The sequence below is a fragment of the Acidimicrobiia bacterium genome (genome assembly GCA_041676705.1).
Taxonomy (GTDB): domain Bacteria; phylum Actinomycetota; class Acidimicrobiia; order Acidimicrobiales; family SKKL01; genus Actinomarinicola.
Genome location: JBAYRL010000001.1, coordinates 57,672 through 288,357, shown reverse-complemented (window position 1 = coordinate 288,357; position 230,686 = coordinate 57,672). Strand labels below are relative to the sequence as shown.

General features: G+C 54.5%; 231 protein-coding genes, 2 tRNA genes, 3 rRNA genes, 1 pseudogene and 2 riboswitches (2 of these 239 only partly in view). Of the genes and pseudogenes, 63 read left to right on the top strand and 174 right to left on the bottom strand.

All coding sequences use genetic code 11. From position 1 onward, the window contains the following. The 6 genes in view from prcA to lepB are tightly spaced (at most 18 nt apart) and all read left to right on the top strand, a layout consistent with a single transcriptional unit that may run on beyond the window. Positions 1-299 carry the 3' end of a proteasome subunit alpha gene (gene prcA / locus WC184_01485; protein ID MFA7476550.1) on the top strand. It extends 397 nt beyond the left edge of the window, so the window shows 299 of its 696 coding nt (coding positions 398-696); the start codon falls outside the window, past its left edge; its stop codon occupies positions 297-299. A 16-nt stretch (positions 300-315) separates the two neighbouring features. After that, positions 316-1,674, top strand: coding sequence for a Pup--protein ligase (pafA, locus tag WC184_01480; GenBank protein MFA7476549.1), 1,359 nt, complete (start codon positions 316-318; stop codon positions 1,672-1,674). 13 nt (positions 1,675-1,687) lie between these two features. Beyond that, positions 1,688-2,704, top strand: coding sequence for a DUF3866 family protein (locus WC184_01475; protein ID MFA7476548.1), 1,017 nt, complete (start codon positions 1,688-1,690; stop codon positions 2,702-2,704). 18 nt (positions 2,705-2,722) lie between these two features. Then, entirely contained in the window at positions 2,723-3,658 is a 936-nt protein-coding gene (locus WC184_01470) for a WYL domain-containing protein (GenBank protein ID MFA7476547.1), read from the top strand. Next, positions 3,655-4,620, top strand: a complete 966-nt coding sequence (locus tag WC184_01465) for a WYL domain-containing protein (protein ID MFA7476546.1) — start codon at positions 3,655-3,657, stop codon at positions 4,618-4,620. Before WC184_01470 ends, WC184_01465 begins: the two co-directional genes overlap by 4 nt. Positions 4,621-4,632: 12 nt before the next feature. Then, the gene (gene lepB, locus WC184_01460; protein ID MFA7476545.1) at positions 4,633-5,202 is read left to right on the top strand and encodes a signal peptidase I; all 570 of its coding nucleotides are present in this window, start codon (positions 4,633-4,635) and stop codon (positions 5,200-5,202) included. Here the strand turns inward: lepB and WC184_01455 are convergent. After that, on the bottom strand, positions 5,199-5,945 hold the full coding sequence (locus tag WC184_01455; protein MFA7476544.1) for a glycerophosphodiester phosphodiesterase: 747 nt from the start codon (positions 5,943-5,945) through the stop codon (positions 5,199-5,201). The two genes, lepB and WC184_01455, sit on opposite strands and share 4 nt — an antisense overlap. A 68-nt stretch (positions 5,946-6,013) precedes the next feature. On the opposite strand from WC184_01455, the gene WC184_01450 reads away from it, so the two are divergent. The 11 genes from WC184_01450 to WC184_01400 all read left to right on the top strand — a co-directional run bounded on the left by WC184_01450 (position 6,014) and on the right by WC184_01400 (position 15,281). After that, entirely contained in the window at positions 6,014-6,229 is a 216-nt protein-coding gene (locus WC184_01450; GenBank protein MFA7476543.1) for a hypothetical protein, read from the top strand. Positions 6,230-6,239: 10 nt separating this feature from the next. After that, positions 6,240-6,617, top strand: coding sequence for a twin-arginine translocase TatA/TatE family subunit (locus tag WC184_01445; GenBank protein ID MFA7476542.1), 378 nt, complete (start codon positions 6,240-6,242; stop codon positions 6,615-6,617). Further along, positions 6,614-7,375 carry a twin-arginine translocase subunit TatC gene (tatC, locus tag WC184_01440; protein MFA7476541.1) on the top strand — a complete coding sequence of 254 codons (762 nt, stop codon included), beginning with the start codon at positions 6,614-6,616 and terminating at the stop codon, positions 7,373-7,375. Before WC184_01445 ends, tatC begins: the two co-directional genes overlap by 4 nt. Next, positions 7,372-9,990 carry a DEAD/DEAH box helicase gene (locus WC184_01435; GenBank protein ID MFA7476540.1) on the top strand — a complete coding sequence of 873 codons (2,619 nt, stop codon included), beginning with the start codon at positions 7,372-7,374 and terminating at the stop codon, positions 9,988-9,990. Before tatC ends, WC184_01435 begins: the two co-directional genes overlap by 4 nt. Then, a complete protein-coding gene (locus WC184_01430) occupies positions 9,971-10,582 on the top strand; it encodes a hypothetical protein (GenBank protein ID MFA7476539.1) in 612 nt (203 codons plus the stop codon). The genes WC184_01435 and WC184_01430 overlap by 20 nt, the downstream gene beginning before the upstream one ends. An 18-nt stretch (positions 10,583-10,600) precedes the next feature. Then, positions 10,601-11,800, top strand: coding sequence for a M20 family metallopeptidase (locus WC184_01425; protein ID MFA7476538.1), 1,200 nt, complete (start codon positions 10,601-10,603; stop codon positions 11,798-11,800). A 58-nt stretch (positions 11,801-11,858) separates the two neighbouring features. Continuing rightward, positions 11,859-13,484, top strand: a complete 1,626-nt coding sequence (locus WC184_01420) for an FAD-dependent thymidylate synthase (GenBank protein ID MFA7476537.1) — start codon at positions 11,859-11,861, stop codon at positions 13,482-13,484. A 127-nt stretch (positions 13,485-13,611) separates the two neighbouring features. Then, a complete protein-coding gene (locus WC184_01415; GenBank protein ID MFA7476536.1) occupies positions 13,612-14,100 on the top strand; it encodes a DUF4193 family protein in 489 nt (162 codons plus the stop codon). Then, on the top strand, positions 14,101-14,382 hold the full coding sequence (locus tag WC184_01410) for a hypothetical protein (protein MFA7476535.1): 282 nt from the start codon (positions 14,101-14,103) through the stop codon (positions 14,380-14,382). Beyond that, the gene (locus WC184_01405; GenBank protein MFA7476534.1) at positions 14,382-14,849 is read left to right on the top strand and encodes a GNAT family N-acetyltransferase; all 468 of its coding nucleotides are present in this window, start codon (positions 14,382-14,384) and stop codon (positions 14,847-14,849) included. Before WC184_01410 ends, WC184_01405 begins: the two co-directional genes overlap by 1 nt. Positions 14,850-14,861: 12 nt before the next feature. Further along, a complete protein-coding gene (locus WC184_01400) occupies positions 14,862-15,281 on the top strand; it encodes an NUDIX domain-containing protein (GenBank protein MFA7476533.1) in 420 nt (139 codons plus the stop codon). A gap of 159 nt (positions 15,282-15,440) precedes the next feature. Here the strand turns inward: WC184_01400 and WC184_01395 are convergent, their stop codons facing one another. Continuing rightward, positions 15,441-16,202, bottom strand: coding sequence for a crotonase/enoyl-CoA hydratase family protein (locus WC184_01395; protein MFA7476532.1), 762 nt, complete (start codon positions 16,200-16,202; stop codon positions 15,441-15,443). A 10-nt stretch (positions 16,203-16,212) separates the two neighbouring features. Further along, complete coding sequence (locus tag WC184_01390) at positions 16,213-17,793, bottom strand: hypothetical protein (protein ID MFA7476531.1); 1,581 nt, start codon at positions 17,791-17,793, stop codon at positions 16,213-16,215. A 619-nt stretch (positions 17,794-18,412) separates the two neighbouring features. Between WC184_01390 and WC184_01385 the strand changes: the two genes are divergently transcribed. Genes WC184_01385 through WC184_01370 form a run of 4 tightly spaced genes read left to right on the top strand, consistent with a single transcriptional unit; the run spans position 18,413 to position 21,478 of the window. Beyond that, a complete protein-coding gene (locus WC184_01385; GenBank protein MFA7476530.1) occupies positions 18,413-19,255 on the top strand; it encodes a hypothetical protein in 843 nt (280 codons plus the stop codon). Positions 19,256-19,261: 6 nt separating this feature from the next. After that, complete coding sequence (locus WC184_01380; protein ID MFA7476529.1) at positions 19,262-20,152, top strand: hypothetical protein; 891 nt, start codon at positions 19,262-19,264, stop codon at positions 20,150-20,152. Then, entirely contained in the window at positions 20,149-20,463 is a 315-nt protein-coding gene (locus WC184_01375; GenBank protein ID MFA7476528.1) for a hypothetical protein, read from the top strand. Before WC184_01380 ends, WC184_01375 begins: the two co-directional genes overlap by 4 nt. A 25-nt stretch (positions 20,464-20,488) precedes the next feature. Then, on the top strand, positions 20,489-21,478 hold the full coding sequence (locus WC184_01370) for a hypothetical protein (protein MFA7476527.1): 990 nt from the start codon (positions 20,489-20,491) through the stop codon (positions 21,476-21,478). A gap of 65 nt (positions 21,479-21,543) precedes the next feature. Here the strand turns inward: WC184_01370 and WC184_01365 are convergent, their stop codons facing one another. The 10 genes from WC184_01365 to WC184_01320 all read right to left on the bottom strand — a co-directional run bounded on the left by WC184_01365 (position 21,544) and on the right by WC184_01320 (position 31,992). Further along, the gene (locus WC184_01365; protein MFA7476526.1) at positions 21,544-21,849 is read right to left on the bottom strand and encodes a hypothetical protein; all 306 of its coding nucleotides are present in this window, start codon (positions 21,847-21,849) and stop codon (positions 21,544-21,546) included. Continuing rightward, positions 21,842-22,771, bottom strand: a complete 930-nt coding sequence (locus WC184_01360) for an LLM class flavin-dependent oxidoreductase (protein MFA7476525.1) — start codon at positions 22,769-22,771, stop codon at positions 21,842-21,844. Before WC184_01360 ends, WC184_01365 begins: the two co-directional genes overlap by 8 nt. Positions 22,772-22,999: 228 nt before the next feature. Further along, a complete protein-coding gene (locus WC184_01355; GenBank protein ID MFA7476524.1) occupies positions 23,000-24,562 on the bottom strand; it encodes an AMP-binding protein in 1,563 nt (520 codons plus the stop codon). A gap of 29 nt (positions 24,563-24,591) precedes the next feature. Continuing rightward, positions 24,592-25,470, bottom strand: a complete 879-nt coding sequence (locus WC184_01350) for a nitronate monooxygenase (protein ID MFA7476523.1) — start codon at positions 25,468-25,470, stop codon at positions 24,592-24,594. A 42-nt stretch (positions 25,471-25,512) separates the two neighbouring features. Continuing rightward, the gene (locus WC184_01345) at positions 25,513-27,231 is read right to left on the bottom strand and encodes an MDR family MFS transporter (protein MFA7476522.1); all 1,719 of its coding nucleotides are present in this window, start codon (positions 27,229-27,231) and stop codon (positions 25,513-25,515) included. 99 nt (positions 27,232-27,330) lie between these two features. Then, positions 27,331-28,161, bottom strand: a complete 831-nt coding sequence (locus WC184_01340; GenBank protein ID MFA7476521.1) for a siderophore-interacting protein — start codon at positions 28,159-28,161, stop codon at positions 27,331-27,333. Positions 28,162-28,180: 19 nt separating this feature from the next. After that, positions 28,181-28,939, bottom strand: coding sequence for an ATP-binding cassette domain-containing protein (locus tag WC184_01335; GenBank protein ID MFA7476520.1), 759 nt, complete (start codon positions 28,937-28,939; stop codon positions 28,181-28,183). Next, positions 28,936-29,937: an iron chelate uptake ABC transporter family permease subunit gene (locus tag WC184_01330; GenBank protein ID MFA7476519.1), complete on the bottom strand. Its 1,002-nt coding sequence runs from the start codon at positions 29,935-29,937 to the stop codon at positions 28,936-28,938. Before WC184_01330 ends, WC184_01335 begins: the two co-directional genes overlap by 4 nt. Continuing rightward, positions 29,927-30,874: an ABC transporter permease gene (locus WC184_01325; protein ID MFA7476518.1), complete on the bottom strand. Its 948-nt coding sequence runs from the start codon at positions 30,872-30,874 to the stop codon at positions 29,927-29,929. Before WC184_01325 ends, WC184_01330 begins: the two co-directional genes overlap by 11 nt. A gap of 95 nt (positions 30,875-30,969) precedes the next feature. Beyond that, a complete protein-coding gene (locus tag WC184_01320; GenBank protein MFA7476517.1) occupies positions 30,970-31,992 on the bottom strand; it encodes a siderophore ABC transporter substrate-binding protein in 1,023 nt (340 codons plus the stop codon). A gap of 308 nt (positions 31,993-32,300) precedes the next feature. On the opposite strand from WC184_01320, the gene WC184_01315 reads away from it, so the two are divergent. Continuing rightward, on the top strand, positions 32,301-33,134 hold the full coding sequence (locus WC184_01315) for a sulfurtransferase (GenBank protein ID MFA7476516.1): 834 nt from the start codon (positions 32,301-32,303) through the stop codon (positions 33,132-33,134). Between the two features lie 32 nt (positions 33,135-33,166). On the opposite strand, the gene WC184_01310 is transcribed toward WC184_01315, so the two are convergent. Both WC184_01310 and WC184_01305 read right to left on the bottom strand, forming a co-directional pair. Next, positions 33,167-33,553 carry a type II toxin-antitoxin system VapC family toxin gene (locus tag WC184_01310; GenBank protein MFA7476515.1) on the bottom strand — a complete coding sequence of 129 codons (387 nt, stop codon included), beginning with the start codon at positions 33,551-33,553 and terminating at the stop codon, positions 33,167-33,169. After that, positions 33,547-33,813, bottom strand: coding sequence for a type II toxin-antitoxin system prevent-host-death family antitoxin (locus WC184_01305; GenBank protein MFA7476514.1), 267 nt, complete (start codon positions 33,811-33,813; stop codon positions 33,547-33,549). The genes WC184_01310 and WC184_01305 overlap by 7 nt, the downstream gene beginning before the upstream one ends. Before the next feature lie 131 nt (positions 33,814-33,944). On the opposite strand from WC184_01305, the gene WC184_01300 reads away from it, so the two are divergent. Beyond that, entirely contained in the window at positions 33,945-34,631 is a 687-nt protein-coding gene (locus tag WC184_01300) for a histidine phosphatase family protein (protein ID MFA7476513.1), read from the top strand. Here the strand turns inward: WC184_01300 and WC184_01295 are convergent. After that, positions 34,628-35,554, bottom strand: coding sequence for an alpha/beta hydrolase (locus WC184_01295; protein MFA7476512.1), 927 nt, complete (start codon positions 35,552-35,554; stop codon positions 34,628-34,630). The genes WC184_01300 and WC184_01295 overlap by 4 nt on opposite strands. Positions 35,555-35,689: 135 nt before the next feature. Then, positions 35,690-36,481, bottom strand: a complete 792-nt coding sequence (locus WC184_01290; GenBank protein ID MFA7476511.1) for a phytanoyl-CoA dioxygenase family protein — start codon at positions 36,479-36,481, stop codon at positions 35,690-35,692. A 103-nt stretch (positions 36,482-36,584) separates the two neighbouring features. Between WC184_01290 and WC184_01285 the strand changes: the two genes are divergently transcribed. The 6 genes from WC184_01285 (at position 36,585) to cobT (ending at position 42,216) form a co-directional block, all read left to right on the top strand. Then, positions 36,585-37,334, top strand: a complete 750-nt coding sequence (locus WC184_01285) for an adenosylcobinamide amidohydrolase (protein ID MFA7476510.1) — start codon at positions 36,585-36,587, stop codon at positions 37,332-37,334. Between the two features lies 1 nt (position 37,335). After that, positions 37,336-37,905, top strand: coding sequence for a bifunctional adenosylcobinamide kinase/adenosylcobinamide-phosphate guanylyltransferase (locus tag WC184_01280; protein MFA7476509.1), 570 nt, complete (start codon positions 37,336-37,338; stop codon positions 37,903-37,905). 26 nt (positions 37,906-37,931) lie between these two features. Next, complete coding sequence (gene cobS, locus WC184_01275; GenBank protein MFA7476508.1) at positions 37,932-38,699, top strand: adenosylcobinamide-GDP ribazoletransferase; 768 nt, start codon at positions 37,932-37,934, stop codon at positions 38,697-38,699. After that, the gene (locus WC184_01270) at positions 38,696-39,595 is read left to right on the top strand and encodes a CobD/CbiB family cobalamin biosynthesis protein (protein MFA7476507.1); all 900 of its coding nucleotides are present in this window, start codon (positions 38,696-38,698) and stop codon (positions 39,593-39,595) included. Before cobS ends, WC184_01270 begins: the two co-directional genes overlap by 4 nt. A 2-nt stretch (positions 39,596-39,597) precedes the next feature. Further along, on the top strand, positions 39,598-40,578 hold the full coding sequence (locus WC184_01265; GenBank protein MFA7476506.1) for an aminotransferase class I/II-fold pyridoxal phosphate-dependent enzyme: 981 nt from the start codon (positions 39,598-39,600) through the stop codon (positions 40,576-40,578). A 96-nt stretch (positions 40,579-40,674) separates the two neighbouring features. Beyond that, on the top strand, positions 40,675-42,216 hold the full coding sequence (gene cobT, locus WC184_01260) for a nicotinate-nucleotide--dimethylbenzimidazole phosphoribosyltransferase (protein MFA7476505.1): 1,542 nt from the start codon (positions 40,675-40,677) through the stop codon (positions 42,214-42,216). Between the two features lie 63 nt (positions 42,217-42,279). On the opposite strand, the gene WC184_01255 is transcribed toward cobT, so the two are convergent. The 6 genes from WC184_01255 to WC184_01230 form a co-directional block, all read right to left on the bottom strand. Continuing rightward, complete coding sequence (locus WC184_01255; GenBank protein ID MFA7476504.1) at positions 42,280-42,777, bottom strand: MerR family transcriptional regulator; 498 nt, start codon at positions 42,775-42,777, stop codon at positions 42,280-42,282. Positions 42,778-42,921: 144 nt separating this feature from the next. Beyond that, positions 42,922-43,422, bottom strand: coding sequence for a bifunctional nuclease family protein (locus tag WC184_01250; protein ID MFA7476503.1), 501 nt, complete (start codon positions 43,420-43,422; stop codon positions 42,922-42,924). Positions 43,423-43,472: 50 nt separating this feature from the next. Beyond that, entirely contained in the window at positions 43,473-44,375 is a 903-nt protein-coding gene (locus tag WC184_01245) for a MerR family transcriptional regulator (protein MFA7476502.1), read from the bottom strand. Further along, the gene (locus WC184_01240) at positions 44,363-44,848 is read right to left on the bottom strand and encodes an FHA domain-containing protein (protein ID MFA7476501.1); all 486 of its coding nucleotides are present in this window, start codon (positions 44,846-44,848) and stop codon (positions 44,363-44,365) included. The genes WC184_01245 and WC184_01240 overlap by 13 nt, the downstream gene beginning before the upstream one ends. Before the next feature lie 3 nt (positions 44,849-44,851). After that, positions 44,852-45,232 (bottom strand): glycine cleavage system protein GcvH, encoded by a 381-nt coding sequence (gene gcvH / locus WC184_01235; protein MFA7476500.1) that lies wholly within the window; start codon positions 45,230-45,232, stop codon positions 44,852-44,854. Positions 45,233-45,283: 51 nt separating this feature from the next. After that, entirely contained in the window at positions 45,284-45,874 is a 591-nt protein-coding gene (locus WC184_01230) for a CDP-alcohol phosphatidyltransferase family protein (protein MFA7476499.1), read from the bottom strand. A 22-nt stretch (positions 45,875-45,896) separates the two neighbouring features. Here WC184_01230 and WC184_01225 point away from each other — a divergent pair, with 22 nt between their 5' ends. After that, a complete protein-coding gene (locus WC184_01225) occupies positions 45,897-46,319 on the top strand; it encodes an HIT family protein (protein MFA7476498.1) in 423 nt (140 codons plus the stop codon). Between the two features lie 2 nt (positions 46,320-46,321). Here WC184_01225 and WC184_01220 read toward each other — a convergent pair whose 3' ends face one another. Then, the gene (locus WC184_01220; GenBank protein MFA7476497.1) at positions 46,322-47,848 is read right to left on the bottom strand and encodes a DUF2079 domain-containing protein; all 1,527 of its coding nucleotides are present in this window, start codon (positions 47,846-47,848) and stop codon (positions 46,322-46,324) included. Between the two features lie 253 nt (positions 47,849-48,101). On the opposite strand from WC184_01220, the gene WC184_01215 reads away from it, so the two are divergent. Then, positions 48,102-48,242 (top strand): hypothetical protein, encoded by a 141-nt coding sequence (locus tag WC184_01215; protein MFA7476496.1) that lies wholly within the window; start codon positions 48,102-48,104, stop codon positions 48,240-48,242. A gap of 89 nt (positions 48,243-48,331) precedes the next feature. Here the strand turns inward: WC184_01215 and WC184_01210 are convergent, their stop codons facing one another. The 9 genes from WC184_01210 to WC184_01170 form a co-directional block, all read right to left on the bottom strand. Next, complete coding sequence (locus WC184_01210; protein ID MFA7476495.1) at positions 48,332-49,450, bottom strand: FtsX-like permease family protein; 1,119 nt, start codon at positions 49,448-49,450, stop codon at positions 48,332-48,334. Next, positions 49,447-50,067 (bottom strand): ATP-binding cassette domain-containing protein, encoded by a 621-nt coding sequence (locus WC184_01205; GenBank protein ID MFA7476494.1) that lies wholly within the window; start codon positions 50,065-50,067, stop codon positions 49,447-49,449. The genes WC184_01210 and WC184_01205 overlap by 4 nt, the downstream gene beginning before the upstream one ends. Further along, positions 50,052-51,158, bottom strand: coding sequence for a hypothetical protein (locus WC184_01200; protein ID MFA7476493.1), 1,107 nt, complete (start codon positions 51,156-51,158; stop codon positions 50,052-50,054). The genes WC184_01205 and WC184_01200 overlap by 16 nt, the downstream gene beginning before the upstream one ends. Positions 51,159-51,191: 33 nt before the next feature. Further along, positions 51,192-51,848 (bottom strand): hypothetical protein, encoded by a 657-nt coding sequence (locus tag WC184_01195; GenBank protein ID MFA7476492.1) that lies wholly within the window; start codon positions 51,846-51,848, stop codon positions 51,192-51,194. Next, a complete protein-coding gene (locus tag WC184_01190) occupies positions 51,845-52,453 on the bottom strand; it encodes a hypothetical protein (protein MFA7476491.1) in 609 nt (202 codons plus the stop codon). Before WC184_01190 ends, WC184_01195 begins: the two co-directional genes overlap by 4 nt. Positions 52,454-52,609: 156 nt before the next feature. Further along, positions 52,610-53,407, bottom strand: coding sequence for a hypothetical protein (locus WC184_01185; protein MFA7476490.1), 798 nt, complete (start codon positions 53,405-53,407; stop codon positions 52,610-52,612). Beyond that, positions 53,404-53,979 (bottom strand): sigma-70 family RNA polymerase sigma factor, encoded by a 576-nt coding sequence (locus WC184_01180; protein ID MFA7476489.1) that lies wholly within the window; start codon positions 53,977-53,979, stop codon positions 53,404-53,406. The genes WC184_01185 and WC184_01180 overlap by 4 nt, the downstream gene beginning before the upstream one ends. Positions 53,980-54,074: 95 nt before the next feature. Further along, positions 54,075-54,662, bottom strand: a complete 588-nt coding sequence (locus tag WC184_01175; protein MFA7476488.1) for a hypothetical protein — start codon at positions 54,660-54,662, stop codon at positions 54,075-54,077. A 157-nt stretch (positions 54,663-54,819) separates the two neighbouring features. Next, positions 54,820-55,605 carry a hypothetical protein gene (locus tag WC184_01170; GenBank protein ID MFA7476487.1) on the bottom strand — a complete coding sequence of 262 codons (786 nt, stop codon included), beginning with the start codon at positions 55,603-55,605 and terminating at the stop codon, positions 54,820-54,822. Positions 55,606-56,263: 658 nt separating this feature from the next. Here WC184_01170 and WC184_01165 point away from each other — a divergent pair. Beyond that, complete coding sequence (locus WC184_01165) at positions 56,264-57,097, top strand: fumarylacetoacetate hydrolase family protein (protein MFA7476486.1); 834 nt, start codon at positions 56,264-56,266, stop codon at positions 57,095-57,097. A 2,327-nt stretch (positions 57,098-59,424) separates the two neighbouring features. Here the strand turns inward: WC184_01165 and WC184_01160 are convergent. The 7 genes from WC184_01160 to WC184_01130 all read right to left on the bottom strand — a co-directional run bounded on the left by WC184_01160 (position 59,425) and on the right by WC184_01130 (position 65,600). Then, positions 59,425-60,234 carry a hypothetical protein gene (locus WC184_01160; protein MFA7476485.1) on the bottom strand — a complete coding sequence of 270 codons (810 nt, stop codon included), beginning with the start codon at positions 60,232-60,234 and terminating at the stop codon, positions 59,425-59,427. Then, positions 60,231-61,250, bottom strand: a complete 1,020-nt coding sequence (locus tag WC184_01155; protein ID MFA7476484.1) for a hypothetical protein — start codon at positions 61,248-61,250, stop codon at positions 60,231-60,233. The genes WC184_01160 and WC184_01155 overlap by 4 nt, the downstream gene beginning before the upstream one ends. 188 nt (positions 61,251-61,438) lie before the next feature. Beyond that, positions 61,439-61,512: transfer RNA gene (locus WC184_01150), tRNA-Pro, on the bottom strand. A gap of 24 nt (positions 61,513-61,536) precedes the next feature. Next, positions 61,537-61,803, bottom strand: coding sequence for a hypothetical protein (locus WC184_01145; protein MFA7476483.1), 267 nt, complete (start codon positions 61,801-61,803; stop codon positions 61,537-61,539). After that, complete coding sequence (locus tag WC184_01140) at positions 61,804-62,877, bottom strand: PP2C family protein-serine/threonine phosphatase (protein ID MFA7476482.1); 1,074 nt, start codon at positions 62,875-62,877, stop codon at positions 61,804-61,806. It lies immediately after the preceding gene. After that, complete coding sequence (gene der / locus WC184_01135) at positions 62,878-64,212, bottom strand: ribosome biogenesis GTPase Der (GenBank protein MFA7476481.1); 1,335 nt, start codon at positions 64,210-64,212, stop codon at positions 62,878-62,880. Further along, positions 64,212-65,600, bottom strand: coding sequence for a DUF512 domain-containing protein (locus tag WC184_01130; GenBank protein ID MFA7476480.1), 1,389 nt, complete (start codon positions 65,598-65,600; stop codon positions 64,212-64,214). Before WC184_01130 ends, der begins: the two co-directional genes overlap by 1 nt. A 48-nt stretch (positions 65,601-65,648) precedes the next feature. Between WC184_01130 and ispH the strand changes: the two genes are divergently transcribed. Next, positions 65,649-66,677, top strand: coding sequence for a 4-hydroxy-3-methylbut-2-enyl diphosphate reductase (gene ispH, locus WC184_01125; protein ID MFA7476479.1), 1,029 nt, complete (start codon positions 65,649-65,651; stop codon positions 66,675-66,677). A 146-nt stretch (positions 66,678-66,823) separates the two neighbouring features. Beyond that, complete coding sequence (locus WC184_01120; protein MFA7476478.1) at positions 66,824-67,228, top strand: hypothetical protein; 405 nt, start codon at positions 66,824-66,826, stop codon at positions 67,226-67,228. 7 nt (positions 67,229-67,235) lie between these two features. Here WC184_01120 and WC184_01115 read toward each other — a convergent pair whose 3' ends face one another. From WC184_01115 to WC184_01075, 9 genes are all read right to left on the bottom strand, one after another. Further along, positions 67,236-67,391 carry a hypothetical protein gene (locus WC184_01115; GenBank protein MFA7476477.1) on the bottom strand — a complete coding sequence of 52 codons (156 nt, stop codon included), beginning with the start codon at positions 67,389-67,391 and terminating at the stop codon, positions 67,236-67,238. Between the two features lie 85 nt (positions 67,392-67,476). After that, positions 67,477-69,204 carry a 2-isopropylmalate synthase gene (gene leuA / locus WC184_01110; GenBank protein ID MFA7476476.1) on the bottom strand — a complete coding sequence of 576 codons (1,728 nt, stop codon included), beginning with the start codon at positions 69,202-69,204 and terminating at the stop codon, positions 67,477-67,479. A gap of 191 nt (positions 69,205-69,395) precedes the next feature. Beyond that, positions 69,396-70,133: a lysophospholipid acyltransferase family protein gene (locus WC184_01105; GenBank protein ID MFA7476475.1), complete on the bottom strand. Its 738-nt coding sequence runs from the start codon at positions 70,131-70,133 to the stop codon at positions 69,396-69,398. Beyond that, complete coding sequence (gene cmk, locus WC184_01100) at positions 70,126-70,758, bottom strand: (d)CMP kinase (protein ID MFA7476474.1); 633 nt, start codon at positions 70,756-70,758, stop codon at positions 70,126-70,128. Before cmk ends, WC184_01105 begins: the two co-directional genes overlap by 8 nt. Beyond that, complete coding sequence (aroA, locus tag WC184_01095; GenBank protein ID MFA7476473.1) at positions 70,759-72,057, bottom strand: 3-phosphoshikimate 1-carboxyvinyltransferase; 1,299 nt, start codon at positions 72,055-72,057, stop codon at positions 70,759-70,761. A 34-nt stretch (positions 72,058-72,091) separates the two neighbouring features. Further along, a complete protein-coding gene (locus WC184_01090) occupies positions 72,092-73,180 on the bottom strand; it encodes a prephenate dehydrogenase (GenBank protein ID MFA7476472.1) in 1,089 nt (362 codons plus the stop codon). 10 nt (positions 73,181-73,190) lie between these two features. After that, on the bottom strand, positions 73,191-73,910 hold the full coding sequence (locus WC184_01085; protein ID MFA7476471.1) for a pseudouridine synthase: 720 nt from the start codon (positions 73,908-73,910) through the stop codon (positions 73,191-73,193). Continuing rightward, on the bottom strand, positions 73,900-74,466 hold the full coding sequence (gene scpB / locus WC184_01080; protein MFA7476470.1) for an SMC-Scp complex subunit ScpB: 567 nt from the start codon (positions 74,464-74,466) through the stop codon (positions 73,900-73,902). The genes WC184_01085 and scpB overlap by 11 nt, the downstream gene beginning before the upstream one ends. Beyond that, a complete protein-coding gene (locus WC184_01075) occupies positions 74,463-75,242 on the bottom strand; it encodes a segregation/condensation protein A (GenBank protein ID MFA7476469.1) in 780 nt (259 codons plus the stop codon). Before WC184_01075 ends, scpB begins: the two co-directional genes overlap by 4 nt. Positions 75,243-75,277: 35 nt before the next feature. Here WC184_01075 and galE point away from each other — a divergent pair, with 35 nt between their 5' ends. Next, positions 75,278-76,294: a UDP-glucose 4-epimerase GalE gene (gene galE / locus WC184_01070; protein ID MFA7476468.1), complete on the top strand. Its 1,017-nt coding sequence runs from the start codon at positions 75,278-75,280 to the stop codon at positions 76,292-76,294. Positions 76,295-76,319: 25 nt separating this feature from the next. Beyond that, on the top strand, positions 76,320-77,303 hold the full coding sequence (gene trpS, locus WC184_01065) for a tryptophan--tRNA ligase (protein ID MFA7476467.1): 984 nt from the start codon (positions 76,320-76,322) through the stop codon (positions 77,301-77,303). 40 nt (positions 77,304-77,343) lie between these two features. Here the strand turns inward: trpS and WC184_01060 are convergent, their stop codons facing one another. The 12 genes from WC184_01060 to WC184_01005 form a co-directional block, all read right to left on the bottom strand. Then, positions 77,344-77,862 (bottom strand): hypothetical protein, encoded by a 519-nt coding sequence (locus WC184_01060; protein ID MFA7476466.1) that lies wholly within the window; start codon positions 77,860-77,862, stop codon positions 77,344-77,346. Position 77,863: 1 nt separating this feature from the next. After that, a complete protein-coding gene (locus WC184_01055; protein MFA7476465.1) occupies positions 77,864-78,019 on the bottom strand; it encodes a hypothetical protein in 156 nt (51 codons plus the stop codon). A 1-nt stretch (position 78,020) separates the two neighbouring features. Next, positions 78,021-78,953 carry a site-specific tyrosine recombinase XerD gene (xerD, locus tag WC184_01050; GenBank protein MFA7476464.1) on the bottom strand — a complete coding sequence of 311 codons (933 nt, stop codon included), beginning with the start codon at positions 78,951-78,953 and terminating at the stop codon, positions 78,021-78,023. Then, entirely contained in the window at positions 78,934-80,586 is a 1,653-nt protein-coding gene (locus tag WC184_01045; protein ID MFA7476463.1) for a CTP synthase, read from the bottom strand. Before WC184_01045 ends, xerD begins: the two co-directional genes overlap by 20 nt. A 62-nt stretch (positions 80,587-80,648) precedes the next feature. Beyond that, positions 80,649-81,536: a hypothetical protein gene (locus WC184_01040; GenBank protein MFA7476462.1), complete on the bottom strand. Its 888-nt coding sequence runs from the start codon at positions 81,534-81,536 to the stop codon at positions 80,649-80,651. Between the two features lie 2 nt (positions 81,537-81,538). After that, complete coding sequence (locus WC184_01035; protein ID MFA7476461.1) at positions 81,539-84,460, bottom strand: glycosyltransferase family 2 protein; 2,922 nt, start codon at positions 84,458-84,460, stop codon at positions 81,539-81,541. Continuing rightward, positions 84,457-85,659, bottom strand: coding sequence for a copper transporter (locus tag WC184_01030; GenBank protein ID MFA7476460.1), 1,203 nt, complete (start codon positions 85,657-85,659; stop codon positions 84,457-84,459). The genes WC184_01035 and WC184_01030 overlap by 4 nt, the downstream gene beginning before the upstream one ends. Before the next feature lie 3 nt (positions 85,660-85,662). Continuing rightward, on the bottom strand, positions 85,663-86,832 hold the full coding sequence (steA, locus tag WC184_01025; protein ID MFA7476459.1) for a putative cytokinetic ring protein SteA: 1,170 nt from the start codon (positions 86,830-86,832) through the stop codon (positions 85,663-85,665). Further along, complete coding sequence (gene recN, locus WC184_01020) at positions 86,829-88,436, bottom strand: DNA repair protein RecN (protein ID MFA7476458.1); 1,608 nt, start codon at positions 88,434-88,436, stop codon at positions 86,829-86,831. The genes steA and recN overlap by 4 nt, the downstream gene beginning before the upstream one ends. Before the next feature lie 36 nt (positions 88,437-88,472). Continuing rightward, on the bottom strand, positions 88,473-89,309 hold the full coding sequence (locus WC184_01015; GenBank protein ID MFA7476457.1) for an NAD(+)/NADH kinase: 837 nt from the start codon (positions 89,307-89,309) through the stop codon (positions 88,473-88,475). 5 nt (positions 89,310-89,314) lie between these two features. Next, the gene (locus WC184_01010; protein MFA7476456.1) at positions 89,315-90,151 is read right to left on the bottom strand and encodes a TlyA family RNA methyltransferase; all 837 of its coding nucleotides are present in this window, start codon (positions 90,149-90,151) and stop codon (positions 89,315-89,317) included. Beyond that, complete coding sequence (locus WC184_01005) at positions 90,148-90,921, bottom strand: HAD-IIA family hydrolase (GenBank protein ID MFA7476455.1); 774 nt, start codon at positions 90,919-90,921, stop codon at positions 90,148-90,150. The genes WC184_01010 and WC184_01005 overlap by 4 nt, the downstream gene beginning before the upstream one ends. A gap of 55 nt (positions 90,922-90,976) precedes the next feature. On the opposite strand from WC184_01005, the gene WC184_01000 reads away from it, so the two are divergent. After that, the gene (locus WC184_01000; protein ID MFA7476454.1) at positions 90,977-92,173 is read left to right on the top strand and encodes a DUF1015 domain-containing protein; all 1,197 of its coding nucleotides are present in this window, start codon (positions 90,977-90,979) and stop codon (positions 92,171-92,173) included. A gap of 99 nt (positions 92,174-92,272) precedes the next feature. On the opposite strand, the gene WC184_00995 is transcribed toward WC184_01000, so the two are convergent. The 6 genes from WC184_00995 to tyrS all read right to left on the bottom strand — a co-directional run bounded on the left by WC184_00995 (position 92,273) and on the right by tyrS (position 101,079). Further along, positions 92,273-93,274, bottom strand: a complete 1,002-nt coding sequence (locus tag WC184_00995; GenBank protein MFA7476453.1) for an MDR family oxidoreductase — start codon at positions 93,272-93,274, stop codon at positions 92,273-92,275. A 5-nt stretch (positions 93,275-93,279) separates the two neighbouring features. Next, positions 93,280-94,155, bottom strand: coding sequence for a hypothetical protein (locus WC184_00990; protein ID MFA7476452.1), 876 nt, complete (start codon positions 94,153-94,155; stop codon positions 93,280-93,282). An 89-nt stretch (positions 94,156-94,244) separates the two neighbouring features. After that, positions 94,245-94,361, bottom strand: a 5S ribosomal RNA gene (gene rrf / locus WC184_00985). Between the two features lie 76 nt (positions 94,362-94,437). Continuing rightward, positions 94,438-97,503 (bottom strand): 23S ribosomal RNA (locus WC184_00980). A gap of 285 nt (positions 97,504-97,788) precedes the next feature. Then, positions 97,789-99,312, bottom strand: a 16S ribosomal RNA gene (locus WC184_00975). The 16S, 23S and 5S rRNA genes sit together here, the layout of an rRNA operon. A 459-nt stretch (positions 99,313-99,771) precedes the next feature. Next, a complete protein-coding gene (gene tyrS / locus WC184_00970; GenBank protein ID MFA7476451.1) occupies positions 99,772-101,079 on the bottom strand; it encodes a tyrosine--tRNA ligase in 1,308 nt (435 codons plus the stop codon). 147 nt (positions 101,080-101,226) lie between these two features. Between tyrS and WC184_00965 the strand changes: the two genes are divergently transcribed. Both WC184_00965 and WC184_00960 read left to right on the top strand, forming a co-directional pair. Further along, positions 101,227-103,089 (top strand): transglycosylase domain-containing protein, encoded by a 1,863-nt coding sequence (locus WC184_00965; protein ID MFA7476450.1) that lies wholly within the window; start codon positions 101,227-101,229, stop codon positions 103,087-103,089. A gap of 48 nt (positions 103,090-103,137) precedes the next feature. Next, positions 103,138-103,704: a hypothetical protein gene (locus WC184_00960; protein MFA7476449.1), complete on the top strand. Its 567-nt coding sequence runs from the start codon at positions 103,138-103,140 to the stop codon at positions 103,702-103,704. Positions 103,705-103,751: 47 nt separating this feature from the next. Here the strand turns inward: WC184_00960 and WC184_00955 are convergent, their stop codons facing one another. The 16 genes from WC184_00955 to infC form a co-directional block, all read right to left on the bottom strand. Further along, on the bottom strand, positions 103,752-104,345 hold the full coding sequence (locus WC184_00955; protein ID MFA7476448.1) for an NUDIX hydrolase: 594 nt from the start codon (positions 104,343-104,345) through the stop codon (positions 103,752-103,754). A 58-nt stretch (positions 104,346-104,403) separates the two neighbouring features. Then, on the bottom strand, positions 104,404-104,988 hold the full coding sequence (locus WC184_00950) for a DNA-3-methyladenine glycosylase (protein ID MFA7476447.1): 585 nt from the start codon (positions 104,986-104,988) through the stop codon (positions 104,404-104,406). A 9-nt stretch (positions 104,989-104,997) separates the two neighbouring features. After that, positions 104,998-106,389: an argininosuccinate lyase gene (gene argH / locus WC184_00945; GenBank protein ID MFA7476446.1), complete on the bottom strand. Its 1,392-nt coding sequence runs from the start codon at positions 106,387-106,389 to the stop codon at positions 104,998-105,000. Then, positions 106,386-107,735 carry an argininosuccinate synthase gene (gene argG / locus WC184_00940; GenBank protein MFA7476445.1) on the bottom strand — a complete coding sequence of 450 codons (1,350 nt, stop codon included), beginning with the start codon at positions 107,733-107,735 and terminating at the stop codon, positions 106,386-106,388. Before argG ends, argH begins: the two co-directional genes overlap by 4 nt. Positions 107,736-107,746: 11 nt before the next feature. Continuing rightward, positions 107,747-108,235 (bottom strand): arginine repressor, encoded by a 489-nt coding sequence (argR, locus tag WC184_00935; protein ID MFA7476444.1) that lies wholly within the window; start codon positions 108,233-108,235, stop codon positions 107,747-107,749. Positions 108,236-108,238: 3 nt separating this feature from the next. Beyond that, the gene (gene argF / locus WC184_00930) at positions 108,239-109,132 is read right to left on the bottom strand and encodes an ornithine carbamoyltransferase (GenBank protein ID MFA7476443.1); all 894 of its coding nucleotides are present in this window, start codon (positions 109,130-109,132) and stop codon (positions 108,239-108,241) included. Beyond that, positions 109,129-110,331, bottom strand: a complete 1,203-nt coding sequence (locus WC184_00925) for an acetylornithine transaminase (protein MFA7476442.1) — start codon at positions 110,329-110,331, stop codon at positions 109,129-109,131. Before WC184_00925 ends, argF begins: the two co-directional genes overlap by 4 nt. Then, positions 110,328-111,203, bottom strand: a complete 876-nt coding sequence (gene argB, locus WC184_00920) for an acetylglutamate kinase (protein MFA7476441.1) — start codon at positions 111,201-111,203, stop codon at positions 110,328-110,330. The genes WC184_00925 and argB overlap by 4 nt, the downstream gene beginning before the upstream one ends. Beyond that, positions 111,200-112,369 carry a bifunctional glutamate N-acetyltransferase/amino-acid acetyltransferase ArgJ gene (gene argJ, locus WC184_00915; GenBank protein ID MFA7476440.1) on the bottom strand — a complete coding sequence of 390 codons (1,170 nt, stop codon included), beginning with the start codon at positions 112,367-112,369 and terminating at the stop codon, positions 111,200-111,202. The genes argB and argJ overlap by 4 nt, the downstream gene beginning before the upstream one ends. A gap of 38 nt (positions 112,370-112,407) precedes the next feature. After that, entirely contained in the window at positions 112,408-113,427 is a 1,020-nt protein-coding gene (gene argC / locus WC184_00910) for an N-acetyl-gamma-glutamyl-phosphate reductase (GenBank protein ID MFA7476439.1), read from the bottom strand. A 39-nt stretch (positions 113,428-113,466) separates the two neighbouring features. Next, positions 113,467-115,818 (bottom strand): phenylalanine--tRNA ligase subunit beta, encoded by a 2,352-nt coding sequence (gene pheT / locus WC184_00905; protein ID MFA7476438.1) that lies wholly within the window; start codon positions 115,816-115,818, stop codon positions 113,467-113,469. Between the two features lie 50 nt (positions 115,819-115,868). Then, positions 115,869-116,900 (bottom strand): phenylalanine--tRNA ligase subunit alpha, encoded by a 1,032-nt coding sequence (gene pheS, locus WC184_00900; protein ID MFA7476437.1) that lies wholly within the window; start codon positions 116,898-116,900, stop codon positions 115,869-115,871. 62 nt (positions 116,901-116,962) lie between these two features. After that, complete coding sequence (locus WC184_00895; GenBank protein ID MFA7476436.1) at positions 116,963-117,790, bottom strand: RNA methyltransferase; 828 nt, start codon at positions 117,788-117,790, stop codon at positions 116,963-116,965. Positions 117,791-117,807: 17 nt separating this feature from the next. Continuing rightward, positions 117,808-118,179: a 50S ribosomal protein L20 gene (gene rplT / locus WC184_00890; GenBank protein ID MFA7476435.1), complete on the bottom strand. Its 372-nt coding sequence runs from the start codon at positions 118,177-118,179 to the stop codon at positions 117,808-117,810. A gap of 49 nt (positions 118,180-118,228) precedes the next feature. Next, complete coding sequence (gene rpmI, locus WC184_00885; protein MFA7476434.1) at positions 118,229-118,426, bottom strand: 50S ribosomal protein L35; 198 nt, start codon at positions 118,424-118,426, stop codon at positions 118,229-118,231. A gap of 96 nt (positions 118,427-118,522) precedes the next feature. Continuing rightward, positions 118,523-119,113, bottom strand: coding sequence for a translation initiation factor IF-3 (gene infC / locus WC184_00880; protein ID MFA7476433.1), 591 nt, complete (start codon positions 119,111-119,113; stop codon positions 118,523-118,525). Positions 119,114-119,430: 317 nt separating this feature from the next. On the opposite strand from infC, the gene WC184_00875 reads away from it, so the two are divergent. Continuing rightward, a complete protein-coding gene (locus WC184_00875; GenBank protein ID MFA7476432.1) occupies positions 119,431-119,892 on the top strand; it encodes a DUF1844 domain-containing protein in 462 nt (153 codons plus the stop codon). Between the two features lie 32 nt (positions 119,893-119,924). Here WC184_00875 and WC184_00870 read toward each other — a convergent pair whose 3' ends face one another. The 37 genes from WC184_00870 to WC184_00690 form a co-directional block, all read right to left on the bottom strand. After that, complete coding sequence (locus WC184_00870) at positions 119,925-120,134, bottom strand: cold shock domain-containing protein (GenBank protein ID MFA7476431.1); 210 nt, start codon at positions 120,132-120,134, stop codon at positions 119,925-119,927. 3 nt (positions 120,135-120,137) lie between these two features. After that, positions 120,138-120,656 carry a 6,7-dimethyl-8-ribityllumazine synthase gene (gene ribH, locus WC184_00865; GenBank protein ID MFA7476430.1) on the bottom strand — a complete coding sequence of 173 codons (519 nt, stop codon included), beginning with the start codon at positions 120,654-120,656 and terminating at the stop codon, positions 120,138-120,140. Beyond that, complete coding sequence (locus WC184_00860; GenBank protein ID MFA7476429.1) at positions 120,598-121,899, bottom strand: bifunctional 3,4-dihydroxy-2-butanone-4-phosphate synthase/GTP cyclohydrolase II; 1,302 nt, start codon at positions 121,897-121,899, stop codon at positions 120,598-120,600. The genes ribH and WC184_00860 overlap by 59 nt, the downstream gene beginning before the upstream one ends. Before the next feature lie 17 nt (positions 121,900-121,916). Beyond that, entirely contained in the window at positions 121,917-122,942 is a 1,026-nt protein-coding gene (gene ribD / locus WC184_00855) for a bifunctional diaminohydroxyphosphoribosylaminopyrimidine deaminase/5-amino-6-(5-phosphoribosylamino)uracil reductase RibD (GenBank protein MFA7476428.1), read from the bottom strand. A 77-nt stretch (positions 122,943-123,019) separates the two neighbouring features. Then, a riboswitch (FMN riboswitch) is annotated at positions 123,020-123,145 on the bottom strand. Positions 123,146-123,239: 94 nt separating this feature from the next. Further along, complete coding sequence (locus tag WC184_00850; GenBank protein ID MFA7476427.1) at positions 123,240-123,713, bottom strand: MogA/MoaB family molybdenum cofactor biosynthesis protein; 474 nt, start codon at positions 123,711-123,713, stop codon at positions 123,240-123,242. Positions 123,714-123,776: 63 nt separating this feature from the next. After that, complete coding sequence (locus tag WC184_00845; protein ID MFA7476426.1) at positions 123,777-124,922, bottom strand: transcription antitermination factor NusB; 1,146 nt, start codon at positions 124,920-124,922, stop codon at positions 123,777-123,779. Then, positions 124,919-125,782 (bottom strand): methionyl-tRNA formyltransferase, encoded by an 864-nt coding sequence (gene fmt, locus WC184_00840; GenBank protein MFA7476425.1) that lies wholly within the window; start codon positions 125,780-125,782, stop codon positions 124,919-124,921. The genes WC184_00845 and fmt overlap by 4 nt, the downstream gene beginning before the upstream one ends. Positions 125,783-125,818: 36 nt before the next feature. Then, complete coding sequence (gene def / locus WC184_00835; GenBank protein ID MFA7476424.1) at positions 125,819-126,355, bottom strand: peptide deformylase; 537 nt, start codon at positions 126,353-126,355, stop codon at positions 125,819-125,821. A 45-nt stretch (positions 126,356-126,400) separates the two neighbouring features. Next, entirely contained in the window at positions 126,401-128,197 is a 1,797-nt protein-coding gene (locus WC184_00830) for a hypothetical protein (GenBank protein MFA7476423.1), read from the bottom strand. 45 nt (positions 128,198-128,242) lie between these two features. Beyond that, positions 128,243-129,439 carry a methionine adenosyltransferase gene (gene metK / locus WC184_00825; GenBank protein MFA7476422.1) on the bottom strand — a complete coding sequence of 399 codons (1,197 nt, stop codon included), beginning with the start codon at positions 129,437-129,439 and terminating at the stop codon, positions 128,243-128,245. A gap of 53 nt (positions 129,440-129,492) precedes the next feature. Continuing rightward, positions 129,493-130,734, bottom strand: coding sequence for a bifunctional phosphopantothenoylcysteine decarboxylase/phosphopantothenate--cysteine ligase CoaBC (gene coaBC / locus WC184_00820; protein MFA7476421.1), 1,242 nt, complete (start codon positions 130,732-130,734; stop codon positions 129,493-129,495). Positions 130,735-130,745: 11 nt separating this feature from the next. Continuing rightward, on the bottom strand, positions 130,746-131,024 hold the full coding sequence (gene rpoZ, locus WC184_00815) for a DNA-directed RNA polymerase subunit omega (protein MFA7476420.1): 279 nt from the start codon (positions 131,022-131,024) through the stop codon (positions 130,746-130,748). Between the two features lie 37 nt (positions 131,025-131,061). Then, the gene (locus WC184_00810; protein ID MFA7476419.1) at positions 131,062-131,613 is read right to left on the bottom strand and encodes a guanylate kinase; all 552 of its coding nucleotides are present in this window, start codon (positions 131,611-131,613) and stop codon (positions 131,062-131,064) included. A gap of 9 nt (positions 131,614-131,622) precedes the next feature. Then, a complete protein-coding gene (gene mihF / locus WC184_00805) occupies positions 131,623-131,949 on the bottom strand; it encodes an integration host factor, actinobacterial type (protein ID MFA7476418.1) in 327 nt (108 codons plus the stop codon). Positions 131,950-132,053: 104 nt separating this feature from the next. Next, positions 132,054-132,746 carry an orotidine-5'-phosphate decarboxylase gene (gene pyrF, locus WC184_00800; GenBank protein ID MFA7476417.1) on the bottom strand — a complete coding sequence of 231 codons (693 nt, stop codon included), beginning with the start codon at positions 132,744-132,746 and terminating at the stop codon, positions 132,054-132,056. Further along, the gene (locus WC184_00795; GenBank protein MFA7476416.1) at positions 132,739-133,683 is read right to left on the bottom strand and encodes a dihydroorotate dehydrogenase; all 945 of its coding nucleotides are present in this window, start codon (positions 133,681-133,683) and stop codon (positions 132,739-132,741) included. The genes pyrF and WC184_00795 overlap by 8 nt, the downstream gene beginning before the upstream one ends. Further along, on the bottom strand, positions 133,683-136,973 hold the full coding sequence (gene carB / locus WC184_00790; GenBank protein MFA7476415.1) for a carbamoyl-phosphate synthase large subunit: 3,291 nt from the start codon (positions 136,971-136,973) through the stop codon (positions 133,683-133,685). The genes WC184_00795 and carB overlap by 1 nt, the downstream gene beginning before the upstream one ends. Beyond that, positions 136,973-138,088 carry a carbamoyl phosphate synthase small subunit gene (locus WC184_00785; protein MFA7476414.1) on the bottom strand — a complete coding sequence of 372 codons (1,116 nt, stop codon included), beginning with the start codon at positions 138,086-138,088 and terminating at the stop codon, positions 136,973-136,975. The genes carB and WC184_00785 overlap by 1 nt, the downstream gene beginning before the upstream one ends. After that, the gene (locus WC184_00780; GenBank protein MFA7476413.1) at positions 138,085-139,425 is read right to left on the bottom strand and encodes a dihydroorotase; all 1,341 of its coding nucleotides are present in this window, start codon (positions 139,423-139,425) and stop codon (positions 138,085-138,087) included. The genes WC184_00785 and WC184_00780 overlap by 4 nt, the downstream gene beginning before the upstream one ends. Then, positions 139,418-140,353 carry an aspartate carbamoyltransferase catalytic subunit gene (locus WC184_00775; protein ID MFA7476412.1) on the bottom strand — a complete coding sequence of 312 codons (936 nt, stop codon included), beginning with the start codon at positions 140,351-140,353 and terminating at the stop codon, positions 139,418-139,420. Before WC184_00775 ends, WC184_00780 begins: the two co-directional genes overlap by 8 nt. Next, the gene (pyrR, locus tag WC184_00770; GenBank protein ID MFA7476411.1) at positions 140,350-140,874 is read right to left on the bottom strand and encodes a bifunctional pyr operon transcriptional regulator/uracil phosphoribosyltransferase PyrR; all 525 of its coding nucleotides are present in this window, start codon (positions 140,872-140,874) and stop codon (positions 140,350-140,352) included. Before pyrR ends, WC184_00775 begins: the two co-directional genes overlap by 4 nt. Before the next feature lie 120 nt (positions 140,875-140,994). Continuing rightward, positions 140,995-141,405 carry a transcription antitermination factor NusB gene (gene nusB, locus WC184_00765; GenBank protein ID MFA7476410.1) on the bottom strand — a complete coding sequence of 137 codons (411 nt, stop codon included), beginning with the start codon at positions 141,403-141,405 and terminating at the stop codon, positions 140,995-140,997. Further along, a complete protein-coding gene (efp, locus tag WC184_00760; protein ID MFA7476409.1) occupies positions 141,402-141,965 on the bottom strand; it encodes an elongation factor P in 564 nt (187 codons plus the stop codon). The genes nusB and efp overlap by 4 nt, the downstream gene beginning before the upstream one ends. Positions 141,966-142,031: 66 nt before the next feature. Next, positions 142,032-143,123 (bottom strand): Xaa-Pro peptidase family protein, encoded by a 1,092-nt coding sequence (locus tag WC184_00755; protein ID MFA7476408.1) that lies wholly within the window; start codon positions 143,121-143,123, stop codon positions 142,032-142,034. Positions 143,124-143,127: 4 nt separating this feature from the next. Next, on the bottom strand, positions 143,128-143,592 hold the full coding sequence (locus WC184_00750; protein ID MFA7476407.1) for a type II 3-dehydroquinate dehydratase: 465 nt from the start codon (positions 143,590-143,592) through the stop codon (positions 143,128-143,130). Beyond that, complete coding sequence (locus tag WC184_00745; GenBank protein MFA7476406.1) at positions 143,589-144,596, bottom strand: 3-dehydroquinate synthase family protein; 1,008 nt, start codon at positions 144,594-144,596, stop codon at positions 143,589-143,591. Before WC184_00745 ends, WC184_00750 begins: the two co-directional genes overlap by 4 nt. Further along, complete coding sequence (locus WC184_00740; protein MFA7476405.1) at positions 144,593-145,126, bottom strand: shikimate kinase; 534 nt, start codon at positions 145,124-145,126, stop codon at positions 144,593-144,595. The genes WC184_00745 and WC184_00740 overlap by 4 nt, the downstream gene beginning before the upstream one ends. Further along, the gene (locus WC184_00735; protein ID MFA7476404.1) at positions 145,123-145,959 is read right to left on the bottom strand and encodes an A24 family peptidase; all 837 of its coding nucleotides are present in this window, start codon (positions 145,957-145,959) and stop codon (positions 145,123-145,125) included. Before WC184_00735 ends, WC184_00740 begins: the two co-directional genes overlap by 4 nt. A 49-nt stretch (positions 145,960-146,008) precedes the next feature. Next, positions 146,009-147,085, bottom strand: a complete 1,077-nt coding sequence (locus tag WC184_00730; GenBank protein ID MFA7476403.1) for a DUF4388 domain-containing protein — start codon at positions 147,083-147,085, stop codon at positions 146,009-146,011. Between the two features lie 104 nt (positions 147,086-147,189). Beyond that, on the bottom strand, positions 147,190-148,047 hold the full coding sequence (gene aroE / locus WC184_00725; protein MFA7476402.1) for a shikimate dehydrogenase: 858 nt from the start codon (positions 148,045-148,047) through the stop codon (positions 147,190-147,192). Positions 148,048-148,089: 42 nt separating this feature from the next. Next, positions 148,090-149,265 (bottom strand): endolytic transglycosylase MltG, encoded by a 1,176-nt coding sequence (gene mltG, locus WC184_00720; GenBank protein ID MFA7476401.1) that lies wholly within the window; start codon positions 149,263-149,265, stop codon positions 148,090-148,092. Beyond that, the gene (gene ruvX / locus WC184_00715; protein ID MFA7476400.1) at positions 149,262-149,726 is read right to left on the bottom strand and encodes a Holliday junction resolvase RuvX; all 465 of its coding nucleotides are present in this window, start codon (positions 149,724-149,726) and stop codon (positions 149,262-149,264) included. Before ruvX ends, mltG begins: the two co-directional genes overlap by 4 nt. Further along, a complete protein-coding gene (alaS, locus tag WC184_00710) occupies positions 149,713-152,298 on the bottom strand; it encodes an alanine--tRNA ligase (protein MFA7476399.1) in 2,586 nt (861 codons plus the stop codon). Before alaS ends, ruvX begins: the two co-directional genes overlap by 14 nt. A 15-nt stretch (positions 152,299-152,313) precedes the next feature. Continuing rightward, complete coding sequence (locus WC184_00705; GenBank protein ID MFA7476398.1) at positions 152,314-152,556, bottom strand: hypothetical protein; 243 nt, start codon at positions 152,554-152,556, stop codon at positions 152,314-152,316. Beyond that, the gene (locus tag WC184_00700; protein MFA7476397.1) at positions 152,556-152,915 is read right to left on the bottom strand and encodes a DUF948 domain-containing protein; all 360 of its coding nucleotides are present in this window, start codon (positions 152,913-152,915) and stop codon (positions 152,556-152,558) included. The genes WC184_00705 and WC184_00700 overlap by 1 nt, the downstream gene beginning before the upstream one ends. Further along, positions 152,912-154,219, bottom strand: coding sequence for a replication-associated recombination protein A (locus WC184_00695; protein ID MFA7476396.1), 1,308 nt, complete (start codon positions 154,217-154,219; stop codon positions 152,912-152,914). Before WC184_00695 ends, WC184_00700 begins: the two co-directional genes overlap by 4 nt. A 63-nt stretch (positions 154,220-154,282) precedes the next feature. Continuing rightward, positions 154,283-154,501 (bottom strand): hypothetical protein, encoded by a 219-nt coding sequence (locus tag WC184_00690; protein ID MFA7476395.1) that lies wholly within the window; start codon positions 154,499-154,501, stop codon positions 154,283-154,285. On the opposite strand from WC184_00690, the gene WC184_00685 reads away from it, so the two are divergent. After that, complete coding sequence (locus WC184_00685; GenBank protein ID MFA7476394.1) at positions 154,494-154,820, top strand: hypothetical protein; 327 nt, start codon at positions 154,494-154,496, stop codon at positions 154,818-154,820. The genes WC184_00690 and WC184_00685 overlap by 8 nt on opposite strands. Before the next feature lie 68 nt (positions 154,821-154,888). Here the strand turns inward: WC184_00685 and aspS are convergent, their stop codons facing one another. From aspS to npdG, 24 genes are all read right to left on the bottom strand, one after another. Continuing rightward, a complete protein-coding gene (gene aspS, locus WC184_00680; protein ID MFA7476393.1) occupies positions 154,889-156,619 on the bottom strand; it encodes an aspartate--tRNA ligase in 1,731 nt (576 codons plus the stop codon). 26 nt (positions 156,620-156,645) lie between these two features. Further along, positions 156,646-157,905 carry a histidine--tRNA ligase gene (gene hisS / locus WC184_00675; protein ID MFA7476392.1) on the bottom strand — a complete coding sequence of 420 codons (1,260 nt, stop codon included), beginning with the start codon at positions 157,903-157,905 and terminating at the stop codon, positions 156,646-156,648. A gap of 57 nt (positions 157,906-157,962) precedes the next feature. Further along, positions 157,963-160,191, bottom strand: coding sequence for a bifunctional (p)ppGpp synthetase/guanosine-3',5'-bis(diphosphate) 3'-pyrophosphohydrolase (locus WC184_00670; protein ID MFA7476391.1), 2,229 nt, complete (start codon positions 160,189-160,191; stop codon positions 157,963-157,965). A 153-nt stretch (positions 160,192-160,344) separates the two neighbouring features. After that, complete coding sequence (secF, locus tag WC184_00665; protein ID MFA7476390.1) at positions 160,345-161,505, bottom strand: protein translocase subunit SecF; 1,161 nt, start codon at positions 161,503-161,505, stop codon at positions 160,345-160,347. Beyond that, on the bottom strand, positions 161,505-162,884 hold the full coding sequence (gene secD, locus WC184_00660) for a protein translocase subunit SecD (protein ID MFA7476389.1): 1,380 nt from the start codon (positions 162,882-162,884) through the stop codon (positions 161,505-161,507). The genes secF and secD overlap by 1 nt, the downstream gene beginning before the upstream one ends. Next, positions 162,885-163,217, bottom strand: coding sequence for a preprotein translocase subunit YajC (yajC, locus tag WC184_00655; protein ID MFA7476388.1), 333 nt, complete (start codon positions 163,215-163,217; stop codon positions 162,885-162,887). A gap of 98 nt (positions 163,218-163,315) precedes the next feature. Further along, a complete protein-coding gene (gene tgt, locus WC184_00650) occupies positions 163,316-164,437 on the bottom strand; it encodes a tRNA guanosine(34) transglycosylase Tgt (GenBank protein ID MFA7476387.1) in 1,122 nt (373 codons plus the stop codon). After that, a complete protein-coding gene (queA, locus tag WC184_00645) occupies positions 164,434-165,456 on the bottom strand; it encodes a tRNA preQ1(34) S-adenosylmethionine ribosyltransferase-isomerase QueA (protein ID MFA7476386.1) in 1,023 nt (340 codons plus the stop codon). The genes tgt and queA overlap by 4 nt, the downstream gene beginning before the upstream one ends. A 13-nt stretch (positions 165,457-165,469) precedes the next feature. Further along, entirely contained in the window at positions 165,470-166,567 is a 1,098-nt protein-coding gene (ruvB, locus tag WC184_00640) for a Holliday junction branch migration DNA helicase RuvB (protein ID MFA7476385.1), read from the bottom strand. Between the two features lie 11 nt (positions 166,568-166,578). Next, entirely contained in the window at positions 166,579-167,178 is a 600-nt protein-coding gene (ruvA, locus tag WC184_00635) for a Holliday junction branch migration protein RuvA (protein ID MFA7476384.1), read from the bottom strand. Continuing rightward, entirely contained in the window at positions 167,175-167,672 is a 498-nt protein-coding gene (gene ruvC, locus WC184_00630; protein MFA7476383.1) for a crossover junction endodeoxyribonuclease RuvC, read from the bottom strand. Before ruvC ends, ruvA begins: the two co-directional genes overlap by 4 nt. 60 nt (positions 167,673-167,732) lie before the next feature. Then, positions 167,733-168,482: a YebC/PmpR family DNA-binding transcriptional regulator gene (locus WC184_00625; GenBank protein MFA7476382.1), complete on the bottom strand. Its 750-nt coding sequence runs from the start codon at positions 168,480-168,482 to the stop codon at positions 167,733-167,735. A gap of 51 nt (positions 168,483-168,533) precedes the next feature. Continuing rightward, positions 168,534-169,436, bottom strand: a complete 903-nt coding sequence (gene pdxS / locus WC184_00620) for a pyridoxal 5'-phosphate synthase lyase subunit PdxS (GenBank protein MFA7476381.1) — start codon at positions 169,434-169,436, stop codon at positions 168,534-168,536. Between the two features lie 39 nt (positions 169,437-169,475). Further along, positions 169,476-170,561, bottom strand: coding sequence for a DUF3048 domain-containing protein (locus WC184_00615; protein ID MFA7476380.1), 1,086 nt, complete (start codon positions 170,559-170,561; stop codon positions 169,476-169,478). A gap of 4 nt (positions 170,562-170,565) precedes the next feature. Further along, positions 170,566-171,333, bottom strand: coding sequence for a hypothetical protein (locus WC184_00610; protein ID MFA7476379.1), 768 nt, complete (start codon positions 171,331-171,333; stop codon positions 170,566-170,568). An 18-nt stretch (positions 171,334-171,351) separates the two neighbouring features. After that, the gene (locus tag WC184_00605; GenBank protein ID MFA7476378.1) at positions 171,352-171,897 is read right to left on the bottom strand and encodes a LemA family protein; all 546 of its coding nucleotides are present in this window, start codon (positions 171,895-171,897) and stop codon (positions 171,352-171,354) included. A 106-nt stretch (positions 171,898-172,003) separates the two neighbouring features. Continuing rightward, a complete protein-coding gene (locus tag WC184_00600) occupies positions 172,004-173,080 on the bottom strand; it encodes a glycosyltransferase family 4 protein (GenBank protein MFA7476377.1) in 1,077 nt (358 codons plus the stop codon). A gap of 2 nt (positions 173,081-173,082) precedes the next feature. Next, the gene (locus tag WC184_00595; protein ID MFA7476376.1) at positions 173,083-173,970 is read right to left on the bottom strand and encodes a phosphatidylinositol mannoside acyltransferase; all 888 of its coding nucleotides are present in this window, start codon (positions 173,968-173,970) and stop codon (positions 173,083-173,085) included. Between the two features lie 29 nt (positions 173,971-173,999). Beyond that, positions 174,000-174,689, bottom strand: coding sequence for a CDP-alcohol phosphatidyltransferase family protein (locus WC184_00590; GenBank protein ID MFA7476375.1), 690 nt, complete (start codon positions 174,687-174,689; stop codon positions 174,000-174,002). A 49-nt stretch (positions 174,690-174,738) separates the two neighbouring features. Next, positions 174,739-175,269, bottom strand: a complete 531-nt coding sequence (locus tag WC184_00585) for a hypothetical protein (GenBank protein MFA7476374.1) — start codon at positions 175,267-175,269, stop codon at positions 174,739-174,741. 42 nt (positions 175,270-175,311) lie between these two features. Continuing rightward, the gene (locus tag WC184_00580; protein ID MFA7476373.1) at positions 175,312-175,824 is read right to left on the bottom strand and encodes an HIT domain-containing protein; all 513 of its coding nucleotides are present in this window, start codon (positions 175,822-175,824) and stop codon (positions 175,312-175,314) included. Between the two features lie 18 nt (positions 175,825-175,842). Continuing rightward, positions 175,843-177,810 (bottom strand): threonine--tRNA ligase, encoded by a 1,968-nt coding sequence (thrS, locus tag WC184_00575; GenBank protein MFA7476372.1) that lies wholly within the window; start codon positions 177,808-177,810, stop codon positions 175,843-175,845. Positions 177,811-177,862: 52 nt separating this feature from the next. Then, entirely contained in the window at positions 177,863-179,014 is a 1,152-nt protein-coding gene (gene cysS / locus WC184_00570) for a cysteine--tRNA ligase (protein MFA7476371.1), read from the bottom strand. Positions 179,015-179,022: 8 nt separating this feature from the next. Beyond that, on the bottom strand, positions 179,023-179,679 hold the full coding sequence (gene npdG / locus WC184_00565) for an NADPH-dependent F420 reductase (protein MFA7476370.1): 657 nt from the start codon (positions 179,677-179,679) through the stop codon (positions 179,023-179,025). A gap of 170 nt (positions 179,680-179,849) precedes the next feature. Here npdG and fabI point away from each other — a divergent pair, with 170 nt between their 5' ends. From fabI to WC184_00550, 3 genes are all read left to right on the top strand, one after another. Continuing rightward, positions 179,850-180,617 (top strand): enoyl-ACP reductase FabI, encoded by a 768-nt coding sequence (gene fabI / locus WC184_00560; protein ID MFA7476369.1) that lies wholly within the window; start codon positions 179,850-179,852, stop codon positions 180,615-180,617. Positions 180,618-180,710: 93 nt separating this feature from the next. Continuing rightward, a complete protein-coding gene (locus WC184_00555) occupies positions 180,711-181,157 on the top strand; it encodes a MarR family transcriptional regulator (GenBank protein MFA7476368.1) in 447 nt (148 codons plus the stop codon). Next, positions 181,154-181,951, top strand: a complete 798-nt coding sequence (locus tag WC184_00550; GenBank protein ID MFA7476367.1) for an ATP-binding cassette domain-containing protein — start codon at positions 181,154-181,156, stop codon at positions 181,949-181,951. Before WC184_00555 ends, WC184_00550 begins: the two co-directional genes overlap by 4 nt. Here WC184_00550 and WC184_00545 read toward each other — a convergent pair. The 11 genes from WC184_00545 to WC184_00495 all read right to left on the bottom strand — a co-directional run bounded on the left by WC184_00545 (position 181,930) and on the right by WC184_00495 (position 193,640). Next, a complete protein-coding gene (locus tag WC184_00545; protein MFA7476366.1) occupies positions 181,930-182,862 on the bottom strand; it encodes an alpha/beta hydrolase in 933 nt (310 codons plus the stop codon). The two genes, WC184_00550 and WC184_00545, sit on opposite strands and share 22 nt — an antisense overlap. A gap of 8 nt (positions 182,863-182,870) precedes the next feature. Next, positions 182,871-183,317, bottom strand: coding sequence for a hypothetical protein (locus tag WC184_00540; protein ID MFA7476365.1), 447 nt, complete (start codon positions 183,315-183,317; stop codon positions 182,871-182,873). 83 nt (positions 183,318-183,400) lie between these two features. Next, the gene (thpD, locus tag WC184_00535) at positions 183,401-184,300 is read right to left on the bottom strand and encodes an ectoine hydroxylase (protein MFA7476364.1); all 900 of its coding nucleotides are present in this window, start codon (positions 184,298-184,300) and stop codon (positions 183,401-183,403) included. After that, positions 184,297-184,698 carry an ectoine synthase gene (locus WC184_00530; protein MFA7476363.1) on the bottom strand — a complete coding sequence of 134 codons (402 nt, stop codon included), beginning with the start codon at positions 184,696-184,698 and terminating at the stop codon, positions 184,297-184,299. Before WC184_00530 ends, thpD begins: the two co-directional genes overlap by 4 nt. Beyond that, positions 184,695-185,987, bottom strand: a complete 1,293-nt coding sequence (gene ectB, locus WC184_00525; protein ID MFA7476362.1) for a diaminobutyrate--2-oxoglutarate transaminase — start codon at positions 185,985-185,987, stop codon at positions 184,695-184,697. The genes WC184_00530 and ectB overlap by 4 nt, the downstream gene beginning before the upstream one ends. Before the next feature lie 207 nt (positions 185,988-186,194). Continuing rightward, on the bottom strand, positions 186,195-186,725 hold the full coding sequence (gene ectA, locus WC184_00520) for a diaminobutyrate acetyltransferase (protein ID MFA7476361.1): 531 nt from the start codon (positions 186,723-186,725) through the stop codon (positions 186,195-186,197). A gap of 45 nt (positions 186,726-186,770) precedes the next feature. Further along, complete coding sequence (locus tag WC184_00515; GenBank protein ID MFA7476360.1) at positions 186,771-188,327, bottom strand: acetolactate synthase large subunit; 1,557 nt, start codon at positions 188,325-188,327, stop codon at positions 186,771-186,773. A gap of 64 nt (positions 188,328-188,391) precedes the next feature. After that, a complete protein-coding gene (locus tag WC184_00510) occupies positions 188,392-189,465 on the bottom strand; it encodes an ABC transporter ATP-binding protein (GenBank protein MFA7476359.1) in 1,074 nt (357 codons plus the stop codon). After that, positions 189,462-191,051: an iron ABC transporter permease gene (locus WC184_00505; GenBank protein ID MFA7476358.1), complete on the bottom strand. Its 1,590-nt coding sequence runs from the start codon at positions 191,049-191,051 to the stop codon at positions 189,462-189,464. Before WC184_00505 ends, WC184_00510 begins: the two co-directional genes overlap by 4 nt. A gap of 68 nt (positions 191,052-191,119) precedes the next feature. Continuing rightward, entirely contained in the window at positions 191,120-192,235 is a 1,116-nt protein-coding gene (locus WC184_00500) for a thiamine ABC transporter substrate-binding protein (GenBank protein ID MFA7476357.1), read from the bottom strand. A 33-nt stretch (positions 192,236-192,268) separates the two neighbouring features. Then, a riboswitch (TPP riboswitch) is annotated at positions 192,269-192,376 on the bottom strand. A gap of 64 nt (positions 192,377-192,440) precedes the next feature. Further along, complete coding sequence (locus WC184_00495) at positions 192,441-193,640, bottom strand: acyl-CoA dehydrogenase family protein (protein MFA7476356.1); 1,200 nt, start codon at positions 193,638-193,640, stop codon at positions 192,441-192,443. Between the two features lie 45 nt (positions 193,641-193,685). Between WC184_00495 and folE the strand changes: the two genes are divergently transcribed. Further along, entirely contained in the window at positions 193,686-194,333 is a 648-nt protein-coding gene (folE, locus tag WC184_00490; protein MFA7476355.1) for a GTP cyclohydrolase I FolE, read from the top strand. 9 nt (positions 194,334-194,342) lie between these two features. On the opposite strand, the gene WC184_00485 is transcribed toward folE, so the two are convergent. Next, entirely contained in the window at positions 194,343-195,005 is a 663-nt protein-coding gene (locus tag WC184_00485) for an NUDIX domain-containing protein (protein ID MFA7476354.1), read from the bottom strand. Between the two features lie 70 nt (positions 195,006-195,075). Beyond that, positions 195,076-196,323, bottom strand: coding sequence for an LCP family protein (locus WC184_00480; protein ID MFA7476353.1), 1,248 nt, complete (start codon positions 196,321-196,323; stop codon positions 195,076-195,078). Between the two features lie 124 nt (positions 196,324-196,447). Between WC184_00480 and WC184_00475 the strand changes: the two genes are divergently transcribed. Further along, a complete protein-coding gene (locus tag WC184_00475) occupies positions 196,448-197,347 on the top strand; it encodes a 1,4-dihydroxy-2-naphthoyl-CoA synthase (GenBank protein ID MFA7476352.1) in 900 nt (299 codons plus the stop codon). A 31-nt stretch (positions 197,348-197,378) separates the two neighbouring features. Here WC184_00475 and WC184_00470 read toward each other — a convergent pair whose 3' ends face one another. The 7 genes from WC184_00470 to WC184_00440 all read right to left on the bottom strand — a co-directional run bounded on the left by WC184_00470 (position 197,379) and on the right by WC184_00440 (position 202,260). Further along, the gene (locus tag WC184_00470; GenBank protein ID MFA7476351.1) at positions 197,379-197,618 is read right to left on the bottom strand and encodes an antitoxin; all 240 of its coding nucleotides are present in this window, start codon (positions 197,616-197,618) and stop codon (positions 197,379-197,381) included. A 160-nt stretch (positions 197,619-197,778) separates the two neighbouring features. Continuing rightward, the gene (locus WC184_00465; protein MFA7476350.1) at positions 197,779-198,771 is read right to left on the bottom strand and encodes an ATP-binding cassette domain-containing protein; all 993 of its coding nucleotides are present in this window, start codon (positions 198,769-198,771) and stop codon (positions 197,779-197,781) included. Position 198,772: 1 nt separating this feature from the next. Further along, positions 198,773-199,585, bottom strand: a complete 813-nt coding sequence (locus tag WC184_00460) for an ABC-2 family transporter protein (GenBank protein MFA7476349.1) — start codon at positions 199,583-199,585, stop codon at positions 198,773-198,775. Beyond that, the gene (locus tag WC184_00455; GenBank protein ID MFA7476348.1) at positions 199,578-200,375 is read right to left on the bottom strand and encodes an ABC-2 family transporter protein; all 798 of its coding nucleotides are present in this window, start codon (positions 200,373-200,375) and stop codon (positions 199,578-199,580) included. The genes WC184_00460 and WC184_00455 overlap by 8 nt, the downstream gene beginning before the upstream one ends. Before the next feature lie 85 nt (positions 200,376-200,460). Continuing rightward, entirely contained in the window at positions 200,461-200,973 is a 513-nt protein-coding gene (locus tag WC184_00450; protein MFA7476347.1) for a hypothetical protein, read from the bottom strand. A 47-nt stretch (positions 200,974-201,020) separates the two neighbouring features. Next, positions 201,021-201,761, bottom strand: coding sequence for a hypothetical protein (locus tag WC184_00445; GenBank protein ID MFA7476346.1), 741 nt, complete (start codon positions 201,759-201,761; stop codon positions 201,021-201,023). Further along, a complete protein-coding gene (locus tag WC184_00440; protein ID MFA7476345.1) occupies positions 201,754-202,260 on the bottom strand; it encodes an RNA polymerase sigma factor in 507 nt (168 codons plus the stop codon). Before WC184_00440 ends, WC184_00445 begins: the two co-directional genes overlap by 8 nt. Positions 202,261-202,294: 34 nt before the next feature. On the opposite strand from WC184_00440, the gene WC184_00435 reads away from it, so the two are divergent. The 5 genes from WC184_00435 (at position 202,295) to WC184_00415 (ending at position 204,302) form a co-directional block, all read left to right on the top strand. Beyond that, positions 202,295-202,546 carry a CopG family transcriptional regulator gene (locus WC184_00435; GenBank protein ID MFA7476344.1) on the top strand — a complete coding sequence of 84 codons (252 nt, stop codon included), beginning with the start codon at positions 202,295-202,297 and terminating at the stop codon, positions 202,544-202,546. Beyond that, positions 202,546-202,977, top strand: a complete 432-nt coding sequence (locus WC184_00430; protein MFA7476343.1) for a TA system VapC family ribonuclease toxin — start codon at positions 202,546-202,548, stop codon at positions 202,975-202,977. The genes WC184_00435 and WC184_00430 overlap by 1 nt, the downstream gene beginning before the upstream one ends. A gap of 379 nt (positions 202,978-203,356) precedes the next feature. Further along, positions 203,357-203,494 carry a hypothetical protein gene (locus WC184_00425; protein ID MFA7476342.1) on the top strand — a complete coding sequence of 46 codons (138 nt, stop codon included), beginning with the start codon at positions 203,357-203,359 and terminating at the stop codon, positions 203,492-203,494. An 8-nt stretch (positions 203,495-203,502) separates the two neighbouring features. Further along, positions 203,503-203,853, top strand: a complete 351-nt coding sequence (locus tag WC184_00420; protein MFA7476341.1) for a metalloregulator ArsR/SmtB family transcription factor — start codon at positions 203,503-203,505, stop codon at positions 203,851-203,853. Then, positions 203,850-204,302, top strand: a complete 453-nt coding sequence (locus WC184_00415) for an SRPBCC domain-containing protein (protein MFA7476340.1) — start codon at positions 203,850-203,852, stop codon at positions 204,300-204,302. The genes WC184_00420 and WC184_00415 overlap by 4 nt, the downstream gene beginning before the upstream one ends. An 86-nt stretch (positions 204,303-204,388) precedes the next feature. On the opposite strand, the gene WC184_00410 is transcribed toward WC184_00415, so the two are convergent. From WC184_00410 to murF, 5 genes and pseudogenes are all read right to left on the bottom strand, one after another. Beyond that, positions 204,389-204,463 (bottom strand) — tRNA-Val (locus tag WC184_00410). An 80-nt stretch (positions 204,464-204,543) separates the two neighbouring features. Further along, positions 204,544-205,491, bottom strand: a complete 948-nt coding sequence (locus WC184_00405; GenBank protein MFA7476339.1) for an aldo/keto reductase — start codon at positions 205,489-205,491, stop codon at positions 204,544-204,546. A 49-nt stretch (positions 205,492-205,540) separates the two neighbouring features. Continuing rightward, positions 205,541-206,944: an amidase gene (locus WC184_00400; protein MFA7476338.1), complete on the bottom strand. Its 1,404-nt coding sequence runs from the start codon at positions 206,942-206,944 to the stop codon at positions 205,541-205,543. 17 nt (positions 206,945-206,961) lie between these two features. Next, positions 206,962-207,648: pseudogene (locus WC184_00395) on the bottom strand (J domain-containing protein). 116 nt (positions 207,649-207,764) lie between these two features. Further along, entirely contained in the window at positions 207,765-209,096 is a 1,332-nt protein-coding gene (murF, locus tag WC184_00390; GenBank protein MFA7476337.1) for a UDP-N-acetylmuramoyl-tripeptide--D-alanyl-D-alanine ligase, read from the bottom strand. An 83-nt stretch (positions 209,097-209,179) separates the two neighbouring features. On the opposite strand from murF, the gene WC184_00385 reads away from it, so the two are divergent. The 5 genes from WC184_00385 to WC184_00365 are packed head-to-tail and all read left to right on the top strand — an operon-like array spanning position 209,180 to position 216,432. Further along, entirely contained in the window at positions 209,180-210,304 is a 1,125-nt protein-coding gene (locus WC184_00385; GenBank protein ID MFA7476336.1) for a D-alanine--D-alanine ligase family protein, read from the top strand. A gap of 53 nt (positions 210,305-210,357) precedes the next feature. Continuing rightward, the gene (locus WC184_00380) at positions 210,358-212,697 is read left to right on the top strand and encodes an HAD-IB family hydrolase (GenBank protein MFA7476335.1); all 2,340 of its coding nucleotides are present in this window, start codon (positions 210,358-210,360) and stop codon (positions 212,695-212,697) included. Then, a complete protein-coding gene (locus WC184_00375) occupies positions 212,694-213,902 on the top strand; it encodes a zinc-binding dehydrogenase (GenBank protein MFA7476334.1) in 1,209 nt (402 codons plus the stop codon). The genes WC184_00380 and WC184_00375 overlap by 4 nt, the downstream gene beginning before the upstream one ends. Continuing rightward, positions 213,899-215,509, top strand: coding sequence for a lactate racemase domain-containing protein (locus WC184_00370; protein ID MFA7476333.1), 1,611 nt, complete (start codon positions 213,899-213,901; stop codon positions 215,507-215,509). The genes WC184_00375 and WC184_00370 overlap by 4 nt, the downstream gene beginning before the upstream one ends. Then, on the top strand, positions 215,506-216,432 hold the full coding sequence (locus tag WC184_00365; protein ID MFA7476332.1) for a 1-acyl-sn-glycerol-3-phosphate acyltransferase: 927 nt from the start codon (positions 215,506-215,508) through the stop codon (positions 216,430-216,432). The genes WC184_00370 and WC184_00365 overlap by 4 nt, the downstream gene beginning before the upstream one ends. A gap of 52 nt (positions 216,433-216,484) precedes the next feature. On the opposite strand, the gene WC184_00360 is transcribed toward WC184_00365, so the two are convergent. Continuing rightward, positions 216,485-217,408 (bottom strand): DUF2510 domain-containing protein, encoded by a 924-nt coding sequence (locus WC184_00360; protein MFA7476331.1) that lies wholly within the window; start codon positions 217,406-217,408, stop codon positions 216,485-216,487. A 117-nt stretch (positions 217,409-217,525) separates the two neighbouring features. After that, positions 217,526-218,266, bottom strand: coding sequence for a GntR family transcriptional regulator (locus WC184_00355; protein ID MFA7476330.1), 741 nt, complete (start codon positions 218,264-218,266; stop codon positions 217,526-217,528). Positions 218,267-218,371: 105 nt separating this feature from the next. On the opposite strand from WC184_00355, the gene WC184_00350 reads away from it, so the two are divergent. Next, positions 218,372-220,648 (top strand): aconitate hydratase, encoded by a 2,277-nt coding sequence (locus tag WC184_00350; GenBank protein ID MFA7476329.1) that lies wholly within the window; start codon positions 218,372-218,374, stop codon positions 220,646-220,648. Positions 220,649-220,692: 44 nt separating this feature from the next. Here the strand turns inward: WC184_00350 and WC184_00345 are convergent, their stop codons facing one another. After that, a complete protein-coding gene (locus WC184_00345) occupies positions 220,693-221,631 on the bottom strand; it encodes a LysR family transcriptional regulator (GenBank protein ID MFA7476328.1) in 939 nt (312 codons plus the stop codon). 256 nt (positions 221,632-221,887) lie between these two features. Here WC184_00345 and WC184_00340 point away from each other — a divergent pair, with 256 nt between their 5' ends. Beyond that, entirely contained in the window at positions 221,888-223,234 is a 1,347-nt protein-coding gene (locus WC184_00340) for a carboxyl transferase domain-containing protein (protein MFA7476327.1), read from the top strand. A gap of 120 nt (positions 223,235-223,354) precedes the next feature. After that, positions 223,355-224,623, top strand: coding sequence for a citrate synthase (locus tag WC184_00335; GenBank protein ID MFA7476326.1), 1,269 nt, complete (start codon positions 223,355-223,357; stop codon positions 224,621-224,623). A 98-nt stretch (positions 224,624-224,721) separates the two neighbouring features. Here WC184_00335 and WC184_00330 read toward each other — a convergent pair whose 3' ends face one another. Further along, on the bottom strand, positions 224,722-225,204 hold the full coding sequence (locus tag WC184_00330) for a GNAT family N-acetyltransferase (GenBank protein ID MFA7476325.1): 483 nt from the start codon (positions 225,202-225,204) through the stop codon (positions 224,722-224,724). A gap of 51 nt (positions 225,205-225,255) precedes the next feature. Between WC184_00330 and WC184_00325 the strand changes: the two genes are divergently transcribed. Together WC184_00325 and WC184_00320 are read left to right on the top strand one after the other, a co-directional pair. After that, positions 225,256-225,654, top strand: a complete 399-nt coding sequence (locus WC184_00325; protein MFA7476324.1) for a DUF971 domain-containing protein — start codon at positions 225,256-225,258, stop codon at positions 225,652-225,654. Beyond that, entirely contained in the window at positions 225,651-226,790 is a 1,140-nt protein-coding gene (locus WC184_00320; GenBank protein MFA7476323.1) for an acyl-CoA dehydrogenase family protein, read from the top strand. The genes WC184_00325 and WC184_00320 overlap by 4 nt, the downstream gene beginning before the upstream one ends. Positions 226,791-226,829: 39 nt before the next feature. On the opposite strand, the gene WC184_00315 is transcribed toward WC184_00320, so the two are convergent. After that, positions 226,830-229,541 carry a GNAT family N-acetyltransferase gene (locus WC184_00315; GenBank protein MFA7476322.1) on the bottom strand — a complete coding sequence of 904 codons (2,712 nt, stop codon included), beginning with the start codon at positions 229,539-229,541 and terminating at the stop codon, positions 226,830-226,832. Between the two features lie 94 nt (positions 229,542-229,635). On the opposite strand from WC184_00315, the gene WC184_00310 reads away from it, so the two are divergent. Both WC184_00310 and WC184_00305 read left to right on the top strand, forming a co-directional pair. Then, positions 229,636-230,289 carry a PilZ domain-containing protein gene (locus WC184_00310; GenBank protein MFA7476321.1) on the top strand — a complete coding sequence of 218 codons (654 nt, stop codon included), beginning with the start codon at positions 229,636-229,638 and terminating at the stop codon, positions 230,287-230,289. A gap of 13 nt (positions 230,290-230,302) precedes the next feature. Further along, positions 230,303-230,686, top strand: partial view of a glycine zipper family protein gene (locus WC184_00305; protein ID MFA7476320.1) — the 5' portion only. 255 nt of this gene lie beyond the right edge of the window; the window shows 384 of its 639 coding nt (coding positions 1-384); its start codon is at positions 230,303-230,305; its stop codon lies off the right edge, out of view.

The following is a 230,686-nucleotide window of genomic DNA, read 5'->3' as shown; positions in this document are numbered from 1 at the left end:
ACCTGCTTTTTAGGGTTCTGTACGACGGCACAATTTCCGATGAAATAAACTTCGCCGTTCTTGGTGGCGAATCAGACACTATTCTTGAACGACTTCGACAAGCCTGGAATGTTGAGTTGTCCCTCGCCGAAGCCATAACCGTGGCCCGTGATGCTTTAGCCGGACCTGAACGTACCTTGGCCAACAACCAACTTGAGGTCGCCATCTTGGCCCGAGCGGTAACCGGACGTGCTTTCAGGCGAATCTTGTTGCCCGAGCTTGAAAGCTTATTAGGCACGACCGCTAACGCGGGAGGCTAAACCTTAGGATGGTGCTATGCAGCGCCGTATTTATGGGTTAGAAAACGAATACGGTATTACCTGCACGCTCGATGGAAAGCGCCGTTTAAGCCCCGACGAGGTAGCGCGCTATCTGTTTCGTAGGGTGGTGGCCTGGGGTCGCAGCTCAAATGTATTTTTGGGGAATGGAGCTCGGCTCTACTTGGATGTCGGCTCGCATCCCGAATACGCCACGCCCGAGTGCGACAAGCTTTACGACCTGGTGGTATACGACAAAGCAGGGGAGTGGATTCTTCAGCAACTATTAGAAACCGCCGGACAACGCCTCAACGACGAAGGAATCCGGGGCGATCTTTACCTCTTTAAGAACAACACCGATTCGGCCGGTAATTCTTATGGCTGTCATGAAAACTATCTGACCACCCGCACCGATGACCTCGGCTACCTTACCCAGGTTCTAATTCCATTTTTGATCAGTCGCCAGATTTACACAGGTGCCGGCAAGATACTGCAAACGCCTCGCGGTGCCATGTTCTCATTAACCCAGCGTGCTGAACACATTTGGGAAGGTGTGTCGTCGGCAACCACCCGCTCTCGCCCCATCATTAACACCCGAGACGAACCACACGCCGACGCCACACGGTACCGTCGCTTACATGTGATTGTGGGCGATTCGAATATGAGCGAGTACACCACTTTCTTGAAGATGGGTGCCACTGGACTGTTGTTACGCATGCTGGAAGACCCTGGTGTTGTTATGCGTGACATGACACTTGAGAACCCGATTCGTGCCATTCGAGAAATCAGCCAAGACCCCACCTTGAAAGCCAAAGTTCGCCTGGCAAATGGCCGAGAGCTCACGGCACTTGAAATGCAGACGGAATATTTGGAACGAGTCCTTCGCTACGCCGAGCACCATCAGCTCGACGACGAGGAACAAAAGGCCCTGAACATGTGGGAATACTGCATGAATGGCTTGGCGAATGATCCTCTTAAGTTAGATCGTGAACTAGATTGGGTTATCAAATATCGGTTGATGGAAAATTACCAGGAACGGCGCGGTATTCCCTTAAGCGACCCGCGAATTGCGCTATTAGATTTACAATATCATGATATCAACCCTGCACGAGGCTTATTTTATAAGCTACAACATCGCGACCTGGTCGAACGTATAACCAATGACCAGGATATTGAGCGGGCTGTCGAATACGCACCTACCACGACCAGGGCGCACCTACGGGGCAAATTTATTAAAGCGGCTAAAGCTCGCAAGCGTGATTACACAGTTGATTGGGTTCACCTTAAGCTAAATGATGAAGCACAAAAAACTTTGGTTCTGAAGGACCCGTTCGCAGCTGACGACACGCGAGTGGACCGCTTCATTTCGTCCCTTTAGCGCTAGGTAAAAGATGCCCTCTTTCCATCCTGCCAAGGTGTTAGAAATCCTGGATCGGCGTTCGGGACTACAAAAAATTAGTATTTCCCGAAATGGTGTTATTGAAAAAGCTTACGTACTCACCGATCTTTTGGGTGAGGTGCACGTTGATGACGAAGTAATTATCAACACCACCGCTGTTGAATTGGGGCTTGGTACCGGCGGATGGCACTTTGTGCACTGGAACCTGTCTAGGGAATCGTTTGTGAGGCCCGGGCCAGGTCACATTATGAAGCTGAAATACACCTCATTACAGTTTGACGCTGGTGCGGCTGAAGAAACCCACCAAGATATCCCCACAACACTTGAGAACACGCCGGTAATTGCGTGTGGGCTGCATAGCCAGGTGGGTGCCGTGATTAGAACCTTGGCGAATCTGGCACCGCAGCTGCAGATTAGCTATGTGATGACCGATGGTGGGGCATTGCCACTGGCGTTGTCCGATCTTGTCCACGAACTTCAACAAGAACAAGTACTTAACGCCACCGTAACCGCGGGCAACGCTTTCGGGGGAGACTTGGAGGCTGTCGCACTGCCTTCGGCTCTGCTGATGGCTCGACATGTACAAAAAGCCGATGTGATCGTGGTTGGCATGGGTCCAGGGATTGCAGGTACCGGTACGCCTTTTGGTCATAGCGGAGTTGAAGTAGCTAACACCCTCAACACCACCGGGGCGCTAGCAGGAAGGGGAATTTGCTGTGCGCGCATGTCGAGCGCCGACGGACGCGACCGCCACCAAGGCGTCAGCCACCACACCCTGAGTGCCTTGGCGCTCACCGTTCACGAAATAGCAGTACCAATACCAACTGAGTTTGTGGCCGACCCAATCGAATCACATCGAGTGATTCCAATTTCTGTTCCTGACGACTTGGTGACGACTGCTAATTATTCAACCCACTTAACCACTATGGGTCGCAACGTAACCGAAGATACACTGTTTTTTAAATCATGTGCAGCTAGTGCCATTTATGCAATATCTCTTATCCCTTAGTTCACCGTATACCAAAATATGTCAAAGATAGAGCGTTTACTTACCTTGACGGCCATACTTCTCCATCGAAGTACTCCAATAACAGCCGACGAGCTACGTCAAGAGATTCCCGATTACGCGACCGAATCTAATGCTGCATTCTTAAGAAAATTCGACCGTGATAAGAATGAACTGCGTGAGCAGGGTGTTCCTATTGAAATAGTGAAAGTTGCGCGAGGTAATAACCTCATCGATGCCTATCAGGTACAAGCATCGCAATACTATCTTCCCGACCCGGGCCTCGATTCCGAAGAATTAAGCGCCTTGGCCTTAGCCAATTCTTTAGTACGCACCAGCGAACGTTCGCACAAAGACGCTATCTGGAAACTCGGTGGCCATGGCGTCGATACCTCCAACTCGGCCTTGGTGTCGTTGCCTAATGATGACCATTTGGTCCAACTGTTCGGTGCCTGCATGGACCGCTGCCTCGTTTCGTTTACCTATGGCCCCGACCTTCGAACGGTGGAACCCTATTCACTTCACCTCGAGCAAGGCTTGTGGTACCTGCTGGCCTACGATCGCACTCGTCATGCCGCCAGGAGCTTTCGACTTGACCGGATTGCTGACCAAATCGACGTTCACCACGACCAAAAATTCACTCGCCGAAGCGAGATTGAACGCTCCACATTGGCTGGAATTTCAAAGGGTTGGAAACTCTCGATTGATCCGCCAGTCACCGCCAAAGTATGGATTGATCAGCGGAGCTTATTCCTCGCAATTCACGAATTTGGCGAAGATGCCATTGTCCAGCGCTTAGACGACGGCTCGGCAGTCTTCGAGGTCACGGTCACCAATCGCAGCGCTTTTCGAAGTGTCGTCTTGGGATACCTTGAAGACGCAGAAATTCTTGAACCAGCAGAGCTTCGCCAAGATTTAGTGGACTGGTTAGAAAAAATCGTAGGGGCTGAGTCATGAGCCGGCTTCAGGCCAGTGACCAACTCACACGCTTGCTAACACTTATTCCTTGGCTGGCCAAGAACTCACCAATTTCGCTTGATGAAGTCGCCCAACGCTTTGATGTCACCCGGAAACAATTAATCCGGGAACTCTCAACCGTGTCTTTGGTTGGAGTGCCCCCATTCACACCCGACACTCTGATCGAAGTGTTCTTTGACGACGAAATTGTTGAGCTGCGCTTAGCTCAACCGTTCGATCGACCGTTGCGATTAACTCCCGCCGAGGCCTTGTCGGTCTTTGGAGCAGCACAGGCCATGGCCACTCTGCCAGGAAAACCTTCTGACGATCCGCTTCGGCGTGCCCTAGACAAGTTGGAATCAGCTCTCGACCTCGGCACAAACACCCTTCAGGTTGATTTAGATCGAGTCCAACCAGAGATAATGAACGTCTTACAACAAGGCATCGCCGAGCGCCGCAGCGTTGACATTGACTATTTCAGCTTTGCTAGAGGTGAACGAACCGAGCGCCGCATCGATCCATACCGGCTTTCTGGCCAAGGGGGATACTGGTACCTACAAAGTTGGTGTCACAAGGCCGAGGGCCATCGGGTGTTTCGGGCTGATCGTATCGAGAGCGCGAAGCTCACCGAAAGTGTTTTTGAACCGATTGAAAGCACCTTAGCGCTGAGCGAATTCGTACCGTCTAAGACCAGCCCGCTTGTTAGGTTGGAGGTAACGAACTCAGCGTTTCGATATATCGAAAACTATCCGTTGGAATCTGTTGAGAGCACCAGTCGGGGAACCCAGGTAGTAGGGTTGCGCGTAGCTGGCGAAGCATGGCTTGCACGTTTACTGCTTGGTTTGGGCCAAGAGGCGAAGGTGGTTGAAGCGCCCGAGAATCTACTCGGCGTAGATCGAGCAGCTGCCGCACGAATAATTAATCGCTATCACAAACGCGAGACCCAAAGCTCGAGCGAGTAAAATTTGACCAACATGACTGAAACTAGCGCCACCAAACAAAACGGCGAGACCGCCAAACGGTCACCGTGGCGCAACGCTGTTGAATGGGTGCTAGTTGTTGGGGTGGCATTAGCGGTCGCATTTGCCATCAAAATCTTTCTGATTCAAGCGTTCTATATTCCTTCAGCCTCAATGGAACCAACGCTTAAAGCTGGCGACCGAGTACTAGTAAACAAGGTCAGCTATCGGCTCCACGACGTGCATCGCGGTGACGTAATCGTGTTTCGCCGACCTCCCAATGAACCTCCGAGCAGCATCGAAGACCTGATCAAACGAGTGGTTGGTTTACCAGGCGACACCGTCGAAGGCCGCGACGGCATGGTTTACATCAATGGTTTGCCCTTAGATGAGCCGTACCTGCCCGAAGAGACCTACACCAGCACTTTCGCCACCATCCACGTACCAGCCGGTCACGTCTTTGTGTTGGGCGATAACCGTGGCGACTCTCGAGATGGTCGGTTCTTCGGCCCGATCAGCACCGATCTGATCGTGGGGCATGCCTTCGTAAAGGTTTGGCCTCCCAGTCGCATCGGGCGGCTCTAGCCAGGACGGTTAACACTTTCGCCGTACGCTTTTATGCCTTCCATCATCAAATCAACGTGATCGCTGTAAATAGCATCGACACCCATATCTAGAGTTCGATCGATTACATAGTCGAATTGGGTATCCCACGCTAAGGCATAGCGATCAAAGCGATGAAATAGGGTTACTAAACCACCCGACCAGTCAGACTGATGCATGTTCATAGCATCAATACCAAGTTCAGCTAGGGTGGCGGCACGACGTTCGGGACCTTCTTTTAGTCGGTCCAGCCGGGTCGAATTCACTAAACGCACCTGGTCATCTTGGTTTCGCCAGGCCTCAAGCAACTCCAGGTCCGGGTGACACAACCATAACCGTCGAACAGCAGTCTCCGAGGCTTCATAGGCGCATTCCAAGACACGAGGCAAAGCCGCCGGATCCTTTATATCGAGCGACAGCTCTAGTTCTGTGCCGACGGCCTCATACAGCTCAGCCAAGGTTGGAATATGGGCCGGCAAATCAGCACGTTTAACATCTGCAATGTTCTTTCTTCGACGCAGGCTCACATAGGAGCCAACCACACCGTCGTGATCTAAAACAGCTTCACCATCAGCAGTAATCCAAACATCGCTCTCTAAACCGGTTGCCCCAAGTTTCACCGCCAGCAGAAACGCTTCCAACGTGTTTTCTGGTGCATGAGCCTTGGCCCCACGATGAGCGAATCCAATAGGGGGGAAGCGGAGGGAAGGCAGGTGTAAGCTCATATAGCCATCATCACAGCCGCATACCTCAAATGCCACCACCAAGAGAAAAAGGCTATTAATCTGACGGTATGAATCCCTGGTGGGCTTTAACACCGATCATTGGCTTGGTTGCGCTGGTGCTGGCCTTCATGGCTAAGCAGCGCCTGGCTGCGGCTTCACGTGAACTACGCGCCGATATCGCCCAGTTGAACGAAGTGCTGACATCGACACAGGAAACAAAGAACGAGTTCAACACAGCACGCGTTCGGCTTCGCGCTATGAGATTACCGCGGACCGACCACTAGGCTGTGGCCAATGTTCAATGTTGGTGGTGGCGAAATAATTGTTATCGCCCTAGTTGCTCTAATCGTGCTCGGTCCCGACAAGCTACCCGACGCATTACGCAAACTTGGCCAAATCATGGGCGAAATTCGCAATGTTTCTACTGGTTTTCAGGCTGAGATGCAAAGCGCCATGCGCGACACGGACGACGCACCGACAAATCCACCCCAAGGGCTAAATTCGCCTGACACCAAGGCATCACAATTATCGGCAGACCCGAGCGATCACAGCAGCGAAGTTCCTCAAACCTGGGAAGAGTCGGGGACACAGAATCAAACACCTTCCGACCTGACGAACAACGACCAAGACGGGCCTGCGCCTGAGAAACCAGATACGACCAACAACGGATGATCTTTAACCGTCCTTCTCGATCCCGAGCGAAGCGGAATGCGAACCCGAATGCTCAAATGCCTTTTGTTAGTCATCTGGCCGAGCTTCGGCACCGAATTATTGTTTCGCTAGTCGCGGTGGCCGTAGCAGCGGTCGTGGCCTTCGCCTTGTTCCAGCCGATATTAAACGTACTTACCGGTCCATACTGTGATATTAGACCACCGGGTGAATGTACGTTTTTGCAAACAGACCCTCTTGAGGGCTTTGCGATTCGTATTACGGTAAGCACCTATGCCGGTATTGCTCTAGCCATGCCAGTGTTATTATTCCAGTTTTGGCGCTTTATAACTCCTGCCTTAAGCAGTAATGAAAAACGATATGCGGTGCCATTTGTAGTGGCAGGCGTCATTCTATTTCTGCTTGGGGCAGCTTTAGCATTTTGGACAGTACCTAAAGCCCTCGAGTTTTTAGTCGCCATTGGTGGGGGTAGTTTTGAGCAGCGCTTTACAGGTTCGGCTTACATATCATTTCTCACCAAGATGATGGTTGGTGCTGGTATTGGATTCGAATTTCCAATTGTGCTGATTTTTCTTCAGATCGCCCACATCTTGCATCCCCACCAATTAGCAAGGGTGCGACGTTACGCCATTGTCGGTATCGTGACCTTGGTGGCGGTGCTCACGCCTAGCGGCGACCCATTTAGCCTCATGATCTTGTCGGTACCTATGTACCTGTTTTTCGAGTCTTCAATTGTAATTGGTAGGTTCCTTCGCAAATGAGCCACTCGGCTGAATTTGAAGCACGGCTAGGCTTTCCTCTTGACCAGTTTCAGCGTGACGCCATCTCAGCAATCGACAACAACCACTCGGTTCTGGTTGCGGCGCCAACCGGTTCCGGCAAAACGGTCGTTGCAGAATATGCGATTGAACGTAGCCTCAACGAGGGTTCCCGAGCGTTTTACACGACTCCCATTAAGGCGTTATCAAACCAAAAATACCACGACTTTTGTGCTTTGTATGGCACCCATCAGGTTGGTTTGTTAACGGGTGATAATTCGATAAACGGATCAGCACCTATCGTTGTGATGACCACTGAGGTACTTCGCAACATGATCTACGAGCGATCATCCGATTTAGACTACTTATCGTGGGTCATTCTTGATGAAGTCCACTATCTACAAGATGAGTATCGGGGACCAGTATGGGAAGAAGTTATTATCCATGCCCCAGCGCCCATTAAACTGGTCTGCCTTTCTGCGACGGTCTCTAACGCTTCCGAACTAGCAGATTGGATAACCACATTACGTGGCCCTACCGATGTGATAGTCGAAACTACCCGACCGGTTAGGCTAGAAAACCACTATCTTGTTGGCGATCGTGCTGCTGGTTATCTTCGTTTAGCCGATCTCTTAGTCGACGGAAAACCAAACCCTCGGGGCAAACGCTTCGACGTGGGTTTTCGTCCTAGCGGCGGCTCGGATGAAAGGCGTTGGTACACCCCTAGGCGCGCCGAGGTGATTGAACTACTTCACGAGCGCAACTTGTTACCGGCCATCACGTTCATTTTCAGCCGGGCTGCTTGCGATGATGCCGTTCGGGCATGCATGGCATACGGCCTGCGTCTCACCAAACCTGCTGAGCGAAGCATAATTCGAGAAGTGGCGGCCCGACACGCCTCGGTTCTAACTGAGGCCGATCGAATGTTGCTTGGTTACGACCGATTCGTGGCGGCCTTAGAGGAAGGTTACGCCGCTCATCACGCGGGTATGGTGCCGCCGTTTAAAGAAGCCGTTGAAGAGCTATTTGCTGCGGGTCTGGTTAAGGCGGTGTTTGCTACTGAAACCTTGGCTCTGGGTGTAAATATGCCAGCACGGACCGTGGTTATCGAAAAACTGACGAAGTTCACTGGTGAACGCCATGAACGACTGACCCCGGGGCAATATACCCAGCTAACCGGGCGGGCTGGTCGCCGGGGCAAAGACAGCCTGGGCCATGCTGTCGTGTTATGGAGCCCCTACATTTCCTTCGATGAGACGGCAGCGTTAGCGCTAAGTCGATCATTCGAGCTCACCTCAGCTTTTCGCCCTACCTACAACATGGCCGCCAATCTGATTCGACGCTACAACGCCGACGAGGCCCATGCGGTGATAGAAAATTCATTCGCACAGTATCGGCTAAACCGTCGAGTAGTTGAAACGGCCCAAGAAACTCAACGACTTAAGCGCCGTCGAGATGCCTTGCACGACGAAATTATCTGCGAAAAGGGTGATATCGCGGCCTACATGGCCGAGTTCACCAAGTCCGCGGCACCCTCACCTTTACCAAACCGTAAAGAGGTTGCTCGGGCCTTGCGCAGCGTTAAGCCAGGCACAATTTTACAAATTGAAGGTGGCAAATCCGGCGGGCCGGCGGTCGTGCTTTCCGTTTCTGAGCGCCGCGGGGGCGCGGTAAAGCTTCGGCTGGTAAGCCAAGCGCCCAGAATCATCACCCTTTCTGATACCAATTTTAACCACCTTCCAGAACGTCGCGGGTCAATCGAACTTCCAACACCGTTTGCTCCCAATCAACGCAAATTCATAAATGAAGTGCGGCGACGACTACGAGAAGCCCGCCTCAGCGCGCCAAAGCGTCATCGAAATTCAAAACGTCCAAGGCGTGTTGGGGAGACCGGTCACCCCCTTGAAAACTGTGATGATTTTGCGCGGCACATAGAAGCTTTTCGCCAATCCGAACGTTTGGATGCCCGTATCAAGCGCCTCGAACGCAAACGTTCGAACAGCAGCGGTGGCCTGGCCCAACAATTTGATGGTCTCTTGGAGCTCCTTGAAGATTGGGATTATCTCCAAGACTGGCATCTAACCGAAGCGGGTGAGCTTCTGGCACGTATCTATTCCGAGGTAGACCTACTCGCCGCTGAAGCTCTGCACCAAGGTCTGCTAGATGGTCTAGACCCGGCCACGCTAGCAGGCGTCGTTTCGGCCTTCACCTACGAGCACCGCAGCCCAAAAGCGGCACCAAACCCCTGGTTTCCGCCAGGACCAATGCGCGAGCGTGTAACCCAAATTGAAGCTGTTGCGCATTCGCTTAACCGGGCCGAGATGGCGGCCAAACTGCCCGTAACCCGACCACCTGATGCTGGCTTTTGTGCCATCGCCCACGCGTGGGCTTCGGGAAACTATCTACAAGATGTGTTGGCCGAAGAAATGTTAAGCGGTGGTGATTTCGTTCGAAACATCAAGCAGTTAATTGACCTACTGCGACAAATTGGTGGACTCGCACCGAACCCTGTCACAGCCTCAAACGCTCGAGCCGCCGCCAACCTATTGTTACGAGACGTGGTCGAGGCTTCCTCTAAGGTACATGTAGGTGCGAACAGTGACGATCCGCAAGGGTGAGCCCTGGGGCCGCTCGGGTGCCTTACCAAGCAATGGCGTAATCATCCGAACCGATGCTGAGGCAAACCAGATAGTCAATCATGCAATTCAAAATGGGGAAGAGATCCCCACGCTTGGGCTGATGGGCGGTGACTTAGCACGAGCTCTTGGCGCTACTGGCAGCGATGAACGACTTCGGTCGGCGGCGGCCCAAACCTTGCCGCTCGACCTAGGCGTAGCAACCTTTAATGGAAACACCACCTATTTTGTCGCTCATCTGGTAATTAGACAGCTGTGGTGGCAGGGCCGTTTTGTGGCCGTTATGAACTCTGATTTTTTCGGTCCGTGGAAACTGGCCCCGCGTGCGCACCCCAACGATGGGTTGTTAGACGCCCTAGATGGGTCGCTGGGATTCAACGACCGTCTCAAAGCACGAAAGCTGGCACTAACTGGTGAACATGTTCCGCACCCTGATCTAACCATTCGACGTGGCAAAGAGCATCACATTACCCTCGCACGTCTCACCCCAGTGTGGATCGATGGCACTAAGTCGGCTCGCACCAAAGAGGTCGTGATTCGGGTAGTGCCCGACGCTCTTCAGTGCGTGGTGTAGCCAGGCTACGGTTGAAAGATGGATTCTATGGTGCATAAAGACGAAACAGCCGCGTATATTCGTTCGATTAGCGACCAGCTTCTCCATGTATCTCACCAGATTCATAGCCAGCCTGAGCTGGCCTTTGGCGAATATAAGGCCCACGACTTAGCGTGTGACACCCTAGAGGCCGCCAATTTCGAGGTTACGCGACACGCATTTGGCCTAGAAACCGCCTTCTCGGCCACCGCCGGCACGAGCGGCCCGACCATTGCCATCCTGTGTGAGTACGATGCTCTGCCTGAGATTGGACACGCCTGTGGCCACAACATCATCGCGGCCTCGGGCCTTGGTGCGGCCATGGCAGTGGCCCAACACGCCGAAGCATTGGGTGGACGGGTTGTGGTGCTTGGCACTCCAGCCGAAGAAGGTGGGGGAGGCAAAGTATTTATGGCCCGCCAAGGAGCATTCACCAACGTTGACGCCGCGATGATGATTCATCCAGCCGATCACGATCTAGACGCCATGAGTACCATTGCTGTGCAACCGATTAGAGTCTCTTATAAAGGGCAAGAGTCTCATGCCGCTGCGCATCCTGAAGCGGGCCGCAATGCACTCGACGCCGCCGTGCTGGGCTACATGAATGTGGCTGCTCTTCGTCAGCACATCGCCCCACATGAACGTGTACATGGCATTTTCACCAACGGCGGTGCGAAACCGAACATAGTGCCCGCTAGTGCCGAGACTCTTTGGTACATCCGCTCAGGCACCCTCACCACCTTGGCACCGCTCAAGGAAAGAGTTTTTGCATGTTTGGAAGCTGGTGCTTTAGCCGCTGGTTGTGAAATGCAGATAGAGCTTGAATCTCCAGCATTCGCCGACATGATTGATAATCGTGCTCTGCTCAACGCTTTCACTGCTAATGCTAAATTGGTGGGCCGCACGTATCGCCAGCCGGAAGGTGATTACGCGGTCGTTGGTAGCACCGACATGGGCAATGTCAGTTACCTGGTTCCCTCTATCCACCCCATGGTGAAAGTGGCACCCGCTGGCGTTTCAATCCACACTCCCGAGTTCGCCTTACACGCTGGCAGCGAAGCCGGTGATCGTGCTGTGATCGACGGTGCAATAATGATGGCCGCCACGGTTATTGACCTGTGGACCCAGCCAAACCTTTTAGTAGAAGCCACCGAGGAATACCGAAAAGCTACTAGCCACAACCACCCGCCAGTGATGTGACCAGCGCCCCCTTAGGCATCCCCACACAACAGCGCTAAACAGCGTAGGGTTAAGCACCGTGAGCGTTTACGCAGCCGAAGAATTTTCTCCTTCCGAAGCCGACATTTTACGGCGCTATTTCACCAATCTTGACCAACCGGTTTTCGCCCTGGTGAATTTGCCAGAGGTCGTGAAAGGAGCACTATTTGCTCGCTATTCACGTTCCTCGAAGAGTCTGCGGCGCTTATTCTTAGATGAATTTGTGGGCGATCTTGATATTGAAGGCGACCGATCAATCGACGCCACTATTGGTCTCGAGCGCGCCGAACAGCTCTACGAACGTGTTTTCTTTGAATATGGCGACGACTCGGTGGCCCAGCTAGGTGGGGTGCACCTCGCCTGCGAGCAGTCTTCCAACCTACTCACCAAGGTTCTCGAGTGGGGAAGACTAATGTCGTATTTAGAGCAATCTACTCGCTACATTGCTTATGACACTCGTTTGGGTGGGCGTTATCGATATTATCGCGACCCAGCCATTCTGACCTCGAACCTAGGCACTCGTTACGTGGGTGACATGGATCGCTTATTCGACTCTTACGCGGCGCTGGTGCCCGAGATGTTTGAGTGGTTCAAAGCCAGATACCCCAAAGAACCTGAAGACTCTGATTTTGTTTATCGCCAAGCACTTCGGGCTAAGGCCTTCGACTCGCTGCGTGGAATTCTGCCAGCTGCTTCGCTTTCAAACGTGGGCATCTATGGTTCAGGCCAGGGCTACGAAATGCTGCTGTTACGGATGCGATCGTTGGCACTGCCAGAAGCACAGGCCTACGCCGATCTCATGCTCCAAGAATTACGCAAAGTAATTCCCTCCTTCTTGAAACGAGTTGACCTGCCCGACCGGGGTAGTGCTTGGAGCGATTACCTCAGCACCACCCGCAGCGGCATGGAAGAACTAGCCGAATCACTTTTTAGACCTGAACGCTCCACAGCACCGACCACCCACAGCGAAGACACCCCAGAGGTAACCTTGGTCGATTTCGACCCCGACGCTGAGGTGAAGTTGGTGGCCTCAATGCTTTACCCCTACACCTCACAATCCGAGACCGCCTTGATAGAAACGGCTCGCGCTATGAGCGTGGAAGACCGTCTCAGGGTCATGCAAACCTACGTTGGTGAACGCTCTAATCGGCGGCACAAGCCTGGTCGGGCGCTAGAACGCATTAACTATCGCTTCGATGTATTAGCCGACTACGGCGCCTTCCGAGACTTGCAGCGACATCGTATGCTCACCATCGAATGGCAAAAACTAAACCCATACCATGGTTACGTTGTGCCCGATGCCGTTCGAGATTCGGGACATGAACTGCCTTTTCGCGAGGCCATGGAGAGATCTTTTTCGCTCTATGAAGCGCTAGCACCCACTTTCCCCGAACAAGCTCCTTACGCCGTGGCGCTTGCCTATCGGGTGCGCTTTGCAATGCAATTGAATGCACGTTCCGCCATGCACACCATTGAATTACGCACCACACCTCAAGGACACACTGCCTATCGTGCCGTAGCAGCTGCCATGTATACACACATTCGTGATACCGCTGGACACCACGCCGTGGCCGAGATGATGAAATATGTCGATCTAAGCGGAGGTAGCGACCTCGAACGCTTGGAAGCCGAACGACGTGCCGAAAGTCGCCGAGGTAACCAATAACTTGCCCTGTATCATCCAGTAGGCAATTTTTGTGGCGGAGTTGTGCAAATCGAGAAACTTGTGCCTAAAATCCGCCGTCGCTAACGCACCAATTCTCTGCAATTCTTTAAGACGATCTGAGGACTGAATGTCAGACGAAGAACTCGAAGACGAAGAACTCGAAGACGAGTTTGATGAAGACCTTGAGGAGGAAGAGCCCGACCTCGAGGAAGACGATCTTGACCTAGAAGAAGATGACCTAGGGCTCGAAGACGAGATGTCGGATGACCTCGATGAAGATTCGCTCGACATTGAGGACGAAGACGAAGAGATAGAAGCCAAGGCCAAGCGCACCCCATCAAAAACCGTTGATGACGAAGATGACGACGATGAAGACATCGACCCTGACGATGTAGAAGCCGATCTCGACGCTATCTTGAAGGTTCGTATCGCCGCGGCCGATGAAGACGAGGAAGATGAGGATGAAGAACCCACCGACACTGGATCACGAGCTGATTCAGTCGATGGAATTCAACCTCGGCGACCAGGGGAATTCGTCTGCCAATCATGTTTCTTAGTGAAGCACCCAAGCCAGCTAGCCGACCCAGAACTTCAATACTGTAAGGACTGTGTATAAATGAACCAAGATCGCTCTGATGCGTTACGTGAACTTCTCGACTTCACCGTGTATGCGCCAATCGGAGCGATGCTGCACGGTCCCAAAGCAGTTGCCGACCTGGCCAACAAGGGTCGCCAAGATGTAAAAAACGCCCGACTTATCGGGCAAATGACACTAAAGCAGCACAACACCTCGCTTGACGATGCGTGTAACAAAGTTCGAAGTGGGCTCTCAAGCGTCCTGGCAGCAGCTTCACGGGTGGCGGCTCCTAAGGATGGCAATAATGGAGACGAAAGTTGATGGAGAAAGCTCGCGTCGCAACCCAAGACGACCTTCCTACGCTCACCGAACTCGCCAGCAACGTGATCACGGAATTGGTTGACACTCGTGGGGGCGCAATTTGGTCCATCACCCAAGCCAGAGTTAACCCAATTGAACCGGCAATAAAAGAGGCCATTGACGATCCCAACCAATTGGTTTTGGTCGGTCTCTTAGACGCAGCGATTTTGGGTTATGCCATTGTGGTTGTGGAGACCACTTCGAATGGCGAAAAACTGGCGGTCATCACCGATATCTATGTAGAAGCCGATGCTCGCAGTGTTGGTATTGGCGAAGCGATGATGGATCAAATAATGGACTGGGCGCAGGAGCAAGGCTGTATCGGGGTTGATTCCATGGCTCTGCCTGGAAATCGGGCTACCAAGAACTTCTTCGAAACGTTTGGGCTAGTTGCCAGAGCCATCATCGTGCACAAGTCGTTGCGCTAGACGGCTACCAAAATGGCTGCAACACCTCGCAAGGTGGAACTAAGTGTTGGTGCCATCGTTGTGGACGATCAACAACGATTGTTGTTAGTGCAACGTGGTCGCCCACCAGCGGTGGGCGAGTGGAGCGTTCCCGGTGGACGCGTAGAACCGGGAGAAACCATGGCCGAAGCCGTGGTTCGTGAAGTCGAAGAAGAAACCGGCTTGGTTGTTTTTTGTGGTGAGCTAGCCGGTTATGTGGAAAAGATTACCGATGAATACCACTTTGTAATCTTTGATTTTTTCGCCTCAACGCTTGACCCGGTGCCACCGGTGCCCGGTGATGACGCGGCCGCCGCTGAATGGGTGCCATTGGCCGAGGTTGAAAACCGTCCCTTGGTAAGAGGCCTAGCTGAGTTCTTGTTCGATACTGGCGTGATTAGCGAGCTGATCTAACCCAATAAAACCGGTCTTTCAAATGGGGATGTTTGCGCCGTAGCAGACCGTAGGGTCGTGTTGTGTAGCCAAAAAGATGTGGCGGCCGCCCAAGCGACCGCCATAGTAACTAGCTCCGTTTTACGGCCAGCATTTTTAAGGCCCGGCCCTGTGAAGGCTCTAGCGGCCCTTCCACTGCGGAGCACGCTTCTCGATGAAAGCGCGTGGACCCTCGGCGTAGTCTTCGGTGGAAGCTAAACGAGCAAACGCTTCTCCCGAAAGACGGAAAGCAGCCTCGTCGTCAACCATGCGACTGGCACGCATGACATTTAGGCTTTCACGCACCGCCAGGGGAGCGTTCTCACTGATGCGCTCAGCTAAAGCCAGAGCGGCGTCTACGGCCTGGCCAGGCTCGCACAATTCGTTTACCAAACCGAAATGATGGGCCCGCTCAGCCGAGATCGGGTCACCAGTTAACAGCAGCTCGGCTGCGATATTTTGTGGCATCTTCTGCGCAAGGCGGAAAAGTGCTCCAGCCGCTGCGACCAACGACCGCTTAACCTCGGGCACGCCGAATCGGGCTTCGGTAGAGGCCACCACCAGATCGCAAGACAACACAATCTCGGTGCCACCAGCTAGCGCAGGACCATTCACGGCTGCAATCAAGGGCTTGGTGCGCTCACGCTGCACGAGGCCGGCGAAACCACCGCGTTTGGTTCCCAGTCCTCCGCCTTCGCCACTGGCAATGGCTTTGAGATCAGCGCCAGCGCAAAAGACTGGACCTTCCCCGGCCAAGACCATTACCCAGACGTTGTCGTCAGCTTCGGCCTTGTCGAGTGCTTCTTCCATGCCAGAGGCCACCGCGGCGTTGACCGCGTTGCGGGCGTCTGGGCGATTGATGGTCAAGATTGCAACGTGACCACGAACTTCATAATCGATCATGGCTGAAACCTTACTCGTCGGCTGACGGAGCGTCGCTAGATTCTGGCTTTTCAACCTCGGCCTCCGCGCCTTGTTCAGCCGCAGGTTCAGCGCTCGGCGGAGGGGCTACCTCACCAGAGGTTTCTTCCGTCACCGCTGGCACGGTTTCTGCTTGGCTTTCAGCTGTTGTCGCAGCTTCCGGTTGAGTTGGCGTGTCGGCAACCTCTGTCGAAGTTGTTTCCGCTGGTTCTGGCGCTGGTTCTGGCGTTGGTTCTTTAGTTTGCGTGCCGTCGGTGGTGTCGGTGCCATCGGCCTTAGCGGCAGGCTTGCGTGTCCGCCTGCGCCGATTAGGGGCCTCCTCGGGTTCGATACCAAAGAGTTTGGCAATCTCAGGAACACGACTGGCCAGCTTACGTACCACGACCAATAGGTTTTCCGATGGTTCCGTTGGAACTGCAACCGGTTTAACTTGCTGGCGCACTGGGGAGTAAGCCACGGCGTCGAGCACCGTTGCCCAACGTTCTTGGGTAATGTCTGGACCAAAAGCCTCGCTAGCGGCGCTAATCAAGGCACCGGCGACATCACCAGGCAGGGGAGAGCCCGCCTTTGGAGGACGAGAACTCAGGCGTAACGAACGCACAACCCGGCCTTCGGTCAAGGTTCGCTTCATGTCCTCAAGCCAAGCGGCATGCTCGGATTCCACTCGGGCTGACAGGCCTTCACGAAGCTGAGCTGCCAAGGCACGGCTTTGTTCGTCGCGGGCAGCTCCGTCGGCGGCTGTCACTACTGAACGTAAGTCTCGCAGGTCGAGCTCGTCGAGGTTTGCTAAGGCCGCGTCAGCGCGGTCAAGCCATTCAGCACTACGCAGCTTCGGCAGAATCCGCTCGGCAATGGCAACCAGAGCATCACCATTAACAGTGGGTTGCCCATTAGCAACCGCTTCTTGATTTTGTTTGTCGATGGCCTGGCGAACGGCTGGGATACCGCCTCGTAAAACCTGCTCAGCAATGGGGCGTTCTTCCTCAGGCAAAGCAGCTACTAGTTCGGAACGATGCTTGCGACCTGGTCGAAGACGCTTTGGCTTGGGTCGTGCGTCTTGTTGAGGACGGGGCGTACGCTCTGCACGCGGGCCTCGCTCGCGACGTTGACGCTTTTCGCCCTCACCGTCACGGGCACCATCTTGTCGCCGGTCACGACGAGGACCTCGCCGCTCGCCGTCGGCTTCGCCACGACCGGTTTCGCCGTCTTTAGCACGGTCACGATCACGTCGTGGGCGGCGCGGCCGGCGGCCTTCTCTATCACCGTCATCCCGGGAACGACGACCTTTGGGCGCAAGCTGTGACGTTACGAGTTCGTCCTCTTTAATTGGTCGCCCAATTATCTCGATTCGCTCGGGCTCTTTCCTGGGCCCTTTTGGTGGTAGCACACCAACGATTTGGATGCCTTCGACGTCAAACTCAGCGTCTGCACGTACTACATCTCCAACCTTTGCACCTTCATAGAGAAGGGCTCCATCCAGCTCTCCTTTGGGCTGGCGGGCACCGGCGGCACGCCACGTCCAAACACCGTCCTCACGGCTGCTGGTAAGTTCAACCTCAATGCGTCTTGGCATAACATACAACGCTAGTCGTCGCGGAGGGTTTCACTTGAAACTGAAACCAGATGAGATCTCCAAAATGGTTGATCAGTATGGTGGCACGCGGTACCAACAAAACGCCGATAATGCACGTTCTGTTAAGCTGTGTGACTGTGTAGCTAAAATTCATCAAGCAATCCCTAGATACAGCCGGGCCCGCTCGCTACTGACGACAATCAGAAAACCACCCTCTGATGGCTTCACTCATCCTCGCACTTCGCCGCCGTACGAACCCTCGCCAGCCAAATGATGAGACTAATTACCATAAATTTGACACGTTTTAATTATTAAAACGCTCTTTCAAGACCCGCTTTCTTCCCTTTCAAAGATAATGTGAAAATTATATTTGTGAAGTTGCGAGTACGATAAAGTATCAACTAGCTGGTATTACATATCGTAAATACGGTTCGAATGGACAGCGCTTTCCAAAATCTCCGTTGACATTTCTTCGGGATTTGCCCATAGTGATAGGGACAGCAGTTGAACACTACAGGAGCAACTTGAGCAAAAGCCCTTGTTGTAGCCAACGATCGACTTAGAGTCGCCATGAATGTGTTTCGGTGTCCGGAGTCGATCCAAGAAAAGGAGACCCGGCATGAAAGAATCCATACCGAGGCATAAAAAGCGACGTTTGGTGGTTGTGGCCATTGCGATTGTCGCTCTGACATCAACCGTTTCGAGCGTCGGTGCCACCGAAAACTCGATCAAAGCCACAGAGACCTACCTAGGTGACCATGGCGCTGAGGTGCACGTTGAACGTGGTAACGATTGCGACGGCACATCTATTGAGGTAATTAGCGGAAGAGTTGACGACCCAACTCCCGATCTTGTCAGTACAGTTATCGTCGAAATCGATGAACGATGCGGTGTAACAATCGTAGAACAGGAGGTAAGAGCACCACTCGCGCCAGAAATTAGCTCGGTCGTTCGAGAAAGCGTAGAGGTTAGTTCGGAGTCGTCATCAATCGGAGAGAACACTTCACATTTCGCTCCAATGGCACTATATGGGAACTATGTGAGATCCTCCCAGACACTGCAGGATATCCTCTCGATTGACATCGCTAAGTTCAAGTGGACACACGACCGTCAATGGGACGATGTTTATAACGCAACCCGGTTCAAGGCAGCTTCGGAGTGCTGTGACGTTTATTGGGGCGAGTCATCGACTTCAGTTGCTTGGAACCATCCGGTAGGAGCATATTTTGACACGGCGGACACAACCTGGCAGCCAACGATTGCACGTTCGTTCGCTCATGGTAGTTTCCACAGTGACTTCCTATGGTGCAATCTTCAACCAGGACAGAACTTCACTCTGTCGACTGAACTGCAGTCCTGGGCTCCCGGTGGATATGATGCAAAGTTCCGTCAGAGCCAGACATGTTCAGGTACCCATATGGCCACTAGCAAGTGGACATCAATAACGCCGCCACCTTACTAATCTGTAATGGCAAAACGCATAATCGCGGCACTGGCCGCGGCGGTATTGCTTAGTGTGAGCTGCTCCTCCTCAACGGATCGAGCAGCTCACACGCGAACAAACTGCGGCACATCGCTAGGCCCTATCAATGATCTTAAGTTGCCTCGCGATCTAAAGGAGACCGCCGAACAAATTCTGCCAATTGAAATGCCTGGTGCTGCAGAGCTGTCTATGTCGATGTTCGAGTTTGAAAGTCTCGAAGAACCAACAGGTGATTTAGCAGTTTTTGTTTTCCATTCCTTAGAGGCTGGCCCACTCATTCCTCAGAGGGCCGTAGCTGAACCAGTCGAAGGCACGACAGGCCCCCTCGGCATTATGGGGGTGAACATCTTGGAAGGCGATTCTCTAATCGCAGCCCTGATGTCGCGGTCTATCCCAACCGACAACTTAATACGAATTGCGTCTGACGCCACGGTCGAGAGCGACGGCACAATTATGTTCCCCGGACATACCGCAAAACTGGTATCCTTACTTCAACCAAGCGATATACCGGGTCTGGGTTCAGTTGCCGTATCTGGAGCGCGTAGCGGCACGATTGAATCGTACACTAATAATCACTCCCGTCACCCTGACGATGACCAACGAGCCGTCGTTATTGCACGCTTCTGCAAAGAAGTCAAAGATATTGGTCGTGCCGAAGCAATGAGCTGGTGGTACGGTGTACCCGTCGAGATCATCGAACATAATGAGCGGCCGATCTACCATCTGTTCTACGATGCCCCCGCGGGCAACGGAATTACGCGTACCCAGTTCTGGGAAGATGAAACCAGTGTCACCATGGTGACAACATATGGATTAACAGTGGCCGAGAACGACCAAGTGGTCGTTGAGATTGCAGACAAGACGGTTACCAAATGAGCAATAATCGAGTTTTAACAATCTTGATTGGTCTATGGGCGCTATTGGGCGCTGGTCTTGCTATCTACACCGCCGGAAACACCAACCGCGATTCTCTGTGGATCGTAATTGCGGCTGCCCTAATTGGTGTAGCCGCAGCGTTGGGATCTGCCGCTTTGGCGTACCGTGGCAAATACCGCGTGGCCGGCGCTCTACTTATCGTGTCGGTGATAATTCCTAGCGCCATGGCCTACATACCCAACGTAGTGGCGCTGCTTGGCGGTCTCGCCTTGGTTTTTCTTGCTCCAAAGCCTGGCGAACGGCGCCGATAACATACACCGATCCAGACACTTAACCATGTTCAGTCGCGCCGTTTTGCGCCTCACTGCCTTACTAATTGTGTCAGTAGTTGGAATCTCATGTTCCGCTACCACTCCTAGCACACCCGCTGCGCCTGAAGTACCGAGCACATTCGCTACGTCATCAACCACCACAACCACGTCTGCCGAAGAAACAACTGACCCAAGGCCGACCTGCCCCAGCTATTCACTGGCACACATCGGTGGTGTGGCCGATGATTCGTTGTTCGAGATTTCTGGTGCCGCTTGGGATCACCGCGACCCAAACGTGGTTTGGGTGCATGAAGACTCGGCCAACCCGGCCGACGTAATAGCCATTGACACCAGCACCGGCAATACCCTGGTGCGCGTCAATCTAAGTGGACACGAACAATACGACTGGGAAGACATGTCATTAGCTACCTCTTCCGATGGCGCAACTTACCTGTTTGTTGGTGACATTGGCGATAACCTCGATAGCCGCGACTACCTGGAGTTAGTGCGCCTACCGGTACCGGAGCTCAACACAACACCTTCGAAAGTTGAAAACTTTGAAACGGTGCAGCTCCGCATGCCAGAACCAGCCAATGCCGAAGCGCTGCTGGTTGACCCACGGAGCGGTGACGTTGTAGTTGTAACAAAAAGTGTGACCGGCTTGGCTCAGCTATTTGTAGGGGAAGAGTTAGCCTTCACCACTTGGAACCCTAACGTTCCAGTGCCGCTGGAGCTTGTAGGTACGCTTGATTTAGGAGTCTTCGGCGCTGTGTTGGCTGGCGATATAAGCCCAGATGGACTAAACATAGTGCTTCGAACGCCAGCAAACCTTTGGTATTGGCATCGAGAACCAAACCAAACTATCGCCGAGGCTATAAACCAGAACCGGCGCTGCTCGCTCCCCTCTCGCTTCGATATTTATGGGGAAGCAGTGGCGATAGCTGACGACGGGCGCTATGTACTGCTAGGAGAAGGGCAGCACTCCCCTATTTACCTTGGTGTGCCAGCCACCTAAAACCGAGTTGCTTAGCGGTGAGCCTCCAAAAGGCGAGCGGGCCAACGAACAGAGAAACGCTGTGGCTAATCACTTTGTCGGTTGAGAACCCACCGCCTAATGAAATCTTCCGGGCTTAGATTTTCTAGGTCTTCACGCAACAAGGTGCCCAAATCCAGCCGATCGAAGGCGGTTTCATCTAGATCGATAATGGTTGCGTTATCTCTAATTTCCACGATTCGATAGCGCTTCAAAATGGGCATAACTGTTCCCATGTCTTGCATGGCACCGGCGGTGACTAAAGTACCCACCCACGACCAAAAACGTTTACGGCGGGGTGCCTTCAACTGTTCAATTCGATAAACGCTACTAGCCGGTTCAAACTCAATCACTGCTAGCCGTTACTGATTTAATTACGTCGATTGTGCGTTCCAAATGCGAAATTTGATCGGCCGCGGTTTTACCGCGAGCTCCAAGGCGCAATGTGGTTACTCCGGCATCCTTAAAAGCTCTTATCCGGTCGCGGACCATGTCTTCCGTACCAATTATGTATGCTGCCAGCACCATTTCTTCTGGCACCGCCGCTACCGCTGCCTCACGTTCATTATTCACCCAAAGCTCTTGAACCTTGGCTGCAGCATCGGCAAATCCCGCTCTAGAGTATGCGTCGTTGTAGAAGTTCGAATCTGCTGAACCCATGGCCCCCAGTGAGAAGGCCATCTGCATTTTTGCATTCTCAATCAGCTTGTCCACGTTCTCGTCAATGGCGACCGACGCGTTCACTTGAATTTCGATGTCCCCAAAATTACGCCCCGCTTTTTCGGCTCCAGCACGAATGCGATCGAGCATGATATGACCTTGTTCAGGAATGAACGAGGTACCAATCCAGCCATCGGCCAGCTCGCCAGTTAGCTCTAACGACTTGGGGCCGAGTGTGGCCAAATGAATAGGCAGCTCTGGCCGAGGTGGAATCGATGGTCGCAACGCCTTTCCTTCACCACCTGGCCTAGGCAAAACGTAATGTTCACCCTGATAACTAATGCGTTCTCCTCGCAACCCCATTCGTACAATTTCTACATATTCACGCAAACGCCCCAGCGGATGTGCGAAGGGCATACCGTGTAGCCCTTCCACCACTTGTGGCCCACTCACACCTAGTCCGAGTGAAAAACGATCGTTAGAAATCTGTGCCAGCGACAAAGCTGTGAGTGCCGTGGCAGCCGGGGTGCGAGCACTTATTTGCATAATGCCAGAACCCAAACGAATGGTGTTGGTAACCGCAGCCAAATACCCCAATGACACTACGGCATCCATTCCCCACGCTTCGGCCGACCAAACCGTATCAGGCCCAAAAACGCTCTGCAGCTTTAACGTATTCCACCAGTTCTCCCCACCCAGAACCGTCGTAATACGCGCTGCCTACCGATACTGAAACCTTCATATCCCCCTCCTATTTAAATATGGTACAGCGGCCGCGTCTCGTGTCTTTTTATCCCAATGAACTCACATACCACCGCTCGACCTAATTGGTCGTTGTCGAAGCTAACCTGACGCCGCTAATTGTTGCGCGATAGCTGTCAATTGGCCTTTAGCAATCTTTCCGATGCTGACTTCGGGCAACTCTTCCAGAACATGAATGGCACGCGGAACCTTGAAATCGGCCAGGTGTTCCCGACAAAACGAGATAAGCATGTCACCAATCTCAGCGGTCTCATGGTTGTCCGCCGTCAAACTTACAAAGGCCACCGGTACCTCGTCGAGCAACGGATCGCGCAGTGCTACGACCCCGGATTCACGCACAAGTGAATGACTGTTCAGTACCCGCTCAATCTCGGCGGCCGCCACATTTTCACCACCTACCTTCAGCATGTCCTTTATTCGAGTGACAAACTGGATCTCGCCTGTGGCTAGTCGCCGCAGCGAATCACCGGTACGGAAGAAACCGTGTTCGTCGAAGGCTTCGCGGTTGGCTGCGTCATCGCCCAAATAACCGGCAAAAAGAGACAAGCCGCGGATGCCGCCCACGCGAAGCTCGCCAGCTTGGCCAGCTGAGACCTCCATACCACGCTCGTCACAAATCCGAGCCTGGTATTCCTTGCTCAGTCGGCCGATAACGCCCGCACTGCCACGGTGCGGAATACTGCCGATAATGACTTCCGTGACGACTTCGCTCATTCCCCACGCTGTCATAAGACGAACTCCGAACAGTTCCTCGATCATCGGTGCCTCAGCACCCGACGACCAGATTCTGTAACTATGCTGCGGAACTGGCTGTCCTTTCAGAGTCGTCAGCATAATCTTCAAGAACGCAGTCACTGTACAGCCATATTCCACGGATAAAGACCAAAACCGGCTAGCACTAAACTTAGGCTGTAACACCACCGTGCCGCCGACCCAAAACGTCGCGAGGAACTGCCAAGAAAGCGCCATAGTGTGAAAAAGAGGCGCATAAACCAAATTAATGTCGGACGAGGTCATTTCAGCATGGCTTGCGCCAACCTCGGCACCCCAAAGCGCGTTGGCATGCGTATATAAAACCGCTTTCGGCCGAGCGGTGGTACCTGAGGTGAATTGCACGCAAAGCGGGCGTTCAGCCACGGGGTCTATCGGTGGAAGTGCCTGCGCATCACCGTAAAGCTGTTCGCAAAGTCCGGTTTCATCGTCCATTAGCTCTACAAAACGGCCGTCGAGCAGCGGCTCTAACGTTTCCAACATCGGTTGGTGCGTGATGATCCCAACAGGCTTGGTCAGGCTGGCAGCATGTACTAATTCGTCGGTGTTGTAGCGCACATTGGTATCAACGGCTACGGCACCAATACGTGCACAGGCAAACCAGGTAATCAAGAAGGCTGGAGAATTAGGCAGCACCAACATGACTGCATCAAGCGGTCGAACTCCTCGTTCGATCAAACCACTGGCCGTCCGGTTGACAAGATCTTCAAACTCTTGGTATGTCCAAGCAGCTTTCTGTTTAGAGGGCCCAGGTTCCCAATAGAGAAACGGCTTATCGGCATAAACCGCAGCGCGCTCACGAAGAACACTCGAAACGTTCATACCCAGATATGGATGTAGTTGCGGCAGGATGATCGAGCTCGTTAGTTTCACAGGATTTTCAACTCTCCTCTAGAGATTTACTAGGCAAGCAAGGCTCTGGTTTGTGCGCGGGCATGGTGCCAATCTTCGATTAGCTCTGCGACCAGTTCACTGGTACTAACAATGCGAGAAACAGCACTCACCGTATGACCACCGCTTCCAGCACCGCTCCGCAAAGTGCTCGCTGACACACCGTTTGGAGCTACGGTTACTGCCACATCATCGATCGAGGCATTTATCAGGCCCGATCGCCATTCCTCGTGAGCACCACTTTCATGGGTGGCTATGAAGCGAGTTCCGAACCAACCAAGGTCGTAGCCTGCTGTTATCGCAGCCCAAAGTGCATAACCATCACTCATTCCGCCCGCTACCGCCAGGGGAATATCACTGATTGCTCGCACTGCGCGCACGAAAGCCAAAGGGTTTGCCCATCCGGTATGACCTCCAGCGCCAGCGCTAAGGAGTGCTAAACCATCGACACCAAGTTCCAGTGCTTTCTCTACGTGTCTCATTGAAGCTACGTCTGCAATTACCAGAATTCCCGCTTCATGTAGCGGCTCGATTACGGCCGACGGGTTTCCGACGCTCGTTACTACCAGGGGCACCTTGTGTTTTACAATGGTTTCAAGGTCACCCTCTAAGCGGTGGTTTTGTCGACCAACTATCAAGTTGGCCATTAGCAAACCTGCACGATTATCGTGCGCTGTAGCTCGGCAAATCTGATCAAACCACTCGTCAAGTTGCAAAAGCGAAATGGCGTTGCTTGTTGGAAAGGAACCGATAACTCCGGCTTTGATTGCTTCGGAAACCAACTCTGGTGTTGAAACGGCGGTCATGGGTGCCGCCGCAGCCGGAATAGCGAGCGATGCAATCAGCATACGTAACGGATCAAGAGTGGTGTTGCTTCTTGTTGACGGCATTCTGCAACGATCCCCCAAGGACGTTTAGTCGGGTCCGGTTTCTTAGCTTGGTTCCATGCCACCTTGCACACCAGGAACTACCTGAGTTGCACTGGGCGGCGGCACCAAACGGTCTGTTGTTCTTGAACCATCTGTCACATTGGGTTCATCACTTGGCCAGGTCTTGAGAGGCACTTCGGGTAGCAGCAAGCCAAAGAGCAACATGATGATGGCCACCGGTACCGCGATTACAAAAACGCTCTTGGTGCCTGCCACTACCGAGTCGATCACGATCGACCTCATTTCGTCTGGCAGCAAACGAATCTGGCTGGGCGAAGAGAGAAGCTCGTTAGCATCGAAGTCGGCGTCGCTAGGCAAACGCTCGGCCAGTACGTTGCCCATTCGCGCCGCCAAGGCCGCTCCGTAGGCCCCTACTGCAATTGTTTGGCCCAAATTTCGGGCAAAGGTAATGGTGGCCGTGCCAGCACCCATATCCGACATTGGCAACGCATTCTGGGCGATCGTGGTAGCCGTGGGCATAACAAAACCCATACCAATACCCATCACCACCAGCCACGGCAACAGCCCAAAAGTACCCGTTTCATTGTCTATCTGGGTTAAGGCAACCGACGCCGCCAGAATCAAAGCCGGGCCAGCCACAATAAAAACCTTGTACCGGCCAAGTCTGGTCATTAGGTTGCCCGCCACGATCGAACCACCGGTCATCATAACCATCAGAGGTGCCAGCGCTAGCCCCGATTCGGTGGCCGAGGTATTGCCCACCACCTGCAAAAACAGGGGTAAGAACGCGTTTGCCGCGATCATGGAAGCCCCGGCGGCCAAGCTCATTAGCACGGCAAAGGTAACAACCTTTGAACGAAAAATACGGGGCGGAATCATTGGTTCAGCGGCCTTGAACTCTTGGCGAACTAATGCTGCGGTGCTGACCAGAGCCAATGCGCTCAGTCCTAAAATTGTTGGAGATGTCCACGGAGATCGATCGCCACCCCAGGTCATCACCAGAATCAAAGCGGTTACTGCTACCACCAGCAGCACTGCGCCTTCCACATCCACACGGCGCTTGACGGTAGGCACCGGCATTCGCAACACTCGATGCACTATGGCCCAAGCCACAAGCCCGACCGGCAGGTTGAAATAGAAAATCCAGCGCCAGTGCAGGCCGTCAACAAAGAAGCCACCAATCAGAGGGCCAATTAGCGCGGCCGAAGTGAATACGCTGGTGAACCAGCCGATATAGCGACCGCGTTCCCGGGGCGAAACCAAGTCACCAATAATCACAAAAGTCAGCGAGGTAATACCACCGCTGCCGATACCTTGAATCGCTCGACCTATTACTAGTTGCGTCATGTCTTGAGAAGCTCCGGTCAGAGCCGACGCCACCAGGTACCACACGATAGCGATCTCAAAAAGTCGCCGCCGACCCCAGAGGTCAGAGAACTTTCCCCACAACGGGGTTGAGGCTGTGGTGGTGAGCAAATAGGCGGTGAGAATCCAGGGCAGCTGGTCTACCGAACCTAGCTCACCTGCCATCGTTGGTAATGCCGTTGAGACCACCGTGGATCCGAGAGCAGCCAAGAATAAGGCGATGAGCAAGCCGCCAAATGCGGTTAATACCTCTTTGTGTGTTAGCCCGCTTGGGCTGGTGTTACCCGCATCAAGATGACTAGCACTGTTCACAGAGCCATGACCAGGAAAAGGTGCTCTAGCGTCTCCAGCACCACTTGCTTTGGTGCCGTTTGATTGAGATTTACGCACGCTCACCGACCAACCCCCCGGAACGTAGCTAGCGTCTGGCCTCAACGTTAGTAGATCAACCTCCAGCTCTGGGTCGAATTCACTCCTTAGTGACGGACGACACTTTTAGGCGTCGGTGGCGTAGTCCCCATCGGGGTGATTACTTTCTCCAAGTTTCCAATAGCCCCGTGTGACCAGGTTTTCTACCGGCATCCCGCGATCAAGAAGCGCTCGGCGAATTTTCCGTACTGCTTTGGCTTCAGTGGCCACCCAGATTCGCAACTGATCATCGGGCGCCACATCGGCCAGGGCGTTAATTAAGGTGCTACCGGGCTGTTCAGTAGCAGCTAGGGTATGCCATTGCAGCCTCGCATTTGGATGTTCTGGCATGACAATGTGAGCATCCTCACCCCGAACCTCAATGTCAACGGTTATTTGTGCCGATGTTGGTAGCGATTCAAGTAGCACTGCCAGGGCTGGTATGGCGGCTTCATCACCAGCCAGATGAAATTTTGTGGCGTCGGTATCTATTACATAGCCTCGTCCAACTCCCCCAACCGCTAGTTTCATTCCGGGCTTCGCACTTTGCGCCCAGGTACTAGCCTCACCGTGTCCATGCAGCACGAAATCTAAGACCAATTCTTTGGCGTCACGATCAATTCGTCGTGGAGTGTATGTTCGAACTACGGGACGCGGGCGGTCTTTCGGATACATCAGACCATCGGGTCCCATCTCTGGTAGCGCCGGTTCGGTTTCACCTTCGGCGGGCAAGAACACTTTGCAGTGGCCAGTGGGGTCACCTTCGGGCCAGTCAGCCAAGGCCTCACCCGTAACGGTAATGCGTACCATATGGGGCGAAAGATTTTCTACCCGAGCCACTTCGACTGGCCGGGGTGGCTTGCGCGGGCCCCGTCGGCCACTTTGTGGGGCGGATGGAGCGGCAGCGTTATTACTCACTTATGTACCTCCATAAGCGTTAGTCGAAATAAACACCAACTAATTTGCCATCAATTTCATGCACATCAATATGCATATCGAACACTTCGGCAAGTGATTTAGAACAGATAATTTGGTTTGGTGTGCCTTCACTTATTATTCGACCATCTTTCATCGCAATAATATTTTGGGAATGGAAAGATGCGAAATTAATGTCATGCACTACCAAAACTACGGTTTTGCCAAGTTCGTTGGTCAGCTGCTTGAACAACCTCATCATGCTGGCCGAATGGCGCATATCTAGGTTGTTGAGCGGTTCATCTAATAGTACATAGTCGGTGTCTTGACACAACACCATGGCAATGTAAGCCCGTTGGCGTTGACCACCTGAAAGCTGGTCGAGATAGCGATGGCTGAGGTTGGTTAGTTCTAAATATTCAATCGCTGAATTTATATGTACTTCATCTTCTGGGGTTAGACGACCTCCCGAGTAGGGAAACCGTCCAAAAGCCACTAATTCACGAACCGTTAAACGGACCGATAAAAAGTTCTCTTGGCGTAGAACTGACAGCCTTTTCGCTAGTTCCCGGCTAGGTGTGGTGTGCACCGGCAGACCACCGACAACCACAGTGCCGCTGTCGGCATCTTGCAAGCGGCCTACGATAGATAAAAGGGTTGATTTTCCAGCGCCGTTCGGGCCGATGATTGACGTTACTTGGTGAGCAGGAATGGTGGTAGAAATATCATCTAACACCTTGACCGCGCCATATGATTTATTGATATTTCGTATTTCTATCAATGTTTCGCTTCCCTAATGAGCGCACCAATGAAGTAAATACCACCAACAAAGTTAATAATAATACTCAGCGTGGTATTAAAACGGAAGATTTGTTCTAGTATAAGCTGACCACCAACCAAGGCGAGCACACCCAAGAGAACCGCGGTTGGAATGGTGAAGCGGTGTTTGAACGTGCCTAACAGTTGGTACGAAAGGTTGGCGACCAACAGTCCAAAGAAGGTTATGGGCCCAACCAGGGCAGTGGATACAGAAACTTGAATTGCCACGAGAATCAGCACCTTATTAACAACCCGGTGGTACTCGACTCCGAGGTTCTTACTGTGACTTTGACCAAGGGCCACCACGTCGAGGGTGCGCGTTAGGCGCCAACCGTAAAGGCTGGTTGCAACCAGCAACACGGCAGCAATTCCCAGCAGGTCTTTATCAACTGAACCAAAGCTGGCAAAGAAACGGTCTTGTAGAGTTACGAAGTCGTTGGGGTCAATAAGGCGGGAGACCAACGAAGTCAAGCTGCCAAACATGGCCCCGAAGACGATTCCCACCAGGACCAGCACGTAAATATCGCTATCTTTACGACCAAATAGCCATTTATAGAGGATTCCGGCAAAGACAATCATTAACGATACATCCAGCAGGAACATGCCTCGGGGTCCGAAGTTACTAAAGACACTAGTCCCAAAGAAATAAGCTATTACAGTTTGAATTAAAACATAGAGAGAATCGAACCCCATGATACTAGGGGTAAGTATTCGGTTTCCTGTAACGGTTTGAAACAATACCGTGGAATAGGCAATACCCCCGCCTACCAAGGTCATGGCCATGACCCGTCGGCTTCGAAGCTCAAAGACGAATGACCAAGATCCACGAACGTTCATGGTCATGTAAGCAATGGTGGCACCAGCTACTGCCAAGCCCAACACAGTTATTATGAGCCAGGCACGTTTGCGATTGGTGCCGTCATCTACCGCACTGCGGCCAAGGGTTACGTTAGCTAGCACGGGTACGACCGCGAAGAATTAGAACAATGAATATGGCGCTTCCAAGTACGCCGACCACGGTACCAACGGGGATTTCATAGGGGTATCGAATGGTTCGGCTAATTATGTCCGCTACCAGCACGAACGCCGCGCCACTCATGGCGGTGACCGGCACTATTCGGCGGAGGTTGTCACCTAGTGACATGGTGACAATGTTGGGCACAATAAGCCCTAAAAATGGGATCGCCCCTACTGTCACTACAACGACTGCCGTGATCACTGACACCAAGGCAAGCCCGAGGTTAACCGTTCGTTCGTAGTTTAAGCCCAAGTTGGTAGCGAAACTTTCGCCCATACCGGCCACGGTGAACCGATTAGCAAAGAGGTAACCAACTATCGTGGCGGCGGCCGCAAAATACAGCATTTCATAGCGACCGCGTAGAACACCGGAGAAGTCGCCGTTGGTCCAGGCACTCATGGTTTGGAGTAGATCGTAACGGTAAGCAAAAAAGGTGGTTACCGATGAAATAACTCCACCGAACATGATGCCTACCAGTGGCACCACAATCACATTGGCAAAGGTGATACGGCGCAGTAGCTGCAAGAAAATGAGGGTGCCTAACAAGGCAAACAGCACCGAAATAACCATTTTGGCCATAACCGACTGGGTACCAAAGAACATGGTAGCCACCAAGATACCCAGACTGGCTGACTCGATCGTGCCTGCTGTGGAGGGTGCCACAAACCGGTTCCGCGCCAGGTGTTGCATTATGAGTCCGGCCACACTCATCGCTGATCCCGAGAGCAGCACGGCAAATAAGCGAGGCACTCTGCTGACAAAGAAAATCTCAAGTTTTTCTTCATCACCCGAGAACAAGTCGGTGAAAGAAATATTGCTCACACCGACAAAAAGGGAAAAAAGTGAAAGCCCAACCAACCCGATGGCCGCCACCACCAAGTGCCAGCGGCGAACACGTTCGGGATTGCTGACCGAGCCGGACCCTTCTGTTGGAGAAGAGTCTACGGCCCGGTCGAGCTTGGTCGGGCTAGAACTCACTCCAGGCTGCTACGTACGTCAGCAATCATCGTTTCGATGGAGGTCAGTCCGCTAGGGGCGATATACCACGAGAATCCATCGAGGTAGGTTACCTTGCCGTTCTTCCAAGCGTTAGTCCGTGCTACTAGCTCATTGTCGAGGACCTGCTCAGCAGTGGCGCCCTCTTCCCCAATGGTGGCGTCACGGTCGATCACGTAAAGAATGTCTGGGTTAGCTTCCAAGATGAATTCGAATGAGACGGCGTCGCCGTGGGTTGCTTCTTCCACTTCCTCAACCGCTGGTGTTACGCCGAATGCGTCGTGGATAATGCCAAAGCGTGAGCCAGGGCCATAAGCAGTCACTTCACCACCGGTGGTCAACACAATCAGGCCGGTACCTGCATCGGCTGCCAAATCCTGAAGTTCGGTGATCTCAGCATCAATGGCGTCAAGGCGTGCCGCGACCTCGTCTTCATAACCAAAAATTTCGCCCAAGGTTTCGGTCCGTTGGCGAACGCTGTTTAGAAAGTCGCCGTTATCGACACTGAGGTCGACGGTAGCTGCGATTTTTGAAAGGTCAGGATACACGGCGGCCGAACGACCAGCCACGATGATTAGGTCGGGTTCGAGGGCATTCACCTCTTCGTAATCAGGCTCGAAAAGGGTGCCAACCTTGGTGTAGTCGCCGCCTTCAAACTTCTTCAGATCAGCAGGCAACGAGTTGATGGTGGGAACACCAATTATGGTGTCAACACCCAACGCATCGAGGGTGGCGATAACACCGACATCGAAGACCACCACACGTTGGGGCTTGAAGGGCACTTCGGTCGTGCCCTGGGCGTGTTCAATCTCGAGCACGCTCGGTTGCTCGGGCGAGTCAGCGTCGTCGTTGTTGTCACCGTTGTCGCCAGCAGCTGCGGTGGTAGAGGTGGTGTCGCTGCTTGAAGATCCGTTGTCGTCAGATCCACAAGAAGCCGCTACCAAGGCAAAGGTGAGTGCTAATACTAGAGCCGCGATTTTAGAGCGACGCAGACGATTCATAGATGCTCCATATCTTCTATGTTAGGTAATCCTACTATGAATAGTCGGCTATCCTATACAGAAAGTGCTACAACACGGCAAACTTTCGGACAAAGATGATTTGTGTTCCTCCCTGCGATGCCTTCCGCCGAAACCTCGACATTGTGAACGCCACCACTTCCTCGGTTCTTCAAGAAGACGCCCATGCCCCTAGTGCTCCACCGTTGCCAACTGTGCCTAGCAACATGAGAACCATGAAAGATTACATGACTACGAGTTGAGAGTTGGTAAGTATTAGCAGCCCCAAGTCGCGGGGCTATGCTCGAAGAATGCCAGCTAGCCCGCTTATTTCCGCCGTTGACCTTAAAGATGCAATGAGAACGGCCACTTCACCGCTCGTGCTCGATGTGAGGTGGGCCCTAGGTGTGGGCGCCGATCGAGAGGCTTTTAACCAAGCTCACATTCCAGGTGCCCAATTTGTCGACCTCGACCATGATCTTTCCGGGCCTCCGGGTAGTAACGGTCGCCACCCACTCCCCTCACCCGAAACGTTTGTGAAAGCCATGCAGCGGGTTGGCGTGAACAACACCTCATTGGTGGTCTGCTACGACGAGCGCGATGGAGCGGCCGCTTCACGGGCCTGGTGGCTACTGCGCTATTACGGACATGAAAACGTACAGGTGCTCGACGGCGGTCTAGCGGCTTGGAAAGAAGCCGGCTTCATTCTGCACGACACCTCCATCTACCGCTATCCCGGCAACTTTTCTGGTGCACCCGGGGCAATGGGGGTAATCGAGGTTGATGCGGTAATCGACTACACCGACTCTGGCACGCTATTAGATGCCCGAGCCGCCGAACGCTTTAGCGGAGAGGTAGAGCCGATTGACCCTGTAGCTGGGCATATTCCAGGTGCTCGGAATGCTCCCACTACCGACAATCTGGCAGAGACGGGCCAGTTTCTCTCACAAGAAGCCTTAACCGAACGTTTTCAAGGTCTGGGTTTAACACCTGAGAGCCAAGTGGGCGTCTACTGCGGTTCCGGCATTACCGCCGCACACCAAGTTTTGGCATTAGAAATAGCCGGCATTAAAGCCGACTTATACCCCGGTTCGTGGTCGGAGTGGTGCGCCGACTCATCACGACCCGTCGCCACCGGCGACTAGCTAGCTAAGGCTCAATAACAGCCACTCAACTCTTAACTTGGCGCTGAAACTGCTAGACCTACCGCTCGAGCCGCGCTCGACAGTTCTTGGTCGTAGGTGAGAATTTCATCTACCGCCAGACGCATGGCCACCGACAGGTGAATGGCATCGTGTGACCGCAATGGGGCATGGGATCCCGCAGAAATCATGTCACCTCGGGTGAGGTCAACTAAGTGTACAGCGTCTAGCACTTCGCCAATTATGGAAGTCTTAACGAAGGACGGGTGTCGACCGGCCGCACAGTAAAGCTCGGTATGTAGTAGCCATGAAGAAGCCAAACGGTCGTGACTCATCAGATGCTCAACTAGAGCTTCTGATTCGGCTTCACTTACCACCAGTTTCATGGCTGCAGACGTATCCAGATATGCCAAGCTCACCATGGCCCCCTGACATCAGCCAGAATTTCTGTCGTGGTTAAGCTCGACTCATGCGGTACCACCTTACGAAGGTCGCTTATCGATCGCCGTGGTATACGTACCTGCCCTTGATCAATTAGCTGAGCTAAAGCGTCGACAGGAGGCGGACCAATGATTGCTGCTACCTGGCCATGATTGGTAATTAAGATTGCTTCTCCTGAGGCAACACGTCGCAGAATCTCCCCGCTCGCATTCCTCATTTCTCTATGAGTTATTTTCTTCATGTAGCACATTGTAGCATTCGCTCGAGCGGTTTCCGGTGGCCCTCAGTCCGCGTCTGGTCCGTTTGTGCCTGGGCCTTGGGCGAAATCTTCTTTAGATAGAATGCGGCTAAGAGATTTGTACGAGGGAGAATATGGCTCAAGAGTTTCGGCAAGTGAACTTCACCCCACCGGCGGGTTCTACCCAAATTGTGTTAGTGCGTCACGGCGAATCAGCCCCCCATGTAGCGGGCGCATCATTTGGATTGGTGGATGGTCACGGCGACCCGCCCCTTTCCGAACTGGGCCGATGGCAAGCTGACCGGGTAGGCGAACGCCTAGGCGGCGAGCCCATTTCGGCCATCTATGTGTCCACCTTGCAACGCACCCACCAAACTGCCGCTCCCCTCTCAAACCAGCTTCACCTTGACCCAATTGTGATTCCCGATCTACGCGAAGTGTTCCTAGGAGAATGGGAAGGCGGCCTATACCGGCAACGCATGGCGGAAGGGCACCCCGCGGCCCTGGCCATGCGTCGCGAAGAGCGTTGGGACGCGATTCCTGGGGCGGAATCGAACGAAGCATTAACCACGCGCACTGTGGGGGCAATTAACCAAATCACCAAGCAGCACCCCGATGAGATGGTGGCGGTGGTGGTACACGGGGGTGTTATTGGCGCCCTGTTGGCTTACGCCTCAAAGTCACGGCCATTCGCGTTCCTCGGAGCTGACAATGGCTCGATACACCACCTAGTCATTTCGAAAGATTTCTGGGCGGTGCGACGTTTTAATGACACTGGCCATTTGGGTGGCCTTACAGCGAGGTCAGCGCCGCCAACCTAAAAAGCGAATGTTTCCACCAAGGCGGCTAGCTCCAGGGGCTTGTCACCCTGGATCGAGTGGCCTGCGCCCTCCACCAGTTCAACCCGAGTATTGGGGCGGCGGCGCAACAGTTCGGCCACACTTTCATCAGTCACCACTGAGCCTTTGGCCCCGCCACGCACCAACAAAAACGGTACGTCAATGGCATCAATAACCTGCCAAGGGTCTTGAATTGGTGTGGCTGATGCCGTGGTCTCAGCCCGGGGTCGTTCTCGCCGGTCGTAACGCCACTGCCACGAACCGTCTTCGTTGCGATACGCATTGTGCATGATACCCCGACGCAGGGATGACTCGCTTCGGGTCGGGTTGAATTCCATCGTGCGATCCAAAATGTCTCCGAAGCTAGGAAAACTCTGCGGACCAGACACGAAATCCTCGATATCTTTCACCGCGCTACTCGATGGATTAGGCAAAATATCAACCCCGACCAAGGCCCGCACCAACTCGGGGTGTTCAGCCGCCACGGAATAAGCCGTGGAACCACCTAGCGACATACCCACCAACACCACTGGCCCCTCACACCAAGCCCGCATGGCGGCGGCCACATCAGCGGCATGCAGGTAAGGACGATAACGGAAATCATCTTTCCAATCGCTGTGGCCATGACCGGCCAAATCAACCGCTATTGCCGGTCGGCCAAGCGCCAGCAATACGGTGTCCCAGGTGTGGGCATTTTGGGCGGAGCCATGGATAAACACCAGTTCGGGGGGATTACTGCCCCACCGCAACGCACTAAGTTTACGGCCCGGCGCCACTTCGGTTTCTATCCTGGTGACCTCGGGTGGGCCGGTCCAGGCCAATCCTGCTTCCGCAGCGTTTTCTGCGAAATAGGCAAACTCGTCATAAACGAAAGTGTCTAGACGTGGATCATTGGTGATCGACATTGGTTCTCCCCCATATTTTGAACCGATACAAGGCGAATATGTTCTAGCGAATCAGTTTTGGTGAAATACTCGCTCCAAATACCCAAACCATTGCTTTAGGTAACCGCATCAGTAAATGATTCTTATTAATGGTTCTTACTGCACCGTGGAAACCCGCTGCGCTAAAGCCCGACGTGGGTGTCGGCCATCTACATAGCCCACAAAGGGTGGACAAATGTTGTAACCCAATAGTTCCTGCAAACGCTCTGGCAACTCGGCGGCTACGTTTTGAGGCACTGCTAATAAGTGGCTCTCTTGAGCCCTCAAATAGGCCCACGCATATTCCAAAATAACACCTAGTCTCGGTGAGTCAGTGTTGTTAGCCCCTCCCCCATGCCACAGACTTCCCGGATAAAACAGCACCGAACCGGCAGGCATCTCGGCTGCGATGGTGGGTTTATCGGGCTTTGGCTGTCCGCCGTGGCTAGCGGGAATGACTCTGGTGGCCCCATTTTCCTCGGTAAAATCCACAAATGCCCACATGGTGTTAACCACAAACTCGGGATGTGGATCGGCTAAAGGGTAAATAGAGTCGTCGCGGTGCAAAGGTTGCGGTACCGATCCAGGGCCAATTTCAATGCCGGTGGGCGCACTGAGCTGGTAATAACCCAGCACTTCATCAAGCACCTCTAACAGCACCGGGTGCGTAGCCAAATCATCAAAGGCCCTGGTCTTCGCAAACAGCGAATAAATCCGTTTGGTCGCAAATCCTTCAAAATCGTTGCGGCCATACGGTGTTTCAGCCAAGACTTTTTCGAGCTCGTCCCGCATCTCTGCGACCCGAACAGAGTCTAAGAAATTTTCGACGATGGCATAACCATGCTTGTTCATCGACGCCACAATTTGGGCGCTGGTTACATCCGGACCGAAACGGGTTTCTGCAGACATTTCGCCACCTCCACAACGCCCATCCTAGGCAACCCGGCAACCCGCCATAACTATGCAGCTAAATAATAGGTGACACCCGACCAGGCACTACCTTCATACCTAGATGAAGTTGCAACGTTTTGAACGAACTGAGGACGGGCAAAGCTTTCCCTATATAGTTTGGCGGCTGCCAGAACCACGACTCACACTCAGCTCAGCCAGTTTGGGAGGCGGATTAGGCCTTCGAGACTGGGTTCTAAACGCCACGGTTCACCACAATTACAGTCGCGAAGATCCGGCGGTGCACTTACAATCTCTTGCCACCAACGCCGGTCTTGCTGGCTCTGGAGTTGGGCTGATGACGGCGGTTTGGGTCGATTCCTACACCTCTGCTCGCGAAGATGGGGTGTCAGCTTGGGTTACTACCGGAGTTGACCATGCATTATGGGCCGCAGCGCCCTCGCCCATTTGGCACCAGTCATCCGCCACGCCAGCAACCAACAAGGTCGGCACCATTAACATCGTGGTCAATGTTGAGACCACACTCAACCCTGGGGCATTGGTGAACCTGGCGAGCACCGTTACCGAAGCCAAGGTGCAGGCACTCTTTGAGGCTGGACACGAAGGCACTGGCACCGCCACCGACGCCTTCTGCATAATGTGCATCGCTCGTGGCGCGGCACCCAACGAACCTCGAGCGCCGGTACTCGACAACAACCAACCAGCCAACGCCAAGTCCCCCGGCGCTTCGCCCAGCACCACGCGCACCTTGTGGGATGACGAGCTCTATGGTGGTATTCGCTCGGTTTGGGGTGCCAAGGTTGCCCGGGTGGTGCACACCGCGGTGACGGAAGGTTTAAAAGGGTTGGCCTAGAGTGATCGTGCTTTTTTTAGGTGGCTCCCGCTCGGGAAAATCGCAATTGGCCGAAGATCTAGCTTCATTCTTGGCTGGCGCCAACGGTTCGGTTTCCTATTTCGCCACCATGTATGACAGTAGTGATGACCGCGATTTAGACGAGAGGATTGAAATTCATCGTCATCGCCGTCCTAGCCATTGGCAAACAGTAGAACCACCCTACGATTTAGCCCAGAAACTCATCGAAACCACCGGTGTGGTGTTGCTCGATTCTTTGGCTACCTGGTTCAGCGCTCTAGAACCAACCACAGAAAATACAACGGCGGCTGGTGATGCCCAAGCCGACCTCGAACGCACCAACTACACGGAGCTCGTTCAGGCCCTGCGAAATCGCCAGGGTCACACCGTAATTGTCAGTGACGAAGTAGGCATGGGTGTCCACCCGGCTACCTCTAGTGGTCGGGCATTTCGCGATGGTCTTGGTTTGCTCAACCAAACGGTAGCCAACACCGCCGATCATGTTTATCTCGCCATAGCGGGCAGAGTAATGCCCCTTACGCCGTTTCATCCTGAAACCCTGCTCGGCTAGTTGGCGACTAGGGAATATTCGTACCTGTGGACACCTCACCCCAGCCAGCCCAACCATCCGAACCACCCGTCCATCAGTCACCAGCGGCGAGTTTTCGTGAAGCTCTAGGTTTTCTTACAATTTTTGGTGGATCGGCCGCCCCTACACCAAGGACTATGGCGTGGTTCCCACTGGTTGGTTCCCTAATCGGCACCACCTTAGGTGGCATCTGGTGGGTTTGTTCCCAATATTGGCCCCCTCTGGTTACCGCTACCTTGGTGGTGGTTGCGAACCTAATCATCACCGGTGCCTTGCACCACGACGGCCTGGCCGACAGCGCCGATGGTCTATTGCCCCACCTCAGTCGCGAGAAACGCCTAACCATAATGCGACAACCCGATATCGGATCTTTCGGGGTGCTCGCATTAATTGCCACCTTTTGGCTCCAGGTTGCCTCCCTCAGCACAACGACAGTGAACGTTGCCCTTATGGCCGCCATCACCACCGCTTCGCGCACCATGATGGTGGCCGTGGCTACCACTGTTCCTTATGTTCGCCAAAACGGTTTAGCTAGTAACTTCTTAGGCAAACGAAGCCACCTGAGCGTGTTATACGGACTTGTTTTGGCACTGACCTTGGCCGGTGTCAGCGCCGGGGTAACCGGGATAATTAGTGTGGCCGCTACGGTGGTTGCGTCGCTTGGGGTGGCATGGTTAGCCACGCACCGTATCGGAGGTTTTAGCGGTGACACCTTGGGTGCCGGTGGTGTAATCGGCGAGACTGGAGGCTTATTGCTAATGGGAGCAAACCTATGAAAGGCAAGAATTCAGCGGCGGCTGCGGTTGGTCTTTTGGCTGATCCGCTGGTGAGGTTTCCGAAACGTTTACCTCATCCGCTGGCATATTTCGGTAGTTTCATGAACCGGATTGAAGAGCGCCTCTATCGCGACGACGCTAAAGCCGGTTTGGCATACACCGCGGTCGGGTTGGGTAGCGCAGTTTTGGCCTCACGCTTGGTGCCTTCTCGGGCACTTGCCACTTGGTTGTGTGTGGGTGGCGCACAGCTACACGATGTGGCCGAAGAAGTGGCCGTCTGTCTTCGAACCGAGAACCTGGCGGGGGCCCGAGAATTAATGCCTTCGTTGGTGGGTCGCGCACCCGAGTATTTGGACGAAATTGGCATGGCACGGGCCGCGATTGAATCGGTGGCTGAAAACACGGTCGATGCCATCATTGCGCCGGCTTTTTGGGCGACGGTCGGCGGTTCGGCAGGTGTATTGGCCCATCGCAGTGTAGACACCATGGATTCAATGGTGGGTTACCGCAACGAACGCTACGAGAATTTTGGGTTTGCCAGCGCTCGGCTCGATGATGCCATGGCCTATTTGCCCGCACGCTTAACGGTGGGTCTTGTCACTTTGGTACGCCCCGAAGCAACGCGAGCGGTTTTCAAGGCTCTACGCCAACAAAGCAATGCCCATACTTCGCCCAACGCTCGAGTGGTTGAAGCCACATTCGCGGCTGCCCTCAACGTGCAACTAGGCGGACCAGTGCGCTACGAGACCGACATTGTGGAGCGGCCTTACATTGGTCTTGGTCCGGTACCTGGGGCCGACGATATTGCGGCAGCCGTGAAGCTATCAAAAGACGTTTCACTGGCGGCGGCAACTCTGTTAGCTGGTTTTGGGGCGGGTAGGGCGTTTCGCCTGTAGTTATGGGTTCACCCACCGAATCTGGTGTCTTGCCGCTTGGCCCCCACGGTGGCGATGTTCTCGCCGTGGCGCAATTCTTGGGTGTTGCTGCCGAATCGATTTTAGATTTATCGGCTTCGCTGAATCCGTACCCGCCACCCATAGCGAAACTGGTCAGCGCCAATCTGGGTGCTCTTGGCCGCTACAGCGAAACCAAACAAACCGAGTCGACGTTGGCCGACTATTTAGAGGTCGACGCCGAATTGGTGGTGGTAACTAACGGCGGGAGTGAGGCCATTACGCTGGTGTCGCAGCTGTGCCCTAGCGGTTGGGTGGAAGAACCCGAGTTCTCTCTTTATCGTCGTCATCTTCAACAGCTTGATCCAACCGGTCCACGGTGGCGTTCGAACCCTCACAGCCCGAGCGGCCGACTAATCGATGTTCCAACCAACGACAATCAGGCATTCCCAAATCAAGAGCTTCCACTGTCGATTTGGGATGAAGCCTATTGGCCGATGGCTACCGGCACCTGGACCTCAGGGATACACCAAGAAGGTGCGGTGGTACTCGGCTCGCTCACCAAAATTTGGGCTTCGCCCGGTTTGCGCCTCGGTTATATCATCGCCCCCACACCTGATTTGGCGGCCAAGCTACGCCAGCTGCAACCTCGCTGGTCGGTGGGAACTTTGGCGGCCGCTGTTATGCGCGACGCCTTAGCGCTTACAAATTTGAGGACCGTCGCCCAAAGAATCACCGAAGCTAAGACCCAGGTCGTAGCGGCGCTGGAAGAACGCGGCCTTGCCGTTGAGGCACACGAGGGCCCTTGGGTGCTTGTCCGTAAGGCCCCCAATTGGCGCACTCAGCTGGCACACCACAAGGTTTTGGTGCGTGATTGCACAAGTTTCGGGCTGCCAGAAACCATTCGAGTTGCCATTCCATCGAGCACAGATCTACCAAGGCTATTGGCTGCTGTTGATGCAATCTTAGAAATCAACACCGCTTAACCATTGATGCAGCCACGACGCACCACTGTCACCGCGTCATCAATATCGACACCTTTACTTACCTCCTGAACTGATCGAGAAAGAAACCCCCAACACATGTCGAAACCCGTACCAAATGACATTAAAGCCATTCTCTTTGATGTGGGTGACACTTTGGTGGTGGCGGCTGCCGGACACACGCCAGTTGGTGAGCTGACAGTTACGCTTCGGCCTCAGGTAATAGAAGATCTAAGGGCGCTGGCGAAGAGCGGATTTCGTTTGGGTGCCGTTAGCGACACCGCCGTGATGTTAGAAGCTGATTTACGTTCACTGCTGGCGCCGAGCGGCATTTCAGCAATGTTGGAGGTAGTGGTTACCAGCAGCGATGTTGGAGCCACAAAACCCAACCCCACCTCGTTAAACACCGCCATCTCGCGTTTGGGTTTAGGGCCAGGTGAGGTGCTTTATGTTGGTGACCGGATGATAGATGCTGAAGCAGCCAAAGCAGCGGGCACCTACTTCGCCTTCATCCGCGACACGGTGGCCGAGACGTGGGAACGGTTCGCCAACCCACCCTTTAACACCTATTTGGAAATTCAAGAATCCTGGAAATCTTGCCAAGACAATCACGACCAAAATGAAGTGGAACTGCTCGCCAAGACGGCACGGAACCACGTTGATTCGTTGGCAAAGCCGCTTGGTTCGCTTGGTCGGGTCGAAGATTTGGGCGTCACGCTCAGTCTGATTGCGCGCCAGTGCCCACCTCCACTTCCCCACCCTGTAGCAGCCGCGGTCTTTGCCGCTGATCACGGGGTACATGCGGCTGGGGTAACCATTTGGCCCCAAGAGGTAACGGTTGCTATGGCTGAAACGATGCTAAGTGGCCGTGCCTCTATCAACGCCTTCGCCGAAGCGGTGGATGCCACGGTTGCGGTGATCAATGTGGGGGTGGCTAATGGCATTCCCTCCCAAGACGAAACTACCCCTTACCTGGTTCGTTCCGGCACCCGCAATCTGGCTCTGGAAGCGGCCATGACTTTGGCTGAAGCCACTGCGGCCATAGAGGTTGGTTACCAAGTCGCACAAGACCTTATCGCCAGCGGTGCCAACTGCTTGGTAACCGGGGAAATGGGTATTGCCAACACCACCGCCGCCGCCGCCATCATTGCTGCTTTTACCGGCCTTGGCCCAGCCGTGGTGGCCGGGCGGGGTGCCGGTGCTGATGATGCTACTTTGGCTCGCAAAATCGAGGCTATCCAACAGGGTCTAAACCGTCACGATTTAGCCACACCCAATGCCCCATCGGCTCACCCACTTGAGTTGTTAGCATCACTTGGTGGACTAGAAATTGCGGCAATGGCTGGTTTCATTGTGGCCGCCGCGATCCAGCAAAAACCAGTACTGATCGACGGGGTAATTGCCAACGCGGCGTTGCTAGCGGCGCAAGCCTTGTTCCCTGGCGTAAAGCAGGTGGCCATTGCGGGTCACCTTTCAACCGAACCAGCAGCCACCGTGGCCCTCAAACAGCTGGGTTTAGTACCGTTGCTCGATCTCAACCTTCGTTTGGGTGAAGGAACCGGTGCCATGTTAGCGGTGCCGTTGGTGCGCGCCGCGGCGCTTATGATGCGCGAAGTGGCTGCCATCGATGAGCTGGGCTGACCGCTTTTATCTAATCAGATAGAAGGTTAAGGCGCTTGGCGCTTGAGAATACGCTGATAGCTCTTATGGGGTGGTACCGGTCTTCGTTTCGGTGGCCGCAGCCGCCACACCGTTAACTTTCCGGTTGGCCAATGGCTGCACGATGGCAGCATCTATTTCGTCGCGGACACCCTCAAGTGGCAAAACATTCAGCACACCCTGGCCACCACGAACCACATCAATTAGCTCTTCATCGGTGCTTAGCAACACCTTGGATCCTCGAATGACAAGGTTGCTGCTCGCCACATCGGCTTGAAGGTGTTCTTTTAGGAAGCTAAACGCTTCACGAACCGACTCAAGCTTAATGCCAGCATCGAGCAGGTTCTTGATGACCTTGAGCTCTAACAAGTCGGTGTAGGAATAAAGTCGGCGGCTTCCGCTACCTGCGGCATCCATAAGCGACGGACGCACTAAATCGGTTCGAGCCCAATAGTCGAGTTGGCGGTAGCTAATGCCTACTACCTCGGCTGCCCTCCGACCAGAAAAGCCCTCAACTGCTACCGATTCAGGTTTGGAAGCCATCTAGCCTTGTTACTCCTCAACTGGGCTCAATACATACACGTAGTTACACGGTTGTAGCATACTATGGCCCGCTTGGCTATGGGCCATAAGGCGCAATGGTTAGATGCCGGGCGCGCTAACTCACTTTAAGTCGTTAAACCGCTGTTAGGGCTCAAAATCTTCCGGTTCTACGTTTTCGATGAATTCCCGGAACATTTCCACCATGTCTTCGGTCATGGCTTCGCCTTCAATTTCGTCGGGCTCAACATAACCCGCCTCGGCCAGCACCGCCTCGGCGGCGTAAATAGGCGATTGGGTACGAACCGCCAAAGCAATAGCGTCGGAAGGTCGACAAGAGACAACACCGGTACCGCCAGTTGTCGCAATATGTAACTCGGCGTAGAAAACTCCGTCGTGAACTTCGGTAATAACCACCTGGTCAAGTACCCCGCCGAATTCTTCCAGCAAAGTCTTCAACAGATCGTGAGTGAGGGGCCGTCGAGGCTGTATACCCTCCATGGCGACCGCGATGGCGGTGGCCTCAGGCCCAGCAATAAATATTTGGAGCATCCGAGGTGGTCCAGCAACACCTTTTTCTCGCATGACAAGCACCGGTGTAGTGGCCGGAACTTCTACACGTACACCTAACAGTTCCATTTCCACCATGTTTCAACCCTATCGCTTAGGTCTCGCCTTCAAAGGTGCACCCAGCATGGTTAGGTGCCACTCAGTAGCTCTCGAAGTGCTCGTGACAGCATGGCACCACGTAGTTGATCTCCAAATTGGGCCAGCTCTTCCAACATTTGCGTTGCTTCGGCCCGAGCTTGTGGCCCACGTTGTTTCAGAATTGGCATGGCCACCTGACCCAAAAACGCGGCTTCACGTTCCGCCGAGGTGCGGTACATACGCAGGTGCCGGCCTTCAATCCCATATTTCAAAAACCCTTTGGCCAGCCGGGCAATGCTTAAAGCTTCCTCGTCGTAGAGAACGACCGAACCAAAGCGCCGTCCTACCAAGAAACCAAAACGTTCCAAATCAGCTATTTGAGTCAAGGTGAGATCAGCTTTTTCGGCTAGCTCGTCGCGGCTTAAACCCATGGCTGCTGGAATTGCTTCGGCCGCCACCGACGCCGCCAAGTTGCGCTCAAAATTCGGTGGGGTCAGCTCAGTGCCAGCGGCTATAGCGGCAATAGCTGCGTGTTCCGATGTCGTCGCTACTATGTCGCTAGCAACAGCACCACTTGAGACATCGTCGGTCAATCCACTTTTGGCTGAAGTGGCCTTGGAGGCAGAATTCGAGGAGCCAGCAGATGGGTCAACCTCATGGGAAGGTTCACCCACTCCGTGTAGTTCGCCACTTTCCAAACGCTCTTTAATCACCTTAAGCGGCAAGAAGTTTTCGCGTTGCTGATCTAAAATCCAGTGCAGACGTTCGATATCAGCGTCGTAAAATTTACGGTACCCCGAAGGTGTACGCTCCGGGTCAAGTAGACCTTGGCTTTCTAAGAAACGAATCTTTGAGATAGTGATGTCCGGGAATTCGTCTTGGAGCAGGCTAAGAACTTCGCCAATCGACCGGTACGAACCTCCTGTACCGCCCTCTTCGTTCACTCGGGCCATTCCCGCAGGTCACCTAGCTCGAACATCAGCTTAAATTTACCGATTTGCAGCAGATCGCCATCCAACAGTGGCGAGCTCTCAACCCGATGCCTATTTAGATAGGTACCATTCAGCGACCCAACATCGGTCACTACATATTCGTTGCCGTTTCGGCGAATATCGGCGTGACGACGTGACACGGTGATGTCGTCTAAGAAAATGTCGCTTTCGGGGTGACGACCAATTGAGGTGACTTCCTCATCAAGGATGTAGCGAGAACCGGCTTTGGCACCTCGGCGCACCAACAAAACACCCACCTCAGCCACCGGTGGCTTGCTGCTTTGCGGGTGGGCTGGGCTGGGAATTTCCTGGCTAGGAATCGACATCGTCGGATGTTCAATTTGCGCGTCTCGTAGGGCCGAACCACACGACGAACAAAAATTGGCACCAAGGGAGTTATGGTGCCCGCACGTTCCGCAAATCACATCCGCCATATCTCAGCCCTCGATTAACGCCTCATACTCACTAGCACTCATCAGCGTATCAATTGCCGAAGCATCCTGGGGTTCGAGCACGCAGAGCCAACCCTCACCGTAAGGATCATCGTTAAGGCGCTCTGGAGAGTCGGCTAACTCAGCATTGACCTCAACCACCGTGCCAGCAACCGGCGCAAAGATGTCGGACACCGACTTGGTGGATTCCACTTCGCCAAAAGCTTCACCAGCCTCAACTACCTGGCCCACCTCGGGCAGTTCGGCATACACCACATCACCCAGGGCATCTTGGGCGTAGTCGGTGATACCAACGCGTAAACGCTCACCCTCTACCCGAACCCATTCATGGTCGGACGAATAACGAAGTTCAACAGGCACGTTCATAGCAAGAACGCTAGTACCGAAGCTAGGCCTAGGGCGAGCAAATATTAAAGATCAGCCTCGCGCCGCGCGGCCTTCGACTAAGGCCTCACGGGCAATAGGGATGTAGCCAGCAGCAGCATAATAGGCAATGGCCACACCGGGGATACCACAGAGCCAAGCCAAGACTCGACTGGGGTCGGCCAAAGCCCAATTCGCATGTGATGCCAGGAAAAGTGGGAAGCTGAACATAAGAAAGAAGGTGCCGGTTTTACCCCACCAGGTCACATCAATACGACGCGCCCCCATGGCCCCCAAACCAAGGGCTATAAGCGAAACGACCGCTTCTCGCGCCAGTACCACCGCCGCGAACCAAATTGGTACGCTTCCGTCTTTGGCAATGGAAAACACAGCGACTAACAGCATAATGCGGTCAGTAGTGGGGTCAAGCAACTTGCCCACCGAAGAAATCTGGTTCAAATGACGAGCTAAATAGCCGTCAATCCAATCGGTGGCACCCAAGCCGGCCAACAAAAAAGCAGCACCTAAACGATTCTCGTTAGCAAAGAGCAGCCACACAAACCAAGGGACACAGGCTAAGCGCACCAAGGTAACAAAATTGGGGATTGTGACAATCCGATCGGTTGATTCATCCTCAGAGGTCACTCAAACACTCTACGCTTCTCATATGGCCACATTGTTTACAAAGATAATCAACGGCGAGCTACCAGGTCGCTTTGTATGGCGAGATGATCAAGCTGTCGCCTTTATGACCATTGCCCCACTCAAACCCGGACACACCTTGGTGGTGCCTATTGCCGAGGTTGACCATTGGGTTGACCTTGAGGCTTCGGTATTAGAACACCTCACCAAAGTTTCCCACGCCATTGGTAAAGCTATTCAAACCGCGTTCGAGCCCGAGAAAGTGGGCATGATGCTGGCCGGTTTGGAAGTTCCGCATGTGCATATTCACCTGGTGCCAATTTGGGGGGTGCACGATATGGACTTCTCGAACGCCGACTCTAACGCCCATGGTGACGATATTGAAGCAGCCGCTGAGCGAATTCGTGCAGCGCTTCGAGCCGATGGGCACCATCAAGTAGCGAGCTAAGGCTAAAGCTGACGTTCATAGATACGAATGCCGTCACGGCGATAGGTCATTTCAAAACCACGCCGGTCTAACTCTTCACGAAGAGTTCCCCACAAAGCGGCACTGGTATTTTGGGGGAAGATAGAGGTATCGGCGACGACTAGGTCAACCCCAGCCACTAGGTCGGTGGCCAGGTTGCTAACGGCTTGGCGTGACCAACCTCCACCGAGATCAGAACTCGCCATACCGCTTTGTGTTTGGGCTTTATTATTCTCAAGATAATCGGTTTTAGGCCATGGCAAAAGCGTTTCACGAGTAGCTAAATGCCCCATGAAGGCTGGCACCGCCCGCACTCGGGCCTCGTCTGGCACTCGCTCGATAGCAATCACTCTGGTTTGATCGGTGTTGTCGCGCCGACCCCAACTCCAAGGCTGTTCATATGGTGAAAGTGGACTGGCCAGGACAAAAAACAAGGCGGCCACCAGAGCTAGGCCGCTCACCACTCGGCCATCGACCGTAATGACTTCAATGTTGCGACGTCCAAGATGCCCTAGAGCGAAAGGGACCGCTAACAGAACGCCAAATAGTCCGGCTATTAATAAGGTGATGTCGCGGCTTTCATCAAAACTGGCACTTGAGAGCAGCGCTAAGACGACGGGCGGAAAGAACGGTAAAAGACGCCCCGGCACCAACAGAGGTAACAATCCGACTGGTAAGAGCATGGATGCCAAGATGGCAATGCTTCGGCGAGAGCCCATATCAGCCAGGGCATCTTGCGGGTTGGCGATAGAATCCCACGAGAGATTCGCCACCACTCCCCCATCAATTAAGGGTTGCAACAACAACTGTGCAATAAAAAGCCAAGCCAATCCAAAGATAATGAAACGCCAACCATATTTTTTGTCTTTGGTAGGCAATAGCAAAACACCAAAGCCGGCCACTGCCAAGCCCAAATCGGAACGCCAGCTAATCGCCAAGATAAAAAGTAAGGTTCCAATGCGCCATCGCCCACTCAGGCTGAAGTAAGCCGCCCAAAGTAGTGTGGGTAAAGCTAAAGTTTCCGGGTGAAAATCAGCCAGGTTCAGATGGTGCACCATAGGGTGCGCTCCATAGGCGATTATGGTTGCCCCGCTGGCCCCAACCCGAAGTAAACACACTCGTCGTGCAATTTTCCACAGCGCCGGGGCACCAAGGCTGAGCGCCACAGCTTGTAACACGACCAGGGTTGGCATAGCGGAGAGCCATTTAGTAACGAGCGCTATCGGGTAGAAACCAAATGCTAATTGGGGGGCTAAGAGGTGCTGACCGGTCACAGTAATGTCGGCGGGATAGCCGTTCCGGATCAACCAGGCGCCCTGTACCCAGGTAGCCATGTCATTGCCGGTAGAAAACCCGTGGATTCGTGCCAGGGCTGTAGATATGAAGACGATTGCTAGACCCAAAGCTGCGAACCACGGGAAAATATGGTCGGCCCATGAGCCGTCGAGGCGGGCCTGCCAACGCAGCAGTCGGTAGTCTAAGCGACGACGAAGGCTGGGCTTAGTGCTCATCTGTTGTAGGCAGTTGCCAATAGGAAACTGTTGGGTTCGTTCGGGCAAACAAGAACAGTCAACATTAGTTCATGCTTCGACATCGCTGGCCAGCACCTCAACCCTATTGTCTCACACGGCCTGGAAACATTAATCGTCCTAACCCTGCTTTTCCTCGTTAAACAAGTAATTTCGTGCAGGCTGTCGCATAAAACTCCTTCCAGTGGCCTTATAGAGGGCCGATTCCGATGTTGATCTATTGGTTCAACCGCCGATGAATGCAGACCTGTTCGATCTTCTACATTTTGAAGAGATACTTTCGAGAATTTTAGGTCGAATGGTTGACTTGATCAGCTACAACGGTCTTGATCCCGACTTAGACCGTGACATCCTCGAAGACCACGTGATTCTCTAATGGAGCTCCGCGTAGCGAAAGAGCTACTACACATCCAACAGTGGTTAGCGATCGAAATTCTCAGTCAGGCCGCTCACATCTAGGCGGGGTTAGTCACGGTTTTTAAGGGCTTGGAGCCTTGAGCCGAAGGTCAGGGCAAAGCTCACCAATGTAGCGATGGTGAGCGCCAAGACTATAGCTAGCACCGTTGAGGTAATGGACGCTGATAGCACCGAAGTGGGCCGTAATACGGGCGGTTTCGTCCATCCCCACCACCAGAGAGCCAACCCGGTGCCGCTACTCCAAGCAAGGGCTGCCACAACAGCGTTTTCGGCCACCACCTGCCCCACGGTACACAGCCTGCCGGTACCCAACGTTAACAACAAAGCCATCTCGCCCCGGCGGCTTCGCAGCAGAAGCGCCCATAACACCCCAACCACAAAACCCACCGCTAACCAGGCTTGTCGGGTTACTCGACCCGCATATTGGGCAGCAGGGTCACTTTGGAAGAGGTTAGTTTCAAGCAACGGCCGCACCAGCACCGGCGCATCTACGGCGAACCATGCCGAAAGCCCAAACAGTTTGTCTTGGGTGAGGGGCCGATCTACTTCCACCCAACAACGATCAGCCCTGCTCGCTGGGCTGGCCGGGTAGATAAGCCGTGCCCCCATCTGAGGGGCCCGCACTGGTTCAAACCGTCCTGTGATCTGCACTGTGGTCGCGACTTCCGAACCAGACTTTCCACCCGCTAGGGCTAACAAAGCGTCATCGGTAACCCCTAAACGGGTGGCAAGTGAGCTAGTTATCCAAAAACCGTTGCTGACCGCTGGGTGGTTGGCCTGGGTCGGGTCCCATATGGCCACCATGGGTCCGGACACTTCCACCGGCAAGATCGGCGAACCAGGGGCCTTGGCTAGTTCGATTTGGTTTAACAAACCCTCACTGCCCGCCCTCAGCACCCCGGTTTGGCCGTTTAGCGCCACGCACCGCCCTGGGTTCAAACCACCGCCTGCCAAACTGTCTGACACTGGTTCCACCACCGCCACGTTGGCACCGGCAAAATCCAGTTGATTACGTAGCTCGATGGCCCGCGACCCCGCATCCAGCTCGGCTATGGCTAAGACCGATATTAGACCGGTGGTGGTAGCCCACAGCACCACCCACACCAGCTGACGGCTTTTGAGGTTGCGGAAAACCTCGCCTACCAACACGCTTGGCCGCCAAATCATGCTGCCTCGTTTATCTGGCCATCCACGATTTCAATTCTGCGATCACAAATCGCCGCCACGATCGGATCATGGGTGGCGATAATCACTACGGCACCACTTTCGCGCAACGCCACCAAAGCATCGGCCACCGTTTGGGTGGTGGAGCGGTCTAGTTGGCCGGTTGGCTCATCGGCCAACACCAAGGTGGGCCTACAAGCCAAGGCCCGGGCAATGGATACCCGTTGCATTTCACCACCCGAAAGCGTGGTTACCCGACGTGTGGCGAAACCGGCCAGCCCCACTCGCTCCAAGGCTGCTTCGGCCACTACTAGTGCCTCGGCTCGTGTGCTGCCTTGGGCATAAAGTGAAACCGCCACGTTGTCGATAGCGCTGCGACGGCCCAACACGTTCACGCTTTGGTGTATCCATTGCAATTTGCCAGGGCTGATATTTGGTCGGGTCACCTGGCCAACCGATGGTTTAATAAGGCCACCAATAATGGCTAGGAGCGTAGTTTTTCCCGAACCCGACGGCCCTAGAAGCGCCGTAATAGTGCCAGGGTGAAAGCTGGCGTTGATGTTGGTTAAGACGGTGTGGGTGCCGAAATGATGCGAGACCCCGGCTACCTCGACGGACATACGGCCCGCTCCAACACTTCAATTGGGTTGGCAAGAATTTGGGTGCCTTCAGGCAGAGCTTCGGCCAGGGTGACTTGTCCGGTTTCACCCGCTGATGAAACCAGCACTGGTAACGGCTCCCAGGAATTGTTTCGTTGGCTCCAAATACAATTGGTGAGCCCAGAAGCATCAGTCATAATGGCAGCAGCTGGTATCACCTGGCGTTCAACCATGCTGGGGCGCGACAGTGTCACCTGGATCTGAACACCACTTTCGGCCGAAGCGCCGGGGACAGCGGTATCGTTGGCCGCGAGCCACTGGTTGAAGCCTTCCGGGTCGAGTTTTACGGTGCCATCAGGCGAAGCCAAGGTGCCAAGTAGGGTTCCGGTGGTCCTATCGGTCACCTCGCCACCCACAAAACCATCGACGAAATTTTCGTTGTTCACCAGGCTAAGTTGGCTTAACAAAACCTGGGCTCCGCCCTTGAAGATAGCTTCGCCCGCTGGGGGTACTGGTTTACCTTGGACTAATGCCATCTCCGCCACCGCCACTTGTGGGGTTGGAAGCCAGACTACGAGATCAGGGTCGAAGCTCATCGAAGTGTTCGGTACGCTCCAAATACGGTTTAACTCACCTACTGCGCGTGCCGTGCTGTTATCAAAGCGTGCTGATTGGTTGGCATCTTCGGCCAAGAGCCCAAAACCGATCAACAGGTTTTTTAACATCACCACATCAGCACCAACGGCACCGGCTTCAAGGTTCCGGTAGAAGGGTTCGGGGCTATGAGCACCATAGCGACCCACCCCGTCCACATCGAAGAGTCGCTCCCCGGTGGTAATTTCATCGCCAGCTGCTACCCACACCGCTGTCACCAACCCAACCGAAACATTGGCAGAAATTTCTAGCCCGTCGGTCACCACCAACTTCATTTGGGTGTCGATAGGTTCTTTGGTTTCTAACAACGTGGCGCTGACCAACAAGGGTGTGGGGTCGGTGGCAAGTTCCGAAATGTGGTCTGATCGCCGAACGATAGTTAACGCCAATACAACTGATGGTATTAACACCACTAGTGCTAACGCCACGTTTGTAAACCCTGCGACAACTCGGTTCATGGCTGACCAACCAGGCTCATCGGTTCGTACCTTTTACGTAGGTTGCTCGCCAAAAAACTGGGGCTTGCCTGTCCAAGCTTCCTCTTGGCACAACCCGGCCTGTGACAGTCGGCCGGCGGGACCGTCCAACTTCTGGCTGTATGCCGCATCCAGATCGTCGAGTGAAATGTCGGCGCCTACTAGACCTGGGAAAAACTCATCTGCACAATCTAAGAGCCGCTGGCGTAATGCTTCTCGTTGATCACCGGTTAGTGGGTTCGCCGCTATGTAGGGCTCCATCACCACGTCGAAAGCATCGCCACACTGTTTAATGATTAGTTGATTGACCTGGATCTCAGCTTCGTCTCCCCCAACGGTGATATTGGACTCCATCCCATAGCTGCGTTCCAGGTCGAAGCGAACCCAACCTGAAAGGCCACCTTCTTCGTAGCACTCAAGCAGGTCGGTGAAGGCTGCTTCAGCCTCGGTTTTGGTTGGCGGCACATCACCAGTCCAAACGGTTTCTGGTCTGGCAACGGAGGTTGGGGTTATTTCGCTGCCAACCTTACTGTCGGTGGCGTTATCTCCTGGTTTCGAGCCATTCGCATTGTTTTCACTATTTCCGCTACTACAGCTGGCCACCAGCATCATCAGAATGAACAACGGTGCTATCGCGGCCGACCTGACATACTTATTAATAGTTTCGTTCATGACTCACCAAAATGTCGTTTCGGACCTGCCCAAGCTTCGTCCAGGCATTCGCCCGCGGCAATTATTTCGTCACTGTTTTTCTGATGTGAGTTGTATTCAGTTGTCAGGTCGTCAAGATAAATATCGGGATCGATCTTGCCGGGAAAAAACTTATCTGCACAGGCCAGGAGACGTTGACGGACTGCTTCAAGCTGAGCATCATTTTCAGGGTGCGACAGCAAATATGGATCCATCACTGCCTCAAAATCACGTCGACACCGCTGCATAATAATTTCATTGGTCTCGGCCTCTTTTTCAGTTTTGCCTAGCACAATATTGGCGGTCAGCACGTGGCTACGTGACAGATCAAACCGCATATAACCTGATAAACCCGACTCTAAATAACACGCCACCAACTCGGCATACGCGGCCTCAACATCAGCAGCCGTGGGTGACGCCGCACCAGTCCAAGCCGTCTCGGGTCCTGCCACAGTCGTTGCGGTATTGTCATTCCCCACCACACCCACCAAAGCCTCACCAGCTGGCTTCGAATCACCCCCACACCCCACCAACGTCATCACAAAAGCAATGAGAGTCAACCCGACAGCAACAGATTTTACCTTCACCACACCCTCCAACTACATATCAGTTACTAATTTCACTTCATCGGTATTTGTTTGAGCATTAGTTTGATGAGAGTTAAGCGCTTAAGCACAAAGAATATTTAGAAATATCGCCAACACTCGTATCGGACTAATTCGCATACGTACCTCTCTTTTCTATTAATCAACCCAAAGATTGGCTATGGGAACAATAGTGATCGACGAGGCAGCCCAATCGAAAGCCAACGAGGCACACACAAATTCCGGTTCGCTAGCAGGGGCGACAGTAACGGTCCAACCAGAAAGCCCAAGTGCTTCTAGTTCATTACGAGCAATTTGGGCCCCGTCGCTTAGAGCGAGACACTTATCAAGAAATTGCGAGGTGATTCGTGATACCAACTCTTGTTGGAGCTCGGCGGGTTCGAGGTCCTCGTCCCACACTGCCAGACCTAATCTTTCACATACATTCGGTGGCTCATTAGGGAAGACCCCAACTACTCCCCCCTCAAGCACACAGGTCGCCAGGCTGGGTATGCGTTCTTGAGAAAATACTTCTTTGTATTCCGGGTTTTGCCATGCTTCACGGCACTGTGCGATCGGTGATTTCTCTAACGGCAAGACCACCACACTGGCATCAACCAAACTCGCTACGTTGTAACACCCCACCTGGGTGAGGTCGACGGCGGGCTTAGTACGCAACAGGGCAGCCGCACTTAAGAGCAAAGTTGCCGCCACCAGCACTGGCACAAGCAGCCGTTTCGCATACCAAGACTTGGGGCGTTTACCAGTTGCATCGTGGGGCACATTGCGGTTCTGTTCTTGAACCACCTGGGCGTATATCCGTTGTGCAACCGGATCTTCATTAACTGGAGGTTGCGTGGGCTGCCCAAGAAGCGGATCACGCGTTTTAAGCCACTCAATTAGCTCGAAGCTTTCAAGTGGGTCGAGCTCGTTCCGGCGGGAATCGTTGTCGCTCATTGCTCAACCCCCCGAATCAGTTCTCGCACACGATCTTTGACACGCTGCAAACGCATTTTGGCGGCGTTGTGCGAAGACTCAAGGATTATCGCCAGTTCGGCAATTGAACATCCTTCCCATGCCATCAACGCCAATATCTCTTGATCATCGTCGGAGAGAGACCCAAATATCGCTCCGAGGTTGGAATCGGTAAACTCATATGCTTCGTCGATGCCCAAGGTATCCAACGGTTCCTGTTGCGATTCGGCCATTAGCCGCAGTTGCAAGTTATTTCGCCGACGATTCGAACGATAGAGATTCAAGAGTGTTAACCGAGCGGTGCGAATCAGCCACAGCGACTGGATTTCCGCTTCGGTGGGAATTTCGTCCCAGCGCCGCCACGCCACGGTAAAGGTTTCAGCAACGACATCATCGACTTCGTGGGTGATCGTTCGACGGCTGACATAATCACGTATCCGCTGGTAGTTGGCGATAAACGCGGCATCGAACGCAGGGTTTGTCGACTGAAAATTTTGGGCGCGAGTGTGTTGCGAGCCGTCAACTTTTTCTTCACGCTCCCACTCCGCAACCATTACTAATAGATAATGTCCGGCAACAGCCGTTTCGTAACGGGATTCGGGAAAATACTTTTAGCTCGTCTGCTCCCAGCTTGCCAACTGAAGTTCTATCACCAATAGGCGCGGGTCAGAGCTAAGGCAATAGCCTCGGAATCTTCGAATGCGTCGCTCGATCGGGTAATTCGGAGCGCTAAATTGATCTCGCCACGTGTACGAAGTCGATCTTGAATCGAATTTGGCTCGGTTGGAATGTCGTTCGTTACGTAGACTTCCATCCAACCCCTACGAGCATTTCGTTGCACACTAATGTAGTGGCGGGCCAGCGGATGATCGGACTCGCCAGTAGCGGTGAGTTCAATCAGTGAGTCCCAATCTTCGCGTCGGGCGCGGCCTGGTCCAATTGCTCGCCTAACCTTCAATCCAGGTGGAGGGACCAAAACTGCTTTGGTGAGGGCCGCCACGAAATCAGGATCGGGCGGCAACCGTACTCGCTCATCATGTTCTTGTGCGATTGCTAGTCCAATCCAAAGCATTAATGCCAGCCCGACGGCCACCAAAGGATGCAGCCCGAGTCCAACCAGAACAACCACCGTCACTAGAGCCCCAACTCCGACGGCAATAACCCGATAAAGAGCAGGGGTAATCTGTTCCCACAAAAAGAACCATTCGTGCACCGGTCGCAACAGGAAACTAGCCATCTCTACAACCCCAAACCCGCGCTCACTTAGCGCTCTTCCCCTACGATGTGGGCTAGAAACTCTCTCCGACGTAATGGATTATGTCTGACAGCAGGCCTAATCCGAGTGCTCTGCGCTGATGCAGCATATATTGACTGTCAGTTCTGGACACGGCCTCTCACCTAACTCTGGAAGCAATCAACTGTTCAAGCTGAGTTATGGTAAGCCCATCAATACCCTCCACCAATCTACGCTCATCGTGCACGGTCATATTTACGGTCTCGCCGGGAATCACATCCGAACGCGGCTCCTTATCTTGAAGTAATCGGCCATCAACTAACGGCACAAAACCCTGGTACAGTCCTGTAATCCACCATCCATCTGAGCCCCGAATCTGGTTGGTAACCGCAGACGCTTCCTGAAGAAACAAGACACCCTCGACTTGGGGTAAGACACCTAAACCTTCAGCGGATACAACGACGTTTCCGGATTCCTTAGCCTCATTTAAAGCATCATTTTCAAAGTTCGGAGAAGTTGAAAATACTGTAAGGCGACTAATAAGATCACCTTTGATTACCTTTGAAACCATAACTTCCTGTGAATATCCGACGAAATATCCTTCACTATCTACAACCATATTTCGCATAGGGCGTGACGGCATTCCAACAACTATTAGGTCACTAACGTCAATAAGTTCATCGACAGTTGTAAAAGCAACTGTGTCAGACAAGATTCCCACACCGCCAAGATTAACCGATACGCCGGGCAATGGATCCTCCACACGGGACGTTGCAGAATCAGGAGATGTGTTCATTGATGTTTCATCGGCCGACGAGGTGACGGAAACACGATCAAGTATGTCTTGCCCAGGCGACTTCGCATTGGATGTTGGTCCGCACGCCAAAGTCATAAAACCAGCAACTAGGACAAATGACACCCTAATGCGGCTCTTGAAACTTTTCATTCTAGCTCCTCTCCGATTCAAAGACGTGAGCTAATATTTTGCATTAATATCTGAAATGTCGTGTGATCGAGGCGAGGCTGGAGGATTGGCTACATGACACTGCTAAAGATGCTCGCCACCTCTCATTAGGGTACTCGAGGATGGTTCCGTGCCTGAACCTTCTACGGTCCGATGACTATGTGACAACCCCGTACGATGAACTTGCTCATATGTAGTCGTACAAGGCTTATCGTCGTAGCCAGTTCCCCCTAGACTCATGATCTAAGGGGTGTGCGTCTACCGGCTGCGGCGAAAGCGCGCCCATATACGCTAACGCCAATCCGCCTAACAGCGTAACTGTCCCTCGAAATTTATTCTCGTTGAGCATATATGCCCCCAGCAAGCGCTCAGTCATCGTCTCTAAAGAGCTCTGACTCGCTATTCACATCACACCATTCGATAATAGTCCAGCCTTTCTAGACCTCGATGCCACATCAAGCCACAGGGAGGGAGATTTAGAGCCAGATTCGAAAGCGGAACGTAACACACGCAACCGAGGTCCTCGTAACAGAGTTTATGCTCGATGGGACAATTAGCCGGAAATCCCTAATGCTTACCAGTCACCTTCTACGGCAAGATTGCTGGCAGGATCAAACAACCTTCTTGTGGAGAAAACCTCGTGAAATTAGCTAATTACAACCACCGTGCCGCCCTGGTGTTAAACAACGCAGTCGCTGACGTAGCCACCGTTTCCAAGGGCCAGTTCGGCCCCGATGTGATGTCGCTTTATAACAATTGGGATGCCTTCACAACCTTTGCCAAAACCGTCACCGACACCACGGGCCCCCTCGACATCGCTTTACTGCGCAACCCGGTCCCACAGCCCCGACAGGTGTTTGCCATTGGGCTTAACTACCGGGCACACGCTGAAGAAGCTGGCATGGAAATCCCTCAGGTACCGGCCACCTTTACCAAATTTCCAGCATCATTAAGCGGCCCTTACGACGATATTCCAATCGTGGGCGACAAGGTTGATTGGGAAGTAGAGCTAGTGGCCGTAATTGGCCAACAAGCCCACCAGGTCGAAGAAGCCGACGCTTGGAGTCATGTAGCTGGGCTAACGGTAGGCCAAGACATTAGTGATCGGTTTCTGCAGCGGGCGGCCGGCGGACAGTTTTCATTGGGTAAATCGCACCGAGGTTTTGGACCGATGGGCCCGTGGCTGGTCACAACCGACGAGTTCACGGACGCTAACGATTTGGTGCTGGGCTGTGCCGTTGATGGCGAGACGGTACAAAATGCTCGCACCAGCGACATGATCTTTAGCGTCCCCCAACTGGTGGCTGAACTTTCTGTAGTGTTACCTCTACTACCAGGTGATGTGATCTTCACCGGCACTCCCTCTGGGGTGGGCATGGCCCGCAACCCGGCCCGGTTTCTCCAACCTGGTCAAACCCTGGAAACCTGGGTTGAAGGCATCGGCACCATGCGCAACCCATGCGTAGCCCCCTAGACCCACCAAGCTAAGCCAGTTCCACGGCCACCCGCCGCCGTTCCAGCAACCGGGTATTTGGAGAAACGCCTTACCAGTAGGGGTTTTTGAGTCGGGCTGGCGAACATATATCCGTTCAGGACATGCCACAGATAACGCGTAACACCTCAGGCAATTCTAACCAATCTGTGACCGGAGTCCATAGCGTTTCTTAATACAACCTCCGTTGTCAGGAAAGGCCAACCGGTGGCTGAGGTCTGAGCGGCATATAGCATTGCTAGGTCTTGGATATACGAACGCGTAACCCGTTCCGGACTGAGAGCGACGCGACGTTCCAGCTAAAGACACGACGATCGAAAACATCAGCAAACGCAGTTGGTGATGACACGATAGAACTGATGGTCGATACCCGGAAACCTCTCGCTAGCGAGCGGCTTGACGCAAGTGAAGCAACGATCGCCTACATCACTGACCAGTCAGAACCACACAGGCTCCTCTGCGACATCATGCGGCGACTCCTATCTGCCTAATCAGTTGCGTCTGGTTGTCCAATTTGGAACAGCCTCGAGCGATACCCAGTAATACTTGGCATATACGGAATAGTCATGGCTAGCCTGGCAGCTGAACAGCCCAGAACATTAAGCCTGCCCTAAAGGTGGGGTACGGCCATAGCTGCAACGAAATACGCAGTTTGTCCTTTCCAGTTCGATGTCTGTCGTGAATCGAGAGTTCTGCAATCGGTTCCTCCAAGGAGTGACCGGCTGCGAGCACAATACTCCGGTGTCAAACCACCTTTGCTGGCCGCTTTGCGACATCTTGTGGACGCGACAGCGTAACGTCATAACCTGCGATTGTGGCTTTGATTTCTCACCTCATCGCTGATGGGCTACGCAAAGAAAAGACCGAAGGGGCAGAAGTCACAATCACTACGTATTGGGAACGTGTGAACCACTTCGGTCTTACCTGGTAGATAACTCACCGCGTCGAACAGCGGTTAACCCATGAACGTGAAATTGCTTGCTTAAATTTCCGGGAGATAGAGCCAACTTGCCGGGTCTCGTGCTGGCTTCTTGCCCTGGCCGGTTGATCTAGCGGCGGAAATTGCCTTATCGAGGCAAGTGGCTTGTCGGTACCCAGCAAGCAGCCCTTGGCGACCCGTCACACAGGCCTACTCGTAACAGTCCACCGTCGATAGTCTGGTTGGGCTCTTACGGTTGATCTTCTTTAGCCCGAGGCACGGTTACCATGTAACTGTCCGAAACTAATCCTGAGGATCTGCGCGGTGGTGACCAGGTAAACTGAGCAGCTCACGCGGGTCAGTCCAGTGGCGTCGCCCCCTTTTTGGCGGCTAGTCGAGTGGGTCGGATACTGGCGCTAGCGGGAGGAGAGCGGGCGGGTGTTCCTCCTAGGCGGCGTCGGCAAGCCAGTAGAGCGCTTCGGCGATCTCGGTGGGTCTGAGGAGCGTACCGGTGTCATCGTTAACGATGACACCGGTACAGATGATTCGTTTGTCGTTCGACCGTCCATGACGTCCGTTATGTGGCAGCCGTCGAGGGCGCCGGGGTATTCAGGCTGAAACACGAGGCCCCGCGACCGAGTAGCTCCTGGCTCGCTAGGCGCGCATCGTTTCGGTAGGTACCCGGCGTTACGCATGCAGGGCATGCGGAGAGCGCGGAACCGGACGACCATTTCGTGATCGACGTTGTGGTCATCACTGCTCACCTCGGCTGAGCTAGCTCCATGCAGCGGTATCGAGCCGGAGCGAGTACACCTCATCAGCCCTGCAGGCGCTGCCCATGTGACTCGGCGGCCGAGGATGTCGTCATGACCAGGCCTTACCCGTGGGAGTTTCGTGTTGATGCGGTTCGGGTTCCTCAAAGCCGCACCGATGGGATGTCTTTTGAACAGATCGCTGCTGCTTTCGGACTTGTCCAAACAATGTTGCCAGAGTGCCCTAGCCAGCCACTATCGATGATGGGATCGAGTCCGAGACGACCGAATAATAGAGTTTCGAAAACTGTTAATTACGAAAAAACGTGCGGCTATTGGAACAAGAAAGCATAATGCTCCCTCAAACGGTTGCCGATTTAGGACAGGAGAACCTCCCAATCCGATGATATACCTGCTAGTGCACTAGTTCACTCTTGAGGGGATCCCCACAGTGGTGTCGCGTAGGGTTCTAGGTCTATCTCGCCAACCTTATAACCGCTGGTTAAAAAGTCGTTCACCACCGCCCAGGTAGCCGAGGCGAGGTTGGTGAACACAAATTTTGACTCACATCGAGACGACTCTGCGTTCGGAAGCCAGTTCCTTGCTGACGACGCTCACCAATCGGCCACCCTTGAGCGCTATGGCAGCACACGCTCGATCAGGGCACGGATCCGGGTGAGACGTATCGCGGCCCCATTTTCTGACAGCCCTTGTTCTTTAACAATTGCAATTATTCCGGTTGAGGCACTCGAAGCGAAGAGCGATCGAATGTGCTCGGCTGCCTGGAGTTCTTCCTCTGTCGTGAAGTGCCTTGGCTTTACCCCAGCCGCGTTGGCAACTTCGAGACACCTCCAGATATCCACAAGATCCGTGGCCTTATCTCGAACTCGCGTGGCTCCAACTTTTAGTATCAGTGCTGCCGTCTCATCTGGCAGTAGCAAGGAGGCTACGAGGCGCTTACCGTTTAACCGTCGCATCTCAACGTCAATTGCTACCGCCGGGCGTTGCGACGCTACGGCCAATCCAGGTACCTCGGTGGTCACTAAGTGATCCCCGAATCTGCGGTTCTGACGTGCCCGCGACGTATAGGCTGGCACGAGCACGTCGACCAGAGCCGACCGTTCTGATGGTTCGTGACCTAGTTCTAAGCTCGGTAGATCGGTTACCTCGCGGCTGAATCGGTTGCCGTCGATCTTCCGGTAACCACGCTCGATCAAGGCGTTAATCAGCGTTGGTTCATTAACTACCACGGGCGGAACACCGAGGTCAGTGTCACCGGTGGCACGGTACAGCTCTCGGCCGAGGCCCCATCGTGCGACGAGCAAAGTCACCATGTGCCCACCGATTACACGGTACGGCTGCACCTTCATCAACTCGGCGATGTCAGTGAGAGCGACGAACCCTAAATCGTCGGCCACCGAAGTTGCCCGAAGATCGAATCTGGTCACGTCTGGCTCACAATCCACTCGCGTAACATCCCGGCCGCTTCCTCACGCTCTGCACCACCAAGATCGAGCAGGTCCCACACCATCTGCACGGGATCGGCCAACGGAATCTCAATGCCCTGGTAGGAGGCGAACCGCTGCCGAACCGAGAACACCGATGTATCACGAGGTGTCCGCACGATTACGTTGGCACTGTCACGATTCTCGGCCCGAACAGCACCAAGTGCACGGTCGGGTATATTGCCGCGGCTATAGAGAACGAGAGTGGTTGGTTTTCGCCAAGGCACCACCAAATCGGGGCCAACGTCGGCAGATGCAACGATCTGGCCGTACTCGTCAACTGCTTTCGCCCCACGCTGGGCCGTGACGAGAGGCGGGTCAAGCGAGTACAGCAACCGTTCAGACCCTCCCGGTCCTCGATACTCGGCAAGGAACCTATCTAACAGTGCCTCCCGATCAACGACACGTCGTTCGCCGCTCCCGCTCTTTTCCACAAATCCCAGCTCAGTCAGCTTCGCCATCACCTGGGAAGCACGAGGTTGAGACACACCCGCTGCCTCAGCCAGTGCCGAGATTGTTGCTAGGGGCTGGTCATGCCACCCGTAGATAAGGTTGCGGATGATAGCACCGCTACCCGAACCGGATGGCAGTTGCCGCCCCCGCGAACGATTAGGTTTAGAGCTCACCCGCTGATGCAAACGAAGCCCTGGTGCCACCAGTAAATAGTTACGTTGCTCGTCTGCCCACGACCACCCCGCGGCCGCCAAATGATCGCCTACCCTCGGGGTGATGAAGGGAGCAGACAGCAAGGGACGAGCCACCCGAGCGATTTGCTCTCGACGCTCTTGTAGATGAGGCACTTCGTTTGGGTATGGCGCTCTGCCTTTTTGAACCACGGCGAAGATGAATTGCTCCCCGTCAACATCAAGTTCAAGATATGCGTCACACTGATCGTCGACCTCGACCCTGCGCAGGCGCGCTCCGATTCCCGCCGCCAATAAGCCCTCAACCATATCCATAAGCACTTTAACACTATAAGCACAGTGCTTATATAGAGCAAAAGGTTAATAGCTGACGGATGTTATCGACGCGACCTAACCCACGCCACGTCAGTGTCTAAGCAACATTCGTCCACAACGCTCGTTTAAAGCAGAAGAGCCAGCCCCGCGACTGACGGAAACTGGCTCTGACCTGTTGTTTTATTGAGTCGGGCTGGCGGGATTTGAACCCACGACCTTCGGTCCCCCAGACCGACGCGCTACCAAGCTGCGCCACAGCCCGTGAGGTTGAAAGCTTAGACGCGCCCTAGAACCAGTGTCTAAAAGCCCAGTCGAGACCCTGCAAAAAGCGCCAGCCTAGGTAGATAACCAACGCCACAATCATCAGCCAAAAATGCCACGGTGCGCGAACTCGTTCCTCGGTGGCGGCCCCAGCTTCACCAGCGACTTGATCGGCCGGTAATTTCAGTTCATGGCTTGGAATCTCGACCTTGCGGCCACAGCTAGGACAGGTTCCATCTTCGTTTAAGGCATTCGGTGCGAGATAACGGTCGCAAGTATTACACCAAGGCATTTAAGACCACCTAATAGCAAGAATCGCCACATCATCCTCGATGGGCCCGTCGGAGAAATCGCGGGCTGCTTCAAGCAATCCCTGCACTAGCGACGAAGGCGACGCACCTGGATCACGCCTCAGCGTGGCACCGATTCGATCTTCGCCGAATAACACACCGCCAGCTCTAGCTTCGGCCAAGCCGTCGGTGTACATCACTGCCATGTCGCCTTCTTCCAGAGAAATCTCCCTAGAAAAATAGGTTCCATCGGGCAGAAGCTTCAAAAGCGGACCGGTGGCATGCAGCGGCGTGACCTCACGGCCATGCCACAACCAGGCCGGTGGATGCCCTGCCGAGGCGTAACGCAAAGTGTTGGCATCCGTGTCAAAGACCAGCACACACAACGAAATAAACTCGTCACCCCGACTAGCCGACATTTGCACATTCAGTTCTTCCAACGCCTGAGCCGGGTCACGATACTGTTTCAGAAAGCTTCGCAACAGGTATTTGGCCTGAAAAGCAGTGATCGACGGCTCGATCCCATGGCCGGTAACATCACCAATCACTGCCGCCACCCGGCTCGGAGCGACCCGGAACCAATCGTAAAAATCTCCAGCCATCAAACCGGTTCCAGCTTCATACACCCGACCAACCTCGAAACCGTCAATGTGGGGCAGATCTTCCGGCGCCAAGCGCGCTGCCCAACGTTTGGGGGCAGTGTCGGCCTGATCAATCACCTCAAGTGCTTTACCTTCAAGCTCTAAACGTTGCTGAGAAAGCCGGGCATCAGCCACGAACTCCCAGCCAATAGCCATAGTCAACATGGCAGGAATCACCAGCACCGCCATCAATGCTGGAGATAGCTCCGCCCACAGAGCCACAATGAGGGCCACGAGCAACACATACAAAAACGCCGTATGACCGTCTTTGCGGAAATCAGACAAAGCCAAAAGCACGGCTTTGTCGTCAGTACCTTGGCGTTCAAGCTGTTTCCAAACCCGACGCCGATGAACCGCCGAGCGGGCCCAAAGCACAGCCGCTATGACACTAGCCACCCCAGCTAAAGCTAGGGCAATGGTTTCAAGGGCACTCATTTAGTTATTCCGGCGGCGAACCCGCACTTTAATAGGTGTGGCACCCAGTTCGAGATCTTCTCGCAGCCGGCGCTCTAGGTAACGCAGGTAGCTTCCAGGCAGCTCACGGTTCGCGAACAAAGTGAAGGTCGGCGGGTCGGTGGCACCCTGGGTGGCATATAACACCCTGGCCCCGCCCGGTGCCGGTTGGGCCTGTTGCGCCAGGCGAATAACATCATTAACCCGCCTGGTTGGAATGCGAGTGTTGTAGCTGGTGATTGCCTCAGCCAATGCGGGCAACAAATTATGAACGCCTTTACCGGTAAGGGCACTGATCTTCAGAACAGCCGCCTCACCCAAAAAATGCAGACGTTGACCCAGTTGATAGGTCACTTCGGCCCGGCCCTCCGCATCTAGTAGTTCCCACTTGTTCAACAACACCACAATCGGACAACCAGCAGCATCAATTCGTTCCGCCAAACGCTGGTCTTGGTGGGTAATACCCTCGGTCACATCGATAACCAACAGCGCCACATCAGAAGCATCAACCGCCTTTAGGGCGCGCACAAACGAATAATATTCGGTGCCTTCATCAATTCGGCTCCGGCGACGCATACCAGCGGTGTCTACAAACTTAATTGGGCCATCAGGCGTTTCAACCACCGTGTCGACCACGTCACGAGTAGTACCAGGCATATCGTGAACAACCGAACGGTCTTCTCCAATTAGCCGGTTAAACAACGTGGACTTGCCTACATTGGGCCGCCCTACAATAGCGACCGCGAAAACTCGTTCGGCATCTAAGGCCGACTCAGTCACCGTTTCATCATCAAAACTCGGGGTCCACTCGGGTAAACGAGTTACCAAAGCATCCAACAAATCGCCACTGCCACGACCGTGTAAAGCACTCACCGGCCAAGGCTCACCAACGCCAAGGGCCATCAAATCCCAAATCGCTCCCTCGCGGCCCTCATCATCAACCTTGTTAGCCACCAGCATCACCTGGCTACCGCTACGTCGAACCAACTCGGCCACCCGAGCATCTTCCTCGGTGATACCCACCGAAGCATCCACCACCATCAGAACCACATCGGCCTCGGCCATGGCCCGCTCCGATTGGCGTGAAACCTTGTCGTCTAGCACCGTACCGCTAGCTAGCCAACCGCCAGTATCGACCAATAAGAACGGCCGCCCTAGCCACTCGGCTTCAACTTCTTTGCGGTCACGGGTAACACCAGGGCGTTCTTCCACGATTGCTTCGCGGCGGCCTAACACCCTGTTCATTAGCGTAGATTTCCCCACGTTAGGGCGACCCACAATCACTACCGTGGGCAACGCTTGCGTTGTTTCGCTCATCAAATTCCTTTACCTGGCACCCAACCGGGTTCAATTGCTTGGCGCAAAGCCAGGCCGTCAGTGGGAACAATCTCTACCAGTCGGGGCAACTCTTCGGGAGTCACCCCGTCGAGAAATCGCCCTTGCGACAAACACACATCAGGCAGCAAGTAACGATGCCCTTCTGGCTGCGTTGATAGCACCCGCGCCACATCTTCGCCCACCATCAAACCAGTAACACCCACGTTCCCACCAAAATAGTCATTTTCAACCGGCAACACCCGCACATCATCACGCCCAAGATCATTAATGAGCGGCCCAATAATTTTCGCGCCCAATGGCGCTGTTAGCACTGCCACCGGGCTCTTGCGGCTGGGCCCAATCCGCAGGGTTGAACCCTGAGCTAAACGCGGCGCGCGGTAACCCTCGGGCGGCGCGCCATCAACCCAGGCGAAGAAGCCCGCTGCAACACCCGTGGCTTGGTCAACTTCGCCCTTGAATTCCATTTCGAAGGTGCGGCCCATACCAATACCATCTTCGTGCATGGGAAAACCTTCATAGCTTTCAGCCGGGGGAAACGCCGCGTCGGCCAAGAGATAATATTCATCGGCCGCGAACACTAGACGATGGCCCAATAGAGCCAAATAAATCTCTTGCCACTCCCCTACCAGCTCCACCACCCGGCGCGCTTCGGCCGTGGTATGGGCACGCATCCGCGGCTCGTTTGAAAAACGGCTAATACCTAAGGGCACCAAACACAAACTAGCCAGCTCAGGGAACTCATCGAGCACCCCGGCCAAGGTGTCATCGAGAACGTCACCATCATTGATACCGGGGCACACCACAATTTGGCCGTGAATTTCGACCCCGAAATCTAACAATGCTCGCAACCAACGCAGGCTCATAGCACCACGCCGGTTTCGCAACATATCAACGCGCACCTCTGGATCGGTGGCATGAATGCTGACATGTAGCGGGGAAAGCCCCTCGGTGATAATCCGTTCTAAGTCCAACTCGGTGAAACGCGTCAAAGTGGTGAAGTTGCCGTAAAGGAATGACAAGCGATAATCGTCATCCTTCAAATACAGGCTTTTTCGCATGCCCGGCGGCAGCTGGTAAATGAAACAGAATTCGCAATGGTTATCACAGGTGCGAACCTGATCAAATAGTGCCGAATCAACCTCTGCACCCAAGGCTTCGCCTTCTCGTTTCTCAACCGTGAGATCGAAACTCAATCCACCGCGGTCAATCTCTAAGATCGGATCTGCATCATCAACCAGCATCCGATAAGCAATCACATCGCGGGGAACGTCACCGTTGATCGAAACAATCTCGTCACCAACTTCCAGCCCAGCCGCCGCAGCCGGCGAGTTAGGCAGCACATTTACTACACGAGGACGAGATATCACGCTCAAAGGATACGCCGAACGCGACAAGTTTGGATACCCTCAGAGCTTGTGAACGTTGACCGGGTGTTACTTGCTGCTCCTCGGGGCTTTTGTGCCGGGGTTGAAATGGCCATCAAAGCACTGGCCTGGATGGTTCGGGCTTTTGAACCTCCGGTGTACTGCTACCACGAAATCGTGCACAACCAAAAGGTGGTGCAACGCTTCGAAGACCTTGGCGTAATTTTTGTGGACGAAATCGACGAGGTACCCGCTGGACGGCCCATTATGCTTTCGGCCCATGGCTCAGCACCCGAGGTTGTGGCCCAAGCACAAGCCAGCGGGGGGTACGTAGTTGACGCCGTCTGCCCCCTGGTTACCAAAGTTCACCACGAAGTCAAAGTACGTTCCCGTCGGGGCTACCAAATTGTGTATATAGGCCACGCTGGCCATGAAGAAGCCGCCGGTACCATGGCCGTAGCGCCCGACAACATTCATCGCGTGGAAACATTAGAAGAAGTGGCAAATCTGCCCGAGTTCGACCAACCGGTCGCGCTGTTGGCCCAAACAACCCTTAGCCACCGTGACTGGGCAAACGTGAAAGACGCTACCGAAGAGCGTTTCCCCGAAGTGTGGATGCCCGGCAAGAGTGACTTGTGCTTTGCCACCACCAACCGTCAAAGCGCCCTCATGCAAATAGCACCTCGATGCGACACCATGGTGGTAATTGGTTCCGCCAACTCGTCCAACACCCGGGCCCTTGAAAAACTGGCCATTGAAGAAGGTTGCCAAAGAGTGTTTCGGGTGAACGGGCCCGAAGAGCTACCCGACGACATTACCGGCGTCGTGGGCGTAACGGCTGGGGCCTCCGCGTCGGAGGAGCTAGTGGAAGCTGTGATCGAAAGGTTAAACCCCACCCAAGGAGTGGAAGAAGTTCGTATTCGAGATGAAGAAGAATACTTCCCTCCACCTCGGTCTTTACGAGACATGCTCTTAGGCGTTGACCTTTTTGCCACCTTCTCACTTGGTGCTTCACTAGCCGATAGGCCAATGTTGAACGACCGCGAGCTTTCAGCAAGCGCTGTGTTGGCGTCGCTTTAGCAGACAACCAACCCAATGTTGGCTGACTAATCGCGTCGGTCAGGCCCGGTTTTCTTGGCTTGACCACGGTGACACCAGAGCAAACCGCGCCCAGGTTTTGCCGCCTGAAAACACGTTCTTCCTCCATAGATAAGAGGCCAACCAGGATGCTCCCAATATCCGTTGACACCATCCGCCTGTTTTTGCATGTGCTGGGCGCAACTATTTGGGTAGGCGGTCAGATAACCATGTTGTGGCTTCTAAAAACAGTGAAAGCACAGGGAGAAGCCGCACCCCAAGCCGTGGCCAGCCGTTTCAACAACCTGGCTTGGGGTGGACTAGCACTCCTCATCGCCACCGGAATTTGGCACATTTTTGCGATCAACGTGGGCAGTCGTACCATTGAATGGCAGGTGACCTTCGCTCTGAAACTGGCCTTCGTAGCTATTTCAGCCATTGGAGTGGGTTGGCACATTTATGGCCGGTCGAAGGTGGCCTTGGCCGTAGGCGGAACCTTAGGTTTCGTGTTCGCCATAGTGGCCTTGTTCTACGGCATCCTGCTACACGGTTAGACCGTATTTACATTACGTCGAAGGTTCGATCGGTAGAGCGGGCTTGTTCGGTGGTGTTGGTGGGTTTCATGGGTTCTTCTGAACGACGACCCCACAAGACTGCTACCAACACCGCTACCACGAACACCGTACCGGCGATCGACCATGCCAGAATTTCACTCATCGCTACGCCTTTCGATTGAGGTTCAAGGAACTCCGCCCCCCGGCGTTCCCGCTAGTGTAGCTGGGCCTGGCCAAAGGTGAAGCGGTTAATCTAAACGCACGTCATCGTCGGCAGGTCGATTCAACGCACTAATGACCGCTCGCAGCGACGCCGACAAAATACTGCCATCGACGCCAACGCCCCAATGCAACTCACCATCGGGTCGCTTAGTTTCCACGTAAGCAACTGCGGTGGCCTCAGAACCGGCGCTGACGGCGTGCTCGGAATAGTCGGTTATATCAATGGCAGCTAGTGGCCCCAACACAGAACCCAAATTTTTACGAAGGCCGTTCACGAAAGCGTCAAGCGGACCATTTCCGGTGCCTGAAACCGTATGCGGTTCATTATCGACAAGCAGCTGAGCTGTGATGTGGGTAGTGCCGTTGTTGCTCGAAATTTCGGCCGTTCGATATTGGATACGAGATGGGGCCAAATAGGTGTTATCGAAATGCTGCCAAATTTGTGACGGGCTCACTTCGGTACCGGTATCTTCGGAAACCTTTTGAATGGAGCGAGAAAACTCAATCTGCAGGCGTCGTGGCAAGACGTAACCAAATTCAGCTTCCATCAGATATGCCACACCCCCTTTACCCGACTGGCTGTTCACCCGGATAACGGCCTCGTAGGTTCGACCTACATGGGCAGGGTCGATGGGCAGATACGGAACTTCCCAAACCGGATACTGGCCGTCAATTTCGGTCTCGCGCAGGGCCGCGAAGCCTTTCTTAATGGCATCTTGGTGCGAACCTGAAAATGCGGTGTAAACCAAGTCACCGGCATAAGGATGACGGGGATGCACAGGAAGACGATTGCAATACTCGGCCACCCGCCGAATGCGGTCAATGTCTGAAAAGTCGATTTCCGGATCTACCCCTTGGCTCATCAGGTTGAGACCTAACGTCACCAAATCAACGTTGCCGGTACGCTCGCCGTTACCGAACAAAGTACCTTCCACCCGATCAGCACCGGCCATAACCCCAAATTCGGCCGCCGCCACCGCGGTGCCACGATCATTGTGGGGGTGCAGGCTTAGAATCATGGCGTCACGATTTCGGATCGTGCGATTAAAATATTCAATCACGTCGCCATATACATTCGGCGTATACATCTCAACCGTTGCCGGCAGATTTATAATAAGCGGGTTTTCTGGGGTCGCGGCAATAGCATCCATCACCGCTTCGCAGATTTCTATGGCGTAATCGATTTCGGTACCGGTGAAACTTTCGGGCGAATATTCATAACGCACCTTGGTGTTTGGCACGCTAGCTTCAAGTTCTCGACACTGTTTGGCAGCATCCACCGCAATCTGGGTGATACCGGCCCGGTCGAGGTTAAAAACTACCCGTCGTTGCAGAACTGACGTGGAATTATAAAAGTGCACGATGGCGGTTTCCGCACCTTCAATAGATTCGAAAGTACGTTCAATCAGCTCGGGTCGACATTGGGTCAACACCTGGATCGTGACATCGTTGGGAATTAGATCTTTAGCGATTAATTCTCGGACAAAATCGAAGTCGGGTTGCGACGCCGATGGAAACCCCACCTCAATTTCTTTGTATCCCATGGCCACCAACGTCTCGAACATGCGCAACTTGCGTTCAGGGTCCATAGGGTCAATCAGGGCCTGGTTTCCATCACGCAAATCAACGCTGCACCACAACGGGGCCGCCTCGATACGACGGTTGGGCCAGGTACGATCGGGAAGCTCAAGAGGACGAAACGGTACATACTTGTCGAATGGCATTGTTCGGGGTTGGGCCGGTTCGGGGGACATGAGCTGTTCCTAACTTGTTGCGACTTTTTAGTTGGTTGCGGGTGGACATTGGGCCAGAAAACGAAGAAACCTCCCGGCCGAAGGCACGAGAGGTTGGGCGAGCACCTATGACGGTTACTCGCCTACATGAGAAGAAGGAGGTGGTTGAAAGTCTTCACAGTTACCAACATTGCCACGCTTGGGCCGTGGGGTCAAGACTCTTGTGGTGGATTGGCGGGGTGTGGCAAAACCACCTCGTGACCACGTCCGGCTTTTCGCTGTGCTTCATCAAAGAGAGCCTGAATACGCGAATGTAGGGTTCCCGACAATTCTTTCACCACTCGACGCGGCACTCGAGCCCCTTCTTCACGTGTTGGTGGGTAGATTGGCTCACCAATCACAATGGTGATCTTGGCGGGCTTCGGTATTTTCACACCTTTGCCCATAGCGTATTCAGAGCCTCCGATACCAATGGGCACAATGGGGGTGTTGGTGCGTGCCGAAACAAAGGCCGGGCCGTCGTAAAGTCTCCAGATGTGGGGGCCGGTGCGCCTGGTTCCTTCTGGGAACATGATTAGCGGTTCTCCTCGGCGTACAACCACTTCAGCCGCGTTTAAGGCACTGCGATCAGCGCTGCCACGCGCTACTGGAAATCCACCCACCGAGGTTAGGAACCAACCGCCAAACTTGCTGGCTTTCCACAACGAATCTTTGCCCATCGCTCGCAGGTTGCGTTTGGAAATAATCGCCATTAAGGGCGTGTCGAGATTGGAACGGTGCGCTGGGGAAACAATAAAGGCCCCTGTTGTGGGCACGTTTTCACGACCTTCAACTTCAACCCGAAACCACAGCTTCGCTACCGCAAATATTACCGCCCGGGCCAGCTGGTAAAGAGCTCGCTGCGGAGCACTAAGTGGCGCGCTTGAAACTTCCGGTCGATCATCATCCATCAATAAGCCTCATTAGTTCTGCCACCACATCCTCGATGGTTAAATCAGAAGTATCGAACCATAACGCATCTTCAGCTTGGCGCAGCGGATCGTTGGCCCGTTCCGAATCCATTTTGTCGCGTTCGGTAATTTCAGCCGCAATTCGGGTTACATCAGCCTCAGAGAGTTCTTGGCTGCGACGCCGTGCACGCACCTCAGGCGAAGCCGTTAGATAAATCTTGGCTGAAGCGTCGGGGAAAACAACGGTGCCAATATCGCGACCTTCCAACACTCCTCCGCCGCGTTCAGCCACCCAGGCACGCTGGCGTGCTACCAGCTCTTTACGGACTGCGGCGTTGCGGGCCACCAAGCTCACTTGCGAAGTGACCTCGGGGCTACGAATAGCTTCGGTGGCGTCTTCACCGTTAACGACCACCGAATTGGCTTGGTCAAGTTCCATGTGGTGGGCAACTGCCGCCACGGCTTCAGGATCCATCAGATCGACCCCTTGGCGAAGCGCCGCAAAGGTGACCGCTCGGTACATGGCACCCGTATCCAAATATGAAAGGCCCAGCTTGGCAGCCAAGGCTTTAGCCACCGTCGACTTCCCCGAACCTGCCGGACCATCAATTGCTATCACACGCACTTAATTTGCACCGAGAGAATCAAGCACATCGAAAAACCCAGGAAACGTTTTGCCCACACACACCGGGTCTACAATTTCGATACCTGGCACCCGCAGACCAAGTAAGGCGAAACTCATCGCCATACGGTGATCATCGTACGTTTCAACCTGTGCAGGCTGGGGGGTGCCGGGGTGAATAACAAAACCGTCGTCAAACTCTTCAGCCTGAATACCGAGGCGTCGCATCTCGGTCACCACGGCACGGATTCGATCGGTTTCGTGATGGCGGATTAGGGAGACACCCCGCACCCGGGTGGGCTTGTCACCAAAAACAGCTACCGCCGCCACGGATTGGGCCATGTCGGGGAAATCAGACATGTCGATATCAACGCCGCGAATATCAGCGCTGCCCCTCACCTCACTCCAATCTTCATTCACCTCAACGTGGGCACCCATTTGGCTCAGCACATCAAGAAATGCCATATCACCTTGTAACGAACGACGACCTAAACCAGGCACCCGAATTCGTCCCCCAGTAATGGCGGCCGCCGCGAAAACATATGATGCGGTACTAGCGTCTGGTTCAACCTCATAAGTGGTGGCCACATAACCACCCGCGGGCACCACGAATTGGTTTTCGTTCGGCCGTTCTACCGTAACTCCGAACGCCGACATTACCGAAGTGGTCATAGTGAGATACGGCCTAGATGCGGTAGCCTCCACCATGTTCAGAGTTAGACCACGGCGCATATAGGGCCCGGCCTGCAATAATCCGGTCACGAATTGGCTTGAAAACTCTGCCGACACTTCAACCTGGCCGCCACTGAGGTTGCCTCCACGCACCGAAAGCGGCAAAAAATTAAGGCCCGTACCGTCGACATCTTCTACCTCCGCACCAAGAGTCAACAACGCCTCGGCAATGGGCCCGATGGGACGTTTACGAAGCGGTTCGTGGCCATCAAGTACATAGGGGCCAACACCCAAGGCCAACACTGGCAACAAAAACCGCGACGTGGTACCCGAGAAACGGGCGTTAATGTTGAGCGGCCCTGCGGGTATAGCACCACCCAACCCCTGCACCAACCACTGCTTGTCGTCGCGCTCGACTACAACCCCTAAAGCATCAAGTGCCTCTAACATGGCCTCTGAATCGTCAGCCACCAAGGCGTTAGTAATCGTCGAAGTTCCCTGAGCCAAAGCTGCCAAGATGAGGGCGCGATTGGTGTAACTCTTCGAACCCGGAATCACAACAGTGGCATCAGGTGGGCTGAGCAAAGGTACAACAGCGCGAGACGGCAAATCTTCTCCTCTTTGGGTCATAAACAACTCGTAGGTGACGCATTAAAAATAGGCCTCACTTGTCGAGCGGTCGTGACACTGGACGATAACCACGTGCCATTAACCCGCCAATAAAGCGCTCACTCATTGCTTGGGCCACAACCAGCACCAACAAACCACGGGCCCGCTCGGCGGAATGGTCTATTTCGATATCGTAAATGTTTACATCGAGGTCGGTAGCCAGGGTGGTTATACCCGACAATTCGCCAGGACGATCGAGAATTGGCACTCGAATTTCGGCTAGTTCACCGGGACGCACGGAACGCGACGGCAACGAATCACGCGCTGAACGGGCGGTATCTAAGAAACGGTACAGTCCGGCGCGGTCTGAGTTATCAACCACGGCCCGCACCCGCGACAATCCAGTGATCATCTCATCAAGCACTGTCACAATAGCTGGCCGGTTAGTTTCACAAATGTCAGGCCAAATGCCGGGATGCCCCGACGCCACCCTGGTCATGTCACGAAAACCGCCGGCGGCCAGGCGTAAGAGGCCAGGGTGTTCTTCGGAACGCATTGAAGCCAACGTCATTAGTGTGGCGGCCGTTAAATGTGGAACGTGCGACACTACGGCAACCAAATAATCGTGGCGATCGGGTGTAACTTCCACCACTTCAGCCCCAAAACTCGCCACCAGCGAACGTACCAAGGTGAAATCATCGGGGTCGGTTTCCGACATCGGTGTGAGCACCCACACCGCCCCTTCAAAAAGATCGGAGGTGGCACCTTTCACACCTTCATGCTCTGAGCCAGCCATGGGGTGGCCACCCACAAATCGTGGGTTGTTCACCTGTTCCATCACGCTCAGCTTTACGCTTCCCACATCGCTAACCACGCCCGCGGTTTGGGTCAATGCCTCGCGGGCCGCTTCAGGAATTTGCCCGACTGGTGTCGCGATAAAGCTGACGGCCGCTTGGGGATTTATGCCGACCTCGTCAATGACACCCAACGACAGTGCGTCTTCAATGCGTTGGGGGTTGTTGTCGGTACCGCTGACATGCCAGCCTCGCTCTTTTAAGGCCAACGCAATCGACCCGCCGATTAAACCGGTGCCAATCACATTGGCAAGGCGATTCGAGGCATTGCTCGCGGTGTCGTCGTTCATTGTTTTTATGCTAGTTCGCACCGCTCTCGCGGGGGTAACGTTCCAAGGCTCGAACTTCTTCCACACTCAAATGGCGGAACGTACCGGGGCGCAGTTTGGTGTCGCGAAGCGGTCCAATACGTACCCGCACCAGTCGTTTCACGGGGTGTCCCACCGCCGCACACATGCGCCGTACCTGACGGTTACGGCCTTCATGGATGATCAAGCGCACCAAGTTAGGTTGCAAGAGCGAAGCCTGCGCTGGAGCGGTTAGTCCATCATCAAGCTCAACACCTTCACGGAGGGTACGCATAACACCACGCGAAGGTTGACCCTCGACCTCAGCTAGATACTCTTTGTCCACCATGAATGAGGGGTGACTGAGGCGATGAGCCAAATCGCCGTCGTTGGTGATCAACAACAATCCCTCGGTATCCGCGTCAAGTCGTCCCACCGGGAAAACTCGCGGCTCATCGGGCACCAGGCTCACCACTGTCGGCCGGCCACGAGTGTCAGAAGCTGTGGAAACCACGCCAGTTGGCTTGTTTAACAAGTAATAAACCAAACCAGGTTTCACTCCAACCGGTACGCCATCCACCTCCACCTGGTCAACGTCGATATCTACCCGGGCGCCAAGAATAGCCACCTCACCATTCACGGTGACGAGGCCATCTTCGATCAGCTCTTCACAATACCGGCGGCTACCAAGACCTATTCGCGCTAGTACTTTTTGCAGACGTTCAGGTTCCACGTTCCACCATTAGGCCATGTTCAAGTGCTTCAACCACATCGGCCCCGGGCACAAAATCACCTAACGCTGGCAGATCGTCCAATGAGTTCAAACCCAAACGCTCTAAAAACAGCGAAGTAGTGCCAAAAAGCACCGCCTGGCCTGGCCCATCATCTCGACCTAGCTCTTCGACGTAGCCGCGCTGGGTGAGGGTGCGCATCACTCCTTCAGCGCTGACACCGCGAATAGCCGAAACCTGGGCTCGTGAAATGGGTTGTTTGTAGGCCACAATCGCCAATGTTTCTAAAGCCGCCCCCGATAGCCGCGCTGACTGGCCTTCCAGAACGTAGCGTTCGATGTAAGCCGACTGCGCCGGGTGGCTTTGATACCGGTATCCACCAGCCACCTGCACCAAAACAAAGCCACGCTTGTCTTGGGCATATTCATTGGCCAGTTCGCCCATTAGCATGTCAACTTCTTGGGAGCTGGTTTCCAATACGGAAGCCGCCAACTCCGCTGATAAGGGCTGGTCACTCACCATCAAAAGTGCTTCCAAGGCTGGTTTTAAGTGTGTCATCCTTCGTAACTATCTAACTGGGCCAAATTAGCGTTTGCCGTATCGTCGAGCGGCGCCCAGGTTACTGAGATTTCACCAAAAGTGCCGGGTTGTTGTAGGTCAATCAAGCCTTGTTTATATAGCTCTAAGACCGCCAGAAACCGCACTACCACCTCCAGGCGTTCTACCAAGCCAATGGTGAGACGGCGGAAGCTGATGGTCCCAACTCGGGGAAGCTCATCTAGCAGTTCCACTACCGCATCAGCAACGCTGAGCCGAATAGGGCTCACGTGATCCAGTTGAACCCTAGGAATTGGCTTGGGTTCGATAGCCCGCAAATAAGCAGCTCGCAGTTGATTGGCCGACACGCCTGTTAACAGATCTGGCATCAGATTCAGGAATGGTTCTTCCATACCGGCCAGGCGAGGCACGCTAAGTGATGCTTGCATCTCAAGGTTTTGTAGCACCGCTGAAGCGTCTTTGAAGGTCTTGGCTTCTAAGAGCCGAGAGAGCAACAAATCACGCTCTTCCCATAGCGCCAACTCATCGTCGAGTTCCACCCCAACTTGGCCGGGTAGCAACCGGCGCGCTTTCAGCTCGACCAGGGTCGCTGCGATTAAGAGGAATTCGGTCATGACATTTAGGTCTCGATCGACCATTCGGTCGAGCTCAGCCAGGTAGGCATCCACAATCGACGAGAGCGACACTTCGTAAAGATCGACCTGTTCCCGTAATATCAAATGCAATAAAAGGTCGAAGGGTCCATCAAAGACCTCGGTTTGTACCGCAACAGCCACCTGCGCAGGATAGCTTGCCAGCACGAAAGGACTCCATGGAGAAGGTTCTTGTTACTGGCGGTTTGGGTTACATCGGCTCTCACACTGCCGTGGTTTTGGCTCAAGCTGGTTATGAGGTTGAGATTGTTGACAATCTTTCGAACAGCGATCTGCGTGCCCTTGGGCGTATCAGCGAGTTGGCAGGCCGAGAGGTAAAGTTCCACCGCTTAGACCTACTTGACGAAAAGGCGACTGACCGGCTGTTCGAGGAAACAAAGCCCGACGGGGTAATCCATTTCGCCGGGCTAAAAGCGGTGGGCGAATCGGTAAGCGACCCGCAGCGCTACTACCAGGTGAACCTGGGCTCTACCTTGTCGCTGACCAAGGCTATGGCGGCCCACGGCTGTCGCACCTTGGTATTTTCATCTTCGGCCACCGTTTACGCCGAAAACCCGGTGCAACCACTACCGGAAAGCGCCACACTGGGAGCAGCTAACCCCTATGGTCGTACCAAATTAATGATTGAAGAAATTCTGGCCGACCTCTACCATGCCGACCCTCGCTGGCAAATTGCTGCACTTCGTTATTTCAACCCTGTGGGGGCCCATCCTTCAGGCCGTATTGGAGAAAATCCGCGGGGAATTCCTAATAACCTGGTTCCATTCCTCACCCAAGTTGCCACTGGTCAGCGGGAATACTTAGCCGTTTTTGGCAATGACTACCCCACCCCTGATGGCACGGGAGTACGCGATTACATCCATGTGATGGACCTGGCCGAGGCCCACCAAGTAGCACTGGCATACCTCACAAAACACGGCGGACATCACACTTGGAACCTGGGTAGTGGTCAAGGCCACAGCGTGTTGCAAGTCATCCAGGCTTTCGAAGAAGCCAACCAGATCGCTATCCCCTACCAAATAGCGCCACGGCGCCCGGGTGACATTGCCCTTTACTACGCCGATCCGTCGCTCGCTCGCGCCGAGCTTGGCTGGCACACCACCCGCAACTTGCACGACATGTGCCGCGACGCGTGGAGCTGGCAGCGTAACAACCCGGATGGATATAACTCATAGACAACCAACGGCCTAGCATCATGGTATGGCACGAGTTTTTTCTGGCATTCAACCGAGCGGCGACCTGCATTTAGGCAACTATTTAGGCGCCCTGCGGCGCTTCGCTCGTGAAGAAGCCTCCGACGATGCCCTGTTTTGCATCGTTGATTTACACGCCATCACCGTGCCCCAAGACCCAGCCAGCCTGCGCCGACGCACCATTGAAATGGCGTGTTTGTATTTGGCTTCGGGTCTTGATCCCAACCAAGTCACGCTGTTTGTGCAAAGTCACGTTCCCGCCCATACCGAACTGGCCTGGTTGATGGAATGCACCGCTAGTTTTGGCGAGCTCAGCCGTATGACTCAGTTCAAAGACAAAAGTGCCCAAGCCGATTTCATTTCGGCGGCGCTCTTCACCTACCCGGCCTTAATGGCCGCCGATATTTTGGCCTACGACACAGAACGCGTGCCGGTAGGCGATGACCAGCGTCAACACCTCGAGTTAGCCCGGAATGTGGCCCAGCGTTTCAACTCTCGCTATGGCGAGACCTTTGTCGTACCAGAGGCCATAATTCCTGTGGCCGCCGCCCGAGTGATGGATTTGCAAAATCCCACCAAGAAGATGTCGAAATCGGCGGAGTCGCCGCAAGGCACGGTGGGCATGTTAGATGAACCAAAGGTGATTGAACGCAAATTCCGCCGCGCCGTAACCGATAATGAAACCACGGTGGCCTACGACGTAGAGAACAAAGCCGGAGTTTCTAATCTGCTCTCAATTCTGGCGGCCGCCACCGACGCTGACCCGAAAGCCCTAGCCAGCCACTACACCCAATATGGGCCGTTAAAAGCCGATGCCGCCGCCGCCGTAATCGCGGTCTTGGAACCAGTGCAAAAGCGTTACTACGAACTCGCTGATGACCCGGCCGAAGTCATGCGGGTTTTGTTAGCCGGAGCAGCCGCGGCCAGTGAAAAAGCCGCCCCTGTCATCATTCGCGCCCGAGAAGCGGTAGGCCTTCTCCCCCGCTCCTGAGGCTTTTGACGCACCGGGGGTCCCCCGTTGGAGAAAATGCTTAGTCCCCGTCGGCGGCTCGAAGCACCCGGCCAATTTCGCGGGGCACGCTCCAGCGATCTTCAGCCCAATGATGCTCACGTGCCCAAGCAACCACCAACTCGTCGGAGCCAGCCATAGCCAACATGTCGGCTCCTACGCGATCATGTTCGAGGTATAAACCGACCTTGCGTGTAAAGCCTCGCTTCGACACCCAAACAGATGCCATCTCATAACCCGCCACCTTGGCGGACAGCGTAGCTATAACCCGTCCATAGGTACCCAAGTCGGCGGCAACTTTGCCCACATCATGAAGCAAAGCTGCCCGCACGATGGGGGTAGTAATAGCGGTGCCTAGAACATCTGACACGGTGTTAGCAACACCAAAGGCGTGGCGTTGGTCGGCCTTTGACATCCGACGCCAGAGCACCATCTCCGTAGGGCTCAGCCACTCTGTGACCCGTTGTGCTTCCGCTTCGTTTAGTGGTCGGGCCCTCAATGAGCCGAAAAAACGTCCGGCAAGATGCGTAATAGAAGGCATTTCAGTTGCGTAGCGCTAAGTCGACCGTACCGTCACCATCGGGGCCTTGATTAGTCTCAAGAAGTTCTAAGGCGACTTCAATTTCATCAAGCGCTACGGTGATTTCGCTGGCTAATTCGGCGTTGTTGATCTCGCTTGAGGGAGACGAATCAGACACGCTAGAAGTCAGCGCCTCGGGCCCTTGGGTGGGCTTGTTCATAAACCTTCCATAAGCGTTCATTGGAGACCAGGGTATACACCTGAGTTGTGCTCACTGATGAGTGACCCAACAATTCCTGAACCACACGAAGGTCAGCACCGTGGTCAACCATGTGGGTGGCGCAAGAATGTCGAAGCACGTGGGGTGAAATTACGTCGTCCAAACCGGCGGCTCGAGCATATTTCTTAACTACTCCCCAGGCACCTTGACGCGAGAGACGACCCCCTCTGGCGTTCAGAAAAACCGCTTCCACATCATGTCGAAACTGGCCTTTGGCAGGAATCATTTCCGCTCGACCGACTTGAAGCCAGCTCGTCAAAGCTTCTCGAGCCAAGCTTCCCAGTGGCACCACCCGTTCCTTGGAGCCTTTTCCGAAAACACGGATTCGCCTTTCCGAAAGGTCAATATCACCCCGTGAGAGACCCACTAGTTCTGAAATTCGCACTCCAGTTCCATAGAGCACTTCCAAAATGGCGCGGTCGCGTAACGCCGCTGGATGATCACCAACCACCATGTTCAGCAACGTAGAGATTTGTTCTTCACTCAAGGCTCGGGGCAACCCACGCGGAACCCTCAGTGAATCAACGGTGCCCACCTCGATCGATGTTTCCTCTTCGTCGGCTAAGAAACGGTACAAGGCTCGCACTGCTACTACCCGGCGCGCCTGTGTAGCTGGGGCTAAACCGCTCTGGCGAAGCCCTTCGATATAGCGGTTGACGTCATCGGTGTTAGCCGCCACCAACTTCAGGTTGTGTTTCAGCAAAAACGCTTGATAGGCCCTAAGGTCACGGCGGTAAGCCGAAATTGTAGAGCTGGAACGGCCCTTATCTACCCGCAACCAGCCCAGGAACTCCTCCATAGGCAGCGGCAGTTCAACCTTGGGCAGACTCAACGGTCTTTCGTCCTCGACCGGCGGCTTGAGCACGCTCAACCGCGGCGCGGATTAAACCTTCGAACAATGGGGTGGGACGATCGGGGCGACTTTTGAACTCTAGATTTGCTTGCGATCCAACCCAGTAAGGGTGGTTCTTAAGCTCGATAAAATCTACCCATCGACTATCGGGCGAACTTCCCGAGAAGATCAGATCGCTCTCGGTGAAATAGTGATGAAGTTTGGGGTTCAGCTCGTAGCGATGACGATGGCGTTCGCTCACGACTGCTTTACCGTACATTTTCGCGACCGCGGAATTAGGTACGAGTTCGCTCAGTTGAGCACCGAGGCGCATAACCCCTTCAAAAGCGGCACCGTCGTACCCGGTTTCAGAAAGATCGACCACCGGATACGGCGTTTCAGGGTCAAATTCGGTGGAATTTGCACCTTCTAAGCCCAAGACATTGCGTGCGTATTCAATGACCATGGCTTGCATGCCCAAGCTAATGCCCAAGCACGGTATTTTGTGTTCCCTTGCGAACCCGGCTGCCGAAACTTTGCCTTCGCTACCCCGCTCGCCAAATCCGCCGGGAATCACTATGGCATCGAGGCTACTTAGGCGACTTTGAGCTAACAGGCCTTCAGCCTCTTCCGCCTGGATCCAGTCGACTGAAATGTCGGCTCCATGTACAAAGCCGGCATGGCGCAACGCTTCAACAACCGACAAGTAGGCGTCGGGCAGCGCTACATATTTGCCTACGATTCCCACCCGAAGAACCTTGGTAGTGCCTCGAACCCGCTCTAGTAGTTCTTCCCAGGAATCTAGGTCAGGTTCCACCTCGGGTAATCCCAAGAGTCGGCACACATAGTCGTCTAAACCCTCGTCCCGGAGAACCAAGGGAATTTCATAGAGGCTTTCAGCGTCGGCAGCGTTCACAACTGCTTCCACCGGAACGTCACACAAATTCGAGATTTTCCGCTTTAGGTCATCGCTTAAGGCCCGTTCCGAACGGCATACAATGGCATCGGGTTGAATGCCTCGACTTCGTAACTCAGTCACAGAGTGTTGGGTGGGCTTTGTTTTTTGTTCACCGGCCGGCCCGACATAAGGCACTAAAGTCACATGAACGTAGCAAACATTGTCGCGTCCTACGTCTAGTCGAAATTGTCGAATGGCTTCCAGGAAGGGCAGAATTTCAATGTCGCCAACGGTGCCGCCAATCTCAGTAATGGCAACATCTATATCCTCGGCGTCTAATTGAGCAATACGACGTTTAATCTCGTCGGTGACGTGGGGAATTACTTGCACAGTTTTACCCATATAATCACCACGCCGCTCAGCAGCTAAGACTGCCGAATAAATTTTACCCGAGGTAGCGTTTGAGGCTTTGGTCAGGTTTACATCAATAAAGCGTTCGTAATGACCCAAATCTAAGTCAGTTTCGCCACCGTCTTCGGTAACAAACACCTCGCCATGCTCAAAAGGGTTCATGGTGCCCGGATCTACATTTATGTAGGGGTCGAGCTTTTGCATGGTTACTCGCAAGCCACGAGCCTTCAACAAGCGGCCCAATGAGGCCGCCGAGAGACCTTTGCCTAGAGCACTTACAACACCACCGGTTACGAAGATGTGCTTCGTCACGCAGGCCTCCATCCGTGAGTATTAGGACGGGAGTTCATCTTAACGCAATGGAGCCAACTGGCGTCACTCAGACGCTATGAAAATGGTGCTCCGGAGTTGCGGCCCCACATGTCGAAGCTGTTGAGCAGCTTGTTCTTGGCAATGATCTTCGAGAAAGACACCCGCTCAGAAACCAGGTTCAAGCCCAGCAAGACAACCAGCAAACCCAACTCAATGGCCGCTGGTGCCACCAAAACCGCCGTCAAACCAATGGTGGCACCAAGTGGATTAGCGCCAGTGTCACCCAACATAACCTTTTCAGAAAGCTCGGGTACCAACAATCCCCAAGACATGCCTAAAACTAGCGCCGCCGCACCCCACGCGGCGTGTGGTTCAGGCAGCGATCCTGCGGAAAACACCAAGCTGATAGCGACCGCTGCCACGGTAAGAAGCGTTGACACTTTGGTTACCCGTGCTGGAGCACGGTCAAAAAGATTGGCCAGATTGGCAGCCAAAGCTACCACTGCCCCACTAAGCAATATGCGCCACCACGAGCCACTCGACCAAAGCGCCGCCAAGGCCAACGCACCCATAGAACCCGCAACGAGCTTTAGCGCACCGGTACTGAGCTGTCCGCGGCGAAGAGCACCAAGATGACCTCGAAAGCCTCGCTCGGTGCCACTTGCCAATAGGTCATCTATCAAGCCCAAGACACCAAAGAGGCCAACGGTGCCTGTGGCCAAGAATACCGCCTGCAGGTATTCACCACTGAGAATCTGATAGCCAGAGCGTTCATGCCATGCAATTACTAGCCATATGGGCACTAACGCAACGATAAATACCAAACCACCTGCGGTAGCAACCGGCCTTTGATTCACATTAGTCCGGCTTAAAATGGGGTTAGCAAAAATATCTTTTACAACAACATATACACTAAAACTGAACAGGCATCCGGTTATAAGTAACGCAAACAGTAGTGCCATTGCTACACCGTTGACGACCTTCTAGGACCGTGAACCACCACTGGTAGATCATGATCAACGACATCGAGCGATACTGTTGCCAAGTAAGCTAAAAGGTATACCAAGAACAATGCTATAACTACCGGTCCTGAGTCATTTGCAATAAAACCTAAGAGGGCTGCCGACATAACCGATATTGCCCCCACCCGCAGTGGAGAACCCAAGGGCAGCAATTTCGTCCAGCCACGAGCCCATACCAATAAGTACAGGGCAAAAGAAACCACAATAGGAATCATCCAAGTCCAGATTGAAACACGGAAAATTCGAAAGTTAGCTGCCTGCTTCCGTAGAAATGTTTGCACTAAAGGTTGAAAACCTTCGTCTAACATCTGGGCCGCGAAGCGTCCCAAATGGGTACGATTTTCTTCCGGGCGAAGCAGATCTAAACCGGCTACTGCCAATAGCACGACCAGGGTTCCCAACCCAACCAATAATAGGGTTCGCACGCCTAAACGTCCGCCCGCCAAGACCATAAGGGTCAAGGTGAAAACCGGTACAAAAGTGATGATGCCGCCCACATCACCGCCCAAGAATGGTAAACCGTTGGCCACGGTGACCAAGAAAAACAAGGCGGCGGCCATAAAGAGCGCTTCGTGACGTCGCTTGGCCCGATAAACCCATGAACTGGCCAACAAAATCGTAGCGGCACCGAAGACCGCGAAAGTGGTGTTTGGCATGCCATAGAATCTGCCTGCACTGTGGAGCGAATATCCTAGCCAGCTCGACAGATGCAGTTTGGTTCCTGTGGAAGCATCAAAGAGAAGCACCGCCACTGTCAGGGCCAGTACCACTTCGAACGCTGCCAAGGGATGGCCACGTCGTCGAATCGAAACGGTGGCAATGACCATCGAAAACAGCACTGCCAGAGCCGTCGGCAAAGCCACGTGCTGGGTAGCACTTGGAATGAATTTAACTAAGAAAGTAGCCACCGGATAGGAAACCACCGCCAGAACAGACCAGCGGGTAGCTCTATTGGCGCGCTGGTCGTCTCGACGGGTAGAAAGGACCAGCAGAGCACCAGCGTAAATAACAGCCTGAATAGTTATAAACACCAGCGCCTGCGGATAATAGGTGCGTTCCCGAATTATAGTATCGCGATCATATTGTTCCAGCTCAGCAAGATTGACCGGGCCGCTTTCGTATCGAAGTGGGTTGCCGGGAAAGCTGGTCGGATTGTTGCCGGTTAACGCTGAAACGATGGTCGGCGCTATGTCGGTTATGGCTGATAAGCCGGTGCGTTTTGTCGAGGGAGAGGTGATCCAAGTGCCCGCTGGAACCCCATCGCCAACCGCGAACACGGGCGTCAGACGAAACCCGCCGATGGGTGTCACCGCGACCACTAGTACCAGAGTCTCAGGCCCCACTTGATCCAAAACCTGACCCAGCAGAGCATCGGTACTGGCCAAGGCTTGCAAGCGAGCTTCATCAGCAACGTCGCTCAGCACCGTTGGCCTATAGCGAGCCGACCGTTGCAAGTCGCCCGGATCGATAAAGACCACTGCTGCTTCATCTAACGCGGCGTCTAATGCAGCGAGCATGGCTTGGTGGTTTGATGTCACGCCGAAAGGAGCATTGACGTCTTCAACCAAAAGCTCAGCGGGGTCGATATTACCGGCCGCCAAGTTCATGTTCTCGTCCATGGCCGCCAGAGCCAAAGGACGCTCGATTTGTTCGGGTTCAGGATCGAGGCTGCGATCGGCAACACCCACCACCGCAGTCTCAAGGCCCGCCTCAGACAACACGCTGGCCAAAGCGCCCGGCGGCGACGCCACCTCAACACCTTGGTTCACTCGTACCGAGTTCACAGCACCCACCACCGCAATTTCGCCGGTTGCGACCTCGCCGGTAATTTCACTTAGCGTTTCACCAGCGGTGATCTCATCCAAGATTTCATTCACCGGATACGCCAAGGCAGCATTGCCAGAAGCACGCAGTCGAGCCCCCGCCCCCAAACTCAAATAGCCCTCAGCCATGGCTGGTCGCCGTGCCAAGGTACGAACGGTCATGGCCCCAAGTGCCCCTTTTTCAGGCAAACTATTAAGAACCGGCGTTTCAGGACCGCCCATAACGGTGAAGTCAAAGGGAGCAAAGCCAAACACCACCACATTCTTGGGTGTAGCCGCCAAAGGGCTAGTAGTGGGTGCCCAGCGCGTGCCCGACCACAACATGAGGCCCAACAGCAACATGGTAATCAGACCAATGGCACCAATCCGCTGACGCTCTGTAGTAATTCGCGGCCAGAGTGAACGCCAAATATCAAGCCCTTGTTGACCACGGTGACGAAACCCGCCAAGGGAACGCCCGGTGTGGTCGTGTTCAATTTCAGTTTCGATTTCAACAATACGAGCACCGGCGCGCGCCGCATCGATCGTCATCGCCACTTCAAGCCCAAACCGATCGGCATCAGCAAGTTGACGCAGAAGCGGCCCTCTTATCGCACGCTGGCCCGACAACGGCGATCGTGCATCGTAACCGCTGGCCGTCTTTATCCCCTGCCGCGCCAAATTCTTGACAGCGCCAAACCCGCCACGACCAGCCGCTGGTGGCAACACGGCGATGACCAGGTCGGCTTCATCAGCCAAGATCGGATCTAATAAGCGCCTCGTTTCACTAGCTGTGCCGCGTAGATCAGCATCGACTAGCAGGAAGACATCAGCATCAGGACTCGCAGCCACTCCCGCTAAAACGGCGCCACCTTTCCCCTGGTTATAGGGTAAAACAGCCACCTCAGCCCCAGCTGCACGCGCCACCTCGGCGGTGTTGTCACTTGAGGCATCATCAACCACCAAAATACGATCGATCGTAGTGATTTCACGTAGAGCGGCCACCGTGTGGCCCACCCCGGCGGCAGCGTTGTAAGCCGGGACAATCGCGATCGTGGTCATGAGTTACCCAGCTGAGGAATCATGAGACCACTGTCTGGTGCCCGGCCGTAATGGCCAATCTTGACATCATCACCAAATAGATCTCGAAGACCAAGCACCAAAGCAGCTTGCCCGGTGAACTCATTCAGATTGTCCACAGTAGAAACACGTTCTCGTAAAGCACTGTCGCTACGAATCTCGACAATGACCTCCGAAGCGCTCAAAACAGGAATTTCATCGCCTTCATGATCCTCTTCTTTTAAGGGGCCCACAATCAATGCTGGTGCTGCACCACCACGGCTTAACCCTCGGACGAGGGTCGTCATGAATTGAGATGGTGACAACGAGCTCGAATCATCGGTCAGAATCACCATGCGCATGTTGAACGCTGGTAATGGAACCGCTGAATTATCGCCAAAGAATTCTAGGTAGCCAAGGTCTAGAAGTGCTTGGAGGGTCGGTGCTTCCGGATTTGTCACGATATCGGCATCGCCATCTACCTGGGCTTGGGCTTGAGCTTCAAGGTCCTGCTCAGGGCCAACCTCTTCACCGGTTGTTCCTATCACCTCTGCATCGGCCAAGCCCAATACATCATTGGGTAGTCCCGCCCCATCAGCGGCACCATCTGGGGTCGGCGAATCATCACCACTACCGGTGCCTTCCAAATCGACCTCGCCAAGTTCGTCGCTCTCGCCTTCCTCGGACGCGGCCGGCAGTTTTGCGGCCGCTCCCAGCTCATCGGCCAAGCGGTTTATTACGATTGAACGCACCACCGTTTCGTTGGCACTGGTAAGCCCAACCGCCCGGGCCAAAGACATAGCCTCATCGGCGCTCAAACCATTCCAGCGCGACGAAATCTGCAGCACCCCAGGGACAACGGCACCGGCAGCCACCAACGCCGAGCGGGCCTCTTCTACCAAGTCATCATCGGTGCCTTGAACGGCAACAATTAGTACCACCTGGTCGGTAAGATGACCGGCGAAAAGCGCCCGGGCCTGGGTATACACTTCGGCTTGGCGGCGGGCCTCGGCTTCCTTATCTCGTCGCAAACGAGCGTTTTCACCATCAGTTTTGTCCAAGCGTTCCGCCTGAGCGTCAAGGCGGTCATTGAGCGTGCCAACCGTGGCGCGCTCAAGCAGCGTCGAGCCGAGAGCGATACCAATCGCTAACGCTAAAAACACCGCGGTTATAGAAACAATGTGGTAGCGCAGATTTATCATAATTTAGAAAGTGAGAAGATAGCCGCGAATGATTAGGCGTAACGGTTCGCTCACCACAAAGATCACGGCAATAGTGATTATTGCCGCTATCACCATGAAGAGCAGGTCACGTTTACGGACCTGCTGTCGATAAAGCCGCGAAACGCCTTTAGCATCGACCAAGATTGGCCCCACCTTTAACCGCACTAAAAAAGTGGATGCCATGCCCGCGCGACCTTTATCCAAAAAGTCGCTCATCGAACTGTGCGTTCCAACGGCCACAATCAACTCGGCCCCGAGCTCCCAGGCCACCAGCATGGCCATATCTTCACTGGTGCCCTCCGAAGCAATCGTGACGAAGGGCAACTTCAAGTTGTCTAGTCGTGCAGCACCAGGAGCTCGACCGTCGCGGTAGGCATGTACAACAAGTTCGGCACCACTACGTAGTGCTTCTTCACTCACTGAATCGAAGTCACCGATAATCAAGTCGGGCTTCAAACCCATTTCTAAGAGCGCGTCGGCACCACCGTCGACGCCCACCAGAACCGGTCGAAAATCCTGCATGTAGCCGCCACGACGTAACATTTCGAGGTCGTCACGATAGTCACTGCCTCGCACCACCACTAGGCACTGCCGACCAGCGAAATCGGTCTTCAGTCTAGGAATTTCTAGATTGTCGAGAAGTAAGTGGCTTTCACTTTCGAGATAACCCAGGGTGTTTTGCGCGAAACGAACCAGTTCGACACCCATGGTCTGGCGTGCCTCGTCGATAGCAGCCGACAAGGTGGTAACTGTTTGGGGAATACCACGGGTAATAAAGCGATCTCCAACGTAAAGATCACCGCCACGAAGTATTAAAGCTTCGCCGTCTGACAACGCGTCGAGTACATCGCTACCCACTCGGTCGACAATCGTTATGCCAGCCGATGCCAGAATAAGTGGGCCTCGATTGGGGTAACGGCCCGATACCGATGCCGCCGCGTTAACTACTGCTTTCACTCCAGCCAAAAGGAGTGATTCAGCGGCCACTGGATCGAGATCTTGATGATCAATGACTGCAATGTCACCGGGTTGAATCCGACTGACCAACTCTTTGGTCCTTTTCCCAGCTCGGACAGGACCAGTAACAACCAGGTTTTCACGACGATGGGAACGACGGCGCTTGGCCGCGGGCGGGACCGGAGGGTGACTCACCGGCGCGAATCTCCGGCGCGTTCCAACAGCTCTTCGGCGTGCGCAAGCGCAACCTGACTAGCACCATCGCCCGAGAGCATTCTTGCCAGTTCGGCCGCTCGCTCGTTGGCTTCAAGCATTACCGCTTGTGAAACGGTGGTGTTTCCGTCCTCAGACTTGGCTACTTTCACTTGCCAATCAGCATAGGCGGCCACCTGGGCCAAATGGGTTACCACCATCACCTGGCGTTGTGGTGCCAGCGCCGCCAGTGCTCGTCCCACAGCCACCGCGGCTTCTCCGCCAATGCCGGCATCGACCTCGTCGAAAATCAAAACCGGGGGGCCAGAACTTAACACCAAACGAATTGCCAACATGATCCGAGCGAGTTCACCACCCGAGGCCACCTTGGTAAGTGGGGCTAACGCTAGGCCCGGGTTAGCGGCAATCTGAAATTCAATTGCGTCACCTGGATCTTCAGCACCGACGGCAACAAAAACCTGTGCCTTTGGCATCGCCAATTCACTCAGATGCGACTCGATAGAGAGGGCCAGTGGTGCCGCGCCAAGACGGCGACGCTCACCTACGGACGCTTCCACTTTGGCCAGCGTGGCCTTCGCTTCAGCGTAAGATTGTGACAAGGTTGCGATGGCTTGGTCATGGCTTAGAAGTTCATCAAGACGGGTTTGGCTCTCCTGGTGAAAAGCCATGACCTTGGCCAAAGAATCGCCGTATTTGCGCTGCAAGTCACGTAACAAAGCTCGTCGAAGGCGAAGCTCTTCCAGGCGTTGTGGGTTGGGTTCCAAGGCTTCGCCAAGGTTACGGATTTCTTGAACTAAGTCGGCTAGTTCTCCCGCAGAGCCCCGCAAGCGATCTTCCACCTCTTTGAATCGGCTCTCACCTGCAACCGCGCTGATAGCTTCTCCCACCTGCTCTAGGGCCCCTCCGTCGCTGGCAAGGGCTTGTGCCACCAATTCCACTATTTGTTGGTGTGCCACCACATTGTTCAGGTCGTCTTCTTCGGCTTCTAGGCGCGATTCTTCGTCTTCATCGACCAGATTGGCCGCTTCAAGCTCCTCAATCTGATATCGAAGCAAATCAATCTCACGGGCTCGGGCATGAGGGTCACCACCTAAAGCCTCCATTTCGCGCTCGATTGAAGCTACCTTTTGGCGAGCATCGTTTAGCGGGGTGAGGTCGATTTGGGCGAAACGGTCAAGCACCTGGCGTTGTGCCGCGGTCGAAAGTAGCGACTGATGCGCATGTTGGCCGTGTAGATCAATTAAGCGTTCGCCCCATTCGCGCAGCTGAGCAACCGAGGCAAAATTACCATTGATATAGGCCCGCGATCGTCCGACCCTCGGCACGGCACGAGCCAAAACCACCTCTACCTCATCGCCACCTACGTCTTCACCATCGAGAATAAAGCGGCCTTCAACCCAGGCCTCCTCTGCACCGCTACGCACCAAGGCTGGATCGCTACGACTACCAACTAAAAGTTCGATGGCATCAATCAGCAGTGTTTTTCCAGCACCGGTTTCACCGGTGAGTACCGTCATACCCGAGTGGAATACAAGTTGCAGTTCGGAGATCACCCCGAGGTCACGTACCGCCAGCTCAACTAGCATTCTGAACCTGCTATTTCATAAGCCATATACGGGTTTTTAGCGTTCGTTCAGGCCGAACTTGTCTTTCAAGATGGCATGAAATTCGCGTAAACCAAAATTCACCAAGCGTGCCCGGTGAGGGGATGTTCGAAAATAGATTCTATGACCTTGCTCGAAAACTCCCACGCTACGCCCATCAACCGACAGACTGGCCGGACGTCCATCCCCGACCTCAATAATGATCTCGGTATTAGGGTTCAGCACTAGCGAGCGATCAAAAAGCATGTGTGGTGCTACTGGGGTGAGGATCAACGCCTGATGGCTCGGATCCACGATCGGTCCACGGGCAGATAGCGAATAGGCAGTGGAGCCAGTTGGGGTGGCCACTATTAATCCATCGGTGATGTAGTTAGTGAAAAAATCACCATTCACATAGACGCCCAGGCGAATGGTGTGACCACTCGCCGTTTTTTCAACAACAGCTTCGTTGAGTGCTAGCTCTGCCACCTCGGGGCTCGAAACCGACAACAGCATGCGTTCGTCAATTTTGTAATCGCCTTGGAAATACCGTTCCAACGCTTCGACCATGCCGGCGGGTTCAACCTCGGTCAGATACCCCAGTCGACCAACATTAATGCCCAAAATGTCTACGTCGTGGGGTGAGATTAACCGCAACGCCCGAAGCATCGTTCCGTCTCCACCCATGCTTAGAATAAGGTTCAGGCCGTGACCGAATTTGGTTTCATCCCAAGCCTCGCTAACGCCGACCAATGCGGCGTCGTTAGCCGGAAATCGTACTTCGTGACCGTTGGCTATTAACCATTCTCGTGCTTCACGCGCCAAAGTACGGGCCAAAGGGCGTTCGGTGTGTAACACAATTCCTACAGTTGACACCAGATCTAAACTCCCTCTGCTGGCAAAGGAGTTGACGTCGACGCTTTGGCGGATGCCACTGCCGATTCAATATGTTGGTCGCCGAGGAAGGTCTCGCTGCGAGTAAGTTTCACGAGGAATTCTGTGTTTCCGTCCTTACCAGTAATAGGTGAAACCATAGCCCCTCCCACAAAGAGGCCGTAGCCAGCGAAGGTACTTTTGACCTCGTGCAGAACACGTTCCCAAATAGCGGGGTCGCGGATGACGCCACGCCCACGATCGGCTTCTTGACGTTCAGCTTCAAATTGGGGCTTCACCAAAATTAGCCACACGGCGTTGGCTGTGCCAAGCCTCTCAAGATCTGCCGCCACTAATCGCAGCGAGATGAACGACAAATCTGCGACCACCACGTCTGCCGGTCCTCCGACGCTCGCCACATCAAGGTCCCGCAAGGTGGTGCGTTCATAGTTTCGCACCCGGGGATCATCACGCAGCCGTTCATGCAATTGTCCATAGCCAACGTCAATGGCGGTCACCTTCGTGGCACCATGTTGCAACAAGCAATCGGTGAATCCGCCGGTTGATGCGCCGACGTCGATGGCACGCCGTCCCTCAACTGTCACCTCAAATTGCTTGAGCGCGGCCTCTAGTTTTTCACCACCCCGGCTCACAAAACGGTTTGGTAAGGCCAAAATCTCAATAGCTTCATCGGCGGCCACCTGTCGCTCAGCGTTGTTAGCCATAGCACCTCCTACGGTGATGCGACCTTGGGTGATCAACTGCTGAGCGGCAGCTAGGTCGTTAACCATTTGGCGGCGCAACAGTTCACGGTCGAGCCGTCGGCGAACACGTTTGGCAGCTATGATCCAAGCTCCTGTCGCACTAAGGCCTGCAGGTTCGCGCCAACAAAATCAGCGGGAGGCACGGCCGTAGCAGGGTTGGAAGTTACCCCGCTCAAGACCAACCCAAAGCGAAAGCCAAGTTGGTGTGCCAAGCGCCCATCAGTCGATGGAACATCGCCGACTACCACCCCTCGAGATCCCAGCTCTTGACGAATAAGCTTGGCTACCGGCTCATGCGGCTTTCCAGCGTATGTAGGAGACTGCCCCGATGCTGTTTCAATGGCGGCCACTATTGACCCTCCGCCAGGAAACAGGCCTTGTGGAGTGGGATAGGTGGGGTCGGAATTAGTGGCGACGAAGCGTGCGCCATCGCGTACGGCACTGCTTGCTTGATGCAAAATCTGATAGTTGAAAGCCGGAGTTAAGCCGGCCACGACCACATCGATATTGGTTAACACCGCTAGCATCGTGCCCTCCACAATGCCGCCAACAACTTCACCGCCAGCATCCGTAACGGCCTCCACAATTCCAGGGCCACCACACACGAACACCCTCTCGCCAGCCTCAACCAACGAACCGGCCGCCATCGCCGAAGAAATCACCGCACCGTGGGCAACCACACCGGTTTCAGCCAGTTTGGCTTCCACTTCAGCACGGGTGGAATAAGAGTTGTTGGTAACAAAGAGCACCTCTTCGCCAGATTGGCGCAGTTGTGCAATGGCCTCGGCAGAACCGGCAATAGGGGTGTTCGCTAACCACATCACACCGTCGAGATCTATTACCCAACCCATTCACCAAGTGTGCCGCCCTAGGTGGTTCGCGGCCCAATCTGGCAAGATTGAAAGTATGACCACCTTCTCCCCCTTTGCCGGTCTGCGCTACAACCCCGCCAAGGTTTCATTGGCCGACGTGACGGCACCCCCCTACGACGTGATTAATGACAAAGCACGTCAAGCCCTGGTAGATCGTCACCCCAATAACATTGTCAAGATTGACCTGCCTATGGAGGAAAACGGTAAAGGGCGCTATGAGGTCGCCGCCGGGCTGCTTGAGCAATGGCAAACAGATGGCATTCTGCTCACCGATGAGAAACCCGTTTTTTATGGCTACCGCATGACCTTTACCGATTCGATGGGGCGCTCACTGCATACAACCGGGGTCATCGGTGCGCTCACCCTGTCGGAACCTGGCGAAGGCAACATTCTGCCGCACGAGCACACAACACCTAAAGCCAAAAGCGATCGTTTAGAGATGTTGCGCTCATGTCGTGCCAATCTGTCCTGCATTTGGGGTTTAACACCCGCTGATGGATTAACAGCCCTCATTGGCGAGCCTCATTCTGACGACCCGGTTTGGGTGGATGAAGACGGAACCCAACACTCGATGTGGATAATTTCTGATCCGGCTCGAATCCAAGCCATTGAAACAGCAGTGGGTCGACATCCGATTGTGATCGCCGATGGACATCATCGTTATGAGACTTCGGTTGCCTACCGGAATGAACAGCGCGAGATCCACGACGGCAACGCCGGTTCGGCTGAAGCGGCCATGATCTACGTCGTTGAACTTGTCGCAAGCGAACTTACGGTGCTGCCAATTCACCGTTTGATCAATGGTCTGCCCGAGGATTTCGACCTGGTGGAAGCCCTCGCGCCTTGGTTCAACATTGAAGAAGAAATTGACCTTGGTTCACACACCCTAGACACCATGATCAGCGAAGGTGTTTTGGTTTTGGTGTTGCCAAACACCGCCAGAATTTTACGCCCACGACCAGGTGCTTTCGATGTTGTGCGTGATCTTGACACCAGCCGGGTGGACGCGGCCTTAGCACAATTGCCAGCCCATGAATTGATTTATCAACACGGAGTAGAAGAAATCCGTGACCTGGTTCGCAGCGGTGAAGCCCAGGCTGGAATCTTGGTACGACCTGTGGGTATCGACGCCATATCCGCAACCGCTGACGGCGGCGAACGCATGCCACCTAAGAGCACCTTCTTTCATCCCAAGCCGCGCACCGGTCAGGTTATCCGTTTGCTCGACTAGAACTTAGGGATTTTATAGGACGAGAGCTTAGGGATGTGGCACGAACCACTAAACCAGGTGAACTCTTAGCCCTCTGTCCTGGAAGCCCGGATTGGATGATCAGCTCTCTTGCAGATTGATCACAACTCGACCGCGAACCTGACCTTTCACAATTTGTGTGGCGAGCTCGGGAACTTGAGCCAGTTTGACCTCGGTGATCATTGTTTCTAGTAATTCTTGATCGAGACTTTCCGAGAGTGCATCCCAAGCCGCGATGCGTTTGGCTAAGGGCGTTTCCACCGACTCTACCCCTACCAAAGTCACCCCACGAAGAATAAACGGCGCCACCGATGCCGGTAAGTCCATACCTTGAGCATTACCGCACGCTGCCACCACCCCACCGTATTTCGTGGCCGCTAACACATTCGCCAAGGTAAGACTACCTACAGCATCTATTCCAGCTGCCCAGCGGGCCGAAGACAGCGGCCGCACCGGTTGGCTGAACTCGCTACGGTCCAAGATTTTCTGAGCACCTAATCTTTCGAGGTAGGCCGCCTCTTCGGGACGTCCCGTAACAGCCCAAACCTCGTATCCCCGCTTCGATAGTAAACTGATCGCCACACTACCGACACCACCTGAAGAACCCGTGACAACCACCGGGCCACCAGCAGGGGTCACTTCATGGCGTTCCAGCGCCAGTACACAAAGCATGGAGGTCAACCCTGCGGTGCCAATGCCCATCGCGGTACGTGTCGAAATATTTTCGGGCAACTTAACAACCCAGCCAGCAGGTACCCGTGCGCGCTGGGCATGACCGCCCCAATGACGTTCACCCATTCGACAGCCATTGACTGTGACCCGATCACCAACTGAGAGCCTCGAATCGTTGCTCTCCAGTACCGTTCCGGCTAAATCAACACCAGGAACTATTGGATACTCATTAACAATGCCCGCAGCACCGGTATACGCTAATCCATCTTTAAAATTAAGAGTCGAGTATTCAACGTTTATCGTAATATCGCCATCAGGCAGCTCATTCTGACCGATCATGCGCAGGTTGGCACTAACACCAGAAGCCGAAGCTTCCAATACAATTCCAATAAAGTCAGTGTGCAGTATCATACGATCTAAAGCTGCTTCAGACGTTCAAAGACATCAGCATAATCAACATCATGATCCGCAATTCTTCGGAACCAGGTTCGAGCTGAAGGCACATCACCACCGCGTTCATACAAATCGGCCAGCACATAAGCTTGCCGCAGATCGATTTCTCTTGGTTTACGTGACAGTTTGAAATCAGTTCGCAACAGGTCGGTTGCACTCGCTAAATCACCACGATCAGCCAGTGACCCGGCGTACACAATTAGGCCTTCACCTAGGGTATCCGCAGAGACGTGCGGTGATTGCAGCCTTGCCCACCAATCATCTACCTCATGCCACAAACGTAAGCCACGATAACAATCCATAATCACTGGTGCTTGAACCAGGCTGCCTCCGGTTTGGGCAACAAACACGAGCTCTTTCAAAGCCTCTTTCCAGAGGCCTAGCCGATACAGAGTTAAACCAAACAACTCTCGCAGAGCCACCGAAGAAGGCGCATCCACCACCAACGGCACCAGAATAGAACGGGCTTCACCGTAACGCTCATTGGCATAGGCCACGGCAGCCTCGCGCAAACGAGCTTCGGCACGCTGACCCCGAACCTCGCCCAACAGTTTGACTAGGTCAGCCACCGCAACATCAACATCCACCTGTACCGAAGCTTCATCTGATCGACGACGTGCCGTCCCTCGCCGGGATTTCGGATACTCTCGGTCGCTAATTGGGCCCTCATCGTGCCACTCTTCAGCTACCCACGCATCTGGAATACGCTCATCGGGCAGAGCAGTACCCGCATCACGAACATCTTCACTGAGCCTGAATGCACCCTTGCGCGCCAAAGCTCCCCAGGTTCTGGGGGGTTCAGCAGGCTCTTTAGCAGATCGTCGGTCGTCATTGGCCATACATATCATCCTAGCTACCGGCTGTAGTGAAATTTAAGCCGCAAAACGCAAACAGGGCTGCCGCAATGCGACAGCCCTGTTAATAAGAAATCCGGCGACGTCCTACTCTCCCAGGGGATCTATCCCCAAGTACCATCGGCGCTAGTGGGCTTAACTTCCGTGTTCGAAATGGGAACGGGTGTGACCCCACTGCTATGGTCACCGAAACCTGTTGGAAAGCAGTTATCTGCTCTCAAGAACTTCATAGCGAGCACGAACATCTCAAATACACATGAGTGTGTAAAATTCAAGCCCTCGGCCGATTAGTACCGGTCAGCTGAACACGTTACCGTGCTTACACTTCCGGCCTATCAACGTGGTGTTCTACCACAGGCCTTACCCGGTTAACCCGGTGAGGAACCTAATCTTGAAACGGGCTTCGCGCTTAGATGCTTTCAGCGCTTATCCTTTCCGCAGGTGGCAAACCAGCCATGCTCTTGGCAGAACAACTGGCACACCAGAGCTGCGTCCATCCCGGTCCTCTCGTACTAGGGACAGCCTTTCTCAAGTTCCTTACGGCTACAGAGGATAGGGACCGAACTGTCTCACGACGTTCTAAACCCAGCTCGCGTACCGCTTTAATGGGCGAACAGCCCAACCCTTGGGACCTGCTTCAGCCCCAGGATGCGATGAGCCGACATCGAGGTGCCAAACCTTCCCGTCGATATGGACTCTTGGGGAAGATGAGCCTGTTATCCCCGGGGTACCTTTTATCCGTTGAGCGACGGCGCTTCCACACGCAACCGTCGGATCACTATGTCCTGCTTTCGCACCTGCTCGACTTGTAGGTCTCGCAGTCAAGCTCCCTTGTGTCATTGCACTCGACGCCTGATTGCCAACCAGGCTGAGGGAACCTTTGAGCGCCTCCGTTACTCTTTAGGAGGCGACCGCCCCAGTCAAACTACCCACCTGACACTGTCCTCGATCCAGATTATGGGTCTGAGTTAGAATTCCGTCATACGCAGGGTGGTATTTCAAGGGTGGCTCCACACTGACTAGCGCCAATGCTTCCTAGCCTCCCACCTATCCTACACAACGTATAACAAAATCCAATATCAAGCTATAGTAAAGGTCCACGGGGTCTTACCGTCCTTCTGTAGCTAACGAGCATCTTTACTCGTACTTCAATTTCGCTGGGTCTGTGGTTGAGACAGTAGGAAAGTCGTTACGCCATTCGTGCAGGTCGGAACTTACCCGACAAGGAATTTCGCTACCTTAGGACCGTTATAGTTACGGCCGCCGTTTACTGGGGCTTAGGTTCAAAGCTTCGCTCCCCTATGGGAGCTAACCTTTCCCCGTAACCTTCCAGCACCGGGCAGGCGTCACAGCGTATACATCGTCTTTCGACTTCGCACGCTGCTGTGTTTTTAGTAAACAGTCGCTTTCCCCTGGTCTGTGCCACCTCTTCGAGCTCGGGGAGCAAGTCCCGTCACCCTAATGAGGTCATCCTTCTCCCGAAGTTACGGATGTATTTTGCCGAGTTCCTTAACCACAGTTCTCCCAATCGCCTTGGTATTCTCTACCTACCCACCTGAGTTGGTTTGGGGTACGGGCACCGTGAGAGCTCACTAGAGGCTTTTCTTGGCAGCGTGGGATTAATGACTTCACCATTCGGTTCGGTTCGTGTCTCAGACTTTATGGGGCCCGGATTTGCCTAGTCCCCGTCCTACACACTTACCCCAGGACAACCGTCGCCTGGGCTCATCTACCCTCCTGCGTCCCCTCATTGCTTTCCGCCTCGGAGTGGGTCGGTTCGTCGCACCCGTAGGTTTGACAGCCCCTTAGCAACTCCAACTTGGAATGGGCGCGCTCACAGTGGTACCGGAATATTTACCGGTTGTGCATCGACTATGCCTTTCGGCCTCGCCTTAGCTCCCGACTTACCCTGGGAGGATTAGCCTTCCCCAGGAACCCTTGGGTATTCGGCGGAGGGGTTTCTCACCCCTCTTTCGCTACTCATGCCAACATTCTCACTCGAACGCGCTCCACGCCGGTTTCCACCGTCGCTTCAGTGCACGCTCGACGCTCCGCTACCACCCGTCATAAGACGGATCCGCGGCTTCGGCTCTAGACTTGAGCCCCGTTACATTATCCGCGCAGGATTACTCGACCAGTGAGCTATTACGCACTCTTTCAAGGGTGGCTGCTTCTAAGCCAACCTCCTGGCTGTCTATGCGATCCCACCTCGTTTTACACTTAGTCTAGAATTAGGGGCCTTAGCCGGCGGTCTGGGCTGTTTCCCTCTCGACCATGAAGCTCATCCCCCATGGTCTCACTGCTGCGCTCTGGAGTCATGGTATTCGGAGTTTGGTTGGGGTCGGTAAGCTTGTAGGCCCCCTAACCCATCCAGTGCTCTACCTCCATGACTGAACACGCAACGCTGCACCTAAATGCATTTCGCGGAGAACCAGCTATCACCGAGTTTGCTTGGCCTTTCACCCCTATCCACAGGTCATCCCCTCAGTTTTCAACCTAAGTGGGTTCGGCCCTCCACGGGGTCTTACCCCCGCTTCAGCCTGCCCATGGATAGATCACTCGGCTTCGGGTCTACAGCATGCGACTAAACGCCCAGTTAAGACTCGCTTTCGCTCCGGCTTCCCATCACTGGTTAACCTTGCCACACACCGTAACTCGTTGGCTCATTCTTCAAAAGGCACGCCATCACGACCACCCGAAGGTGGCGACGCTTTGACTGCTTGTAAGCCAACGGTTTCAGGTACTATTTCACTCCCCTCCCGGGGTGCTTTTCACCTTTCCCTCACGGTACTAGTTCACTATCGGTCGTCTACGTATACTTAGCCTTACGAAGTGGTCTTCGCAGATTCACGCCGGATTTCACGGGTCCGGCGTTACTCGGGAACATCAATCGGAGATCAATAAGTTTCGTGTACGGGGCTATTACCCACTACGGCCTACCTTTCCAGATAGTTCCACTACTTATTAATTTTGTAACTCCGTGATAGCTCTGGTGCGCTATCTATTGAGTCCCACAACCCCACAATGGCAAGGCCACCAGGCTTTAACACCACTGCGGTTTAGGCTGATCCCGTTTCGCTCGCCGCTACTTAGGGAGTCGCTGTTGCTTTACTTTCCTCGGGTTAATGAGATGTTTCAGTTCACCCAGTTCCCTCTACCGGCCCTATATATTCAGACCGGAGTGACACTCCATGACGAGTGCCGGGTTTCCCCATTCGGACATCCACGGATCGAAGCTTGGTAGACAGCTCCCCGTGGCTTTTCGCAGCCACCCACGTCCTTCATCGGTAGTAGACGCCAAGGCATCCACCGTTGGCTCTTTGTAGCTTGAATAAATAAATAAATTACAAAGATGCTCGTGCTCGCTATGCAATTCTCAAGAAACAGACAACACTCACAAAAGTGTTCCTGGGCGCACAAAGACCCCGTCAGAGACGGGGACTAGGGCACTCCCTCAAAGCGGAATAGAAGATGACAGAACCAGCTGCCCATAACCAAGAGATCGAAACCTACGATTAGTTATAAACGAGCTAGGACTTAGTAGCTAATGCATCAACTGGGAGTCCTAATGTGGGTGCACACCTAATTGATGTGACCACTTAGGAATAATCTCCTTAGAAAGGAGGTGATCCAGCCGCACCTTCCGGTACGGCTACCTTGTTACGACTTCACCCCAATCACCAACCCCACCTTCGACAGCTCCCTCCCTTGCGGGTTGGGCCACTGGCTTCGGGTGTTGCCGACTTTCGTGGTGTGACGGGCGGTGTGTACAAGGCCCGGGAACGTATTCACCCCGGCAATGCTGATCCGGGATTACTAGCGACTCCAACTTCATGGAGTCGAGTTGCAGACTCCAATCCGAACTGAGACTGGCTTTGTGGGATTCGCTTGACCTCGCGGTTTCGCAGCCCGTTGTACCAGCCATTGTAGCATGTTTGCAGCCCTAGACATAAGGGGCATGATGACTTGACGTCGTCCCCACCTTCCTCCGAGTTGACCCCGGCAGTCTCCTACGAGTCCCCGGCATTATCCGCTGGCAACATAGGACAAGGGTTGCGCTCGTTGCGGGACTTAACCCAACATCTCACGACACGAGCTTTCGACAGCCATGCACCACCTGTGTAGAGCCCAAAAGGACACCGTATCTCTACGGCTTTTCTCTACATGTCAAGCCTAGGTAAGGTTCTTCGCGTTGCCTCGAATTAAGCAACATGCTCCGCCGCTTGTGCGGGCCCCCGTCAATTCCTTTGAGTTTTAGCCTTGCGGCCGTACTCCCCAGGCGGGGCACTTAATGCGTTAGCTACGGCACGGAACCCGTTGATAAGGTCCCACACCTAGTGCCCAACGTTTACGGCGTGGACTACCAGGGTATCTAATCCTGTTTGCTACCCACGCTTTCGCTCCTCAGCGTCAGTTCCAGCCCAGAGCGCCGCCTTCGCCGCTGGTGTTCCTCCTGATATCTGCGCATTTCACCGCTACACCAGGAATTCCACGCTCCCCTACTGGACTCTAGCTACAGCAGTATCAGGTGCAATCTCAGGGTTGAGCCCTTAGTTTTCACACCTGACTTACCGAGCCGCCTACGAGCTCTTTACGCCCAATAAATCCGGACAACGCTTGCCCCCTACGTGTTACCGCGGCTGCTGGCACGTAGTTGGCCGGGGCTTCTTCTGTAGGTACCGTCAATTTCGTCCCTACTGAAAGGGGTTTACAACCCGAGAGCCTTCATCCCCCACGCGGCGTTGCTGCGTCAGGCTTTCGCCCATTGCGCAAGATTCCCTACTGCTGCCTCCCGTAGGAGTCTGGGCCGTGTCTCAGTCCCAGTGTGGCTGATCGTCCTCTCAGACCAGCTACCCGTCGATGCCTTGGTAAGCCGTTACCTTACCAACTAGCTGATAGGCCGCGAGACCCTCCCGAAGCGAAAAACTTTGCCCAAAAGATCATGCGAACTTTTGGGATCATCCGGTATTAGCACGAGTTTCCTCGAGTTATTCCAGACTTCGGGGCAGGTTCCTCACGTGTTACTCACCCGTTCGCCGCTAGGTCTTCCCCAGTGTTGCCACTGGTTGGACCTCGCTCGACTTGCATGTATTAGGCACGCCGCCAGCGTTCGTCCTGAGCCAGGATCAAACTCTCCGTCGAAATCTTCTAGCGAGTTACCGAAGTAACCGCCAAGATCATGGAGAGCCGGCTTCGGAGGGGCTTCCTCGTCGACCGACTGGCACCAGAACAGACAGTGTTGTCCGTCTTAGTGCATTAAATAAATAAGTGTCGCTTTGCCGAAGCAATTGCGAGCACTCGCACTAGCTTTTTCATCCTCTATTCCGTTTTCAAGAAGCGCCGCAGTTAAATTCTGCTGCCGTTGGACTCGGGATTACCCGGCCGTCCAAGTTGCCCACTGGGTGGTTTCTAGAGTGAAACCGTTCCGTTGGGGCGAGTTTTAAAGCTACTAGCACTTCCCATTTCGAGTCAAATTCGACCCGGTTTGTTGTGCTTGCCCGTTTGGGGCGAAACATCAATGTAACAGCTTCACCAGGGTGTACCAACTCGAAACCAGAAGTTTCTTGAACGAGCACGACTTACGCCTTTAATCATATGGATTTAGGCGTCGGAATTGTGACTCTCAATCAGATGGTAGGTTCGCTTCCCACGGCGGAACAGCAAGAAGCGTTCGTGCAAAAGACTATCGGAATTCACGAGTGTGTCAAGAGACACAACAGAATCATTCAGGTAAATGCCGCCCTGTGAAATTAGATTGCGTGCTTCACCCTTGGACTTGGTTAAGCCGATTTCAGTCACCAAATCGACAACCGGCACGCCCGCGGTAAAACGCTGAGCTTGCACGAGCGAGGAAGGAATTTCATTCCGCAAGGCGGCCAACGCGGCTTGGGAAACGGTGGCGGCAGAGGTCGATCCAAATAAGACTTCCGAAGCACCAACAGCGGCCTCAGCTGCTTCAGTACCATGCACCAAGGCCGTCAACTCATAGGCCAAGCGGCGTTGACCTACCCGTTCTTGCGGATTGGCGGCGTGAAGGGCGGCCACCTCTTCTACCTCGGCTAAGGGAAGAAAAGTGAGCTGTGCCAACAAGGTTCGAATATCGGCGTCGTCGGCTTGCATCCAAATTTGGTAGAAACCATAAGGAGATAACCGGTGAGCACCTAGCCACATTTGGTCGCCAGCCATCGACTTCCCATACTTTGTGCCGTCGGCTCGCGTTAGCAAAGGCCACGTTAAGCCATGCACGCTTTGGCCTAAACGCCGCCGCACCAGATCGACACCGAGAGCAATGTTGCCCCATTGGTCAGACCCGCCGATCTGCATCTCACAACCTTCAAGTTCAGCCAAGTTCACATAGTCGTTGGCCTGGAGCAGCATGTAGCTGAACTCGGTGTACGAGATTCCCTGTTCGCTCGCGATGCGATTCTTCACCGACTCTTTGGCGAGCATTTGATTGACCGTGACGTATTTACCCACATCCCGTAAAAAATCGATGACAGAAGTAGCCACCGTCCAGGAACGGTTGTCAACTAACCGGGCAGCGTTAGGCAGATCTTCATTGAAATCGAGGAACTGACGAAGCTGAGGCACAATACCTTCCAAGTTTTTGGCCAAGGTAGCGTCATCCAACAAGTTCCGTTCTTCTGAACGGCCACCAGGATCGCCAATCATTCCCGTAGCACCACCTGCCAACACAATGGGACGATGCCCAGCCAGCTGAAAGCGGCGCATAACCAAAAGACCAATTAAGTTGCCCACATGCAGGCTGTCAGCTGAAGGATCGCAACCGTAATAGACTGTGATAGGGCCTTCTGCTAAGCGTGAGCGCAGCTCGGCAAGATCCGTAGAATCCTGAATTAGGCCACGAGCAATTAGGTCATCAAGAATGTTACTGGTTGACTCTGACACAACTTTATGGTGACCAACAAAGACGCAGAAGCGCAACTAGAACCGGGTGATACTTCAACTATGTGCCTCACGGCACCAGCCAAAATCGCCCACAAAAGAGGGGTCGACCGCCCGGACATTCGACCCTCCAAACGGCACAATATCTATATGAAGCGCTTTCTAGTCGCGTTTTTTGCACTGGCCATGGTGGCCACGGCCTGTAGCTATACGCCTGTCACTATTGTGCCCGAGCTACCTGAGAACGCTCAGTCTTCGGCCATCTACGCGTCCGACGGCACCCTCTTAACGGTGCTGCACGGCGAAGAGAACCGCATCAATGTCACCTTTGAACAGTTGCCCGACCATTTGGTAGAGGCAGTGGTGTCCATTGAAGACGCCCGATTTTGGCAGCACAACGGTATCGACCTAATCGGACTCCTTCGCGCCGCGCGAAGCAATGTGAGCGCCGGTGGCGTGGCCCAGGGTGGTTCGACCTTGACCCAACAAGCGATTGGCGTGCTGTTATTAGAACAAGGCCGCAGCTTAGATTCCAAGATCGAAGAAGCATCTCTATCGCTGCAGCTAGAGCGAACTCTGACCAAAGAGAAAATTCTTGAGCTGTACTTAAACGCTATCTACTTCGGAAAAGGCGCCTACGGCGTTGAGGCAGCCGCCCAAACCTATTTTGGAAAATCGGTAGAAGAAGTAACCCTGGCTGAAGCTGCTCTGATCGCGGGACTAATCAAATTCCCCAATGCCGCTAACCCCATCGACTGGCCCAACCGAGCTCTTGACCGGCGTGACATCGTTCTTGAGGGCATGTACCGCCAAGAACTCATTAGTGAAACCGAACTCGATGAAGCGTTGGCAGAACCGCTACATATTGCTGAACGAATTTCGGTAGAAGCTGTTCGTTACCCAGCGGCGCACTTTGTAGAAGAAGTGCGCAATTGGTTCCTAGCGAACCCCGAGTTTGGGGAAACCCGCCAAGCCCGGGCCCATATGCTCTATGGAGGCGGCCTAAGAATTTTCACCACCGTTGACCTGTCGCTGCAAGCCAAAGCAGAAGCCGCTCGCGACCAGATTTTGCCGAACGGCGAGACTGACCCTGAAGTTGGAATTGTGGCCATGGAACCTAACAGCGGAGCCGTACGCGCCATGGTGGGTGGACGCGACTTCTTCGGCGAAACCCGTTCCGCCAAGTACAACCTGGCCATGAGCTCAGGCCGCCCTGGTGGCTCTACCTTTAAACCCTTCGTCTTGGCCACGGCGCTAAGCCAAGGAATGCCTCTGGACACGGTCTATCCGGCACCCTCCACACGCTCATTTGAGATGGGTGAAGGTCAAGATGACTGGGTGGTTACCGGCGGCGGGCAAGGTTCGGCCAACCTGCGGCGCATGACCACCTCGTCAATAAACACTGCCTATGCAGCTCTAATGATCGACGTGGGTCCATCAAATGCCATCTCAATGGCGCACCGGTTGGGAATCAACACCCATATGAACCCGGTTCCAGCCGCGGTATTGGGCTCGGAGAACGTGACGGTCCTTGATATGGCCACCGCCTACTCAACCTTCGCCAACTCGGGTTTATTGGTACCCCCAACCTTCGTCGAGCGCATCGAACGCGCCGATGGCACCTTGTTATGGCAACATGCCCACAGCCAAAGCAGGGTTCTCAGCCCCGATGTGGCCGACACGATCACCAACATTTTGATTGACGCCGTCAGCTTTGGAACGGGTACCTCCGCTCGTCTTCCCGGTCGTCCAGCCGCTGGCAAAACGGGTACCGGGGTCAAGTATAGAGACGCCTGGTTCGTGGGATACACCCCGCAGCTTGCGACCGCAGTTTGGGTGGGTTTCCCCGATGCTCAAATCCCAATGACCTACCCCAATACCCCCATCTCGGTTTTCGGTGGCACCTATCCAGCTCGTATTTGGCAGGCCTTCATGGCCCCGGCGCATGAAGACCTTCCGGTTCTCAGCATGCATCCGATGCCTAAAACGATTCGCCGACTGCCCGGCGACTAGCAGTGCCCGGTAGCCTGCAATTGGTCCCCTGAAACCTCCGGAGCTTCATTGTCTAGAACCCACCACGCCACGCCAGTACCAATTGATGATGAAGAACCGCCCCGCAAGGTAACCGTGGGCAAGGTTATAGCGGTGGTGGCATTTTTGGCCATGGCGGTTTTTTGGGCCTGGGCTTTCAACTACCAGCTCACCAATCAAGGCGAAAAAGACATGTTAGATCGTCTTGACGATCTAGCCTGGACGCCAGCCGCCGACGACATTTGTCAACTGGCTCATGATGATATTGCGCAGCTAACACCAGCTCATGAAGCCAAAGATGCCGACGAACGTGCCGACACGATCGAGGTTGCTACGGCCAGAGTTGAGCAGATGCTGGTGCAATTAGAACAAATCGCGCCCACTGGCGATTCGCGTGACGCTCGTATCACCCGATTGTGGATTGCTGACTACCGTGTATTCCTCGCCGACCGTTTGGCTTATGCCGATGCCATTCGCGACGACCCCCAAGCACGCTTCGTAGTCACCGAGAAATACGGTAGCCACATCACCAAGCCCATCGACCGTTTCGCCCGGGTTAACGAGATGGAAGCCTGCATGAGCCCAGGCGACGTCTAGGCATTTAACCGTTAGCCATCTCCTCAGGCCCTATAAGCGAGCGAGGCTTAGCCGAGCCGGTGAAAGGCGGCTGTCGCACTCTCTACTAGCCGCAATGTGCCTTCATCAAGGGCCCACCTGGGGTTAGCAATATCGGCTAGATCAACCCAAGCTAGGCCATGCGACTCGTGATTGCCGACGGCAACCGCCTCGGGTGGTGCCACCACTAAGAACCGAACATCTAAATGGTTGTGACCAGGTTCTTTGGCGGTTTCTACCCAGTGGATATCAAGATCAATGGGTCGGGGGTAGACCTTAAGATCGGCGATGCCGGTTTCTTCAGTGGCCTCACGCCAAGCCACACGAGCCAGGTTGGCATCACCATCAGCATGTCCACCAGGTTGTAGCCAGCGCCGAAGTTTTTTATGAGCCATGAGCAATGTTCGTGCACCCATGGCGTCGAACACCACGGCCGAGCCGGTGAGATGACCTGTTTCACAGGTACGCCACAACGCATTGGAATGGGAGTCAACGAAAGCCAAGATTTGTGCTTGCACAGCAAACTGTTCGGCTGACATTGCTTGATAATCGGACACCAAACGACGGGCATCGGCTAAATGTGTTTTGGCGGCTAAGCCGGGGTGATCTCCATCAAATAACAATGATAAACCTTCGCGAAAGTGGCCTAATTTAATGACCCGAATTGAATCTTGTTGACTGTTATCGGCGTGAAACGTGGGGATCAGTTTCGATATAAAACCGCCACGGTAAATCGGCACCAGCCGAGAGCCCAATTCGGGTTGAAACCATCGGTGGATCTCGCAGCACAAAACCGTCGTCGGCGAGAAACAGCCGCTGGTCGCCACCCACCACATCGGCGCCGTTAAAAGCACGGTCGATACCAAGAGCCTGGCAAAGTTTGGCGGGACCGTTACAAAGATCAATATCGCGCTTGGCTTTGGGGCGGGCCGCTCGCATTTCGGGTAATCCTTGCATGGGTGCCAAAGCACGCAGTAGGACAGCTTGTGCTTCGCCAACCTCGCCACCCACGACGTTGGCACAAAAATGCATGCCATAGGTGAAATACACGTACAGATGGCCCGCCGACCCAAACATGACCTCGGTACGGGGTGTCATACCACGATAAGCGTGACTGCCCGGATCGTGTCGGCCAGCGTAGGCTTCCACCTCCACAATTCGACCAGCGCGCTCGCCCACCACGAACACCTTGCCCAACAAGAAGGGCGCTATTTCTAGGGCCGGACGAGCCAGGCTTTCACGAGACAGTATTTCTAGATCAGCCACGCCATCTTCCTAGGCAAAGACTTGGTTAAGCCGCTGTCGATCGAGTTCCAAACGCTCTCGTAAGCGGACCTTTTGAGCCACGACAGGTTGAGGCCCTCCCCCACCGCGGGTCGTGCGACGTTTAGCGGCGCTGCCTGGTTCTAGAAGTTGCGTAGCCTCGGACCCAAGAAGTGGGTGATCCGCCACCAACTCGGCCAGGTCACGGCCGTGATCAAGGCTCTCTCGCACTAAGGCACCCACCACGGCATGTGCCTCACGAAATGGAATGCCACCAACCACGAGAAACTCAGCGAGATCGGTTGCCGCTGTAGTGGGAGCATCGGCCGATTGGGCCATCTTCTGATGATTAAAAGTAACCGTTGACAACAAACCGCTCATGGCGCCCAGACCCAAGAGCACCTGGTCGACGCTGTCAAAGAGCGGTTCTTTGTCTTCCTGGAGGTCACGGTTGTAGGCCAATGGCAAGCTCTTCAAAGTGGCTAGAAAGCCGGTCAGATTTCCGATGAGACGTCCTGATTTACCCCGTGCCAACTCGGCAATATCGGGGTTTTTCTTTTGAGGCAGCATGGAGGAGCCAGTGGAGTAAGCATCGTCGAGTCGACAGAAACCAAACTCTTCACTCGACCACAACACAATTTCTTCGCCAATGCGAGACAGGTGAAGTCCAACGAGGGTCAGATCGAAAAGTGTTTCGGCCACAAAATCGCGGTCGCTAACGGCATCGAGCGAATTATCAAAGACCCGGGCAAAACCCATATCAGAAGCTACGGTTTCAGGATCGAGTGGTAACGAGGAACCAGCCAACGCCCCAGCCCCAAGCGGCGACACATCAAGGCGCTGGTAGGTATCGACCAGACGATCAAAATCACGGGCCAAAGTCCAAGCGTGCGCCATCAGATGATGGGCCAAAAGTACGGGTTGGGCCCGTTGTAAATGTGTGTAGCCAGGCAGGTACGCGTCACCAGCCTTTTGAGCTTGGCCAAAGAGAACGTCTTGCAAATCGAGAATTCGGGAGGCCACTAGACCCAAAGCTCGCTTGGTAAAAAGCCGTAGGTCGGTGGCAACTTGATCATTGCGGCTGCGGCCGGTGTGAAGCTTCCCTCCCACCGGCCCCGCAATTTCAGTCACCCGTCGTTCGATAGCGGTGTGAATGTCTTCATCGGCATCAACAAAAACGAAAGTACCCAGCCGCAACTCATCTTCGGTGGCGGCTAACGCCTCTAGGATGGCGCTGACCTCGTCTTCGTCCAGTAGCTTCGAGCGGCCCAACCCTCGCACGTGAGCCCTGCTTCCCGCGATGTCATCGGGAAATAACCGTTGGTCGTACGGCAAGCTAACCGTGTACGCCATTAGCTCCTCAGCGGGACCGGCCTCGAAGCGGCCGTGCCAAAGAGTGCTCATTGGCCCGACTCCAAACCTAAGACACCCAGATCATCGTCGCCGCCACCCAGAACACCGGTTTTGCTGTACAGGCCGAGCTTACGACGAGAGTCTTCAATATCAAGGTTGCGCATGGTGAGCTGGCCAATCCGGTCCAACGGACTGAACACACTTTCCGAGCGTTCCATGGAAAGCCGCTCACCGGAGTAGGAAAGATTGGGTCCTTCAGTGTTCAAAATCGAGTAATCATCACCACGACGAAGTCGTAACGTAACCTCGCCGGTGATGGTGGAACCCACCCACCGCTGAAGTGGTTCTCGAAGCATGAGCGACTGCGGATCGAACCAGCGCCCTTCATACATAAGCCGACCCAAACGACGCCCCATAGTGCGGTAATTATCAATTGTGTCTTCGTTGTGAATCGCACTGACCAGGCGTTCATAGGCAATGTGAAACAGCGCCATAGCTGGGGCTTCATAGATGCCACGACTCTTGGCTTCAATGATGCGGTTCTCAATCTGATCGCTCATACCCAAGCCATGACGGCCACCAATGGTGTTGGCCTCCATAACTAGAGCCACCCGATCCTCGAATTCAACCCCGTTGATAGCCACCGGCCAACCTTCGTGAAAGCGAATCGAAACATCTTCAGCATCAATGGTTATGGTCTGATCCCAATGGGCAACGCCCATGATTGGCGCCACAATTTCCATGCCAGTATCAAGTGATTCCAAGTCTTTGGCTTCGTGGGTCGCACCCCAAATGTTGGCGTCAGTGGAATACGCTTTTTCTTCGGAATCGCGGTATTCAAACGAGCGCTCGGCCAACCATTGTGAAAGCTCGGCACGCCCGCCAAGCTCATTCACAAACGCGGCATCAAGCCACGGCTTGTAGATTCTTAAATTAGCGTTTACTAAGAGCCCATAACGGTAGAACCTCTCGATGTCGTTGCCCTTATAGGTGGAGCCGTCACCCCAAACCTCAACCCCATCCTCCTGCATGGCCCGAACCAGCAAAGTTCCAGTTACGGCACGCCCAATGGGAGTGGTGTTGAAATACGTTCTACCAGCGGTTGCGATATGAAAAGCCCCGCATTGCAAGGCCACCAAACCCTCATGCACTAGCTCTTCACGACAATCGATAAGCCGTGCCACTTTGGCGCCATATTCAAGGGCACGTTGCGGCACGCTAGCTAGATCAGGCTCATCGTATTGGCCTAAATCGGCGGTGTAGGCATAGGGCACGGCACCTTTTTCGCGCATCCAAGCCACAGCTGCCGAGGTGTCAAGACCACCAGAGAACGCAATGCCCACGTTTTCGCCAACGGGAAGAGAAGTTAAGACTCGAGCATCTGACCGATCGGTCACGATACATCCTTTCAGGGGGTATTCAGACCAGCGAGGTCGTAGAGAACATCGAACAAACCTGGGCCACCCAGCTCTTCAGACGCCACGCATAACACAGTGTCATCACCAGCCACCGTGCCAATCAAGCCAGCCAGTGAAGAACGATCTAGCGCCGAGGCTACGACATGGGCCGAACCGGGAGGAGTGGTGAGCACAACGAGATTCAACGACGATTGGATTTCAACCACCCAATCGGAGAGCACACGCCGCAGATGATCCTGCGGCGGGGCCGGATCGACTGCCCGATGAGGAATGGCATAAGCCGCACTAGCGCCTCCAACACGGACCTTGATCACGCCCAGTTCTTCCAGATCACGAGAAATAGTGGCCCTAGTGATCGCAACGCCGTCGTCAGCTAAAAGCTCGACTAGCTGCTCTTGGCTTGAAACCGTGTTTGATTCCAAGAGACGAGCAATCCGATGTTGGCGCTGCGTTTTAGAAAGGCCTTTGACGCCTGACATGGCCTAAGCGCCTTTCTGCTGCGACATTAACCACCACAGTAATCCTCGGGCAGCATGCATCCGATTTTCAGCCTGTGCCCATACTTTTGAACGCTCACCTTCAAGTACCGCTTCAGACACCTCTTCGCCGCGGTGCGCGGGCAGGCAGTGCAAGAATATGGAGTTCGCAGCGCTATGTTCGAGCAATGTTTCTGTGATCGTGAAATTGCTGAACGCCGCTAAACGTGCGGCACGTTCCACTTCTTGACCCATGGAGGTCCAGACATCGGTGTAGATAACGTGAGCTCCGACAACCGCCTCTGCCGGCGAGGTGGTTTGGGTGAAGCGGCCATGCTTTGATATGTATTCAGCATCAGAATCGCTGAAGCTATAGTCCTCGGGGGCAGCAATTGTGAAGGTGCCACCGGTCATTAGGGTGGCAATGGCCAACGAACGCGCCACATTATTGGCATCACCGATATAGGCCACCGAAACGTCTAGGGCACCGAAGTGGTCTTCGATGGTGAGAAGATCGGCTAAGGCCTGCATGGGATGGGCGGCATCAGACAACAAGTTCACAATGGGCAGCTGGTTTACAGCCACCATGCGCTCAAGGTGCTGGTGATTGAAGACTCGGGCCCCGATAAAGGCGTGATACCCAGCCAAGGTACGAGTCACGTCTTCAACTGATTCCCGCGTGTCTAGGCCCACCTCATCGGCCATAACCGATATCGGGTGACCGCCTAGAGCCACTGTGGCCATCTCCATTGAATTGCGGGTACGAAGTGATGGCTTCTCAAAGAGTAACGCTCCACCCTGACCGGCTAACACCGGGGCCGGATGGGTTTCTTTCGCTAGCCGCAACACTTCCCACAGCTCTTCAGTCGAAAGATCGTCGATTTCTAAAAAGTGTCTCATCCAATTACCTGGCCTAGAACGTTTACTGCGGTGTGAATTTCCTCGTCAGTGACTAAGAGCGATGGGGCCAAACGAATGGTGGTTGGCGTAACAGCATTCACTACCAGGCCAGCCTCTAGCGCTTGGGCCGCCACAATTTTGGCGTCGATGTCGCCTTCAAGCTCAAGACCTAGCAGCAGGCCAGCACCCCGCACCGAGACAACCCCCGGCAAAGCAAGTGCTTGCTCACTGAGTAAAGCGCCAGCGCGTTTAGCCCGAACGGGTACATTTTCGGCTTCCATCACTGCCAGTACTGCCCGAGCCGCCGCCATAGCCAACGGTTGACCGCCATAAGTGGTGCCGTGGTCACCCGGTTCGAACGCCTGAGCAACGTCGCGGCGTGCCCAGGCGGCACCCACGGGCATACCGTTGCCTAAAGCCTTGGCCACGCTCACAATGTCGGGTTTAACCCCGCTTGCTTGGTGCCCGAACCACTCGCCGGTGCGCCCCAGGCCGGTTTGTACCTCGTCGAATATCAATAGCACGCCACGCTCATCACAAATTCGACGCACACCTTGTAAATATTCGGACGAAGCAGGGTTCACTCCGCCCTCACCTTGAATTGGTTCCAGTAAAACCGCAGCCACACTTGGATCAATAGCAGCATCGAGCGCCTCTAAATCGTCCCAAGCCACATGACGGAAGCCATCTGGCAGCGGAGTAAACCCCTCCCATTTGGCTGGTTGGCCAGTGGCATGCAAAGTAGCCAAGGTACGGCCGTGGAAAGATCCATAGGCGCTAACAATCTGGTAACGACCATGTCCGCCCCACTTGCGGGCTAGCTTGATAGCCGCTTCGTTCGCTTCGGCGCCAGAGTTCGTGAAAAACACTTGTCCGTCACCGCCCAAGAGCCGGTCGAGCGTGACGGCAACCTGGGGGCCAACTTCGGTGCCAAATAGGTTGGAGACATGCAAAAGCGTATTGGCTTGCTGACTGATGGCTTCGGCCACCGCCGGATGAGCGTGGCCAAGCGAGGTAACGGCCAAACCAGATAGGAAGTCGAGATACTTCTTGCCGTTACGGTCCCACAACCACGAACCTTCACCCCGCACAAACATGACAGAGGGTGCACCATAGGTGGGCATAAAAGGACAACTCGTGAGATCGGTATTGCCCATAGCCTGGGCATGGGTTTGGGCCGCGAGGTTGCTTTGGCTCATTTTGGGGCCTCCTTGGTGACCATGGTGCCGATCCCATGGTTAGTGAAAATTTCGATCAGCAATACGTGGGGAATCCGGCCATCGACCATGTGGGCTGAGCGAACGCCTGCTTCGGCAGCATCAATACATGCCGCCACCTTGGGAATCATGCCGCCGGTGACGACTTTTGATTCGACCAGTGCTGCCAAGTCAGCCGAGCTGATGCGCCTGATGAGCGAACTGTCGTCCTCGACGTTAGAACGCAAGCCTTCAATATCAGTAAGGTAAACAACTTTTTCGGCGTCGAGCGACACGGCAATGGCACCAGCGACGGTGTCGGCATTGATGTTATAGGCCTGGCCCGAGTCATCGGCACCGATGGTTGAGACAACCGGTACTAAACCCTCAGCTAAGAGTCGCAGCAAAATGGTGGGGTTTACACCCACCACATCGCCTACAAAACCAAGCTCGGGGCTTCGCGCCCCAGCAGTAATCAATCCGGCGTCTTCACCTGAAACTCCTACCGCAATAGGGCCATAAACGTTCATCGACGACACTATGTCGCGGCTAATTTTACCGACCAACACCATCCGAGCAATGTCGAGAGTTTCAGCGTCAGTCACACGCAAACCATCACGGAACTCGGGCTCTTTGCCTAGTCGGTTCATGAGGGCACCAATCTGGGGGCCACCTCCATGGACCACGACTGGTTTGATACCCACCGAATGCATTAGCACGATATCTTGGGCGAACGACCGCGATAGCGCCTCGTCGCCCATAGCATTGCCACCGAATTTCACCACCACGACTTTGTCGCGAAATTCCTGAATCCATGGCAGTGCTTCGAGCAGGATTTCGGCTTTAATGTCGGGGCTGATGGCGTTTTGAGTCATGAGGTACCCATGTTCTCGTCGATGTAGGCGTGCGTAAGATCGTTGGTCAAAATGGTTGCCGAGCCTTGGCCAAGCCCCAGGTCAGCCACAATTTCTAGGTGGCGTTCTGCCATATGTGACCGTACCTTTTCTTCGTCATGCACAATTGAAACACCCCCGGAGGCAACCAACGTTCCGCCATAGGTGATGGTGAGCTGATTCGGGTCAAATTCAACACCACTTGAACCCAACTCTGAAGCGATCCGACCCCAATACGGGTCTTGGCCGTACCAAGAGCACTTAACCAATTGGCTTTCAGCCACCTGCCGGGCGGCCACCGCCGCCTCCTCGTTGTTAGCAGCACCGGTTACCCAAAGTCGTACCACCTTGGTGGCGCCCTCAGCATCACCAGCCATCTGACCCGCCAGATCAGCACAAACCTTAGCGACGGCCTCATGCAGGGCCTTGTAGTCAACGCGACCGGCACGACCACTTGCCATCAAGATTACGGTGTCGTTGGTTGAAGTGGCACCGTCGACGCTAAGGGCGTTGAAAGAAACTGGAAGAGCTGCTACCAGGGCCGCTTTTAGTTCGTCGGGGCTTGCTTCGGCATCGGTGGTTAACACCGCCAACATGGTGGCCATATTGGGGGCCAACATGGCGGCACCTTTAGCCATACCTCCCACCACAAATCCGGTGCTTTCGACGACCGATGTTTTGGGATGGGTATCGGTGGTCATGATGGCCGTGGCAGCATCGCTGGCGGAGAGATCGGTGGCACCTAATGATTGGGTCAGGTTCGGAATGCCTGCCTCTATTACTTCGATTGGCAGTGGAATACTGATGAGTCCGGTGGAGCAGACCAGTACCTGTTCAGGTGGAATTGATAGTTGTCGAGCCACCCCATCACACATGCGTTTGGCATGGTCGAGACCAGCTTGACCTGTCGCAGCATTGGCATTGCCACTATTTATTATCACAGAGGTGGCCATACCCCCGGTCGTTTCTAAGTGCTTTCGGCTGGTAACCACCGGGGCCGCCGTCATCTTGTTTTGGGTGAATACAGCAGCGGTGGGCACCGGTTGGTGGTCATCGGTGGCAACTAGCGCTAGATCTTTTTCACCGCCAGCTTTAATGCCAACAGCAGCCCCAGCGGCCATAAAGCCCCGAGCAGCGGTCACACTCATTTGCGATCTCCTAAATGAAATTGGCTCGAAAAGTAGGCTTACGGATTAAGGCCAACTCGTGGCAGCCCTAAGGTCTCTTCGTAATTATTGAGAATGTTGGCGCATTGGATGGCTTGACCAGAAGCGCCTTTTACCAGGTTGTCAATGGCGGTAATGACCATTAACCAGCCAGTTCGAGGATCGATACGGGCGGTGATATGCGCCGTGTTGGCCCCTAAAGTTGCCTTGGTGGAAGGTGAATTTGGGGAAACAACCACAAATGGTTCATCGGCATAGAACTCTTGGAGGAGCTCTAGCGCATCGGCCGAAGTTGCTAGTCCACCGGTTGGCCTCGCGTAACAAGTAGCCAAAATTCCACGGTTCATCGGCGCCAGATGTGGCGTGAAGAGAACCGTTGCGCCGAGCACCAAATCGATTTCGGCGGTGTGGCGATGGTCTAAGAGTCCATAAGCGTTGAAGTTTTCATCAACAGCACAAAACGTAGTGTTTGGCTTTGGTGGCCGACCGGCGCCCGAAACACCCGAGACGGCATCCACAATGATGCCGTTTAATTCAATTGCCCCGGCACGAGCAAAAGGTGCCAAACCCAAATTGGCCGACGTTGGGTAACACCCTGGCACCGCAACGTTTTGGGCACCGGTAATTGAGTCTCGAAATAGTTCTGGCAGGCCATACACGAAACGATCGAGCAGCTGCGGCACTTTATGGGCTTCACCGTACCAACGCTCATACAGCTCAGCCTCGGGCAGACGAAAGTCGGCAGAGAGATCCAAAACTTGGATGTTTCGATCTAACAGGCTGGGCACAATACTTTGCGAAGCTCCGTGTGGCAGACCTAAAAACACCAGGTCAACTTGGTCGAGGAGACGCTGATCCCAACCTTCGAACACGAGGGACGGATAAGCAGCTGCCAGTGACGGGTACAAGCTTGCCACCGCGTTACCAGCCTGGCTGTCACCGGTGGCAAAGGCCACTTCAAAGCCCGGATGCGTGGCCAACAACCTCAATAGCTCGGCACCGGTATAACCCGACGCACCGATAATACCTACTCTCTTCACAAGCTTGAGCATACACTGTGCATCGCGATGCACAATGTATTAGCTTCGTAAAGTTGCTGGAAGTTGGTGCTCTACAGCGCGGATTATACGTGTGCGCAGCTCGGTAATCTCCGCCTCTCCCAAGGTATGATCGGCGGCTTGAAAACGTAGTCGATACGCCAGTGAACGACGACCGGTTGGAACTGACCCGCCACGAAAGACATCAAAAAGTTCCAGAGAAACTAACAGCTCACCAGCGCTACGGCGCAGAATCGCCTCTAGCGCTGAGGCCGGTGTGTCGTCATCAAGCTCAAAGGCCAAATCGAGGTCGCTGGAAGGATATAAACGGACCGGTAAATATTGCTGAGTGGCCAAACGTCGTGCCAGCAATTGATCTAGGTCAACATCGGCGTAAGCTACCCGACCTGGAACTTCATAATGTCGCAGCACGTCGGGGTCGACCTCACCAATCATCCCAATTACCTGGTCTTGAACCACTATTTGGGCGCTGCGGGTTGGGTGGAGTCCAGGGACTGAAGCTGACTCTAGCGAAAAAGCAATACCCAAGTGTGAGGCTAAGCCGCGCCAAATCTTCACCACACTAGGAGCTTCTTGTGCCCCCATAGCCATGGCCAAACGTTCTGTCTCGAGGGGTAGTTCGGCGTTGCGATTAGTGGGCCGATTGAACACGTGACCAATCTCAAATACCGCAATGTCGCCACGGCGGTGAGACGCGTTGTAGGACAAAACCTTGGCTAAGCCAGGCAATAGAGACGTTCGCATTACCGATTCTTCGGCTACCAGGGGGTTCGCAACCATGATCGGCTCGTCGCTGAGTTTCGCTGCTTCCAGGTCTCCGGGGGCGAGAAACGGTATCGGCATGACTTCGCTGAACCCCAAACCGACCATCGCATTTCGAACCAGACGCACGTCTCTTTGACGCTTGGTCAGGCCACCATTGATCGGAGAGCGTGGCACGGTACGTTCAATCTTTGAATAGCCATACATCCGTGCAATCTCTTCGACTACATCGATCTCACTGGAAGAATCAGGCCTCCAGCTTGGAATCTGTACCGAAAGGCGCTCACCATCAAGCGCTTCGTTGGCAAAACCAATGGGCGTAATTAGCTCAGAAATCGTGGCTGTTGATAGCTGTGTTCCAAGGACCTGGTTCACACGGCTGGTGCGAACCTCTACTCGCTCCCGCGTTGGCAACGCACCAACGACATCACCAACTTCGTCGAGAAGTTCGCCACCATCGCCCAAAAGTTCAGCAAAACGAAGGGCCGCTAGCTCGACCATATTAGGGTCGGTGCCCTTTTCAAATCGTGCCGAAGCCTCGGTGCGTAACCCTAATCGTCGAGAGGTCTGAGCCACACTGATGGGGTCAAACCAGGCCATTTCTAAAAGAACGTCGGTGGTGTTACCGCTAACCTCGGCCGCTTCGGCACCCATCACCCCGGCAATACCCATGGGGCGATCATGGAGATCAGTGATAAGAAGATCAGCCTCGGTCAATGAACGTGTGAGGTCATCTAAAGTTACGATCGATTCGCCAGCATGGGCGCGACGCACCCGCAGCCCACCGCCACCCAGACGCGCCAGGTCGTAAGGGTGATTCGGTTGGCCCAACTCCAACATCACATAGTTTGAAATGTCGACCAACGAATTTATCGGGCGCATACCCAGCGCTAGCAGGCGTTTAGCCAGCCAATCAGGTGATTCGCCCACTTTGACATTGCGAAACACTCGGGTCAGAAAACGACCGCAGAGTTCGGGTGCCAAAACTTCCGTTGGCGCTAGCGCCTCGCTGCTTGAGGTTGCATTCACCCGCGGATTAGGTAACGAAAATGGAATTTTGAACCAAGCAGCCAGGTCGCGGGCGATTCCCGCCACTGACATAGCATCGGGCCGGTTGGGGTTTACTTCCAAGTCGAAGAGCACATCGGCTTCGATACCGAGCGCCACCTTCACATCGGTACCAATTTCCGCGGAGCTTGGCAGCACCATTATGCCGCTGTGATCATCACCGAGCCCCAACTCGCTACCCGAACACAACATGCCATTTGACCATTCGCCTCGCATTTTGCGTCGGGCGATCTCCATACCATTTGGCATGACAGTGCCAAGGGTGGCCAACGGGACTAAATCACCGACCGCCATGTTGAAGGCCCCACAGGCAATCTGAAGCGCCTCACCGTCACCCATATCCACGTCTACTAGCTGAATTCGATCTGCCTCGGGATGCTTCCGCAGGTTCAAAACCTTGGCCACCACAATGCCGTCGAGATCAGCCCCCAGGTTTTCTTGTGACTCAACCGCAGTTCCCAACTCATTTAATGCCTGGGCAACCAGATCTGGATTCTCAGGAATGGGCGCGAACTCGCGGAGCCATGAATGCAACACCTTCATTTCGAAACCTCAGGAGATGAAAATAACGATCGAACTGAAATCGACACGGGCTAGAACTGTTCCAAGAATCGGATGTCGTTTGTGAACATATCTCTAAGGTCGCTAATACCGTGACGCATGAGAGACAAGCGGTCGGTGCCGAAACCAAAGGCAAACCCAGAATACTCTTCGGAGTCTAACCCGCCGTTTCGTAACACATTGGGGTGGACCATGCCGCAGCCCCCAAGTTCAATCCAGCCAGTTCGCTTGCAAGTCTGACAGCCATCGCCGGAACAAATCGTGCAGGTTATATCAAACTCAGCAGATGGCTCAGTAAAAGGAAAATACGAGGGCCGCAATCGAGCGTGGATAGCGCCACCGAAGTAAGCAGTCGTAAAAGCTTCGAGGGTGCCCGCCAAGTCAGCCATCGAAATATTGCGATCGACTACCAAACCTTCGATTTGGTGGAACACTGGCATGTGGCTGGCGTCGGGTGTGTCGGAGCGATAAACGCGGCCCGGACACACCACATAAATTGGTGGCTCATTCTGTTCCAGCACCCGCATTTGCACCGGTGATACATGGGTGCGCAACAAAGTCGATTCAGGTTCGCCAAACTCAACGTAAAGCGTGTCGTACATGGCACGCGCTGGATGCCCAGGCGGGAAGTTGAGGGCACCAAAGTTGTACCATTCAGTCTCAATCTCGGGCCCTTCCGCCACCGTGAAACCCATGCCAACAAAAACGTCTTCCAGTTCCTGGTGAGTTTGAGTGACCAGGTGCAAATGACCCAACTCATTGGCGCCAATCACTTCAGTTAAGTCAAGGCGTTCCGCTTCTAAACGCTCTAGGCGAGCTTCCGCTTCAAGCACTTGGCGCCGCTCGCCAATACGACCTTCCAGTAGCGTTCGCACCTCGTTTATACGTCGACCAGCATCTCGTCTTTGGTCTACTGGCAACGCGCCAAGTGAGGCTTTGGCCTTCACCAGGCTTGAGCGCTTGCCCAACAGTTTGGCTTCTAGCTCGCCCAGTGCCTTCAAAGTATCAACCTGGTGCAGCAAATCTTCGCTTTGGGTTAAGAGTTCGTCCAGTTCGTTCATCATCTTTAGGTCACCTTGTCACACGGCGGAATAGCGCCAAATTGCGCTTGATGCACCAAACCAACTTAGGCGGAGGCCACGTCGCGTGTAGCACCCGAAGTTAAACGTTGCCGTTGGGCTTCGAAACATAACACCGATGCCGCCATGGCCACATTTAATGATTCGGCGTTGTTTTCCATGGGAATAGTGACCAGCGAATCAACTTGGCTCAACACCTCGCTGTCCAGCCCATGCGCCTCGTTTCCAAGAACAATAGCTACTGAACCAACCAATGAAATCTGGAAGTAGAAGCTTCCCTCATCGGGAACCGTGGCCAAGGTGGGTATGCCCTGGCTAGCAAGTAGCGGTAATAACTCATTTGGGCTAACTCCGGTCGCGATGGCCATAGTTTCCAGTGATCCAGCGGCTGAACGAGCAACCTTTGGTGCCCAGGGGTCGACAGTGCCAACACAACAGACAACGCCAGCTACCCCCGACGCGGTTGCGGCACGCAAGATAGTGCCCACGTTGCCCGGATCACGAACATCAACGAGCACGAGAAGTGGGCGTTTAGATTCACGTGCCAAAGTGACGACATCGGCCACCGCTGAAGCACGAATATGAGCCAACCCTACGATTGGACGCGGGTTAACCGAATCAGTAATTCCAGAAAGTACCCCGGCACTTACTTCGTAGGTCGCAATGCCACAAGCGCCAAGTTCTTTGATCAAGAGCTCATACTCTTGGTGCGGCTCGTAATAGACAGCCTGAAACAAGGTTCCTTGCTCTAAGGCTTCTTGCACCAAAACTGGGCCCTCGATTAGATACAAACCTTCGTCGTGACGCGCTCTGCGGCGCCGTGCAAGGCGCCGCAGACGACGAATCTGTGGGTTCTGGGCGACGAGGCCGCTCACCGGGTTAATAAAATACGCTAAGAAGCGACAGCGCTATTGAGACCGCTACGTGCTGTTTCAACCAGCGCCGCGAAGGCAGCCGAGTCGGTGACCGCTAAATCGGCCAAGGCCTTACGGTCAACTTCGACGCCAGCCTCGCGCAGACCGGCAATGAACCGGCTATAGCTGATGTCGTTCATGCGGCACGCCGCGTTAATGCGCTGAATCCACAGTTTGCGGAAATCGCCTTTACGGGCACGGCGATCGCGGAATGCATACTGCAACGAGTGCATAACCTGCTCGTTGGCGGCGCGATACGAGCGACTCTTGTTGCCGTAGTAACCCTTGGCACGCTCGAGCGTGGCCTTACGGTGTTTCTTGCTTGCTACGCCGCGTTTTACTCTGGCCATGAAGCGCTCCTTTCAAGAGGGGAAATAATACTTATGAATAAAGGACGAATTAGCGCAGGCCGAGCTGGCGCTTGACGTGGTTGGCGTCGCCGCCAGTTACTTCGGCCTCGCTGGCCAAACGGCGCTTGCGAGCGGGTGACTTCTTTTCAAGGATGTGCGACCGGAAGGCTTTACGGCGCATGATTTTGCCCGTGCCGGTGACCTTGAAACGCTTGGCCGCACCCCGGTGGGTCTTCATTTTTGGCATAGGTACCTCAATAGTTGTGCCAAAGCTTTCAGATATAACAAAAAGCTTTGGTCGGTGTGAATCGAATTTGTGTTGCCAAGTTAGGCAATGGTGCCGCTAGTTAGCTTCTGGCGGCGCTTCTTCTGATGCGTCTTCGGACTGGCGTTTTGCAGCTGCTGCTTGAGCCTTTTTATCGGGTGCCAAAACCATAATCATGTTGCGTCCATCTAGTTTTGGAAACACTTCGACACGGCCGTGCTCTACTACTGCTTCAGCAATATCTTCCAAGATCTTGCGGCCCAGCTCGGGGTGTTGCATCTCACGACCTCGGAACATGATCGTGACTTTAACCTTGTGGCCTTCATCTAAGAAGCTGCCAACTTTGCGGGTTTTGGTATCGAAGTCGCCTTGGCCGATTTTTGGCCGATACTTCATTTCCTTCACCACGACGTTGGTGCTCTTACGCCGCGAATCTTTAGCGCGTTGAGCCGCTTCGTACTTGTACTTCCCATAGTCCATTATTCGACAGACTGGGGGGTTAGCGCGGTCGGCCACTTCTACCAAGTCAAGTTCTAACGCCCGGGCCATTGCCAGGGCCTCGGGAAGTGGTTTGATTCCGATTTGTTCTCCATCGGGGGCTACCAAACGCACTTCACGAGCACGAATGCGCTCGTTAATCCTTGGCTCGTTTGTATTTGGCGCTGCTATCGCCGTTCACTCCTCATTGATACGCATTTCCTCTCTTGTATTGCGTATAGCGGACATTTGCCAAACTTTGCATTTCAACCGCGAGGGCCAAAAAAGCAAAGGACGTCGGAAAGCCGACGTCCGCGAACACAACTATTGAAGTTGCGCCGAATCAATCGACCTGGGCTCACTGTTAGAGGCTCAGAAGCGAGTACTCTGGTGGCCAGGTGGGAGCCGAGCCCCACTTTCCTCTTTAGATTTGCGTTCCAGAGTATCAGAGAACGCTGAAAACAACCACGTTCAATCAGAAACCAACCACCAACAAGGCCTTTTATTTTATGACCATTTGGACCCCAGACGGCGAGCACCCAATCGACAAAGGCAATGACGACAGTCATAACAAAGCCTCGGATCAAAGCGACGCCACCCGGGAATTTTTAGCCACATTGTCTGATGAAGATCTGGCCACCTTTACCGCCATGTCGGAAGAAGACCAGGTCAATACGGTACAAATGTGGGCCGAGCTAACCGAAGCACGCGGCCGGATGATGGAAACCCCAGCCGCCAGCATCATTGCTAACCATGCCATGGGCCTCTACGAACTAGCGGCCATCCACCTCTCGGCACCTGAGCCCAATCTGACCGAAGCAAAGCTGGCCATTGATGCCCTGGTGGCCTTAGTCGAAGTGGTGCGGGGCCAAACCGACGCCGACGAATCGACACTTAATGACGCTATGGCCCAGATACAAATGGCCTTTGTGCAGGTTAGTGCGGCGCTAAGAAACGCCGATGATGATTAGCACTTAGCGCATTCAGCGCTTAGCGCCCTTAGCTAACCAAGCGGTTGAACTTCAGCCGCTTCCCAGCGCCCCACGCGACCGGCAACTAAGCGGAACGTTACCGACTTGTCCACGCTAATGGTTCGGCTGCCATCGAGTATGGCGGTGCAGTGGAAGAACCAAGAATTTCCGAGATTGTCGATAAGTTCGCCGTATCCAGCTTGATTATCGAAACTGGCCACCTGTCCGTGACGAGGTTCCATCGCTTAATCCGATGAAGCTATGGCGCGGGATAGGTTGGCCATTTCAATTGCGACCAGGGCCGACTCTTCACCTTTATTACCAGCCTTAGTACCAGCACGTTCCAAGGCTTGTTCAATAGTGTCTACGGTGAGGACGCCAAAGACCACTGGTAATCCGGAACTTAGTGACACGCTCTGTAGACCAGAGGCCACCTGATTCGCAACCTGGTCATAATGACCAGTAGCACCGCGGATCACTGCGCCTAAGCCCACGATGGCATCGGCAATACCGGCTTTGGCGATGGTGGCAGCAGCATATGGAATTTCAAATGCTCCTGGCACCCAAACCTCATGAACATCGGCCGCGGCAACACCATGACGGCGGAGCATTCCTTTAGCGCCTGCTAATAAGCGCTCGGTGATTAGATCGTTGAAACGTCCGCAGACAAGAGCCACTCGCAAACCGCGACCATCAAGTGAGCCTTCAATCACCGCTGGCACCCATGACTGGTTGGTGGCCGGAGCTTGTTTCTGGTTCGTCATCTAATCCCTCTAGTAAATGCCCAAGGCGTTCTTGCTTGGTACGAAGATAGCGAATGTTCTCGGGGTTTGGCTTGGACTGAATGGGAACCCGTTCCACGATTTCGAGGCCGAAACCTTGTAATCCACCATATTTTGCTGGGTTGTTGGTAAGAATTCGCATTTTCTGTACGCCCAGGTCAGCCAAGATTTGAGCACCAATACCGTACTCGCGACTGTCTACCGGTAACCCCAGCGACAGGTTGGCGTCAACGGTATCTTGGCCGCTGTCTTGAAGCCCATAAGCACGCAGCTTATGGCCAAGTCCGATACCACGACCTTCATGCCCACGCAGGTAGACAAGAACGCCGCTGCCTGCTGCTGCTATTTGTTCCAGTGCCGCATGAAGCTGGGGGCCACAGTCGCATCGCAGTGAACCAAAAATGTCACCGGTGAGACACTCGGAGTGCACTCGAACCAATACTGGCTCATCGCCGTTGATTTCACCTCGCACGAAGGCAACATGTTCTGTTCCATCAAGAACCGAACGGTAAGCATGGGCCACGAAAGTTCCATATTCGGTAGGAACCCGAGCTTGCCCTGTTGCTTCCACCAACATTTCATGCTGACGCCGATATTTAACCAAATCAGCAATAGAGATCATCAACAAGTTGTGTTCTTTGGCAAAGACGCGCAGCTCGGGGACTCGAGCCATGGTGCCGTCTTCATTCACAATCTCACATAACGTTCCAGCCGGGTTCAATCCAGCCAGGCGAGCCAAATCGACGGCCGCTTCAGTATGGCCAGCTCGCTTCAACACTCCTCCATCCCGGGCACGCAACGGGAAAATATGACCAGGACGGTTGAAATCACTCCACGCAACGGTGGGATCGGCCAAATTCACCATGGTGGCTGTGCGGTCGGCAGCCGATATTCCGGTGGTCGTGTCGTGACGGTAATCAACCGAATGGGTAAACGCGGTTAGCTGGTATTCAGTGTTGTCGGCCACCATAAGGGGCAAACCCAAGTCGTCGCAGCGTTCCCCCGTTAGAGCCACACAAATAACCCCCGAGGTGTATCGCACAAAGAAAGCCACTTTTTCAGCGGTGGCCGCTTCCGCGGCCATGATCAGGTCACCTTCATTCTCGCGGTCTTCGTCATCGACCACGACCACAATCTCGCCACGACCAATGGCCGCAATGGCCTCGGATATCGGCGCGAAGGTAGGTGTTAAGTCGTTGTCGTCGGTTGTGTTGTTATCGCTCATGGGCTGGCCTCCTCGGCTCAAAGAAGTGTGGTTGAATAATGTTTGGCATCGCCGGGGACAAATTCGATGCGAACGTCGTCACCGATTAACTCGGCAGAAAGTATGCGGCCTCGCCACAGCTCATCCATGGTGGTAGCACCATCGCCGCTCATGATTGGCCTAGCGTCATCGCCACCAAAGAGGGCGGGCGCCAAATAAATTATGTAATGGTTCACCAGGCCGCTTCGGTGGAATTCGCCCGCCACATGGGCGCCACCCTCAACTAGCAGCTGGATCACGCCGCGTTGGCCTAGATCGTCGAGCACTTTGTCGAGGGGACCGGTCATCTCTAAACAAGGGTGCACGTGTCGATCATTTGAGGCGCTGCCAAGCACCACCCTAAGCGGCTTATAACTTACGCCCTCTAACGGTGATTCTACGCCCCGTACGGTGAGGGCGGGGTCATCGGCACGTACCGTTCCAGCCCCCACCAAAATGGCGTCACTCTGGGCGCGTAAACGATGCACATCGAGTCGTGAAACGGCGCTCGTAATCCACTGGCTGGTGTAATCGGGGGCCGCCGTACCACCATCAAGACTGGCTGCCATTTTCAACACCACATAAGGACGACCAGTTTCTCGATGGTGAATGTACGGGGCCAGCAGCGATTGAGCTTCGGTTTCGCCAATACCTAATTTAACTTCGACCCCGGCTTCTCTCAGAGCCTGTACACCACGGCCCGCAACCAGTGGATCTGGATCGATCATGGCGACCACCACCTTGGCGACTCCGGCCGCCACGATGGCTTCCACACAAGGTGGAGTTCGCCCATAATGAGAACAAGGCTCGAGGGTAACGAACATGGTTGAACCCGAAGCAGCATCGCCAGCTTGTTCAAGCGCATGAATTTCGGCGTGAGGTCCGCCCGCGGGATGTGTTACACCTACGGTGACCGCACCATCATTCAACAATAAGACGGCACCGACCCAAGGATTTGGGGCTGTCAGACCTTTAACGGAAGCAGCAGCTTTTAGTGCCTGTTGCATGAGAGTTTCGTCGTCCAAAATGCTGCCTCCTTCTCGGTAACACAAGGCAGAGCGCTGGACGAACAGCACAAGCAAGGGGAGCCTTGGGGCTCTCCCTACTCTTGCTCCCATCCGGACTATTACCGTCGGTTCTGGAATTCCACCAGATCGGCCTCCGCCGAGACGAAGGTTCGTGGACTATGACCACCGGTCAGGAATTTCACCCTGCCCTGCAAGACATGAAAATGAAATTGTGAACTTACCCTACCTTGGGCGGATGGCAACTTGGCACTCGAAGAACGAAAAGTTGACCGACCTTGATCACACCTGGTGGCTCTAATGTTGTGTGTGACCAGCCAGAAGCTCAACGATATGGCCCAGAACGTCGACCACTGCCTCAAAGGCTTCCACCGCGCCACCAGGGCTACCGGGGGTGTTAAGCACCAAAGCCGAACCAATCGTGCCCGCAACTCCTCGCGACAAACGCCCAAGGGGGTTCACGGCCCTCGTGGCTTCCGCCAAACCAGGTGCCACACGCTCTATGACGGCCGCTGTGGCCTCTGGGGTCAGGTCGCGGGGTCCGAAACCGGTTCCACCGGTGGTGATAATTACCCCGTTGAAACCCTCGGCCATGTCGACCAAAACGGAACTAAGCACCTCGATCCCATCAGGTACAACCTTGGTATCTACAACCGTGGCACCGCTGGCTTCTACCGCACTGCGCAGGGCTAAAGCCGACTTATCTTCTCGGACCTGGTTGAAGACACCGTCGGAAACCGTCACAATTTTTGTTTCGAATCCTGAACCCATGCTTACATCCTGATTCTGCCTAGACAGAACTTCCAAGCGGCTGCCTTGGTGGTGTGGCGACCGCTAATTATTGCGTTTGAGACCCAAAACCCACATGCCATCACTATTCGCTGCCTGGGGCAACAAAAGCGCCCCTCTCCCCCACGGTTGCCAAGGCGAATCCGGGCGATCGAGCGGCACAAAATTCGGATGCTTAGATGCAAAATAGTTGTCAATCTCTAACGTTTCAGCGTTGGTAAGCGTGCACACCGAATAGAACAGATAGCCGCCAGGCTTGACCTGCGTAACGGCCTCGTCAATTAGGCTGCGCTGAAGCCGGGTTAAACGCTCCACATCTTCAGGTTTTATACGCCAACGTGCGTCGGCTCGACGCCGTAACACTCCAAGCCCGCTACAAGGAGCGTCTAGCAAGACCCGGTCGAAGCTCGCGGCTCGAAACGGCGCGATGGTGCCGTCACTGACGATAGGTCGCACCGTTTCTGCCTTGGTGGCCGCCACGTTCGAAGCAACCAGCGAGACCCGGCTTTGACGCAGGTCGGACGCCACGACCTTGGCACCCTCCTTAGTCATCGCCGTTGCTTTGCCACCAGGCGCGGCGCAAACATCTAGTACTAATTCTCCAGCTTGTGCACCCACATACTCGCTCACCCATTGCGATGCTAAGTCTTGGGTGTAGCCATCGGCGCGTTGGTGTCGCTGTGCGGGCGTGTTCATCGAGGTCAACGCTGCAATCGCAGATTCCGTGCCCAGATCGTCAACTAGCTGCTCAACTAGCCAATCGGGGTAACTCAGCCGAACGGCGTCGCTTGGCCACGGCGCAGAATGCTTAGCAACGCGACGTAGCACCGCATTAACGAAGCCCCGAGTTTTCGTACTGACAGCACCGACCGTGGCCGAAACTGCGGCGTGCGGTGCAACTTTCATAAAATGCAGCTGGTAGGTACCGATACGAAGAGCGGCACGAACCGGGGCGTCAAGCTCACGATCCACGTAATGGTCAATAATCCAATCACAAGCCCGCAAGTATCGCGTCGTGCCATAGACAAGCTCGGTTACGAAAGCGCGATCTCGCTGGTCAAGGGCCGAATCTCGCAGAAGTGATGGCAAAGCCAGATTGGCATAGGCGCCTTCTTGTGTTATTCGCTGCAGCGCCTCAATTGCAACTCGCCGGACCGCAACTCCAGGCGCGTTGGCACCTTGTTTTTTCACGTTCCGAGTAGCTCGCCGGGGCTTAGACGCGCACCGTTGCGCCAAGATGTGGCATCTTGTCGGGCTTTGCCTTCCGGCTGGACAACGAGCATTCGTAACTCACCTTCTCCGGTACCAACTTGGTCGTGGTGAACTTCACCGGGGGCAAGTTCCTGGTGGTCCTCAGGTGAAATAAGTTGAGTAGTGTGTAGCTTGAAGCGCTTGCCTCTGTGTGTTGTCCAAGCCCCGCCTAGGCGAACAAGGCGATGTATCTCAAGAGCCGACTTAGACCAATCGATCTGAAGCTCTTCAGGTTTCAGCTTTTCCGCATAGGTGATTTCGCCGACCTGGGCTTTTGGCGCGCCGAGTCCGTCCCTTAAAGCCTGTACCATCAACGCGGCCCCGATGTTTGAAAGCCTGCCTCGCAGCTCGTCAACCGTTTCATTCGCGTCAATGACCACCGTCTCTTGCCGATAGATTCCACCGGTGTCGAGCCCTTCGTCGACCTCCATTACACAGACTCCGGTCTCGTGGTCGCCAGCCAGAATGGCTCGTTCAACCGGCGCTGCACCTCGCCAACGTGGCAGCAGCGAAAAATGCAGGTTAATCATGGCCAACTGGTCCAAGATGTGGGGCTTGATTATGCGACCATATGCCACCACGACACCCAGCTCGGCGCCAACGGTAAGCACGTCATCAACTTGAGAACTCACTGGTAGGCCAAGCTCAATCGCCAAGGCTTTAACGGGCGAGGGAGATAAAGATTTACCACGGCCACGACGCTTGTCAGGTCGTGTTATGACCAGTGGAATTTCGAAACCAGCTTCATAAAGCGCACGCAACGGCTCGCATGCCACCTCGGGAGTACCGAGAAATACCACGCGTTGGGGCTTACTTGGGGCGGGGATGACCACGGTTTAGTGAGTACGCAGGCTGGCAAGAGCACCGGATTTAGCGTCTTCGAGCGCCAACGCGCGCTCGCGCAGCGTTCGCATTGCCGCTTTATGCTCAGCCTTTTCTAACCGCTCTATTAGCAAGACCCCGTTCAAATGGTCCATTTCGTGTTGGAAGACCCGCGCCAGATATTCGTCGGCCTCAAAGGAGACTTCATTACCGTCAAGGTCGTAACCAGTTAGATAGACCTCTTTGGGACGCACAATTTCCCACGAAAGGCCCGGTACCGATAGACAGCCTTCTTCAAAAACCCATTCTCCATCGGATTCGCTGATGACCGGATTAATTATGGCTTGGGGTCCATCGCCGACGTCGTAAACAAAAAGACGCTGTTCAACGCCGATTTGGGGCGCTGCCAAACCTACGCCAGGAGCGTCGTACATGGTTTGAACCATGTCTTCGACCAAGCGCACCAATTTTTCGTCCACATTAGTGATTTCATCGGCCACCCGGCGCAGTACGGGATCACCAAAGGTTCTTATTTCATACGGGGCTGCCATGTCTTTAACGATAGCTTGCCAAAGCCAAAACGGGCTTCATCCAGCTCATATCCGGGCGGGGTCAACAGCAATCCGTAATCGGCCTTCGACCCGGGTTTGACTTGCCAAATAATCGGCCAATTCCACTGAATTTTCAGCGCGAATAAGCCAACGACCATCGTTCGGTCCAAGTATTTCCACCCGGTGACGATCAACAAGTGAGTCGATGTAAGAAGCGGCCGCCGCACCCGAGATTTCAGCAAGGGCTTTAGCTGGTGGAAAGCCTAGAGCCTGTCGGCGTTTAAGCTCGGGCATAGACCAAAGCTCAGGGTCAGCGTTTCGCACCGCCGCTAAAACATCGTGATCAGGTAAACGAGTCTGCACCACCAAATTGCCAACCGGATGGCTTCGCCCGACCAGGCGCGCAGCACGCGTAAGCATGGCCAAGGCTTCTTCGCTGGCACGATATCGTGGCGCTAACAACTCTTGATCAAAATCCAAGAAAATTACGGTTGCAGCCCGGTTGACCTGGTGTAACACCGCTTCAGTACCAATATAGATTGGGTGGTCGTGAGGTGTTTGAAGAGGGTTAGCTGCTGAGACTTCAACTGCTTGACGACCAATTAAGGCCTCAAGTTCTTCGTGCGCACGGCTGAGGCCAACTCGCAGGTTCTTAAAACCGCTCGACCCGCAACCTTGACACACCACAGGACGCACTTCGCCACATTGCCGGCACCTTAGTTCATCAACTTCGATCTGTTCCATGGACGAACCGCACTGATCACAAGTGGCTAAGCTTCCGCAGCTTTTACACGACAAGAGTCGGGCCCGGCCCAGACGGTTCAAGACGCACACCACCGGAGTGGCCCCCCGCAGATACGGCACAACTTCACTTGACCACAAGCTCTTGTGCTTTGGGTCTTCGTGGCGGCGATCAATAACGGTCAGCTTGGGCCAACTCCGACGCTCGGCCGAACGCGACTGTTTCTTTAACACTGATTTGTCCAGCGCCTCGAGACTGGGGGTTGGAGAAACTAGAACCACTGGTGCATTAGCTCGTCGAGCCCGTTCAATCACTACTTCTCGGGCGTGCCAGGTGGGAGCCGCTTCTTCCTGCCACAACTCGTCGTGTTCATCGAAGACCACCACCGCGTCCAGTCGAGCCATCGGCGCAAACGCGGCAGCTCGACTTCCCAAGACCAACGGTGCCCCACCTCGAATTCGGGCCCAGTCATTAGGGAAAACAGCGGGCTGGTAGCCACGTCGAGTTAATTGACGACCAAGTGAAGCCGCCTGAGCGACTGAGGGCACCAGGATAAGGGCGTGGCCTTTTTGAGCGGCTGCTTCGACTAGTGAGAATCGTTCAGCCGTAGGCCCTAAACGCAATAAGGTGAGGGGTGCATCAAAAACCGGGTTGAAAGAAGTGACACTTGATTGTTGACCATGCTCGAGCGCGACTGGGTAGCTTAGGGCGCTCGTGGGGTGAGTTATCAAGCTGGTCACGTTTCGAGCTGGTGTAGCGGCGCGCATAAAGGCTGTTCTTGGACCAGCCCAACGCCAAGCCGCCCATGTCGAGAACTCAACCAGCTCTGGTGTGGGGCCATAGCCGGAACGTTTAGCTACCGAAGCGAGCCGAACGCCATCGGGTGGTTCTTCGTTGAGACCAACTACCCAACCTCGAACACGCCGACCGCGTAGAGGAATTCGAACCACGTCACCCACCGACAGCCTGGCCACCGACGGCGGGACTTCGTAGTGAAACTCTCTATCGAGCGCTGGCACATCGGGAAGCACTCGAACCACCTGTGTGGTCACCGCCGGTTCTGCGGCCAGCTCAGATTCCGACGGAGTTAGCTTTTCCACCGGAAAACCTGATTTACCGAGGTAGTTCTAATTGGAGGGCGATAATTAGAGCCCCAGGTAGGAACGAAGATCGGGTGCCCGATTCGTTTTTTCCCAGGTGAAATCGTCGTCTTCTCGTCCAAAGTGACCATAAGCGGCGGTCTTACGGTAGATCGGACGGCAAAGATCTAAATCTCGGACAATAGCGGCCGGGCGAAGATCAAAAATTTCACTGACGGCGTCGCGAATCTTACCCGGATCGACTTGTTCGGTGCCGAAGGTTTCTACGAACAACGACACTGGTCGTGCCATGCCAATGGCATAGGCCACCTGAATTTCACATCGGGCCGCCGCGCCAGAGGCCACCACATTCTTGGCCACCCAACGAGCTGCATAAGCGGCCGAACGATCAACTTTGGAAGGGTCTTTACCCGAAAACGCTCCACCACCATGACGGCCCATACCGCCATAGGTATCGACAATCAGCTTTCGTCCAGTTAAACCGGCATCACCGACCGGGCCACCAATCACGAACTTGCCGGTTGGGTTCACAAAGACTTCATAGTCATCATCAGCGAACTGTTCGGGGATGGTGGGTCGAATAACCAGATCAATTAGATCGGGACGGATCATCGAATCGCGGTCGATGCCCTCATTGTGCTGGGTGGAAATTACTACGTTGCGCAAGCGAACCGGCTTACCGTTTTCGTATTCGAATGAAACTTGGGTTTTGCCATCGGGTCGCAGGTAAGGAATAACCCCCGATTTGCGAACCTCGGCCAATCGTTCCGCCATGCGATGAGCCACGTGGATGGGCATCGGCATTAACACGTCGGTGTCGTCGCAGGCATAGCCGAACATCATGCCTTGGTCGCCAGCACCTTGACGGTCCAAGAACTCGTCTTCGCCAGCTTTACCGGATCGTACTTCTTCCGCGGCGTCGACCCCTTGAGCGATGTCACTCGATTGCTCGTCGATAGTGACCATCACACCGCAGGTTCGAGCGTCGAAACCAAACGACTCGTTGGTATACCCGATTTCCGCAATCGTGTCGCGCACCACTCGTGATATATCAGCGTAGGCCTTGGTGGTGATCTCGCCCGCCACAATGGCAAGACCGGTGGTCACTAATGTTTCACATGCCACACGACTATTTGGGTCTTCACTCAACAAAGCATCCAGCACAGCATCGGAAATCTGATCGGCCATCTTGTCGGGATGACCCTCGGTGACCGACTCCGAGGTGAACATGAAAGAGGTCATTGTGCTCCTGTGGCGAGATGTTGGCGCAATTCAGGCGGTTTCGGGTACGTATCTTAAGTGCGGTTGCTTTGACGTTGCTCGACCACGGCGTCAATCACCGCTTTGGCTACTGCTCGTTTGTCGGTAAGTGCAACGTCTTTTCGTCGTCCGTCTTGTGACAAGATAACTACCGAATTGGTGTCGTGTTCAAACCCAACACCCGGCGCGGAAACATCGTTGGCCACAATTAGATCAACGTTTTTACGAGTCATTTTGTCGGTGGCGTTATCTACCACGTTGGTAGTTTCAGCGGCGAAACCCACCAGCGTCTGACGTTCGGGTTTACGACTTCCGAGCTCGGCCAAGATGTCAACGGTAGGCACCAAGACGATTTGGGGTGGTCCACCGTGCTTCTTGATCTTCGCGGGGGCGACAATTTCAGGGCGAAAATCGGCTACCGCAGCGGCCATAATCACAATGTCGCTATCACCGGCCCGCTCGGTCACCGCAGCATGCATCTGGTCGGCAGTTTCAACCATCACTACCTGTGCCGAAAGCTGGGCGGGGGGTGTGGTGGTTGAAACCAAGGTCACTTTGGCGCCACGTGCGACCGCTTCTTCGACCAAAGCAAACCCTTGTTTGCCTGATGAACGATTGCCTATGTAACGCACTGGGTCGATCGCTTCCCGGGTTCCGCCAGCAGTAACAAGAACATTCAGCCCTGCTAGATCGGCGCTCAGCTCGGCCAAGGCACTGGAGGCGTTTGAGCCTTGGGAATCAGGGTCGAGGATCCTTTGAATTTCCGCGAAAATTACTTCAGGGGCGGCCAGACGGCCTTTACCCTCATCGCCGCCAGCCAGCCGGCCTTCTTCGGGCGGCAGAATATGGAAGCCCCACTTCGCCAAAGTGTTCAGGTTGTCTTGCACCGCTGGGTGTTCCCACATCTCGGTGTGCATTGCCGGACAAACAAGGACTGGGGCGCGGGTGGCCAACAAGGTGGCCGTAAGTAGATCGTGCGAACGTCCAGCTCGTAAATCGGCGATCACCTTGGCGGTAGCTGGCGCCACCACGATCAAATCAGCGTTTTGGCCAAGCTTGGTATGTGGAATGGGCGACGCTTCATTCCACAACGAACTTTGAACGGGTTCGGAAGCTAAAGCCGAAAAGGTGGTTTCACCAACAAACCGCTTGGCACCATTGGTAAGCACAGGGGAAACATGGGCACCAGCATCTACCAGTCGACGGCAAAGCTCAATCGCCTTATATGCGGCTATGCCGCCGGTGACGCCAAGAACGATACGACGGCCGTTTAACACGTGCTTGGGTATTACTTGTTGGACTTCGACTTAGTCTTAGCGTTGGGGTCGACAGCCACAATCTTGTCGGCCGCAATTTCTTCAAACGCAATTGAAAGCGGCTTACGGGCCACCGAAGCAACCTGTGGCGGCACCATGGTGCCCAGACCATCACCAAGCTGACCAAAGTAAGCGTTGATTTGGCGTGCCCGATGCGCACCTAAAGTAACCAGGCGAAACTTCGAACCTTGTGCCCGGTCGAGGAGGTCCTCGATACGTGGGTACATCATTGAATCGTACTGCTGAGACAAGATTGCTCCTGAAAAATTGGTCTAGGGCAATAGCTTATCAGCGTTCGAGCACTCGTCTATCACGGTGCAGAGCTATTAGGCGCTGAATGTCGCGCACCGCCTGGTGCAATTCGTCGTTGATTACGAGTTGGGCCCCCAGGGCTCGTCCCGCCGCAGCCTCTTTGGCCGCAACTTGAATACGCCGTGTGACGGCATCTTCACTGTCGCCACGACCACGCAGCCGAGCCGCTTGAACCTCAGGTGAAGGCACTTCCAAAAAAATCAATAGAGCTTCAGGAAAACCTTTGATGACCTGTTGCGCACCTTGAACATCTATTTCCAATAGTACGTCTTTACCCGCCGGTGGTTCCGGCAAAGGAGTTCCGTACTTGTTACCCAGAAACTCGGCCCACTCTAAGAATCCACCTTCTGCAATGCGTTGGTCGAACTCTTTGGGCGAAACGAAATGGTAAGCATCGGCGGCCTCACCCGGACGCCGAGAACGCGTTGTCCACGAACGACTAAGCCAAAGATTGTTATCGGCGGCCAGCAGCTCGCGCACAACCGTTCCTTTTCCAACCCCGCCTGGGCCAGAAAGTACAACTAGAATAACTATCTCCTATCGAAAAGACGGGGGAAACATGTCCAAAAGCGCTTGTCGCTGCTGAGGACCTAAACCCCGCACACGACGCGATTCGGCAATACCAATCTCTTCCATTGCTCGGCGTGCTTTCACCTTACCTACGCCAGGAAGCGATTCTAAAACAGCCAGTACTTTAGTACGTGCGGCTACTTCATCGCTCTTCGCAGTCTCAAGCAGCTCCTCAAGCGACAGAGAACCCATCTTCAAGCGTTCTTTTAGTTCCGCTCGACTCCGGCGTACCTCTGCTGCTTTTGCTAGAGCTGCAAGTCGTTCTTCAACACTCAATTCTGGAGGCGTGCTCATGTTCGCAGAGTAGCGCCCATACGAGTGTAAAAGACCTGTTAAATGCTAGAAAAGCCTAGAATAACCCTATAAACCGCAAGAATATGACTTAAGTCCCATAAAACTTAGCCCAATTCATGCATAATTGCCGCCGCTGCAGCCACTGGATCAGGTGCTTGAGTTACTGGGCGGCCTATCACCAAAATGCTGGCACCAGCCGCCATAGCCTCACTGGGGGTGGCGACCCGCGCTTGGTCGCCAACGTCGGAGCCTGCTGGACGTATACCCGGAACTACCTTCAGAAGACTCGGTGCCAGCGAATGTACTTGCGCTAGGTCAGGCGCAGCACAGATCACACCTTCACATCTGCCATCAAGCGCCGTTGCCACACGATCCGCCAGGGCGCTGGCGTCGGGTTCGCTGGTTAGTACCGTCACCCCCAACAAATTGGGCTCGGGGAAGCTGTTTTCGTTGGCCCCAGCGTGAAACCCTTCATGACCGGCTTTCACCATGTCGAGGCCGCCCGCGGTGTGGACAGTCAAATAAGACGCACCCAGCGAGCCGATCACTTGGGCTGCACGTTGCACCGTATTCGGAATGTCGAAGAGTTTTAGATCACAAAAAACATCGAAACCCAGGTTTTTTAGTTCTTCAACCATGGCAGGACCAGTCGCCGAGAATAGCTCTAACCCAATTTTGGCGACCTGGAAATACGGCTTCAATTGGGTAGCTAAGCGTAACGCCAGGGCAGAGTCGGGAACATCTAGTGCTATGGCTAAGTGATCTCTGGCATTAATTGGTGAATTAGCTTCAGTCATTGCGGTGAGCTCCTCCGTGCAGTTCAGATAAGTCTTTTATGTCGTTGGCTACACACCATTGGCGTATTTGTTCGAGTACCACGGCGGTGGCCCGGGGGTTCGCAAAACTGGCGGTACCAACCTGAACGGCGTTGGCCCCAGCTAAGAACATGTTGATGGCGTCTTCACCATGAGCAATGCCACCCACACCTACAATCGGCACAGTGGGCATCGCGGCATGCACTTCATAAACCGCCCGTAATGCAATGGGGTGCATGGCTGGCCCCGACAGACCGCCCATCCCTCCCCCTAGGTGGGAACGACGTGTCGCGGGATCGAGAACTAAAGCTGGCACCGTGTTGGTGAGGGTCAACGCCTCGGCGCCCCCGGCTATAGCGGCTTCGGCAATTTCCACAATGTTGGTGACCATGGGGGTGAGCTTCGCCCAAAGGGGCCGTCCAGCAGCTTGGGTGGCCGACATCACGGCCCCAGTTGCCATGGCGTCTTGAGCGAAGATTCCATGGCCCCCCAGATTGGGACATGAAAGGTTAACTTCAACTGCGACCACCGAAGCGGGTGCCTGAGCAAGCATGGCTGCCGCCTGCTCATACTCTTCAACGCTTCGGCCCCAAATGCTGGCCACCACCCGGGCACCAGTGGCACCAAGTGCGGGCAGGTCGTTATGTAACCATGCTTCAACACCCGGGCCTTGCAGCCCAACCGAGTTGACCATCCCAGCGCTAGTTTGAGTGACTCGAACTGGTGGGTTACCTGGCCAGGCGAAGGCAGCCAACGATTTTGTGACGACCGCCCCTAACGCGCCCAGATCTAGGTAAGCTCCCAATTCGGTGCTCAACCCGGCGGTTCCTGAGGCAGTCATAACCGGGTTCGGCAATGTAACCGAACCTACTTGCGCAGCAAGGTTGAGATTTGATAATTGCTTTGGTGCCGGTGGCATTACACGCTCGAGGTTAGGTCGCTTTGAAAGACGCCCTGTTGAAATTCTTGAATGCTACGGACCTTCAAATCGTGGGTGGCCATGTCGGCCATGCCATTGGCGGCCGCTAGCGCCGCACGAGCCGTGGTAACCAATGAAACTCCTGCTAGGCCAGCTGCCTGGCGAATATAGGCACCATCAGATCGAGGACCTTGGCCTCGAGGTGAGTTAATCACCAAATCAACATGACCGCCGCGTATCAGATCGACGGCATTCGGGCCGTCCTCCCCCATCTTGGCAACAATGGTTTCGACCTTAAGACCAGCGTCACTAAGGGCCTGCGCAGTACCACTAGTGGCGACCAGCTTGAAACCAAGTTGACTAAATGTTGTGGCGGCCTCAACACCCATTGGCTTGTCGCGATCTGCCAATGACAGAAAGATCGTGCCGGATTCGGGAAGCCTTGTACCGGCTGCTAACTGTGATTTTGCGAACGCCAAACCCACGGTGAGATCAATGCCCATCACTTCGCCGGTGGAGCGCATTTCAGGACCCAGCACAGCATCGGCTTCAGGGAACCGGTTGAAAGGCAAGACCGCCTCTTTCACCGCTACATGGTCGCCGACGACCGGGGTACGTGCTATTCCTTCTTGACGCAGCGATTCAATGGTGGCACCTGCCATTACCCGCGCCGCTAGTTTGGCCAATGGAACCCCGGTCGCCTTGGCCACAAAGGGTACGGTGCGAGAGGCGCGCGGATTGGCCTCAATCACATAGACCTGGTCGTCTTTGACGGCATATTGCACGTTTAACAATCCAACCACCTCTAAAGATTCAGCAATCGCCCGGGTGTAGGCCTCGATCGTGCTTAACGCTTGGTGTGAAAGCGTGGTGGGTGGCAAGGTGCAGGCGCTGTCTCCAGAGTGAACTCCGGCCTGTTCCACGTGTTCCATAATCCCGCCCAGTATCGTTTCCCCGCTGGCATCACGTAACGCATCAACATCAACTTCCGTAGCGTCCTCTAGGAAACGGTCGATTAGTACCGGCCGATTAGCTGACAAACCGCCTTCCCGCCCAAGCGAGCCGCTATCGGCCAATTCGGCCATAGCAGCAGCTAGCCCTTCATCGCCGTACACAATCTGCATGGCTCGACCTCCAAGCACATACGACGGTCGAATTAGCGCCGGGTACCCGATGGCGGCGGTAATTTCTTTAGCCTCATCAATGTTGGTCGCCGTGCCGCCTGGAGGCTGTGGGATTTCTAATTGACTGCACAGAGCATTCCATTGCTCACGGTCTTCGGCTAGGTCGATGGAGCGTGGGCTAGTCCCTAGCACCAGCTCGGGCGGCAGAACTTCGGCCAGCTTCAGTGGTGTTTGGCCGCCTAGTGAAACCACTACACCGACCGGCTTTTCGAGATCCAAAATATTTTGGACGTCTTCAAAGGTTAACGGCTCGAAATATAGCCTGTCGCTGGTGTCATAGTCGGTCGAAACCGTCTCTGGGTTACAGTTGATCATTACTGTTTCATAGCCTGCTTCTCGTAAGGCAAAACTGGCGTGCACACAGCAGTAATCGAATTCAATACCCTGACCAATTCGGTTCGGCCCCGAACCCAGAATTACAATCTTCGGCTTATCTCCAATTACAACCTCGTCTTCTTCATCGTAAGATGAATAGTGATAGGGGGTATTCGATTCGAACTCTCCAGCGCAGGTGTCAACTGTTTTGAATACGGCTTTAACACCCTGCGCCAAGCGCATTTGTCGCACTTTGTCTTCGTCGATCTTCCAAAGCCAACCGAGTTGGTGGTCGGAAAAGCCCAGCTGTTTGAGTGTTCGCCAGTCGTTGGCTTGCAACTCGTTGGGCCCCTTGCGCGAATACGTGGTGCGGGCATCTACAATTCGCAACATTTGGTTCAAAAACCACGGATCAATACCGGTGGCAGCGTTGAGCGTTTCTACACTCACACCATTTCGTAGGAGCGATTCGATTTCGAAAGGCCGATCCGGTGTGGCAATTTTCACGGCTTCTAACAACGCCTCTACGCCCTGTTGGTCAAAAATAGCCTCGCCCTCATCACAGTTCAAGCCACCTCGGCCCTGCTCAAGCGAGCGTAGAGCCTTTTGAATTGACTCGGGAAAAGTACGTGCGATGGCCATCACTTCGCCGACCGATTGCATCGAAGTGCCCAGGCGTCCAGACGTACCCGGAAACTTCTCAAAAGCCCAACGAGGTACTTTGGTAACGACGTAATCAATAGCAGGCTCGAAGCTTGCCAAAGTCGACCCGGTCATATCGTTTGGAATTTCGTCCAAGGTGTAACCAATGGCTAAGCGGGTGGAAATTTTAGCAATCGGGAAACCCGTGGCTTTGGAGGCCAAAGCTGAAGAACGACTAACTCGGGGATTCATTTCAATGATGACCACTCGGCCATCGGTTGGATTTAATGCAAACTGAACATTAGAACCGCCATTCTTCACACCAACACGACGCACACAACGCAAGGCCGCATCTCGCAATATCTGATGTTCGCTATCGGTTAAAGTTTGTGCTGGCGCAACGGTGATCGAGTCTCCAGTGTGTACGCCCATGGCATCAAAGTTCTCTATCGAACAAACAATTATTGCATTATCGTTACTGTCTCGAATTACTTCGTATTCAAGCTCTTTCCAACCAGCAATCGATTCTTCAATCAGAATTTCGCTGATAGGGCTGGCATGAAGGCCGGCGGAAGCAATTTCTTCAAACTGTTCGCTGGTGGCGGCAATACCAGTCCCTTTACCTCCCAAGATAAAGGCGGGCCGGATCACCACCGGCAGGCCGACCTCGGCCACAATTTTGCGCGCTTGCTCCATCGTGGTAGCCACACCCGAACGCGGGACTTCCAAGCCAATTTCTTGCATGGCCTCTTTGAAAAGTTGACGATTCTCGGCGGTTTCAATGGCTTGGGCGTCGGCGCCGATAAGTTCCACCCCGAACCGTTCAAGCACGCCAGCTTCCGCCAGTTCAATCGCCAAGTTGAGCGCCGTTTGGCCACCTAAGGTTGCCAACAATGCATCGGGTCGTTCTTTCTCGATTATGGCGGTGAGCACGGTGAGATCGAGAGGCTCGATGTAAGTAGCATCGGCGAAATCTGGATCGGTCATGATGGTGGCAGGATTCGAGTTTGCCAGCACCACCCGGAAACCCTCCTCTCGCAAAACCCGCGCCGCTTGGGTACCGGAATAGTCGAATTCACAGGCTTGACCAATGACAATTGGGCCCGAGCCAATGAGCATGACGGTTTTGAGATCTTGGCGGCGTGGCATCAGTTGCCTTTCGGAGAGGTAGCGGCAGAATTCAATTGTTTTGCAAAGTCATCGAATAGGTAGTCGGAGTCGAAGGCCCCGGGACCCAGATCGGGGTTGTAGGCGACACCTACGGCGGTCCCATCAGCCGAGCGGAAGCCTTCAATTTCACCATCGTTAAGATTCCGGTAAGTGATTAAAGCTTCATCCAACGAAGACTCAACAATGCCGAAAGATCGATTTTGGCTTGTGATTTCCACACGGCGGTTGCTCAAACGGCGTACCGGGATATTGGCACCGTAGTGCGGGCGTTCTAAACGCTTAATCGATGCACCCAGCACCTGTGCCAAGACCATAGAACCAAGCCCAATGGCCAAAATCGGTAGGTCGTTAGCCAAAGCGCTCGCCACTTGCACCACTGCGGCGAGTGCGGCGGGATTACCTGGACCACTGGAGAGCACGACTCCATCTGGTGAAAGTGCCTTAATATCAGCCGCCGAAGTATGGGCTGGAACCAAGGTCACTGAAGCAAACTTGGCTAGGCGTTGCACGGTAGTACTGCGAACCCCAAGATCGATGACAGCAATTTTGGGCCGATGAGTTGATGCTGCTTCCTCTTCACTACCAATACTGTGAGTTTCAGAAGTGGTTACCTGAGCGACCAAGCTGTCATCTTGGGAAACAGCTTCTTGCGCAGCGCTGCGCAACTCGGCATCGCTAACGGTACCGAAAGCCGCTGTCATGGCATGGTTGGTATGGAGCTGACGGGTCAAGCGACGGGTGTCGACGCCGCTTATGATGGCTTGGCTTCGCTCTAGCATGGCTGCTTCTAGACTCTGGTCGGCCTGCCAGTTGCTATAACTCTGTATTAGTTCCCGCACGACAATGCCACGAGCGCCGCCCCTATTCGACATGGTGGCACCAGCGCTTGCACCGACGTTACCAATCTGGGGATAGGTGAAGTTTATAATCTGACCCGATGACGCCGGATCGGTGATGGTTTCCAAATAGCCGCTCATAGCGGTATTAGTAACTATTTCGCCGACCACCAGACCGTTGGGGGGAAGGTAGCCATACAGTTCACCTCTGAAAGTGGTGCCATCACTGAGGACGAGTCGAGCTTCAAGTTTGTTCATCGGGTTGCCTTTCCATCGATCACGGTCGGAACTCCATTCCAAATGGTGTGTCGCACACGACCGCGAAGTTCGCGTCCGGCATAGGGATTATTGCGACTTAAACTGGCGCTCTGGTTGGGATCCACGATCCAAGTTTCGTTGGGATTGAAGACCGTTATATTGGCTGGTTCGCCGGCCTCAATTGGTCGACCATGGCGGTCTTTAACGCCCGCTATTTCGGCTGGTTTCCACGACAGCAGCGCCAAGATGGATGCCGTGGAGAGCTTGGGCTCGGCTTGAGAATGGTTCAATTCGCTAAGCGCTAGCGCGAGGGCCGTTTCAAGGCCCAACATTCCGGGTGGGGCCTGATCAAATGGTTTTTCTTTTTCGTGGCTGGCATGAGGGGCGTGATCGGTTGCAATAGCGTCGATTGTGCCATCGGCCAATCCCATTCGAATGGCCATAACATCAGCTTCGGTACGCAAAGGCGGATGTACTTTATAGACGGCGTCATAGTTGGCAACCAGCGCATCGGTTAGCGTGAAATGGTGCGTAGTGGCCTCAGCCGTTACGGGCAAGCCCTCGGCTTTGGCGGCGCGCACCAGTTCAACCGAGCCGGCGGTTGACACGTGTTGCATATGTACCTTGGCACCCGTTAAGCGTGCCAGGGCAATATCGCGCATGACCATGAGCTCTTCGGCGAGCGCTGGCTGACCTGGCAAACCAAGTTTGGCCGACCATTCCCCTTCATGCATACAAGTACCGGCCGAAAGACTTGAGACCTCGCAGTGCTGAGCAAGGGTGACGTTTAGCCCACGGGCATACTCCATGGCACGTCGCATGACACCGGCATCTTGAACACCAGTACCATCATCCGTGAAAATTTGTACTCCGAGCTCGGCCAGCTCGGCCATTGGTGCCAGAGTCTCACCCAAACGGCCAACCGTAATTGCACCGGATGCCAGAACCTCGCACAATGCCCCACGACCTAGAGCTAGAACCTCTTTCACCGTGCCAGCATTATCCATGGTGGGCGTGGTATTTGGCATGGCCACCACCGCGGTATAGCCACCCAAGGCTGCGGCACGGGAACCGGTTTCAATCGTTTCAGCCTCTTCGGAACCAGGTTGGCGCAAATGGGTGTGAAGATCTACAAAACCGGGGCTGATAACACAATCTTTGGCGTCCAGCACCAGTTCACCATGGTTGGGTTCAAGCTTGGGTGCCACCTCGGAGATAATTCCATCGGGTGAAACACGTACGTCGCCGAATCTGGTCGCCGTTTCATCAATAATTTTGCCCCCAACAATTAGAACTCCGGTTTCAGCCATGTGCTGTGTCGTGCTTTCTTTAGCCATTCGTGCCCGTACCTCCTGTTCCTTGTAGCAACTTGAATAGCACCGCCATTCGTACCGCTACCCCGTTCCTAACCTGATCGACCATCACGGCATTGGGCAGATCAGCTACCTCTCCATCGATTTCAACCCCCCGATTCATGGGCCCAGGGTGCATGATGAGGGCATGGGGGGAAAGCATTTGCGCTCGAGCGATATTCACGCCGAAAAGGCGTGAATACTCACGCAAGGACGGCACTAGTGCTTGGTTTTGTCGTTCGTTTTGCATCCGCAACAAATAGAGCACGTCGGTGTCGGCCAGTTCCGGCTCGAGGTTGTGCCTTACGGTTGCGGGCCAGGTGTCAACGGCTGGTGGCAGCAAGGTTGGAGGTGCCACCATGGTGACCTCCATACCCATTTTGGCCAGGGCAAATATCATGCTGCCCGCCACCCTGGAGTGTTTAATATCACCTACCAAGGTGAGTTTCTTGCCGGCTAAGCCGCCTTCACCAAAATGGTGGCGCATGGTGTAAATATCTAGAAGTGTTTGCGTGGGGTGTTCGTGCCAACCGTCGCCAGCGTTAATTATTGAGCAGTCAACCCACCTGGTGAGCTGCCATGGAACACCCGAACTGCGGTGACGCACCACAATGGCGTCAACTCCCATAGCCGAAAGTGTTAAGGCGGTGTCTTTAAGTGATTCGCCTTTGTTCACACTCGAGCTCGAGACCGAAAAGTTTAAGGTGTCGGCAGAAAGACGTTTGGCGGCAGTTTCAAAAGAGAGACGAGTTCGGGTCGAATCTTCATAAAAAAGCCAGGCCACCGTGCGCGATCGCAGCGCGGGCACCTTGGCAATGGGGCGACTACTGACCTCGACGAAACTATCGCTTAGATGCATAAGCTCGTCGATCTCTTGGGCCGATAGATCACGAGCAGAAAGCAAATGTTTCACCGCTGTTCTCCCCGATCTTCGTCTAGAACATGTTCGCCTAGAACGACGCCCTCACTTGAAACATCAACAACTTCGTCGCGCCGGGTAGGTAGATTCTTTCCCACAAAGTCGGGCCGAATCGGCAGCTCACGATGGCCTCTATCCACCATCACCGCTAGCTGTACCGAACGCGGTCGGCCGTAAGCGCCAACGGCGTCAAGCGCAGCCCGAACCGTTCGACCAGTGAAGAGCACGTCATCTACTAGGACCACCACTTGATTGACCAGGTCTACCGGTATTTGTGTGACCGCCTCAACTGAAATTGGGCGGAGATCGAGGTCATCTCGGTAAAAAGCAACGTCGAGTAGCCCCACGGGGACTTCGACACCTTCAATTTCTCGTAATGCCTGGCGCAGGTTACGGGCCAGCGGCGCGCCGCCAGTTTGTAAGCCAATCAGTACCACGTCTTTAACACCATGGTTGCGTTCAACGATCTCATGAGCCATGCGTTTGGTGGCTCGTTGAATATCGGCGGCGTCCATGACGCGACTTCGAGCAACAAAAACGCCCCCGTTGGGGGGCGCAGCAGGGCGTTCGCGTTCAGCCAAGTTTATTACCTTTCTGTCCGTACGAGCCTCTCTGGACTCGCTTCACGGTCAGAATTACACGTTATCAGATAGTGAGCCCCGCACATCTTTCGCAATGCGTGACAATAGCCCGTTCACGAACGGTCCTGATTCATCAGTGGAATACGCGCTAGCCAAGAACACCGCTTCAGCGATTACCACGCCGGTGGGAACCTCGGGTTGAGACAGTAGTTCGTAGATAGAGAGGCGCAACACCGCCCTGTCTAGTGCTGGCATGCGTTCGAGGTTCCAACCTTTAGCAAAGGTTCTGATTTGTTCGTCAATAGCGCCCAGTTGTTCCTCGACGCCAGCCACCAAGACTGCGGTATAGGCATCAGGTTTGATGGGCAGCGAGTCGAGCACTGCCTGGGGCGTTATGGCTCGTGTTTCGGCCTCATAGAGCAAGGCTAAAGCCCGTTCGCGTGCGTCGCGACGGTTACCGCTCACGCTCGCGTAATGTATTCGCCGGAACGAGTGTCAACCCGCACCCGGTCGCCAATGTTTACAAACAGTGGGACCTGCACAGTTAGCCCAGTTTCAAGGGTCGCCGGTTTTCTAGCCCCGGATACCCGGTCGCCTTGAACACCGGGTTCGGTCTCGGCCACGTTCAACTCTACGGCCGCTGGCAGGTCGGCACCGATGAACTCGTCTTGGTACGACAACAAAACCGCATTGGCCGATTCCACCAGGTAACCAGCAGCGTCAGCGAGAAGGGCTTCACTTACGTTGAACTGCTCGTAGGTGGAATTATCCATAAAAACAAATTCGCTACCATCACGATACAGGAACTGCATTTCCCGCTTTTCGACGATGGCCCGTTCTACTTTTTCATCGGCACGGAATGTTCGGTCGAGCACCGCGCCCGTGCGCACATTTTTTAGCTTGGTGCGCACAAAAGCTCCGCCTTTCCCCGGCTTAACGTGTTGAAATTCGACGAGGTTAAACAAATCACCGTCGAGGTCGAGGGTCATACCGTTTTTGATGTCGTTCGTTGAGATAGTTGCCATTAGTTAGTGTCTTTTGGGGAGGGAGCGTCAATAAAAATAACAGAGCCAGGAATGCGCGAGGTGTGCTCAGTCGATCACAGTCGGCAATTGGGCACGGGTTAGCATCCTACTACCGTCCATAGTGATTTCGATCGTGTCTTCGACTCGAACTCCGCCAACACCTGGTATGTAGACACCTGGTTCGACGGTCACAACATTCCCAGGGGCGAGCGTAGCATTCGAGGTCGCCGACAACCGTAACGGCTCGTGAATCTCGAGACCGACACCGTGCCCAGTGGGATGGACAAAAAACTCTGCCCAACCAGCCTCATGAATTATCTGCCGTGCTGCGGCATCTACATCTCTCGTAGCCACATCCGCGGCGGCCACCGCTACTGCTTCATCGTGGGCGCGTTGCACGGTCGTTAACATTTTGGCTGTCTGCTCATTCGGACGTCCCAGACTAAAAGTTCGCGTCATGTCGGAGCAGTAGCCGTGGTGAGTAGCACCCATATCAATCACCACCAGATCGCCAGTGGTCAAGCGATTGTCAGAAGGCTCGTGGTGTGGCAACGCCGAGTTAAGCCCCGCCGCCACAATGGTGGAAAAGGCTGGCTTCTCGGAACCGGCGTCACCCATAGCCAATTCAAGGGCCATGGCCACCTCGGCCTCGGTTGGCGAATTAACCAGGCTGGGTAGTACCGAGGATAAAGCCTGGTCAGCAATATTGGCCGCAGTCTTAATAGCCTCGACTTCAACCGGCTCTTTAATGGCCCTCAACTCTTCGACCAGGTTAACGCTAGCCACTACTGTCTGGGCGTTAAACCATTCTTCTTTTGCTTGGCGAGCAAACTCCCAACTGACATGGTTGGCCTCTAAAGCTATAGCCGAGGCGTTCGCCGCCAAACGCGCTAAGAGCGAACCTACATCGGAGCTAATTTCCAGGCGAGTCTCGCTATTGCTATTGGCCAAGACGGCCTCAGCTGCTAGGGCGTAACGACCGTCCGTGATCAAGACAGCCGAATTTGGTGTGACCACCACCATCCCGAAGGAACCGTGAAAACCAGTTAACCACCGCACATTTTCACCTTTGGTCACCACCATGAGTTCAGCTCTGGCTGTCATGGCTGCTCTTAAGCGGCCGAGCCGACCTTCATAATCAAAGCGCAAATTTTGCACGAGATTACGCCTCTAACAAGGCCGCCACCGCGCGGATGGCTAATTCGTAACCCAAACCACCAAAGCCAGCCACAGTGCCACTAGCAACCGGGGCTATAACCGACTGATGACGCCAAGTTTCTCGGCTAGCTGGATTAGACAAATGCAGCTCAACAATTGGCCCCCGAAAGGCCGCCAAGGCGTCGTGCAGAGACCAGGCATAGTGGGTAAAGGCACCGGGGTTGATCACGATGGCCTGACAATCTTGGCGAGCCGCCAAAATCGCGTCAACCAGTTCACCTTCGTGGTTGGATTGCACGTGACGGAGGACCATTCCATGTGCCGTGGCCTGCTTTTCAGCCCGTGTCACATGGTCGGCCAAAGTTTCGGTTCCGTAAATCTCTGGTTCTCGAGTACCGAGAATGCCAAGATTCACCCCCGACACAAGCAACACTCGGCGCTGGTCTTTAGATTCATGGGTGTTGCTCATTTTTCTCGTACCTTTCCAAGGGTAGAACGCACCAGAGCGGCGTCCACTCCGGGCACGACCTCAACACCATTGGGTCCATCAAGTGCAAAAGTCAGTGAACTAAGCATCTTTTTGTCTCGCCCCAAAGCTTCCATAATCTGATCGTCCGCTAGTTCTCGAGGAATAATTGTTGGCAACGAATACTCGGCCACCACTCGGCGGACCTCAGCCACACGCTCGGAGGGGATTCGCCCCATGGCGTGCGCTAATTCAGCGGCATAAATTAGCCCGATCGCAACGGCCTCACCGTGGCGAAGCTCAAAGTTAGATAGCAGCTCAATGGCGTGGCCCAAGGTATGCCCATAGTTCAATATGGCGCGGCGCCCACCTTCACGCTCGTCACTGGCTACCACCTGCGCTTTTATTTCAACACAAGCTGCCACGCGTTGTGGCAGTGGCATCTCATCAAGCTTGCCTCCACCTAAGAAGTGGTATTTAGCCAACTCGCCAAGGCCGCTGCGGAATTCACGTTCCGGCAAGGTATCTAAGGTGGCGGTGTCACAAATAACGGCGTGAGGCTGCCAGAAAGCCCCAACCAAATTTTTCCCTTCCGGTAAATTCACACCGGTTTTACCGCCAATCGCAGCGTCAATCTGGCCCAATAAAGTGGTTGAAACATGGATCACTGCCACACCACGGTGATAGACCGCGGCCGCGAAACCCGCCACATCACTGACCATGCCGCCGCCTACGCTAACCACAACATCGGCGCGGGTAAGCCCCCACGACGCAAACCCTCGGCACAGGGTTTCTACCGTTTCTAAGGTCTTGGCATCTTCTCCAGTACCAATATGGAATGTTTGCTGCGTGACGCCGGTTTCTACCTCAACCGCCAGACCAGGCTGGGTAACGATTGCGGCACGCTTGGCGCCCGTAGGGATAAGCGCTGCCAGCTCGTTCTTGGCGCCATCCCCAACCACCACGTCATAGCTGCGCTCACCAAGTGGTACCGGCACCACGATCATTTCTTATCTCCAAGTAATTCAAGAATCTTCTTAGCCACCGCATCGGCACTCTCGTACCAAGAAACGTCCACCCGAAGGTCGGCAACTTCAGCATAGAGAGGCCCACGTTCCTCTAAAATTTCCTGCAAAACGATCGTCGGTTCACGATGACGAAACAACGGCCGAGAAGTGGTGTCACCAATATGCTCCAAGAGTGTTTGCACATCAGCATCTAGCCATACAACGAGACCGTTTTCCATCAGTTTGAGGCGGTTGACCTCGGCTAGAACCACTCCGCCACCAGTCGCCACCACACAGCCTTCGCTCGTGTTTAACACCTGGTGCAAGGCTGCTGATTCCAACTCGCGAAATACCTGCTCCCCACGTGTAGAGAAGAGTTCGCTGATGCTACAACCCACCTCGGCCTCAACCAGCTCATCGGTATCACACCACTTGAGGTTCATTAGAGCCGCCAAACGTCGAGCCACGCTCGACTTGCCGACTCCCATCGGCCCCACCAACACAATTTGTTTAGTGCCTGTGAAACTCATAGCAGCTGCTCGCTAAAAATTATGGCCAGGAATGCTCCTAAACACAGCGACGGACCAAACGGGAAATGAGCTTTTCTTCCTCGGAAAGGAATTATCGAAAGGCCCACGACTGTGCCCAGCAAGCTACCAAAGAGCCCTGACATTAATACCAAGCGTAAGCCTGAAGGCACCCCATGGTACTGAATGACCTGGTCAACCTCCGTGAATGAACCCACCCAACCGACAACCAAACCCAGTAGCAAGGCTAGCTTGACATCACCAAAGCCCATGCCCGAAGGAGAGATCACAAAGAAAACAAAAAGGAAGAAAAAATAGCCTATGGCGCCAACTAAAGCCGGTAGAACGGTTCGAGGTTCACCCATTACAAACGCCGCCAAGATTATAAACGCCGCGCTAAGAAAGAAGGCCGGGAAAACCAAGCGGTCGGGCAAGCGGTAGTGGTCGATATCAATTGTGCTGCCCACCACCAAAGCGGCTGAGAAAATCAGCAAAGGTATTGTTGAAAATTGCAAACCAAATCGCCACACCACCAGAGCAAAGACCAGTGATGTGATGACATCTATCAAGGGTGCCCGCCAGCGCATAGAAGCGATCGGTCGAGTTTCACCATCCGCAACGGAATCGGGTGAACCCACCGGCACCAAAGTGGCCGCCGGTTGATCTGCGAACCACGACACCACCGGCACCGAAGCTGGGCTGGCCACTGCGTCTTTTAGCGGATTCGCCGACGCTCGGACCAGCGGACGTGTGGGAATATCGTCGATCAGCAGCCGCAACAACGGTGCCACCGCTAGGCCAACAACAGCAGCTATGCCAATCTCAAGGGAATCCACCGCCCAAAGCGTAGTGTGGTACGTGCTACTAGGGGTTTATGCTCGGCGCTTACTCTTTAATGTTGGAGAGGAACTTAAGAAGTAGACCACGATTTATTGAATCGTCACCATCGTCGATAACTGGGCCAAAAGCTTCTTCTCCCTCAGCATTGCCGGTTGACTCTGCCACCGCCGCAACCGCTGCTGCAGCACGCGGCGAAAGGTTGGCCAGCTGACGCGCTAGCTGGTTCGAATCCTGCAGATCGGCAACCAATCCTTGCTCGGGTCCTGGCGTTGCACCAAAGTTTGATTCACGAAGGTTGGCTTCCAACTCGGCAAACGTGTCACCACCGAAAAGTCCGCCCCGTGGGTCTTCTTCTGGGAACTCTTCTGATACCGGCTCAGTGCCAAACGGGGTCAGCACATCATCAGATTCCCGATAGCTGAGCGCCGCTGGCGGGTCATCCGACCATGAAGGCGGGTCATCGGACCATGAATCGGCAAAGCCTTGATATTCATCCTCGCTGGCGGCATAGTTATCAGCCAAGGAATAAGCCGTTGACGAAGAATACGCATCGCTGATTACAGTCGGGTTTTCAACTAATTCGATGGCGGCCACACCTAGCTTTAACAGGTCGCGCACCATTCGACCGGTGGGAAGCTCACCCAATCCAAGTCTGGCACCAAGCTCCGACACCGAAGCACCCCCGCTCAAGGCCACGACTGCCCGCCACTGCGACGAGCTTAGGGTCACCGTGTCTTCTTGCTGATCAGCGACTAAGGCAACATAGCTATCGGTGGATGGCACCACTCGCAGGATCTCTTCCCATTCACGACGGTAGCCTTCGGCGGTAACCAAGACTTCTTCAAGCTCGAGATGGTCACCGCCAAGCTCGCTGGTGGACACATCACCATCAAAGTTGAATGCTCCGTCTTCGGCGCAAAGCATCTCGAAGAGCACCACAGCGCCAGCGTCGATATGGCCACTCCAGGGTGATACACACTGTGCCAATTTTCCGTCTACGAACGCCAGAGTGCCTCGGCCTCGCTCGGTTTCCACACTCAACAAACCGGTCTTGCCCGTATTGGCAAGCAACCGTAAAACGTCTGGCAAGGCGAACGATCCGAGGGTTCCTGAAAGAGACATCTCCACCTCCAACCCAATAGTTCAATGTACCTATCGGCAAAAGAGCGATGAATCTAAAGGAGTCGGGGAAAAATCAACCTCGCCGGGTACAAGTCTTTCACGAGCTAGTCGACCAGATGACCTTCAACCGCTGCTTTCATAACGGCCAGAGGTGCCGCTTCACCCGTCCATTTCGTGAACGCTACGGCGGCTTGGTGCACCAACATGCCCAGTCCACCAACCACCTGAGACCCTTTGGCGGTAGCGTCTTGCATAAGCCTGGTTTGGAGCGGATGGTACACCAAGTCAGCAACGACCTGGCCTTGGCGCAATAGCTCTGGGTTAACAGGGCTGCGATTTACCTGAGCCGGATCGGAGTCGCTATGCATCCCAATTGAGGTGCAATTTACTACCAGATCGGCTCGGCCTACTGCTGAGGCCTCCCCAACCCGCGCCACTTCTGGAGCAAGCGAGACTGCCAATTGGGCGGTCTCGACGGTTCGATTAACCACCACAATCTCGCCAGCACCAGCTTCAGCCAAGGCCAAAATCACCGCACGAGCCGCGCCGCCCGCACCAAAAACCACGCACGTTTTACCCTTGGGAACAAACTCGGCATCTTCTAACAACGATGCTACGAACCCGGCGCCGTCGGTGTTGTCGCCCACCATTTTGTTACCAGCACGATAAACACAATTTACGGCGTTTAGTTTGGCCGCTTGAGATGTCAATTGGTCAACAGTGGCCGCCACGTTGGCCTTGTGCGGCATGGTGACGCTCAAACCCTCAATTCCCAAGACTCGGGCCGCTTCAATTGCGTGATCGCCATGTTCGGGGGCAACATCAAAAACCGTGAAGACCCAGTCGAGGCCAAGATGGTTGAAAGCGGCGTTGTGAATGGCCGGGGATAGCGAATGTTGCACCGGATGCCCAATGAGGCCTACCACCTTTGTATTGCCACTTACCGCAATGTTTTGAATCATTTTGGTTACCTCTTGCAGTATCCCGGCAGTTAACAAATGCGCTTAGAAGATTCCTTCGGCCTGCGATTTTTCTTTCTGGGCCAAGAACTCATCGTAGTCGTCGGTGAAGAAATGGCTGCCGTCGTTGCTGGCCAACACGTAATAAAGCCACGGTCCGTCTTCTGGATTCAACGCCGCAGCCAATGCCGCACGACCAGGCGCCGCAATCGGTCCAGGCGGAATGCCAGCATTAAGGCGTGTGTTGTAAGGCGAATCGATGGCCAAGTCGGCGTCGGTGAGTGGACCGCTGCGTTCGGGACCACGAGCGAAAAACACCGTTGCATCGATGCCTAGAGGCATACCGATGGCCAATCGGTTGTGTATGACCCGTGAAACCTTCCCGTACTCATCGCTCAAACGAGATTCCTTCTCAATCATGGAGGCAATCGTGATGTACTCGTAAGCCGTAAGCCCTTGAGGTGCGCCAGTGACGGGGTCAAGATTCATATAGGGAACCAAACCGACATCGGTAGCAACCTTGGTGAATTGCTGGTTCATCCGCTCCAAAATTTCAACTGGCGTATCGCCCAGGGCGTAATCGTAGGTGTCGGGAAACAACAGACCTTCCCAGTCGTTGCTGCCCTTTGGTCGCCACGGGGTCTCCATGCGAATCAACGCGCTCGACATCTCAGCAGCATCGAAACTCTCGATTTGGTCATCCAAACGTTCCGCAATTTCAGCCACGGTCAGCCCTTCGGGAACCGTGAAGCGTTTGGTTTCAATTGGCGCTGGTCCCGCTTCCAAAACCGCGATTGCTTGCCCGAACGACATGTTCTTGTTCATGTTGTATAAGCCAGCCTGGAAAGCACCTTTGTTTTTCCAACGCAGGTAATAACGAAATACTGTGGGGTTATTAACTACGCCTTCTTTAGCCAGGAGTGTTGCAATCGAGTCGGTTGAGGAACCGCTTGGTACCGTGATCACCACGGCATCGCCTAGGCCACCCGAAGGGTTAATTTGGCGCTGTAACCAAAAAATAGCACCAGCACCTATCATTGCAATTAACGCTACCGTGGCTACCAGGGTGTAAAGAACCTGGCGTGACCGAGGCGGTTCGGGACGAATTCTCACGTAGCGGCCATCGTCCCACTGCCAGTCGCCGGGGTCGCCTCGAAGATCGGCCTGAGTGGCCCTGGTATCACCGTTTCTCGAGGAGCGAGATGAGCTGGGGGTAGTCACGTACTTGTTCCTTGTGAGGGATCGTCGGCCCTACGGTCAAGCCACGATTGTAGAATGATGGACGCTGCCACTTTGTCTACAACCTTTCTTCGGGCTTGGGCATTCAGGCCTTGTTCTTGAAGCTGTCGATCGGCAGTCACCGTCGTCAACCGCTCATCAATGGTTTCCACGGGCAGCGAGGTGCGCTTGGCCAGCTCTTTGACCTCGGCCAAGATGCCCTTGGCCGCCGGACCCACTGAACCGTCCATCGACAAGGGCAAGCCCACTACCAACACTTCAGCGTCAGCTTCGGCGGCCAGAGCCAAAATTTTGGAATGATCACGCTGTCGGTCACCGCTACGTTCTACCACTTCAAACGGGGTTGCTAATGTTCCAGCACTGAGGGCCACGCCGATACGTCGAGAACCGAAATCTATTCCAAGCGCCCTCATCGGCTGCGGTTCCGATTCAAGCCGAAGCACGCATGGCGTCTCGCACCAAAGCAAGCGCGTCATCGAGACGGTTTGGGTTTCTGCCCCCAGCCATGGCCAGTTCGGCATTCTTCCCGGTGCCGCCCTCCACTAGTCGTGCTGGTTCGCTGATCAGCTCGGAGGCGTGCAGACCTGAATCTTTCGTGACCGCCGCCACGATGGCCACACCACCGGAGCTAGGCAATCCGCCTAAGACCACGCCCTTGATTCCGCTTTGGTCGCGCACCGCGAGCGCTAATTGCCGTAGATCATCGCGTTCTAAATCGTCGACACGGGCCACCACTAAACCATCGACTGCTGAATCAGCCAAAGAGCTGGCTTGGCCTACCGCTAGCTGCGCCTTCAGGGCTTTTAGTTGGTTGCGAGTGTCCTTTAGTTCGCTTAGACGCTTCGAAACACCTTCGACCATGTCGGTGGGTTTAACCCCAAGCAGCGCCGCCGCATCAGCTAGCACCGCCTCTTCTTGACGTAAACGTTGAATGGGACCGAAGCCAGTTATGGCTTCTATGCGGCGAATATTCGATCCGATTGAACTCTCGGAAATGATTTTGAGTGGACCGATGTCACCTAAGGCCGAAACGTGCGTTCCGCCGCAGAACTCTATGGAATGCGCACCGGCCTGCAAGACCCTGACCCGCTCGCCATATTTCTCACCGAAAAAAGCGATGGCGCCAAGCTTTTCAGCTTCAGCTTTTGAGGTTTCGAAGTGTTTTACCTCGGCGTTGTTCAAAATTTCGTGGTTCGCCAAGTCTTCAATGGCCGCTATTTCTTCAGGGGTTACCGATTCAAAATGGCTGAAGTCGAAACGCAATCTATCTGGTGCTACTAGTGAACCTTGCTGGCGAACGTGGTCACCAAGCACCTCGCGTAACGCCCAATGCAGAATATGGGTACCAGTGTGATTCCGTTTGATAGCGGCACGGCGTTCCTCGTCAATTGAAGCTACTGCTTCTTGACCCACTTCAATTGTGCCAGACACCAACTCAACACGGTGACGATGTAAACCTGGCACGCCGTAGGTCGTGTCGAGCACTTTCGCCACACCAGTGTCGGTTACAATTTCACCGGTATCTCCAACCTGACCGCCCGATTCCGCATAAAACGGGGTGCGGTCTAAGAAGATATCGTTCCCAACAACGCCGATAACAACCGCTTTAGAACTGGTTTCGGTACGGCCCGTGAAAACCGTAGGACCATGCTCCGACAGAATTTGTTGATAGCTGCGGGTGGTATCGTCATCGACCACACCGCCAGCTTTACTAGCCGCTTTGGCGCGCTGACGCTGCCTAGACATGGCGGTTTCAAAGCCCGCCGTGTCAACCTCGAAACCCTTTAACAAAGCCACCTCTTTGGTGACTTCAAGGGGAAATCCGTAGGTGTCGTGCAGTTGAAAAGCCACTTCGCCATCTAAACGGCCACCATCTGGCAGGGCATCGAGTTCTTGGTCGAGGATTTGAGAACCGGAACGAAGTGTTTGACGGAAACGACCTTCCTCCCGCTCTACGATGCCCAGAACCAAATCTTGGTTCGTTCGAATCTCGGGGTAATCGGTGCCCATAGCGTCGATACAATGCTGCACCAGTGGCGTACAAACCGAGGTTTCTACGCCCAACAAATAAGCAAAGCGGATGGCGCGCCGAATGATCAGACGCAGGACATAGCCACGATCTTCGTTCGAGGGAATAACACCATCGCTGATTAGGAACGTCATGGTGCGGGTGTGATCGGCCAACAAACGCAAGGCGATATCGCCCAGGTCACTTTGGCCAATACGAACCTTGGTAACCCGCTCGGCTTCTTCAACCAAAGTGGCCAGTGAGTCAGCCACATATAAGCTGGGGCTCCCTTGGATCACCCCAAGAATTCGCTCTAAGCCGGCACCAACGTCGATACCTTTGTTGTCAAGGTCGCTTAGGCTACCGTCGGCACGTCGAAAAAACTGTGGGAACACGCTGTTGTAAAACTCCACGAAGCGTGTTTCAGCGGCCGGGTTAGCTGGTCCCCCTTCGGGGCCATAGGCCGAACCAAAGTCGAAAAACAACTCGGAGCTAGGCCCACAAGGTCCGGTTTCACCCATTTCCCAAAAGTTGTCGGCACCAAGTCGTTGTAGCCGCTCTCGCGGAAACCCAACGCCGTCAACCCAGATTTCTTCGGCTTCGTCATCACTTTCGTGAATGGTGACCCATACACGGTCACCGTCGATACCCAATACCTCGGTGGTCATCTCCCAAGCCCAAGGAATAGCCGCTTCTTTAAAATAATCACCAAAGCTGAAGTTGCCCAGCATCTCGAAAAAGCTGAGGTGACGTAACGAACGACCAATGTCATCGAGGTCGTTGTGCTTACCTCCAGCACGAACGCACTTCTGCACAGTGACTGCCCGAGGTGGGCTAAACGGTACTGGTTCTTCGCCTAGGAAATAAGGCACGAACTGCATCATGCCCGAGTTGGTAAACATGGGCGCACTGGGGTGGGTGGGAATCAAACTGGAAGATGCCACTGGAGTGTGTTGGCGATCTTCAAAAAACTTGGTCCAGATTTGGCGGAGTTCGCTAGCTTTCATGGTGATCTCAGACTACTAAAGCGGATGGTTGGACAGTTCACGGCGCAAATTGGCTTCCGTCTCTCGCATAATTTCACGGCCATCATGCACGACCTCGGCCAATTCTGCGCTCAGAGAACGCCACGATTCTTCAACCTGGGTGGCCACCCCTTCGGGAGTAAACCGCGACGCGCTCGAGCGAAGCTGTAACAAGAGCCAAACGGTTCCTAAGGCACCACTGATGGCCCCTAGGAAAAACCAAAATATTCGCTTAAACATTAACGGCTCCGCTTTCGACGGCGACCAAAAAGTCGGCCGATCGCTGTTCCCAAGGCAATCAATTTAATCATCGGCCAAGCCAAAAGCCGATACGTAAGTGACGTGGTGGCATCGACATTATGAGTGATCGATTCGGTCCGTTCCAAGATGGTGTCTACCCGCACCAACTCGTGATTGACCGCGGTGGCACTACGGTGCACTTCAGCTGCCGCGGCGCTTGCCACCTTGGTTAGCTCATTCATCGCCATCCGTGCGGTACGTAACGTTCGAAGCAACGACAAGACCGCCGCCGTCACAATGACGGCAATCACGACCGAGGCGATAGCCACAATTAACGCCGCTAGTTCGCCCGCACTCACGTCTGCTTCTTTTGCCTGGTAGACATGCGGTGTTGAATCTCCTCTTCAAAGCCATGCGACGACGGCTGGTAATAGCGCGACAAGCCTACCCCAGCCGGTAGATAGGTTTGATCCACCCAGCCTCGTTCATCATCATGGGGATACTTGTAACCTCGACCATGTCCCAGGTTTTTCGCACCTGAATAGTGGCTGTCACGCAAATGCTTGGGAACAATGGCCGCAGCACCCAGGGCAACCTCGGCTTTAGCCGCAAAGAGTGCTTTGGTAACGGTGTTTGACTTCGGGGCCGTAGCCAGGTGCACCACGGCTTGAGCCAGGTTGAGTTGTGCTTCGGGCAGACCCACCATATCAACCGCCCGGGCGGCAGCTTCGGCCACTAACAGCGACATCGGGTCGGCCATACCAACGTCTTCTGAGGCCAGAATTACCAAACGTCGGGCAATGAAACGAGCATCTTCCCCGGCTTCTAGCATGTGCGCTAGCCAGTAGAGCCCGGCATCGACGTCGGAACCACGAATGCTTTTGATAAACGCGCTAGTTATGTCGTAGTGGGCATCGCGTCCATACGCTAAGGCTTTAGCGCTCAGTGCATCTTCAGCATGGGCAAGCTCTACAACCGTGTGGTTGCGATCATCGTTAGTTTGTGCCAGTGCGATGGCGACCTCGAGGGCCGTGAGAGCTTGGCGGGCATCGCCTCCCGCTCGGCTGGCAATTAGTTCTAGCGCCTCAGGTGTGGCCGTGGCAGCCTCGAGCTCTAAGCCGCGCTTCAATAGCTTAAACACCGCTTGATCATTTAGAGGTTCTAAGCGGAACAAGGTGGAGCGTGACAATAGGGCCGCGTTCAGCTCGAAATACGGATTTTCGGTGGTTGCACCAATGAGCGTTAGCAGGCCCGATTCCACCGAAGGCAACAACGCATCTTGTTGTGCTTTGTTAAAACGGTGAATTTCATCCAAGAACAAAAAGGTGGAAATGCTGTAGTGGGCACGACGTTCTTGGGCGGCACTAATTACTTCCCGCACGTCTTTAACTGAAGCCTGGGTGGCCGATAGTTGCTCGAAGTGGGCTTTGGTGTAGTCGGCCACCAAGTGAGCCAAAGTGGTTTTCCCAGTGCCGGGTGGCCCCCATAAAATTACTGAAGATAATTTGTCGTGCTCGAGTAAAGTACGCAGTGGCGTTCCCGGAGCGATGAGGTGTTCCTGACCTAACACCTCATCAAGGTGTTTGGGGCGCAACCGTGCTGCCAAGGGTCCATCTTGGTGAAGCTGGCGTTCCATTCCGGCCGAGAACAGGTCGTTACTCACTCCCCTATCTTAGTTGCTTGACCCCAAAGGCACTGCTTAGGCATTCCAAGCATGGCAATATCGTTAAATGCGTTGGTACGCCGTTTTATTCTGGGGATGGGTCATTGGTTCAGCCGCCGTATGGTTGTGGCGTCGGATGAACCACAAACCTTCGGCCAATCCACCCACTACTGAGGTGATGTCGTCTCCTCTGAGGTTGACCGCAGCAGACCCGGCCAACACAACGGCACCTAGGTCGCTTGGCCGTGACACCGAGAGTTCCGAGAGTCGTTCGATGCTCACCAACCTGCCCACCCTCTTAGCTGGAGTTTCACTACCTTGTGGCCTGGCGCCACTTACGCATGGCCAAGCCAACTTAGATTTTGACTCGGCCGCTGTTTTCGCTACCGACAGCGCATCTTTTGAGGAAACCAAGAAGAAGCTTTTAGAGGAAATTTCCGGGCTCGGCTTTGAGATTGTGCCCATTGATCAAAACACTTTTCGAGCCCATAAACCAGAAGGTGACCTAGAGATCGAGTTTTTCGGAACAACCGAACTGAACCGTGATTTCTCCACCGCCACTAACGGTGCGACGGTGGTGGAAATACGACTGGCTACTTAACTTCTGAACTTTCGCTTGGCCACCGGGGTCTCATCACGGTGCAACTGTTGCAACGGGCAAAAGACAGCTCATCCTTTTGGTGGCAACAAACGCAGGCCCAGCTCTTCAAGCTGATTTGGGTCGATGGGTGTGGGCGCATTAGTTAGAGGATCGCTACCGGACTGGGTTTTGGGGAACGCGATGACCTCACGAATATTTTCTTCCCCAGCTAAAATGGCCACCAAGCGATCAATTCCAAAAGCGAACCCGGCATGAGGTGGCGCCCCGTATTGGAAGGCATCAAGCAAGAAACCAAACTTGGTCTGAGCTTCCTCGGCGCCAATACCAATACGGTCAAGGACCAACGACTGTATGTCGGGCCGATGAATTCGAACGCTGCCTGAGCCAAGCTCCCAACCATTCAGAACTAGGTCGTAAGCCTGCGATCGAACTGCTAAGAGCTCTTCCCCGCTGCCGTTACGCAACAAATCCAAATCATCGGTGTTCGGCATGGTGAAGGCATGGTGGGCTGGAATTGGTGTGCCGTTGTCGTCTAAGCCTTCAAAGAGCGGGAACTCGGTTATCCACAGGAACTGAAGCCCACCTTCGTTAACAGGGGGCCGGCCCAACTCAAGACGCAGCAGGCCCAAAACGTGACGGACCATGGCCCGCTCGTCGGCCACGAGCAGCAAAAGGTCGCCTGGGGCAGCTTCGGTGGCTGTCACCAGGTTGGCTAGTTCGGTTTCGCCGAGAAACTTTGCTACCGGCGAGTTGATCACGCCGTTTTCTTCCACCTTCATCCACACCAGGCCTTTGGCCCCGAAACGTTTGGCCGTTTCAGTCAGGGCATCCAGGCGATTGCGAGTGGTGTCGGCGCCGCCGGGGACACGAATGCCTTTAATACAAGAAGCTTTGAAAGCGTTGAAGCTAGTTTCGGTGAAAATTGGTGTCAGCTCTACCAGTTCCATGCCAAAGCGCACGTCGGGCTTATCAGAACCGAAGCGCTCCATAGCTTCGGTCCAGGTCATCTGGGGAATTTCTCCGATCTCAACTGCGGTTGCGGCCTTAACGGCGGCCACCACGGCATGGGTGATGAGCGCCAATACTTCGTCTTGGCTGGCGAAACTCACCTCGGCGTCGAGCTGCATAAACTCGAATTGCCGATCAGCGCGAAGATCTTCATCACGTAGGCAACGAGCAATCTGGTAGTAACGATCAATGCCGCCGACCATGCAAAGCTGTTTGAACAACTGCGGACTTTGGGGCAGAGCGTAGAAACTCCCTGGCTTAAGCCGTGCTGGCACCACAAAATCTCGGGCACCTTCGGGAGTTGAGGCGATCAGCATGGGCGTTTCGACTTCTAGGAAATCTTGTTCTTCCATGGCCCTACGAATAGCGCTGTTGACTTTGGCTCGAAGGCGCAAGTTTCGCTGCATGCGTTCCCGCCGCAGATCGATATAGCGATGCCGCAGCCGCACCGTTTCATCGGTTTCTACCCTGTCATCGAGCAAAAACGGTGGGGGTTGCGAAACAGAAAGAACCTCCACTTCACAATCGCCAAGCTCGACTTCACCACTGGCCAGGTTGGGGTTGATAGTTCCTTCCGGGCGCATTCGAACCACGCCGGTGATGCGCACCACATATTCACTGCGCAGATCAGCTGCGCCGTCAACCACGGCTTGGATGACACCAGTTCGGTCGCGTACGTCAACAAAAGCCAAATGCTCACCATGCTCACGACGTCTGGCAACCCAGCCACAAACCGCCACCTGGCGACCCACGTCGACTGCGGTCAATTGGCCGCACATATCGGTTCTCATAGCCAAAGCGTCAGAGTTGGTTGTGGTCACGGTTGCTTCCTCAGGTATTCAATTAAGTCGCTACGTTCAAGGCTCATTTGGCTGGCCGGGCCTCGCAGATCGCGGACAGTAACGTTATCGGCTGCAGCTTCTTCCTCACCGATAATCAACGCCAACGCGGCGCCGGAACGATCGGCGGCTTTCATCTGCGATTTCATCGATCGACGATCATAGGCTCGATCCAGGAACAAGCCCGCACGGCGTGCTTGGGTAACCAGGTCGCGGGCGTGGGTGCCGCCGGTCGTGTCGACCACAAAGGCTAGCGGTACTTGCTCGGCTGGCCGTAGAGCTTCTTCAGCTTGCAAGGCCAGCAAAATCCGCTCGATACCGCTGCCGAAACCCACGCCTGGGGTTTCCGGGCCGCCTAAGGCTGATGCTAAACCGTCGTAACGGCCACCGCCGCCAATTGCATTCTGCGCACCCTCCAGCGCCAAAGCCTGGAATTCAAAGGTGCTGTGGGTGTAGTAGTCGAGCCCGCGAACCAGGCGGGGTTCAACATCAAAATCTACTTCCGCGGCGCGCAATCCTTGTTGTACCCGCTCAAAATGCTCAAGTGCATACTCAGATAGCGACTCGAGCACCGAGGGAGCTTCTGACAGAGCGGCTACTGTTTCAGCCCGCTTGGAATCAAGCACTCGCATTGGATTAGTACGGGCAGTTTCAAGATCTTGGGGGTGCAGTTGATCGCTGTGATCTTGCAGCCAGGTTCCCAACAGTGTGGTGTAATTTGAACGGTCTTCCGGTGTGCCCATTGAGTTCAACAACAGGCGAAGTTGCCGCAAGCCCAGCTGAGCATAAAAGTCGGCCTGCAAGGTGATTACTTCCACGTCCAGATCAGCATCGGGTGAGCCGAGCACCTCGACGCCTAGCTGATGGTGCTGGCGGTAACGACCGGCTTGGGGCCGTTCGTAGCGAAAGTTAGGTGCTACATACCAAGCCTTCCAGGGATTTCGCTGAGGTCGATGTTGGAGGTAGGCACGCACAATGGAAGCTGTCCCTTCCGGACGCAACGCTAAATGGCGGCCACCTTTATCGATAAAATCGTACATTTCTTTGGTGACAATGTCGGTACCTTCACCAACCCGTAAAAACACTCCGAGGTCTTCAAACATGGGGCTTTGCACCAAACCGAAACCCGCATTGGCAACATGTTGGGCGAAACGGGCCACCAGCTCTACCCACTGAGCCGACTCGGGCGGCATTACATCACGCGTGCCCACAGGAGCGCTAAAGGAACTTGAAGCCATGGCCCGAGATTACCGGGCCGAGCTAACGGTTTAGCCATTTACCAGGCCACAAACCGCCTAGATGACGGCGCCTGCCACCACCCGATAAGCGTCATATACCGAGTCAATTCCCTTCACGATGCTAATTAGGGAATCGAGATGTGAGGGGTCACCTAACTCAAAATCAAACCGCATTTTGGAAACCCGGTCAGAACCGGTGGTGGTTACACAAGCAATAATGTTCACGTGATGATCGCCCAGCACCGCCGAGACATCACGGAGTAACCGCGATCTATCGAGGGCCTTCACTTCCATCGACGCCACAAAGGTTCCTGAGGGGGAACTATCCCAATCAACGTCAATCAGACGATCGCTTTGATCCATCGTTAACGAAACCGCATTGGCACAATCAGAACGGTGAACCGACACTCCCCTACCACGGGTTACAAAACCCATGATTTCATCGCCTGGTACCGGAGTGCAGCATCTCGCCAAACGCACCATCACATCATCTAAGCCCTCAACATGCACGCCAGAAGACGAGGAAGAAGACGTGGACGATGGCCGCTGTTGTAACGCGCGGGTGCTTTGTGGCAGTCGCTCTTCAACCTCGCTACCGCCACCTTGGAGTTCTTTTTGAATTCGCGTAGCTACCGAACGTGCCGAAACGTGGTTTTCACCAACCGCCGCTAAGAGTGCATCAACATCGGTGTAATTAAGGGCTTCGGCAACTTCTTTATAGATACGAGACTTGGAGAGCTTCTGAACCGGTAGACCCAAACGGCGCATTTCGCGTTCGAGCTCATCAGCACCATTTTCAATGGCATCATCTCGCCGTTCACGCGAGAACCATTGACGAATCTTATTGGTGGCCTTAGGTGTGACCGCTATTTTAAGCCAGTCGCGCGAGGGTCCGGCACCGTTCACTTTTGAGGTGAAAATTTCTACAGTGTCACCCGACAAAAGCTTCGATTCTAGGGCGACAAGTCGCCCGTTGACTCGGGCCCCAATACAGGCGTGACCAACCTCAGTGTGCACGGCATATGCGAAGTCAATAGGGGTTGCACCCACCGGTAGCGTGATGACTTTGCCTTGGGGTGTGAAAACGAAAACCTCGTCCTGTTCCAAATCGATTTTCAAATTGGCCATAAAGGCCGAAGGATCGGAGGTTTCTTGTTGCCAATCAACGATTCGATTGAGCCAAAGAACATCGTCACGGGAGGTGGAGTCTTTGTAAGCCCAGTGCGCGGCGATACCATTTTCGGCCCGTTCGTGCATCTCTCGAGTACGGATCTGCACCTCTAGTGGTTTACCTTGTGGCCCAATCACCGTGGTATGCAGCGACTGATACAGGTTGAACTTAGGCATGGCGATGTAATCTTTAAAGCGCCCCTGCACCGGCTTCCAAGTGGCGTGAATCGAACCCAAAGCCGCGTAACAGTCTTTAACGGTGTCGACGATTACCCGAATCCCCACCAAGTCGAAAATGTCGTCAAACTCGCGGGAGCGCACCACCATTTTTTCATAAACACTCCAGTAGTGTTTCGGACGCCCGTTAACTTCAGCACTGATTTTCAGCTCGGCCAAACGAGTCTGTACCCGTTCTAGAACCTGAGTGAGATATATTTCACGCTCGGGTGCCCTAGTCGAGACCATCTGATCAATTTCGGCATACCGCTTGGGGTGTAGTGCAGCAAAGGAAAGATCTTCCAACTGCTGTTTCACTTCTTGCATACCCAAGCGATGCGCTAAGGGCGCATAGATATCAAGGGTTTCTTGCGCTATGCGAGCCTGCTTCCAAGATGGCATGGCCGCAATGGTGCGCATATTATGCAGGCGATCCGAAAGCTTGATGATGATGACCCGCAGGTCTTTGGCCATCGCCACCAACATTTTGCGCATGGTGGCTGCCTGTTGAGCCTCTTTGGAGTCGAATTTCAACCGGTCAAGCTTGGTTACCCCGTCAACAATGGCGGCCACATCGGCACCCAGCTCACGCTCTACGTCGCGAAGCTCCATGCCGGTGTCTTCAACAGCGTCGTGCAGCAGCGCGGCCGCGATGGTAACCTCATCCAAACCCAGCTCAGCCACAATGCGGGCCACGGCTAAGGGATGGGTAATGTACGGTTCGCCCGACATGCGCATCTGCCCTTCGTGGGCATCGCGACCAAGCTCGAAGGCCTTGGTGACTACAGCTATTTGGTTCCGCGCATCTCGACCCCGAAAGCCATGCACCAACGGTCGAACCTCAACTGAGGCTGCTGCCAGTTCTCTTCTCCATGGCAAAACTCGGTTGACGGTTGGCACGACAAGCGGCTCCCACTTTGAGTGCGACTACCTCGACGCAGTAGTACTCATCTCAGGATACAGCTTGTAGACCAGATCGAATTAGCCAGCTCCAACACGTCGAGCCAACACATTCGCCAAAACATGGCGGGGTCAAATGACTAGGCGCAGGTATTAACGGCGCTTACCTTTTTTGCGCGGCCGTGGAGGATGCCCACCGGAGGGGGTGATCTTCACTGCTGAGGGTGGTTTGGTAGCAGTCGAAACAGCGGTGCCAGAAGATGTTGAACCTTCGTTAGATTGAGAACCGTCCGAGCCGGTAGAAACTGCGCCGCCACGAGAAGCCACCTGGGATGCCGCCGCTTGATCTTTGGCGGGTTTTGTACCGGCGAGTTTCTGTTTCAGCTCGGCAAAATGGGGTTCACGTTCCTTGAGGAAGATAACCACTGGGACCGCCACAATCAGCGACGAGTATGCGCCGACCACCATGCCGATAGCCAGAGCAATTGCGAACTCTTCGAGGGTGGTGGCACCCATGATCCACGAACCGACCACCAGCATTGATAGCACCGGTAGCAATGAGGTGAGTGAAGTGTTGATAGACCGCATTAGCACTTCGTTGGTGGCGTAGTTGGCCACGTCCCGATAGGTCATGCCGGTTGATACCGAAGCTCGGGGAGTGAGCTCTTGGAGCTTGTCGAACACCACGATCGTGTCGTAGAGGGAATAGCCCAAAATCGTTAAAAACGCGATCACGGTTGCTGGTGTGACTTGGAATTGCAAAATTGAATAGGCACCAACGGTGATCACAATGTCGTGCAACACTGCCACCAGCGCACCTATAGCCATCCGCCATTCCAATCGAATGGTGATGTAAGCGGCGATGGCGATAAAGAAGAAGATCAACGCCCGTTCAGCTTGGGCAGTGATTTGATCTCCCCAGGATGGCCCGACGGTGTTGATGGAAACCTCGGAAATCTCGATACCGGCGGCTTCCGCCAAGGCGTCCACGATGGCTTCAGAATCGTCAAAAGCCGAGATACCGCTTTGGATGCGTAGAGTGCGCACTCCCGACCCGCTAGTTAAAACCTGGATGCGAGCATTGTCATGGCCAATTGGCCGCAGCGCATCGCGCACATCGTCCACCGAGAGCTGCGCCGATTCGAGTTCCCAAACACCTCCGCCCTCAAAATCGATGCCTAGATTGAGCCCACGCCCAACTAAGGACCCGACACACAAAACCACGGCCACGGCGGAAATGGCAAGAGCGCGCTGCCATATTTTCTGGAAATTGATACCTGGATTACCGCGATACAGACGCTGGGCCAGATTCATTATTTCACCTCCGCAGAAAGCTGTGATGAAGCAAAACTTTTAGGCATCCCGAACATCCAGCCTTTTTGCGAGTACTTGGGTGAGCTTCCAAGCATCATCACGAGTGGCCCCATCATAAAATAGGACACCACCAGATCTAAGAGGGTGGCCAAGCCTAGGTAGAAGGCGAAACCACGCACCGGGCCCACGCTCAACCAGTACAACAGGGCGGCACCGATGAGCGTAGTGACATCGGCTTTCACGATGGTTGAGAAGGCCGAGTTGAAAGACTTTTCCACCATAGAACGAATGGACCGGCCGTCTCGCACATCTTCTTTGAGGTTCTCGAAATACACCACATTGGAGTCGACCGAGACTCCAATTGAAACAATGAGACCAGTAATACCCGCCAAGGTCAGGGCTAAGCCTTGATTAGCGCCAAACCACGAGATAATCGCCCAGAGGAGGCTGAAGGATATAACGAGCGAGAACATGGCGATGGCACCAAGGACCCGGTAGTAGGCCACCATGTAGAGGGTGACCAACGCCAGACCGACCAAACCAGCCACGATGCCAGCGTTTAGGGCGTCTTTACCAAGGGTGGCAGAAACGGTTTGGGTTTGCTGCGGTTCAAGCTGAATGGGCAAAGCACCGTAACGCAGAACCGTAGCCAGGTCTTTGGCTTCGCGATCGGTGAAATTTCCGCTGATCGAGATTTCATCGGCTTTGAATTCCGGCACTTGCACCTGGGGTGCCGATAGCACAACCCCATCAATTTCGATACCAATGCTTCTGGTCGGGCAACCTACTGCAGCGTTGTAGCATTCGCTGGCGATGGCGTTCCAGGCGTTGATACCGGAATCTCCGCCCTTTAGCTCTAGAGCAATGATCCATTGGTTCACACCCACCAACGACGCGTTGGCATCGGCGACGGCATCACCTCTAACAGCTGTTGGACCAAGCTCGTACAGCACATCGGGGTTGTCTTCTGAAGGGAACACAACGGTGTCGTCGGGTGACGCTTCCTCAGGTGGAGTGATCGGCGTTCCGGGCTCGACAATGTCGAGAACGGGACGGAAACGTAGTTCGGCAGTCCGACCAACTAGTTCCAGCGCCCGCTGCGGGTCATCAACACCTGGCAAAGACACGATAATACTGTCACCCTGTGCAGCTACCTCAGGTTCCGCCACGCCAATAGCATCTACCCGTCGGCGCATAATTTCTACTGCCTGATTGAGCTGCTCGGCACTGGCATGCTCGGTGGGCTGTAACACGACCGAAACGCCACCCTGTAGATCAAGCCCCAGCAGCGGCGCATTCCCAGTGGCAAAGGTGTAACCAAGCGCCACAACTGTGACGACCAGAGTGACTAGGAACTTGGCGAACATCTTGTTTTTCATCTAATCGACCCCATCGGCAGATTCGGAGTCATCAAAATCTGGGCTGCTCGCATCGTCGTTTTCGAAGTCGGTTTCAAAGTCATCTTCGAACTCAACCCGATTGGCAATTGCGCCACGGGCAATTCGGATTTCTATTCCAGGCGAGATTTCAAGAAACAAGTCGCCGTCATCTTCACCGGTAATTTTCCCGTAGATTCCAGCTGTTGTCATAACCTCATCGCCTACGGTGAGACTAGCTACAAGCTCGCGAGCTTTGCGGGCTCGACGCTGTTGCGGCACCAATAATACGGCCCACATTACGCCAAGGATTACCAGTAAAAGTATGCCGTCCATCTTGAGTCGCTTCCTTTAAGCGCTTAAATGCCAGTGACTGACGCTAGCCGTGCAGTGGTGCAACTGCGTAACGCCCGAGTGAATCTTCCCAAGGCAGCTTAAGCCCATACTTCTAAAATCTCTTGGCGAAGCGCTGCGAAACGCCCAGCGCGAATCGCCTCACGCATTTGTTTTACTAGGTTCATTAACCACGCCACGTTGTGCCGGGTGAGGATGGTGGCTGCTGTTGGCTCGTCATTAGTCAACAAATGTCGAAGATAGGCCCGTGAATACCGCCCGGTTTGATCACCATTAAAGTTGGGGTCGAGGGGGCCATCGTCATGGCGGTATTGGGCGTTGCGTATATTCAGACGACCAGCAGTTGTCAACAAAGTGCCATGACGAGCAAGACGCGTAGGCAGTACACAGTCAAACATGTCGACACCCAGATTGACCGCCTCGACCAATCCAACCGGATCGCCTAGACCCATGAAATATCGCGGTTGAGAAACTGGTAGTTCATCCATAGTGGCACCTAAGGCTTCCACCATCTGATGGCGAGTTTCACCGACAGATAAACCTCCGACGGCATAGCCATCGAAACCTATTTCAATAGTTCGTTTGGCGCTCTCGACTCGAAGCCCTGGGTCGATACCGCCTTGAACAATGCCAAACTGAGCTTGATCACGGCCTTGTTCTTGCCAAGTGGCCTGCTCGTGCAAAAACGTGGTTCGCCCTCGACGCGCCCACAATATTGAGCGTTCGACAGCCTGTCGGATCACATGTGGTTCCGAGGGCAGTGGCGGGCAGACGTCTAATATCATCTGAATATCGGCCCCCAGTTCGGCCTGCACGGTGGCCGCCTTTTCAGGGCTTAGATGGTGGTAGCTGCCGTCGTACACCGAGCGGAACTTGGCCCCCTCATCATCAACTTTTGGCGCCAAGCTAAAAATTTGGAAACCACCCGAATCGGTCAAAAGATGCTGGTTCCAACCCATAAAACCGTGCAAGCCTCCGAGCTGGTTCACCAGCTCGGAACCGGGCCTTAACATCAGGTGATAAGTGTTTCCCAACACAATCTCAGGACTAAGGCGTTCAAGGTCTTCGGTGGTTAGGGTGCGCACCGCTCCTCTGGTGCCCACTGGCATAAAGATTGGGGTTTGAAAGCTGCCTCGCGCCGTACGCACCACTCCGGTTCGAGCACGCCCATCTTGCGCCAACAGTTCAATTTCAAGCTTCATTGCTGGCCTCGCTGCAACCACATGGCATCGCCGAAAGACAAAAATCGATAACGATTGGCCACCGCTTCGGCGTAAAGCTCACGCCAACGGTTACCCACAAAAGAATCGATCATAACCAGGAGGGATGAACGTGGCACATGGAAATTGGTCAACATCACATCAACCAAGCGCCACTGGTAATCACCATAAATAAACAGTTCACTGTTACCTTCCAGTTGGCCGGTACCAGCAGCAGTTTCTAAGGCTCGGGTGGCGGTAGTACCAATCGCGATTACCCGTCGTGCCGCCTGAACCGCTTCCATCGTGTCGTAGCTCACTCGATAGAATTCTGAGTGCATCTGGTGGTCTTCAACCCGATTAGTCACAATTGGACGAAAGGTGCCTAAGCCAACCACCAATTCAATTTCACAAAAACGTGCTCCGGTGGCCTTGATACCTTCTATGACTTGTTTGGTTAGGTGCAAACCAGCTGTTGGTGCCGCGACCGACGCCGGTCGGTCGGCGTACACAGTTTGGTAGCGTTCCGGGTTTTCCAGCCGCTCATGGATATACGGCGGCAGCGGAACCTCGCCGAATTCAGCCAAGGCTTCAACATCGCTAGCCAAATTTCCGTTCGTTCCCTGCTGTTCATACCGAAGGCGAACTCGGCGACGACCTTCACCTAAGTCTGCACCTACTTCGACTGACAGGCCCGCTCGCTCTAGCACCGTACCGGGACGGACCTTTCGGGATGGACGCACCAGTGCTTCCCATTCATCGCCGATGGGGTGCAACAAAAGCACCTCAACTTCACCACCGGTTGCCTTGTTGAGCTTTAGGCGAGCGTGCAAGACCCTAGTGTTATTAGCCACCACTACATCGCCTTCGCCGACCAGTTCAGGCAGGTTATAGACGTGTTGATGCGAGGGTGGTGACGACGGCCCGCGGTCGACTAAAAGACGGGCACTGTCTCGGGGTTCAACCGGGGTCTGGGCGATCAGCTCGTCAGGTAAGAAGTATTCAAAATCGGCTAGGTCCATCGGCGGTTAGACACTATCCGAAAAGGCTGGGGGGTGACTCAGGGGAAACATCCTTGGGTGGCTCGACCCCTAGATGTTGCCACGCGGCTGGCGTAGCTACACGACCACGAGGTGTTCGCATAATTAGGCCCAGCTGAATAAGGAATGGTTCATATACGTCTTCTACGGTCTCGGTGGGTTCACCAACACTAATGGCCAAGGTTGAAAGCCCGACCGGTCCCCCACCAAAGCGCAAACAGATGGCTTCTAAGATGGCGCGGTCGACCTTGTCGAGGCCAAGCTCGTCAACACCAAAAACTGCCAGTCCATCGTTGGCAGTGGCTTCATCGACCACGCCATGGGCGCGCACCTCGGCGAAATCGCGCACTCTCCGCAACAACCGATTAGCGATTCGAGGTGTGCCGCGAGCCCGGCGAGCGATTTCCTTGGCACCTCCGGGTTCAAGCGCCACTCCTAAAATTTCAGCCGCTCGCAGGACAATGGCGGTTAAGTCGCTGGCCCCGTAGTAGTCGAGCCGGGCCACCAAACCGAATCGATCACGTAATGGTCCGGTGATTAGACCGGTGCGAGTGGTGGCACCTACCAATGTGAATGGAGCGACATCGAGGCGAAGCGAGCGTGCTGCAGGGCCTTTGCCAATCACGATGTCGATTTGAAAATCTTCCATGGCGGGATACAGAACTTCCTCCACAGCCCGTGACAAGCGATGAATCTCGTCAATGAAGAGAACGTCGCCGGTTTCAAGCTGAGTGAGAATGGCCGCCAAATCGCCACCACGTTCAAGGGCCGGGCCTGAGGTCACATGCAGCCCCACCGACATTTCAGCGGCCACGATGGCCGAAAGAGTTGTTTTGCCTAACCCAGGAGGCCCGGCAAACAAGAGGTGATCTACCGGCTGAGCGCGTCGCCGGGCGGCTTCTAAAATAATGGTCAGATGGTCTTTTAGCTCTTGTTGGCCTACAAACTCGGCCAAAGTTCGAGGTCGTAAACTAGCTTCAGCGCCTTCACCACTAATCTCAGACGAACCTGCTGGCTCGCGCCGCGATTGAACCTGGCCTTCGGCCTCTAGATCATCGGGGCCTAGTTGTGGGTTGAGTATTTCTTCGCGCATGCCGGTTGTTCTTACCTCTGAGCACCTAGCTCACGTAGAGCCGCTCGCAACAGTGCTGAAGCATCGTCGTGGTTGGGTAGCTGTTTCAGCACAGCCCTTATTTCGTCGCTCTGGTAGCCAAGTTCGACCAACGCGTCGTGAGCATCGGTGGTAACCGATGGTTTCGCCGTCTGAGCCTCATCGTCGGCGGCGGAAAACTCGAATTCCGGTAAATCTAGTTTCGGTTTGAGTTCAATCAAGAGCCGTTGTGCAGTTTTCTTGCCCACTCCGGGCACTAAGCACAACGCCGCCAGATCATCCGAGGCAATGGCTTGTAACAGTCGGGCCGGGGCATGGGTCGACAAGATAGCCATGGCAAGGCTTGGTCCCACACCATGGGCGGAAAGCAACACCTCAAACAGTCGCCGTTCGTGATTGGTTGCAAAGCCGTAAAGCACCTGTGCATCTTCACGAATGTGGTGATAGATATGGACGAACGCTTGGTCTTCAGCCCCGCTTAGGGCACTAGCCACACCTGGCAAAACAGTTACCCAATACCCTATGCCGCCCACTTCCAAGAGTACTGATGAACCTTGTTGTGCGAGCACGGTACCGCGCAGTGAACCAATCATTTGTGCCGACTTAACGCTCGGGCCATAGCGCCGTGAGCAACATGACAGAGGGCCACCGCCGCCGCATCGGCGGCATCCGCGGGAGCGGGCACAATCGGCAGATTCAAAAGCATTTTCACCATTTGAGCCACCGCTGTTTTGTCGGCAGCTCCGTCGCCAGTTACGGCCAGCTTAACTTCGTTGGGTGAATAGTCGGCGACTGCCACACCTCGACCTGCGGCCTCGGCCATAACTAAGCCCGAAGCCTGGCCTACCGACATGGCGGTTCTAACGTTGTGCTGAAAAAATACCCGCTCGATTGCTAGGGCCACCGGGTCAAACTCATCGAATAGCGAACGAAATTCGGCCTGCAATTCGGCCAAACGATTTGGCAACGGCTCGTCTGGTGAGGTGCGAAGCACGCCGATAGCAACCGCATTTGGCTTCTGGGTGGTGGCATCTAACACGGCGTAACCACAACGTGACAAGCCAGGGTCGATACCTAAAACGAACATGCGTACGATATTACTGGATACCGCTAATGGGGTCGAGCATTGACACCCGACAGCACATTTCTAAAGCTCGATGCTTTCCAGAATTTCGGTCGGAATATCAAAGTTCCCGTGCACAGCTTGTACATCGTCATGGTCGTCAAGCGCTTCGACAACCTTAAGCACGGCCGCGGCCGCGGTTTCCGAATCTAACGCCACCAAGGTTGAAGAAACCATGGCAGTATCGGCCGATTCCACCGTGATTCCAGCCTCATCCAAAGCACTACGAATATCGCTCAACGCCCCTGGGGCACAGCTGATATCCCAAACGTCACCATCGGCGACAATGTCATCAGCGCCAGCATCAAGAGCGACTAACATCACATCGTCTTCTTCGACGGTGCTAGGAACGGTGATAAGCCCGCGCCGCTCGAACTGCCAGGCCACAGCACCAGGTTCGGCTAATGATCCGCCACTGCGATTGAAGATCGTTTTAATCTCGGCACCAGTGCGGTTCCGGTTATCGGTCAACACCTCGACTAGCAAAGCCACACCGTTTGGGGCGTAACCTTCATAGGTGATCGACTCGTAATTAACGCCTTCGAGTTCGCCCGTACCACGCTTAATAGCCCGGTCAATGGTGTCGACCGGCACCGAGTTATCTCGAGCCTTTTGAACCATCGTCCGTAGCGATGGGTTCATGTCAGGATCGCCGCCGCCTTCACGAGCGGCTACTTCTACCTGGCGGATGAGCTTGCCAAACAGCTTGCCGCGGGCCTTATCGGCGGCACCTTTTTTGTGTTTGATTGTGGACCATTTAGAGTGCCCAGCCATTTTTTACCTCAACCTCATTTGCTGACCGACGCGACTAGTTTGTGGTAGCAGCTACCAACCGCGATCCGCCAGACGGGTTTCGAGGCTGCCCATCTCGATTCCGGGCATGGCCTGACCAAGACCTCGGCTCACCTTCACCAAAACGTCAGGATCTTGGAAGTTAGCGGTGGCTTCTACCACAGCTTTGGCCATCGCGGATGGGTTGGCGCTCTTGAAGATTCCCGAACCCACAAAAACTGACTCCGCCCCGAGCTGCATTACCAACGCCGCGTCCGCTGGCGTGGCGACACCACCAGCGCAAAATAGCGGTACCGGCAACCGCCCGGTTTCATGAATCTGCTGCACTAGTGAGAGCGGGGCTTGTAGGCGTTTCGCCCATTCAAATTGTTCGGCCCCATCAGCCTGTGTGATAGCACGGATATCGCCCAGAATCTGCCGTAAGTGGCGAACAGCTTCCACGATGTTACCCGTACCAGCCTCGCCTTTCGAGCGAATAAGAACCGCGCCCTCAGAGATGCGCCTTAGGGCCTCACCAAGGTTGGTGGCACCACAAACAAAGGGCACCGCGAAGCCCACCTTGTCGATGTGGTGGGTTTCATCGGCCGGGGTTAGCACTTCAGATTCGTCGATGTAATCAACGTTGAGGGCCTGCAAAATCTGCGCTTCAACAAAATGGCCAATCCGAACCTTGGCCATCACCGGAATCGAGACCGCGGCCTGGATCCCTTCAATCATCTCAGGGTCGCTCATACGGGCCACGCCGCCATCACGACGAATATCAGAGGGGACCCGCTCTAGCGCCATAACTGCCACCGCACCGGCATCTTGAGCGATGCGCGCCTGTTCGGCGTCAACAACGTCCATAATCACGCCGCCGCAGAGCGAAGCCGTGAGATCACGCTTGTTGTTGGCTACAGCATCGTTGGTACCAGTAGCCACATTTTCATTCGACATAGCAACCATCCTAGAGAAAAGTGCGAAGGAATAGAGAGGTCAAGAAGCGAGGAACTCGGGCGGTAGTTCTTTACGAAGCAACTCGACCCAGGTCTGACCCGGCAACAGCTTCAAAGTTTTGCCGGTTTCATCGGTAAGCAAGTATGGCTCGGAACGGTCGGCGCGTGACCATTTACCGTAGGTGACATGGCCATCGCTCAAGAGCCAAGCTTCACCCGAGCCCACGGAAATCGCTTCTGGTGAAGTGGGATCGAACGGGCTAGTGCCATAGGGAGTGACCAACAGCAGTACGTTGGTAGCCCCAATTTGGCGGCCTTCGGCATCGATGTGAGGGGTGCCTTGTTGCTCACGCAAAAATGTTTGGCTGCTACCGTCCCATCGCCACGTTGATGAGTTGTGCCCAAAACGAAGCTGAACCCCGGCGGTCGTGGTGGCCGAAGCCAGTCTCGGTTCATCGTCGTCACGGAACTCAGCGAACATGGGTGGCGGAGAACCAAGTGGGCTAATCGCGTTATAGAGCTCGGTTAAGTTAATAAACAGATTGTGGGGCGCTCTTCGGGCAAACTCGCCATCACCGTTCCTAAAGAAGAGCCCACCAAACTGCGAATCATGGCCGGCGAAGATTGCCAGATCTTGGTCTCGAATCATGCGCATGGTGCCTGAGTTGCCACCAGAAGAACTAAATGAGGCACGGCCAAACAAGGCCATCAAATCGATGTCAGAAGTTCGTGCGGAACGCACCGGACCGACCGGGTCGGGGTGCTTGGAATGAAAGACCGCTAAAAAGCGGCTTTCGCCACCCTCCACCGATTCTTCAACCACAATGTCAGCATCTACCAATCCACGTTGGGGGCGAGCATTAGCATTGTTGTTATCAACCTTTACAATCATGGCCACTCGTTCGGTAGCACTTTGATCGCTCGTCAACTCACCGCTCAGCGGAAACCGGAACATCTCTTCGGTCGTGGTGGTGGTGGCTTCAGTGGTGCTCGTGGTGCTGGTGGGTGCCACCGTAGTGGTGGGCTCCGCGCTCTCTCCGTTTCCACCGCAAGCAGCGACGCCGAACGACAAAACCGCTAGAGCGCCGAGCCAAACTCGGCTAATACGTTGGGACTGATTTTTCAACGACTTAAAGCTCCTGCAAAACGTCGATTCGGTGTTCTATGGGAGAAAATGCCACGTATGGGCTACCAGCACCAAATGGACAGCCGAGCCATAGATGGCCTGAGGCCAACGCCACGTTAGAAACCTCGGCCGAGGTTGCCACTTTCGTTAACGCTTGCGCCAAGGCCGGTGGGTAACGGGTAAGGCTCACACCTTCAAGGTCGGCCATAATATCAAATTGATCTTGAAGTAGCCTGGGCGCCAACCACCCGTGAATTCGTAGGGCGGCAGCCAGTTGCAACAACGGTATCGAAACGGTACCTAGAGCTGTTTCACCGGTTTTAATTTGAACCAGCTGACGCGCCAACACCGCTTCAAGCTCAACCCGGCTGAGGCGCTGCAACATGCCTCTAGTAACCACCAGGGTGGAGCTATTCGGGTCGCGCCCAACGACCAGCGAGTTTACAGAATCAGTTTCAATGACCTGAATGTCAGGCTCGGGAATTCCATTCGATAGGCACAAGCCGTCAATGAGATTCCACAGTCGTGGTGCTTCATCTTCAAGTAGCGGGAAGGTTTTTAGGGGGCCAAGAACAGCCTTCGCACTACCCCGAATTAGCCAAGTTGCCACCGCGACGCCAATAGCCGCGCCAAGGAGAATATAGGGCCAACCCGGAGGAATTATCAGCGCTATGACAGCGCCGACAATGGCTCCGATCAACGCAAAGACGACGAGCTGAAGCCCGGTAACGCGCCGCGCTCTTTGATGAAAATTGCTTTGGTGTTCTAACAAACCTTGCCTGAACTCAAACTAGAACTGAACTTGGACCGGTCCACGCGACTCGTCGTCAGCTTCGAAGTATTCGCGAGCGGTGAAGTTCATCATATTTGCCAAAATCACCGCTGGGAACGACTGGATCTTGGTGTTGTACTTGTAAACCGTGTCGTTGTAGAACTGGCGCGCATAGGCGATTCGGCCTTCAGTGCCGGTGAGTTCTTCTTGTAGCTGGAGAAAGCTTTGGTTGGCCTTCAAGTCGGGGTAAGACTCTGAGAGGGCGAACAGAGATTTCAACGCGCCGCTCAACATATTTTCAGCTTGGGCTTGTTCCCCAATGCCCGAGGCTGAAACTGCCATGTTACGGGCCTGAATTACCCGTTCTAGGGTTTCTTGTTCGTGCGATGCGTAACCCTTAACCGTCTCAACCAGGTTCGGTATGAGGTCGTACCGACGCTTTAGCTGCACATCAATTTGCGCCCAAGCATTCTCGATACGGTTTCGGAAACTGACCAAACCGTTGTAGGTAACAATGGCGTAGATCGCAATTACGACCACTATGGCTAATAAAATCCACAAAATCATGGGTGGAGTACTCCTCGCGAGACCGTTCTCGCTCTGATAGAAAAAGTATAAGCAGCGACTTCTAGATCATAGGCTTGTGCATGGGTCTTCGCACTGATCGTGGTCACTTTGAGTCGACTAGCTCGTTAAATATTCGAAGATATTGCCTTGCTAAAGACTCCATGGAAAAAGTCTGAGCCCGTGCCAAGCCAGCCCTAGTAAGTTCTTCGGCGAGCGATGAGTCTTTGAGTACTCGCAAGATCGCCTCTGCTAAAGCCTGGGCATCGCCGGGGGGCACCAATAACGCATCTTTGTCTGGTCGAGCCACGTTGCGGTAACCCGGCAAGTTTGAAGCCACCGTGGGTGTTCCAGCTGCCATGCCTTCAAGGAGCACAATACCGAATGACTCGCCCCCGAGCGATGGCGCGCAAAACACCGAAGCCGCTCGAATCCTTTGTGCTTTTTCCGCGTCACTAATCCGGCCCAGCCATTCGATCCGTGGATCACCGGCATGTTCACGCTTTAATTCGTTGGTGTCTGGCCCGGTTCCTGCCACCCATAACCGCACGTGAGCAGGCAAATCTGACATGGCCTCTAGTAGGACGGCCAAACCTTTTCGGGGTTCATGACGTCCGATAAAGAAGATTGTAGGTCCCTCGGTCGGCCAGGGTTTGGCGTCACGAAATTCGGCCACGTCTATACCGTTATGCAACAGCTCGTAGCTACCGCCCAGGGAACCTTCGGCTAAGGCAATCGCGTCTTGCGAGACTGCCACCCGTTTGTCGAGGCGATTAGCTAACCAAGCTATTGCGGGGCGAGCCCAGATATAGGGCCCGATGTGACCGGCGGCGTGAAATGTGCCCACGAGTGGCGCCGATTTGATCAAACATGCCGTCATGTTTGGACCAGGGACCATTGGCTCGTGCAGATTCAACACATCGAATTGTTCATCACGCAAAATTCGAAGTAAGCGTAGTTGCGCCGAGACGTCGGGGGCGATGGGCGCCACCGACCCATTTACCGCCGTAGGAATACTGGCACCCAGCGGTGTCACCCCGGCATTTGGTGGTGGACCATCGCACGGTGCCAACACACGGACTTGATGTCCCAGGTTTCGTAAGGCCCCCGCCAAACCAAGAACCTGGGCTTGAACACCACCAGGCACACTGAGGCTATAGGGACTGATCAGCCCAATTCGCACGGCTATGAACCTACGATCTCTTTGTCACTAGGCCAATTTGGCGACATAAGATGCCACTGCTCGGGGGCTTGGCGTATCAAATCTTCCAAGGCATAGGTGAGGTCTTGGGTAACCCGGGAAACGTCTTGTCGCAACGATCCCTGGCGCTCGACCCTAAGTGGTGGTTTGACCACTGCTCGATGACCGCGACCTTCGAAGTAAATGGCCGTAGGCAAAATCGGAGCTCCAGTTCGAAAAGCTAACATGGCGGGACCAGCTGGGGCGGTGGTGCGTTCTCCAAAGAACTCGACTTCTACCCCACCACCGTCGATATCGCGATCAGACAACAAGCAAAGAACGTGCCTAGATCGAAGCGCCTTCAAACTTTCCCGTCCGGCGTTAGGGCCAAGCGGGACTACGTTCATGCCCAAAGATTCCCGAAACTTAATAAACCATTGAAACAGCTCGGGTGGGTCAAGCTCTTCCACGATGGCCGTAACCGGGATATTCTCGAGCCGCGCCAACCAAAAAGCGGCCCATTCCCAACCGCCCAAGTGCGGCAGCGCAATAATAACGCCCTTACCCGTAGCTCGAGCTTCGGTCACGTGACCGTAACCTTCCCACGAAAACTCGGCGTCAATCTGGCTTGGTGACACGGTGGGCAATCGGAACGATTCGGCCCAGTAGCGAGCGTAAGAAGCAAATGTTTCCTGGGTGGCGCGCTCGAGGCGGCGACCACTTAAACCCGGATCCACTCGGCGTAGGTTTTTCATCACTAGCTGCCGCCGCGCACCGCCAAAACGCCCAATCAGCCGGCCGCCGTTGTTCGCCAAAACAGTAAGCAACGGAGCTGGTAGCTGCCGTGCCAGAAATGCGCCCGATTGATAAAGGGCTACGGTGGGGTTAACCAACGAGACGCCTCAGCTAGTCGAGTTAAGGCTCAACGGCTATGCCTTACGTTGCGCTCTTTCCACGCTTGACGTGCCGGTCGCGTGGAGCGGCGGCGAGCTCGGGTACCCGGGCGGCGCTCAAGCGGTAATGGTTGGGGGCGTTCTGCTTGTCGCCAGACCTTCACGAACCGCTGACCGGCGGTGAAGATAGTTAGGGCCAGCATGACCCACAACACACCAATCAAAATCTCGTTGAACAACAAACCGAAGCCAAGCATAATAAAACGTTCGGCTCGTTCCATGAGACCACCACGAGCATCGAAACCGAGAGAATCGGCCTTCGCGCGTTGATACGAAACCAATGAGGCAGCACCCAAGAGCGCCATAGGCAACATCACCATGAGGCCCGGTCGGGTTGACGCGATGTACCACGCAACACCGCCAAAAAGTAATGCATCGGTTAGCCGATCGGTGACCGAATCGAAGAAGGCACCCCGTTTAGAGTTGGTGATGCCGGAGGCTTTGGCCAGTGCACCATCGAGAAAGTCGCACATGCCTGTCAGCAGCAGCAATACCAGCCCGCCTCGCAGTGCGCCCATACCGATTGCTACCGCTGAGGCCACAGCCATACCAATACCAAGCCCGGTGAGATGATCGGCCTGCAAACCGGTGCGGCGTAGTCCTTGACCGATAGGTTTTAGGCCCTTGTCTAGGTTGGTACGCCAGTGTCCATCAAACATTAACCAGCTCCTCTGGTTGAGACACGAGAAATAATACCAGCGCTGGAGCTCATTGTTGGTACACCGACCAATCCTCAGGATTGGCTTCAGTGAAATGTTCGATGACCGCACCGTTCACGCCGTCTACAAAAACCAAGCCACGATGTTCCGGTTGGGGTTCATTGGAGTAAACCAAAATTCGCCACGTGGGCCGACTTAGAGGGCCTCGCCAGCCCAACTGTGCCGAGGCGTGGCCGACTGGAAAGCCAACCGCCATAATGGCCGCAACCAAGGCGTCGCCCTCATCAACATCCAGGTTCCAACCGGCTACCAGGTGGTAAAGACCGATCAGGACCAACAAGACCCCACCAAAGATGAACCCGCCATTTATGAGCACCGCGTCATCGGCGACAAAGAGCCACAGCGCCAAACAAACAAGACCGGCAACTACGTAAACCACCCCGGGAATCCGGCGGCGATTGTTGTTCGGAAAGACATATGGCCCGACATAAGCGGAAGGAATCAGATCGTCGGGCAGTTCGTCACCGACGTGGCTGTCTGCGTCGCTTGATTCCCCGTTTTCATATGCTTCATCGCTCATGGGTTTCTCCACCTAGGTAGTTTGTCGGGCCGCCGAGGAGACTCAATTAGGCCACGCTGTACGAAGTCTGTGCCAAGTTTCGCCTAACGGCTCGGGCAAGACGCGGGCATCGGCAATGCTGGTCATGAAATTAGTGTCACCATGCCACCGTGGCAGCACGTGGACATGGAGGTGATCAGGCACACCAGCACCTGCACCATGACCCATATTGATGCCAACATTCACACCGTGAGGTTGGTAAGTGGCTTTGATCGTGACGGTGGCTTGAGTCACGAAGCGCCAAAGCTCTTCGTGCTCGTCTGAGCTCAACTCTTCAAGTTCGGCCACCGCACGATTGGGTAACACCATCACGTGACCACTGGTGTAAGGATAAGCGTTTAAGAGCACCGAGGCATACTGGCCACGGTGCACGATGAAACACTCCTCATCCGACATACCGCTATTTAGAATTCGTTCAAAAAGGGTACCCTCGGTGGTCTCAAGCGCCGGATTGGGTTCTTCTGAGGCCGTGATGTACCCAAAGCGCCAGCCAGCCCAAATTCGCTCTAAAGACAAGGCGAGCCCCAATTAGTTTCAGCCATGGGAATCCACTTCTTGGCGGAGACGTTCAACGAAAGCTTCGATAGTGACATCACGTTCCACGTCGCCACCTCGAGGGTTCACCCCTGCCGTTCCATTGGCAACGTCATCATCACCAACTACCAGCACATACGGCAGTTTTTCTGTCTTTGCGCGACGGATACGCGCACCCAGAGGCTCGTTAGCTTCGGACATATCAGCGCGAAAACCGGCCTTTTTCAACCGAGCCACCAAAGCCGCTGCATGCTCATCGTGATCAGCTCGAACGCCGAGCACTCGCACCTGCACCGGTGCCAGCCAAGCTGGGAACGCGCCGGCATAATGTTCGGTTAACACACCAAAGAACCGTTCAATCGATCCGAAAAGTGCTCGGTGGATCATGATTGGGGTGTGCCGTTGGCCGTCAGGTCCGGTATAGGTAATTCCAAAGCGTTTTGGGGTCTGGAAATCTAGCTGAATAGTTGACATCTGCCATGAGCGACCAATGGCATCACGAGCTTGGACCGAAATCTTGGGTCCGTAAAAAGCAGCGCCTCCAGGGTCGGGCACCAACTCTAAACCACGGTTTGAACCGACCTCATGTAAGACATCAATGGCTTCATCCCAGTCTTCGTCGCTACCCACCGACTTTTCAGAATCTCGGGTTGAAAGTTCCAGGTAAAAATCGGTCAGCCCATAATCGCGCAGTAAATCGAGGACGAATGTCAAGAGCGACGAAAGCTCGTCGCGCATCTGCTCGCGAGTACAAAAGATATGGGCGTCATCTTGGGTCATGCCACGAACACGGGTTAGACCGTGCACCACCCCAGATTTTTCGTATCGATACACCGACCCGAACTCGAAGAATCGGAGTGGGAATTCACGATAAGACCGCGTGCGATTGCGGTAAATCAGCACGTGGAAAGGGCAGTTCATGGGTTTGAGGTAATAGTCGGTGCCGCCCTCACCGCCGACGTCATCTAAATGCATCGGTGGAAACATGCCCTCGGCATAAAAGTCGAGGTGTCCGGAAGTCTCGAACAAACCGCCCTTAGTGATGTGCGGGGTATAAACGAACTCGTACCCCTCTTCCTCATGGCGTTGGCGAGAATAATCTTCCATTATCCGACGAATAACTCCACCCTTCGGGTGGAACACCGGCAGGCCAGAACCGATTTCATCGGGAAAACTGAACAGGTCAAGCTCGACACCTAATTTACGATGGTCTCGTTTTTCAGCTTCTTCCAAGCGATGCAAGTGAGCTTGCAAAGCGGCTTTGGTATCCCAGGCCGTCCCATAGATTCGCTGCAACATCGGTTGGGTTTCGTCGCCACGCCAGTAGGCACCCGCCACTCGCATTAATTTGAAGTGCCCGAGATGACCGGTGTGGGGGACGTGGGGCCCACGGCATAGATCGATGAAATTAGGTGGATTTTCGTATGTGCGGACCAGGCCCGTTTCGGTGGCCGACATGGGATCGTCGGCTTGGCCTTCAATAATCTGGAGCTTGTAAGGATGATCCTTAAACACCACCTGAGCCTCATCAGACGCAATTTCTGCACAGATGAAAGGCTGTTTTTCTTTGATGATCTCTCGCATTCGAGCATCTAGGCGTTCAAGATCATCAGGAGTAAAAGTAGCGTTATTAGGAAGCTGGAAATCGTAGTAAAAACCATCTTCGATGGGTGGACCAATAGCGAAAGTCGCCCCCGGGAAAAGATCGAGCACAGCTTGAGCAAGCACGTGCGCCGTCGAATGACGAATGGTGTACAGCCCACGATCTGATTCGGGCGTAACTATTGATACCTGAGCACCGTCATGCAGCTGGAACGCTAGATCTCGCTCGGTGCCATCAATCACCGCAATGACAGCATCTTTAGCCAACCGCCGACCGATCGACTCGGCCAATTGTAGCCCTGTTGACCCGCTGGGAAGTTCGCGGATTGAGCCATCGGGCAAGGTGATGGAAATAAGGTCTGACATTATAAGCCTTTAGTTTAGTAGGGCTCAGTTCAATTAGTAGGGCTCAGATCAATCAGCCCTGGACCGAGGCCAAAAGGTTCACGCCCAAGAGCAGGGCTGCCTCGGACACCCCTTGACCTTCGCTCACCGCTTGGTCGATGGCTCTTATAGCCACCGGTGTGTCTAGATCGTGATCGAGCGCACGGCGGACTTCTGCCAGTGCCCCACCTCCAGAGCCTGCATCAAGCCATCGATCGAGGCGCGCCTGGGCTGTGGGCATGAGGTTATCGTCCCATTCCCACTCTTCACGGTAATGGTTTGCCAACACCCCTAGCCGAATAGCGCGTGGATCGTACTCTTTGCGTAAATCACTAACGAAGACCAAGTTGCCCAGGGACTTCGACATTTTTTCGCCGTCCATACGCACCATTGATTGGTGCATCCAGTGACGGACGAACACCTCACCAGTGGCAGCTTCGGACTGAGCGGCTTCACATTCGTGATGCGGAAAAATTAAGTCAGAACCGCCACCATGAAGATCGACCGTCGCTCCAAACTCACGCATTGCGAGCGCTGAACACTCGATATGCCAACCTGGCCGTCCCGGTCCCCAGAGCGATTCCCAAGCCGGTTCACCTTCTGCCGAGCGCTGCCAAAGCACAAAATCTAGTGGATCGCGTTTATTGGGGTCATCAATGTTGCCACCGCGTTCGGCGGCATATTCCAGCATCACCTCACGTGGTAAATGACTGATTTGACCAAACGATGGCACCGTTGAAACGTCGAAGTAAACGTTGCCGCCAGCTTCATAAGCATGGCCGCTTTCCATCACCGTATTGATAAAACCGCGAATATCGGCAATGGCCGAAGTGGCACGAGGCTCACTCCACGCCGGAAGCATGTCAAGGGCTTCCATGTCATTGTGAAAACGGGTTAGTTCGGCCGCCGCTAGGTCGAGGTAGTGAACACCCAACTCACGTGCTTTGGCTAAAATTGAGTCGTCAACGTCGGTAATGTTTCGCACACACCGAGTTTCGTGACCAAGGTCGCGCAAGCGTCGCTGCAACACGTCATAGGTGAGAAAAACCGCGGCGTGGCCAATGTGAGTGGAATCGTAGGGGGTGATGCCGCAGGTGTACATGGTGACCACCGGGCCCGGCTCGAAAGGAACGATTTCCCTCTTCGCCGTGTCGTATAGACGCATCGGTCCCCCAACATATGCCATGCCGTGCCTTACTTTTCGATCCCTGTGAACTTAACGCCAGCGCGGGTCTTATACCTCACATTCAGTTGTAGCAACACAGCAGTGAAAGCTTCAATTGGTGCTGCTAAGGCCAAGCTCCCCGCATCGAGGGCGCGCATGGTCGGCATAGACTCGATTAGCTCGGAAGTAACCCGGGAGGCGTCGGCGTGGTCTGAGGCCACAAGCACATCGGCATCGACTGGATTGTTAAGGTCGCCAAGCTCTTTGGCAGGGATGTGATGCATCGCGGCCGCGACAAAGCTTTCGGGAATAGCAGCGGCTACATTGCCTGCTACTGAACCCCGTGGGGGTACCAAGGGCTGGAATTCTTTCCCCACTCGCAGCAAAGCGTTGGCCATACATATAACAATTTTGCCCGCTAATTGTGGGGCTAAGGCCCCGGCAGTTACTGAGGCGCCTTCCCAAGGCGTGGCAATGACAACCACTTCGGCCGAGGCTGCATCCTCATTACTGCCCGAGGTGATAACCAGGTTATGTTCCGGCCATTGACCCACAATCTCGTCGCGTACCTCTTGTGCCCGTTCAGCTGAACGTGACCCAATAATGACTTCATGACCCGACGCAGCCAGGCGAGCGGCAAGGCCGCTTCCTGCTGGTCCGGTTGCTCCAAAGACTCCTATTCGCACGGGGATACCTTAGTGGTGCGGTCTGGTATTAATACCAACCGAGACCACTTTCGATACTTTATAAGCATCACGACAGATCAAAGGTTTCAGCACTTCTAGCAGCATGTCGTCGGCAAATTGATGTGTTTAACATCACATGCCGCTGGTAGTTCGCCTATTCTCATTCCGTCATGGGAATTCTTGAAGGCTCTCGAATCTTAATAACCGGCGTGCTTACCGATACTTCTTTGGCCTACGGAGTGGCCGAGCTCGCGCAACGAGAAGGTGCCGAGGTTATTCTCACCGGTTTTGGCCGCGGCATGTCGATTACGCAGCGCACCGCCCGAAAACTACCGACGCCACCAGAAGTGCTGGAATTAGATGTTTCGAACCCCGAACATCTTGAAAAGCTGACCCAAGAGCTACAGAAGCGCTGGGATTCAATTGATGGGGTGCTGCACTCCATTGGTTTCGCTCCTGAATCAGCCTTGGGTGGCAATTTCATGAACACCGACTGGGAAGACGTGGCCGTCGCCATGCAGATCTCAGCATTTTCTTATAAGGCCCTAGCGGCCGCTGCTTACCCTCTGATGAAAGAACGCGGAGGTTCGATCATCGGTCTAACCTTTGATGCCCGAGTAGCTTGGCCGGTCTATGACTGGATGGGCGTGGCGAAAGCAGCCCTTGAGTCAACTTCTCGATACTTGGCTCGCGACCTGGGCAAAGACGGTATCCGGGTGAACATGATTGCCGCAGGACCGCTAAGCACGATGGCGGCAAGATCCATTCCAGGATTCGAAATGTTTGAACGTTGGTCCGAACGGGCACCGCTTGGTTGGGATACCAATAATTCCGAAGCGGTGGCCAAGGCGGCTGTCGCACTGTTTTCCGACTGGTTCCCTGCGACTACCGGCGAAATGATCCACGTCGATGGTGGTTACCATGCAATGGGTGTTTGAAACCCCCACCGTCCCCCTTCGCCATATTCCACTTAGTCTTGCTGTATACCTAGAGTTGCCCATTCTCATTTAATTAGACACACTAACTATCCTGTGAGCGAACATTCCCACGCTGTAGCCGGTCGTGCCGCGGCACGACTAGCACGAGTCATCGAAAATGTGTTGTCTGAGGCCAGCCTGTCGCTTCCTCAGTATCGAATGCTCATTTATCTTTCCGAGGTGGGCTCTTCTAGTGCAGCACCGATGGCGGGGCGACTAGGTGTAAGCCGTCCAAGTATCACAGCGCTGGCTGATGGTCTGGTGGCACGTGAACTTGCCGATCGCACTACTGACGCCACCGATAGGCGGCGCGTTTCACACACCATTACACCGCTTGGGGTAGAGGTGCTTCGTAAAGCCGACGCCGTAATTGCTCGACGATTCGCTGAACTCGCCCAAAACATGCCGTCGGAAGCCGACCAAGAGGCCGCCTATGCTGGCTTGTTGATGTGGATGGAGGCGCTCAACGTGGAACGTGCCGCCAAACTTGCCGACCAGTGAGCCGGGCAGGGTCTAGCTTTGCACTCCAGCTCAGCAACGTAAGCCTACGCTTTGACCAAACCGAGGTCCTACGAAACATCAACTGGCAAGTGGCCACTGATGAACGTTGGGTCATTCTCGGCCGTAATGGGTCTGGAAAGACCAGCTTGGCACGCATCGCGGCGTTAACACTGCATCCATCATCAGGCCGGGTATTTGTTCTGGGTGAAGAGCTAGGTCGGGTTGACGTACGGCAGCACCGCCGTCGAATTGGTGCGGTGAGCGCAGCGGTAGCCACCAGCTTGCGACCCGATATCACCGCCAAAGATGCTGTGATGAGCGCTCTAAACGGGGCTCTCGAGCCTTGGTGGCACCACTACAGCGACGCTGACCATGAAAAAGCATTGGCAGCCCTACGCAGATTTGGCTTAGAAGCCCAGGCCAACCAACCATTTCGTACTCTCTCATCGGGTGAACGCCAACGTATGCTCTTAGCTCGGGGCCTAATATGTGACCCTGGTTTATTGTTGTTGGACGAACCAACCTCCGGCCTTGATTTGGGAGCTCGAGAAGAGCTCCTAAGCGACTTGGCGGACTTAGCCACCGAGCCCGATACACCGCCGCTGGTACTGATCACTCACCACGTTGAAGAAATCCCGTTGGGCTTCACCCACCTCCTCTTGCTTAGGGAAGGCCAGATCACAGCCGCGGGACCGATGGGTGAGACTTTAAACTCTGAAAACCTAAGCCACTGTTTCGACCTAAATATCAAGGTCGAGAACCACGATGGCCGTTACGCCGCTCGTGCATTTTGAATCATTTGTGATACTTGAGCGACCGCTTGATTGAGGGCCGCTGCTAAAGCATCAGGGTTTTGTACAGGTACCTGGTGATCGGCCTCGGGGATGACAATCATCGGTGCCCCCAAGCCTTCGGCCAAAGCTCGTTGACGTTCCGGCGGCACCAGCGAATCATGCTCAGTGATGGCGGCCACAGCAGGAATATTGAGCGTAGACAGCCACGACGTGGCATCGAAACGGCGGAGCTCTTCGCCGGCTTCGCGAGCGGCGGCCGGATCGGTACGAGACAGTTCTGCCGCCAACCAGGTACTGTGCGCAGCCAAGGACTCATTGGTCTGGCCAAGTTCAAAAGCTAAGCGACGCACCAGACGCTCTTCAAGGCCACTGCGCACACCGATCTCGAGCAATGGCAAACTTCTCCAACGCAAATCTTCAAACAGTGACCCATTAAACTTCGCCGCCGACGCCATAGTTACAAGTCCCGCCACGCTTTTCGGGTGGCGTTGTGCCATTAATAAAGCAATGGGCCCACCCATCGAGTACCCGGCAACAATCGCCTCGGGAATCTCCAGGGCCTGTAACAACATGGCGGCGTCTTCTGCACAATCGATTAGGCGAAATGGTTGGCCAGAGCGAATACCACGCCCATGACCTCGGTGATCCAAAGCTATTACGCGACGCTGACCAGCTAAGGCTGGAAAAACTCCAAACCAGTTAACCTCGGCACTAGCGAGCCAGCCGTGCAGCAACAACAACGGCAGTTGGTCACTTGGTCCGGCCATGTCTCGATAGAACACCTCGCCCCGACCTTCCAAGACCAAAGAATTACCCGGCGGCATCTCTGGAGGCAAGGCATGCAGATCACTTAAGGGAGCACCCCGAATCAGCATTCCCAAGCGTTGAGTGTAAAAACGGGCAGAAGACACGAGCGGGGTCATTGTGTTACGAGATCAAGCAGCCTTTGGCGTGAACGCTCGATCTCATCCGCGAGGATCGGTTCTAGCATGGCACCCCACAATTTACCGTTGTAGGTCAGGCTCATTTCCAATTGGCTGCCGCCGTTTGTGCCTTCGCGCTCAACCTCAGCCTTAAGAATCCATTCACCATGGTCACGGCCATCAAGCTCTACTCGTTCAAAGATGGCACTCTCGTTCTCCAGATACTCAGATCGAACCATTCGAAGCCGTTTAGAGCGGGTAAAGGGCCCAACCTTGGCCGAAATATCTACTAACCATGCCGTTTCATGGTCGCCGTCAGAGCCCTGGTCTGGCACAACCTGGCTAACAATCCCCAACCATTGTGGGTATCGCTCAAGTGTGCCTACCCAATAAAAAAGCTGTTTTGGCTCACAAGGGGCAAGAAGACTTACGGTCAGGTCCATTCCTTAAACCATAGTTACAAATTTGCTCTTGCCCCCAGGTTGCCACCGGCTACGAAACTAAGCCGGCCGCAGTGAGCCGCTCGTTAGCCAACTGGCAACGGTACCGCTTCAAAATTGCGAGCTGCGATGTGGTTAGGTCGCCGAGCCGGAGCTGCAAACGGTTCCACCAGCGTGTTATGGACGCTGTTATAAACGAAGAACACATTCCGACGGGCCTGTGGTGTGATATTGCCGTTCGAACCGTGCATGAGATTGCAATCAAAGAAAGTAACCGAGCCAATCGGTCCCACCAGATTACGTACCTCGCTCTCATCGGCTAACCGGGTCAGCATCTCGTCACTGGGAACGCCAATTTCTTGACGGCGCAACGATTCACGATGGTGCTCGGCCGGGGTCTCTCCCCCACACGCCACAAAATGTTTATGCGAACCCGGTATTACCATTAAGGGGCCGTTGGAATGCACGTTTTCGGTTAGGCTCACCGACGCACTAAGGGCCCGCATTGAGGGCATGCCGTCTTCCGCGTGCCAAGTTTCAAAGTCGGAATGCCAAAAGAACTCTTTACCTCGAAACGGTGGTTTCAGGTTGATGCGACTCTGGTGGATGTATACGTCGCTCCCAAGCAGTTGTCGGGCTACGTTCGAAACCCGCTCATCACGTACCAGGTCGCGAAACATGCCCTCACGATGAACGTCAAACACTGAACGCAGTGCCAACGAGTCTTCATCGGGCTCTATAATCACTCGCTCGGAAGCCAAAAGCTCTCGATCGCTGGTTAATTTGGCGATCTCCTCTTGAAAGGCTTCGACCTCACTTTCACTAAAGAGCGCCGGAAGTTGCAGATACCCGTCACATTCATAAGATTCCACCTGCGCCGCGGTTAAAGCACTACCTTCGCCTGAACCCCAGACAACGGGATCATGGCGTTCAAGCATTTTTACCTCTTGGCCGAGGCGGGTGGGATATAGGTCTTGCGTGGTCATCCAATCAGCTCCTCTTGGCTAAGTAGCGGGTAAGCACCGTCTTCGTCGTGAGTTTCCCCGCCGACACAGGGCGGGTTGAACACGCAGATCAACCGCAGGTCTTCATCCACACGAATCACATGGCGGTCATGGTGGTTTAGGGCGTACATAGTGCCGTCACGTATCTCGTGAACTTCGCCCGTGGCCAGATCTTCTATCGTTCCTCGCCCACCCACGCAGTACACCGCTTCTAGGTGGTTCTTGTACCACATTTTGGTCTCGGTACCGGCCGCCATGATGGTTTCATGGAACGAAAAACCCATCCCGTCACCGGCCAATAGGAACCGACGCGACCGCCATGTTTCTGCTACCGTTTCTCGGTCGGTGCCAGCCAGGTCATCAACATTTCTCACTATCACGACGCTCCCCCAACCGCCACAGCCAGTTTCGTTCGGCTCTGCTTGGTTACTCGCTCACAGGCGACATCAAGGCGTTCTAAGGCTTGATTAATGGCAGTCCCACTAACCGTGAGGGGCGGCAAGAACTTCACAACTTCACTGCGTGGACCGGCCGTCTCTAGCAGCAAGCCTTCTTCGAAAGCAGCGGCGCTAATCTGCGTGGCATATTCAGCTTCGGTGGTCCCTAAACCACGGATCATGCCCCGTCCGCGGATATCAACAAAGAGGTCTTCGTGGTTCTTCTTCACCTGCTGAATACCGGCATCGAGCGCCGCTGAAGCCCGCTGTGTCGCTTGGCTGAACTCATCGTCTTGCCAAAATGCCTTCAGAGCAGCCGTAGCGGTTACAAAAGCGGCGTTGTTACCTCGGAAGGTACCGTTGTGCTCGCCGGGCTCCCATTGATCTAACTCGGGCTTCATAAGCACCAGCGACAGCGGTTGACCAGATGCGCTTAATGATTTTGAAAGACAAATGATGTCGGGCTTTAGACCGAGATTCTCAAAGGAAAAGAACGGTCCGGTACGTCCACAACCGACCTGAATATCATCAACGATGACCAGCACCCCATGGGCCTCACAAACCTCAAAGAGGCGTTTTAACCATGGCTCGGAAGCCACGTTGATACCGCCCTCGGCCTGAATCGTTTCCAAAATGACAGCAGCGGGCGTTTCCATACCCGAACCGTCACCAAGCAAGAACCGGTCGAAGTAGTCGATCGAATCAGATTCTTGGCCTAGGAAACCGGCGTAGGGCATGGGCATCGTATAGGCCAGTGGAACGCCAGCCCCGGCACGCTTCATAGAGTTTCCGGTGACGGCCAGCGCTCCGAGGGACATACCGTGGAAAGCGTTGGTAAAGCTGACTACGCTCTCACGTCCGGTTACTTTGCGAGCTAGTTTGAGGGCTGACTCTACCGCATTGGTACCGGTGGGCCCTGGGAATTGCAGCTTGTAGTTCATTCCACGGGGTTTGAGAACCACCTCAACAAAGGTTTCAATGAACTCACGTTTTGCCACCGTGGCCATATCTAAGGAGTGAAGGGGACTTCCCGATCGGAGATATTCCACTAGCGGCTCGATGACAACTGGATTGTTGTGGCCGTAGTTAAGCGCACCAGCACCCGCAAAAAAGTCGAGGTACTCGCGTCCGGCTTCATCGGTGAGGGTCCACCCCTCGGCTTTTTTGAAAACGGTTGGCCAGGAACGTATGTATCCCCTGACCTCAGACTCGTAGGTCTCAAACGTTTTCACGTTAAAATCACGTCCTCACGTTGGTGATATATCTGTTCTAGCTGGCACTTTGCCAACTAGGTGCCAGACCAGTTGGTCTGGACTTAGGGTGCCGCCACAAGGGATCGCCAACCGAAATGGTTTGTTAAACCATGGGATTACGTATCGCCAATGGGCACCCAGAGCGCGTCAGGTCGATCGTTCGAGAACGACTAGACGTGGTCATTGCTAGCTATCGATCGCTATTGGTCCTATTCGATAGCGGAGCTCGGCTTCATGCGTTCCAGCCGGGAATAGGGCTTCCCCGTAGATCAACGAGGTTTCCAATTCCGCTGCATGTTGTTGTGCGAAGCGTCGAAACAAGCGATCAGAGGCGGTGTTCGACGGCGTTACGGTGGCTTCCAAAAAGCTCACGTCAGCCGTGTCAGCCCAAAGTGAATCGAGCATTTCGGAGGCGATACCAAGACCGCGGGCCTCTTCAGCCACACCAATCTGCCAGATAAAAAGGCTATTAGGGCGCTTGGGCAGCAGGTGAGCCAGCACGAAGCCAACCACCGCGCCATCGTCGTTAATCGCCACGCGACAGGTAGAAGAAAACTGATCACCGTAGTGCACATATGCATAGGGTGAGTTGGTATCTAGGGTCGAGCGGTCGGCCAGGTGCCACATGGCTACACCGTCGCTCGCCTGAGATGGTCGCACCCGAATTTTGGGTGCTCGACCACGGGAATTCATGGTCGAAATTTCTGCTGAAAGCATCGTTTCGACCATAACAAGCTGGCTAAGTCACTTCAAGGCACCCCGTTAAAGCCACACTTCAACCAGTGAAGGACCTGAAGTGTTCAACGACTCGCGTAGAGCATCGACCAGCTCGTCAGAGCTGCGCGCACGACGCCCAAGTACACCCATGCCAGTAGCCAAAGCCACCCAATCAATATGGGGACGTTCCAAGTCGGTCAGTCCATACGAGCTTGGGCCAGGTTCGTTGATTCCGGCTCGCATCAATTCGATCTGGAGGATTCGATAATTCTTGTTGGCCAATAGAACTATCGAAATGTCGAGCGATTCACGGGCCATAGTCCAAAGCGACTGCAGTGTGTACATGGCGCTACCGTCAGCCTGCAACGCAATAACCCGTCGGTCCGGGCAGGCTATTGCAGCACCAACCGCAGCTGGCAAGCCTTGCCCGATTGCGCCACCGGTAAGGTGCAGCACATCGTGTGGTGGTGCGCTTGTAGCCATGGCGGAATAAGCGGCGCCAGAACTGATCGACTCATCAACCACAATGGCACCCTCGGGTTGCAACAAAGCTAGGGCGGCACCTAATTCTGCTGGTCCGAGGCTAGAGCCGCTGGGCATTTGAGGTGCCGCGCGTTCTGGCACGGCCACTGGAGGTGCATCAAGCGCCGCCGCTAGACCAACCAGGGCCGATTCGGCATCTTCAGAGGGCGTAGCTAACGACACCAACAAGGCATCGGTGGGACGTGGATGGCTGGGCTGGCCGGGATTTCCAAAGAAATGTACTGGTTCGGTGGTTCCAACCAAGATCATCAGTTTCACATCGGCCAAGAACGGAACTGCTTGTTCGGGGAAATATGGAATGGAAGGAAAATCGGGCACGTGAGCCCCGCGTTCCACTCGTGACGCCATACCAGCCACCACCACCCGAGCGTTGGTGGCAGCTTGAATCTGGGCCGCTGCTTTAAGGCCAGCCTCGCGGCGCGCGTTCGAACCCAATACGAGTACCGCTGCGTCGCCCAGTCGCCTTAGCTCATCAACCATCGATTCAATTTGGTTGGGTGGAACTTCCCCGAAGCCAACCGGTGAAGGCGTAGGAATCGGCGCACTTTCGTCTACTTCATCCCAGGTGGTGTCTTGAGGAACAATCAGTGTGGCCACCCCACCAGGTGCCGACATGGCGGCACTCAGGGCGTCGATCCCATCGCTAGCAAGATTGTCGGCTGAACTTACGGTGTGAACCCAGGCCGACATGGGTCGTGCCAAAGAAGGAATATCGGAAGTGAGAGGCGCATCCGCAGCTAGGTGCCACGTCGTGTGGTCACCAACCACATTGACCATTGGGGTGTTGGCGCGACGGGCGTTGTGGAGGTTAGCCAAACCGTTTGCAAGGCCAGGACCGAGGTGCAAAATCGTCATAGCAGGCACATCAGACATTCGGCCATAACCATCGGCGGCACCGGTGACCACACCTTCAAAAAGACCGAGAACCGGTCGAATCCGTGGCTCGGTGTCCAGCGCCGCGACCAGGTGCATTTCGGTTGTGCCGGGGTTGGCGAAACACGCTGTCACCCCGTTATCGGCTAGGCCTCGCAGCAGCTTCTCGGCACCGTTCACAAGCATTCCTCCTAGTCGAGCGTTTCTCTATTGTGACTTATTCCGAGGCCCGAGGGTGGAATTGAGCTGCTTATGTGGCGGTGATCACCACGCTTCTGTCTTTTAGTTTCAGAGATATTCGGCTGCCAAGCTCACTAAACGACGGTGTCGTTTCAAGGACTAAGAGCCCAATTGGCTCATCAGATGCCCCCGCATCGGTGTCGAGAGCCACCTCGACTAGGGCGTGTGTTCCCATAAAGTTACGACGAATAACGGTGCCCTCAAACCAGCCTTGGCCACCTGTTGTTGGTACCGAGATCTCGAAGGCGTCGGGTCTGGCTAGCAGTTTGGAAGAATTGGTGTTTGGAGCTGGCCGAGCCAGCAGATGCTGGTACGACGTTCTACCCCAAGGCGCTACCATCGCTGCGCTACTTATGAGCTCCACCGGCACGGTGTTTAATGGTCCCACTATTCGACCAATAGCTTCGGAGTTTGGCATTCTCCAAAGCTCTAGTGGACTACCGGCTTGTAGGATTTCGCCCTCGGAAAGCACCACCAGGCGGTCACCGCTTCGCAAGGCTTCAACATGATCGTGAGTGACGTGAATACAACCGGTGTTGGTTTGGACAAGAACGTCAACCAAATCTTCCCAAAGTCGTTCTCGAAGTGCCCGATCTAAAGAGCTAAACGGCTCGTCTAGTAATAGCAGGGCGGGTTTCGGTGCGATCGCTCGAGCCAGTGCCACTCTTTGGCGCTCTCCACCTGAAAGCGATGCCACCGGTCGCTGATCAAATCCACCCAATCCCACCAGTTCCAGTACCTCACGGCGTCGCCCCAACCGCTCCGGCTTTCGCATTTTCGCCATTCGCAGACCGAACTCGATGTTTTCGGCCACATTGCGATGAGGAAACAACGCATGCTCTTGAAACATGTAGCCCACACCTCTTCGAAAAGATGGCTGGTTAGAAATATCGTGTCCGTTGGACCAAATTCGGCCCTGGGCCAAGGGAACTAAACCTGCAATGGCGCGCAGCATCGTCGTTTTGCCGCTACCGCTGGGGCCCAACACCGCCACGATCTCACCGTCGTTCACTTCGATCGATACCTGATGGATAATCGATTTGCCAGCGAGCTCAACACTCAACTCCTCGACGCGAAGGCTCATGCGGATACCTGGGGCAGACGAATTTTTGAGACAACCAGCATCGAGCTGAACGTTAGGGCCATGAGGATGGAGCTGAGCGCCATGGCCTGGCCATAGTTTGAGGCACCAGGCAGACCTAAGAGGCGCATTATGGCTACCGGCACCGTGACAGTGTCAGCCCGGGCGATAAAAACGGTAGCCCCAAACTCGCCAAGCGACATGGCAAACGCGAACCCGGCGGCCAAGCCCACGGCGCGACCAATTAGGGGTAGGTCGACCTCCCACAAAGTTCTTAGAGGCGAAGCACCCAGAACCGCGGCTGCCTCATGGATACGACTCTCGATAGAAGCCAAGACCGGGACCAACACCCTCACCACAAATGGCGTTGAAACTAGCGCTTGGGCCATAGGAATCAGCCACCACGAATTTCTTAGATTGAGCGGCGGTTCATCAAGTCCCACAATGAAACCAAAACCAACGGTTACCGCTGAGACACCCAGTGGCAGGAGGAGCAAAACCTCGAACCAGCGCCGCCAAATTTCCGGGCCACGCACAATCACAAACGAGGCCGATAAACCAACCACCACAGCCACTACGGTGGCCACGGCCGCGAACTGGAGCGAATTCCAAACGGCTTCGATGGCCGAACGCCCAAGCACAGTTGAGCTTGGGCCGAACAGTCGTCGATACCACTCCAGAGTGAAAACAGTGCTCCCACTCCGAAGCGAACGTAACACCATGGCTAACAATGGGGCACCGAAAAACCCCAGTGACACCAGAATCATTCCGAGCACAACGCTGCGTTCACCAATGGTGGACGCCACACGTTGGCGAGCCCCAGCACGACCTCCAACCAGTGGCTGTTCGACGGCCGCACCACGTTGTTGTTTGAGACTGATCGTAGCTAAGACTGCCACCATTACCAGTTGGGAAATTGAGAGGGCCGCGGCTACCGGTAGGTTCAACAACAGTGCGGTTTGGCGATGAATCTCGACCTCCAGCGTAGAGTTTCCCGGCCCGCCAAGAAACAGCACCACCCCAAATGAGGTGAAGGTAAAGAGGAACACAACTAAGGCCGCCGAAATCAAAGCCGGGCGAACTAACGGCAGCGTGACCTTGGTGAAAATATTCCATTTGTTCGCACCCAGTACGGCCGCGGCATCTTCAATGGCTGGATCGAGCTGGTCGAGTAAACCACCCACAATCCGAACTACCACCGAGACGTTGTAGAAAACATGCGCCATTAGGACTGCCGCCAAGGTGCCCCGTAGGTCAGGCGGACTCGCACCCCACCATCCCCCGAGCAGGCCACCGGCCCAACCGTCGGGCCGCAACAAGACCAAAAAAGCTACCGCCACTACCACCGTTGGCAAAACAAAGGGCACGGTAACGAGACCGTTAATGAACCCGTGTAGAGGAAATTTATAACGTGCGAGCAAATAAGCAATAGGAAACCCTATTGCTATTGTTAGGGCCGTAGAGGCGATCGCCTGGGCGAAGGTAAACCAAATTACTTGCCGTAAATAACTATCGCCCCAAACGGATTGCAATATGTTTAGATTCCACTGGTTATCGTGATGCAAACCAAGCGCTATAATATTAGCCACTGGCAATATAAAGAATATTGCCAGAAAGCTAATCGGAATAATCGATAGAAGTATCGAGCTTTTAAGGCTTAGCGCAACATTATGTTTGTCCACTCTTCAACCCAATTGTCGGCTTCCGCCTCAAGTAGTTCCGGTGCCAGGTGATACGGATTAGCTGGATTAACGGCGAATCGTTCGAACTCAATCGGCAAGGGAGTGTCTTCAATCACTGGGTAAACGAACATGCTAAGGGGCAGTGATTCTTGAAATGCTTTTCCTAATAGAAAGTCAATAAATTCTTCGGCACCCGACGGGTTGGCGGCATTGGCCAAGACCCCGGCAAAGGTGGTTTCACGTGCGCAAGTTGATTCAATGACACCAGTTGGCGTGTCATCTGGCAACGGATCAAGACCTAGAACATCGGCGGGTGGGCTCGACCCGTATGAGGTTACAAGAGGACGATCGCCGTCTTCAGCACCACCGGAGAAGCGGCCGTAGTAGGCATCACTCCACCCGCTTGTGACCACAACGTTGTTGTCCTTTAACTCTCGCCAGTAGTCGGCCCAGCCATCTTCGCCGAATTCGGCGACGGTGGCGGTGAGAAACGCTAGTCCAGGTGCTGAGGAGGCAGGATTAGGAGTAACAAACAGGTCGGCGTATTCAGGTTTGACAAGGTCGGCCAGCCCCGATGGTACCGCTACGTCGTTGTCGGCGAACCAAGATTTGTCGTAGTTCACACATACAACACCATGGCTAATAGGTGTTACGTGAAATTCGTCGTCCACCACTAGTCCAGCTTGAATTTGCTCACTAGCAGCGGGTTCATAGACCTCAAACAAGCCATTGCGCAAAGCACGAGAAAGCGACGTGTCTTCCACCCCAAAAAATACATCGCCCTGGGGGTTTTTGACGGTCAGGATGGCCTGGTTCAACACCTCGACGGCACTTCCGCCGCGCTGTACAACCAGTTCATTGCCGGTCTCTTCCTTAAACAACGCGATTAATTCATCGCTAATTTCAAATGAGTTGTGGGTCACCAAGACGACCTTGTTGCCAGCACTTGCATTCTCTGGGGATGATCCGTTCGAATCTGGCTCGTCACTGTTGTTTGAACAAGCCGCGGCCAACACGGCTAAAGCCAAAAAGGCGGTGAACAAGGTGATTAATCGTCGCGATCGAAACTCGCGGAATAGCGCTAATGACAATTTAGACTCCTCAATTGGTTTGAGGAGCACAAAACCGAGGCTGAGAATCCTTCCTGCGCCAGCATTACCTGGATCAGGTTCAAACGGTCGGAAAATTGCTTTTCCCTCTCAGCCCGTTTCCGGGCTCCCGTGGTGAAATCAACTATAGCTAACTTTTGCTTTCCCCCAAATCGCGCGAGGGTTTCACTCGCCTAAGCTGAATCTGCTAGCTGAAGGCACCCGAACCGGTGATGGCCTGTCCAAGCACCAGGGTATGAATTTCATGAGTGCCCTCATAGGTGTACACAGATTCCAGGTTGTTCATGTGTCTAATCACCGGATATTCGAGTGTGATTCCGTTGGCACCCAGTACACTTCGGGCGCTGCGGGCAATCTCTAGGGCCGCACGCACGTTATGCATTTTTCCAAAGCTCACCTGCGCCGATGAAATGTCGCCTTGGTCCTTCAAACGACCCAGGTGCAGGGCCAATAGTTGCGACTGGTTCACCCCTACCATCATTTCAACCAGTTTTTGTTGAGTGAGTTGGAAACGTGCGATGGGACCACCAAATTGTTCACGCTCTTTGGCATAAGTAAGAGCAGCTTCATAACAAGCGCGGCCTGCGCCCACTGCACCAAAGAGAATCCCAAAGCGCGCTTCATTCAAACAAGACAGGGGCCCCTTCATGCCAACCACATCGGGCAGCACCGCGTCCGCCGGCAATCGCAGATCGGAAAATACCAGTTCCGAGGTGACAGAAGCTCGTAGCGAAGCTTTGGCCATTATGGCATTCGATGAAAACCCTGGGGTATCAGTTGGCACCACAAACCCGCGGATACCACGTTCGGTTTGGGCCCAAACTACAGCCACATCGGCAATGCTGCCGTTGGTGATCCACATTTTGGTCCCGTTCAGAATCCAGTCGCCGCTCGGCTCTTGAACTGCTCGGGTGCGCATCGACGACGGATCGCTACCCGCATCGGGTTCAGTAAGTCCAAAACAACCAATGGCATCACCGGCAGCCATAGCCGGCAGCCAACGTTCCTTTTGCTCTTCACTGCCATAAGCCCAGATTGGGAACATTGCGAGCGAACCTTGAACCGATACAAAGCTGCGAAGTCCGCTGTCACCAGCCTCAAGTTCCAAACAGGCCAAGCCGTAGTCGACAGCGCTCATGCCAGCGCATCCATACCCATCCAGATGCATTCCCAAAAGGCCGAGTTCTCCCATCACTGGTGCCAGGTCACGAGCAGGAAATGTTCCTTCGTCGTACCATTGGCCAACTTCAGCCAGAATTCGATCTTTTACAAAGCGACGCACAGTAGCCACAATTTGTTGCTCTTCCGTTGATAACAACGATGACAAATTGAGAAAATCTTCCGGCTTGTCGCCGCCAACTCGGGTGGGTGTGTGGGCCTTTGACATACAGCAACGCTACAGTCTTGTGTTTCGGGAGGAGAAGTCTTGGAAATGTCACCCACTGACCAAAGTGTGTCTAATGCCACCGCGCTCAATGGTTCATCACCGCTCAGAGAGACTCATGCAATAGACCGTGACCGCATAATCGCGGCGGTCGGTGAAATCTTGGCTGCCATTGGTGAAGACCCCAATCGTGATGGGTTAATTCGCACCCCAGAACGAGTGGCCGACATGTATGTGGAAATAATGAGTGGTCTCCATTCGAATCCCGCCACCCACCTTGACGTGCAATTTGATGCCGATCATGACGAAATGATCATGATCCGAGATATTTCTTTCGCTTCGGTATGCGAACACCATTTAGTGCCATTCATGGGGCGCGCTCACGTGGCCTACATTCCAGGCAAAGACGGCCGAATTACCGGCCTTTCCAAGCTGGCGAGGCTAGTTGACGGGTTTGCTCGCCGCCCCCAAGTTCAAGAGCGTATGACCAGCCAGATAGCAGATTCACTGGTGGAGCACTTAAAGCCTCGTGGAGCGTTGGTGGTTGTGGAAGCCGAACATCTCTGTATGTCGATGCGAGGTGTGAAGAAACCAGGTGCGCTCACGGTCACCTCGGCGGTGCGAGGGGTGTTCAAAACCGACCAAGCTACCCGCAGCGAAGCCATGAATTTAATCGGGTTTTCGCGGGATCGCTAAACAAAGATCTCAGATGCTGAGATTACGTTCTCCCATTAAGTAACGCTCGGCCATGATCAGCACGGTGCGCCAATAGCCCCACTCGGACGCATCGCTCTTAACGGTGGGGCCTTCCGGCACAAAATTGTTGCGTGTAATCCGGTGCGTTGAGAGTCGTCCCTGATGGTTGAAATAGGTGGCATTGAAATCTGTCGCCTCACCACTAAGTAGGGCCAAAGCGGCTGAGATCGGGATCTCTACCACCGCCGCAACCTCGATAGACCGTGGCCTATAAGCGGCCAGCGGACGTTCGTCACGATACAAAAATACGTTAACAAATTCCCGATTGACGCCTTCTGGTGTTTCATCCACGACTCGGCGAACACCAAGTGGAACGAGCCCGATTGGATTGAGTTCGACCCCAATTTCTTCGGCCACCTCTCGCACTCCCTCGACGGCGGTTTCGCCTGTTAGAAGGTGGCCGGTGGCACTCAAATCTAGCAACCCGGGAAATGTAAGTTTGGTGTGAGCACGCTCCTGAAGAATTACCACTGGGGTGGTGTTCCGCATGGCGACTATTAGTACATGGAAAACTTGATGCCAACGGCCTTCTAGGTGGGCTTGGTCTCGAGGCAGCACTCCTTGTGGCTGGCCAAGTTCATCGAACACATCAATCAATTCGTCGTTAGGCATCAACGGCCCTTCCAGCCAAGGCGTAGCTAAAGGTTAGGTATGCAATAACGCCGCGAGCTTTCTCGGCCACCTACTTAAACCGTTCGATCACAGCATTAGCATCAGGTTCTACCAGGCCCAATACGGCTGCTCCCCCACTGGTACGATACGGGTAGGTGGGTAGCGGCACCGATTCGGGATTCAACCCTCGCATTTGACGTGCGAAGCGCAAAGCATCCATGAAGCTCATGTGATCATCGATTCGTAGTCCCTTTGCCAACGCGTTTGATACCTTGACCAGCTGCAATGGATTTCTAGTGCTACTAACTTCGCCCATAACAGCCCGTAAGAAGTTTTGCTGGCGCAATACTCGGCCCAGGTCACCAGTGGGGTCTCGGACCCATTGGCCTTCTACTTGTTCCTCATAGAAGCGTGATCGCACGTAGGCCAAAGCCTGTACGCCATCGAGGCGCACAACTCCTGCTTCAGGCAGATCCAGACCCGAATGTGTATCTCGGGCGGGATGCGGTATTTCAATGTTAACTCCACCCACAGCGTCAACCAGACCGGCAAAGGTTACAAAGTCAACCTCGACGTAGTGGTGAATAGGAATACCCACGCTTTGTTGGATAGTAGTAATTAAGGCTGCTGGACCATCGCGGAAGGCCGCATTAATACGCCCTTGACTGCCATCGTGGCGCGTAACCCACAAGTCTCGTGGAACAGAAGTCATAATTGACCCACCGGGTGCACCTAGGCGCAGAACCAACATGGTGTCAGAACGTTGGCCTTCATCGCCCTCAGCCCCAGGAATTATCACCGCCCCGGCATTAGGGGAATTGGGGTCGAAGCCCTCACGACTGTCAGAACCCACCAACAAATAGTTGGTTCCCGCACCGCTTCCGGTAGCCAAAGAGTTTCCCACTGGAACCTTTTTGATACGTGAAAATTGCCAGGCGCCAAAAAGCACACTCACCAGAAGCAGGGCAACAAGTCCTAACAGCAAGATAACAATGATGCGGCCCTTTCTTCGACGCGACTTGATACGTTTCGGTTTGGGTGAACGCCCAGGAAATGAGCCCGGCGGAGCCCCTGGGGGCACAACAGGTGGTGCTGGTGGAGTTGCTGTAGCCACCGACGGTGCACCCGCGGCATCGGCGGGTACATAGTATTGGCGCTTTGGTGCCGGTTCTGCGGCCACCTCAGGTTTGGCCCAGATTCGTGTTGCGTCGTCATGATTCCCGTTGGTGGTATCTCGGCTGTTGCCCCAGCCGCTTGGCAGAGGGTCACTTCCACGGTCACGTTCACCAAAACGGTCATCAGAGGACGGCTTGTTCACACCTCGCATCCTAAAGGCTCCACTTTGCCTTGTTGGTTCATGAGGCCGACGAAAGTTTCCATCACGAAGCCCGCCCGCTGCGTCCGTTACCTCGACATTGGGCTCGGCGTTCTAGGATTCATGCATGGTCTCAGAGATTTTCGACGAAACAGCGTGGGATGAAGTGCCCGGTTTCACGCTCACCGACATCACCTATCATCGGGCCAAGGCTCACGGCACTGTTCGGGTGGCTTTCAATCGGCCCGAAGTACGGAATGCTTTTCGACCCAACACGGTAGACGAGCTATATCGGGTCTTAGACCATGCGCGGCAATCTTCAGATGTGGGTTGTGTGCTCTTGACCGGCAATGGGCCGTCCCCACGCGATGGTGGGTGGGCGTTTTGCTCCGGGGGTGATCAACGGATTCGCGGCAAGGATGGGTATCGCTACGCCGAAGGTGAAACCTCTGATTCGATCGATCCGGCTCGAACTGGGCGTTTGCACATTTTGGAAGTCCAGCGATTGATCCGCATGATGCCGAAGGTAGTTATTGCGGTGGTGCCGGGGTGGGCGGCTGGTGGGGGCCACAGTTTGCACGTGGTAGCCGATCTCACCATTGCCTCGGCAGAACATGCGCGTTTTAAACAAACCGATGCCGATGTGGCCAGCTTCGACGGTGGTTTTGGTTCTGCTTATTTAGCCCGCCAGGTGGGCCAGAAGTTTGCCCGGGAGATCTTCTTCTTGGGGGATGAATATTCCGCTGCCGACGCTCATCGGATGGGCATGGTTAACGCCGTGGTATCTCACGCCGAGTTGGAAGCTACCGCACTTGAGTGGGCCGCCAAAGTGAACGGGAAGAGTCCAACCGCCCAACGCATGCTGAAGTTTGCGTTCAACCTGATTGACGATGGTTTGGTGGGCCAACAAGTTTTTGCCGGTGAAGCTACACGGTTGGCATACATGACCGATGAAGCCGCTGAAGGCCGCGATTCGTTCTTAGAAAAGCGCGATCCCGATTGGTCAGCATTCCCCTGGCATTACTGAGCCCTACAAGTTAGAAGCCCGCTTAGGCAACTCAATCAAACCCATCTTCGAGCGACTGTTCCCAGTCCGCCAGCTCGTCTTCGACAGCAGTATTTTGTAAATCTTGGCGGGTTGCCGAACGTTCGGATGCGAACACCGCTCGTCGCCGCTCCTCCTCAGCAAATTCGGCTACGAGGGCTGCTACCGAGATACCCCGTTCCGAGGCTAGTTGGGCGAGGACGTCTCGGGTTGCCTTGGTGACTCTAATGGTAGTCGTGTCGCTTACACCCATAGACATATTGTAGCGCTACTTTCCACACTTATTGAGAGTCTCGGCCGTTGTAACAGTGTTTAATTGGAGGACATTGTTTAATCAGAGGCAGGTTGCGTTCATCATTACGCCGTGGTGAACAGCTGATGGTCGCTGACCAGGCCAAGCTGACGCTGTGACACTAACTGCGGGCGTACACCTGACGAACGAGATCTTCGATATCGGGTTCTTCAATCGATAGATCATGCACGGGGGCCACCGCCACTATGCCCGCCAACACCGCGGCGGCCGTGGTTTGGCGGCGGTCGAAACTCAGCCACTGTCGGGCTCCTTCCACGCGAACCACGTTGGCTCCCGCCACTTCTAAAGCTGGCGCCTCATCTATCAGCTCAACTACCACCGTGCGTTCGGTGCCAAATGAGGTTTTGAAATGATCAACTCGCCCGTCATGAATCACTTGGCCGTGGTCGATAATCAGCATGCGTTCGCACAACGCTTCAACATCGTCAAGGTCATGCGTAGTCAGCAACACCGTGGTTCCCCGCTCTTGATTAAGGGCCGCTAAGAAATCCCGAACTGCCTGCTTGGAGACAATATCTAGCCCAATGGTGGGTTCATCAAGTACCACTAGTTCGGGGTCGTGTAACAACGCAGCGGTAAGTTCCCCTCGCATACGTTGACCGAGTGAAAGTTGCCGCACTGGAGTGGAGAGAAACGAACCCAGATCTAGCAAGTCAACAAAGGTTTCGAGGTTGGATTCATGCCGGTGGCGATTGGTGTTATAGACATAGTGCAGCAAGTCAAAACTGTCAGCTAGTGGGAGGTCCCACCACAGCTGGGTACGTTGACCAAACACAACTCCGAGCCGTCGAGCGAGGTCGCTGCGTTGCCGGCTGGGTTCCAGACCTAGGGTGGAAACCTTGCCGCTGCCAGGTGTGAGAATACCGGTCAGCATCTTTATAGTAGTTGATTTTCCAGCCCCGTTAGGGCCCAAATATCCCACCATTTCACCTGGTTGCACGGTGAACGAAACCCCATCGACCGCGGCCACATCAACCCGTTGTCGGCGAATCCACCCGGCACGGTGACGAACCTTGAAAGTTTTGCCTAGCTCCTCGCACAAAAGCGCGGGGCCCTTACTGCTAGTGGCTGGTTTTTGGTTCCCTGATGTCATTTCAGCTTCCCGTACTTTGATAACTACGAATCGCGAGACCCCACACGCCTTTGGCTACCCCAGCACAAGCTATGGCCACCAACGGCGTAGCCAAGGCCAACCAATACGGCAGACCGAGGGGGTTTGGTGCTTCCAACAAATAAAGCGCCGGTACATACGCCACAAAAGCCATTGGAATTATCCAGCCCAAGAGCGTTCGTACCCATTCGCTGTAGATATGCAACGGATACTGGTGCGCGTACGAGCCTCCATAGGTGAACGAGTTGGCCACCTCTTGTGCCCCTACGGCCCAGAAGGAAATTGATGAGGTAACCACCCAAACGCTGCCAAAAATTACAATTCCCGAGGCCACAGTAAGAGGGATTAGCAGCACCCGGTCGACACTCCAAGCAATATCGGCGGTAGTCAGTGCCACCGCTAAAGCAGCCAAAGCCGGTATCGATCGCCCCACCCGGCGCAGGGCGAACTCGGAGGCTGAAAGCTGAACCAAGATCGGCAGCGGACGCAGCAAGAACCGATCGAAGGTTCCTTGGCGAATATGCACCGCCGCCGTCTCCACTTGACTGATGAATATGTCACCGAGGCTAAAAGACAAGGTGGTTAGACCGTATAGAACCGCTACTTGGCTAACATTCCAGTCTCCCAAGCTGGGCACCACTTGGAACAAAATCAGTATGACTACCAAGTCGAGGCCGGTGGCTACTGACTGGGCAGCGAGAAAAAACATGAACGAAAGTCGATACTGCCAATCCGAACGGATTTTGGCCGCTACTAAATGGCGGTAGGTGCGTAGGAGCAAGCGGGCTTCAGCCACCTTGAATCACCACTTTTCGGGTAGCAACCTGCAGTAGCAGCCGGCCAGCCAGACCAAGCGCCACCAGCCAGAATACTTGGGTGCCAAGCACCAAAAGAATTTCAGTCGCTCCCTCGTGGATACCGATAAACAGCTCGGCGGGTAGCTGAGCCATGGCAGCGAAAGGCAGCAGCTTCGCCACAATTTGAAGCGTGTGCGGAAACATGGTGATCGGGAGCAACAACCCACCGAAGAAAGTGAGGGTGAGGGTTACCAGTTGGTCGAGGCCCCGATTATCGAGAAGCCAAAAGGTGGTTAGCCAGATTAGAAATCGCAAGGTGAATCCAATCACCGAGGCCAGCACCAGCGAAAGTAGCACCACCAACCACATCCCAATACTGTGGGGAAAGTCCAGGTCAAACACAATAGCGCCTAGTAAAATGGGTGGGATTCCTCGTGCCAGGAGCAAAAAGCTTGACTTGCCCATCCAGGCGGCGAGCCACCAAGCCTGAAGGTCTACGGGCCGGTAGAAATCAACCACTACATCACCGCTTCTAACGCGGTCGGCAAGCTCAGAATCACCAAAAGCGCCAGTGCAGGCCAGGAGGGCTTGGGTGGCAAAGGCAAAAGTTATTAGCTCTTGTTGTGTCCAACCCGAGGCGGTCCCACCACCTACTGCAGCTACAGCGATATAGATGTAGGCGCGCAAGTAGCCAAAAACGGTATTGGTAAACACTCCAGCGGCCGTAGCCAGCCGATAGGTGGACCATCGACGGAAGCTGCGGCGCGTGACCTCCCATAAGAGCCGCAACTCGTTCTCCCTCCCCGATTCATTTCAAACCTAGGGAGGTGCCACGTTAGAGGAACGACGTGGTCAGGGACAATTTCTATGGCGGTCAAGCCCCGGGGCCGTTTTGGGTGGCAACCGCCTGGCAGCGGGCTAACTGCGCGTCACGTTCCGCCGAGTTTCCGACGAAATCTTCCGGTTTAGCCGGTATTCCGGGTACTTCAATAAAACCGTTCAGCTCTAATGCCTCAATGTCAGGGAAATTCTTGTTCGCTTGCCAGATGGGATCATCAATGCCCGGCATAGGCGAAAGCGTAAGCGGCTCAGCACCCTCATCAAGCAAACATTCGTTGGTGGCGATAGCTAACTCCCTGGAAATAAATGCTTGGATCCGTTGATTTTGAACCGAGCTATAGCTATCAAAAACCGCCACCACGTCGGCCACCGAGGTGGCATTAGAGTCTGTAGGTTCACCACTACTTACCTCATTAGACCCAGCCCCCGAACCGGCCACTTCCCCTAGCTTGGCAGACACATCAGCGGCTGTTTCGGCTCCGCAGGCCGCAGCCAACGCTAGAACGATAGCCACACTTAAAATTCGTAGATATTTCAACTCATTCATCCTTCACTTCGACTTTGATGCGTTGATAAGAAACCCGACTGACCGCATCAACGACGGGCAGCCACAATGGTTTGGGCTTGTGAGTCCATCACTGCCCATCCGCATTGGCCTCGTTGATGGCCACGCGCAATGGTGACTCTCCAGTTGGCAAAACCTTCTTCGGCGGCAATGGTTTCTGCCCGCTTAGCCACCTCGGCTACCGCGACACAAGGAGCGTCGTTAATTTCGGCTCGTAATCGATCACTGAGAGCCAACACCGCCTGGTTGTGGGGGCTGAGTTCTGTTTCGGCCGCTACTAGACCCAGCTCTTCGCATATTTCATCTGAGCCGGGGAAAACCTCCAGACGACCATTAGGGCCAATACAAGCCGCTAGGTTCTCAGGCACTTCAACACCAGTGCCGACTAAGCCATCTTCCCAAGCATTAAGGCAAGCAATCAGTGGATCATTGACCCCAGCTACACCCACCCCACGAGCCGATAAATTCGATGCCTCACGACAAATCACGCCATCTTCCACGTTTTGGGGTTGCCCAGGATTCCAAACCCCAGCCGCCCAAGCCACGCCCCCGCCGAGGAATACCGCTATGACGGCCCCCAAGATGGCTCGTAGCCATGGGTTAGGTGACGGCTTTGGCAGCTGCGATACTTGGGAATTGGCCCAAATTCCTTGAGCAATGCCAGCCATAGATTCATCGGTGATTTGGGCCGGGCCCGGCTCGGGCCAGATAGCCGGATTTTCTCGTATCCAACTATCCAGTTCGTCTAACAACCGCTCCTCCTTAACCATGGTTTTCACCCACTTCGTCGCAAGTTTTGGCTTCTAAGTTTTGGCACTTTTCTGAGCTCATATCTCCCGTGTCTTCCTCAAGGGTTTTATACGCCTTTTTAAAAGCTGCTCGGGCACGCATCAACCGCGATCGTGCTGCCCCGCGACCTATACCTAGGTTGCGGGCTATTTCCGGACCTGAAAGTCCGAGGGCATGCAATACAAGTACCTCTTGATGGGCCGGGCTCAACTGTTCCAACGCTGCCTCCATCTGCCGGTTACGAAGGTTGTTCTCAACCTCATCCACCGAACGAAACAGCAACTCTTCTGCCGAAAGAGCGGCCTCTACTGGCTGGCGTGCTAAGCGTTGTAGGGTTCGGCGTCGCGTGCTGGCTTTGCGAGAATGGTTAGCCACCAAATTGCGATCGGTGCTTCGCAGCCACGCCCGAAGTTGACGTTCAGTGAGCGGTTGCAGCTCATCGTCAACCCGTGCATTCGTACCAGGCCCAATACGAGCCATCGAGACATCAAAATTATGATGTTATGATGTCGATATGCGTACCACGGTGACCCTGGAACCTGATGTGCAGGTGCTTATCGAACGTCTCATGCGCCAACGAGGTCTTAGCTTCAAAGCCGCCATCAACGAGGCAATTCGACGAGGTTTAGCTCCGAAACGTTCCACCGAATCGGCAACCATTCCACGCAATCTAGGTGAGCCTAAGGTCGATCTGACCAAAGCATTGGCTCTAGCAGGCAGCCTTGAAGACGAAGCATTGGCGACCAAACTCGTAGAGGGCAAATAGTGTTTCTAGTTGATGCCAATGTGCTTATTTATGCAGTCAATACGGCAGCTCATCACCATCAACTCTCCTTGAACTGGCTAGATAGTGCTTTAGAGCAACCTAGCGGGGTTGCATTTTCATGGTTAGCGTTGATCGCGTTCGCTCGAATTAGTACGCATAAAGCCGTGTTACCAAACCCGATTACATCCGAAGAAGCCTTTAACCAAATTAATAGGTGGCTCTCGGCCCCAGGCGCAGTGGTGGTCAATCCAACTCATCAACACGCGGCCCTTTTGTCATCCTTAGTTACAACTACTGGTACTGGTTCCAACCTGATCAACGATGCGCATCTGGCTACTTTGGCGATTGAACACAACGCTGTGCTGGTGTCGTTCGACCACGACTTTGCCCGGTTTCCGGGCCTGCGCTACCAGGTGCCACAAACCACTTAGGCTAAAAATGAGAGAACCTCGTCGGTCTGACGAGGCTTTAAGGTGGTGAGCGACACTGAGCGATACTCCAACACGTCCCGTCATGCGCACCGATTTCACAAGTTATCAACGGGTCTTTGGGTTGTCGGTTGCTGCCCAGGCCAGTCAGGTCACACGATTCCGGACTCGTGCTCCGTGCTAGAGGCATGATTCGCCTGGCCTAAATATGTCGAGCATGGTGGGAGGTGTCGCACTCGGCCGTCATATGGGCGACAGCCGTCTAGACAAGCCTCCACGACCGCACCGCACGGTCGCCAATCGATGCCAACCTTCCAAAGCCGATACGTAGGTTTTTCCCTACGCTTGACATGTAGGATAATCTCTACGTAAAGTGAATACCATGACGATCTCGGATCTTGAGGGCATCACGCTGTTTGTCGCCGCACAGGACGGCCACGGTTTCGTGCTGTCGGCGCTGTTCGATGAGGTGCTCCTCGACCTCGTGGGTGCCGACAAGACCGGAGAGAGCCGTCGATAGGAGTACCGATGCCCCGCCAAGCCCACACTCTCCCGGTCGATCGAGTGCTCGCGGCTCTCGCTAACCCCACCAGGCGCGAGGTGCTGGATCTCCTGCTGGACGGCCCCCGCTCCGCATCTGACATCGCTGCACACTTCGACATGGCACGACCCTCGGTATCGGAACACCTACGCGCACTGCGCGAGTCCGGCCTGCTCTCCGCAACTCGTGACGGCCGCTACCGCCGCTACGCAATCAACGGCGACCCGCTCGCCGAGCTGCACGACTGGCTCAGCCCCTACGAACGGTTCTGGCGAGAACGCTTGACCGGACTGGGCGCGGTGCTCGATGCCATGCCCCCAGACGAGGACCATAAATGACGACCGAAGACCTAACCACTATCCGAGTCGACCAGTTCTATCCGCATGCCCCGGCCAAGGTCTGGCGAGCACTGACGACTCCCGACCTCATGGCGCAATGGCTGATGCCAAACGACTTCCAAGCGGTCATAGGCCATCGCTTCACATTCACGGCAGCACCAATAGAAGCCACCAACTTCTCCGGCACGATCGCATGTGAAGTGATGGAAGTCCGGCCCCTTGAGCTATTGCGGATCACTTGGCGCGATGCAGACGGTAGCAATCCACTCGACAGCACGGTCACCTTCCACCTCCGTCCCGAGGGCCACGGCACACGACTGATCGTGGAACAGAGCGGATTCAACCCGGACGACCCCGGCCAGCAGATGGCGCGACGCATCATGAACGGCGGCTGGCGCAGCCACATCTTGCAACGTTTGGGGGCGGTTCTGGATCAACCATCCGATTGACACCAGCAACGAGCGGCATGCTATCCGATACGGCCGGGCGCGGATCGTTGAGAGTGCTCTTGTCGGAAGTCCGAGCTTCCAATGTTTGGTGGGCGATACTGGGTTCGAACCAGTGACCTCTGCCGTGTGAAGGCAGCGCTCTACCGCTGAGCTAATCGCCCGGTAGGAGTTTTAACCTTAGCGCGAATCGGCGCACCGCTTGCTAATGATGCGCCGACATTTCCCGCTAGTAACAACCTGCTTAGGAATCCGCCTGACTAGCAATACGTGCCACCTCGGCCCGCTCGTCCGGGCTCAACCGCCAAGTCGAAGCAGCGGCATTGGCCTCGACCTGTTCGGGCTTCGTGGCACCGGCGATCACCGACGCCACCACAGGCTCCGACAGCAAATAAGCGAACGCCAACTCTAAAATTGAGTGGTCCCGTTCAGCAGCAAACGCTTTGAGGTCTTCCACAGCCGCTAAGCGTTTGTCCCCCATAAACCGTTCTCGGCCTGCAGGTTTCATCTGATGCAACCTGCTCCCCTCTGGCGCAGAGCCATCGGAGGAGACCTTCCCGCTCAAGAGCCCCGATTCCAATGGGAAATACGGTACCAACGCCATGCCCAGCTGCGCACAGGCTTGCACAACACCGTCTTCGGGGTCACGGGTGAAGATTGAGTAATAGTTCTGGACACTGGCAAAACGTGCCCAGCCCTTTACCTTGGCAATTTCCGAGGACGTTTCTAACTGATCAACACTGAAGTTCGAACAACCGATCTCACGCACCTTGCCCTCAATCACGAGCTCAGTCATGGCACCCATGGTTTCTTCAATGGGAATATTCGGGTCGGGGCGGTGATATTGATAATGGTCGATTACCGACACCCCAAGCCTTTTCAAAGAAGCTTCGCAAGCATTGCGCACATGGTCGGGGTGACCACCTGAAAGTTTGCCGTCGGCACTGCCTTGGCTGCCGAATTTTGTGGCGATCACGATTTGGTCGAAGCGCCCCGCCAAAGCCACACCCAAAAATTCTTCCGACTTGCCAGCACTATACGAGTCGGCGGTGTCGATATAGGTGATGCCCGATTCGAGGGCGGCATTTACCACCGACGTTGTGCGTTCTTGGTCGAGACGATCACCAAAGTTATTGCCCCCTAGACCGATCACCGAAACGTCGAGTTGCCCAATTTTACGTGTTTCCATCATTTCCCTTCGTCATGACACCCAGTTAGCCACCTGTATCAAACCTTGACGCTCAGCCTAGGCCTGCTACCTGGTCGATCCCGAGCACCGTTTCAAAAGCCTGCATAGCACCAAGCACACGAACATCTTCACGTTGACGGCCAATCACCTGCAAACCAATAGGCATGCCATCCGAAGTAAAACCGGCGCACACAGAACCGGCCGGATTACGACTCAAATTAATAAATGGCGTGAACGAAACCCAGGTTGGAGTTTCAACCCCATTAACGGTGCCTTGCTCACCAAGTCGCGGCGCGTGCCCAGCAATAGTGGGGCAAATAAGCAATGGGGCCGCGGCGAAAGCCTTTTCTAAGGCCAGGTTTATGTCGTGACATGCTGCAACCGCCTCAGCATATTGCAACGCGGTAAGCCGCAGGCCCATTTCAACCTGTTCTCGCAACCCGACATCAACCTTTTCCCAGATGGGGGTATCTCGGGCCGGGCCTAACACCCGTGCCATCGACGAGGTCCAAATATAAACCCATGCCAGAACAGGGTCTTTCTCAAAGACTATTGGCATTTCGATAATCTCAACCCCGGCGCTCTCAAGAGCACGCACCGCAGCTTCAACGGCTGCGGCTACTTCATTATCAACCGTGGCGTAGCCCAAGGTAGGTGAATAAACCACTCTTTCGGGAAAGCCCGCCGCTTCAACTTGCGCCAACCACGAATCGGCGTTTTGTTCGGGAAACGAAAAAATATCGGTGGGTTCAGGCCCGATACAGGCGTCGAAGGCCAAAGCAGCGTCCAAAGTGGAGCGAGTCATGGGCCCTTTAACGCTCAAAATACCAGTGGTTGAAGGCCGTGCGCCGCCCATTGGAACCCAACCTTGCGACGGCTTTAATCCGCTTAGGCCCGTTAATGAAGCTGGAATTCGAATAGATCCTCCCCCATCAGACCCAGTTGCGAGGGGTACCATGCCAGCAGCAATTGCGGCCGCCGAGCCACCAGAGGACCCTCCAGGTGAACGCTCAAGGTTCCATGGATTGGCGGTATGACCAAAGGTTGGGCTGTCGGTTACACCTTTGTAGGCAAATTCGGGGGTATTAGTTTTACCTACCACCACACAACCAGCTGCTTTCAAGCGTGACACCAATACCGAATCGTTGGTGGCCGCAGGATCATTTGCATGCAGCGCCGAGCCGAAAGTGGTTATGTAGCCCTCTGCATTTTCGAGGTCTTTTACCGCCAAGGGGACCCCCACTAAGGGTCCGACGTCTTCGCCTGCCGCTATTCTGTCGTCGAGCTTTTTAGCGTCCTCGAGCGCTCGGTCACCGTCACTTTGGTTGAAAGCGTTCACAACATCGTCATGCGCTTCAATCTTGGCCAAAGCATGGCTCACCAACTCAGTAGCGGAAATTTCTTTGGTCTTAACTCGCTCGGCCAGCTCACGAATCGTCGTTTTACGAAAGTCCATGGGCCGAGCTTAGAGACTTATGGCACAGATGTGGCGGGATCTACGCAAGCTTGTACCTGTTGCTGGCGAATAACCCAGCCCTGGGTATTGTTTGGGCACTGTGCTCCAAGTGAGGCCTGCGCCACTATCCGGCCCTCGTTTGGGGTTAATGCACAGTTCACTACCAAGATAAATCCGCTGTTTTGTTGAATACATTGCCCTCGGATGTCGCGAACGGCGACCATGTTGCGATTCTCGCTATTCGGTGTCTCATTGCTCGTCGGCCCACCGGCATAAGCGGTGAACACAAAGATGGCCAGCAATGCAACTGCTAAAGCCACCGCAGGAATTAGCCCAGCCACCGCGATGGGTGCCCGCACACGTTCTGATTCTGGGAAAACATCCATGCTTTCATCGAAAACTGGGTCCCGATAATAATCCGAGTCGTATGGGGTCGAAGCGGCCGGTCCGGTTCGTGGCTGGGCGGAGGATGGCGGGCCCGCTGCGGTTGAGGCTTGTGCATTGCGCGCCAATTCGCGGTCATAATTTTCGCGTTTTGTTCGATCGGACAGAACCGCCCAAGCCGCATTAATCTTTGCCATCTCATGAACGGCTGCCGCTCGGCGCGCTCCCTCTGGAGCTTTGTCAGGATGGTGCCTTTGGGCAGCCGCGCGATAAGCAGTTCGAATCTCGCCTGCACTGGCATCCGGCGCGACCTTCAAAACCTCGTAGTAGCTGGTCGTGGCGGCACCTTTCTGTGAAACTTCAACCCCCGGTGAGACAACCCTAAGCTGCTTAGTCCCCCGCTATTCCACCGTATCGAAATCAACTACCTTGCCACTCACTCGGCCGTTAGGGAACGCACTAGACGATCTAGTTCGGCCACCCGACTACCCTTGGCCAACACCGCAGTGTCCGGTTCGAGGTTGGTCAAATAGCCAAGTACCTCGTCTACGCTGTCAAAGCCGATACCCCCAAACTCGGTCGCTTCATAGGCCGGTGCCGCCACCGTCAAAACTTCGATGCCCAACTCCGCCGCGAATGCTGCTACCTCTCGGTGAAGACCATCTTGGTTTTCACCCAATTCTGCCATTACGCCCAGCACTGCTATGCGTCGTTGAGCCGGGAGCTTGGCCAGCGCCATTAGGGCTGCTTTCATCGAAGTAGGGTTGGCGTTGTAGCTGTCATCCAAGACCACGGCACCGTTCGTTAAACGCTTCAGCGCCATCCGCAAAGGTGAAAGTGGAGCGGTCGCCAAACCTTGGGCCACTTCTTCCAATCGAAGACCTAGGCCCAACCCAACTGCCGCTGCCGCCGCGGCATTCATGGCATTGTGTTCGCCCTTGGCTGACGGCTGCACCGCTATTTCGCCCCAGGGTGTGTGCAGCTTGAAACGAATACTCAAGTCCTCGCCGACCACCAGATTGTCGATCCGAACCTCACCGTCTTGGGTACCAAAGCTAAGCACTCGAGCCGTAGTACGGCGCGACATAGCTATCACGCGCCTATCGTCGGCATTCAGCACTGCTAGACCATCGGCGGGTAGCTGCTCTACCAATTCACCTTTGCCCACCGCGATATCGTCAAGCGAACCGAAATGTTCACCGTGAGCCATGACCACCCGGGTCACTACGCCCACATTGGGTCTAGCAATGTCACAAAGCAATTGGATGTGCCCTATGCCGCGAGCACCCAGTTCAGCTATCACATATTTAGCCTGAGTATTAGCATTAGCAAGCGTTAGCGGCACACCAATTTCGTTGTTGAAACTCGCCGTGCTGGCGTTAATCAAACCACCCTGGGCCAGCACACCGCCGAGCAAGTCTTTAACAGTGGTCTTGCCAACCGAGCCGGTGACACCAATTACATCACCTGCCAACCTGGCTCGGGCCAGTTTGCCCAATTGCGCTAATGCTTCAAGGGTGTCGCCTACATAGATGGCGGTGGCAGAGTTCGAATCACGGCGTCGCTCTTGGGACGATAAAAAGGCAGTTGCCCCGGCTTTCACGGCCTGATCAATGAAATTATGGCCATCGCGATCAGCCACAATCGGTACAAAAAGCTCACCCGGTGAAATCAGACGAGAATCGTGATTTACACCTTCAACCAAACGATCGGGGCCGGATATGGTTCCACCTACTGCCGCTGCTATTTCTGATGTGCGAAACCGCACCCAAGCTCCTTCGGTATAACAAAAAGGCGATCTGTGTGTTGCGATACCCACGCTAGCGGTAAAGCACACTACGTTTTTATCTAATGCCCAATTCTTCGCAACCAGAACGAGTCCGCCTAATCGTGTTGTTCGGAGGACGTTCCGCTGAACACGATGTAAGCCGTGTAACCGCAGCTCACGTGATAGCTGCCGTTGATCGAAAAAAGTTTGAAATAGTGCCTATCGCCATCTCGCGTGATGGTCAATGGCTGGATGCTACCGGCGCATTAAGCGCGTTTTCAGGCGACGAAGAGGCTGCTCTTGAACTAGAAACCGTGCTCGCCGATGGCATAACGGTGGAGACGTCTGCCTCTACCGAGGTGGCACTGAGCAGTGACATCGCGTTGGCAACAAGCTCGGAAATGTCAACGGTGGTACTTCCGCTGCTGCACGGACCATATGGTGAAGATGGCACCATCCAGGGTCTGCTAGAGATGGCATCGCTTCCATACGTAGGTAGTGGAGTTTTAGGCTCGGCATTAGCTATGGACAAAGCCAAAGCCAAAGAAGTCATTGCCCAGGCTGGAATCCCCCAATGTCGCTGGCGAAGCTTGGAGATCAGCGAAATCTCAACCGAAACGGTAGATCGTTTGATCAACGATTTGGGCCTTCCTCTTTTTGTGAAACCCGCCAACCTTGGCTCTTCAGTAGGTGTTTCCAAAGCTCACAACGCAGCCCAGGTTTTGGCGGCTCTAGAGACGGCTAGCCAATACGACGAGTGGATCGTTGTGGAAGAAGCCGTACAGGGTCGCGAGATTGAACTGGCGGTACTGGGCAACAAAAACCCAAAAGTTTCACTGGCGGGCGAAGTAAAACCTGGTGCCGAATTTTACAGTTACGAAGACAAGTATCTGGATGGCAACGCGGCGGTGATAATTCCTGCAGACTTACCCCCACAAGTGTCAGCACAGGCTCAAGAACTTGCCTTGGCCAGCTTCCGTGCCCTCCGCGCTGAAGGTATGGCCCGGGTCGACTTTTTCTATGAAAGCCCAGGTCGCGGCTTATTGCTCAACGAAATAAACACCATTCCTGGCTTTACGCCTATATCTATGTACCCCAAACTGTGGGAAGCATCTGGCCTAAGCTATGGCGCACTCATTGAAGAACTCGTCATGCTTGCCCAAGATCGTTTCGAACGACGACAAAAATTTGCCGGAACGGGCCGCTAGAACCCTACGAATTTCGAACGATCAATCACCTCGATAGGCCCCAACACCCCAAGATGATAGACAATGGTGCTGTGATTAGTGACCTGCTGCGCCACAAGCGCATCGCCATCACCGGAACCACGGGCTTCTTAGGCACCGCCCTAGTGGAACGACTGTTGCGAAGCGTGCCTGATTGCGAACTTGTTCTATTGCTACGTCCTGGTCGTATGCGGACTGTGGAACAACGTGCGCAACGTGAGATTTTTAGAAACAACGCTTTTGATCGATTGCGCCAAGAGCTGGGCGGCGCCGCGTTTGACGAAATGGTTGCCCAGCGGGTCACTATTATTGAGGGTGACATTGGTAGCGACGGTTTAGGTCTTAACGAATTTGGCCGCCAAGAACTGTCCCAATGCGATGTGGTTATTCACTCCGCTGCCACAGTTTCTTTTGATTCACCCCTTGACTCGGCGGTGGAAATAAACCTTTTAGGGCCTACTCGAATCGCTCAAACGCTGCACGAATTAGAGGTCTCACCACATCTGATCGCTGTTTCTACCTGCTATGTGGCAGGAAATCATCGCGGTGAAGCACACGAGGTAGCGGTGGACGATTCACCGTTTTTCGTTGATATTCCTTGGCGTCGCGAGGTTGACGCCGCACGTCGAGCTCGCAGTGATCTAGAAGCCCAAAGCCGTACCCCATCACGCTTGGCGGGTTTTCAAGATGATGCCAAACGTGAATTAGGTGCGGCCGGTATTCCGCTCTTGGCCGCCAAAGCCGAACAATACCGCACTCGGTGGGTCAACGACGAGATGGTGGAAGCCGGAAAATCGCGTGCTCAGATGCTTGGATTCCCCGACGTTTACTCGTATACCAAAGCCCTTGGTGAACGTGCCCTAGCAGAGACCAAAGGCGACCTACAAACAACGGTTGTGCGGCCTTCAATCATTGAATCAGCGGTGGCGGAACCGTATCCCGGCTGGATTCGCGGTTTCCGAATGGCAGAACCGGTGATCATTTCGTACGCCCAAGGATTGTTGACCCAGTTTCCTGGGGTACCCGAGGGCATCGTCGATGTCATCCCAGTTGACCTGGTGGTAGCCGCCATTGTGGCGGTGGCAGCCTTAGCACCCGCAGAAACTCCCGATGTTGTGCAGGTAGCTTCCGGTGCCGCCAACCCGTTGCATTATCGTAAATTAGTAAGGCTCATTGAGAGCTATTTCAGCAAATACCCTATTTACGACTCTTTGGGGCAACCTATTGGGGTCCCGGATTGGAAGTTTCCCCGTCGAGGCAAAGTTGAAGGCCAGCTAGCCAAAGCCAAAGTATCGCTCGACAAGGCTGACAAGTTCATCCATTCACTTCCACTACGCGGAACCCAAACCCGCTGGTCGGCCAAGATCGAAGACAAGCGAGCCGATGTAGAGCGAGCACTTACCTACGTTGATCTTTATGGTGCCTATGCACAATGTGAAGCTATCTACACGATTGACAAGCTTCTAAGCGTTTGGGACTCCCTCGATCGTTCCGACCAGGAAACGTTCATGTTCGACCCGCGTCTGGTTGATTGGGATGCGTACGCTACTGGCACCCACCTGCCTTCAATTGTTGAGCATGCCCGCGTTCGCACAAGTCCAACTGAGAAAAGCGGTCCTAGCCGTAATGAGCGGCTTCGCCGACAAGTATTGTCACCCGATCGCCACATGGCAGCCTTCGATTTAGAAAACACGCTCATTGCTTCGAACGTGGTGACTTCTTACGCATGGCTAGCAACACGACGGTTACCAAATGAAGACAAAGCTCGTTTGGCCGCCAACCTAATTGCCGAAGCCCCCCGTTTGTTGAGCCTCGACAAAGCTGACCGAACTGATTTCTTACGCTATTTTTATCGGCGTTACAAGGGTGCCCCGGTGGAACAATTAGCCGAAGATTCGCTCGATATGATGAGTGCTCTCATTCTAGCCAAGTCGTTCCCAGCAGCTATTCGAAGAGTGCGGAAGCATCGTGAGCTCGGCCATCGCACCGTCCTGATCACTGGAGCCCTCGATTTTGTGGTTGAACCTTTACGTCCACTATTCGACGACATTGTGGCCGCAGAAATGACCATTAAAGGTGGACGCTACACCGGGGAACTGGTGCGAGTTCCTCCCACTGGTGAGGCCAGGGCTCAGGCCATGGTTGAATACGCCGCACGAGAAGGGCTGGAACTTGATGAGTCGGTAGCCTATGCCGATTCGACAAGTGACCTGCCAATGCTTGAAGCGGTGGGTTTCCCAGTGGCAGTGAACCCCGAAACCCGGCTGGCTTCGCTTGCACGCAAACGCGGCTGGCTTGTAGAGAACTTTCCTAAAGCAGCTAAAGGTGTGCATCCCGTGCTGCCAATCGCCCCGACCCGGGTGGGCAGCGCGTGAAAGCCTTACAGTTCTCGCGCAGCATTCCCCGCTATGGGGCGGCTCGGCTGGCCAGCAGCTTCATCAGCGGTCGTGGAGCCACGGTTGGGCCGTTGGCGCTCAAAGACATTGAGGTTCCTGAACTACCTGGGCCCGACTGGGTAAGGGTTCGCCCTCGGCTCTCTGGCATTTGTGGTTCCGATTTAGCGACCGTTGACGGCCGCAGCAGCCGCTATTTTGAAGACATCGTGTCGTTTCCTTTTGTACTTGGACATGAAGTCGTGGGTGATTTAGACAACGGTGAGCGCGTGGTCATTGAACCGGTTTTAGGTTGCGCAACTAGAGGTATTACCCCACCATGTCGAGGGTGCGCTGGTGGTGATTTGGGCCGCTGCGAAAACATTACTCTTGGCCAAATTGAGCCGGGTTTACAGTCAGGTTTTTGTTGTGATACTGGCGGAGGGTGGTCAACGGCCATGGTGGCCCATAGCTCCCAGTTACACCCGGTGCCCGCCAACATGAGCGATGAAGCCGCAGTAATGGTGGAACCCACAGCTTGTGCAATCCACGGTGCTATACGAACCAACGCCCAAGCGGGCGACACGGTGGCGGTACTTGGGGCTGGCACCCTTGGCTTGTTAACCGTGGCCGCCTTGTCACACTTCTATCCCGACATCACCCTGGTGGTAGCAGCTAAATATCCGTTACAGAAAGAGCTAGCCCACGAGCTTGGTGCCCATAGCATCGTTTCGCCCGACGCTTTCCTACGTGGGGTGCGACGCGCTAGTGGCGGCGGAGCAATAGGTGAAGGCAACATAACGCGGCTCAGCGGCGGTGCCGACATCGTCGTTGACTGCGTAGGTTCGGCCGAAAGCATGGCCCAAGCCTTAGGCGCCGTCCGCCCCGGAGGCCGGGTAGTCATGGTCGGTATGCCGGGTGTGGTTCGAGTTGATCTAACCGTGCTGTGGCAGCGGGAAATCGAACTAGTAGGTGCCTACGCTTATGGCACCGAAACTTTCGACACGACTAGCGGAGTGCGCACCGCACGTACTTTTGAGCTGGCATTTGAGTTGGTTCAGCAAGCAAACCTTGGCCGCCTAGTTTCGGCCACTTATCCCCTGTCGCGCTATGGCGACGCTATCGAACATGCCGCTGCAGCTGGTGCCCGTGGCGGCGTGAAGATCGCATTTGATCTTCGCAATGAAAAGGAGCGCACTCGACTGTGAGCGTTCGTCGTAGCCCGCGATCAGGGCTAGTTCTTGAAGTAGACCGTTCCACCCCTCCGGTAGTGTTCCACCACGGCGAAGGTTTCCGTTTGGAGAAACTACCCGCTGGGCGGTCGCGAATAATCTATCCCCCCGAACCAATTGATGGCTTGGCCGATCCCGAAGGTGCCATTAGCCACGCTCTGCACAACCCGACCGGGGAAATGGAGCCGTTACCAGCGCTGTTGTTTGCGGGCATGAAGCTAACCATCGCTTTTGACGATGTTTCTTTGCCGCTACCGAAAATGCGTCGTCCCGACATTCGCCAGCGGATTATTGAACAGGTTCTTGATCTGGCGGCCGCGGCAGGCGTCGACGACGTTCACATTATTGCGGCTCTGGCGTTACATCGACGCATGACTGAAGACGAACTTCGCCACGCTGTAGGCGATCGTGTTTACGATGCTTTTGCTCCTAATGGGCAGCTTTATAATCTCGACGCTGAAGACCCTGATGGAATGGTCATCCTGGGGGAAACTCGCCACGGCGAAACCGTTCAGATCAATCGCCGAGCCGCGGAGAGCGACTTGGTTGTTTATGTAAACATCAACATCGTCTCGCTCGATGGTGGCCACAAGAGTACCGCTACGGGGTTATCGGGCTATGCCGGGGTTAGCTCTCACCACAACCCAAAAACCATGGTGGCATCAAAGTCGTTCATGGATAAGGAAAACTCTGAGCTGCACAAGTCGAACTGGCGTCAAGGCGATGTAATTCGCAACGCTGGGATCAAGATTTTTCAAATTGAAACGACTATTAACAACAACACGTTTGGACGTTCTGGTCCCCTAGCCATGCTGCAAAAGCGCGAGTGGGAATGGACCGCCCGTGACCGTGCCACCTTTTTGGCCATGCAAAAAGGCCTCAACGTTTTGCCAGCGGCCCGTCGCCGCCAAATATTTCATTCTTGGGAAGCACCCTATGAGCTGACCTCAGTGCAAGCCGGTGAAATTGAGGCCGTGCACGCCAAGACCATTGAGAACGTCTACGCCCAACATCTGGTCCCAGTGAATGGTCAAACTGATATTTTGACCATGGGTTTACCCTACATCGGCCCTTATAACGTCGATTCCATCATGAACCCCATCCTGGTGATGTGTCTGGGCCTCGGCTATTTTTTCAACCTCTATAAAGGCCGGCCTTTAGTACGTGAAGGTGGAGTCTTAATCATGAGCCACCCCACACCGTACGAGTTTCACCCGGTTCATCACCCAAGCTACATCGACTTTTTTGAAGAAGTACTGACCGAAACCCGTGACCCAGAGGTCATGTCGGCCAAGTACGAGCAAAAATACGCCGAAGATGAGTGGTATCGCCATCTGTACCGCACCTCAAATGCCTACCACGGTGTGCACCCGTTTTACATGTGGTATTGGGGGGCACACGCCCTCGACCATTTGGGTCGAGTGATTGTGATTGGCGGCGATGAGCGAGCAGTACGTCGTCTTGGCTTCTCGAACGCTTCGACCTTGTCGGACGCCTTAGAAATGGCGGCTGACACGGTGGGTCGTGATGCCACAATCACTCATTTCCATAACCCGCCTATTCTTATGGCTGACGTAACGTGAGTGGTATCAAAGCTCTCTCGCCAGCCAGGCTCCTAAAGCGCTTGCCGTTCCCGTATCGCGCACCCCATGTGCCTTTATCGGTGGAATTGCCGCCCGACACGCGCAAGGTTGGCTCGGCGTTTCCAACGGCTTGGGCCAGGCGATATCCCACGCGGGTGGCTCGGTTAGCAATCCTGGAAGCCTTTTTGCGGCCAGCAGTTGGGGTTATTGCACCCAAGCAAGTACACGGCGAAGATCGCCTTGACGGGCTCCGTGGTCCGGTGATTTTTGTTGCGAATCACCATAGCCATCTTGATACGCCGCTGATGCTCACTTCTATTCCTGAGCCGTGGCGACACCGCATGTTTGTAGGTGCCGCGGCTGACTATTTTTTTGGCAACCGGATCTCGGGTACGTTTTCGGCTCTGGCATTGAATGCGGTACCTATTGAACGCACCAAAATTTCTCGTACCAGCGCTGATCGTGCTGCCAAACTGATTAACGATGGTTGGAGCCTTCTGATCTTCCCCGAAGGTGGCCGAAGCCCCGATGGTTGGGGTCAAGAATTTCGCGGTGGTGCCGCCTACCTCGCCATTCGCTGCGGTGTACCCATTGTCCCGGTTTACATCTCCGGCACCAATCTCGTGTTACCCAAGGGGCAGAACAAGCCGAAACGGCACCACACAACCGTTACCTTTGGCCATGCCCTTATACCAGGCGATAAAGAAGACACTAGGCGCCTAGGTTCACGGGTTGAGGCTGCTGTTGAACAACTTGGTGATGAAGCAACCAACAACTGGTGGGTGGCGCGACAACATGCCGCCGCAGGCACAACCCCGTCGCTAAGCGGACCACAGGCCTCAGATTGGCGACGTACTTGGGCACTAGGTGAACAAAACCCAAAGCGGCGCCGTTCCCGACGCCGCTGGCCCTACCTTAAGTAGGAATTACTGGTTCTCTAGTGGTGAACTGCTCACACTTGGCGGCAGTGATCGCCTATTCGGAACAATAGGTTCCACCGGAAGTTCGCCCGCCACAGGTGTCGGCAAACTCTTCGTATTCGGTGCCAAAGTCTGACTGGAAGTACAGGTCATCACAGGCTTCCATATCGCCACCGTCACACGCATCCCATAGCGCGTCGAGCGCCGGATTGTCACCGTAGCTGTTGCCGCTTTGGAAGCCGAAGTCGAAATCGTCATCTTGGCCCGGGTCGAATTCGCCACCCAAGAGGGCGCCGAATATGGCGGCCGCGTCGACATCACACTTCGTGAATACGCCCATCATTTCGCTCAACATTCCGAAGTCGAAATCTTCAGGATCGTCGCCTAAAGAATCGACGTCGTACTTCTTCTCAAACTCAGCCATTTCCTTTTCGATGCACTGAAGCTGGGAAACCGTGAGATCACCAAACATGTCGGCCAGCGGGCCAAGCTCGCTTAGGTCGAAGTCGCTATCGCCTTCGTCGTCGAGATCGTCGCTGGTACTAGTGGTAGTACTTTGCGCGACGGTCGTACTAGTGCTCGAAGCGGCTTCTTTATCGGAATCGTCATCTTTCAAGAAGAAAAACGCGCCACCAGCGATCAAAGCCACCACGGCCAACACGGCTACTACAATCAACGGGGTTTTATTGGAACCGCCACCCGGGCCGACCGCAACATCGCCTGAGGTGAAACTAGGTGGTGCCGGAGGCATGGTTGGCATAGCCATTGTTGGCTCGGCTGGCGTTGCAGGCGGCGTGGTCGGTACTGCCTGAGTTGGCTGTGAGCCCGGATCAACTTCGGGGGTAGGAGTAGCCGTGGCCGGGTCGGTGCCAATCACCCCATCGTTCGACACCTGGTCGGTCCATTGGGTGCCATCCCAATAGCGATATTGGTTCCGACCAAAGGGGTCTGGTTGCCATGAACCGGTTTGGTCACTCACGTGCGCCGTCCTAAAAAGTAAGTGTCTGGTAGAACAAAATAACTATCTGAGCCTAGCACTCAAGGTAAATTAGCTGAGGTATAGCCACCGCTAATAACGGCCTGTTGCGACAACAACTCAAGTGGTTTCATCTAATAGCCACATGCCGCCCCCTTGGTCAGGGTCAGCAACATGGGGCAATTCCACCACAAAATGAGTCAAGTGAGCAGGAAAGATATGTTCGCTCACCAAGATTGTGTGACCCTCTTTGTCGCGGGTTGTTCGATGGCATACCAAGACTGGTGAGTTAACTGGGATATCAAGCACTTGCGCATCGGCTTCGGACGCCACCCCGGCCCCGATGATTTGGGTAGCATCGCCAAGTTCGACTTCTAGCGCTTCGTAGAACGAAAACTTCTCAACGTCAGAGCGCGAGAGATTCGCACCAAGTTCTTCAGGGCACCAAACGGTGACCCGAGCAAATGGCACGCCGTTAGCTAAGTTCACTCTGCGAACCTGCAATACCGTGTTGGTGCCAAAAGCATCCCGTGCCTCTTTCGGAGCAGGTACAAAGCTAAACTCCAAAACCTTCCGAACCGTAGGCACACCCCAGTCGATTAGCTGCCCTTCGATCGTGCCTAACTGCGCTAACGGTTGTTTTAAGGGTGCTATAGCCACGAACCAGCCGAAACCTTGGCGAGCATCCACCAATCCGTCTTGTCGAAGCAGTTCCAAGGCTTTTCGAATGGTCACACGACTGACCGAATGGCTCTTTGAGAGTTCGGCTTCACTTGGAAGAACCTGCCCGGCCACAAGGTTACCGTTGGCGATTTGGCCTCTCAGTTCTTCGGCAATCTCCCGATAGCGGATAGTTCTCACTTGTTCTATACTTGTATTCTCTCTGAGCGGAAGCAAACAACAATTGTCCTACCGTTCAAACGTTTTTGTTCATTTTCCCGCTAGCCAACAAGGTGGACCCCACACATGCATGTCGCAGCCAGCACCCCGATCGAACTCGTGAACCGAGTCTATGGCACATTAGATGAGCGGCTACGAGTCGGTCGTGAGCGCCTCGGGCGACCGTTGACACTGGCCGAAAAAATCCTCATCAATCACCTCGATAATCCAGAGACCGGGGGTCTTGATCGTGGCGTGAGCTACACCGATCTACGACCAGATCGCGTGGCTATGCAAGACGCCACCGCACAAATGGCGCTTTTGCAGTTCATGACCGCTGGCCTACCTGAAGTGGCGGTCCCCTCAACCGTTCATTGTGACCACCTAATTCAAGCCAAGGTCGAAGGCGACGTTGACCTGGCGGTAGCGCTAAACGACAACTCTGAGGTCTACAAGTTTCTGGAATCTGTTTCTGCAAAATATGGCATTGGTTTTTGGAAGCCGGGCTCCGGCATCATCCACCAAGTAGTGCTGGAACAATATGCGTTCCCAGGCGGCATGATGATCGGCACCGATAGTCACACGCCAAACGCTGGTGGTCTGGGCATGGTGGCCATCGGGGTTGGTGGGGCCGATGCCGTTGATGTGATGACCGGATTCCCCTTCAACATCCGTTGGCCGAAAGCCATTGGTGTAAAGCTCACCGGGCGTTTGAACGGCTGGACGGCCCCGAAAGACATCATTTTAGAAGTGGCCCGAATACTGACCGTTAAGGGTGGCACCGGTGCCATCGTCGAGTATTTGGGACCGGGGGCCGAGTCGATCAGCGCCACTGGCAAAGCCACCATCTGTAACATGGGTGCCGAAATCGGTGCCACAACGTCACTTTTTGGTTACGACGAAGCAATGGCCAGGTACCTGAAGTCAACTGGGCGTGAAGAGCTGGCAGATGCCGCTAACGCCGTGGCCGAGCATCTACGCGCCGATGAGGATGTACTGGCCAATCCCGAGGCTTATTACGATCAGGTTATTGAAATAAATCTGGACCAACTTGAACCACTAATCAATGGTCCGCACACCCCTGATTTGTCTCGGCCGGTTTCGAGAGTAGGTGCCGATGCCAAGTTGAACGGCTGGCCCCAAGAAATTAGCTATGCGCTTATTGGCTCATGCACCAACTCGTCCTATGAGGACATCACCCGAGCAGCTTCTATTGCTCGCGAAGCTGCCGAGCGTGGACTTAAGTGTAAAACCGACCTAATGATAACGCCGGGTTCCGAACAGGTCCGCGCCACTATTGAACGCGACGGGCTGCTGGCTGATTTCGAACGCATTGGTGCCACCGTGTTAGCCAACGCGTGCGGGCCCTGCATTGGCCAGTGGTCGCGCTCCGATGTGGTTGAAGGCGACCTCAACACCATTGTCACTTCGTACAATCGCAACTTTCCTAAGCGTAACGATGGGCTCTCAACGACTCTGGCCTTTGTAACGTCGCCCGAAACGGTGGTGGCTTTGGCCTTGGCAGGCACGCTTGATTTCAATCCGCTCACTGACACCTTGGTAAATGAAGCCGGTGAAGAGGTGAAACTCAGCGTACCGGTCGGGGTTGAACTGCCCGATGCGGGATTCACCCCCGGTGAAAGCGGTTTCATTGCACCTCCGGCTGACGCTACCTCGGTGGAGGTGGTGGTTAGTCCCACCTCTGACCGGCTTCAGTTGTTAAAGCCATTCGCTCCATGGAACGGCGAAGATTTCTTGGCTTTGCCGGTGCTCATGAAGGCTCAGGGTAAGTGCACCACCGACCATATTTCAGCCGCCGGACCGTGGCTTCGCTATCGAGGCCACCTCGAGAACATTTCAGGCAACCTCTTCGCTGGTGCCATTAATGCGTTTACTGGCGAAGCCGGCCAAGGCAAAGATATTACCGACGGCCAAACCCGTCCTTACCCCGAAATCGCCAAACGCTACAGCGAGGCTGGCATTTCTTGGGTCGCGATTGGCGATGAAAACTATGGCGAAGGTTCCTCCCGTGAACATGCCGCCATGGAGCCACGTTTTCGAGGAGCGGTGGCCGTGATTACGCGATCATTTGCTCGTATCCACGAGGCCAACCTGAAAAAGCAAGGGGTGTTACCCTTCACTTTCGCGAATCCCGCCGACTACGACCTCGTTGGAGAAGACGACCGGATTTCAATTCTGGGTTTGGCTGAGCTGCAGCCAAACAAGCCCATCACGGCCCGCATCGAGCACGCTAGCGGCGAAAGTGTGGAAATCTCTTTGCTGCACACGTTCTCAGAAGAACAGATCGAGTGGTTTAAGGCCGGCAGCGCGCTGAATATTATCCGTCGCAATATGGGGGCCTAGCGCCAACCGAATCCTCAATCACCTCCCGTACCTTGCTGCTGGCTCTAGCCAGAGTGCTTTTTAGCTGGCAGCTCGGTTACGGGGTGAATACCGGCTCGCTGTTCAAGCTGGCTAGCTACCACCTCGTGGATCTGATGCCGAACTGCCTCGGCGGCCATGGAAAGTCGGCCTTTGCGACGCCTCACTATACCCACCGAACGCGGTTCTAGGCCTTGAATGGCGGCTACAGTCCATTCACCACCTACCCACGCTGGCGCAGCGCCCGATGGAATCACTGCCGCTCCAAAGCCTTGGAAGGCGAGGGACGCTAGTAGTCGCATACCGTCGACCTCGGCCTTCGATTTCAACTCCACCCCTATCCGAGTTGCAGCGTCGTCGAGTTCGTCACGAAACAGGGTGCCAGCTGGAGGAAGCAGTAGCTCATATTCGGCCAGTGTGGCTAGCTCCACTGAATCACACTCGGCTAAGGGGTGATCAATTGGCGTGACCAGAACACGATCCTCGCTAAATAATGACTCGGTGAGAAGCTCCACGTTCAACACAGGAATGTTGACGATGGCAAAGTCGATCTCATGCGATTCAACCATTGGCAATAATGAGGTGGTCGTGGCATCCAGAACCACCATCCGAACGCCGGGATGTTCACGATGGACGGCATCGACCAGGCGAGGCACTAACCATCGCCCCACCGTTCCAATCACACCAATGCGAGCATTGCCAGTTATTTCATCACCAAGAGATGCCACGTCAGAGACGATGGCTTCCAGTTCGTCCTGAATCCGTCGCGCTCTGCCAACAACCGCCAAACCTTCCTCGGTGAGGGCTCCGCTCGTGCGGTCAACCAAGGTGGCACCGAGTTCTTTTTCCAATCTTGACACGTGAGACGAGACATTTGACTGTACTGTGTATAAGGCACGAGCCGCGGCTGAGAAGCCACCGGTTTCGTGCACGGCTACCAATGCGGCCAACTGTTTTAGATCCATCTCTAAAAACGATAGCACCTATCTGAAAGAACAGTTTGACAGATCATGTGTTTTGGTTCACAATGGTAATCACATAAGCCAAGGCGATGTACCCGCCCCCCCTGGGTCCGCCTATGGCCGGTGACGACGGTTCGGTCCCCCCCAAGGCCTCGTCACCCCCTTTAGAACAGGACTGGTCTCCCCCCGACCGGTCCTGTTCCAATTTTTAGCTAAAGTCTTGATGTAACTTTTCGCTGATGAATGAAGTCGTACCTAAGTGACCATATTGTTGTCTTTACGCAAGCAGGTTCCTGGCAGCATCAACGTTGGCGTTCATGAGCTAAACGGACGGCGAGTGGTCTTGGTGGAATCACACTCCGACACCAAACGTGGAGCGCTCCTACCTGCCGATGGCGAATCAATCGCAGCAGCGGCCAAGACCGCACGCGATTTACATATGCCCCTGGTACTTATTTTGGCTTCTAGCGGTGCCGATATTGAAGAAGGCATTGCGGCATTAACGGGTTGGGGGGTGGCCGCCAAAGAGGTTGCCGCCACCTCAGGAATCGTGCCAATTCTGGCAGCTGCGGTGGGGCCAGCAGTTAGTGGACCTGCGTTACTGCTTGGTCTTGCCGACCACGTCGTAATGACCGAAGACGCCTACGCTTTCCTCAGTGGGCCCGCCATGGTGCGCCAATTCACTGGAGTGCCCATTGCTACCCATGCTCTCGGTGGGGCCAATGCACATGCTCGATCAAGCGGCGTGGCCTCGGCTATCGCCACCGACCGCGACGAGGCCCTAGGCATCATCGGCGACGTCCTCGCCTACTTGCCGAATCACGCCGATGAACTACCACCGCGTTGGCAAACCAGCGATACCGCCGAACGCAGTACCGAAGCCGCAGGCGAACTGCTACCCACCACTCCCACTGGTAGTTACGACGTTCGCGACGTCATTGGTGAAATCGTTGACGAAAACGAATTCTTAGAGCTGCGGTCAGCCTGGGCCACAAATCTGGTCACCGGCCTCGCTACCCTCGATGGTCACCCGGTGGGTATCATCGCCAACCAGCCCAGTGCTCTCGCTGGCACTCTCGATATTCCCGCCTCCCAAAAAGGTGCCCGGTTCGTTTCATTCTGCGACGCCTTCAACTTGCCGTTAATTACCTTGGTTGACACGCCGGGCTTCTATCCAGGCAAAGATCTTGAATGGCGAGGCATGATTCGCCACGGAGCTCAGCTGGCGTTCGCCTATGCCCGCGCCACCGTCCCACGTTTAGCAGTGGTAATGCGCAAGTCGTATGGCGGAGCGTACATAGTGATGGACTCGAAACACATGGGCAACGACCTCATGCTGGCGTGGCCAAGCGCGGAAATCGCCGTCATGGGCGCTAAACAAGCCAGCGAGGTGCTGCACCGCCGAGAAACTCCAGAACGCCGGGCCGAATTAGAGCGTGAGTACGAAGAGCGCCTGCTCAACCCCTATGTGGCAGCTGAACGTGGTTCCATCGACGCCGTAATCGAACCTCGCGAAACCCGTACCGAACTTATCTACGCCTTAGAAGCACTAAACACCAAGAGAGAACTTCTTGTTGGTCGCCCTCATGACAACACACCGTTGTAGGGTAGAAGCAGGCATTTAAAGCCCACTTGTTCACACAAAACCACCAGGAGCGATACCCTCAAATAGGGCCCCTTTTAGTTCTTGGGCGCAATTCTCGTTAACCATAGCCTTGGAGATGTAGTGGCAGAGTCCGTAACAATTACCGATAACCGCACCGGCGAATCGATTGAAGTTCCGATTGTGAATGGCGCAATTTCAGCCGAAGCCATTCAAGGTCTTATCCCCGGCATTTGGTATTTAGACCCAGGCTTTGGTGCCACTGCTGCCACCACCAGCGCCATCACTGAAATCAACGGTGATGAAGGCATTCTTCGCTACCGCGGCTACCCCATCGAGCAATTGGCCGAGAACTCTACTTACCTTGAAGTTGCCTACCTTTTGATTAACGGCGAGCTTCCAAACGCAGAGCAATTCGCCGCTTGGACACACGAGATAACCCATCACACCTTCATTCATGAAAACGTTCGTAAACGGTTCATGGAAGGTTTCCACCACGATGCCCACCCCATGGGCATGCTGGTTTCAGCGGTGGCCGCCATGTCCACCTTCTATCCAGAAGCCAAAAACATCGACGACCCAGCGGTTCGCATGCGTCAGGTCATTCGCTTGATTGCAAAAATGCCAACTCTCGCAGCTGGCGCACACCGTTTCAGCGTGGGCATGCCTTTCGTCTACCCCGACAACATGCTCTCGTTCCCCGAGAACTTTCTCTCCATGATGTGGAAAATTGCCGAGAACCACTATCAGGCGGATCCGGTCCTGGCTCGGGCTCTTGATGTGCTGTTCATTTTGCACGCCGATCATGAACAAAACTGTTCTACCGCTGCTATGCGCACTGTCGGCAGCGCCCACGCCGACCCCTATTCCGCCACCGCCGCCGCCACCGCCGCGCTGTATGGTCCTCGCCATGGCGGTGCTAACGAAGCTGTAATTCGCATGCTCACCGATATCGGGAGCTACGACAACGTCGACGATTACGTACAAAGCGTGAAGAACGGTGAACGCCGCTTGCAGGGTTTTGGCCACCGTGTTTACAAGAGTTACGACCCTCGCGCCGCGATTATTAAGCGCCACGCTGAAGAAGTTTTCGAAGTCACCGGCAAGAACCCTCTGCTAGACATTGCCCTCAAGCTGGAAGAAGTAGCACTGAACGACGATTACTTCGTGAGCCGCCGCTTGTATCCCAACGTCGACTTTTATTCAGGGCTCATTTACCAATCGATGGGTTTCCCCCTAGAACTCTTCACCGTGCTCTTCGCTATTCCCCGCACGGCGGGCTGGTTGGCTCACTGGTTGGAATCCCTTGAGCAGAACTCGCGTATCGTACGGCCCCGTCAGGTTTATACGGGCTCCGGCGAGCGCAATTATCTAGACATCGCCGAACGCTAAAACCTGGCCAGCCCAGTTTCAAAACCTAGAAAAGAGGCCCATCGAAACGGTGGGCCTCCTCGTTGTTTTGCAGCATATCCAATGTGGGAACGCCGAAGTTAGAGGTTTAAGCGAAAACCGAGCAGTTCAATTCCAGGTAGCGGCCACCAGTCAAGGTTGGGGTCTCGTTCAAATCCCAAACGATCGTAAACACGATGCGCTGCACGAACAAGGGTGCCTGAATGAGCAATGATAGCGCTACGACCTAACTCTTTAGCACGGTCGATACAGGCTTGAACCAGCGCTTCTGAAACGTCTTGGCCTCGAGCGCCCGGATGAACCGAGAGCATGCGGACCCCAGCCGTGTTTTCATGGTCAAACTCACTGTATGGCGACGGGTGAGCAGAAATAAAGGTCACTCCGCCAAGCAAGCGACCATTGGTATCTAGAGCCACCAGCACTTCCGAGTTGGCCACCCGTCCAGCCACGTCACGCAGTTCAAGTTCGTAGTCTTCATCGACATATCCGGCGGCCCGGAAACCTAATGCCGAAAGTTCAGCGAGCTCACTATATTCGTCGGGTTTAATCAGGCGAATGTTCACGTCAATACGCTAACCCACCAGCACTCAAAGTGCCTCAGAGGAGCGAAAAGCGTGCCCGCGTGGCAGGATGCAGAGGTGACAAGTATTGAGGTAGCTGACGTTGTAATCGAACGTGAAAAAGGTGTGACCATCCGTTTCGAGGATGGTAAGGAATGCACCTTCGGATTAGAAGAGCTTCGCATGGCATGCCCGTGCGCAGGATGTCGCAGTTCTAGGGACCGTGATGTGGCCCCTTGGCCGACACCTCGTTCGCCTCTTCCTTTAACCATCTCGACCGCTAAATTTGTGGGAGCGTGGGGACTGGCGATCACCTGGAATGATGGTCATGCCACTGGCATCTACCCTTGGACATCAATGCGCGAATGGTGTGATTCAGGACAAGCCACCTACCCACCCGATTCGGGTTTGGGCGGAGGATCAATGCGTTCGCCCTATCCGGAGATCTCGTGATTGATTTTGGATTCACTCCCGAGCTAGTCGCGCTTCGTAGTGAAGCTACCGCCTTAGCCAAGCAATACACCCAAACTCATCGTTATAAGGAAGATTCTTGGTTGGTTGGCCAAGACACCGCCTTTGCTAAGGAATTAGCCAGCCGAGGTTGGTTGGGTATGACCTGGCCCACCACCATTGGAGGCGGAGGGCGGCCAGCCATTGAACGTCTGGTCGTTTATGAAGCGCTAATCTCGAACAACGCCCCGGTAGCTTCCAGCTGGTTCGCAGACCGCCAAATTGGACCCACCCTGTTGGAGTATGGAAAACCCGAACAACAACAACGCTGGATTCCCGACATCATTACCGGTGAATCGCTGTGGTGCATTGGTATGAGCGAACCCGATGCCGGTTCCGATGTGGCGTCCCTACGTACTTCGGCGGTGCGCAACGGCGACGAGTGGGTCATCAACGGCCAAAAGATCTGGACCAGCGGGGCCCAAAGCGCGCATTGGTGTTATCTGATAGCCCGCACCAATCCGAATGGTCGGCCACACCAAAGCCTCTCCGAATTCGCGGTAGACATGAGCACGCCAGGCATAACGGTTAAACCCATTAAAGACATGGTGGGCAACCAGCATTTTTGTGAAGTTTATTTCGATAACGTCCGGGTTCCAGTCGAGAATTTGATTGGCACTGAAAACGGTAGCTTTAGCCAGGTTATGCGACAGATGGAGCACGAACGCGGCGGAATTGACCGTCTGGTGAGCAACCGGGCCCTCTTTATCGACACGCTGGCTCAACTTTCCGAACCTGATGCTGTGGTTCGCCAAGAAATCGCGGCCATTGAATCTCGATTTCGGATTGGCCGCCTTATGGTTTATCGCGAGGTGCTGCAGCAGGCCCCGAAAGGCTTTTCCGCTGCCACTAAAACGTTCTGCACCGAACTTGAACAACAGGTTGCCAACTTTTGCTACCAAGTTTTGGGCATGACGGCCAATCTTTGGGAAAGCGACGGAACCGACGCCTTGGCAGCCCGAGCTAGCCACAATATTTGTTATGCTCCGGGCTACACCATCATGGGCGGAACCACCCAGATTTTACGCAACATCTTGGGTGAACGCGTGCTGGGTCTGCCTCGAGAACCACGTAATTAACCTGATTCAGAGATACCTACGGCTACGGCGTTGCGACACCTAATCAGGGTCAATACGCCGTACCGAAGCATCACGACCTGTCCAATGAGCCAGACGCACCCTTAGATCAGTGACCGCCGCTCGCTCGGTCGATAGCACCACAGGGTTCATTCTCATTTCTTGAAGCTCTGGCACCGCTTCTCCCAGGGCCCCAATCCGAAGCAGAAGGTCGATTAAATGGGCGCGTTCTACCGAACCATGTTTTAACTGGGTCCCGACCACCGAATCATCAATTAAACTCTCAGCATCAAGCGGCGACAAAGGCAAGAACCGTAGCGCATCGTAGCCAATTTGGCCGCTCACCACACCGCCCACGCCGATAGATATAACGGCACCAACCGCGGCATGCTGTAACAAACGAATGGCCACATCAACACCTGCTGGCAACATGTTTTGCACCAGTGCCGGGTTCATGGCTTCACCCAGAAATTCTGACATACGACTGTAGGCACCACGAACCTCATCATCGGTGTAAAGATCAACTGCAAGGCCACCCGACTCGGTTTTTGCAACCCGCTCTACCCCATCGGCCTTTAACACCACCGGATAACCCAGCTGACGTGCGCTCTCCACGGCCTCGTCGCCACTGCGAGCAAAACGACTTTCAATTTGGTGGATACCAAAGGTCGCAGCCAAAGCGACCGCCGATTCACGCGGAAGATCAAGGACCGAACCCGTATCAAGCTCGGCAGCTTCAAGCGCTTCGTGAACAAGCTCGACCGCCGCATTGGCATCGGCCCCTTCCACTTCAGCTAGGGGACCATGTTGTTCGTTTAACCACGCCCGATATTTGGTGACCCTTCCTAAGGCCCGCACAGCCTCTTCGGGGAATGCAAACACCGGTACGTCAAGGCTCTGGTCCATTTCTTCACGGCGAGCGTCGGCCCCTAATACCACCGCCACCACGGGTTTCGTGGAATCTCGTGAAGCCCGTGACAAGGCTTCGACCACCTCGGTAGCCGATGACAGAAGTGGTGGCGCATAAATAGCAACCACGGCGTCAGTTTCGGGGTCATCTAACACCACCCGCAATACGTCCTCATAGTGGTTGGGGCGGGCCTGGTGTGTGAGATCAAGAGGGTTTCGGGTACGAGTAGCGATGGGCGCGGCCTCGGCAATGGCGCCTTGGGTCTGTTCTGACATTTGGGCCGCTTCCAACCCAATACCCCGGGTGGCTTCAATCGCCAAGCGAGCAGGTCCACTGGAGTTAGAAATCACCGAGACGCGTGGGCCAGTTGGCAACGGTTGTTTCAGTAGTATTCGAGTGACGTCAAACAGGCTTTGCAAGGTTGACACACGGATGACACCGGTTTGACTCAACAGGGCGTCAAGGGTGGCTTCCGGTGGTAACCCAAAATCTCCAGCCCGATCAAGGCGTGCCCCATAAGAAGTCACACTCACAATCGGTTTTGTTCTACCGACACGACGAGCGATCCGGCTAAATTTCCGAAGGTTACCGAACGACTCTAGATACAACAGCACAGCGTCGGTGCGTTCGTCTTGTTCCCAAAACTGCAACAAGTCGTTAAGCGAAACGTCGGCCTTGTTGCCAAGCGACAAAAAGCTCGAAGTGCCCAGGCCCAGTTCGTCAAGCTGTTCAAGGATGGCCGTTCCTAAGGTGCCTGACTGGGAAAGAAAGCCCACTCCCCCAGCACGTGGGGCCACTGGTGCGAACGTTGCCCGCAATGAGACGGTGGGGGCAGTGTTAATTACACCCATGCAGTTGGGCCCAACCAAGCGCATACCATTGCCCCGGGCCAGATCTACAATTTGGCGCTGCAGCTCCAAACCTTCGTCACCAACTTCGGCAAAACCGGCCGAGATTACAACTAACCCTTTGACCTCTTTTTCGACGCACTGCTCAACCACACTCAGAACCTCAGGCGCCGGTACCGCTATCACTGCCAGGTCAATTTCATCAGGAATGTCGAGAACGCTTGGATAGGTGCGAGTGCTTAAAACCCAGGGCGCGGAAGGGTTGACGGCGTAGGCAGGCCCGGCAAATCCCCCAGCTAAAATATTGCGGAAAGCTTCGTGCCCAAGACTGCCGCGTTGGCGGCTAGCACCGATGACTGCCACCGTACGAGGCGACAAAAGCCGGGTTATAGAACGAGCTTCAGCTCGGCGTTCTCGGTCTTCGATAGCGGCCTGAGCTTCAAGCGTCGGCTCAATGCCCAACAGCACGTGGATTACCCCGTCGAGAAAGCGGGTTGAAACTTTAAATCCAGCTTGTTTGAAAACCCCCAACATTTTTCGGTTTTGGGGCAACGTGGTGGCCGTGAAATGGGTCAGCCCCTGTTCGCGTCCCACCGCTGCCAGGTATTCAAGCAACAAGGTGGCTAGACCTCGTCCATGGTGGAAATCATCGGTGATGAAGGCCACTTCGGCCTGAGCTTTACCTTCTTCACGGTCATAGCGCGCTACCCCAATCATCTCCTCACCTAAAATCGCCACAAACGCCATCCGATCGCGGTAATCGATGTTGGTAAAGCGTTCGATATCTCGTGCTGAGAGTCGTGGTCGGGCTGAGAAGAACCGTAAATAAATACTTTCTGAGGACTGCCGGTTATGGAAAGCGTTCAGTCGTTCCCCATCATCGGGGCGTATTGGCCGCACTCGAACGGTGGCACCATCTGACAGCAATACATCTGCTTCCCAGTGGTGAGGGTAATCTTGTGGAAAGATAGGATCGTCGCCAGTAGTCGGGGCCATACTCCAAAACTAATACTAAAATATTATCCGGGCCGGGTCGTTTGGCCTGATGTCATCGGTGTCTGCTGCTTATGCCTGTTACGAGAATGTGTATATGAACCTGCAGTTCCGGCCTGATATGAAGGTCATCATCCACGATATGAACGGCCAACCCATACAAATTACTGGCACATCATTGGAAACCGATTCCCAGGCGCTGGTGGCTTTAATGGATGTGCCACCCAACTTGCGCCTTCGATTAGGTGCCAAAGTTACCTGTAGCTATGTTGAACCAATTGGGGTTCAACAGTTCGAATCGATCATCCTTTCTACCCGTGAGCTGGCCCTAAACGAACGTAAGATTCGGGTATCGCTTAGCGCGCCGGAAGAAACGGAACGGATACAGCGCCGCTCACATCTGCGCGTTGACACTGATCTAGAAGTGAAAGTGTTTGTCATGCCGGCCGGTCCCAGCTTCAGAACCAAAGCCAAAGACCTAAGCGCCGGCGGAATGGCCCTGTGGTGGAACGTTCATGCCGAGCCAACCACTGAAGATGAACTGCACCTGGAATTCTCCACTCAACGCTTTCAACACTCCAACAAAGCACACGTGGTTGATTTCAGTTCTGGGCAGGACGGCAAAATTGCTCATCTAGAGTTCATTGACATCTCACCGGGCGATCAAAATCGCCTGGTTAATGCGGTGTTCGCGTTGCACCGTGAAACTATTTCGAAACGCGGGCTTGCTAACCCTCGTGCAAAGCCCTAAACCCTCGGCCAATATGGCCGCGTTTTCCCAGGCTTCGTTACTACTAGCTACCGCAACTGCAGCCACAAAGTTGTTTTCCGGTAGAAAACTACCCTGGTACAAGGGTTTGATACCGGCGGCGACAACCAGCGCCATAGCAGTTCCCTATGCGTTCGTGGTACGAAAACATAGGCCCTATGCGTTGTCGCTCCGCGGAGTTTCACAATGGTTTGTGGATGCTACCTGGAGCGCCCCAAATACGGTGGCCGGTGCACTCTTTTACGCCGTAGAACGATTACGTGGAAATGGCCCCGACCATGCAAAGAGCCGCCACTCGGGAAGCATCCATCTAACTGACCAAGCCATTGCTGGCTATGCCACCACGGTGGGCATTGTGAAGGCCGGATCAAACGCCCTG

Coding starts and splice junctions, on each gene's coding strand:
- pafA (MFA7476549.1), top strand. CDS start 316: ATGCAGCGCCGTATTTATGGGTTAGAAAACGAATACGGTATTACCTGC.
- WC184_01475 (MFA7476548.1), top strand. CDS start 1,688: ATGCCCTCTTTCCATCCTGCCAAGGTGTTAGAAATCCTGGATCGGCGT.
- WC184_01470 (MFA7476547.1), top strand. CDS start 2,723: ATGTCAAAGATAGAGCGTTTACTTACCTTGACGGCCATACTTCTCCAT.
- WC184_01465 (MFA7476546.1), top strand. CDS start 3,655: ATGAGCCGGCTTCAGGCCAGTGACCAACTCACACGCTTGCTAACACTT.
- lepB (MFA7476545.1), top strand. CDS start 4,633: ATGACTGAAACTAGCGCCACCAAACAAAACGGCGAGACCGCCAAACGG.
- WC184_01455 (MFA7476544.1), bottom strand. CDS start 5,945: ATGAGCTTACACCTGCCTTCCCTCCGCTTCCCCCCTATTGGATTCGCT.
- WC184_01450 (MFA7476543.1), top strand. CDS start 6,014: ATGAATCCCTGGTGGGCTTTAACACCGATCATTGGCTTGGTTGCGCTG.
- WC184_01445 (MFA7476542.1), top strand. CDS start 6,240: ATGTTCAATGTTGGTGGTGGCGAAATAATTGTTATCGCCCTAGTTGCT.
- tatC (MFA7476541.1), top strand. CDS start 6,614: ATGATCTTTAACCGTCCTTCTCGATCCCGAGCGAAGCGGAATGCGAAC.
- WC184_01435 (MFA7476540.1), top strand. CDS start 7,372: ATGAGCCACTCGGCTGAATTTGAAGCACGGCTAGGCTTTCCTCTTGAC.
- WC184_01425 (MFA7476538.1), top strand. CDS start 10,601: ATGGATTCTATGGTGCATAAAGACGAAACAGCCGCGTATATTCGTTCG.
- WC184_01415 (MFA7476536.1), top strand. CDS start 13,612: ATGTCAGACGAAGAACTCGAAGACGAAGAACTCGAAGACGAGTTTGAT.
- WC184_01410 (MFA7476535.1), top strand. CDS start 14,101: ATGAACCAAGATCGCTCTGATGCGTTACGTGAACTTCTCGACTTCACC.
- WC184_01405 (MFA7476534.1), top strand. CDS start 14,382: ATGGAGAAAGCTCGCGTCGCAACCCAAGACGACCTTCCTACGCTCACC.
- WC184_01400 (MFA7476533.1), top strand. CDS start 14,862: ATGGCTGCAACACCTCGCAAGGTGGAACTAAGTGTTGGTGCCATCGTT.
- WC184_01395 (MFA7476532.1), bottom strand. CDS start 16,202: ATGATCGATTATGAAGTTCGTGGTCACGTTGCAATCTTGACCATCAAT.
- WC184_01390 (MFA7476531.1), bottom strand. CDS start 17,793: ATGCCAAGACGCATTGAGGTTGAACTTACCAGCAGCCGTGAGGACGGT.
- WC184_01385 (MFA7476530.1), top strand. CDS start 18,413: ATGAAAGAATCCATACCGAGGCATAAAAAGCGACGTTTGGTGGTTGTG.
- WC184_01380 (MFA7476529.1), top strand. CDS start 19,262: ATGGCAAAACGCATAATCGCGGCACTGGCCGCGGCGGTATTGCTTAGT.
- WC184_01375 (MFA7476528.1), top strand. CDS start 20,149: ATGAGCAATAATCGAGTTTTAACAATCTTGATTGGTCTATGGGCGCTA.
- WC184_01370 (MFA7476527.1), top strand. CDS start 20,489: ATGTTCAGTCGCGCCGTTTTGCGCCTCACTGCCTTACTAATTGTGTCA.
- WC184_01360 (MFA7476525.1), bottom strand. CDS start 22,771: ATGGATGCCGTAGTGTCATTGGGGTATTTGGCTGCGGTTACCAACACC.
- WC184_01350 (MFA7476523.1), bottom strand. CDS start 25,470: ATGCCGTCAACAAGAAGCAACACCACTCTTGATCCGTTACGTATGCTG.
- WC184_01320 (MFA7476517.1), bottom strand. CDS start 31,992: ATGAATCGTCTGCGTCGCTCTAAAATCGCGGCTCTAGTATTAGCACTC.
- WC184_01315 (MFA7476516.1), top strand. CDS start 32,301: ATGCCAGCTAGCCCGCTTATTTCCGCCGTTGACCTTAAAGATGCAATG.
- WC184_01310 (MFA7476515.1), bottom strand. CDS start 33,553: ATGGTGAGCTTGGCATATCTGGATACGTCTGCAGCCATGAAACTGGTG.
- WC184_01305 (MFA7476514.1), bottom strand. CDS start 33,813: ATGAAGAAAATAACTCATAGAGAAATGAGGAATGCGAGCGGGGAGATT.
- WC184_01300 (MFA7476513.1), top strand. CDS start 33,945: ATGGCTCAAGAGTTTCGGCAAGTGAACTTCACCCCACCGGCGGGTTCT.
- WC184_01295 (MFA7476512.1), bottom strand. CDS start 35,554: ATGTCGATCACCAATGATCCACGTCTAGACACTTTCGTTTATGACGAG.
- WC184_01290 (MFA7476511.1), bottom strand. CDS start 36,481: ATGTCTGCAGAAACCCGTTTCGGTCCGGATGTAACCAGCGCCCAAATT.
- WC184_01285 (MFA7476510.1), top strand. CDS start 36,585: ATGAAGTTGCAACGTTTTGAACGAACTGAGGACGGGCAAAGCTTTCCC.
- WC184_01270 (MFA7476507.1), top strand. CDS start 38,696: ATGAAAGGCAAGAATTCAGCGGCGGCTGCGGTTGGTCTTTTGGCTGAT.
- WC184_01265 (MFA7476506.1), top strand. CDS start 39,598: ATGGGTTCACCCACCGAATCTGGTGTCTTGCCGCTTGGCCCCCACGGT.
- cobT (MFA7476505.1), top strand. CDS start 40,675: ATGTCGAAACCCGTACCAAATGACATTAAAGCCATTCTCTTTGATGTG.
- WC184_01255 (MFA7476504.1), bottom strand. CDS start 42,777: ATGGCTTCCAAACCTGAATCGGTAGCAGTTGAGGGCTTTTCTGGTCGG.
- WC184_01250 (MFA7476503.1), bottom strand. CDS start 43,422: ATGGTGGAAATGGAACTGTTAGGTGTACGTGTAGAAGTTCCGGCCACT.
- WC184_01245 (MFA7476502.1), bottom strand. CDS start 44,375: ATGGCCCGAGTGAACGAAGAGGGCGGTACAGGAGGTTCGTACCGGTCG.
- WC184_01240 (MFA7476501.1), bottom strand. CDS start 44,848: ATGGCGGATGTGATTTGCGGAACGTGCGGGCACCATAACTCCCTTGGT.
- gcvH (MFA7476500.1), bottom strand. CDS start 45,232: ATGAACGTGCCTGTTGAACTTCGTTATTCGTCCGACCATGAATGGGTT.
- WC184_01225 (MFA7476498.1), top strand. CDS start 45,897: ATGGCCACATTGTTTACAAAGATAATCAACGGCGAGCTACCAGGTCGC.
- WC184_01220 (MFA7476497.1), bottom strand. CDS start 47,848: ATGAGCACTAAGCCCAGCCTTCGTCGTCGCTTAGACTACCGACTGCTG.
- WC184_01215 (MFA7476496.1), top strand. CDS start 48,102: ATGAATGCAGACCTGTTCGATCTTCTACATTTTGAAGAGATACTTTCG.
- WC184_01210 (MFA7476495.1), bottom strand. CDS start 49,450: ATGATTTGGCGGCCAAGCGTGTTGGTAGGCGAGGTTTTCCGCAACCTC.
- WC184_01205 (MFA7476494.1), bottom strand. CDS start 50,067: ATGTCCGTCGAGGTAGCCGGGGTCTCGCATCATTTCGGCACCCACACC.
- WC184_01200 (MFA7476493.1), bottom strand. CDS start 51,158: ATGAACCGAGTTGTCGCAGGGTTTACAAACGTGGCGTTAGCACTAGTG.
- WC184_01195 (MFA7476492.1), bottom strand. CDS start 51,848: ATGAACGAAACTATTAATAAGTATGTCAGGTCGGCCGCGATAGCACCG.
- WC184_01185 (MFA7476490.1), bottom strand. CDS start 53,407: ATGAGCGACAACGATTCCCGCCGGAACGAGCTCGACCCACTTGAAAGC.
- WC184_01180 (MFA7476489.1), bottom strand. CDS start 53,979: ATGGTTGCGGAGTGGGAGCGTGAAGAAAAAGTTGACGGCTCGCAACAC.
- WC184_01175 (MFA7476488.1), bottom strand. CDS start 54,662: ATGGCTAGTTTCCTGTTGCGACCGGTGCACGAATGGTTCTTTTTGTGG.
- WC184_01170 (MFA7476487.1), bottom strand. CDS start 55,605: ATGAAAAGTTTCAAGAGCCGCATTAGGGTGTCATTTGTCCTAGTTGCT.
- WC184_01155 (MFA7476484.1), bottom strand. CDS start 61,250: ATGGATATGGTTGAGGGCTTATTGGCGGCGGGAATCGGAGCGCGCCTG.
- WC184_01145 (MFA7476483.1), bottom strand. CDS start 61,803: ATGCCTTGGTGTAATACTTGCGACCGTTATCTCGCACCGAATGCCTTA.
- WC184_01140 (MFA7476482.1), bottom strand. CDS start 62,877: ATGAGTGCCCTTGAAACCATTGCCCTAGCTTTAGCTGGGGTGGCTAGT.
- der (MFA7476481.1), bottom strand. CDS start 64,212: ATGAGCGAAACAACGCAAGCGTTGCCCACGGTAGTGATTGTGGGTCGC.
- WC184_01120 (MFA7476478.1), top strand. CDS start 66,824: ATGCTCCCAATATCCGTTGACACCATCCGCCTGTTTTTGCATGTGCTG.
- WC184_01115 (MFA7476477.1), bottom strand. CDS start 67,391: ATGAGTGAAATTCTGGCATGGTCGATCGCCGGTACGGTGTTCGTGGTA.
- leuA (MFA7476476.1), bottom strand. CDS start 69,204: ATGTCCCCCGAACCGGCCCAACCCCGAACAATGCCATTCGACAAGTAT.
- WC184_01105 (MFA7476475.1), bottom strand. CDS start 70,133: ATGGATGATGATCGACCGGAAGTTTCAAGCGCGCCACTTAGTGCTCCG.
- aroA (MFA7476473.1), bottom strand. CDS start 72,057: ATGACCCAAAGAGGAGAAGATTTGCCGTCTCGCGCTGTTGTACCTTTG.
- WC184_01090 (MFA7476472.1), bottom strand. CDS start 73,180: ATGAACGACGACACCGCGAGCAATGCCTCGAATCGCCTTGCCAATGTG.
- scpB (MFA7476470.1), bottom strand. CDS start 74,466: ATGACACACTTAAAACCAGCCTTGGAAGCACTTTTGATGGTGAGTGAC.
- galE (MFA7476468.1), top strand. CDS start 75,278: ATGGAGAAGGTTCTTGTTACTGGCGGTTTGGGTTACATCGGCTCTCAC.
- trpS (MFA7476467.1), top strand. CDS start 76,320: ATGGCACGAGTTTTTTCTGGCATTCAACCGAGCGGCGACCTGCATTTA.
- WC184_01060 (MFA7476466.1), bottom strand. CDS start 77,862: ATGCCTTCTATTACGCATCTTGCCGGACGTTTTTTCGGCTCATTGAGG.
- WC184_01045 (MFA7476463.1), bottom strand. CDS start 80,586: ATGGAGGCCTGCGTGACGAAGCACATCTTCGTAACCGGTGGTGTTGTA.
- WC184_01040 (MFA7476462.1), bottom strand. CDS start 81,536: ATGGCACTACTGTTTGCGTTACTTATAACCGGATGCCTGTTCAGTTTT.
- WC184_01035 (MFA7476461.1), bottom strand. CDS start 84,460: ATGACCACGATCGCGATTGTCCCGGCTTACAACGCTGCCGCCGGGGTG.
- WC184_01030 (MFA7476460.1), bottom strand. CDS start 85,659: ATGATAAATCTGCGCTACCACATTGTTTCTATAACCGCGGTGTTTTTA.
- recN (MFA7476458.1), bottom strand. CDS start 88,436: ATGCTAGTTGAGCTGGCGGTACGTGACCTCGGGGTGATCTCCGAACTG.
- WC184_01005 (MFA7476455.1), bottom strand. CDS start 90,921: ATGGGTTGGGTAATAGATCTCGACGGTGTGATGTGGTTAGCGAACACC.
- WC184_01000 (MFA7476454.1), top strand. CDS start 90,977: ATGACCACCTTCTCCCCCTTTGCCGGTCTGCGCTACAACCCCGCCAAG.
- WC184_00995 (MFA7476453.1), bottom strand. CDS start 93,274: ATGATACTGCACACTGACTTTATTGGAATTGTATTGGAAGCTTCGGCT.
- WC184_00990 (MFA7476452.1), bottom strand. CDS start 94,155: ATGGCCAATGACGACCGACGATCTGCTAAAGAGCCTGCTGAACCCCCC.
- WC184_00965 (MFA7476450.1), top strand. CDS start 101,227: ATGAAGCGCTTTCTAGTCGCGTTTTTTGCACTGGCCATGGTGGCCACG.
- argH (MFA7476446.1), bottom strand. CDS start 106,389: ATGAGCACTCTTTGGCACGGCCGCTTCGAGGCCGGTCCCGCTGAGGAG.
- argR (MFA7476444.1), bottom strand. CDS start 108,235: ATGTCAGGCGTCAAAGGCCTTTCTAAAACGCAGCGCCAACATCGGATT.
- argF (MFA7476443.1), bottom strand. CDS start 109,132: ATGAGACACTTTTTAGAAATCGACGATCTTTCGACTGAAGAGCTGTGG.
- WC184_00925 (MFA7476442.1), bottom strand. CDS start 110,331: ATGAGCCAAAGCAACCTCGCGGCCCAAACCCATGCCCAGGCTATGGGC.
- argB (MFA7476441.1), bottom strand. CDS start 111,203: ATGACTCAAAACGCCATCAGCCCCGACATTAAAGCCGAAATCCTGCTC.
- argJ (MFA7476440.1), bottom strand. CDS start 112,369: ATGAGTGTGACCGCTGCTCGGGGCTTTATGGCCGCTGGGGCTGCTGTT.
- pheT (MFA7476438.1), bottom strand. CDS start 115,818: ATGAAGGTGTTGCATTCATGGCTCCGCGAGTTCGCGCCCATTCCTGAG.
- pheS (MFA7476437.1), bottom strand. CDS start 116,900: ATGATGAACGAACTGGACGAACTCTTAACCCAAAGCGAAGATTTGCTG.
- rplT (MFA7476435.1), bottom strand. CDS start 118,179: ATGGCCAGAGTAAAACGCGGCGTAGCAAGCAAGAAACACCGTAAGGCC.
- rpmI (MFA7476434.1), bottom strand. CDS start 118,426: ATGCCAAAAATGAAGACCCACCGGGGTGCGGCCAAGCGTTTCAAGGTC.
- WC184_00875 (MFA7476432.1), top strand. CDS start 119,431: ATGACCATTTGGACCCCAGACGGCGAGCACCCAATCGACAAAGGCAAT.
- WC184_00870 (MFA7476431.1), bottom strand. CDS start 120,134: ATGGAACCTCGTCACGGACAGGTGGCCAGTTTCGATAATCAAGCTGGA.
- ribH (MFA7476430.1), bottom strand. CDS start 120,656: ATGACGAACCAGAAACAAGCTCCGGCCACCAACCAGTCATGGGTGCCA.
- WC184_00860 (MFA7476429.1), bottom strand. CDS start 121,899: ATGAGCGATAACAACACAACCGACGACAACGACTTAACACCTACCTTC.
- WC184_00850 (MFA7476427.1), bottom strand. CDS start 123,713: ATGGGTTCAGGATTCGAAACAAAAATTGTGACGGTTTCCGACGGTGTC.
- def (MFA7476424.1), bottom strand. CDS start 126,355: ATGGCAGCCCCGTATGAAATAAGAACCTTTGGTGATCCCGTACTGCGC.
- metK (MFA7476422.1), bottom strand. CDS start 129,439: ATGACCTCTTTCATGTTCACCTCGGAGTCGGTCACCGAGGGTCATCCC.
- mihF (MFA7476418.1), bottom strand. CDS start 131,949: ATGAGCACGCCTCCAGAATTGAGTGTTGAAGAACGACTTGCAGCTCTA.
- pyrF (MFA7476417.1), bottom strand. CDS start 132,746: ATGACTGAAGCTAATTCACCAATTAATGCCAGAGATCACTTAGCCATA.
- WC184_00795 (MFA7476416.1), bottom strand. CDS start 133,683: ATGCCACCGGCACCAAAGCAATTATCAAATCTCAACCTTGCTGCGCAA.
- carB (MFA7476415.1), bottom strand. CDS start 136,973: ATGCCACGCCGCCAAGATCTCAAAACCGTCATGCTCATTGGCTCGGGC.
- WC184_00785 (MFA7476414.1), bottom strand. CDS start 138,088: ATGAACAAACTTGAAGCTCGACTCGTCCTCAGTGATGGCACCACTTTC.
- WC184_00780 (MFA7476413.1), bottom strand. CDS start 139,425: ATGGCTAAAGAAAGCACGACACAGCACATGGCTGAAACCGGAGTTCTA.
- pyrR (MFA7476411.1), bottom strand. CDS start 140,874: ATGGACGCCGCCGATATTCAACGAGCCACCAAACGCATGGCTCATGAG.
- efp (MFA7476409.1), bottom strand. CDS start 141,965: ATGGCAACTATCTCAACGAACGACATCAAAAACGGTATGACCCTCGAC.
- WC184_00750 (MFA7476407.1), bottom strand. CDS start 143,592: ATGAGCAACACCCATGAATCTAAAGACCAGCGCCGAGTGTTGCTTGTG.
- WC184_00745 (MFA7476406.1), bottom strand. CDS start 144,596: ATGATCGTGGTGCCGGTACCACTTGGTGAGCGCAGCTATGACGTGGTG.
- WC184_00740 (MFA7476405.1), bottom strand. CDS start 145,126: ATGAGTTTCACAGGCACTAAACAAATTGTGTTGGTGGGGCCGATGGGA.
- WC184_00730 (MFA7476403.1), bottom strand. CDS start 147,085: ATGTCTCTTTCAGGAACCCTCGGATCGTTCGCCTTGCCAGACGTTTTA.
- aroE (MFA7476402.1), bottom strand. CDS start 148,047: ATGATTCAAAACATTGCGGTAAGTGGCAATACAAAGGTGGTAGGCCTC.
- alaS (MFA7476399.1), bottom strand. CDS start 152,298: ATGAAAGCTAGCGAACTCCGCCAAATCTGGACCAAGTTTTTTGAAGAT.
- WC184_00705 (MFA7476398.1), bottom strand. CDS start 152,556: ATGTTTAAGCGAATATTTTGGTTTTTCCTAGGGGCCATCAGTGGTGCC.
- WC184_00685 (MFA7476394.1), top strand. CDS start 154,494: ATGCTCACCAACCTGCCCACCCTCTTAGCTGGAGTTTCACTACCTTGT.
- aspS (MFA7476393.1), bottom strand. CDS start 156,619: ATGAGAACCGATATGTGCGGCCAATTGACCGCAGTCGACGTGGGTCGC.
- hisS (MFA7476392.1), bottom strand. CDS start 157,905: ATGGCTTCAAGTTCCTTTAGCGCTCCTGTGGGCACGCGTGATGTAATG.
- secF (MFA7476390.1), bottom strand. CDS start 161,505: ATGAATCTGGCCCAGCGTCTGTATCGCGGTAATCCAGGTATCAATTTC.
- secD (MFA7476389.1), bottom strand. CDS start 162,884: ATGAAAAACAAGATGTTCGCCAAGTTCCTAGTCACTCTGGTCGTCACA.
- yajC (MFA7476388.1), bottom strand. CDS start 163,217: ATGGACGGCATACTTTTACTGGTAATCCTTGGCGTAATGTGGGCCGTA.
- tgt (MFA7476387.1), bottom strand. CDS start 164,437: ATGAAGCTTGAAATTGAACTGTTGGCGCAAGATGGGCGTGCTCGAACC.
- queA (MFA7476386.1), bottom strand. CDS start 165,456: ATGGACCTAGCCGATTTTGAATACTTCTTACCTGACGAGCTGATCGCC.
- ruvB (MFA7476385.1), bottom strand. CDS start 166,567: ATGCGCGAAGAAATACTCAACCCACAACTAGGCCCCGATGATCTAGAG.
- ruvA (MFA7476384.1), bottom strand. CDS start 167,178: ATGATTGGTTCACTGCGCGGTACCGTGCTCGCACAACAAGGTTCATCA.
- ruvC (MFA7476383.1), bottom strand. CDS start 167,672: ATGTTCGTTTTAGGTATCGACCCTGGCTTGTCACGTTGTGGTTACGCC.
- WC184_00625 (MFA7476382.1), bottom strand. CDS start 168,482: ATGGCTGGGCACTCTAAATGGTCCACAATCAAACACAAAAAAGGTGCC.
- pdxS (MFA7476381.1), bottom strand. CDS start 169,436: ATGTCGAATGAAAATGTGGCTACTGGTACCAACGATGCTGTAGCCAAC.
- WC184_00590 (MFA7476375.1), bottom strand. CDS start 174,689: ATGTTTGATGGACACTGGCGTACCAACCTAGACAAGGGCCTAAAACCT.
- WC184_00585 (MFA7476374.1), bottom strand. CDS start 175,269: ATGAGCGATGAAGCATATGAAAACGGGGAATCAAGCGACGCAGACAGC.
- thrS (MFA7476372.1), bottom strand. CDS start 177,810: ATGTCAGACCTTATTTCCATCACCTTGCCCGATGGCTCAATCCGCGAA.
- cysS (MFA7476371.1), bottom strand. CDS start 179,014: ATGGCATATGTTGGGGGACCGATGCGTCTATACGACACGGCGAAGAGG.
- fabI (MFA7476369.1), top strand. CDS start 179,850: ATGGGAATTCTTGAAGGCTCTCGAATCTTAATAACCGGCGTGCTTACC.
- WC184_00540 (MFA7476365.1), bottom strand. CDS start 183,317: ATGGACCTGACCGTAAGTCTTCTTGCCCCTTGTGAGCCAAAACAGCTT.
- thpD (MFA7476364.1), bottom strand. CDS start 184,300: ATGACCACGCAAGACCTATATCCCACCCGCCTCGGCCAAGAGGTAAAA.
- ectA (MFA7476361.1), bottom strand. CDS start 186,725: ATGCTTTCAGCAGAAATTTCGACCATGAATTCCCGTGGTCGAGCACCC.
- WC184_00515 (MFA7476360.1), bottom strand. CDS start 188,327: ATGCTTGTGAACGGTGCCGAGAAGCTGCTGCGAGGCCTAGCCGATAAC.
- WC184_00510 (MFA7476359.1), bottom strand. CDS start 189,465: ATGAGCCTTCGCGTCGAGGAGTTGAGTGTTGAGCTCGCTGGCAAATCG.
- WC184_00495 (MFA7476356.1), bottom strand. CDS start 193,640: ATGTCAAAGGCCCACACACCCACCCGAGTTGGCGGCGACAAGCCGGAA.
- folE (MFA7476355.1), top strand. CDS start 193,686: ATGTCACCCACTGACCAAAGTGTGTCTAATGCCACCGCGCTCAATGGT.
- WC184_00485 (MFA7476354.1), bottom strand. CDS start 195,005: ATGCCTAACGACGAATTGATTGATGTGTTCGATGAACTTGGCCAGCCA.
- WC184_00475 (MFA7476352.1), top strand. CDS start 196,448: ATGGTCTCAGAGATTTTCGACGAAACAGCGTGGGATGAAGTGCCCGGT.
- WC184_00470 (MFA7476351.1), bottom strand. CDS start 197,618: ATGGGTGTAAGCGACACGACTACCATTAGAGTCACCAAGGCAACCCGA.
- WC184_00465 (MFA7476350.1), bottom strand. CDS start 198,771: ATGACATCAGGGAACCAAAAACCAGCCACTAGCAGTAAGGGCCCCGCG.
- WC184_00450 (MFA7476347.1), bottom strand. CDS start 200,973: ATGAATGAGTTGAAATATCTACGAATTTTAAGTGTGGCTATCGTTCTA.
- WC184_00445 (MFA7476346.1), bottom strand. CDS start 201,761: ATGGTTAAGGAGGAGCGGTTGTTAGACGAACTGGATAGTTGGATACGA.
- WC184_00440 (MFA7476345.1), bottom strand. CDS start 202,260: ATGGCTCGTATTGGGCCTGGTACGAATGCACGGGTTGACGATGAGCTG.
- WC184_00435 (MFA7476344.1), top strand. CDS start 202,295: ATGCGTACCACGGTGACCCTGGAACCTGATGTGCAGGTGCTTATCGAA.
- WC184_00425 (MFA7476342.1), top strand. CDS start 203,357: ATGACGATCTCGGATCTTGAGGGCATCACGCTGTTTGTCGCCGCACAG.
- WC184_00420 (MFA7476341.1), top strand. CDS start 203,503: ATGCCCCGCCAAGCCCACACTCTCCCGGTCGATCGAGTGCTCGCGGCT.
- WC184_00415 (MFA7476340.1), top strand. CDS start 203,850: ATGACGACCGAAGACCTAACCACTATCCGAGTCGACCAGTTCTATCCG.
- WC184_00405 (MFA7476339.1), bottom strand. CDS start 205,491: ATGATGGAAACACGTAAAATTGGGCAACTCGACGTTTCGGTGATCGGT.
- WC184_00400 (MFA7476338.1), bottom strand. CDS start 206,944: ATGGACTTTCGTAAAACGACGATTCGTGAGCTGGCCGAGCGAGTTAAG.
- WC184_00385 (MFA7476336.1), top strand. CDS start 209,180: ATGCCCAATTCTTCGCAACCAGAACGAGTCCGCCTAATCGTGTTGTTC.
- WC184_00380 (MFA7476335.1), top strand. CDS start 210,358: ATGATAGACAATGGTGCTGTGATTAGTGACCTGCTGCGCCACAAGCGC.
- WC184_00350 (MFA7476329.1), top strand. CDS start 218,372: ATGCATGTCGCAGCCAGCACCCCGATCGAACTCGTGAACCGAGTCTAT.
- WC184_00345 (MFA7476328.1), bottom strand. CDS start 221,631: ATGGATCTAAAACAGTTGGCCGCATTGGTAGCCGTGCACGAAACCGGT.
- WC184_00315 (MFA7476322.1), bottom strand. CDS start 229,541: ATGGCCCCGACTACTGGCGACGATCCTATCTTTCCACAAGATTACCCT.
- WC184_00310 (MFA7476321.1), top strand. CDS start 229,636: ATGAACCTGCAGTTCCGGCCTGATATGAAGGTCATCATCCACGATATG.